The 230,686-nt window shown below is 40.0% G+C and carries 181 protein-coding genes, 2 tRNA genes and 1 pseudogene (2 of these 184 running past the window's edge); 118 read left to right on the top strand and 66 right to left on the bottom strand.

The window, feature by feature from the left end:
• Positions 1–338 carry the final stretch of a response regulator transcription factor gene (locus I6J02_RS02400; protein WP_201680246.1) on the top strand. The gene continues 340 nt to the left of window position 1, outside the view, so only the last 338 of its 678 coding nucleotides appear in the window; its start codon lies beyond the left edge, outside the window; the stop codon is at positions 336–338.
• A gap of 9 nt (positions 339–347) precedes the next feature.
• Here the strand turns inward: I6J02_RS02400 and I6J02_RS02395 are convergent, their stop codons facing one another.
• The 4 genes from I6J02_RS02395 to I6J02_RS02380 all read right to left on the bottom strand — a co-directional run bounded on the left by I6J02_RS02395 (position 348) and on the right by I6J02_RS02380 (position 3,345).
• Complete coding sequence (locus I6J02_RS02395; RefSeq protein ID WP_201680245.1) at positions 348–917, bottom strand: hypothetical protein; 570 nt, start codon at positions 915–917, stop codon at positions 348–350.
• A gap of 102 nt (positions 918–1,019) precedes the next feature.
• Positions 1,020–1,574: a NifU family protein gene (locus I6J02_RS02390; RefSeq protein ID WP_002993121.1), complete on the bottom strand. Its 555-nt coding sequence runs from the start codon at positions 1,572–1,574 to the stop codon at positions 1,020–1,022.
• A gap of 74 nt (positions 1,575–1,648) precedes the next feature.
• The gene (gene purB, locus I6J02_RS02385) at positions 1,649–2,998 is read right to left on the bottom strand and encodes an adenylosuccinate lyase (protein WP_201680244.1); all 1,350 of its coding nucleotides are present in this window, start codon (positions 2,996–2,998) and stop codon (positions 1,649–1,651) included.
• A 128-nt stretch (positions 2,999–3,126) separates the two neighbouring features.
• Positions 3,127–3,345 (bottom strand): hypothetical protein, encoded by a 219-nt coding sequence (locus tag I6J02_RS02380; RefSeq protein WP_002993125.1) that lies wholly within the window; start codon positions 3,343–3,345, stop codon positions 3,127–3,129.
• 885 nt (positions 3,346–4,230) lie between these two features.
• Between I6J02_RS02380 and I6J02_RS02375 the strand changes: the two genes are divergently transcribed.
• Entirely contained in the window at positions 4,231–5,580 is a 1,350-nt protein-coding gene (locus I6J02_RS02375) for an acyl-CoA dehydrogenase family protein (RefSeq protein WP_201680243.1), read from the top strand.
• An 80-nt stretch (positions 5,581–5,660) separates the two neighbouring features.
• The gene (locus I6J02_RS02370; protein ID WP_201680242.1) at positions 5,661–6,443 is read left to right on the top strand and encodes a M48 family metallopeptidase; all 783 of its coding nucleotides are present in this window, start codon (positions 5,661–5,663) and stop codon (positions 6,441–6,443) included.
• An 80-nt stretch (positions 6,444–6,523) separates the two neighbouring features.
• Here the strand turns inward: I6J02_RS02370 and yidC are convergent, their stop codons facing one another.
• From yidC to I6J02_RS02350, 4 genes are all read right to left on the bottom strand, one after another.
• Positions 6,524–8,347 carry a membrane protein insertase YidC gene (gene yidC, locus I6J02_RS02365; protein WP_201680241.1) on the bottom strand — a complete coding sequence of 608 codons (1,824 nt, stop codon included), beginning with the start codon at positions 8,345–8,347 and terminating at the stop codon, positions 6,524–6,526.
• A 40-nt stretch (positions 8,348–8,387) separates the two neighbouring features.
• Entirely contained in the window at positions 8,388–10,007 is a 1,620-nt protein-coding gene (locus I6J02_RS02360; protein ID WP_201680240.1) for a CTP synthase, read from the bottom strand.
• Positions 10,008–10,234: 227 nt separating this feature from the next.
• Positions 10,235–11,320, bottom strand: coding sequence for a family 10 glycosylhydrolase (locus I6J02_RS02355; protein WP_201680239.1), 1,086 nt, complete (start codon positions 11,318–11,320; stop codon positions 10,235–10,237).
• 5 nt (positions 11,321–11,325) lie between these two features.
• Entirely contained in the window at positions 11,326–12,426 is a 1,101-nt protein-coding gene (locus tag I6J02_RS02350) for a carbohydrate-binding family 9-like protein (RefSeq protein ID WP_236582262.1), read from the bottom strand.
• Between the two features lie 162 nt (positions 12,427–12,588).
• Here I6J02_RS02350 and I6J02_RS02345 point away from each other — a divergent pair, with 162 nt between their 5' ends.
• Positions 12,589–13,578 carry a potassium channel beta subunit family protein gene (locus tag I6J02_RS02345; protein WP_201680238.1) on the top strand — a complete coding sequence of 330 codons (990 nt, stop codon included), beginning with the start codon at positions 12,589–12,591 and terminating at the stop codon, positions 13,576–13,578.
• A 77-nt stretch (positions 13,579–13,655) separates the two neighbouring features.
• Here I6J02_RS02345 and rplS read toward each other — a convergent pair whose 3' ends face one another.
• Positions 13,656–14,003 carry a 50S ribosomal protein L19 gene (gene rplS, locus I6J02_RS02340; protein ID WP_002993135.1) on the bottom strand — a complete coding sequence of 116 codons (348 nt, stop codon included), beginning with the start codon at positions 14,001–14,003 and terminating at the stop codon, positions 13,656–13,658.
• A gap of 280 nt (positions 14,004–14,283) precedes the next feature.
• Here rplS and I6J02_RS02335 point away from each other — a divergent pair.
• Positions 14,284–14,357 (top strand) — tRNA-Pro (locus I6J02_RS02335).
• Between the two features lie 480 nt (positions 14,358–14,837).
• On the opposite strand, the gene I6J02_RS02330 is transcribed toward I6J02_RS02335, so the two are convergent.
• Positions 14,838–16,397: a Fic family protein gene (locus I6J02_RS02330; protein WP_201680237.1), complete on the bottom strand. Its 1,560-nt coding sequence runs from the start codon at positions 16,395–16,397 to the stop codon at positions 14,838–14,840.
• Between the two features lie 739 nt (positions 16,398–17,136).
• On the opposite strand from I6J02_RS02330, the gene I6J02_RS02325 reads away from it, so the two are divergent.
• The 39 genes and pseudogenes from I6J02_RS02325 to I6J02_RS02140 all read left to right on the top strand — a co-directional run bounded on the left by I6J02_RS02325 (position 17,137) and on the right by I6J02_RS02140 (position 59,295).
• The gene (locus tag I6J02_RS02325) at positions 17,137–17,877 is read left to right on the top strand and encodes an SMI1/KNR4 family protein (RefSeq protein ID WP_201680236.1); all 741 of its coding nucleotides are present in this window, start codon (positions 17,137–17,139) and stop codon (positions 17,875–17,877) included.
• Between the two features lie 177 nt (positions 17,878–18,054).
• Positions 18,055–19,005, top strand: coding sequence for a hypothetical protein (locus tag I6J02_RS02320; protein WP_201680235.1), 951 nt, complete (start codon positions 18,055–18,057; stop codon positions 19,003–19,005).
• Positions 19,006–19,172: 167 nt separating this feature from the next.
• Complete coding sequence (locus tag I6J02_RS02315) at positions 19,173–19,799, top strand: hypothetical protein (protein WP_201680234.1); 627 nt, start codon at positions 19,173–19,175, stop codon at positions 19,797–19,799.
• Between the two features lie 59 nt (positions 19,800–19,858).
• Positions 19,859–20,353: a YfbM family protein gene (locus I6J02_RS02310; protein ID WP_236582261.1), complete on the top strand. Its 495-nt coding sequence runs from the start codon at positions 19,859–19,861 to the stop codon at positions 20,351–20,353.
• A gap of 144 nt (positions 20,354–20,497) precedes the next feature.
• Positions 20,498–21,319 (top strand): hypothetical protein, encoded by an 822-nt coding sequence (locus I6J02_RS02305; protein ID WP_201680233.1) that lies wholly within the window; start codon positions 20,498–20,500, stop codon positions 21,317–21,319.
• A 514-nt stretch (positions 21,320–21,833) separates the two neighbouring features.
• A complete protein-coding gene (locus tag I6J02_RS02300) occupies positions 21,834–23,159 on the top strand; it encodes an IPT/TIG domain-containing protein (protein WP_201680232.1) in 1,326 nt (441 codons plus the stop codon).
• A gap of 42 nt (positions 23,160–23,201) precedes the next feature.
• On the top strand, positions 23,202–26,315 hold the full coding sequence (locus I6J02_RS02295) for a SusC/RagA family TonB-linked outer membrane protein (protein ID WP_236582260.1): 3,114 nt from the start codon (positions 23,202–23,204) through the stop codon (positions 26,313–26,315).
• 23 nt (positions 26,316–26,338) lie between these two features.
• Positions 26,339–28,387 (top strand): RagB/SusD family nutrient uptake outer membrane protein, encoded by a 2,049-nt coding sequence (locus I6J02_RS02290; protein ID WP_201680230.1) that lies wholly within the window; start codon positions 26,339–26,341, stop codon positions 28,385–28,387.
• Positions 28,388–28,460: 73 nt separating this feature from the next.
• Positions 28,461–29,354, top strand: coding sequence for a BT_3044 domain-containing protein (locus I6J02_RS02285; RefSeq protein ID WP_201680229.1), 894 nt, complete (start codon positions 28,461–28,463; stop codon positions 29,352–29,354).
• 3 nt (positions 29,355–29,357) lie between these two features.
• Positions 29,358–30,641, top strand: a complete 1,284-nt coding sequence (locus tag I6J02_RS02280) for a BACON domain-containing protein (RefSeq protein ID WP_201680228.1) — start codon at positions 29,358–29,360, stop codon at positions 30,639–30,641.
• A gap of 315 nt (positions 30,642–30,956) precedes the next feature.
• Positions 30,957–31,739: a fatty acid desaturase family protein gene (locus I6J02_RS02275; protein ID WP_201680227.1), complete on the top strand. Its 783-nt coding sequence runs from the start codon at positions 30,957–30,959 to the stop codon at positions 31,737–31,739.
• Positions 31,740–31,780: 41 nt separating this feature from the next.
• The gene (locus I6J02_RS02270) at positions 31,781–32,695 is read left to right on the top strand and encodes an ATP-grasp domain-containing protein (protein ID WP_201680226.1); all 915 of its coding nucleotides are present in this window, start codon (positions 31,781–31,783) and stop codon (positions 32,693–32,695) included.
• A gap of 453 nt (positions 32,696–33,148) precedes the next feature.
• Positions 33,149–34,288, top strand: a complete 1,140-nt coding sequence (locus I6J02_RS02265; RefSeq protein WP_201680225.1) for an acyltransferase family protein — start codon at positions 33,149–33,151, stop codon at positions 34,286–34,288.
• Between the two features lie 336 nt (positions 34,289–34,624).
• Positions 34,625–35,680 (top strand): S66 peptidase family protein, encoded by a 1,056-nt coding sequence (locus I6J02_RS02260; RefSeq protein ID WP_201680224.1) that lies wholly within the window; start codon positions 34,625–34,627, stop codon positions 35,678–35,680.
• A gap of 150 nt (positions 35,681–35,830) precedes the next feature.
• On the top strand, positions 35,831–36,214 hold the full coding sequence (locus tag I6J02_RS02255) for a hypothetical protein (protein WP_201680223.1): 384 nt from the start codon (positions 35,831–35,833) through the stop codon (positions 36,212–36,214).
• 121 nt (positions 36,215–36,335) lie between these two features.
• Positions 36,336–37,874, top strand: a complete 1,539-nt coding sequence (locus I6J02_RS02250; RefSeq protein ID WP_201680222.1) for a sulfatase — start codon at positions 36,336–36,338, stop codon at positions 37,872–37,874.
• Between the two features lie 109 nt (positions 37,875–37,983).
• Complete coding sequence (locus I6J02_RS02245; RefSeq protein ID WP_201680221.1) at positions 37,984–38,595, top strand: DNA alkylation repair protein; 612 nt, start codon at positions 37,984–37,986, stop codon at positions 38,593–38,595.
• A 246-nt stretch (positions 38,596–38,841) separates the two neighbouring features.
• Positions 38,842–39,540: a response regulator transcription factor gene (locus I6J02_RS02240; protein WP_201680220.1), complete on the top strand. Its 699-nt coding sequence runs from the start codon at positions 38,842–38,844 to the stop codon at positions 39,538–39,540.
• Positions 39,524–40,906, top strand: a complete 1,383-nt coding sequence (locus I6J02_RS02235) for a sensor histidine kinase (RefSeq protein ID WP_201680219.1) — start codon at positions 39,524–39,526, stop codon at positions 40,904–40,906. The genes I6J02_RS02240 and I6J02_RS02235 overlap by 17 nt, the downstream gene beginning before the upstream one ends.
• A 79-nt stretch (positions 40,907–40,985) precedes the next feature.
• Positions 40,986–42,191, top strand: a complete 1,206-nt coding sequence (locus I6J02_RS02230; RefSeq protein WP_201680218.1) for a porin — start codon at positions 40,986–40,988, stop codon at positions 42,189–42,191.
• Between the two features lie 46 nt (positions 42,192–42,237).
• A complete protein-coding gene (gene ureA / locus I6J02_RS21710; RefSeq protein WP_003010203.1) occupies positions 42,238–42,540 on the top strand; it encodes an urease subunit gamma in 303 nt (100 codons plus the stop codon).
• 18 nt (positions 42,541–42,558) lie between these two features.
• Positions 42,559–42,855: pseudogene (gene ureB / locus I6J02_RS21705) on the top strand (urease subunit beta); the annotation flags it as partial.
• A gap of 94 nt (positions 42,856–42,949) precedes the next feature.
• Positions 42,950–44,806: an urease subunit alpha gene (gene ureC / locus I6J02_RS02220; RefSeq protein WP_236582258.1), complete on the top strand. Its 1,857-nt coding sequence runs from the start codon at positions 42,950–42,952 to the stop codon at positions 44,804–44,806.
• Positions 44,806–45,336, top strand: coding sequence for an urease accessory protein UreE (locus tag I6J02_RS02215; protein WP_201680217.1), 531 nt, complete (start codon positions 44,806–44,808; stop codon positions 45,334–45,336). Before ureC ends, I6J02_RS02215 begins: the two co-directional genes overlap by 1 nt.
• On the top strand, positions 45,302–45,988 hold the full coding sequence (locus I6J02_RS02210; protein ID WP_201680216.1) for an urease accessory protein UreF: 687 nt from the start codon (positions 45,302–45,304) through the stop codon (positions 45,986–45,988). Before I6J02_RS02215 ends, I6J02_RS02210 begins: the two co-directional genes overlap by 35 nt.
• An 11-nt stretch (positions 45,989–45,999) precedes the next feature.
• Positions 46,000–46,611, top strand: a complete 612-nt coding sequence (ureG, locus tag I6J02_RS02205; protein WP_002993342.1) for an urease accessory protein UreG — start codon at positions 46,000–46,002, stop codon at positions 46,609–46,611.
• A gap of 7 nt (positions 46,612–46,618) precedes the next feature.
• Entirely contained in the window at positions 46,619–47,530 is a 912-nt protein-coding gene (locus I6J02_RS02200; protein WP_201680215.1) for an urease accessory protein UreD, read from the top strand.
• A 10-nt stretch (positions 47,531–47,540) separates the two neighbouring features.
• Positions 47,541–47,894, top strand: coding sequence for a hydrogenase maturation nickel metallochaperone HypA (locus tag I6J02_RS02195; protein ID WP_201680214.1), 354 nt, complete (start codon positions 47,541–47,543; stop codon positions 47,892–47,894).
• On the top strand, positions 47,887–48,603 hold the full coding sequence (gene hypB / locus I6J02_RS02190; protein ID WP_201680213.1) for a hydrogenase nickel incorporation protein HypB: 717 nt from the start codon (positions 47,887–47,889) through the stop codon (positions 48,601–48,603). Before I6J02_RS02195 ends, hypB begins: the two co-directional genes overlap by 8 nt.
• A 5-nt stretch (positions 48,604–48,608) precedes the next feature.
• A complete protein-coding gene (locus I6J02_RS02185) occupies positions 48,609–49,067 on the top strand; it encodes an urease accessory protein UreE (RefSeq protein ID WP_201680212.1) in 459 nt (152 codons plus the stop codon).
• Positions 49,064–50,083: an ABC transporter substrate-binding protein gene (locus tag I6J02_RS02180; RefSeq protein WP_201680211.1), complete on the top strand. Its 1,020-nt coding sequence runs from the start codon at positions 49,064–49,066 to the stop codon at positions 50,081–50,083. Before I6J02_RS02185 ends, I6J02_RS02180 begins: the two co-directional genes overlap by 4 nt.
• Positions 50,065–51,090 (top strand): FecCD family ABC transporter permease, encoded by a 1,026-nt coding sequence (locus tag I6J02_RS02175; RefSeq protein WP_236582257.1) that lies wholly within the window; start codon positions 50,065–50,067, stop codon positions 51,088–51,090. Before I6J02_RS02180 ends, I6J02_RS02175 begins: the two co-directional genes overlap by 19 nt.
• The gene (locus I6J02_RS02170; protein ID WP_201680210.1) at positions 51,090–51,869 is read left to right on the top strand and encodes an ABC transporter ATP-binding protein; all 780 of its coding nucleotides are present in this window, start codon (positions 51,090–51,092) and stop codon (positions 51,867–51,869) included. Before I6J02_RS02175 ends, I6J02_RS02170 begins: the two co-directional genes overlap by 1 nt.
• Positions 51,862–52,365: a GNAT family N-acetyltransferase gene (locus tag I6J02_RS02165; protein ID WP_201680209.1), complete on the top strand. Its 504-nt coding sequence runs from the start codon at positions 51,862–51,864 to the stop codon at positions 52,363–52,365. The genes I6J02_RS02170 and I6J02_RS02165 overlap by 8 nt, the downstream gene beginning before the upstream one ends.
• Positions 52,366–52,407: 42 nt before the next feature.
• The gene (locus tag I6J02_RS02160; protein ID WP_201680208.1) at positions 52,408–54,843 is read left to right on the top strand and encodes a TonB-dependent receptor; all 2,436 of its coding nucleotides are present in this window, start codon (positions 52,408–52,410) and stop codon (positions 54,841–54,843) included.
• Positions 54,844–55,012: 169 nt separating this feature from the next.
• Positions 55,013–56,242, top strand: coding sequence for a hypothetical protein (locus tag I6J02_RS02155; protein ID WP_201680207.1), 1,230 nt, complete (start codon positions 55,013–55,015; stop codon positions 56,240–56,242).
• 120 nt (positions 56,243–56,362) lie between these two features.
• On the top strand, positions 56,363–57,277 hold the full coding sequence (locus I6J02_RS02150; RefSeq protein ID WP_201680206.1) for an alpha/beta hydrolase: 915 nt from the start codon (positions 56,363–56,365) through the stop codon (positions 57,275–57,277).
• A 176-nt stretch (positions 57,278–57,453) separates the two neighbouring features.
• A complete protein-coding gene (locus I6J02_RS02145) occupies positions 57,454–58,824 on the top strand; it encodes a phosphatidylinositol-specific phospholipase C domain-containing protein (protein ID WP_201680205.1) in 1,371 nt (456 codons plus the stop codon).
• 81 nt (positions 58,825–58,905) lie between these two features.
• Positions 58,906–59,295 (top strand): DUF1398 domain-containing protein, encoded by a 390-nt coding sequence (locus tag I6J02_RS02140; protein WP_201680204.1) that lies wholly within the window; start codon positions 58,906–58,908, stop codon positions 59,293–59,295.
• 36 nt (positions 59,296–59,331) lie between these two features.
• Here I6J02_RS02140 and I6J02_RS02135 read toward each other — a convergent pair whose 3' ends face one another.
• Complete coding sequence (locus I6J02_RS02135) at positions 59,332–59,781, bottom strand: acetyltransferase (RefSeq protein WP_201680203.1); 450 nt, start codon at positions 59,779–59,781, stop codon at positions 59,332–59,334.
• 209 nt (positions 59,782–59,990) lie between these two features.
• Between I6J02_RS02135 and I6J02_RS02130 the strand changes: the two genes are divergently transcribed.
• From I6J02_RS02130 to I6J02_RS02120, 3 genes are read left to right on the top strand one after another with little or no spacing between them, the layout of a single operon-like run.
• Complete coding sequence (locus I6J02_RS02130; RefSeq protein ID WP_201680202.1) at positions 59,991–60,791, top strand: alpha/beta hydrolase; 801 nt, start codon at positions 59,991–59,993, stop codon at positions 60,789–60,791.
• 1 nt (position 60,792) lies between these two features.
• The gene (locus tag I6J02_RS02125; RefSeq protein ID WP_201680201.1) at positions 60,793–61,974 is read left to right on the top strand and encodes a copper amine oxidase; all 1,182 of its coding nucleotides are present in this window, start codon (positions 60,793–60,795) and stop codon (positions 61,972–61,974) included.
• A 17-nt stretch (positions 61,975–61,991) separates the two neighbouring features.
• Positions 61,992–62,873 carry a hypothetical protein gene (locus tag I6J02_RS02120; RefSeq protein ID WP_201680200.1) on the top strand — a complete coding sequence of 294 codons (882 nt, stop codon included), beginning with the start codon at positions 61,992–61,994 and terminating at the stop codon, positions 62,871–62,873.
• On the opposite strand, the gene I6J02_RS02115 is transcribed toward I6J02_RS02120, so the two are convergent.
• Positions 62,867–64,108, bottom strand: coding sequence for an ROK family protein (locus I6J02_RS02115; RefSeq protein ID WP_201680199.1), 1,242 nt, complete (start codon positions 64,106–64,108; stop codon positions 62,867–62,869). The two genes, I6J02_RS02120 and I6J02_RS02115, sit on opposite strands and share 7 nt — an antisense overlap.
• A gap of 155 nt (positions 64,109–64,263) precedes the next feature.
• On the opposite strand from I6J02_RS02115, the gene I6J02_RS02110 reads away from it, so the two are divergent.
• The 11 genes from I6J02_RS02110 (at position 64,264) to I6J02_RS02060 (ending at position 80,269) form a co-directional block, all read left to right on the top strand.
• A complete protein-coding gene (locus tag I6J02_RS02110; RefSeq protein WP_201680198.1) occupies positions 64,264–66,093 on the top strand; it encodes an FAD-dependent oxidoreductase in 1,830 nt (609 codons plus the stop codon).
• 122 nt (positions 66,094–66,215) lie between these two features.
• Complete coding sequence (locus I6J02_RS02105) at positions 66,216–69,413, top strand: SusC/RagA family TonB-linked outer membrane protein (protein ID WP_201680197.1); 3,198 nt, start codon at positions 66,216–66,218, stop codon at positions 69,411–69,413.
• A 23-nt stretch (positions 69,414–69,436) separates the two neighbouring features.
• Entirely contained in the window at positions 69,437–71,275 is a 1,839-nt protein-coding gene (locus I6J02_RS02100) for a RagB/SusD family nutrient uptake outer membrane protein (protein WP_201680196.1), read from the top strand.
• A gap of 15 nt (positions 71,276–71,290) precedes the next feature.
• A complete protein-coding gene (locus tag I6J02_RS02095) occupies positions 71,291–72,229 on the top strand; it encodes a DUF5017 domain-containing protein (protein ID WP_201680195.1) in 939 nt (312 codons plus the stop codon).
• Between the two features lies 1 nt (position 72,230).
• Positions 72,231–73,616 carry a DUF5009 domain-containing protein gene (locus tag I6J02_RS02090; protein WP_201680194.1) on the top strand — a complete coding sequence of 462 codons (1,386 nt, stop codon included), beginning with the start codon at positions 72,231–72,233 and terminating at the stop codon, positions 73,614–73,616.
• Positions 73,617–73,649: 33 nt separating this feature from the next.
• The gene (locus I6J02_RS02085) at positions 73,650–75,482 is read left to right on the top strand and encodes a sodium:solute symporter family protein (RefSeq protein WP_201680193.1); all 1,833 of its coding nucleotides are present in this window, start codon (positions 73,650–73,652) and stop codon (positions 75,480–75,482) included.
• 3 nt (positions 75,483–75,485) lie between these two features.
• Positions 75,486–76,172, top strand: coding sequence for a GDSL-type esterase/lipase family protein (locus I6J02_RS02080; RefSeq protein WP_201680192.1), 687 nt, complete (start codon positions 75,486–75,488; stop codon positions 76,170–76,172).
• A gap of 2 nt (positions 76,173–76,174) precedes the next feature.
• Positions 76,175–76,843, top strand: a complete 669-nt coding sequence (locus I6J02_RS02075; protein ID WP_201680191.1) for a GDSL-type esterase/lipase family protein — start codon at positions 76,175–76,177, stop codon at positions 76,841–76,843.
• Between the two features lie 34 nt (positions 76,844–76,877).
• A complete protein-coding gene (locus tag I6J02_RS02070) occupies positions 76,878–77,816 on the top strand; it encodes a DUF4434 domain-containing protein (RefSeq protein WP_201680190.1) in 939 nt (312 codons plus the stop codon).
• A gap of 16 nt (positions 77,817–77,832) precedes the next feature.
• Positions 77,833–78,981, top strand: coding sequence for an AGE family epimerase/isomerase (locus I6J02_RS02065; protein WP_201680189.1), 1,149 nt, complete (start codon positions 77,833–77,835; stop codon positions 78,979–78,981).
• A gap of 28 nt (positions 78,982–79,009) precedes the next feature.
• Positions 79,010–80,269, top strand: coding sequence for an MFS transporter (locus I6J02_RS02060; RefSeq protein WP_201680188.1), 1,260 nt, complete (start codon positions 79,010–79,012; stop codon positions 80,267–80,269).
• A gap of 83 nt (positions 80,270–80,352) precedes the next feature.
• Here I6J02_RS02060 and I6J02_RS02055 read toward each other — a convergent pair whose 3' ends face one another.
• Positions 80,353–81,459, bottom strand: a complete 1,107-nt coding sequence (locus I6J02_RS02055) for a YARHG domain-containing protein (RefSeq protein WP_201680187.1) — start codon at positions 81,457–81,459, stop codon at positions 80,353–80,355.
• A gap of 112 nt (positions 81,460–81,571) precedes the next feature.
• Here I6J02_RS02055 and I6J02_RS02050 point away from each other — a divergent pair, with 112 nt between their 5' ends.
• The 4 genes from I6J02_RS02050 to I6J02_RS02035 all read left to right on the top strand — a co-directional run bounded on the left by I6J02_RS02050 (position 81,572) and on the right by I6J02_RS02035 (position 88,595).
• Positions 81,572–82,909: a dihydroorotase gene (locus tag I6J02_RS02050; RefSeq protein ID WP_201680186.1), complete on the top strand. Its 1,338-nt coding sequence runs from the start codon at positions 81,572–81,574 to the stop codon at positions 82,907–82,909.
• Positions 82,910–82,933: 24 nt separating this feature from the next.
• Entirely contained in the window at positions 82,934–83,989 is a 1,056-nt protein-coding gene (locus I6J02_RS02045) for an LD-carboxypeptidase (RefSeq protein WP_201680185.1), read from the top strand.
• Entirely contained in the window at positions 83,990–85,453 is a 1,464-nt protein-coding gene (locus I6J02_RS02040) for a M14 family zinc carboxypeptidase (RefSeq protein ID WP_201680184.1), read from the top strand.
• A gap of 163 nt (positions 85,454–85,616) precedes the next feature.
• Positions 85,617–88,595, top strand: a complete 2,979-nt coding sequence (locus I6J02_RS02035) for a glycoside hydrolase domain-containing protein (protein WP_201680183.1) — start codon at positions 85,617–85,619, stop codon at positions 88,593–88,595.
• 72 nt (positions 88,596–88,667) lie between these two features.
• Here the strand turns inward: I6J02_RS02035 and I6J02_RS02030 are convergent, their stop codons facing one another.
• From I6J02_RS02030 to I6J02_RS02015, 4 genes are all read right to left on the bottom strand, one after another.
• Complete coding sequence (locus tag I6J02_RS02030; RefSeq protein WP_201680182.1) at positions 88,668–90,134, bottom strand: RagB/SusD family nutrient uptake outer membrane protein; 1,467 nt, start codon at positions 90,132–90,134, stop codon at positions 88,668–88,670.
• Between the two features lie 17 nt (positions 90,135–90,151).
• Complete coding sequence (locus I6J02_RS02025; RefSeq protein WP_201680181.1) at positions 90,152–93,358, bottom strand: SusC/RagA family TonB-linked outer membrane protein; 3,207 nt, start codon at positions 93,356–93,358, stop codon at positions 90,152–90,154.
• A 65-nt stretch (positions 93,359–93,423) separates the two neighbouring features.
• Positions 93,424–94,479, bottom strand: coding sequence for a dipeptide epimerase (locus I6J02_RS02020; protein ID WP_201680180.1), 1,056 nt, complete (start codon positions 94,477–94,479; stop codon positions 93,424–93,426).
• A gap of 60 nt (positions 94,480–94,539) precedes the next feature.
• Positions 94,540–95,769, bottom strand: a complete 1,230-nt coding sequence (locus I6J02_RS02015; protein WP_201680179.1) for a C40 family peptidase — start codon at positions 95,767–95,769, stop codon at positions 94,540–94,542.
• 322 nt (positions 95,770–96,091) lie between these two features.
• On the opposite strand from I6J02_RS02015, the gene I6J02_RS02010 reads away from it, so the two are divergent.
• The 6 genes from I6J02_RS02010 to I6J02_RS01985 all read left to right on the top strand — a co-directional run bounded on the left by I6J02_RS02010 (position 96,092) and on the right by I6J02_RS01985 (position 105,272).
• On the top strand, positions 96,092–97,114 hold the full coding sequence (locus I6J02_RS02010) for a N(4)-(beta-N-acetylglucosaminyl)-L-asparaginase (RefSeq protein WP_201680178.1): 1,023 nt from the start codon (positions 96,092–96,094) through the stop codon (positions 97,112–97,114).
• A 141-nt stretch (positions 97,115–97,255) separates the two neighbouring features.
• Positions 97,256–97,771 (top strand): peptide-methionine (S)-S-oxide reductase MsrA, encoded by a 516-nt coding sequence (gene msrA, locus I6J02_RS02005; protein WP_201680177.1) that lies wholly within the window; start codon positions 97,256–97,258, stop codon positions 97,769–97,771.
• A gap of 694 nt (positions 97,772–98,465) precedes the next feature.
• Positions 98,466–99,023, top strand: coding sequence for an RNA polymerase sigma factor (locus tag I6J02_RS02000; RefSeq protein WP_201680176.1), 558 nt, complete (start codon positions 98,466–98,468; stop codon positions 99,021–99,023).
• 95 nt (positions 99,024–99,118) lie between these two features.
• A complete protein-coding gene (locus I6J02_RS01995) occupies positions 99,119–100,201 on the top strand; it encodes a FecR family protein (RefSeq protein WP_201680175.1) in 1,083 nt (360 codons plus the stop codon).
• A gap of 155 nt (positions 100,202–100,356) precedes the next feature.
• The gene (locus I6J02_RS01990) at positions 100,357–103,659 is read left to right on the top strand and encodes a SusC/RagA family TonB-linked outer membrane protein (protein ID WP_201680174.1); all 3,303 of its coding nucleotides are present in this window, start codon (positions 100,357–100,359) and stop codon (positions 103,657–103,659) included.
• 14 nt (positions 103,660–103,673) lie between these two features.
• Entirely contained in the window at positions 103,674–105,272 is a 1,599-nt protein-coding gene (locus I6J02_RS01985) for a SusD/RagB family nutrient-binding outer membrane lipoprotein (protein ID WP_201680173.1), read from the top strand.
• An 85-nt stretch (positions 105,273–105,357) separates the two neighbouring features.
• Here I6J02_RS01985 and I6J02_RS01980 read toward each other — a convergent pair whose 3' ends face one another.
• Positions 105,358–108,081, bottom strand: coding sequence for a DNA gyrase/topoisomerase IV subunit A (locus I6J02_RS01980; RefSeq protein WP_201680172.1), 2,724 nt, complete (start codon positions 108,079–108,081; stop codon positions 105,358–105,360).
• A gap of 263 nt (positions 108,082–108,344) precedes the next feature.
• Between I6J02_RS01980 and I6J02_RS01975 the strand changes: the two genes are divergently transcribed.
• From I6J02_RS01975 to I6J02_RS01965, 3 genes are read left to right on the top strand one after another with little or no spacing between them, the layout of a single operon-like run.
• The gene (locus I6J02_RS01975) at positions 108,345–109,493 is read left to right on the top strand and encodes an efflux RND transporter periplasmic adaptor subunit (RefSeq protein ID WP_201680171.1); all 1,149 of its coding nucleotides are present in this window, start codon (positions 108,345–108,347) and stop codon (positions 109,491–109,493) included.
• A gap of 21 nt (positions 109,494–109,514) precedes the next feature.
• Positions 109,515–112,673: an efflux RND transporter permease subunit gene (locus I6J02_RS01970; RefSeq protein WP_201680170.1), complete on the top strand. Its 3,159-nt coding sequence runs from the start codon at positions 109,515–109,517 to the stop codon at positions 112,671–112,673.
• Complete coding sequence (locus tag I6J02_RS01965; protein WP_201680169.1) at positions 112,673–114,085, top strand: efflux transporter outer membrane subunit; 1,413 nt, start codon at positions 112,673–112,675, stop codon at positions 114,083–114,085. Before I6J02_RS01970 ends, I6J02_RS01965 begins: the two co-directional genes overlap by 1 nt.
• A gap of 157 nt (positions 114,086–114,242) precedes the next feature.
• On the opposite strand, the gene I6J02_RS01960 is transcribed toward I6J02_RS01965, so the two are convergent.
• The 3 genes from I6J02_RS01960 to I6J02_RS01955 are packed head-to-tail and all read right to left on the bottom strand — an operon-like array spanning position 114,243 to position 116,083.
• Positions 114,243–114,998 (bottom strand): LytR/AlgR family response regulator transcription factor, encoded by a 756-nt coding sequence (locus tag I6J02_RS01960; protein ID WP_201680168.1) that lies wholly within the window; start codon positions 114,996–114,998, stop codon positions 114,243–114,245.
• Positions 114,988–115,275, bottom strand: coding sequence for a hypothetical protein (locus tag I6J02_RS21700; RefSeq protein WP_236582256.1), 288 nt, complete (start codon positions 115,273–115,275; stop codon positions 114,988–114,990). The genes I6J02_RS01960 and I6J02_RS21700 overlap by 11 nt, the downstream gene beginning before the upstream one ends.
• Before the next feature lie 28 nt (positions 115,276–115,303).
• Complete coding sequence (locus I6J02_RS01955) at positions 115,304–116,083, bottom strand: histidine kinase (RefSeq protein ID WP_236582255.1); 780 nt, start codon at positions 116,081–116,083, stop codon at positions 115,304–115,306.
• Positions 116,084–116,338: 255 nt separating this feature from the next.
• Here I6J02_RS01955 and dinB point away from each other — a divergent pair, with 255 nt between their 5' ends.
• A complete protein-coding gene (gene dinB, locus I6J02_RS01950; RefSeq protein WP_201680167.1) occupies positions 116,339–117,520 on the top strand; it encodes a DNA polymerase IV in 1,182 nt (393 codons plus the stop codon).
• Positions 117,520–120,438, top strand: a complete 2,919-nt coding sequence (locus I6J02_RS01945; RefSeq protein ID WP_201680166.1) for a DNA polymerase III subunit alpha — start codon at positions 117,520–117,522, stop codon at positions 120,436–120,438. Before dinB ends, I6J02_RS01945 begins: the two co-directional genes overlap by 1 nt.
• 35 nt (positions 120,439–120,473) lie before the next feature.
• Here the strand turns inward: I6J02_RS01945 and I6J02_RS01940 are convergent, their stop codons facing one another.
• Genes I6J02_RS01940 through I6J02_RS01930 form a run of 3 tightly spaced genes read right to left on the bottom strand, consistent with a single transcriptional unit; the run spans position 120,474 to position 123,643 of the window.
• On the bottom strand, positions 120,474–121,664 hold the full coding sequence (locus I6J02_RS01940; RefSeq protein WP_201680165.1) for an AI-2E family transporter: 1,191 nt from the start codon (positions 121,662–121,664) through the stop codon (positions 120,474–120,476).
• Positions 121,665–121,703: 39 nt separating this feature from the next.
• Complete coding sequence (locus I6J02_RS01935; protein ID WP_201680164.1) at positions 121,704–122,894, bottom strand: MFS transporter; 1,191 nt, start codon at positions 122,892–122,894, stop codon at positions 121,704–121,706.
• Entirely contained in the window at positions 122,891–123,643 is a 753-nt protein-coding gene (locus I6J02_RS01930) for a TrmH family RNA methyltransferase (protein ID WP_201680163.1), read from the bottom strand. The genes I6J02_RS01935 and I6J02_RS01930 overlap by 4 nt, the downstream gene beginning before the upstream one ends.
• 5 nt (positions 123,644–123,648) lie before the next feature.
• Between I6J02_RS01930 and I6J02_RS01925 the strand changes: the two genes are divergently transcribed.
• On the top strand, positions 123,649–125,997 hold the full coding sequence (locus tag I6J02_RS01925) for a BamA/TamA family outer membrane protein (RefSeq protein ID WP_201680162.1): 2,349 nt from the start codon (positions 123,649–123,651) through the stop codon (positions 125,995–125,997).
• Here the strand turns inward: I6J02_RS01925 and I6J02_RS01920 are convergent.
• Positions 125,994–126,473 (bottom strand): hypothetical protein, encoded by a 480-nt coding sequence (locus tag I6J02_RS01920; RefSeq protein ID WP_236582254.1) that lies wholly within the window; start codon positions 126,471–126,473, stop codon positions 125,994–125,996. The two genes, I6J02_RS01925 and I6J02_RS01920, sit on opposite strands and share 4 nt — an antisense overlap.
• Positions 126,474–126,677: 204 nt before the next feature.
• On the opposite strand from I6J02_RS01920, the gene I6J02_RS01915 reads away from it, so the two are divergent.
• Complete coding sequence (locus tag I6J02_RS01915) at positions 126,678–126,911, top strand: hypothetical protein (protein ID WP_002993473.1); 234 nt, start codon at positions 126,678–126,680, stop codon at positions 126,909–126,911.
• A gap of 370 nt (positions 126,912–127,281) precedes the next feature.
• Here the strand turns inward: I6J02_RS01915 and I6J02_RS01910 are convergent, their stop codons facing one another.
• The 3 genes from I6J02_RS01910 to I6J02_RS01900 form a co-directional block, all read right to left on the bottom strand.
• Complete coding sequence (locus I6J02_RS01910) at positions 127,282–127,695, bottom strand: hypothetical protein (protein WP_201680160.1); 414 nt, start codon at positions 127,693–127,695, stop codon at positions 127,282–127,284.
• A 100-nt stretch (positions 127,696–127,795) separates the two neighbouring features.
• Positions 127,796–129,454, bottom strand: a complete 1,659-nt coding sequence (locus I6J02_RS01905) for a M28 family metallopeptidase (protein ID WP_201680159.1) — start codon at positions 129,452–129,454, stop codon at positions 127,796–127,798.
• Positions 129,455–129,495: 41 nt separating this feature from the next.
• Positions 129,496–130,119, bottom strand: coding sequence for a SprT-like domain-containing protein (locus I6J02_RS01900; protein ID WP_201680158.1), 624 nt, complete (start codon positions 130,117–130,119; stop codon positions 129,496–129,498).
• Between the two features lie 160 nt (positions 130,120–130,279).
• Between I6J02_RS01900 and I6J02_RS01895 the strand changes: the two genes are divergently transcribed.
• On the top strand, positions 130,280–131,140 hold the full coding sequence (locus I6J02_RS01895) for a DUF4835 family protein (RefSeq protein WP_236582253.1): 861 nt from the start codon (positions 130,280–130,282) through the stop codon (positions 131,138–131,140).
• Between the two features lie 87 nt (positions 131,141–131,227).
• Entirely contained in the window at positions 131,228–132,889 is a 1,662-nt protein-coding gene (recN, locus tag I6J02_RS01890) for a DNA repair protein RecN (protein WP_201680156.1), read from the top strand.
• A 168-nt stretch (positions 132,890–133,057) separates the two neighbouring features.
• On the opposite strand, the gene I6J02_RS01885 is transcribed toward recN, so the two are convergent.
• The gene (locus tag I6J02_RS01885) at positions 133,058–134,149 is read right to left on the bottom strand and encodes a hypothetical protein (protein ID WP_201680155.1); all 1,092 of its coding nucleotides are present in this window, start codon (positions 134,147–134,149) and stop codon (positions 133,058–133,060) included.
• Positions 134,150–134,545: 396 nt separating this feature from the next.
• Between I6J02_RS01885 and I6J02_RS01880 the strand changes: the two genes are divergently transcribed.
• Positions 134,546–135,163: a Crp/Fnr family transcriptional regulator gene (locus I6J02_RS01880; protein ID WP_201680154.1), complete on the top strand. Its 618-nt coding sequence runs from the start codon at positions 134,546–134,548 to the stop codon at positions 135,161–135,163.
• A 117-nt stretch (positions 135,164–135,280) separates the two neighbouring features.
• On the opposite strand, the gene I6J02_RS01875 is transcribed toward I6J02_RS01880, so the two are convergent.
• Positions 135,281–135,694 (bottom strand): hypothetical protein, encoded by a 414-nt coding sequence (locus I6J02_RS01875; protein ID WP_201680153.1) that lies wholly within the window; start codon positions 135,692–135,694, stop codon positions 135,281–135,283.
• Between the two features lie 147 nt (positions 135,695–135,841).
• Positions 135,842–138,391: an ATP-dependent Clp protease ATP-binding subunit gene (locus I6J02_RS01870; RefSeq protein WP_003010490.1), complete on the bottom strand. Its 2,550-nt coding sequence runs from the start codon at positions 138,389–138,391 to the stop codon at positions 135,842–135,844.
• Positions 138,392–138,578: 187 nt separating this feature from the next.
• Between I6J02_RS01870 and ettA the strand changes: the two genes are divergently transcribed.
• The 7 genes from ettA to ccoS all read left to right on the top strand — a co-directional run bounded on the left by ettA (position 138,579) and on the right by ccoS (position 147,492).
• Positions 138,579–140,261: an energy-dependent translational throttle protein EttA gene (gene ettA / locus I6J02_RS01865; protein WP_201680152.1), complete on the top strand. Its 1,683-nt coding sequence runs from the start codon at positions 138,579–138,581 to the stop codon at positions 140,259–140,261.
• Between the two features lie 6 nt (positions 140,262–140,267).
• On the top strand, positions 140,268–141,452 hold the full coding sequence (locus tag I6J02_RS01860) for a PAS domain-containing sensor histidine kinase (RefSeq protein ID WP_201680151.1): 1,185 nt from the start codon (positions 140,268–140,270) through the stop codon (positions 141,450–141,452).
• A gap of 9 nt (positions 141,453–141,461) precedes the next feature.
• Positions 141,462–142,523 carry a response regulator gene (locus tag I6J02_RS01855; RefSeq protein ID WP_201680150.1) on the top strand — a complete coding sequence of 354 codons (1,062 nt, stop codon included), beginning with the start codon at positions 141,462–141,464 and terminating at the stop codon, positions 142,521–142,523.
• Between the two features lie 166 nt (positions 142,524–142,689).
• Entirely contained in the window at positions 142,690–143,133 is a 444-nt protein-coding gene (locus tag I6J02_RS01850) for a lactate dehydrogenase (RefSeq protein ID WP_201680149.1), read from the top strand.
• Positions 143,123–144,487 (top strand): oxygen-independent coproporphyrinogen III oxidase, encoded by a 1,365-nt coding sequence (hemN, locus tag I6J02_RS01845; protein ID WP_201680148.1) that lies wholly within the window; start codon positions 143,123–143,125, stop codon positions 144,485–144,487. The genes I6J02_RS01850 and hemN overlap by 11 nt, the downstream gene beginning before the upstream one ends.
• A 2-nt stretch (positions 144,488–144,489) precedes the next feature.
• The gene (locus tag I6J02_RS01840; protein WP_201680147.1) at positions 144,490–146,883 is read left to right on the top strand and encodes a heavy metal translocating P-type ATPase; all 2,394 of its coding nucleotides are present in this window, start codon (positions 144,490–144,492) and stop codon (positions 146,881–146,883) included.
• Between the two features lie 438 nt (positions 146,884–147,321).
• Positions 147,322–147,492, top strand: a complete 171-nt coding sequence (ccoS, locus tag I6J02_RS01835) for a cbb3-type cytochrome oxidase assembly protein CcoS (protein WP_201680146.1) — start codon at positions 147,322–147,324, stop codon at positions 147,490–147,492.
• A gap of 21 nt (positions 147,493–147,513) precedes the next feature.
• Here ccoS and I6J02_RS01830 read toward each other — a convergent pair whose 3' ends face one another.
• From I6J02_RS01830 to I6J02_RS01815, 4 genes are read right to left on the bottom strand one after another with little or no spacing between them, the layout of a single operon-like run.
• Positions 147,514–148,368 carry a cyanophycinase gene (locus I6J02_RS01830; protein WP_201680145.1) on the bottom strand — a complete coding sequence of 285 codons (855 nt, stop codon included), beginning with the start codon at positions 148,366–148,368 and terminating at the stop codon, positions 147,514–147,516.
• 2 nt (positions 148,369–148,370) lie between these two features.
• Complete coding sequence (locus tag I6J02_RS01825) at positions 148,371–149,423, bottom strand: isoaspartyl peptidase/L-asparaginase family protein (RefSeq protein WP_201680144.1); 1,053 nt, start codon at positions 149,421–149,423, stop codon at positions 148,371–148,373.
• Positions 149,424–149,442: 19 nt separating this feature from the next.
• Positions 149,443–150,852 carry a RagB/SusD family nutrient uptake outer membrane protein gene (locus I6J02_RS01820; RefSeq protein ID WP_236582252.1) on the bottom strand — a complete coding sequence of 470 codons (1,410 nt, stop codon included), beginning with the start codon at positions 150,850–150,852 and terminating at the stop codon, positions 149,443–149,445.
• A gap of 4 nt (positions 150,853–150,856) precedes the next feature.
• Positions 150,857–153,970, bottom strand: coding sequence for a SusC/RagA family TonB-linked outer membrane protein (locus I6J02_RS01815; protein WP_201680142.1), 3,114 nt, complete (start codon positions 153,968–153,970; stop codon positions 150,857–150,859).
• A gap of 667 nt (positions 153,971–154,637) precedes the next feature.
• Here I6J02_RS01815 and I6J02_RS01810 point away from each other — a divergent pair.
• From I6J02_RS01810 to I6J02_RS01760, 12 genes are all read left to right on the top strand, one after another.
• Positions 154,638–157,955: a hypothetical protein gene (locus I6J02_RS01810; RefSeq protein ID WP_201680141.1), complete on the top strand. Its 3,318-nt coding sequence runs from the start codon at positions 154,638–154,640 to the stop codon at positions 157,953–157,955.
• Positions 157,956–157,966: 11 nt separating this feature from the next.
• The gene (locus I6J02_RS01805; protein ID WP_236582251.1) at positions 157,967–161,275 is read left to right on the top strand and encodes a DUF6443 domain-containing protein; all 3,309 of its coding nucleotides are present in this window, start codon (positions 157,967–157,969) and stop codon (positions 161,273–161,275) included.
• Positions 161,276–161,277: 2 nt separating this feature from the next.
• Positions 161,278–161,652, top strand: a complete 375-nt coding sequence (locus I6J02_RS01800; protein WP_201680140.1) for a hypothetical protein — start codon at positions 161,278–161,280, stop codon at positions 161,650–161,652.
• A gap of 119 nt (positions 161,653–161,771) precedes the next feature.
• Positions 161,772–162,536, top strand: coding sequence for a hypothetical protein (locus I6J02_RS01795; protein ID WP_201680139.1), 765 nt, complete (start codon positions 161,772–161,774; stop codon positions 162,534–162,536).
• Between the two features lie 8 nt (positions 162,537–162,544).
• Entirely contained in the window at positions 162,545–162,778 is a 234-nt protein-coding gene (locus I6J02_RS01790) for a hypothetical protein (protein WP_201680138.1), read from the top strand.
• Positions 162,779–162,902: 124 nt separating this feature from the next.
• Positions 162,903–163,766: a hypothetical protein gene (locus tag I6J02_RS01785; RefSeq protein WP_201680137.1), complete on the top strand. Its 864-nt coding sequence runs from the start codon at positions 162,903–162,905 to the stop codon at positions 163,764–163,766.
• A gap of 720 nt (positions 163,767–164,486) precedes the next feature.
• Positions 164,487–164,876, top strand: coding sequence for a hypothetical protein (locus I6J02_RS01780; RefSeq protein ID WP_201680136.1), 390 nt, complete (start codon positions 164,487–164,489; stop codon positions 164,874–164,876).
• Between the two features lie 194 nt (positions 164,877–165,070).
• A complete protein-coding gene (locus I6J02_RS21885; RefSeq protein ID WP_317191829.1) occupies positions 165,071–165,367 on the top strand; it encodes an RHS repeat-associated core domain-containing protein in 297 nt (98 codons plus the stop codon).
• Positions 165,368–165,841: 474 nt separating this feature from the next.
• Entirely contained in the window at positions 165,842–166,306 is a 465-nt protein-coding gene (locus tag I6J02_RS01770) for a hypothetical protein (RefSeq protein WP_201680135.1), read from the top strand.
• Between the two features lie 197 nt (positions 166,307–166,503).
• The gene (locus I6J02_RS01765) at positions 166,504–166,800 is read left to right on the top strand and encodes a hypothetical protein (protein ID WP_201680134.1); all 297 of its coding nucleotides are present in this window, start codon (positions 166,504–166,506) and stop codon (positions 166,798–166,800) included.
• Positions 166,801–167,129: 329 nt separating this feature from the next.
• The gene (locus tag I6J02_RS21695) at positions 167,130–167,366 is read left to right on the top strand and encodes a hypothetical protein (RefSeq protein ID WP_236582250.1); all 237 of its coding nucleotides are present in this window, start codon (positions 167,130–167,132) and stop codon (positions 167,364–167,366) included.
• 408 nt (positions 167,367–167,774) lie between these two features.
• Positions 167,775–168,482 carry a DUF1080 domain-containing protein gene (locus tag I6J02_RS01760; protein WP_201680133.1) on the top strand — a complete coding sequence of 236 codons (708 nt, stop codon included), beginning with the start codon at positions 167,775–167,777 and terminating at the stop codon, positions 168,480–168,482.
• A 16-nt stretch (positions 168,483–168,498) separates the two neighbouring features.
• On the opposite strand, the gene I6J02_RS01755 is transcribed toward I6J02_RS01760, so the two are convergent.
• Entirely contained in the window at positions 168,499–168,906 is a 408-nt protein-coding gene (locus I6J02_RS01755; RefSeq protein ID WP_201680132.1) for an NUDIX hydrolase, read from the bottom strand.
• Between the two features lie 58 nt (positions 168,907–168,964).
• Between I6J02_RS01755 and I6J02_RS01750 the strand changes: the two genes are divergently transcribed.
• Positions 168,965–169,537 (top strand): DUF1572 family protein, encoded by a 573-nt coding sequence (locus I6J02_RS01750; protein WP_201680131.1) that lies wholly within the window; start codon positions 168,965–168,967, stop codon positions 169,535–169,537.
• A 52-nt stretch (positions 169,538–169,589) separates the two neighbouring features.
• Complete coding sequence (locus I6J02_RS01745; protein WP_201680130.1) at positions 169,590–169,775, top strand: quinol oxidase subunit 4; 186 nt, start codon at positions 169,590–169,592, stop codon at positions 169,773–169,775.
• Positions 169,776–169,885: 110 nt separating this feature from the next.
• Here I6J02_RS01745 and I6J02_RS01740 read toward each other — a convergent pair whose 3' ends face one another.
• The 3 genes from I6J02_RS01740 to I6J02_RS01730 all read right to left on the bottom strand — a co-directional run bounded on the left by I6J02_RS01740 (position 169,886) and on the right by I6J02_RS01730 (position 171,774).
• A complete protein-coding gene (locus I6J02_RS01740; protein ID WP_201680129.1) occupies positions 169,886–170,287 on the bottom strand; it encodes a hypothetical protein in 402 nt (133 codons plus the stop codon).
• Positions 170,288–170,646: 359 nt separating this feature from the next.
• Positions 170,647–171,039 carry a VOC family protein gene (locus I6J02_RS01735; RefSeq protein WP_201680128.1) on the bottom strand — a complete coding sequence of 131 codons (393 nt, stop codon included), beginning with the start codon at positions 171,037–171,039 and terminating at the stop codon, positions 170,647–170,649.
• 9 nt (positions 171,040–171,048) lie between these two features.
• Complete coding sequence (locus I6J02_RS01730) at positions 171,049–171,774, bottom strand: hypothetical protein (RefSeq protein ID WP_236582249.1); 726 nt, start codon at positions 171,772–171,774, stop codon at positions 171,049–171,051.
• A gap of 63 nt (positions 171,775–171,837) precedes the next feature.
• On the opposite strand from I6J02_RS01730, the gene I6J02_RS01725 reads away from it, so the two are divergent.
• Positions 171,838–172,602 carry a copper homeostasis protein CutC gene (locus I6J02_RS01725; RefSeq protein ID WP_201680126.1) on the top strand — a complete coding sequence of 255 codons (765 nt, stop codon included), beginning with the start codon at positions 171,838–171,840 and terminating at the stop codon, positions 172,600–172,602.
• Between the two features lie 34 nt (positions 172,603–172,636).
• On the opposite strand, the gene I6J02_RS01720 is transcribed toward I6J02_RS01725, so the two are convergent.
• Together I6J02_RS01720 and I6J02_RS01715 are read right to left on the bottom strand one after the other, a co-directional pair.
• On the bottom strand, positions 172,637–172,816 hold the full coding sequence (locus I6J02_RS01720) for a hypothetical protein (protein WP_002993525.1): 180 nt from the start codon (positions 172,814–172,816) through the stop codon (positions 172,637–172,639).
• A gap of 31 nt (positions 172,817–172,847) precedes the next feature.
• A tRNA-Cys gene (locus I6J02_RS01715) sits at positions 172,848–172,918 on the bottom strand.
• A gap of 288 nt (positions 172,919–173,206) precedes the next feature.
• On the opposite strand from I6J02_RS01715, the gene I6J02_RS01710 reads away from it, so the two are divergent.
• From I6J02_RS01710 to I6J02_RS01690, 5 genes are all read left to right on the top strand, one after another.
• The gene (locus tag I6J02_RS01710; RefSeq protein ID WP_201680125.1) at positions 173,207–173,803 is read left to right on the top strand and encodes a porin family protein; all 597 of its coding nucleotides are present in this window, start codon (positions 173,207–173,209) and stop codon (positions 173,801–173,803) included.
• A 112-nt stretch (positions 173,804–173,915) separates the two neighbouring features.
• Positions 173,916–174,977 (top strand): AI-2E family transporter, encoded by a 1,062-nt coding sequence (locus I6J02_RS01705; RefSeq protein WP_201680124.1) that lies wholly within the window; start codon positions 173,916–173,918, stop codon positions 174,975–174,977.
• A gap of 159 nt (positions 174,978–175,136) precedes the next feature.
• Entirely contained in the window at positions 175,137–175,772 is a 636-nt protein-coding gene (locus I6J02_RS01700; RefSeq protein ID WP_201680123.1) for an outer membrane beta-barrel protein, read from the top strand.
• A gap of 116 nt (positions 175,773–175,888) precedes the next feature.
• A complete protein-coding gene (locus I6J02_RS01695) occupies positions 175,889–176,524 on the top strand; it encodes an outer membrane beta-barrel protein (protein ID WP_201680122.1) in 636 nt (211 codons plus the stop codon).
• Between the two features lie 189 nt (positions 176,525–176,713).
• A complete protein-coding gene (locus I6J02_RS01690) occupies positions 176,714–177,319 on the top strand; it encodes a porin family protein (RefSeq protein WP_201680121.1) in 606 nt (201 codons plus the stop codon).
• An 85-nt stretch (positions 177,320–177,404) separates the two neighbouring features.
• Here the strand turns inward: I6J02_RS01690 and rpsJ are convergent, their stop codons facing one another.
• From rpsJ to rpsL, 4 genes are all read right to left on the bottom strand, one after another.
• Positions 177,405–177,710 carry a 30S ribosomal protein S10 gene (rpsJ, locus tag I6J02_RS01685; protein ID WP_002993539.1) on the bottom strand — a complete coding sequence of 102 codons (306 nt, stop codon included), beginning with the start codon at positions 177,708–177,710 and terminating at the stop codon, positions 177,405–177,407.
• Positions 177,711–177,781: 71 nt separating this feature from the next.
• The gene (fusA, locus tag I6J02_RS01680) at positions 177,782–179,905 is read right to left on the bottom strand and encodes an elongation factor G (protein WP_201680120.1); all 2,124 of its coding nucleotides are present in this window, start codon (positions 179,903–179,905) and stop codon (positions 177,782–177,784) included.
• A 129-nt stretch (positions 179,906–180,034) separates the two neighbouring features.
• Positions 180,035–180,502 (bottom strand): 30S ribosomal protein S7, encoded by a 468-nt coding sequence (rpsG, locus tag I6J02_RS01675; protein WP_002993544.1) that lies wholly within the window; start codon positions 180,500–180,502, stop codon positions 180,035–180,037.
• Positions 180,503–180,521: 19 nt separating this feature from the next.
• Positions 180,522–180,935, bottom strand: coding sequence for a 30S ribosomal protein S12 (gene rpsL, locus I6J02_RS01670; protein ID WP_002993550.1), 414 nt, complete (start codon positions 180,933–180,935; stop codon positions 180,522–180,524).
• A gap of 296 nt (positions 180,936–181,231) precedes the next feature.
• Between rpsL and I6J02_RS01665 the strand changes: the two genes are divergently transcribed.
• Together I6J02_RS01665 and I6J02_RS01660 are read left to right on the top strand one after the other, a co-directional pair.
• On the top strand, positions 181,232–181,639 hold the full coding sequence (locus tag I6J02_RS01665; RefSeq protein ID WP_201680119.1) for a hypothetical protein: 408 nt from the start codon (positions 181,232–181,234) through the stop codon (positions 181,637–181,639).
• A gap of 145 nt (positions 181,640–181,784) precedes the next feature.
• The gene (locus tag I6J02_RS01660) at positions 181,785–183,974 is read left to right on the top strand and encodes an alpha-galactosidase (protein WP_201680118.1); all 2,190 of its coding nucleotides are present in this window, start codon (positions 181,785–181,787) and stop codon (positions 183,972–183,974) included.
• A 92-nt stretch (positions 183,975–184,066) separates the two neighbouring features.
• On the opposite strand, the gene rnr is transcribed toward I6J02_RS01660, so the two are convergent.
• From rnr to fsa, 3 genes are all read right to left on the bottom strand, one after another.
• Positions 184,067–186,196: a ribonuclease R gene (rnr, locus tag I6J02_RS01655; protein ID WP_201680117.1), complete on the bottom strand. Its 2,130-nt coding sequence runs from the start codon at positions 186,194–186,196 to the stop codon at positions 184,067–184,069.
• Positions 186,197–186,727: 531 nt separating this feature from the next.
• On the bottom strand, positions 186,728–187,192 hold the full coding sequence (locus tag I6J02_RS01650) for a Fur family transcriptional regulator (RefSeq protein ID WP_201680116.1): 465 nt from the start codon (positions 187,190–187,192) through the stop codon (positions 186,728–186,730).
• A gap of 100 nt (positions 187,193–187,292) precedes the next feature.
• Entirely contained in the window at positions 187,293–187,952 is a 660-nt protein-coding gene (gene fsa, locus I6J02_RS01645) for a fructose-6-phosphate aldolase (protein WP_201680115.1), read from the bottom strand.
• A 200-nt stretch (positions 187,953–188,152) separates the two neighbouring features.
• Here fsa and I6J02_RS01640 point away from each other — a divergent pair, with 200 nt between their 5' ends.
• Positions 188,153–189,397, top strand: a complete 1,245-nt coding sequence (locus I6J02_RS01640) for an MFS transporter (protein ID WP_201680114.1) — start codon at positions 188,153–188,155, stop codon at positions 189,395–189,397.
• On the opposite strand, the gene I6J02_RS01635 is transcribed toward I6J02_RS01640, so the two are convergent.
• The 7 genes from I6J02_RS01635 to I6J02_RS01605 form a co-directional block, all read right to left on the bottom strand.
• Positions 189,369–189,812 (bottom strand): retropepsin-like aspartic protease, encoded by a 444-nt coding sequence (locus tag I6J02_RS01635; RefSeq protein ID WP_201680113.1) that lies wholly within the window; start codon positions 189,810–189,812, stop codon positions 189,369–189,371. The genes I6J02_RS01640 and I6J02_RS01635 overlap by 29 nt on opposite strands.
• 41 nt (positions 189,813–189,853) lie before the next feature.
• Positions 189,854–190,792: a malate dehydrogenase gene (locus I6J02_RS01630; RefSeq protein WP_201680112.1), complete on the bottom strand. Its 939-nt coding sequence runs from the start codon at positions 190,790–190,792 to the stop codon at positions 189,854–189,856.
• Positions 190,793–190,913: 121 nt separating this feature from the next.
• Positions 190,914–193,250, bottom strand: coding sequence for a BamA/TamA family outer membrane protein (locus I6J02_RS01625; protein ID WP_201680111.1), 2,337 nt, complete (start codon positions 193,248–193,250; stop codon positions 190,914–190,916).
• Positions 193,213–198,510, bottom strand: a complete 5,298-nt coding sequence (locus I6J02_RS01620) for a translocation/assembly module TamB (protein WP_201680110.1) — start codon at positions 198,508–198,510, stop codon at positions 193,213–193,215. The genes I6J02_RS01625 and I6J02_RS01620 overlap by 38 nt, the downstream gene beginning before the upstream one ends.
• A gap of 1,136 nt (positions 198,511–199,646) precedes the next feature.
• Positions 199,647–200,336, bottom strand: a complete 690-nt coding sequence (locus I6J02_RS01615) for a hypothetical protein (RefSeq protein WP_201680109.1) — start codon at positions 200,334–200,336, stop codon at positions 199,647–199,649.
• On the bottom strand, positions 200,309–203,608 hold the full coding sequence (locus I6J02_RS01610) for a DUF6443 domain-containing protein (RefSeq protein ID WP_236582248.1): 3,300 nt from the start codon (positions 203,606–203,608) through the stop codon (positions 200,309–200,311). The genes I6J02_RS01615 and I6J02_RS01610 overlap by 28 nt, the downstream gene beginning before the upstream one ends.
• Before the next feature lie 90 nt (positions 203,609–203,698).
• Entirely contained in the window at positions 203,699–207,436 is a 3,738-nt protein-coding gene (locus I6J02_RS01605) for a hypothetical protein (RefSeq protein WP_201680107.1), read from the bottom strand.
• A 659-nt stretch (positions 207,437–208,095) separates the two neighbouring features.
• Between I6J02_RS01605 and I6J02_RS01600 the strand changes: the two genes are divergently transcribed.
• From I6J02_RS01600 to I6J02_RS01585, 4 genes are all read left to right on the top strand, one after another.
• Positions 208,096–210,372 (top strand): ATP-dependent helicase, encoded by a 2,277-nt coding sequence (locus I6J02_RS01600; RefSeq protein ID WP_201680106.1) that lies wholly within the window; start codon positions 208,096–208,098, stop codon positions 210,370–210,372.
• 66 nt (positions 210,373–210,438) lie between these two features.
• Positions 210,439–211,233 (top strand): DUF4290 domain-containing protein, encoded by a 795-nt coding sequence (locus tag I6J02_RS01595; RefSeq protein ID WP_201680105.1) that lies wholly within the window; start codon positions 210,439–210,441, stop codon positions 211,231–211,233.
• 90 nt (positions 211,234–211,323) lie between these two features.
• A complete protein-coding gene (murA, locus tag I6J02_RS01590; RefSeq protein WP_201680104.1) occupies positions 211,324–212,649 on the top strand; it encodes a UDP-N-acetylglucosamine 1-carboxyvinyltransferase in 1,326 nt (441 codons plus the stop codon).
• 103 nt (positions 212,650–212,752) lie between these two features.
• The gene (locus I6J02_RS01585; RefSeq protein ID WP_201680103.1) at positions 212,753–213,388 is read left to right on the top strand and encodes a YceI family protein; all 636 of its coding nucleotides are present in this window, start codon (positions 212,753–212,755) and stop codon (positions 213,386–213,388) included.
• 68 nt (positions 213,389–213,456) lie between these two features.
• Here the strand turns inward: I6J02_RS01585 and I6J02_RS01580 are convergent, their stop codons facing one another.
• The gene (locus I6J02_RS01580) at positions 213,457–214,353 is read right to left on the bottom strand and encodes a DUF3078 domain-containing protein (protein WP_201680102.1); all 897 of its coding nucleotides are present in this window, start codon (positions 214,351–214,353) and stop codon (positions 213,457–213,459) included.
• 184 nt (positions 214,354–214,537) lie between these two features.
• Between I6J02_RS01580 and rlmH the strand changes: the two genes are divergently transcribed.
• On the top strand, positions 214,538–215,011 hold the full coding sequence (rlmH, locus tag I6J02_RS01575) for a 23S rRNA (pseudouridine(1915)-N(3))-methyltransferase RlmH (protein ID WP_201680101.1): 474 nt from the start codon (positions 214,538–214,540) through the stop codon (positions 215,009–215,011).
• A 467-nt stretch (positions 215,012–215,478) separates the two neighbouring features.
• Here the strand turns inward: rlmH and I6J02_RS01570 are convergent, their stop codons facing one another.
• From I6J02_RS01570 to I6J02_RS01560, 3 genes are all read right to left on the bottom strand, one after another.
• Positions 215,479–215,931, bottom strand: a complete 453-nt coding sequence (locus tag I6J02_RS01570; protein WP_201680100.1) for an NUDIX domain-containing protein — start codon at positions 215,929–215,931, stop codon at positions 215,479–215,481.
• A 23-nt stretch (positions 215,932–215,954) separates the two neighbouring features.
• The gene (locus I6J02_RS01565; RefSeq protein ID WP_201680099.1) at positions 215,955–216,701 is read right to left on the bottom strand and encodes a hypothetical protein; all 747 of its coding nucleotides are present in this window, start codon (positions 216,699–216,701) and stop codon (positions 215,955–215,957) included.
• Between the two features lie 86 nt (positions 216,702–216,787).
• Entirely contained in the window at positions 216,788–217,984 is a 1,197-nt protein-coding gene (locus I6J02_RS01560; RefSeq protein WP_201680098.1) for a DEAD/DEAH box helicase, read from the bottom strand.
• Between the two features lie 195 nt (positions 217,985–218,179).
• Here I6J02_RS01560 and I6J02_RS01555 point away from each other — a divergent pair, with 195 nt between their 5' ends.
• A complete protein-coding gene (locus I6J02_RS01555; protein WP_201680097.1) occupies positions 218,180–220,600 on the top strand; it encodes a thiamine pyrophosphate-dependent enzyme in 2,421 nt (806 codons plus the stop codon).
• A gap of 33 nt (positions 220,601–220,633) precedes the next feature.
• On the opposite strand, the gene I6J02_RS01550 is transcribed toward I6J02_RS01555, so the two are convergent.
• From I6J02_RS01550 to I6J02_RS01530, 5 genes are all read right to left on the bottom strand, one after another.
• Positions 220,634–221,491, bottom strand: coding sequence for an ROK family protein (locus I6J02_RS01550; RefSeq protein ID WP_201680096.1), 858 nt, complete (start codon positions 221,489–221,491; stop codon positions 220,634–220,636).
• Entirely contained in the window at positions 221,478–222,584 is a 1,107-nt protein-coding gene (gene aroC / locus I6J02_RS01545) for a chorismate synthase (RefSeq protein ID WP_201680095.1), read from the bottom strand. The genes I6J02_RS01550 and aroC overlap by 14 nt, the downstream gene beginning before the upstream one ends.
• 75 nt (positions 222,585–222,659) lie before the next feature.
• Positions 222,660–223,910: a 3-phosphoshikimate 1-carboxyvinyltransferase gene (gene aroA / locus I6J02_RS01540; RefSeq protein ID WP_201680094.1), complete on the bottom strand. Its 1,251-nt coding sequence runs from the start codon at positions 223,908–223,910 to the stop codon at positions 222,660–222,662.
• Entirely contained in the window at positions 223,910–225,016 is a 1,107-nt protein-coding gene (locus I6J02_RS01535; RefSeq protein ID WP_201680093.1) for a chorismate mutase, read from the bottom strand. The genes aroA and I6J02_RS01535 overlap by 1 nt, the downstream gene beginning before the upstream one ends.
• Positions 225,017–225,049: 33 nt before the next feature.
• A complete protein-coding gene (locus I6J02_RS01530; protein ID WP_201680092.1) occupies positions 225,050–225,874 on the bottom strand; it encodes a prephenate dehydratase in 825 nt (274 codons plus the stop codon).
• 580 nt (positions 225,875–226,454) lie between these two features.
• On the opposite strand from I6J02_RS01530, the gene I6J02_RS01525 reads away from it, so the two are divergent.
• From I6J02_RS01525 to I6J02_RS01510, 4 genes are read left to right on the top strand one after another with little or no spacing between them, the layout of a single operon-like run.
• Positions 226,455–226,940 carry a thermonuclease family protein gene (locus tag I6J02_RS01525; RefSeq protein ID WP_201680091.1) on the top strand — a complete coding sequence of 162 codons (486 nt, stop codon included), beginning with the start codon at positions 226,455–226,457 and terminating at the stop codon, positions 226,938–226,940.
• A gap of 6 nt (positions 226,941–226,946) precedes the next feature.
• Complete coding sequence (locus I6J02_RS01520; protein WP_201680090.1) at positions 226,947–227,810, top strand: EamA family transporter; 864 nt, start codon at positions 226,947–226,949, stop codon at positions 227,808–227,810.
• Entirely contained in the window at positions 227,807–228,424 is a 618-nt protein-coding gene (locus I6J02_RS01515) for an IMPACT family protein (RefSeq protein WP_201680089.1), read from the top strand. The genes I6J02_RS01520 and I6J02_RS01515 overlap by 4 nt, the downstream gene beginning before the upstream one ends.
• On the top strand, positions 228,421–229,275 hold the full coding sequence (locus I6J02_RS01510; protein WP_201680088.1) for a nucleoside phosphorylase: 855 nt from the start codon (positions 228,421–228,423) through the stop codon (positions 229,273–229,275). Before I6J02_RS01515 ends, I6J02_RS01510 begins: the two co-directional genes overlap by 4 nt.
• Positions 229,276–229,351: 76 nt before the next feature.
• On the opposite strand, the gene rodA is transcribed toward I6J02_RS01510, so the two are convergent.
• A complete protein-coding gene (gene rodA, locus I6J02_RS01505; protein WP_201680087.1) occupies positions 229,352–230,620 on the bottom strand; it encodes a rod shape-determining protein RodA in 1,269 nt (422 codons plus the stop codon).
• Positions 230,613–230,686 carry the final stretch of a penicillin-binding protein 2 gene (gene mrdA, locus I6J02_RS01500; protein WP_201680086.1) on the bottom strand. The gene runs 1,897 nt beyond the window's last position, so only the last 74 of its 1,971 coding nucleotides appear in the window; its start codon lies off the right edge, out of view; the stop codon is at positions 230,613–230,615. Before mrdA ends, rodA begins: the two co-directional genes overlap by 8 nt.

Genomic DNA, 230,686 nt, shown 5'->3' with positions numbered 1-230,686 from the left:
GTATTCAGAATATTGTCCGCCGCAGCCAGCCGATATTGCCTGTTGCGGAAATAAAAATCGGAACCTACATATTTGACCGGTCTAATTTTCTGTTGATTCATCCGAAGGAAACTTTCCGGCTGACCGAACGCGAAGTGAATCTGCTCCTGTATCTATGGAGCCAAAACAAACAATTAGTGACGCGGGATCAGATACTGGAACAGGTGTGGGGGACTACGGATTTTTTTACAGGGAGAAGTATGGATGTATTTATCAGCCGCCTGCGTAAATATCTGAGCCATGATCCCGAATTACAGATTAACTCCGTGCGGGGAATTGGCTTCGATGTGAGGTTATAAACGGTATAATCAGTCCTCTTTATCCAGACTTTGCCAGTAAGCCAATACCTTATCTTTGACGGAGTCTGGTAACTGCTCAAAATTAGCTGAAAAATAATCCTTTTTATAACTGTCTGTCGCTTTTGCTTCTATTGTATAGAACTGTTTTTTATGGAAGAGTAGCAGAATGACAGCATGTTGCTGATCTATATTGCTTGCTGCATTTTTGGAAAAGATAAACAGGCTTTCAGGATAATGATCTTTATCGCTGTCAAAGAATGCTTTCCGGTTGGACCAGGTCATCAGGATTTCATTGGGGAAGCAAAAGTCCTTCTTACTTTGAAGGATCCATTTATTATTCTCTTTCAGAAATTCTTCTGCATACAAAGAGTCTGTATCCGTTCCTTTTTCATTTTTTGAAAAAATATACATGCGGGTCGGGCCGTTTGTTTCTACAGCATCTGCCATCATAATACGCGTTCCGCTATATGGAATTCTGTTTCGGTCTATATTGTCTTTGTTTACCGTGATAAGGCTCACCTGGGCCTGCAGCATCGATCCGGTAAACAGAAATAATAGAATTATCAGGTACTTTTTCATAATGTTAAGCTGTTATTTGCACAGAGGTTATCTAAAGATAGCACAAAAAAACGGGAGTATTGTGTTATACTCCCGTTTTCTATATTTACGATATACGTGTTATTACATAGCTTCAGCAACCACTTCTTCTACTTCCGGAACCATTCTTTTCAGAAGGCCTTCAATACCAGATTTTAGTGTGATAGTAGAAGACGGGCAGCCACTGCAGGATCCGCGCAATTCTACGGTTACAATTCCGTTATCAAACGATTTGTAGTGAATAGCTCCACCATCCTGTTCTACTGCAGGACGTACATAGTCGTGCAATACCTGCTGGATCTTGACTTCTACTTCTGTTCCTTCAAAATTAGTGTCCTCGTCGTGATGAACTTCTTTTACGGCAAGTTCGGATTCTACTGCTCCTTTTACAAAATCTTTAAGAATAGCTTCAATATCACTCCATTCCACATCGTCCGATTTGGTGATAGTCACGAAGTTGCTTGCAAAAAATACTCCGGTTACGAAGTTGAACTTGAAGAGTTCAAATGCAAATGGAGATTCCTGCGCTTTCTCTTTATTGGGATAATCCAGACTGCCGTTGATCAATAATTTATTGACCAAAAACTTCATAGTTGCTGGATTAGGAGTACTTTCTGTATATACGTTTATGGTTGCCATAGTTTTCTCTCTAGTTATATGATGACAAATATAGGAGTTTTACTTATGCCTGCCCGTCATCAAAGCGTCAAAGGTTACAGTTCTACTCCGGTATAGTTAGATGGCGAAATTGCTTTTAACTCTGCTTTTACAGCTTCACTGACATTCAGGTTCTCCACAAATACAGCAATAGTGTCTTGTGTGACATGTGTATTTGTACGGGTCAGATCCTTCAGTGCTTCGTATGGCTGCGGATATCCTTCACGGCGCAGTACAGTCTGTATCGCTTCGGCGACTACAGCCCAGTTGTTGTTAAGGTCATCCTGTAATGCTTTCTCATTTAAGATAAGTTTACGTAAACCTCTCAATGTAGATTTGATTGCGATAAGTGTATGTGCAAACGGAACTCCGATATTACGTAATACCGTAGAATCTGTCAGGTCGCGTTGCAGACGTGAAACAGGAAGTTTCGCCGCCAGATGTTCAAAAATGGCATTAGCCATACCCAGATTACCTTCTGCATTTTCAAAGTCAATAGGATTTACTTTATGAGGCATAGCCGATGAACCAATTTGTCCTGCAGTAATCTTTTGTTTGAAATATTCCATCGAAATATATGTCCAGATATCTCTGCACAGATCGATGATAATATTATTGATGCGTTTCAAGGCATCACAGCTTGCCGCAAAATTGTCATAATGCTCAATTTGTGTAGTGGTTTGTGAACGGTCTAATCCTAAGATATTGTTTACAAAATTATTTCCGAAGTCCACCCAGTTTTGGTTAGGATAAGCAATCTGGTGTGCGTTGAAATTACCGGTAGCACCTCCGAATTTAGCTGAATATGGCACCGCATTTAATAACTGAAGTTGTTTTTCTATACGCTCTACGAATACTTTGATCTCTTTTCCCAATTTGGTTGGAGAGGCCGGTTGTCCGTGCGTACGTGCCAGCATCGGAATAGCTGTCCATTCTTTCGATAGAGCTGTCAGTTCATTTACCAATTCCTGAATAGCAGGAGTATAGCTTTTCTCGATTGCTTCTTTCCAAGAATATGGAATGGCGGTATTATTAATGTCCTGAGAAGTCAGCCCAAAGTGAATAAACTCAAGAGAATCGTGCAGACCGAACTGCTCAAATTTGTCTTTAATAAAGTATTCTACAGCTTTGACGTCATGGTTAGTGATCTTTTCTTTATCCTTGATCCACTGCGCATCTTCCGGCGTGAAGTTGAGGTATAACGCTCTTAATTTTTCATTTAATGATCCGTCAAAATGTTGTAATTGTGGAATGCCGGAACCCGTCAATGCAATAAAGTATTCGATTTCTACCAGTACACGGTATTTGATCAGTGCAAATTCAGAAAAATATGCAGATAGTTCGTTGGTAGCATTATAGTAACGGCCGTCTACAGGAGACACCGCTGTTAAAGAAGATAAAGCCATGTTTGTCAATTTATTTTGACAAAAATAGCAAAACGAGCACGTATTCCCAATTTAGAGTGGTAAAAACAAAAAGACCGGTACAAATTTGTACCGGTCTTTAATGAGTTTTTTATGCTCTCAATCGGAGATTAGTGAGCAGCTTTTACTGAATCAGCGATAGAATCACCTTTAGCTTTTACTGAATCAGCTACGTTGTTCAATGAATCAGCGATAGAGTCAGTAGTAGCTTGGATTGAATCACCTAATGAATCTGCAGTTTCAGCAGTTTTAGTAGATGAGTTACCACATGAAGCGAAAGCTAAAGTTAAAGCTAAACCTAAAAATCCGAATTTGAATAAGTTTTTCATTTTTAATTTTCTATTTTAATTGAAACAAATTTGTTTATTTATCTTTAATACCCGTAACCTAAAAAGGTAACCCCGAATATTTTATTTTTTTTAATTTTTTTATTTAAACTGCTGTTTTTCTGTGTTTTAAAGTTTTAAAAAATATTATTTTTTATTTTTAAAGCGACTTGAAAAACAAATAATCGTTTAAATATGGCGCAAATATGGGATATTAATATGACGTTGTCAAGACTTTTATTTTAATTAATGTGTTTATTTTCATGTAATTATTGTAAATAACTTATAATCAGTTATTTATATTTCATTGCAAAGAATATGAAGTTAACGGGGATGCCAACTAACGGATCTTTTAATTGGCTGATTTGCTTTGTTTTAAAAGAATTAGTGGGGACACCAATTGACGCATCATCTTCTATTTACCTTATTCTTCTTAGTCGGTAAAAGGTGGTTATGCTATACAGTTGGCGGTGACACCAACTGACGCACTTTTTAATTGACTGATTTACTTTGTTTTAAAAGAATTGGTGGGGACAGCAATTGACGCATCATCTTCTATTTACCTTATTCTTCTTAGTCAGTAAAAGGTGGGTATGCTATACAGTTGGCAAGGATGTGAACTGATGTACTTTTTAATTGACTGATTTACTTTGTTTTAAAAGAATTGGTGGGACAGCAATTGACGCATCATCTTCTATTTACCTTATTCTTCTTAGTCAGTAAAAAGGTGGTTATGCTGTACGGTTAGCAAGGACGTGAACTGATGTACCTGATATTGTGTGGCAGCTACTTCTCAGGTGACTGTGAAAAGTAGTCCTATTATTTTTCAATAATAAAAACTAAATTAAAAGGCTCTTTGTTGTTAAAGAGGTTTAAACCGATACAGTTATGTTTGATAAAATAAAAAATATGATGGGCCTGATGAAGTCTATCGATCTGGAACAAATTGAAAAAATATCAAAGAAGATAGATCTGAAACAGGTAATGGAGGCTATCTCTAAAATGGATGATAAGCAATTGCAGGCTGTAACCAAAATGCTGACCGGAGGAGGTAAGAAGAAGGAGCTTCCGCCGATCAATGGGGATTTTTATGATATTGATGCCAAATTAGGTCCGGAGGATCGTGCACTTCAGCTGAAAGTGCGCTCTTTTATGGAGACGGAGATCAAGCCAATCGTCAACAATTACTGGTTAAGAGATGAATTTCCTTTTGAGATCATTCCCAAGTTTGCCGCTCTGAATATCGCCGGATATACATATGAAGGATATGGCTGTGCAGGAGGAACTTCCCTTATGGAAGGTGTTGTTGCAGCTGAGATCGCGCGGGTAGATGCTTCTATCGCTACTTTTTTCGGGGTGCAGAGTGGTCTGGCAATGGGATCAATTTATATCTGTGGTTCAGAGGAACAGAAACAGGAATGGCTGCCGAAGATGCAGAAGATGGAGGTGATCGGTGCTTTTGGCCTGACGGAGCCGGAAGTAGGGTCGGGAGCTGCAGGTGGTCTGACTACAACCTGCCAGAAGACAGAACAGGGCTGGGTACTCAACGGGCAGAAAAAGTGGATCGGTAATTCTACCTTTTCGGATATTACGATTGTGTGGGCCCGTGATCTGGATGACGGAGAAGTCAAAGGATTTATTGTACGGAAGGATACACCCGGATTTGAAGTAGAGAAGATAAAGGGTAAAATGGCTCTGCGTATCGTGCAGAATGGCTTGATTACGATGACAAACTGTGTGGTAGCAGAAGCTGACCGTTTGCAGAATGCCAACTCTTTTAAAGATACGGCCAAGGTGTTGCAGATGACACGTGCTGGTGTGGCCTGGATGGCTGTAGGTTGTGCGCGTGGTGCATATGAAAATGCGCTGGACTATACCCGTCAGCGTAAGCAGTTTGGTAAACCTATTGCCGCATTTCAGCTTATTCAGAACCATCTGGTAGAAATGTTGTCCAATCTCACCGCGATGCAGACACTTGTATTCCGGTTGTCTGAATTACAGGATGCCGGACAGCTAAAAGATGAACATGCTTCTCTGGCAAAAGTCTTCTGTTCGCTGCGGACGCGCGATATCGTATCCAAGGCCCGGGAAGTCATGGGAGGAAATGGTATTTTATTAGAATATAATGTGGCTCGTTTTCTGGCTGATGCTGAGGCTATTTATTCGTATGAGGGTACCAAAGAGATCAATTCTCTGATCGTCGGAAGAAGTATTACAGGGTTCAGTGCATTTGTTTAGCACGATAATTGTAACGAAAAAGTGATAATCTGAAATGCTGTACGGCATTTCAATGAATAGTTACTTTATATTATTTAGTTATGATCAAAAAGATTTTATTAACCTCTTGTGCTGTGGCCTTGTTGTCATCAGTAAGTTATGGACAGTTTAAGCTGAATTCAAAGACCGTTGGTTCTGCGACTAAAGCGGTCAAAGCAGTGACCCTGAGCAATGAAGATGTAGTAAAATATACGAAAGAGTATATCAAATGGATGGATGAGAACAATCCGGTCGCTCCGGATAATGATGAACTGGCTATCCGTTTGAAAAAATTGACTTCGGGTTTGAGTAACTATGACGGACTTGACCTGAATTTTAAAGTATATCTGGTACGTGATGTGAATGCATTTGCCTGTGCTGATGGCAGTGTCAGAGTATGTGCCGGATTGATGCAGGCGATGACTGATGAGGAAGTATTAGGCGTTATCGGTCATGAGATCGGTCACGTGAAGAATGAAGATTCTAAAGATGCTTTCCGTACAGCTTTGCTGACTTCGGCATTGAAAGACGGTGTATCTTCACAGGGAGGTACTGCAGCAGCTCTTTCTGATTCACAACTTGGGGCTTTGAGTGAGCAGATCGCAAACTCAAGTTTTTCCCGCAAACAGGAATCACTTGCCGATGATTATGGATACGAGTTCCTGAAAAAACAGAAATCCAATCCATGGTATATGGCTAAAGCTTTCGAAAAACTGAATGAAATGTCAGGAGGGGAGAAGCAAAGTGCAACTCAAAAACTGATGTCTTCTCATCCGGATACACCTAAGCGTGTAGAGACTATGTCTAAAAAGGCGGAAAAGGAAGGCTTTAAAAAGCCTGAATAACAGAAATTATCCGTTATAAATAAAAAAGTGGCGGTTTCCATATGGAAACCGCCACTTTTTATATGATCAGAACCGAGGTTCTATTTTTTATTTTTCTGTGCCTGTTGTTGTCTCATCATTTCTTCCATTTTAGATTGGAAAGATGATTTTTTCTTTTCAGACTCCGGTCTTTTTTTATTCTGTTCGATCTTCGCCAGAATTTTGTCATCATCTACGAATGAACGAATCAATAATTGCGTCAGGAATGTAAATACCGCACCTAAGAAGTAGTAGTAGTTAAGACCTGCCGGGAAACTGTTCAGGACAAAGAAGAAAATCAACGGCATAAAGTATCCGATATATTTCATTTGTCCGGTTGCTCCGGATGTTGCATTATTATACCAGGTAGTCAGTAGAGTTGTCAATGTCATAAGCACACACATTAAAGAGATGTGATCGATACCGAAGATTGCCGGGAATGTGATTGGCGAATCGTAGGTTGACAAATCTTTTACCCACAGGAAGCTCTCTCCTCTTAATTCGAACAGGTTCGGGAAGAAGTAGAAAAAGGCGATGGTAAACGGCATCTGCAGTACCAGCGGGAGACATCCTCCCAGTGGATTTACACCGGCCTGTTTATATAATTTCATCTGCTCCTGTTGTAACAATACGGCATTATCTTCACCTACTTTAGCTTTTATTTCATCCAGTTGAGGCTTCAACACGCGCATTTTGGCCATAGACTGGTACGACTTGTAGGTCAGCGGGAATAAGACACCTTTTAACAGGATCGTCAGAATCAGGATCACAATACCATAGCTCATGTGGAATCCGTCCAGGAAGTTGAATACCGGAACCGTGATCCACTGGTTGATCCAGCGCATCGGACCCCAGCCCATATTGATGATACTGTTTGAACCGTCGTTCTGTGCTTTCAGGATATTGTATTTGTTCGGACCAAAGAAGAAATTAAAAGAATACTGGTTGTCTTTCTGGTTTGAAAAATCAAGTTTTGCTTTAGCACTGTATAATTTTACGATATCTGCTTCAGCAGCGGTCTTCACATCCAGATCAGCAGAAGCAAAACCTGTCTTGCTGGTCAGAATACTTGAAAAATAATGTTGCTTGAATGCGATCCATGTTAATCTTTTGTCCAGCTGATCATCATCATCACCTGATTCTTTTAAGTGATCTACATTGTTTTCTGCAGTTTTGTAATAGATAGAGGACTTATCACGCTCTCCTTTTACATTTTTCTCTTTCTGGTACAATACAGCTCCCCAATCCAGAAGGATTGTTTTTTGATCCTGAGGGATCAGGTTCTGTAAACCTACTGCATTGACATCCAGTCCCAGATTGTAATCATCGCCTTTCAAGGTATAGGTGTACTCGATATATTGCGCATCATTATAGCTCAGTCTGAATTTCACTGTCTTTGAATCTCCTTTGCTTACCGATACATCAGCATCTGTCGTCTGGAAATTAAGATTGTTGGTGGAGATATTCTGACCGGCAGCGTTGAACATCAGACCAAATCTGTTGTTATTCCCGTCAAACAGGATTAACGGAGATCCGTCGAAATTCTTTTCGTTTTTCAGCTCAACAGATTTTACACGACCACCTTTAGAAGTGATCTTTGCAATGATCTTTTCGTTTTGCAGGGTGATAATTTTTTCTTCACCGTATTTTGCAGCTCCGAAAGGTTTTTTCAGTTCGGCTGAATCTACCTGATTGGTATTAACAGCAGTTTTCGCTGGTGTTTTTGTTGTGTCAGCTACCGGAGGTAAGCCTTCTTTGACTCTTTTCAGAGAGTCTTGCAGTCTTTGTTCTTGTTTAATCTCCGATTCTGAGGGTTTCATTAAATAAAATGATCCACCTAAGATGGCGAAGATTAGGATTAAACCAATTAGGGTATTTCTATCCATCTTTAATTATTAATTTCTATTCAATATTATCCGCAACTGCTTATTTTGTTGCTTTCGCTTTTTTGCCTGCCAAAGAAGCGGCTACAAAGCTAACAAAAAGTGGGTGAGGATTTGCAACAGTTGACTTTAATTCTGGATGAAATTGTCCGGCTACGAAAAATGGATGGTTTTTCAGCTCGACTATTTCTACAAGACCTGTCTTCGGATTAAAGCCTGACGCGATCATTCCGGCTTTTTCATATTGCTCCAGATACGCATTATTGAATTCGTAACGGTGACGGTGTCTTTCTGATATTTTTGCTTTCCCGTAGATACCGAATGCTTTTGTTCCTTTTTTGATTTCACAGTCATATGCACCTAATCTCATGGTTCCACCCATATTTTTGATGTTTTTCTGTTCTTCCATCAGGTTGATCACCGGATAAGGCGTGCTTTCGTCCATTTCAAAGCTGTTTGCACCTTTCAGACCCAATACATTGCGTCCGAATTCAATTACTGAGCATTGCATACCCAGACAGATTCCGAAGAAAGGAATGTTATTTTCTCTCACATACTGAATCGTTGTCAGCTTACCTTCCAGTCCGCGTTCTCCGAATCCCGGAGCAACTAATACGCCATCCATAGCTTTTAGTTTGTCCTTCACATTTTCAGGAGCGACACTTTCAGCAGCGATATAGTGTACTTTTACTTTGCATTCATTGCTTGCACCGGCATGGATAAAGGCTTCCGAAATGGATTTATATGCGTCCGGCAATTCAATATATTTACCTACCAGCGCAATATTCACTTCGTTTGTAGGATTTTTCAGTTTACCAAGGAATGTTTTCCAGTTCGTCAGATCCGGATCATTTTTGGTAGAAAGTTTCAATTTGGTCAATACAGTTTTATCCAGCTGTTCTTTCAGCATCAATAACGGTACATCATAGATTGTAGATGCGTCGATCGATTCGACTACGGCATTGATATTTACATTACAGAACAAGGCCAGTTTCTTACGGATATCCTGTGAAAGAGTATGTTCTGTACGGCATACCAGAATATCAGGTTGTACCCCATATTCCAATAATGTTTTTACCGAGTGTTGTGTTGGTTTTGTTTTAAGCTCACCTGCTGCAGCAAGGTAAGGTACCAGTGTCAGGTGGATGACGAGAGAATCGTTATTGCCCAATTCCCATCTTAACTGACGTACAGCTTCAATAAACGGAAGCGATTCGATATCACCTACAGTTCCGCCCAGCTCTGTGATCACGATATCGTATTCACCGGTTTCACCCAACAGTTGCATACGGCGTTTGATCTCATCGGTGATATGCGGGATTACCTGTACGGTTTTACCCAGATAGGCGCCTTCACGTTCTTTTTGAATGACATGCTGATATATTCTACCAGTCGTGACGTTGTTAGCCTGAGAAGTTGCTACATTCAGAAAACGCTCGTAGTGTCCGAGGTCAAGATCTGTTTCTGCACCGTCTTCGGTAACATAACATTCCCCATGTTCGTACGGATTCAATGTTCCCGGATCGATGTTAATGTAAGGGTCAAATTTCTGGATGGTAACCTTATAGCCACGTGCCTGGAGAAGCTTGGCAAGAGAAGCTGCAATAATGCCTTTCCCTAACGACGAAGTAACGCCGCCCGTAACAAAAATATATTTAGTCATAGCAATTTTGGATTTCGAACTAAAAAATATGGGGGGATTGGTCCCCATTCATCAGCTTTATGTACGGGATACAAAGATAGAAATTTTTTCTGGATGTCGTGTTTTTTCCTGTCTGAAAAAGTAAAATGTTTCTGCAATCTCCGGAAAATAAAAAATGGCTATTAAACCTGTAGGATATATCTCCTTCTGCCGATGAGATTAGCCTACAGGTTTTTAATGGGTATATATTACCCGAATTTTATTTTTTTAATGGCTTTGAGTACGTCGGCATTAATTTCGGATTCACCGAATAAGGACACTCCTGCGGCACCGTTTTCTTTCGCCAGCTGAATAGCGGTTTCCAGTTCGTGTACATCTTTGAAATCCGGTAAATAGAGACCTGCATACAGCGGAAACTTTTTATGCAGTGTATGGACACCTTCTGATACAGCTTCGCCGATCCAAGATACCGGCTCCCTGTAAAATCCGTGATAGATCATCGGAAAGACAGCAGACAGATTCCAGTTGGTCCAGTCCTGACGCACGATGCGTTTGGCCAAGTCCGGGGTAGGGAATACGGCTGCAGTCAGGGGTTTATGGTATTCTTTAGCGACTTCAGCGATACGGTTTACGACATTATTGATCTGGCGGTAACGAAAGCTGCGCCAGGAAAGGCTTTGTGCCGGATATTCCAGTTTATCGATGTCGATTCCTGTTTCTTTTTTGAAAGCATCTTTGCTGAATTTGCTGTAACAGAAGTCATAGTCCGGCAGTTCGCTGCTTTGATCCAGTTTATAGTTCTGCCAAAGGTTGACCGGCAGTACCACATCCGGATAGCGGATATAGTCCAGGTGCAGACCGTCTACATCTTTTTTCTCCAGTTGCTCCCTGGCCTTGTCCTCCAGGTATTTGGGAACATCCGGATGGGAGGGGCAGAGGAAGCGGTAGTAATTGACATAAGCAGGGTCTGTAGCGCATGATTTCCCCGATCTGGAAACTGCGTACCATTCGGGATGAGCCTGCAGTAATTCTTTCTCTCCTCTGTTCATGGTCCACATCCAGCGATGGGTCTGCAGTCCCTGCTCTTTCGCTATGGCAAAATGTTTTTCTGAATAATTCTCGAAAAGCAGTCCGACTACTCCTGCATCTTTCCATGACTTATATCTTTCTTTTAATGTGGCAGAGGTATCTTTTTCATTGGGTCTTACCCAGAACCAATAATCAAAATTGAAAGAATGCTGTGACGATATTCCGGCTATCACATCCGCAGGTTTGAGACTTAGCGCTGCAACACTTCCGGCAGCCAGTTTTAAAAAATTTCTTCTGTTACTCATGAGGTTTATGGATTAGTATCAAAATTTCCCTTGCTGTCTACTGTAGCAGTCTGTCTGGGATTGGACTTGCTGCGCAGGAGCAGGCTATAATAGTTTTTTTGCGAATTCGTCAACAGTTCAACGTCATAGGTTTTCAGATACGGCTGAATATGTGTCGTATAGGAGGGCAGATGACTTAGTTTGGACGTATAGACCTTATTCTTGTCAAAATACAGTTTTTGTAAATAATGGATATTCCAGCTCAGTTTGGATATCGCATAATAAGGAGGCAGTTCCGGTACGGTATCCTGTTGCTCGGTTACAAACTGGATATAGCCCCAGCGTTCCGGATAGTGCATATTGATGACTCCTATCGGAGACCATACCCAGTTGTCTTCTTCTATGCGTTTATTGTTTTTTAATTTTCTGCTGTATTTTCCGTTCTGGATTTCATGTTGCCACTGCACACGTGAAAAATTGATCTGCCAGTAATCTTTTGGCTTAGGGGCATTGCCCGGCCCGTAAGCCCGTAAGGATTCAAACGGAATAGCCATTTCTACGGCCCAGTACTTGTCTGTATTATCCGGATTATTGACTGTTCCTTCGTTGTGGACAGCCGAACGCAATCCTTTAACATCCCAGTGTACGAGTGCATTTCCGCCAAAACGGTAGGGCTTCGATAGCAACAGGTCAAAGATGGTATTGAGTACATTGACCTCTATTTCATAATATTCACTTTGGTGGATATTAGGTTTGATAAAGATCTCAAAGTCATTGTTGTGGTATATAATCTCGTCATGCTTCTCGAGATTACCCCATATGTGCGGCTCTTCCATCTGTGCATATACATACAGGTATTCGTCATCCCAGAGCATCTTGACCTGTGTCTTATAGGTCGGATCCGGAAGCTGTTTTCCCTGTATATCGACAAAAAGATTTGTCCAGGCTGTATTCTGCCAGTCTTGTTCGCTGGCTTTTCCGTCAATTTCTACCGGCTTTTCCGTTTTTACTACAGCATAGGTCTGAGGTATGCTTTGCAAGGCCTCGAACTGGGCTGTATTTTGTTGACCGGAACAGGGGGAAACCAATAACAGTGTACAAATAGTCGATAGCAGAATGTTTTTCATGTATAGGGCTAATAATAAATGTTGAAGTTAAAGTAAATTGTTTTAGCAACGAAATTCTGGCCATTCTGTAAAAGAAATGTTGCAACTAAATTTTAGAACTCTTTTTCCCAAATATCAGTCTGAAAGTATAACTTTAGTACGTATATAAATTAGATAGTTTTTATGGAATATAGAAGAATGGGAAAGACGGGGCTCCAACTGAGTGTGCTTTCCTTCGGATCCTGGGTGACTTTTGCCCGTCAGACGGATGATCAGCAGAATGATCGCCTTATGTCTGTGGCTTATGATGCGGGGATCAATTTTTTTGATAATGCAGAGGTTTATTCCAACGGCTTGTCGGAGGAGATGATGGGACGTATCCTGAAGCAGAAGGATTGGGACCGTTCATCTTATGTCGTATCCAGCAAGGCTTTTTTTGGCTGGAAGGGTGCGGATAAAAAACCTAATCAGCATGGATTGAGCCGTAAGCATCTTACGGAGGCCTGCCATGAGGCGCTGACACGCCTGCAGGTGGAGTATCTGGATTTGTATTATTGCCATCGTCCGGATAAGAATGTGCCGATTGAAGAGGTGGTGCGTACTATGAATACGCTGATTCAGCAGGGTAAGATTCTGTATTGGGGTACGAGTGAGTGGTCTGCTGCGGAGATTGTAGAAGCACATGCTGCAGCAGGTAGACTGGGACTGGAAGCTCCTGCCGTCGAACAACCGGAGTATAACTTGTTTAACCGCCAGAAGATGGAGGCGGATTACCTGACTATCTTTAAGAATCTGGGTATGGGAACTACGATCTGGAGTCCGCTGGCTTCGGGTTTGCTAACCGGAAAGTATAATAACGGTATACCGGAAGATTCGCGTCTGGCACTGGAAGGCTATGGCTGGCTTAAAGACAGAGCACTGGCACAGGATAAACTGAACAGGGTAGAGGAGTTGGGTAAACTGGCGGTGCAGTTGGGTGTGTCGTTGCCTACATTGGCGATTGCCTGGTGTGTCCGCAATCCAAATGTCACTACGGCTATCTTAGGTGCGACCAAGGAGAGTCAGTTGCTGGAAAATCTGAAAGCACTGGAGGTATTGCCGTTACTGACACCGGAGGTGTTAACGCAGATCGACGATATTATGCAGACCAAGCCATTTGTATCCGAATATTAATCCGGGTACAGTAAAGTAAACATAAAAAAGGCTTTGAAGTATCTTCAAAGCCTTTTTTATGTTCGTTGAGTAAATAATTATACTCGTCTTGTTTTGATACGAGCAGCTTTACCAGTACGATCGCGTAAATAAAATAATTTCGCACGACGAACTTTACCGTAGCTATTTACTACAATTTGGTCAATGTTAGGGGAATTTACAGGGAAAATACGCTCAACACCAATACCGTTAGAGATTTTACGTACGGTGAAAGTTGCATTAGTACCTTCGCTGTTTAATTGGATCACCACACCTTGGTACACTTGCACACGCTCTTTGTTTCCTTCGCGAATTTTATAATGAACGCTGATGGTATCTCCTGCTTTGAAAGCGGGAATTTCGTTTTTCGTAACCGCTTGTTCTTCTACAAATTTTACTAAATCCATGATTTCGAGTAATTAATAACGATTTTGTCCTGTAAAAATCGGAATGCAATATTACAGCTTTTTTTTCAATTTCAAAAATACTTTTTTCAAAAAGTTGAGTTCTTGTATTTCGGATACAAAAGTACACAATTTTGCGGGTATTATATAAGATGTAAATAATATTTAATAAAGTTCGTTATGAGTGGGTTACAGATATATTTGGCCGAGAAGTCAAAAAATATTTGACAAAATGGTTTTTCGCCGTATATTTGTGCCACAGAAAATAAAGGTGATACCTTTTCGGGGTGTAGCGTAGCCCGGTATCGCGCCACATTTGGGATGTGGAGGTCGTAGGTTCGAATCCTGCCACCCCGACTGAAAAGCTCTGACGAAAGTCAGGGCTTTTTTTTGTTTTCGGCGGGATGAGAACCGTTGGTTCGATCCGCAGGAGGCTCAGGGATTGTGTTTGGGGCGAGAGGGGCTGAGCCAATCCTGCCACCCCGACAATAAAATCGAAGCTCTCTGTTTAACGGAGAGCTTTTTTTGTTTTCAGAATTTGTCAAGCTTGCTTTAGACAGATTTGAAAACAAAAAAAGGATCATACCGAATTGTTGGAGGATATTGTGTCTGAGAACTGCTTCTCCATAGTTCACAAGGATACTTTAATGTTCCAATGTCTCAATTGTTTGTTCGACGGTGACCTTTTTAAGAAAACTGGAACAGATTAATAAGGATTCGGATCTAAAACATTTAATACAAAGTTAGACATGCAAAAAGGAAGGACAATATCGTCAATCCTTTTTCCTGTTAGCCAAAGCTTCTGTTTAACACAGAAGCTTTGGCTAACATAAAAAACTATACTGGTAACTTAGCTACAGCTTTTCCTTTCATTGCCTCATTCACCAAGTAGCCAACTAAAACGGCAAATGGAGTAATATCCTGCTCTACACTTGCTTTTTCAAGTGCTTGCATATATTCATCTCTCCGTTCGACGGGTATCACTGTCCATGGATAACCGCCAGAAGCCAGCATAACATTCATCATGAACCGTCCTATACGTCCATTGCCGTCCATGTAAGGATGAATGAATACAAATATGAAATGCCCTAAAAGGGCTCTTACTGAAGCTTCGGGTTCTTCTTCCAGCAATTCAAATAATATGGGCATTGCATCTCTCATCGCATCTACGTTAAGCGGTACATGTTTGGAATTTCCTATATATACCTGATGGTTACGATATCCAGCCAGATCAGAGGCTGTGAGGAGTCCGGCAGTTACACTTGGGTCAAACAATTCTCTGTACCATTTTGAATGATCCATATCTACCTGTCTGCCGGCATTTTTTCCTAGTAATATAGCTTTTATACTCTCTTTTACCGATAGAAAAGCCTGATAATAACCTCTGGCAGCCATCGCATCACGTTGTTTGCGGTCTTCTTCATTTTCCTTAACACTCCATTCTCCTGAACTGACCTTGGCAATAAGTTCGGGCGTTACGAGGTAACGCTCAATCGATAATGAATGGTAGGCATCTGTCATATAGATGTCATCTATGTTTTTTATAAACGTATCGTGGTCGGCAGGAATGCCAGGTAAAGGAGGAAAGTGTTTGATCACAATTTCACGCATTTGTATCCACATCAGACGTATACGATTGGCATAAGGCGAGCGCTCGCGGACAGGTAACTTGAGGTCCAGTTTGCTCTCAAAAGGATCTTCTTCGCGGATATCATAGTCCGCCTGCTTAAAGGTATCCATGATTTGATCAGCTATCTTTTCTCTGTCAATATTCCGGAAAGCTCCAGCAAGTCGTCCGGCCAAAGTAGTATGCCCCTTCTCTAGCAGTATAGGTAAAACCTCAGAAGCATCCCGGATAAGTGACAGTGCTGTACGAGCATCAATGGCGTAACGGGTATATGTAATGGGAGAACTGTAGATCAATGCTGATTGTAGGGTGTATATCCGGATACCATTTGGAGTTACAATGAGCTGATCTGTCGATGGTAGTTCTCCACGTATATTGAACAATGAAGTGTTATGCGGGAATGATGTAGGGTTATTGTTTCCTTTAGGCGAACGGACAAGCAATTGCTGTGGTACCGACTGATTTCCTGCATGTAATAATAGCGACTGATCGGCGGAGAGACACCAATTATTACCATACCTTCTTTCCAGAAATACAGTAATAAAATCCCAATAAGAGCTATACCAGGCAGTCGTTTCCCCATCCTTTTCTTCCGGACTAGTGGATATATACCATCCTTTTGCTACTTCTCTTATAAAGCCATTTTTCGAAAGTATCTCACGATATTTCCGATTTGGCATATCATCAGTATGAATACCTGTAATACCTTTGTCCTGTAAATCCTGTAAGAATTTTAGAGCTTCTACAAATCGTTCGCGTGGTGTTGCCATATCCTTATAAATTTATTAAACACTGTTGTGTTATTTTTATTAAATGTAGACGTGACAAATTTATTAAATATTGTTGTGATGTTTTTATTAAATTATGTTATGCTGAAAAACACATCAGTTTAATTAAAATGTACAATTCAGTAAAGCTTATACCATAGAGTTGTTTAATTCAGCTAGAATTATCTTTCACTTGTCGTAACTAAGTGTATGAAAAATCATTCATAATATCAACTTTTTTCAAATGTTTTCAGTGTGTTTCGTTATCCATATACGGATAATAATTTATTTGTAGCGATTGTTTCATTTTAGCTTATGGTATTTATTGTAAGCTGTTAAAATGTAGTTCGTTGTATAATATTGGGGGCAGTAGGGTGAAATACATCTATAAAGAAAGGTTGGCGAAATGTTTTGTATATTACCTTCGTTAAAAAAAATGTTGAAAATAGAAACAAAGAATGGCTGAAAGTAGAAAATCTCCATTTTCATACTTATATTATGCTCATAAAAGTAACATAATATCAAGAAGATAGTGCTAAAAAAGCCTTTACATAACATCGTATTGGCGAAATGGAGGGATAATGTAGAAATTGAAGGTTTCTCTTTTTTTATAAATTTAAAAAATAATAAAAGGTTGTTTTTTTAGGTTAGTTCAAGATTGAAAGTTTTCACTTTCTAATCCGTCACTATCACCAATACACGCCCTGTTTTACGCAATATGCAGAAAAATCATAGTAAAATATTGATTGAAGAAATTAAATCTAACTTAAGACGTTATCATGAACTAATTGAAAAGTTTGTTGATAAAAATCAATTATCTGCTGAACAAAAGAATGCAATTTTTAAGTCTCTAAACCCGCCTCTTGACGAAGATATAATTAGTGACTTCGAGCACAACAATAATGTGCAGCTACCGGTTGAATATAAACTTTTTCTTACTGAAATTGGAAATGGAACCGGAAGCACTTGGGATGATGCCGGAATTGGGCCGGATCTCGGAATTTTAAAAGTGACATTTGACAAAGAACATTGTTTTATTTTTGATGACACCATAACAGACCTGGAAAATACATTTCAATTTGAAGAGGAATATAACGTAGAAAACTGGGAATATTTGTATAAGAAATTCACCAACTGGTTTGAAAAGTATACCAGCGAGTTTAAAAATGATCTTTTTCAACTAAGGGAGCCAACTAACGAGGAATTTGAAAAATTTATAGCCATAAACGGAGAGAATCCCCGAAATGAATACTATGAAAAAATTGAAGTAAATGGAGTTTTACCCATTTGTGGAATTGGTTGCGGAGAATACTATTTCATTGTAATATCCGGAAATTGTAAAGGTGAGATCTGGATTGATTTTCGCGATAATTGGGGAGGAGTTGCTCCCGTTTTAGATAAAAACGGGAACAGACAAAAATTTGACGCCTGGTATAATGAATGGCTAACGCTGGAAATTGAAGAACTGCAAAACAGACTCTGAAACGCTACTGCTAATTATGAGGATTTCATAAAATGGCGGTTTAAGGGAGAAATTGAAAGTTTCTCCTTTTTTCATAAATTTAGAAAATAGTAAAAGGCCGTTGCTTAGGTTAGTGCAAAATTGAAAGTTTTTATATTCTAATTCGCCACTATGCGGCCATTTACCACTAATTGTAAAATGACACGACTGAAACAAAGATATGGACTACTAATTACAGGGATTACTCTCGGTATCGCATATGGACTCGTGACAAGGTTGGTGTTCGGACAAAAAGCAACTTTAGCTTCGGTGACTTATCTGTTTATCATTCCGACAATTTTGGGAATTATTCCTTTAATGTTTGCTGACAATGACAAACTCAAATCGTACAAGAACATTATTTTTATTCCTTGGCTGACAGTTTCGACTTTCTTTTTGACAATGTTCTTATTTGGTATTGAAGACTTCATTTGCTTGTTGGTTCTGGCAGCACCTTTTTTTATTTTAGGAACAATTGGAGCATTGATTTATAGGATATTTCAAATTAACAGACAAAAAAGTAAAGGAAAACTATTGACCTTGGTTTTACTACCCTTTCTATTTGCACCAATTGAAGAATACATAAAAAGTCCTACTAAAATTTACAATGTAAAAAGTGAAGTTATTATTGATGCAACACCTGAAAAAATTTGGAATAATATTGTAGAAGTTCAGACAATTGATCGGAAAGAATATAATTCAGGATTTTTCAATTCAATCGGAATTCCCCGACCAATAAGTGCAACTGTAGACAAAAAAAGACTTGGCGGACAAAGAATAGGGAATTTTGAAGGTGGCTTAATGTTCATTGAAACAATCACGAAATTTGAAGAGAATAAGAAAGTTTCCTTCGACATAAAAATTGATCCTTTAACGGTTCGACAAAAAGTATTTGACCAACATGTACTAAATGGTAACTATTTCAACTTTGTTGACGCAACCTACGAACTGACCGAATTAAAAAATGGGCGAGTAAAATTGACTCTTTCTTCAAGTTATCAGTTGACTTCAACAATCAATTTTTATGGAAAATTTTGGGGCGGCATAATACTAACGGACTTTCAAGACAGACTATTAAACGTAATTGAGAACAGATGCGAAAAAAAATAACTGGCGGTAATACACGTCTGGTGCAATAGAGCTGACTTCGTTAATTGAAACTTCCTGCTTCTATTGTAAATTCGTGTTGGTTGACAGTTTAGTTTTCTGAAATCACGCACTATCACCAAGCCCCGAAACGTTATGGGTAATACAAAACAAATCTGACGAAGAAAAATATGGGAACAATTAAAAACGGTTTTTGGAAGTTAAGTTTTATATTATGTCCGAATGAATTTAGAGATTTTGTAAAATATTGTAGAGAATTAGAAATTGAATTTAACCATCAAAGAGGCGAAGATATACAAGAAGAATATACAAAATTTTACAACTCATTAACATCAGACAAACAGCCTAAAAACTATTTGAAACAAGGTAGTATTTCTCATATTACTGTAAATAGTTTTGTATGTAGTTTGAATGTTAAAGACGCAATAGGTTTTATAATCAATCCTGCAAATATGGTGCACTGGACACACTACAGAGAAGCTGTACGAATTCAGGGTTGGGCTGTACAAATTACATTACAAAAAGGCGTAAGTGTAGACAAAGAAGATGAAAAGGGTAAGTATTTTGTATACGAAGACATACAATTACATTCACCAAAATCATATCCCTTATACCTGCAAGTAGTTTCCTATATAAAAAGCATAACAAAACCTTTAAGATTTAAAGCTCATAATATTGATGACATAGAAGAAATAAATCCAGCAGTAAGAATAAGTGAACAAGTTGCAATAGATTTAGCAAATAGTTGGATTTTCAAAAATTATGAATTTGAAATGATAAGCTATCAAAAAAAATAAACATAAAATCGTAGTGATAAAAAAGAAATTTTAGATTTTTAAACAAAGATAATTGACTTATGGGTATGATAGCAAATTTGCTTCGAGTGACAACGTCTGAACTTGAAGCGTATTTAAAAGATAGTTCATTATTAGAAGACAGCATTTATAATGATGAAGAAGACACGGAAAATCTGGTTGATATTGACAAGTCCTGGGATGGAATTATATTTTTACTAACCGGACAAAGTCTGGCTACTGCAAAACACAATCTGGTAAGAATTCTATTCAGCGGGCAAATTATTGACGAAGAGCAGGATTTAGGTTATGGTCCCGCTCATTATTTGACAGCAGAGCAGGTTGCTGAATTAAATGGTGAAATTTCGGCAATTACAATTGCTGATTTAAAACAAAGATTCAACCCTGAAAAAATGAACGAATTAGAAATTTATCCGATCATTTGGGACGAAGGGGATGATGCTTTTGATTATCTGGCTGATGGATTTTTGACATTACAAAATGTTTTTGCAGAGGCTACAAAAAATAAAGAGGCAATCATTACAATTATGAACTAAACGATATAAAAGTGCGAGCCTCACCGTCTGCATCGGATGGACTGATTCTGAAGTTCCGGTGTTGGAATGGTCCTGACAGGCTGCGGACTGTTGTGAGAGATGTAAAATAACCCTGGCTGAAGTAATCAGATAACACTTAATCCAATGGACTCAAAACAATTATTCAGATTTTTCCATAGTAAATTTCACCTCAGCAACTGGTTTAATGAAAATGCGGATTTAGCTCAAAGTGAGGGAGAGGTAAAATGGCATTATTGCGGGGTTAACGAAGATTTTAAGACTGAATTTGTGGGTCAAACGATAAATGACATTTTTACGGATGATGAAATCTATCTCTGTATTTCCTCCGGTAACAGTTCATTAGTGCATAAGTCCGCTGTTGCCGACGAAATCGGGAAGGTTCTGCACAAGAAAGAAATAGGGCTAATGGATCTTTCATTTACAAAAATGATATTTTTCAATTCCTACGGCACCTTTAAGATTGGAATGATAAGAGATTTTCCGGAAAGTCGTCCAAAGCCAGATGGAAATCTTTTGAAGGTGGCATTTCATGCAAATATTGTCGATGATAGTACTTATCATGTTTCGGATGCTGTAACGAAACATTTTGAATCTATTGAAAAAGCCTTGCACAAGGATTACGGGGGTAATCTGGAGCAGCTTTGGATAGATTTAGAGCTTGTAGAAAGTCACAAGTCTTATCCATTCCGCTTTCAGAAAAGAGTTGGGAATCCCACCTCATATACCGAGTTTTATTCTTACAATGTGGGGCATTACAGTGTCCGGCCCGATTTCGAAAAGCTAAAGTCGCTAGTGTCAGAGGAAGAGATATGTTCCTATGTATTTGAATTGCTGTATCAGTCAACTCAGATTTTAGCGGATAAGCAGAAAAAATTAGATGGTTTTGATGCTTCAAAGTTTCGGTTGGATTTTTCAAATGCATTAAAAAAAGCAGGATACGTTTAATGGAATAAAGTCTGCCTTTGGTGAGCACTTTGTCTTTTGGTGTCAGGCAAAGTGATTCCGAAGCGTTGAGACAAGTTGTGATTCTTTTTCTATTCCTTCGCTATTACCTAAGCAATTATTCCTAAATGCTGCTATTCTGCATTGCCTGACTTTATTAAATTTTAGTTCCCCGAAACTTACGGCTCTTCAGTATAAACTGTTGTGTATAGCCTTTCTCTTCCTTCCTCAACTCTTCCGTTTCATCTCAAAATCTTGTGTAGTCATCCGCTGTCTTTATTTAGATAAGGACACTTGGGTGCAGATACCTTCCTAAAATCTTTGCTTAAAATTAGCACTCCCCATTGCTATTGATCCGGATATCGCTCTGCGTCTTATGTTAAGAGTTAGTGAATTATCCTGTTAAAAAAGGTTAAATCCTTATATTATAATAATATGCTGTTAACCTTAAGAAAACAGTACATCCCTAATATTGCCCCTGAAAAAGAACATATACTCAACCTAAACTATTTATGTAATGAACTGCTACCTATTAACCGCTTATTCTTTTGTAGTTGCCCTGTTTTTGAGCAGCTGTGAAAGTAAAAGTGAGCTTGAGCAAAAAGCTCATGACCCGAATAAACCTGTCGTCCTGACAAGTTTTTATCCTCTGGAAGGTGGGGCAAAGGACAAAATTCTGTTGGATGGTGAAAACTTCGGGTCGGATCCGGGTAAGATCAAAGTGTATTTTAACAATGCACAGGCTTCCGTTATTTCTTCCAGTGGAGATCGTATTTATGCCATTGTACCGAGGTTGCCGGGAGATGATCCTAAAATCTCTGTTGTTATCGGTAAAGATTCAGTTGTGTACAACAACTCCTTTACTTATCATATTCAGGCGCAGGTCAGTACAGTCACCGGGACAGGTGACAAGAACTTTTTAGCCGGACCGCTTGACCAGGCTCACGTATATGGCAAGTACCTGGATATGGATGCGCAGGGCAACTTATTTATGACCTGGCGTGACGGAGGTTCATTTGGTATTGCACGTATCAATGAGAAGGAGAATATTGTGACACCTTTATATTCTGCCGCCTCTTCGCCTAATCCGTATGCCAATGGAGTGACTGTAGATCGTGCGACAGGTATTATGACCGTTTCGCATGAATCTGTAGCCGAGGTATTCTTCTCCTTTGATCCCCGGGAAGCCTGGATACTGCGTCAGCGTAATGCACAATTCTCTGCTGCTGATTACGGATCTATAGTGCAGGCTGACCGCTATGCTAACTTCGTGACCTTCTGTCCGTATGACGGACATCTGTATACCCGTTTTCGTGACGGGAAAGTTGCGAAAATAAATCCGGTTACTTATGCGGCGACTATTGTACATCAGGGGCCTTACGGTTCTCAGTACGGACAGGCGATCAATCCGGCTAAACCCTGGGAACTTTATATCACACTGCATTCCAACGCCAGTCCGAATACGTTTGCTCAGGGCATTTCGGTTTTGGATCTCCGGGATCCGAACGGTACAGGAGGCTTTAAACGTGTAAATGCACCAGGTGGTTCGGGATTCAGGGATGGTCCGGTATCAGACGCGATATTCAACTTTCCGAAAGACATCAAATTTGATAAAGCCGGAAATATGTTTATTGCTGACTATGGTAATCATTGTATCCGGATGTTATCTGCCGATGGTATAGTTTCTACAGTAGCCGGGCAACCTACAAAAGCCGGCTATAAAGATGGCGGCCCTGTCGAATCTCAGTTTAATCAACCCTGGGGAGTAGCAGTGAATGATCAGGGAGATATTTATATCGCCGATTGGAACAATGCACGCATCCGTAAACTAGTTATCGAATAATTAACCTATTACAATATCATGAAGATCATTCACTTTTTGTGTATGCTACCGCTATACCTGTGTTTTTCGGTTACGTATGCACAACAAACACAAGAACAAGAACAGCTAACGATTGCGGGGAATGTCGTTGATGACAAGGGACAGCCCGTATCCAGCGTATCGATTTATGTCAAGGATAAACCAACCGGGACGACTTCGACAGACGCAAAAGGTAAATTTAATATTAAAGCTATTTACGGGGACAGGCTTGTATTTACCAGTGTAGGGTATGAAACGGTAGAACATCTGGTGGTAGAGTCTACAGCCAATCTAACTATTACCTTACCGGAAAAGAGTACCAATATAGATGAAGTCGTGGTCGTTGGTCTGGGCGCTCAGCAGCGGAAAATCAGTTCCGTTGGAGCCATTACTACTGTAGATGTGAAACAATTGCAGAGTCCGGCACCCTCTATCGCCAACTTATTAGGCGGACGTGCTGCGGGTGTTATTTCAATGCAGACCTCCGGTGAACCCGGTGCGAATATCGCAGACTTCTGGGTACGGGGTATCGGTACTTTCGGGGCAAATGCGAAAGCACTTGTCCTGATAGACGGTCTTGAAGGGGATTTAAATACCATTGACCCGGCAGATGTGGAGAGCTTCTCGATTCTGAAAGATGCATCTGCCACTGCGGTATACGGGGTAAGGGGAGCCAACGGAGTCGTTTTAGTAACGACAAAGCGGGGTACTGTAGACCGTATTCAGATAACAGGACGTGTCAATTCGACGATGTCACGCCTTAGCCGTCTGCCCGAATATCTTCGTGCATACGATTACGCCCAGCTGGCAAATGAGGCTTCTGCAGTACGTGGTAGTGAACCACTATTTAACGATACGGAATTAGGTATTATAAAGAATAATCTGGATCCCGATATGTATCCGGACATCAGCTGGCAGGATGAAATCCTGAATAAAAATTTCTGGCGTCAGAGCTATTATGCTTCCGGCCGAGGAGGATCTGAAGTTGCACGGTATTTTCTGAGTCTGGGTGGAAATACAGAAACGGCAGCTTATAAAGTGGACAAAAATTCTATTTATAGTTCCAATGTCGGTTACAATACATACAATTACCGTCTTAATCTAGACCTTAACCTGACAAAGACGACTAAAGTATTTTTAGGTTCAGATGGATTTTTATCCGATAAGAAAGAGCCGGGTATAGCAGATACAGATTTTATCTGGAAAACGCAGTCCACACTTACACCTGTTTCTATTCCGATTCAATATTCCAACGGGTTATTACCGGGGATAGGTAGCGGTGAGCGCTCTTCTCCATATGTGATGATCAATCGTACAGGAAGTTACAATCAGCAGATTTACAAAGGAAAGGTAACACTTGCACTTGATCAGGATTTAAAAAGCCTGCTGGAAGGATTGAAAGTACGTGCACAGGGAGCTTATGATATTCACAGTTATTTTGCAGAGCGCAGATGGACACAGCCTGCACTGTATGAAGCGACAGGACGTAATCTGGATGGTTCATTAATAATGGCTCAAAAAGTACAGGAAAGACCTGCTGCTTACCTGAAAGGATTGAGACAGTACCGTAAATACCATTTTGAGTCTACTTTAAATTACGACCGGAAATTCGGGGAGGATCATCGTACCTCAGCATTGCTTTATTATTACCTGAGCGATGCCAAAGATACAGATGATGCTACGAATAATCTTACGGCAATCCCGGTGCGTTATCAGGGGGTGTCAAGCAGGTTTACTTATGGTTTCAGAGATACCTATTTGTTAGATGTTAACTTTGGTTATACCGGTTCAGAAAACTTTCAGCCGGGTCGCCAGTACGGTTTCTTTCCATCCATTGCATTGGGATGGGTGCCTACAGGATACAAATTTGTACAGGAAGCTGCGCCATGGCTAGATTACTTTAAAATCAGAGCTTCTTACGGTACAGTGGGTAATGACCGTATTACTAATGCCGTACGTTTTCCGTATCTGACAAAGGCTGATATCTACGAAAGCAATGTCTGGGGAGTCGGAGGTATTGAAACCATTACGGAAACCCGTATCGGTGCTGATAACCTGGCCTGGGAGCGTGCTATCAAATCTAACGTCGGTATAGAAGGAAAGCTTTTCAATAACAAGATCGATTTTGTGATTGATTTTTTCCAGGATCAGCGTAATGGTATTTTCCAGCCACGTGTACAGGTGCCGGATTATGTAGGGGTCATTTCCAATCCTTATGCAAATGTCGGCCGTATGAAAAGCTCCGGAGCGGATGGAAACATCACCTATACCACTAAGATCAATAACGATATGACGCTGACCCTTCGCGGTAATTTTACATATTCTAAAAACGTGGTGCAAAACTGGGAACAGGCTTATCTGGAATACTCTTATCTGGAGTATAACGGTTATCCGTACAACTCTATCCGCGGATATCAGTCTTTGGGTTTGTTCAAGGATGAGGATGATATCAAATATAGTCCTACCCAGAGTTTTGGAGCGGTTTTGCCCGGAGATATCAAGTATAAGGATGTAAATGGGGACGGTGTGATTAACTCTTTAGATAAAGTGCCATTGACCCACAGTAATTACCCGTTGACGATGTATGGCTTTGGGGGAGAGTTCCGTTATAAAAATCTTTCTCTGGGCGTACTTTTCAAGGGAACAGGTAAAACTTCTTTCTTCTATGTCGGTCAACCGATGAACTATAAAGGAGTGATTGAAAACACAGGTATGGGTTATATGCCTTTCTTTGGTGGAACCGAAGGAAACCTGATCTCTCTGGTCAATGATCCTGCCAACAGATGGATTCCCAGAGATTACGCTTTGGAACACGGTATAGATTTATCACTGGCGGAAAATCCAAACGCCCGTTTCCCGCGTATGCAATACGGCAATAACAGCAACAACAGCCAGCTATCTACATTCTGGCAGGGTGATGCACGGTATATCCGCTTACAGGAGGTCACACTGAGTTATAATGTGAGTCCGAACTTCCTTAAACGTGTAGGTGTGAAATCTATGGATCTTCAGTTTGTCGGAAACAACCTGTATATCTGGGATAATGTCAAAATATTTGATCCGGAACAGGCTGCCTGGGGCGGACGTAAATATCCTATACCATCGACTTACTCGGTACAGGCCTATATTAATTTTTAGTAGCACATATAGAAATGAAAGACATGAAAACGTCAGTAATCATAAAAAGAATAACGAAAGTCGCACTGGCTGTACAGCTGTTGTTTATGGCAACTTCCTGTAAAGATTATCTTAATATCGACAATTATTTTGATGACGAATTTAATATCGATTCGGCATTTACAAACACGCGTTATATAGAAGCTTACATGTGGGGTGCAGCAGCTATGTTTCCGGATGAGTCCAATACCATCCGCAGTAATTATACCCCCGGCCCGATGGCAACTGATGAAGCAATAAACGGACTTACCGGTACGGGAACTACCAATATTTACTATGGGATGGATTTTGTTACCGGAAATATCACTCCTGATTTTTACGGCGGCCTTAATCAGTGGGGAAAATATTATAAAATTATCCGTAAGGCAAATACGATATTGAAGAATCTCGATGTGCCAAGAGATATGACATATACCGATCGTAACCGGATTGAAGGATATACCCGTTTTATACGTGCTTATGCATATTACAATCTGATCATAGATTTTGGTCCTCCGATTTTGTTGGGAGATGATATCGTGAGTACCAATGAGACGATTGAATATTACGACCGTCCGAGAGCGACATATGATGAGGCTATGGAATACATCTGCGGCGAATTTGAAAAGGCTGCGGTACAGTTGCCTCTGGATGTCAGCTTACTGGATTTTGGTAAACCAACCAAAGGTGCTGCATTTGCTTTGATCGCGCGTCTGCGGTTGATCCATGCCAGTCCGTTGTTTAACGGTGGAGCAGCAGCTAACTCCTATTATGGTAGTTGGGTGCGTAAGACTGACGGGGTACATTATGTATCTCAGCAATACGATGAAAAACGCTGGGCTGTGGCCGCTGCTGCAGCTAAACGAGTGATGGATATGGGAAGGTACAAATTGTATGCGGTGCCGGCTGACGAAAGAACTCCTGTGCTTCCTGCTGGTGTTACTTCTGATCCTAATTTCTATGGCGCCTATCCGAACGGAGCTCAGGGAATCGATGCATTCAGATCTTATTCTGATGTATTTACCGGAGAAGCTGTTGCCTCTATCAACCCGGAATATATCTGGGGAAGAAATACAGCTTATCTCAATACCAATTTAAACCAGGGTGCATTTCCTCCGACATTAGGTGGCTGGGGACGTTTCTCCGTAACTCAAAAAGTGGTGGATGCCTACCTGATGGATGACGGACGTACCAGAGAAGAGGCTCGTGGTGATACGTATTTTGAAGCGGTTGCTGATCTTCCGGCAGGAGGGACATTTGCGGATCTTTTTACAAGTCAGTCTCGTAACTTTTCCGGTTATCCTCTGAATGCAGGAATATTTAAGATGTATGCTAACCGGGAGATGCGTTTTTATGCTTCGGTAGGATTCAACGGCGCTGTCTGGCAGGCTTTATCCAGCACGACACTGAATAACCATACGGCCAAATACTTCTATCAGGAGTCAGATGGTCGTGGCGGGGTATCGGCATCTTCACCTAACTATCCGCTTACAGGATATGTGATAAAAAAATGGAACCATGCTTTTGATGCTCTTACCGGTACAGGTGCCCGGATGATGCCGAAGGCATATCCGATTATCCGGTATGCGGAAATGTTACTGTCATATGCAGAGGCAATAAATAATCTTACCGGAAGTCATACCGTACAGATGGGGACTCAAAGCTATACGATTAGCCGGGATGAGAATGAAATCAAAACCTCATTTAATACTGTACGCTACCGTGCCGGTTTACCGGGATTATCATCTGCTCAGCTTTCCAGTAAAGCGGAGGTACAAAAACAGATTGAGCGTGAGCGTATGGTCGAATTTTTATGGGAAAACAGACGTTTTTACGATGTGCGCCGCTGGGGTATGTATGAAGAGACAGAACGGGAACCTATCCGCGGAATGAATCCGGACGGTGCAACCCGCGAGTCTTTCTACAGAAGGGTTTCTCCGGGAACTTCCTCGTTCCTGACTCGTCAGGTGGATAAAAAATTGATCTGGGTACCTATACCACGTGCAGAGATGCGAAGATTGCCTTCGGTGGATCAGAATCCGGGATATAATTAGGATTAAGCAACAGAAGAAAATGTAAGGTCTTCCGGGAGCCTTATGGACGACGGAAGACCATAATATGAAATTTATGAAACAAAGTTTGATAGCAATACTCGCAATTTCTACCGTATTTACTTCCTGTAAAGACAATGAAATATTCGAAAAGGAAATGTATAAAAATGAGGTGGCGCTGATCAGTTCTGATTATCACAATACTTTTAAAGAAGTTGTTCAGCTGACCGGTGAGGAGGTGATTGGATATGTAGCGGCTTCTTCGGGAGGGACTCATGCACCTACCAAAGACCTGATCATCGGACTGGAAGAAGATACGGCACCCTTAACAAAATATAATTTTGCAGTGTATGACAATGCAGAGGATCTGTATGCTAAATTACTGCCTAAGGAAAAATATGAGATCATGGATAATAAAATCGTGATCAAAGCTGGGGAGCTGACCGGACGCACCATGATAAAACTACGTCCGGATGGATTATCGCCGGATTCTACCTACTTTATAGGACTAAAAGCAACCAATGCTTCCGGTGTTGAAATTAAACCTACTAAAAGTACCATGTTGTATCAGGTTATTATTGAGAATGAGTTTGCATCGCAGGCAAAAAATTCGATGTATTCGATGGTCGGCTTTGCAAACGGTCTGGCTACAGCAGCAAATAAGCAATTGTTTCCGCTGACCACTAATAGTGTGCGCATGGTCGCCGGAAGTGAAACCTTCGTGTCCAAGGTCCCTAATATTGAGAAAAATTGCCTTATACTGGAGATGGATGATTTCAATAATATAACGATAAAGCCTTACAAAGACATCAAGATTGTACAATTGGATAACGATCCGGCTTATCCTAATAAATTCAAAGTAGAGGAGGCTTTTGGTATGCGAACCAATGTGTTCCTGTTGTCTTACCAATATACCATAGGTAATGTCACGACAATAATGAAAGAACGTGTAGAGATGCAGGTAAAATAAATTATGAAATCCATGAAAACGACCTATTATTATACATTACAGGCTCTGCCAAAAGCAATATTTGCCTTTTGTCTTACCTTAACTATATTTTTTTCGTCCTGTAAGGATGAAAATGAAATAAACGATTCCTTAACCCTTAAGGATAATCCTTCGAAGATGGAATCTGTTGCAGACGGTTCGTTCCAAACCTTTACTGTACAGTCTGCCGGAAGTTGGAAAGTTCAGCCTTTGCGTAAAGAGCACTGGTTTAAGATCGATCCAGCAGAAGGTAACGGCGAAGGAACGTTCACCGTTACAGTGACCAAAAACACAGATCAGCAAGCGCGTGCGATGACTTTATTTTTTACCGTCAACGGACAGTTGCAAAGTAACGTACTGAAGATTGAGCAGGCTGCAGCTACAAACGGAGAACAGCAAAAGGATCCGTATCTGAAAATTGACGGCATTTCGGAAAAATTAGATGTCCCTGAAGCTGGTCTTACAGGTAATTATATTCTTCGTGCTACAGGGAAATGGAGAATAGCTCCCGGAGAAGACACAGACTGGGTGAGCATCTCTCCATCAGAGGGGTCCGGTGATACGCCTGTCACGATCAAGGTTAATAAGAATACGGATATTGAGCGTACCGCAAATCTGCTCTTGTTTCTGGATGAGGTACAGCAAACTGCTCCGCTGACGATTTATCAAAAAGGAGTGAAGCTGCAGGTCGAGGGTGACGTTGTTTTGAATGAGAACTTCTCCTGGTTAACGTATGGAAGTGAAATTTTTAGTGTAACCACCGGTGAAACAAGGATTGGCTCCTGGACTTCAGCTGAAGTAGCTAAAGGCTGGACAAGTACTATCAATACGACCGAAGGAGGAGGAAGTTATGCTTCTATTTATGCACGTCCGGGTTTTATAAAATTGGGCAGGACTAATTACGGAGGGGATCTTATTTCTCCGAAACTTGCTAATGTACAACGTACCAAAAACCTTTTGGTTACCTTTAAAGCTGTCCGCTATGCCAGCGGTGATCATAATCTTCTTACCGTAGGTGTCAAAGGGCCGGGAAAAGTGAGTGTAAGTGAGTTTAAAATCAATAATTTAGCTGCTACAAATTCTAATCTGGAATCCTGCCGGGCTTCATGGCAAGCTCCGGAAGCGACCTATTCCTTTGTGATTACAGGAGCGACTTCTGAAACCCAATTTTGGCTTTTAGGAGGAGCTTTTGACCAGCGTTCCGGTAACTGGCCATCAACTGTAAACCGTATTTTTATTGATGATGTCGTCGTTAAGGTTACGAAATAAATAAAGTAAACATATCTCAGCTTAAAAGCCCTGACAAAAGTCAGGGCTTTTCTATTTACGGCCGGATGAGAAGGTAAATCTTGTCTGTCGCAAGCGTCCGCTTGTGACACAATGGTATAAAGCACAATTAGTGCTATGTTCATGCTTGTGCTATAAGAAGCCAAAGGCTTAGTGGGTGTAGTTATTTCATTACATATAATGAAATATTGAAGAAAATTAAATTCATATATAGAAATACTGTTGAGGAAAATAAATATATTAGTTTCGTCTAAATAACTATAGTTGTCTATTCTGTTAACGAAAAATCATTTTATTATGACACATCAGGAACTATTAAAAAAAGTCGAATGGAAAGACTTGAAAATGTTAACATGGAGAGAAATGATAATCGAAAACAATTTGACAATTCCATGGTTTGTCATCTCAATTGCCCTCGCTTATTCTGGTAGTTACATTTTAGCTCTCCCTTTTTCAGCCTTTTTCTTTTTAACAGGATTAAGGCAAGTTCATAATGGATTTCACAACTCACTCGGTACAAACAAATTTCTGACCTGGTTATCTCTGTATATTAACAGTATTTTAATGTTGGTTTCTATTCATGCAGTGAAATTTAATCATATAAGACATCATAAATATTGCTTGTCGGAAGACGATTATGAAGGCAAGTCTGCAAATATGACCTGGTATGGAGCCATTTTATACGGACCGGTTCATATGTTTTTGATTCATAAAGTAACCTGGCAATTAGGAAACAATAGTTACCGAAGAAATATGGTTTTGGAACTTATTTCTATAGCTGTTTTTGTTTGCATTGTTTTCTATTTCAAGATAGATTTCTTGATTTATCATATTATCGTGATGCTAATCGGAGAATTTTTAATGGCATTTTTTGCTGTTTGGACTGTACACCATGATACACACGAAAGCCCGGAATATGCAAGAACCCAGAGAAGCTGGTGGAAAAATAAGCTGACATTCAGTATGTTTTATCATTTAGAACATCATCTGTTTCCTGCGGTTCCAACGATTAAACTTCCTGAACTTGCAAAAAGGATTGATGAAGCGTTACCTGAAATTGAAAAGAAAAATACGTTTTAAAAACTGTCTGTTAGGTAAGTGAAATGAATACTGCAAACAAAATGAAAGAACAGCATTATATATTATTTTGTAAAGACCCCTTTGAACGGAACAAAGTTGATCAGGATTTTGAAGATGAATTTATTTCTGCAAGAGAGAATGGATTTGAAACGCTATTGTTCAACTTTGAAGATCTGACGTCTACAGACCGGTTTTCTATTTCGACGGAAGGAATAAGGCATAATAAAAAATTAGTAAATATAATTTACAGAGGCTGGATGCTGACACCTCAGCAATATTCTATTCTCTATAATGAATTACTATCAAAAAACTTTAGACTTATTAATTCTGTCAAAGAATATCAGAATTGTCATTATTTACCAGACAGTTTAAAATTCATTGAAAACAGTACCGCAAAAACTGTTTTTGAAAAATTTGACAATAAGAATAGTATTGACAAACTCATAGAAAAATCAAAAGTTTTCGGACAAAACCCTGTAATTCTAAAAGATTATGTTAAATCCGAAAAACACAATTGGGAAACTGCTTGTTATGTGGCAGATGCTTCTGACGAAGACAAATTAAAAAAGTCTATACTTAAGCTTGTAGAACTTCGTGATAAATATTTAAACGAAGGAATTGTTGTGAGAGAATTTATCGAACTTAACAGCTTAATACTTCACTCAAAAAGCGGAATGCCTTTGACCGAAGAATATCGATTGTTTTTCTGCAACAACAAACTTATCGGCAGTTACGATTATTGGGAGGAAGGGGAATACAAACTTGAAAGGCCAGATACTGTGGAATTTGAAAAAATTGCAAAACAAATTAGAAGTAATTTTTTTAGTATGGACATTGCCCGGCAAAAAAATGGAAAATTCATAATCATAGAACTTGGAGATGGACAAGTAGCAGGACTTCCGGACAAGACAAACATAAAAGAGTTTTACCGGCAACTGAAAATTTTATGCAGTTAAGCTCTGCAGCACTGACGTTCGTTTGTGACCTAAAAATAAAAGCACAAGCACAAGCTCCGCTATGCTAAAGCTTGCGCTATAAGAGGCGGATGAGAAGGCAAACTCTTGTCTGGCGCAAGCGTCCGCTTGTGACCTCTGACCATAAAATCATAAGCTATGCTAATGCTTGCACTATAACAATAATCTTTAGGAAGACGCTAAATCCTCTTTGGGACAAGTATCCAGTTGTGATTCCAAGGAAAAGCACAAGCACCGCTATGCTAATGCTTGCGCTAGAAGTGGGCAGCAACATACGCAGCTAGCGCATTTGCCTTCATCCTCTACTCTTAGGAGCAAGTGTCCGCTTGTAACATAAACATATTAATGGGATAAAGACTATATTGTCATTTGGTGGGTTGGTTTTAAATAATTAATTTTCAGTGTTATATACTTTCAAAATAATCAACCTTTTGTATGGCCAGCATAAATCGTTATTACAAACCCGAATTAGATGTACTTCGTTTTTTTGCATTTCTTTCTGTATTCTTTGTTCACAGATTAGATCTGGCGCCTGTAGATCCTGAAAAATATTACTGGGGATATCACCTTAGCCTCGTAGGTAATTACGGAGTACCTTTATTCTTCTTTCTAAGTGCGTTTTTAATTACCGAATTACTGACAAGAGAGCAGCAGCAATTTGGAAAAATCAATGTCAGATCATTTTATATGCGGCGTATTTTACGTATCTGGCCACTCTATTTCACATTTTTTTTCGGAATGGTTTTATTGACATCGACAACGGATCAGTTTGGTGCAAAGATTCCTTCGGATGCACAGTTGGCATTTACATTTTTCTCAGGAAATTGGTATATTACTTTTAACGAATGGCAATCCTATTGCATTAACCCCTTATGGAGTGTATCTGTCGAAGAGCAGCTCTATATTTTGCTTCCTTTGGTTTTGTTCTTTACCGGCAGGAATGGACTTAAGGCAGGCTCTTATGTAGCACTGGCAGGAGCTTATGCGACCATTGTTTATTATGCTTTGCAACCAACAGAGGGGTTTAACGGTCAGTGGACTAACAGCTTTGTACAATTTCAATTCTTTGCGGCCGGCATTCTTTTATCTGTTTATTTAAAAGGCTGGCAACCCGATTGGGGTTTCATTCCCAGAATCGGATTATTTATTGCAGGATATGCTTGTTGGTTGACCGCATCCATGGCCTGCAAGGTCACAGCAGATGCACCGCATCTGACAACCGTTTCGGAATCGATAACCGGCTGGTTACTGATATTGACTGGTGTTATGTGTTTTTTCTTTTCCTTGTACGGTGCTTCTCCCAGATTCATGCCCAAGCTATTCGTGTATCTGGGGAGGATCTCCTACGGAATGTATGTCTTTCATATTACTGTCTATTGGATTACCTATACTATATTCAAAGATGAACTTGTTTTTTTTAGTGAAAGGATAGGTTTGCCGGAATGGAAAAATAATGTGGGTGCAATCGTTGCTTTTATTGTTACGGTAACAATTGCTGCTCTCTCGTACAGGTTCTTTGAAAAACCTTTTCTGCGGTTGAAAAAGAGATTTACATTTATTCCATCGAGAGACTAATAAAAGCACAACCTGTAGTCGAAGATCGTAAGGATAACTGAGAGGTTAGCTGAAGTTTGCCCTCTTTGGGACAAGTATCCGCTTGTGATCTCAAGGAAAAGCACAGCACCGCTACGCTAAAGCTTGCGCTAGGGTATAGAATAGACTAAGCTAAAAGAATATCACATAGCCTGCGTCGGTTGGCGTCCCCGCCAACTGCTAACAGATACGGATGAGGTACTGGTGAATTCGCATAGTTACACAGATCACTAAAAGGATTGAAAACTAATTTTGGGCAATCTCTTGCGCTTAAATTATAGTAACTTTACCGTTCATCACCTGCAAATTTCATGTTGTATGCTTAATAATACAGATCTTATTGAACTAATTGTTCCGAAAGCGTTGTCAAAAGGAGATAAAGTTGCCACTATTTCTATGTCGTGGGGTGCTGCCGGCGAATTACCATACCGCTATCTGAAAGGAAAGGAACGCCTGAGCCAAATTTTTAATCTTGAGGTCACTGAAACCAGACATGCGCTACATTCTGCAGAATGGATCTATAATAATCCGGAAGCCCGGGCTAACGATTTAATGGAAGCCTTTTCAGACTCTTCTATCAAGGCTGTTATCTCCAATATTGGCGGAGATGACAGTGTACGGATGCTAAAGTATATCGATCTGAATATTATTAAAAACAATCCTAAGATATTTCTGGGATTTTCAGACAGTACCATTACTCATTTTATCTGTCTTAAAGCCGGTTTAAGTTCGTTCTATGGTACATCGCTGTTAGTCGGTTTTGCAGAAAATCAGGCTATGCATGATTACCAGATCAATGATATCAGGAAAACATTATTTTCCCCTGTAGCCATTGGACAAATTATTCCAAATAATGAAGGCTGGACTACCGAATTTCTGGACTGGTTTGATATTACTCTGCAGGATGTAAAGAGAACCTTATCACCTGTTGATAACTGGAATTTTATAAGAGGAAATACTCGTGTACAGGGACGCTTGATCGGAGGCTGTATGGAAGTGCTGGAAATGCTCAAAGGAACAGATTACTGGCCTGCTCCTGAAGTCTGGAGAGATAGCATTCTGTTTTTCGAAACTTCGGAAGACAAACCTAAGCCGGCGTATATCAGATGGTGGTTAAGAAATTATGCAGCAACGGGAATACTCCAGAGTGCTAAAGGAATTATCTTTGGAAGACCTTATGACAATATGTATACAGAGCAGTATGAAGCTGAAATTTTGAAAGTGCTGGATGAAGAAGGCCTGTATGATTTGCCGGTTATTACACGTATGGATTTTGGTCATACCTGTCCTACTTTTACTATTCCATACGGAAGATTAGCGGAAATCAACTGTGTAAATAAAACATTTTCGATACTGGAAAACGGAGTGAACTGATCTTTGAGAAAGTGGAAGAATATAGTAAAGATAAAGAGTTGTCCCATTTCCTCTAATTTAGTACTGCTTTAAGAATGTTTTTTCTTTAATTTAGCAGACTTAGTCAACACAAATGTGTTCATACCAAGACAAAATTACCTGAAATAAAAAATGAAATTCAAACCGTTCTCACAGACTAAATACGTGTGGATAATACTCATCCTGCTTGCTATAATTGCGATCATATTTAAATCAAGTTACAGACAATATATTTATACAAACCAGATCAATGATTTCGGAGTTGCTGACGCTTCACCCAATTTCTTTGCAGGGCTTATTCTGGTGATCTTCTATTTTACTCAATACCAGAAGATAAGTTTACAGAAGCACGCTCTATTTACTGCGGTAGGACTCATAGGATATGAGTTAATACAAGGCACAGTTTTCAAAAACAACTACTTTGATTATAAAGATATAATTGCGTCCATTCTGGGCGCCTTTGCAGGATATCTTTTATGTTCAAAATTTAAATCATTCATGGCGAATGATAAGTAGCTTTTAATCTCATGCTCTAGCCTGAGAAAGGTCAGTCCCCATTGGAGAAATAAATGTATCTTGCATATTGAAGTTCGGAGTATCCATTCATTACCAATACCTGATCTAGATTTCACTACTTATGATAAGATCTTACAGCACAAAATTAGCCTGGACTATTATTTTTTTAGTGTTGGCCTGGAAAGCAGAAGCTCAATCAGCACCACCTAATGTTGTCGTATTTTTTGTCGATGATCTGGGTTGGCAGGATATGTCTGAGCCTTTCTATAAAGAAGTTACTCCTATAAACAGGAAATTTCACACTCCAAATCTGGAAAAACTGGCCAGAGAGTCCGTAAAATTTACGAATGCCTATGCTACTCCTGTGTGTACGCCATCACGTGTCAGTTTTCTGACCGGTTTGAATGCGGCACGTCATCGGGTAACTAACTGGACGCATCCTGTAGCCAACCGTCCGACAGATAATAAAGATGAAATCTTGTCTCCACCAGACTGGAATATTAATGGTTTAAGCCCTGTGCCTGATATTGAACATACGGTGTTTGCGACTCCCTTACCCAAGTTGTTACGTGATCAGGGTTATTTTACCATTCACGTCGGTAAAGCACATTGGGGATCAGCCGGTACGCCAGGTGCCAGCCCGTTAAATCTGGGATTTATGGTAAATATTGCGGGACACTCTGCAGGACATCCGCAAAGCTATTATGGCGAACAAAACTATGGTAACCTTCCCGGCAAAACGAGCTATCAGGCCGTTCCCGACCTGATGGAATATTTTGGAACATCTACATTTCTCACAGAAGCACTTACCAGAGATGCCTTAAAGTCGCTGGAAGAACCTCTGAAAAGAAAGCAGCCCGTCTTTTTGAATTTTTCCAATTATGCCGTTCATGTTCCTATTCAGGCAGATCCTCGCTTTGTACAGCGCTATCTCGATGCAGGACTGGATAGTACGGAAGCAGCATATGCTTCTTTGATAGAAGGATACGATAAGAGTATTGGTGATATTGTCCGGTATTTAAAGGATCATGATGCCTATGATAATACTGTCATCTTATTTGTCAGTGATAATGGAGGATTAAGTCTTACTCCCGCACGTTCGGGTGAAATGCATACTCAGAATCTACCTTTACGTGCAGGGAAAGGATCTGTTTATGAAGGTGGTATCAGAGTACCCTTGCTGATCAAAAATGTAAAGAGCCGTAAACCGAAAGTGGAAGATACACCCGTTATTATGGAAGATCTGTTTCCGACAATACTGGAGATCGCAGGCGTTCGGAACAGCAATATGGAACAAAAACAGATCGACGGACATAGTGTATGCGCTTTGCTGGAAGGAAAGGCTGATGATTCGTGGAACAGCAGAAGCCTGATCTGGCATGTGCCTAATAAATGGATCAATATAGACGGACCCGGAATCAATTTTTTCTCTGCCATCCGGAAAGGGGATTATAAACTTCTCTATGATATGAAACGAGGGAAACTGGAACTCTATAATATAACGGAAGATATAGGCGAAAAAAACGATCTGAACTTAAAAATGAGATCCAAAACCATTGAATTGAGTAAGCTGCTATCGGATGAGCTGCGGAGCCGGGAGGCCCAGATGCCAACGGACAAACGGACAGGTCAGTTAATAAAATACCCGGATCAACTGTGAGTCATAAACTGTTCCATACGCTAAATTTTAATTAACCTGCCAGAGTAGAATAACGGTGTAGCTGGCTCCGTTTTTTTTATAATTTTCCAATAGTAAAAGGAGGACAAAGATGCAAGAGTTTGACTTTATACAAAGAATAATAAAAACAGAACATGGATTTAAACCCTTTGAAGACGAGGCTTCCAGGATATTTCGGTCTTACTCCTTAGAGGATTCTAAAAATACAGCTCTCGAACTTTTGCATCATGATTTTTGTCAGGTCCGTTCGGTAGGAATCTTTATCCTCGGATTTATTGCTTCGGAAGATAAGGCGGTTCTTTCTGTGCTAAAGGAATGTGCCCGTAACGATGAGAGCTGGCAGGTACAGGAGATCATCGCAAAGGCCTTTGATCAGTTTTGCCGGGACAACGGTTATGAACATTCATTACCCGAAATCAAACAATGGTTAGGCGAAAAGCACCCGAATATTTGCAGGGCAGTTACAGAGGGATTAAGAATCTGGACAAGTCGTCCTTACTTTAAAGAGCATCCACAAGAAGCAATCCGATTGATTAGTCTGCACAATGCAAGTGACAGTGAATATCTTCGTAAATCGGTTGGAAATTCTTTACGGGATATCCATAAAAAATACCCTGAGTATGTTGAAAGTGAGATTTCTCAATGGGATCTGTCAGATGACAGGATTGCACATACATATAAGTTTGTTCTCAGAAAGCAGTAAAAATTGAACGGGATATTTCCGGCTTAATTACAACGTATATTTATCTGTTTTTGATCATTATCGCGTCATATTGAATGAAAAATTGTTTCAGTGTAAACTGATTAGTAAAATTAAATTACAATATTTGTGGTTAGGGAAATTTTTCACCCGGAGAATCCTGCGACAACATTTTGTAAACAAGTTGTTCATTACTGCATAGCACACATAACTGTTTATACTCTGGGCTTTCATTTTAATTAAGAAGATTTGGAAATATTATTGGTAGAGGATGACAGCGCTGTAGTTTCGCTAATTCGTCGGGGATTATCCGAATTGAATTTCAATATTTCAGTAGCGCTCAACGGTCTTACGGGACTGGAGATGGCTGTTTCGGGCAGTTATGACTTGATTATTCTTGATGTTATGCTTCCGGGGATGGACGGATTAAAAGTCTGCCGTAATATCCGCCAGCAAAAGAAAAATGTTCCTATTCTTATCCTTTCTGCTCTTGATCAGCCCGAAGATATAGTAGACGGATTCAAAAGTGATGCAGATGACTACCTGACGAAACCTTTCAATATGGAAGAACTAAAAGCCCGTGTCAGTAGATTCTCCAGAAAAATAAGTCATACAGGAATAGTCGAAGAAAATACCAACTTACAATTTGCAGATCTTACTCTGGATTACAGCAGCAAGATCGCAAAACGTCAGGATGCGGATATCGCTCTTACTGCTACCGAATTCCGCCTGCTAGAGTTCCTTATGAAAAACCAAAAGCGGGTAGTATCCAGAATAGATATCCTGGAAGGTGTATGGGGGATGGATTTCAATCTCAGTACCAATGTAGTGGACGTGTATATCAATTACCTGCGTAATAAAATCGACAAAGGATATAACAAGAAGTTGTTACACACAGTTGTAGGTATGGGCTATGTCTTAAGAGATATTGATGAGATTAAGAACTAAAATAATCCTTCTTTTTAACCTGATCTGCTGGACGCTCATTATTGGGTTTGCGCTCTATATTTCTTATTTCACACGTGATAGTTTACAGACCAAATTTTTCCACCGGCTGGAAGAGAATGCCAAAATTGTGGGAAAGCATACCATTGAAAAAGCCGAACACATAAATGAGTTATACTATGAGGTGATGCGCCCTTATCTTCGTCAGCTGACAGAAGGAAAAGATTACATCATACGGATAGATAAAGGTGAAAAACAAATCTATTCCAAGCCTGATCTGCCCGTGCCTGCTGATTTTTATAAGGAAGTAATTTCCTCCGGACAGGCGCAGTATATGGATAAAGATACTGCATATTTTGCACTCTATTTTCATGGGCCGCCTGCTGAGAAAGACCTTATTATTGTTTCCTCAGGACGCGATGATTACGGTCTGGGAGAGCAGGTCAGTCTGGACAGGACACTGATAAATGCAGGTTTGTTCAGCATTGTGATTGTAGCTCTTATTTCCTATCTCTTTGCCCGGCATATTATTAAACCTATTGCTACGATTAATAAAGAAATTGATAAAATCAGTATTTCTAACCTAAATCTCAGACTTGACAAACCCAATCAGGTCAATGATGAGGTCTCCATGCTTGTCGATAGCTTTAACGATATGATCAGTCGTCTGGAGTTATCTGTCAAGTCCCAGAAAAGTTTTATTGCCAATGCTTCTCATTCTTTTCGGACACCGCTTACTATTATAAAAGGGGAGGCTGAACTTACTTTGCGTGACAAGAGTCTGGGTGATGAATCGGTAAAGTCTTTGAAAAATATAATTGCAGAGACAGACAGTATTATCGGTATGATTAACAATCTGCTGATGATAGCACGATCCGGTTTGGAAGACAGCAAGAAGGATTACCATACTGTGCGTATGGATGAAGTGTTGTTCAAAGTGATCAGTTCCGAAAGACAGGCGGAAGATTATCAGTCCATTCACCTGGATTTTGAAGCTATGCCGGAGGACAGTTCGCTCATGGAAGTATATGGCAATGCCAATCTGTTGTTTATTGCGCTTAGTAATATTGTATCCAATGCCTGTAAATACGGCAAGGATCTCGATGTCCGCATATCCTTAAGTTCTGTCAGAAACAATGTGGTCATCAATATTCAGGATCAGGGAATAGGTATCCCGGATCAGGAACAGAAATTTGTGTATGATTCCTTTTACAGAGCATCCAATGTACAGAATATACATGGTACAGGATTGGGATTGCTGCTTGCCAAAAATATTATTGATCTTCATGACGGAGACCTGATACTCCATTCCAAAGAAGGAGAAGGGACACATGTGCGTGTGGTATTACCCGGGAATAAAATATTCTAAGACTATTCTAATCTCATTCTTATGAGTTTCTAAATCGGTAGAGGTATCCTTGTTAAAATCAAGGTATCTCACTTCATTTATGAAACGTATAACATTTACAGTTCTTCTTACCGGGTTAATTCATGTGGTTTGCGCACAGCAAAATCGTAGTTCTTTGTTAAATCCCTCTGGTCAGGTGGTAAGTAAAGACGATTCTTTGCAAAATGCAGAGCCCGATCGTGCACAGCTTTTCAAGTTTGATGTCCTGCTACGGACGGCTTTTGATGCCGATAATCTGGGAAAAGAAGAGGCCCTGAGCCGCTTTAATCTGGAAGAAGTCCGTCTTTTGCTGCATGGAGACTATAATGATCGCCTGTCTTATAAAGTAAGATTCCGGCTCAACAGATCCTTTTCGCCTTTAGGTCTGGACAATTCTTCTCAGGCGTTGGATTTTGCAGCCATAGAATACAAATTCGGTAAAAAAAGAGACTGGTCTGTGACACTTGGAAAACAGAGTGCTATGGTAGGCTCCTACGAATTTGAAAACAATCCCATCTACGAATTTATGTTTACCGACTATGTAGACCGTATATTAAATCTGTTTGTGGTCGGAGGTAAACTTGCCTATAATGTAAATCCGGACCACAGTTTTCATATACAATTATACAATACAGTCAACAATACTTTTGATACCCATCTGGCCAATAATGGTTTTGTAATGGGAGACCTGAAACGGGCTAAAGCACCTGTAGGCGGGTATTTTACCTGGGTAGGTTCATTTGCCGATAAGCGTTTTCAGACCAAATGGTCTTATAATCTGGCACAGTTTGCAGAAGGAAGAGCTACTCAGGCTGTTTCACTTGCCAATAAATACAAGACTGATAAACAGATGATCTATCTGGATCTGCAATACTCTCATATGGGTGCGGATCATGCACTTATTGGATCCAGAGCTATCAATGATTTCTATGCCCGGACAGGTGATCAGCGTCAGCTGGCTAAAAATGTGGTATACAAATCTGCGGTATTACGTTATGATCAGTTTCTGGATGATAAATGGGAAGTAGCACTTAAAGGTGCTGTAGAAACTGCCGGAAGTAAGGATGACGAAACCGTCGGTAATAATTTCAGAACAAACTACACCTATTTCGCCGCGTTACAGCACAAGCCCTTCAAAAAACAGGATTTACGATTCTATGTAGGATATGTGGGCAATAGTGTGAGATATGCCGACCGGATGGCTATGGATAAAACACAGTTCAACAGATTGACTGTCGGAGGATACTTTACCATTCCTGTTTATTAGGTAATCAACAACTAAAAGAAGGTCTTATTTTAATATTCAAAACAGCATGCATTTAACACCAAGAGAAACAGAAAAGTTAATGTTGCATCTAGCAGGAGAACTAGCAGCAAAGCGATTAAAACGAGGAGTGAAACTTAATTATCCGGAGAGTATTGCTTACATCAGTGCCGAACTAATGGAGAAAGCACGGGATGGAAAAAGTGTTGCAGAACTGATGGAATGGGGTACTAAATTACTGAAAAGAAAACAGGTGATGGAAGGTGTTCCGGAGATGATACACGATGTACAGATTGAAGTTACATTTCCGGATGGTACCAAACTGGTGACCGTTCATAATCCTATCCGATAACATTTAAAAAACAAATTTATGGTACCTGGAGAATACTTTTTGAAAGCCGGAGATATTAAAGCGAACGCCGGCTACAAGACAATACATGTGGTGGTTGCCAATACAGGCGATCGTCCGATACAAATCGGATCACACTATCATTTTTTCGAAGTGAATAAAGCTTTAGAGTTCGATCGCGAAAAAACCTTTGGTATGCGCCTGAATATTCCGGCGAGTACAGCGGTAAGGTTCGAACCCGGAGAAAAGAAAGAAGTCATTTTGGTAGAAATTGGCGGAGATAAGGAAATACACGGTTTCAATGGCCTGACCAATGGAAAGTACACCAGTGAAAAGGTTAAATCTGCCGCAATTTCTAAAATGAAAAAACAACAGTTTAAATCATCTCAATAACTTTTTAAAAGAACGTATTATGAGTGAATGGAATAGAAGAGACTGGATTAAGATCGTAGGTCTGGCTTCCGCAAGTATCGCAACGACTAAACTTAATGCCTTAGGTCTCGAAAAATTAGGGCTTGATAAATCATCTATCCGTTATGATGAAGATGGCGGACTGTATATACCCCGACATAAATATGCATCACTTTTCGGACCAACAACAGGCGATAAAGTACGCCTGGCTGATACCGAACTGATGATCGAAATCGAAAAAGACTATGCGGTATACGGAGAAGAGAATAAGTTTGGTGGTGGTAAAACTATCCGTGATGGTATGGGACAGTCTGCACGCGCCTTACGGGACGAAGATGTTCTGGATTTCTGTATCAACAATGTCATTATAATTGATCATTGGGGTATTGTAAAGGCCGATGTCGGTATCAAAGACGGTAAGATTGTAGGTGTTGGTAAAGCCGGTAATCCGGACGTACAGGATGGAGTTACCAAAGGAATGATCATTGGTCCGTCCACTGAAGTACACGGAGGTGCTGGTATGATCATGACAGCAGGAGGTATCGATACCCACATCCATTTTATCAGTCCTACACAAATCGAAACGGCTCTCTATAGCGGTGTGACTACCTTTATCGGAGGAGGAACCGGACCTGCTGATGGTACCAATGCTACTACAGTTACTTCCGGAAAATGGTTTATCCATAAAATGCTGGAAGCATTCGAAAATCTTCCGATCAATGTCGGTTTCTTTGGTAAAGGGAACGTGTCTACAACCAGACCTATTGAAGAACAGATTGAAGCAGGCGCATTAGGTGTTAAGATACACGAAGATTGGGGAGCTACACCCTCTACTATTGATGCAGCTCTGAAAGTAGCTGACAAGTATGATGTACAGGTGGCTATACATACCGATACCCTGAATGAGGCAGGTTTCCTTGAAGACACAGTAGCCGCTATCGATGGTCGTGTGATTCACACCTTCCATACAGAAGGTGCCGGCGGAGGACATGCTCCTGATATTATCAAGATTGCGATGTATCCTAATATTCTTCCTGCATCCACCAATCCGACAAAGCCGTTTACAGTCAATACTGCAGAAGAACATCTGGACATGCTGATGGTATGCCACCATCTGGACAAGAATGTGAAAGAAGATCTTGCCTTTGCAGATTCCCGTATACGTCCGCAGACCATTGCAGCCGAAGATATTTTACAGGACATGGGTGTCTTTTCCATTATGAGTTCAGACAGTCAGGCTATGGGACGTGTAGGTGAAGTTATCTCCCGTACCTTCCAGACTGCGCATAAAATGAAAGTACAACGTGGTCCGCTGGATCGTGACAGCGGTACAGGTAATGACAACTTCCGTGTAAAAAGATACATTTCCAAATTTACGATCAATCCGGCTAAAGCCCATGGTATTGATAAATATGTTGGTTCTATTGAACCCGGAAAATATGCCGATCTCATTCTCTGGAAACCTGAATTGTTTGGAGTCAAACCCGAAATGATTATCAAAGCCGGAATGGTTCTGGGTGCAAAAATGGGAGATGCCAATGCATCTATCCCTACACCTCAGCCAATTATATACCGTCAGATGTTCGGTAATTTCGGAAAGGCTGTGTCCAATATCTGTTTCAATTTTGTGTCTAAAGTCTCTATTGAAAACGGAACGATCGATTCGCTCAAACTGGCCAGAAAAAGCCTGCCGGTAGAAGGATGTCGTAAAGTGATGAAAAAGGACATGGTACATAATGATGCTACCCCGAATATTGTGGTGGATCCTGAAACATATAATGTAACAGTAGATGGTGTTTTAGCGACCTGTGAGCCTATGGGTGAACTTCCAATGGCACAACGCTACTTCCTGTTCTAATGATTCGTTCACATAACATAGCAGGCAATATCTATCGTTCATCCGAATCGTTTCAAGAACTTGAAAAAGATTTTCTGGAACTGGAATGGTATGAAGCGGACAAAGGTATTTTACGTCGGTTTACAACCGGAGGACGTGAGATTGGCTTTCGTAATCAGACGGCCCAATCCCTGGAGAATGGTGATGTTATCTTCAGGGACACGTCCTTGTGTGTGGCGATCCGGATTTTGCCTTGTTTATGTTTAGTGATACATCCGGCAAATATGCTGGAAATGGCAAATGTTTGTTTCGAAATAGGAAACCGGCATTTGCCTGTTTCTATCCGTTCCTCATCCGAGGTAGTGATTGCTTATGAGGACCCTTTATACCGGTTACTTGTGAAGCAGGGCTATCATACTGTAATTGAAGACCGGGTATTACAGCAGACACAGACGTTGCGTATCCATGAATGGACGCAGAAAACAAAATTTAAAATAACATTAGCAAGTAAGATAAATGAATCCTTTGTTGACCCTGCTGCAGATCAATGATTCTGTATTTCCAATCGGGAGTTTTACACATTCCTACGGCTTGGAAACATATATACACGAACGTATCGTACACAACAGTGTGACGGCACAGGAATATGCAGAATCCATGCTGAGACATAGTGTGTTTTATAATGATGCTGCATTTTTTCATCAGGCCTGGACCTTGTGTGAAGGTAAGTTTAGTAAAACAGCATTGCTGAAGCTGGATAATCTGGTTACTTCTCTCAAATCTCCTGCTGAAATCAGAGAGGCAAGCCGTAAGCTGGCTATTCGTTTTCTAAAGGTGGTAGAGAGTTTTAAGTCCGTAAAACGATGCCGGACTTATCTGGAGGCGATACAATCAGGAGAGGCCGGAGGACATTATGCAATTGCACTGGCGATGTATGCACAATCCCAGCAAATAGCATATTCCGATGCGTTAAGTGCATTTTATTACAATACTCTCAATGGTATGGTCACCAACTGCGCCAAGCTCGTGCCTATCAGTCAGATGGACGGACAGAAAATGATGTTTAATCTTCAGGGATTGATACAGGAGCTCGTCGGAAAACAAAAAGATATGGATCCTGATATGCTTGGCAACTGTTGCGTGGCACAGGATGTACGCTGTATGCAGCATGAGAAACTTTATACCAGGATTTACATTTCATAAGAATAACAGACATGGATAGAAAATATGTGAAAATAGGAGTGGCCGGACCTGTAGGTTCAGGTAAGACCGCTTTAATAGAAAGACTGACCAGACAGATGGCCACGGATTACAGCATCTGTGTAGTGACCAATGATATATACACCCGTGAAGATGCACAGTTTCTGCAAAAAAACTCTACTCTTCCTGCAGAACGTATTTCAGGTGTAGAGACAGGAGGTTGTCCGCATACAGCAATACGGGAAGATGCTTCTATGAACATTGAAGCAGTAGAAGAGCTGGTTCAGCGTTTTCCGGATACGGAAATCGTATTTGTGGAAAGTGGAGGAGATAATCTTACCGCAACATTTAGCCCTGATCTGGCAGACATTACCATCTTCGTAATCGATGTGGCAGAGGGAGAAAAGATTCCACGTAAAGGTGGTCCGGGGATTACCCGTTCGGATCTGCTGCTAATCAATAAAATAGATCTTGCGCCTTATGTGCATGCAGATCTGTCTGTCATGGAACGTGATGCAAAACGTATGCGCGGAGAAAGACCGTTCATCTTTACCAATCTGATGACATTAGAAGGACTGGAAGATGTAAAAAGCTGGATAAAAAAATATGCACTGTTAGAAAACTAGACCCGGAATGGAAAGTAGTATTAAGATCAATGTCGAAAGAGAAGGTACCTATAGTGTGTTGAAGGAAAGTTATCATAATGCTCCTTACAAACTGACACATTATGGCGCTCCGCGGGCACAGGAACATCTGGAGATGATCATTATGAGTGCCTCGCCCGGTATTATGGACGAAGATCATTTGGCTATTGATATCCGTGTAAAGAAAGATGCCCGTTTCAAACTGTTTACGCAGTCTTTTAATAAACTGCATCCCATGAAAAAGGGAGCAACACAGGATACGATAATCAAACTGGAAGCAAACAGTATACTGCAGTACGTCCCGCATCCTGTTACTCCTTTCAAAGATGCCATCTTTCGTGCAACCAATCGTATTGATATGCACGAGACGGCAACATTGATTTGGGGAGATATTATCAGTGCCGGCAGAATTTATATGAATGAAGCTTTCCAGTTTCAGAAAGTACACAGCCGTACAACACTGTACAGAGACGGGAAACTGATCTACACAGACAATCAATGCCTGATGCCACATGAGCAACCTGTCAGGAAGTTATTATTCTTTGAAGACTATACCCATCAGGCCGCTTTTATCTATTCAGGTCCGTTTGCCAAACTGATGAAGGAAGAGTTTGATGAGATACTGGCGGGATCATATGAAGATATTACTTTCGGTTTTACATACTGTGCAGATAACAGCATTTTGCTGCGGGCACTCGGACATGATGGTGAATTATTGTACAGCTTTCTGACGATGCTGTCGCAAATGTGCTGGGAATTTACCCTGCATCAGCAGCAATTGTTGATGAATGAAAGTGTATTACCAGCTCAAGAGACCCAGGAGGCTGGAGATACAGAAATTCCGAAGCCTAAAGCTCCGGCCGCAAAGAGAAAGAAAAGTAGAAAACAAGCGGCTGCTTAACATTACGACTATGCACGAAACCGGAATAGTACAAGAGATATTTGATACCCTGCGGGAAGAATACCCCGATCGTTATCAGGAAATTGTGAAAATCAGACTGGAAGCAGGGCTATTAAGTAATATTCAGCCTATTTTGATACAGAATGCTTTTGAAGCCTACATTACAGATGATGCGTGGTTTCGCGATACAGAGCTCGAGGTAAAGGTGCTGCCCATACTGGCCTTTTGCGACAACTGTAAAAAGTCTTTTGAGGTCGTTTTTCACCGGTTTGTCTGTAACTGCGGTATCACATCCGACAAAGTAGTTCAGGGAGAAGAGTTAAGAATAACACAGGTTACATTTAAAAATAAGGAACATGAGTAATACAGCAATACCTAAAAGCAACCAAATGCCGGTAGGATCGGTACAATGCGAAAATACATCATTAAATCTATTAAAGGCCAATGATTTTGTGGCCAAAGCTATCCGTGAGCGATTGGCAGATATTTGTATCATCAATATTTGTTCCTCCCCGGGTAGTGGTAAAACTACGTTAATGCAGGAGACTGGCAAACGTCTGGGAAAGCAGCTGAACATCGCTGTACTGGTCGGAGATCCGGAAACGGAAAGAGATGCTGTACGTATGCGTGAAGTAGGAATAAATGCTTTACAGATTGTGACGGGAGGAATGTGTCATATAGAAGCGCAGATGATCCTGCAGGCATTAGACCATATCAATCTGGATAATGTGGATCTACTGTTTATAGAGAATGTAGGGAATCTGGTATGTCCTGCAGCCTTTGATCTGGGAGAAGACTATCGTGTAACTTTGCTTGCTGCAACAGAAGGAGACGACAAACCGAAGAAATATGCACGGATGTTTTTGACCAGCGAACTGATGGTCGTTTCAAAAGCAGATCTTTTGCCCTATGTGCCTTTTTCAATTGATGCTGTAACTAAAGATGCACAGGAAGTCAATCCAAAGCTGGAAGTCCTTACGATCAGCAGTCTCAACGGAGATGGTATGGATGAATGGTGTGCATGGCTAATCAGTAAAGTCGAAGAAAAGAAAGCATTCAAAATAAAGCAGTAGTCCGAATGCTTTATATTTCAGACAATAACTATACAGCTATACCGCAGGGTATAGCTGAAGAATTTGTATACATGGAATGGTATGAGGTACGAAAGACGGTGTTGGAACGGGAAACTTCAGAAGGAAGATTGATCCGTCTGCAGCGTGAATATGGTGAGCAGCTCCATGATGGTCAGGTCGTGCATCTGAATGATAATTATGCAATCAGATTGTATATCAAACCTTGTGATTGCATTATACTGCATGCAAAGGATGCACAGATGGCAGGACAATTCAGTTTTGATGTCGGCAACCGGCACTTACCTGTCTTCTGTCTGAATGACCAGTCATTTGCTGTGGCTTATGACGGCAGGTTGTACAGTGCATTATCCGCCAAATATGCCGGACATATCGAGCTGACTTCAGCCAGATTATTGCCTGATCAGGCATTGCATATGTTCCGGAAAAATAAAGTTACAATATGACAAATAGAAGAAAAACAACTTGGCGATGGGTCAGTAGTTTCATTCTACTGACATTGATCATTGCCTGCAGTAATTCCGGTGAAAAAAAACAAACGGCAGAAAAAATTTCGGCAACAGATGCCCGTGGTAAAGAAATCACACTGGAAACGTATGCACAACGTGTTGTTGTTCTGTTTGAACCGTTTGTCGATCAGATATACATGCTTAATGCCGGAGATAAGCTGGTCGGTATTCCGCAACAGATTTATCAGAATCCTTCTACCTATCATTTTCTGTCTCTACACGATAAGCGTATTGCCCGTAAGCAGATTGTGACACCCACTTTCGGAGGCCGGTCTACGCACGTAGAGACACTGGTGGCCTTAGAGGCAGATCTTGCCATCGTATATGAGCATGATAAAGAGACGATCGCTCAACTCGAAGATCTTCATATTCCTGTGTATGTAGTATCCAGCAGAGATAAAGAGCATATCTATAATGAACTTGTCGGCGTAGGAACATTACTCGGTCAGGAAAAGCGTGCTCAGGAGATTGTGGGGTATGTGGAGAAGGAAGTGGAGAAAATGAAACTTCACGAAGATATAAAACGGAAAAAGGTATACTATGCATGGTCTAAAGGACGTGTTTTTTCTACCTCATGTAAGGGTTCCCTTGTAGATCTGTCCATGGAGGTTTCGGGTGCCGAAAATGCGTGTCCGCTTAATCTCGAAGCTCCGAATATCAGTGCGGAATCTCTTTACAAGTGGAATCCTGATCTTATTGTATTGTGGAATTCAAAATTACAGGATGTCTACAGCTTAAAAGAACTTGAAGCGCTGCCGGCAGTAATCGATAAGCAAGTGTATAGCATGGAACCCACTTTTTACTACGATCCGCATACTGTTAAATTTCTTTTGTTTGCCAAACAGCTCCGGCAGTGGTGCTATCCAAGCTATTCTGAACAACAATTTAAAACAGATCTGCAGCAGACTCTGGAGTTTCTGTACAGTGAAAAAATATGGGAAGACGAAATATGAAATTTTGGAAATTAAGCTTACTCATCTGTCTGCCTTTATTTGTCCTGTTTTTCTCTCTTGCATTAGGGAATACAGGATTTCTCCGTTTATCTGAACTGGCAAATCTGGTATATGCCGGTCTAGCTTCTTCATTAGGGTGGGAAGTTGTTGTGGTCGATTCCAGTATGGAAACCATTGTCTGGCAGGTCAGACTTCCGCGTGTGTTGCTGACCTTTAGTGTCGGAGCTTCACTGGCTGTGGCCGGAGGAGTGCTGCAGGCAGTATTTCGTAATCCTATTGTGGATCCGTTTTCTTTAGGGATCTCTTCAGGAGCAGCCTTTGGAGCTGCATTATCAATGCTGGTATCTCTGATTCCACTCAACCTCTCTGCTTTTTTATTTGGAGTGCTGGCTGTTGCTATTACATACTTTGTATCCTACAGCGGTGCCAAAGGATCATTAGTGACCATGGTACTGGCCGGTATGATTATTTCAGGCGTATTTACGGCATTCCTTACCATTTTACAGTATCTGAGTGATCCGTATAAGTTGCAGGCCATAGTCCAGTGGACTATGGGGAATCTGCATACTGCTTCCTGGTCAAAACTAAAGGTCGCCATTCTGCCCATATTACTGGGGCTTGGAATAATTATTCTGTTCCGCTGGAAGCTCAATCTTCTTGCTCTGGGTGATCAGGAAGCGCTGGCTGTAGGTGTCAATCCCAAAATTATCAAACTTATTATGATAGGTGCAGCCACCATGATCACCGCTTCGGCAGTCGCTGCGGTTGGCATGATCAGTCTCTTCGGACTTATTGTACCCCATATCAGCCGGATGCTCTTCGGGCCGAGTAACAGTATAGGAGTATGGGCAAATATCAGTATTGGAGGTACTTTTCTGTTACTGATTGATGATTTTTCACGTACACTGCTGCCTTTTGAAATTCCGGTAGGTGTATTTACTATGATGCTGGGCACGCCGCTATTTATTTACCTGATGCGTAAAAACGCTATAAACTGGAACGGATAATGGAAGCAATAGAGATCAGAAATTTAGCCTTTCACTACGGAAAACAAACTGTACTTGACGGACTTCGGGCTACCTTCTACAAAGGGGAGCTGTCCGTTATTCTGGGGCGAAACGGAAGCGGCAAATCTACCCTGTTTAATATTCTGGCTGGAGTCCAACGGGAATATCAGGGACAGATACATATCAATGGAGTGGAACGGCGAGCCGTAAAAATCGGGAATGCCAATGGAATCAGACTCGGTTTTATGACTCAGTTTCACCAGACCAATTTTCCATTTTCTGTATACGATGTGGTGATGACAGGCAGAGCTTCTTTTTCGCGCTTTTCACCAAAAGAAGAAGACATAGAGCAGGTTCGAAAAGTATTAAAAAGGTTTGATCTCTGGAAATACAAAGACAAGCCATATACCCGGCTTTCGGGAGGGGAACGACAATTGGTGCTTTTGTGCCGGGTATTAGTGCAGGATCCGGATATTATCTTATTGGATGAACCGACGAATCATCTGGATCTGCACTACCAGGCAGCAGTGCTGGATAATCTTAAAAAATTAGTTGAAGCTGGTAAAACCGTGATTTGTATTATGCATGATCCTAATCTGGCGTTTCTCTACGGGGATCGTTTTTTTCTGATGCAGCAGCAAATTCTCACCAGTCTGGAAGGACAAAATACTGATAGCATTCATCATTTATTAGAACAGGCTTATCAGGTACGTCTGCAGCAGATTCCGCACCGCGGCAAAATAATAATTTTACCCGATCCTCAACACCATTATGAATAAAGATTTGATTATAAAACGTGTTTCAGAACAGGATGTGCCTGAGCTGATCACTTATGTATCAGAAGCTCGTAAGTTACTTTTTCCCATGCTGGACCATCATAAAATGCCATATGATCTGCAGCATTTTGCACAGACCTATATTCATGCCCGGATTGGTACATTTCTGGAAGCACGCGACCAATCAGGTAATCTGGTTGCTGTGATTGGAATGTTGGCTTATGATCAACGGTTTTCTTTTCTCCGTTTAGAGCAGGAAAATACAGTAGAGGTCGTACGCTTATATGTGAATCCTAAAGGACGGAGACAAGGAGTGGCTACCGCTCTGTTTCAGGAATTAATGGAAGTTGCAAAGGCACAGGCTGTATCAACCTTGTACCTGCATACTCATCCGTTTCTCACAGGCGCCTACGAATTTTGGTTACAATGCGGTTTCAAAACACTTATCCGGAAGGATCATAGTGGTTTTGAAACTATACATATGAAGTGTGAGCTATAATATTACACCATCAGGCCACTGAAGTTATAAAAACAGTTAGATATGCATATATTAAAATATACTTTTTACATCACCATCTTTTTATTCTGTATACTCAACGGGCAGGTGTATGCTCAGACGGAGCCCGTCATCTTCGGAAAAGTAACCGACGCAGAAGGAAAGGGACTCAGAGGTATTACCATTGTCCTTAAATCGAAAGAACTGATACAGACGAATAGTGATGGTACCTTTCGGCTTCCGGCAACAGTAAAGCTTCCGGCAACACTCTCTTTCCGTGCGGTTGGTTATAAGACACTTTCCGTGTCAGTAGATCAGTTAAACTGGAATAACAAAAAGGGACTCAATGTTCAGTTGTTTCCTGCCAGTGTAGAAGTAGATGAAGTGCTGGTTACCGGCAGACGCAACAATTCGTATCTTATTAATACGACCGAACTTGGAGGTAAATTTTCAGGCTCACTCAAGGATTTGCCACAATCCATATCTCTTGTCAGTAAGGAGTTTATGGAAGATAAACAGGCCTTTGTGATTACAGATGTTGTACAGGATCTTGCAGGTGTCAATCAGGCTTCTGCCTATGATGATCTGACCATTCGCGGATTTAACAGCGGTTATACCAGCGGTATGCGTCTGGTAAACGGTATGCGTTCCGGATATGGATACGGTACCAGCTTCTGGCGTACGCCACTTACGGTCAATCTGGAAAGTGTAGAAGTTCTGAAAGGGCCCGGAGCATCCCTGTTTGGAGATATTACTCCCGGCGGAACCATTAATATGGTTACCAAGAAACCGTTAGAAAAGAAACATACAAGTGTTAATTTTGCAATTGGAAGTTTCCAGACCTACCGTACTACTCTCGATATTGGCGGGCCACTGGATTCTGCTAAAAGAGTACTTTACAGACTGAATGTAGGTTATGAAAATTCCAGAACGTTCAGAGATGTTAATCAGCGTAAAAACATACTTGTTGCGCCTTCATTCAGTTTTCGTCCGGCAGAAGGAACCACGATCGATGTTGATCTGACCTATGACAATTTTGATGGTTATCTGGATCGCGGATTAGGTATACGTAACAATGATTTTTACGCACAGTCCCGATCCTTCAATGTGAGCCAGCCAACCGACTTCTTTAAGACAAATTTCCTTACACTATCTGCACGGCTTAATCAGCAACTCACAGAAGATTTGTCTCTTCATGTGAACTATATGAAGTCGATCTATAAGGAAAAATTAAATGAATTTCGCACATTGAATACCTACGCTAATCCGCCACAGAATACCGTAATGAATATGCGTTTCCAGTCAAAGCAAATTACCGATTACACGGACAATCTGGTTAGTTATCTTCGCTATGCACTGGACAGACCCGGGCATCAGCATAGGTTGGTATTAGGTGTTGATTATGCACAATACCGAGGGGATAAAGATAATATTCTGCGCGAATCCCGTAGCCGGATGCTGAACGGCAAAGAAGTACCGCTGACCATTGACCTGGAAAATCCTAATCGGGAAGTCATAGATATCTCTACCTATATCTGGCGTCCGCAGGCGGAATTCCCTTTCCTTAATCCTTACCAAAGTATGGGATTCTACATACAGGATCAGGTGACTGTTGGAGAACGTCTGCACGTGGTGTTGGGACTACGTCATGAATATTACCGTTCCAGCAGTGCGGATCTCAAAGAGTCTTTCAAAACCAAACAAAATGCATGGTTGCCAAGATTGGGATTAACCTATAAGATTAATGAGCAGGTTAACTATTTTGCCAGCTATTCGCAAGGCTATGTTCCGGTAGGGGCAGATTTTATTTATAATTATGAAAACTATGGAGCAGATCGTCCTTTTAATCCTGAGCGGAGCTTTCAGATAGAGACAGGATTAAAGACCGGTTTTTTTAAAAACAATCTGCAAACGGAGTTGTCTGTATTTCATATAGGGAGAGAGAATATGCTGATTGCAACCGGAGGTATATCCGATAGTGGACTGCCGATTTATCGTCAATCCGGACAGGTTATCTCCAGGGGAGTAGAATTAGATTTCAGAGGGCAGATCAATAAGGAATTTCAGGTGATGGCCAACTATAGTTTTAACCATACGGAAGTCAAATCATCTTCATTAGCAGGTGAAGAAGGACTGCCTTTGAGCAATGCCCCTAAAAATATGGCAGGGATGTGGCTGAAGTATATATTTTCCCGATATGCGGTCAAGGGTCTGGGCTTTGGAGCCGGTGTCTATTATGTTGATGAGCGACGAATGGATAATGCTGCACGTAAAGATCAGAATGGGAATGGTGTCTGGGATATGTGGCCATCGTATACAACAGTCAATACGGCTGTATATTATCACCTGAAAGGGATGCGTTTTACGGCGAATATCAATAATGTATTTGATAAATATTATTATCTGGGAGGATTTGACTATACAAGAGGATTTGTAGGCACTCCCCGTAACTTTATGCTCTCAGTAGGGTTTAATTTGTAAGTTTATAACTCCTTAAAAGGAGAGAAAAACAGTTCGCCAAATATCTCCCTCTCCTTTTGAAGGAGAGGGTCGGGGAGAGATTCTACATTTGTGGATTAAGAGGATGTTTGTATATTTAGGATACATTTCTAATTCAGATGATTAACAATGTAAGATCAAACTGTATAAAATGAAATCATATTACACTATACTATCCTGCATATTACTCACGATATTCTGCACAAAGACAAATGCGCAAGAAAAACGGACCTATTGGAAATCCGAAAACGTAACAAAAGTGAATAATAAATCCATGTGGGGAATTACGCTTGCGTATATGGATATGATTGCTGAAATGCGGATTCATATTTCTGAAAGTAATGATTCACTGTACTTTTCCTATCCTTTTGAAAAGAAAATTAAAATCTCAGATCTCCGGTCGTTAACGGATTGCAGATTAAAAAATACGGGAGAATTGCTGGATAGTGTATACGAAGTCACTATTGAAAAAGACACGTTAAAGATCAAATTTAATTACATCGGTACAGCAGAGAAGGATAATCGTTTTTCACTTAATCTTATTCCTGTAAAGAAGGATGTATATACCAAAGAAGTTGAGGGACTAAAAAAAGATAAACAGCAGATTCTTGCAAAGATCAAAACAATAGATTTATCTTCTCTTAATCTACCAGTTACCACACCAGAGTATGTCAAAGTAAAAAAACTGTCGGATTTAAATCCGGTGCAATTAGCGGAAGACTTGGCAGATGTAAGGAATGGATTTAAAATATCCTCCGATAAACTGGTATTGGCAAAGGAGAAAAATAAAACAGAATACAGCATTTTAGGCGTTGAAAACATGAACCGTCTAGACTTACCTGCTGCAAACATCAGTGCTGTACATTTTGATAATATAGAAGTTGTCAGTAATGCTGTCAATAGTAAGGTGGAAGCAATTATTGTTTATAAAAATAATATGGATAAGTCTGTAATCAGGAATCTGTTTGATGCTATTTCCGGCAAACTTACCGGAGATTCATTAGCACAATTCGGTCTTCCCATGATTTACGATGATAAAACTTCCCTTGGTATACATAGTTTTTTTGCAGTCAGCTGGACAGGGAAAGATAAGGTTGTGCGGCTGGCTATAGATGATGTGCCCGATGATTTGTTTGATAAGGAAATTGATAAGAATATTGCGCTTCCGGAAACATACAATGCAGCTGATATAAGCAAAGTATTTAAGCATTACCTTGAACTGATACCACAATCACGTGTAAGAGTATATGTGCTATCGAAAGAATTTAATAAGACGCTAAATTTAAAAGAAAACAGAAGCGAAGGATTAACGAGTGGAAATCTAAAAGACCATGTTTTTAGATGGAAATATGACTTTGAACCATGGGATGATGATGAATAATTTTCTTTGTGACTACGAACTCTTAACCCGTTAAGGATTTTCAAATTTTGTAAGCAGCTATCTAATAAAATAAGCATATTTGTGCCTTTTCAGCAATTCTTACGAAAACCATTTTTTACGATGAAATATCTACTTCTTCTTGCGTTGTCTGTATATCTTTCACCTGTAGTGGCAGCACAGGAAATCTACAGCAAAGCTTATGGCGTGCAAAGTAATCCGGCGATCATATTTATACACGGAGGACCAAGCGGTAACTCCAATTTATTTGAAGGCACAACAGCACAGTCGCTTGCAGACGAAGGGTTTTATGTGATCGTTTATGACAGAAGAGGAGAGGGACGTTCCAAAGATGAACAGGCAACAATGACCTATAAAGAAAGTTTTGCTGATCTGTTACAATTGTATAAAACCTATAGCATAGATAAGGCAAATATCATCGGACATAGTTTTGGTGGAATTATTGCCACCTTATTTACCGATCAATATCCGGAAAAGGTGAGTTCTTTGGTTCTTGCAGGCGCATTATGTATGCAGCAGCAAACCTACGATCACATCCTTACAGAGGCTAAGCAGGTCTTCCGACAGGATGATGGCAAGCTGCAGGAAATACAGGATATCCAAAAGCTTGATAAACACAGTGCTGACTATAGAAAGAAAACCTATAACATAGCGAGTCAACTGTATCACTTTACTATGCCAAGACCTACTCCAGAAAGTATACGTCTTCGTGAACAGTATGAGGAAAGTGAATTTAACAAAAGTAATTTCCGTAATCATGAATCGCCCTTCAGGTTCTACAAGAATGAAAAGAATAATAATGTAGACAACAGACCGGCCCTGAAACGAATTAAAGAAAAAAAGATTCCTATCTATGCCATCTACGGAAAGGAAGATGGTATTTTCAGCCCTAAACAAATAACGGATATACGAAGAATAACAGGAGCTGAGAATATGCAGATAGTTGACAACTGTTCACATTATTTGTTTGTAGATCAACAAACAGCTTTTATTGCATTTTTGAAGGGGAAGCTTTAATATGTAGCCCTGAAGGTTGTATTGTGACTGACAAAACTTCTTATCTTCTATATCTGTAATGACCTGCGCGGCTATGACCTGGTAAGCTCCTTCCTTGTCCGTTTATTGTCCGCCTTAATGGAGCACTAATTATTCCTGTTTATAGGATCTTTATTCAAGATCAAAAACTATAAAAAATGGAAAAATTAACACAAACATGGATGAGTCAGCTTGATGATAATAAGCTGCTGTCCGAAATAACTATACCGGGCACACATGATTCCGGAACTTACACGCTCGGAGATGGCCCTATCGATAGTGCTGCAAAATGTCAGACGCAGAGTATTGCAGAACAATTAAATAATGGTATTCGCTTTCTGGATATACGATTGGCAAGAGGGACAGATAATGACGGTGTTCTCTGGCTGTACCATGGAGGCAGTCGGGCGATTAGTGTGGCATTGGATCTGACATTTGAACAGGTCATCAACGACTGTATTCACTTTTTGGATAAAAATCCTCAGGAAACGATTGTTATGTCGGTCAAGAAAGAATTCGGTGATGAGATTCACGATTGGGTAAAGAGCACTATTGAAAAACGAACAGACTGGAATCAAAGATGGTGGTTATCGAATAATAAGAATCCTGCATTGAAACAGATTCGTGGCAAGATTGTATTATTCCGCAGATTTGATATGGCCGATTTTGGTTTGGATACACAGGGAGGCTGGCCGGTCGATAGTGAGGGACCTTTAAGTCATCATAATATTAATTTCTATGTGCAGGATGTGTATAGCTCATGGTCAGATGATGATGACCGAAAAGAAAAATTTAATGTACATGTTAAAAATTGTCTGATCAAAGCTTCCGAAGATAATAAGAACACAATTTATATCAATTTTGCAAGTGCTACGGGTTTCCTTGGCGGCTTGTTACCCCTTACTACTAATCCCCGTGACATGGCGGATACTGTACTTCCGCTTTTTCACCAATACCTGTCCGAAACTACTCCTGCACGATACGGTATTATACCGATGGATTTTCCTGAAATCGGTTCCAATCTCACGAAGCTGCTGATCAACTGCAATAAAGCGAATGTACGCGCTCCTGTTTCAGGCTCCGTAGTAGAAATATGTACTACATTAGGACTTTTTAAGGACGGGTATGATTTCTGTATGGATGTAAAAGGAGGTGACAGTCAGGACGGCGCTCCTGTTATTGTTTACGAAGCCAAACGGTCAAACAACCAAAAATGGAAGCTGACAGATGCCGGAGATGGATTTTACTATCTGGAACCCCAACATGCAACAGGCAAAGTACTTGACGCAGACTACAGAAGTGGTAATGAAACAAAAGTGGCCATACGAAGCAGAAACGGAAGTGACAGTCAGAAATGGAAAATTACAACTACAAGTGATTATCCTGTTCAGTATACGATCTCTCCAAAGAGTACACAGGGATCCTGTCTGGATATAAAGGGAGGAATTTGTAAAAATGGTTCGGAAATTATTTTATTTCCGAAGCACGGTGGCGACAATCAACTCTGGTATATTAATAAGATTGGTTAATCTCTCTTTGTGGAATATTGCGTAAAGTCTGTAGTTAAGAAGTAATTCTACTATATTTAAGTATTAAAAAATCCGACATCGATGTTTACAATAGAACAAATCAGACAGGCACATGCCAAAGTGAAATCCGGAGCGGATTTTCCAGCCTATATGCGCGAAATTAAAGCACTTGGTGTGTTGGGCTACGATGCTTATGTAGCAGACGGACGTATAGATTATTTTGGCGCGGAAGGATATACTACATCGGCTCCAGCAAAGTATGACCGAATGGACGTGGCAGGACAGAGTGATATCGTACAGTTTAGAAAAGATCTTAAAGATCATCAGCAAGGTCTTACCGATTACCTGACCTTCTGCAGAGATTGTGCACGGTCGGGAGTGGAAAAATGGATTATTGATATGGATCGGATGACCTGTGCCTATTATGACAAAGCTGGAAATGAGCTTCTCATTGAAAATATTCCGCAATAATCGGGGGATAATTAGTAAATAGCTTAAGAAGCAGCCTTATCGGGCTGCTTCTTTTGGTTGGAGCTGTAAATGCAATATAGGGTAAGGTTTCCCGGAACCGTCTTGAGCCGATCTTCCGGTCTGTTCAAATCCCATTTTGAAGTAAAATCCTACAGCCTGTTCATTCTGTTCATTTACGTCTACATAGCGAACCCCCAACTGCTCAACAGCATAGTTCAACAAAATCTTGCCATATCCTTTACCCCGGGAGTCCGCATGTACAAACAGCATTTCAAGGTGCTGCTCTGCCACTGCTATATAACCCATTGCCCGTTCCTGATTATACAGGATATAGGTCGTAAGTTGCGGCAGATAATCTCTGGGAATAGCTTCTTTGAAAAATAAAAAATCCTCTTCCTTTAGAAAATCATGTGTAGCCCTTACTGCAGATTCCCATATCTGCATGATTGTCTTATAATCTTCAGGTGTTGCCTGCTGTATATTCATAGTTTATTATTCCTTTCCGGATGTTGCAGCAGTATGGTCAGTTACTACACCCTGTACATTAAAAAGTGTAAAGATAAGATATTCCTTTCAGGTGTAGGCTAAATGGATTAAGGTCAGTATTTCATAATGGTAGTTATTAATTTTTTTTAATAAATGATTATTATTTATTAAAATTTATTTTATATTTGAGTTCTTGAAATGATAAGCCTGTGAAAATTTACTTCTTTCTTCTTTTGTTTTTGTCATCCCGACTATGTTTTGCGCAAGAGACTGTGTTGATTACTTCTCAAAGTCTGCAGACTATAGATTCGGTGTATATATATAAACCTGAAGGATACTCGAAGAAGAAACAATATCCTGTTGTTTATCTGCTGCATAGTCATGGAGCTAACTATCGTACATTTTCCAGGATATTGGATCTGCAACGACTGTCTGATACCTATGGATTCCTGATTGTATGTCCGGATGGACTGAAAAGCAGTTGGTTTATGAATTCACCGTTGAAATCAGGTCTGCAATACGAAGATTTCTTTATCCGGGAACTTATGCCGTATATCAATACACATTTCGGAGGTCGTGCGGATGCTTCTTTTGTCACCGGAGCCAGTATGGGAGGACACGGAGCATTGTGGTTGTTTGTAAACTATCCGGCTTCCTTTTTAAGTGCCGGAAGCAGCTCCGGGGTCGTTAATCTGAGGCACTCCGGGTTTAAAAAAACAACGATAGCAGAACATCTGGGTGAATATAGCGATACAAATGAAAACTTCGACCGGTATTCTGTGGTCACGAACATAAAGCGATTAAAAGGGCTTTCCAAAACCTTCATTTTCGATTGTGGTACTGAAGATTACCTGTACAAAGCAAACAAAAGTCTGAGGGACAGCTGTGATCAGTGGAAGATCAAAGCTACCTATATCGCCCGGCCCGGAGCACATACCGGTACGTATTGGTCAGAGAGTCTGCCGGTACACTTTGAATATTTCAACACCTTACTAAAAACCAAATTATAACATGAATACTACACTGAAGAAAAGGGGGCTCTCGGTAGCATTGGGATTGCTTTGTGCATCTGCTCTATATGCACAGCAGGTGCCCCAGCATATTGCAGCGCAATTGAAAAATACCAGGCAAGGGGAAATTGTCAGACTGGAAAACTTTCTGACGGAGAGTTTTGATAAAATGAATTACGATAAAGTGATCTGGCCGGGACCGCAATATATGATTTCGGACGATCCGGAATATATTCGCATTCCGGAGGGGATTGCGCTGAAGGAAAAAGTAGAACCCGGCACAGTGCGGCTGTATGTCTATAATGTAAACGGTGTCAAAGAACCAAAAACAGACCGAAAGATAACGGCTGTCATCAAGAATACCGGTAAAGGTAATATGCGCCTGAAAATGCTTAAATATTCTTCACAAAAACCGAGTACAAACTATTTCAAAGTTGGTAAGGAAGGATTATACGACTACTTCAATTCACAGGGGCTGGTAAAAGAACGTATTATAAAACCGGGACAGACCGTCGCTGTCGATGAAGTGCTGGAGCGCAACGTAGTCAAGTATGATGAACTGGTACATGGCATATATGAATTTCTGATCGATGAACCGGGCGAAGTAGCCGTATTACAGACTGCTCCGGGGACAAGTGGCCCAAAGGCTTATGAAACAATAGGTTCAGTAATTCCGACCAATAAGAAAAATGCAGGAAGAGGATTATTTGGGGTAAGCAATTATAAAGTATTTAATGAAGCAGTGCTGGAAACAGATAAAGGTGTCACACAGCTCGTGGTGGCAGATGGTAAAGATGATGCCTGGGTAAAAGGTATAGAAGGAGAAAGTAATACTGTATCTACATTAGCCGGCAATTACGGTGTGATGTATAATATTGAACTCAAATGGAAAAGTACTGATGGTAAGGGACTGGCTCTGCTGACCTGGAATTCCAGATCAGACAATCAATGGTGTAGCGCTATGGCTGCCAGTGTAGTCGTGAGTGATGGCGTATATAAAGGAGGCGTAGTGCAGTTACCTGCTGAGCGTCTCAATACGAAAGGAAGTCCGGAAGCTGTGCTGATTCAGATCTTTAAACCGGAGCAGATTGGTAAAGAGCAGTTGCTTAAATTGACATATTCTCCTCCGGGAGCATCCTGTCTGCCGACACCACTTGTTTTTGTGCCGATAGATCTTAATTAATTCTTAAGCGGATAGTTATGTATAAATATGTTATAACCGGAATCGGAATTTTGTTAGCAGGCTGTGGATCCGTCAAAAAAAATGTAAAGCCGTTAGAAAATGCAGGTATTACGTCTTCTGAGGTACGGTTTTTTAAAGGGGAGATCAGGCCGGAACAGGCAAAAGCCTGTTTTGAAGGTGCTTATTACAGGAAATTAGTCTCCAGTGAAGATAATTGGGTAGGTATAGAAGGAAAGGTACTCCTGCCTCAGATAGAATTTGATAAAACCCGCATCAATCCTAAGAAGTCGCTGCAATATCTGGATAATCCATCTGTCTATCTTGGTGGCTGTATGGATGGACAGGAAACAGATATTGGTCTGAGCTGGGAGGTGATAAAAGATGAACGGGGAGTGGTTAGCGAAGAGCGTAAAGCTTTCCGTCCTTTTATGCGTCGTACCGGTCATGGTACGGAGCAGGCAGCTGTATTCGTCAATGCCTCTGCTATCAAAGACTATTACTGGTATCCCGGTGAAGAAGTGCATATGTCCGTTGTATTGATACGGGACGGATTGCTTCGCTTTGTCGTGGAAGGAGCCGGTAAAAAGTTTGAATATGACTTTGAATGTGCTGGATATGCCTTTGGCCGCAAAGGCGAGTTTAAGCGTGTAAATGCAATTGATCAGATGTCTAATGAGGGAAAACCTGCACAGGCTACCACAACAAAAGTAAAAGGCTCCAGATGGTCTTACACCAATCTGATCCGTTATGAAAAAGGAGCATTATTATCAGTTCCTTTTCATGAAGAACGTTACACTGAAATGGCTTGTCCTAAAGCAGAATACTTTGATATTGTATCTGCTAAAGAATGGACTGCAAAGGGTGGAGAAGAGATTTCAATAAGCGGTGCGGTTTATTGATAATCCTTGTTCAGGAGTCTGTTTCTGACCAGAAAACAGGCTCCTAATACTCCGGCTTTTTCGCCCAGAACTGCCGAAATAATCTTTGTGTCGTTATTGACCAGGCTCAGTGAAAATTTATTGATCGCACTCTTAATCGGTAAAGTGATATATTCTCCGGTTTCCGATAATATCCCTCCCAGGATCACCAGCTCAGGATTAAATACATTGATCAGCAAAGCGATTGCTCTTCCTATTTTTTCACCTACTTCAGCGATCAGTTCTATTGCAAGTACATCATCCGCTTTTGCAGCAGCAATGATATCTTTTAATTTGATATCTGCGATTGTTTTTGGTGAAGTTTTGACCGGATGGGAGAGGATAATAGATGAAGAACCTTCCTGTAGTTTTTCCTGAAATAAGCGTGTCAGGGCCCATCCTGAAGCTTCCGTTTCCAGGCATCCTTTTTTACCACAGTTACATATGATCTCATTATTAAAAATAGGAATGTGACCAAATTCACCTGCAAATCCGGATTTACCATAGTATAATGAACTGTTGATCATCACACCCATCCCGAGACCATAGTCCAGATTAAGAAAAATCACATTTTTCTCCGTTTTGATAGCTTCAGAGTTGAATTCACCATAAGCCATAGCCCGGGAGTCATTCTCCAGAAATGTCTTAATTCCCAGTTCATTCTCCAGAATTTTGGATAGAGGTTCTTCATGAAAATGGAAAAAACTGTAACTGTAGCCTGTGGAGTAATTGATCCGGCCCGAAAGGTTAATGCCCATGCCCAGAATCTTTTCCTTAGGAATATTGAATGTTTTTAGTGAACTGTGGATCAGTTGTATTAATTCTTCCAGAGAAGCTGTGCTGTTGCTCAGCGTAAACGGAAGGTGTTCTTTTATATAGACCAGTTCATTTTGCAGATTCGTAATCCCGATATTAATATGGTTCTGTTTGACATCTACTCCTAAAAAGAATACGGAGTCAGCGATCAGCCCGTATAAGTTGGGTCTTCTTCCGCCATTCGTATTGATTTTCCCCAGATCCTGTACCAGTTCTTCCTGAATCAGTTCGTTAATCAGGTTAGTGACTTTAGGGACGCTTAGGTTTAATTCCTTGCACAGATCAGCGATTGTGGCGCTGTTGTGCGCACAAAAGAATGAAATGATATTTTTCTTTAACTGTATGTTTTTGTAGGCAACACCCGAAAAATTATCGCCATTAAGCTCTTCAAGGAATGTCATTGTTATATGATTTTTTTTAAAATCAAATGTATGAAATATATTGATAAATACTAAATGCTTTTAAATGGTAGTTAGTTAATAAAAAAAATTAATAATTGTTGTGTTTATTTTAAATATATTATATATTAGTGGTCTGTAAACCATATTATGATAAAATGAAAATCTACCTAGTATTCATCACCTTATTCTTTACCTGTTTAATTCATGCTGAGGGTGCTTCTCCTGTCCGTGTCGATGTACTTATCGTCGGTGGGGGAGCCAGTGGTACCACGGCAGCTATACAAGCCTCCCGTCTCGGGGTGAAGACACTGGTCATTGAAGAAACACAATGGCTGGGTGGAATGCTTACGGCTGCCGGGGTTTCTGCTATAGATGGCAATCATCAGATGCCGGCGGGGCTGTGGGGCGAATTCAGAAGTCATTTATATAAGTATTATGGAGGCCCTGCCGCTGTAGAGACGGGATGGGTAAGTAATACGCTCTTTGAACCTTCCGTCGGAAATAAAATTCTGAAAACCATGATTGCCGCAGAAAAAAACGTGGAAGTCTGGTATTCTTCACAATGGAAGAAAATAACTAAAACGGCACAGGGCTGGGAGGTCGAGGTAGATAAGAAAGGGAAGAAAATACAGGTGTCGGCCAGAATTGTAATCGATGCAACGGAGCTTGGAGATCTGCTGCCGGCAGTGGGAGCATCCTATAAGATTGGTATGGATAGCCGTCAGGATACAAAAGAGGAATATGCTCCCGAAAAAGCAAATGATATTATTCAGGATCTGACTTATGTAGCGGTGTTGAAAGATTACGGTCCCGGAGCAGATAAGACGATCAGGAAACCAAAGGGATATGATCCAAAGGTGTTCGAGCATGCCTGTGATGTAGCCGATCCGGCATCGCATGATAATACGCCTAAGATTGACTGTTCACAAATGATCACGTACGGAAAACTTCCGAACGGGAAATATATGATCAACTGGCCAAAGGATGGCAATGATATTTATCTGAATATAATCGAGAAATCACCGGAAGAACGTAAGAAAGCATTGCAGGAGGCCAAAGATCATACCTTGCGTTTTATCTACCACCTGCAGACTGTACTTGGATTTAAACATCTGGGACTTGCGGATGACGAGTTTGATACAGCAGATAAACTGCCTTTTATTCCTTACCATCGGGAATCCAGAAGAGTAACGGGGATTGCGGCGTTGACGTTGCCTTATGTTCAAAAGCCATATGAACAGGATGTACCCTTATACAGAGCAGGAGGTATTGTAGGGGACTATACCATAGATCATCATCACCTGAAAAACCCGGATGCTCCAAAAATTGATTTTGTGAAAATCAAAGTGCCTTCTTACAATGTGCCTCTTGGAGCTCTTATTCCGGCAGGTGTAGATAATTTTATTGTTGCAGAAAAGAGCATCAGTGTGAGTAATATCGTAGCAGGAGCGACACGTCTTCAACCGGTAGTATTGGGTATCGGTCAGGCAGCCGGTGCACTGGCGGCTCTGGCTGTAAAAGAAGGCCGTAGTCCTCAGCATCTACAGGTAAGAACTGTGCAGCAAACGTTGCTTGAAAATGACGCTTATCTGATGCCTTTTATAGATGTCAAACCACAGGATCGCTATTTCGAAGCAGTACAACGCATTGGTGCAACCGGCATACTTAAGGGAAAAGGAATCGCTTATAAGTGGGCCAACCAGACCTGGTTTTATCCTGAACACCGTATCAGTGAATATGATCTCACTGAAGGATTAAGAACCTATTATCCACAGCTACGGGACGTACAGGCTTCCGGTAAAGATCTGGAAATTGATTTTTTGGCTACATTGATTCATAGCATTGATCCGAAAAAAGGCAAAGAAGAAATTATAAACGCATACAGCGGCAACAAGTATCTGACACGCGCTGAGGCGGCGGTGCTTATCGATCAGTACCTGAACCCTTTTGCGCAAAATATAGATTTTCAGGGTCGGCTGAAATAATAAATACAGTCAACCCAATCAATTAAAGAGAATATATCTTATGAAAACAATATAGCTCGTCTTCGAAGGAGCTATAGAACAAACCGAGTAACCAACATTTTATAAACAACCTAAATAATGCTATGAACAACATGAATGAGCTTAGTAGGTGGAAGGACAGTCCTGTGTGGCGTATCCTTACATTAATGATTCTGTTGATTTTTTCATCACACACGGCCAGTAGTCAGACCCGGCAGGTACAGGGAACAGTCCTGGATCAGGACGGGAAACCTTTGGCGGGTGTGTCTGTGAGCGTGGTAGAATCTCAGAAACAAACGTTTTCCGATGGGAAAGGTAATTTTAGTATTGCTGTGAAACCCTCAGACAAATCCTTAACATTTAGTTATGTCGGCTATGAAGGCAAGATCGTGGCGCTGGGTGATCGTACGCAGTTACAGGTGTCACTTGCAGTGTCGACCTCACAGATGGATGAAGTGGTCGTCATCGGATATGGTACTGCGCAACGTAAGGACCTGACCGGATCTGTGGGATCGGTAAAAATTGAAGATCTGCAGAAAGCCCCGGTTAAAACTTTTGATGAAGCACTTGCCGGACGAGTGGCAGGGGTACAGGTCAGTTCGGCAGAAGGACAGCCGGGTTCGGGTATTGATATTACCATTCGTGGAAATAACTCGATCACACAAAGTAACTTTCCGCTCTTTGTAATAGATGGTTTTCCATTTGAAAGTGCGGGAGACCAGTCTATCAATCCCATAAATACAATTGATCCGGGAGATATCGAATCTATTGATGTGCTGAAAGATGCTTCGGCTACTGCTATTTACGGAGCACGGGGAGCCAATGGGGTTATTATTGTTACGACCAAAAGAGGGAAGGTAGGAAAACCGGTATTGACATTTAATACATACTACGGGCTGCAGGAAAATAATAAAAGACTACAATCCCTGAATCCTTACGAATTTGTGCGTCTGCAAAATGAGATTGATTCTGTTCGTACCCGAACCTTATATTTTCAGGATGGCCGCAATCTGGACTATTACCGTACAGTAAAGGGAATCAACTGGGAAGATGAGATTACACGCATCGCACCGATGCAGAATCACTATTTTAACATGTCAGGAGGCACCGAAAAAACCAAGTATTCTACCACATTGTCGTATACCGGGCAAGATGGAGTACTGATAAATTCGGGTTTCAAACGTATACTGGGTAAGATGGTGCTGGATCAGCAGGTCAATGATAAACTGAAAGTAGGCTTAAATGCCGGTTATTCTTACATCAAAACTTTTGGTACACCGACTTCAGCATCGGGTTATGTCAATGAGACGAATATGCTCTTCAGTGTATGGTCATTCAGACCGTTGTCTATTGATCCGACATTGGATCTGATCAATGAGCCGGTCGATCCGGAAGTTGAGCAGGGAAATAATAATACCTTCAATCCTATACTGACAGCCCGAAATGAGCTTCGGGAAAATTATGGTGGTAGTCTGAATACAAATGCTTATCTGGAATACGAAATCAATAAATATCTGAAACTTCGTCTGGCTGGTGGTTACAATCAGGGTCAGCGTGAGTATGATGTCTTCAACGGACGATTCTCGAGATCCGGTTTTATTTCCAACTTTGCGGTCAGCGGGTCCAAATCTATCTTTATGAGTTCAGGCTGGCAAAATGCCAATACCCTGACGTATGCACGGAGATTAAATAAGAATCATTACTTCGATCTGATGGTCGGTTTCTCTGCCGAATCCGGCAAAAGCAGACTGTTCAACGGAAGTGCTATTCTTCTGCCAAATGAAAGTCTGGGTCTGAATGGCCTGGGAGAAGGTATCCCAAATGCGGTAGGAGCAGGCTCTTCTGAATGGGCATTAGCTTCCTTTATGGGAAGATTAAACTATAAGCTGCTGGATCGTTTTATTTTTACGACTACCTTACGTGTAGACGGTTCTTCCCGTTTCCTTGGAGACAATATCTGGGGTTACTTTCCTTCAGCTGCTGCGGCATGGCAGATGGATAAAGAAGAGTGGCTTAAATCGGTTCCGGCAATTTCGACCTCCAAACTTCGCGTGTCATGGGGAGTCACCGGTAACAATGCTGTCAGCAATTTTGCTGCTTATCCGGCTATGGCTGCAGTCAATACAGATGCCGGTAATTTCTACAATAATTTTCCGGGATATACTTTTGGCGGAGGTTATTCCAATGGACTGGCAAATATCAGTATCGGAAATCCGAACCTGAAATGGGAGTCAACTAGTCAGATCGATATCGGATATAATCTGGGATTGTTCAAAGATAAGCTCACCGTAGAAGTAGATGTATACGATAAGAAAACATCCAATCTGTTGCTGAATGCCGATATGTCTCCGAACACCGGATATTACAGATCTATCAAGAATATCGGCAAAGTGGGTAACAGAGGACTGGAAGTCACACTTAGCTATTCACCTATTGTCAAAAAGGACTTTAGCTGGAATACATCTTTTAATATTGCTTTTAACAGAAACAAAGTCTTGTCACTGGCTGAGAATCAAAACTATCTGCTGACCAGTCAGGGATGGGGTGATGACTGGAAAAATATTCCGGGATATGTGGCCAAGATAGGTGAGCCTATCGGCATGTTCTATGGATATATCTATGAAGGTGTATATAAGTATGATGATTTTAATAAGGTCGGGGATAATTATGTGCTGAAGGACAATGTGACCTCTAATAATGCTTCAGGTACTTCAGTTCAGCCGGGAGATATCAAATACCGTGATCTGAACGGCGACTACATTATCAATGAAGCAGATAAGACAGTTATCGGTAATCCTAATCCTGTTCACATAGGAGGTTTTTCCAATAACTTTTCATATAAAGGTTTTGACCTGAATGTCTTTTTACAATGGTCCTACGGCAATGATATTCTGAATGCCAATCGTATTGTATTTGAATCGGCCTATAAGTATGGTTATAACCAATGGGCTACCTATGCGGACCGATGGTCTCCCGAAAATCCGGATTCAGATATCCCGGGCGTAGCAGCAATCAAAGGAAATGCTTCCAAAGCATATTCAACGCGTGTAGTGGAGGATGGTTCATTTCTGAGGCTGAAGACAGTAGCTCTGGGCTATAATTTCAAAAGGGAGTTTTTGCAGGGTATCAAACTGAAGACACTGCGGATATATGCCTCCGCTCAGAATCTCGTGACCTGGACTAAATATTCAGGCTATGATCCGGAAGTCTCCGTGAGGAGATCTGCTTTGACTCCGGGTTTTGACTTTTCTGCTTACCCGAGAGCCAGAACGATAACTGTGGGTTTGAATACAACATTTTAAAAGGATTATAACAGCATATAATTATGAAAAAAATACTGATATCTTTAGTCATTGGAGCAGCTGCATTGACATCCTGCAACAAATTTCTGGAAATATTGCCGACCAGTACTGTTGCTCCTCAGAATTTCTTCCGGAATGAGGCAGAAGCAGAAATGGCACTGACGGGAGTATATGATATTCTGGCCAAATCCGGAACATACGGTCGTACGATCTATTTTGAGCTTGATATCGCTGACGATAGTTTTGTCGCACTTTCTTCCTGGACACAGGATCTTGCCTTATTTAATTACAACCCTTCAGATACAAAAGTTACAGACCTGTGGAATTATCTCTATACAGGAATCAACAGAGCCAACACCTTGCTTGATAATATTGACCGCGTAGATATGGATGCTACCAAAAGAAAAGCAATTGAAGGGCAGGCTTTATTCTTAAGAGCGTATTACTACTTTATATTGACCAACTACTGGGGCAATATTCCTGTACGTACTACTGCAACCTCTTCAGTGACTGATAATGACCTGGAGTTTACTCCTTACAGCGAGGTGTATAAAATGATTGTTGCAGATATGGAAAAGGCAGCAGATATGGTCAATCCTGCGTCTGCTTACGGACATGCAGGACGGGTGACCAAACAGACTGTATGGGGTATTCTTGCACGTGTCAATCTCAAGATGGGCGGAGCCCCTTTGCATGATCAGTCCCGTTATGCGGAAGCAAAAAAATGGGCTGAAAAGGTAATCCTCGGCGGAGGAAATGCATTGAACCCGGATTTCAGAGAGGTTTTCAAAAATATGAGTAAAGGAACTTATGATGTGAAGGAATCCATGTGGGAAGTTGAATTTAACCGGTACAATGGTACACAGAATGAAGAGGGGGCACTTGGTTCCATCAATGGTATAGCTGCTTCGGCTACCACACCATGGGGATTCAGCTATGGTGCAAAGCATGCCATCCCGTATTACTTTAATATGTTTGAAAATTATCCGATGACGATCAATGGGGTAAGTCAGATCCTTTCTCCCGATATGCGGAGAGACTGGACAATCGGATCGTATTACTACTCCGGTAATCTGAAAGTCGGCTATAACGGTACACAGATATACAACCGGATGGATGCAAAGTGGAGAAGAGAATATGAACCTACTGATCCTAAATTTAACGGTACCACTACCATCAACTTTCCTTTGTTAAGATATTCTGATGTCCTGCTGATGTATGCCGAAGCTGACAATGAGATCAACGGGCCACAAAATCAGGCTGTTGAATATGTAAATCAGGTGAGACGAAGAGCATATGGTAAAACGTTGGGCAATGGGGTATACTATGTGACTGTCGATAACGGCGGAACAGGATATACACAGGAGCCACAGGTCAATGTCGTGGGTGGCGGAGGTTACGATGCGGAGGCGAGAGCTGTAATATCTGCAGGGAAAGTGACAAGTATCATGCTTCTCAATCCCGGGCAGGGATTCACTTCTGTACCCAATGTGGTCATTGCAGGAAACGGAACAGGAGCCACGGCTACGGCTACTTTAGATCCACGCGCTACAGTCAATGCTGATCTGAAAACCAATGAAATTCTTGATAAAGTAGCGTTTCGTCTGGCTGTCCGCAGAGAGCGGGCATTAGAGCTGGGCTATGAAGGTTTGAGAAGATTTGATCTGGTACGCTGGGGAGATTACATCAGCACGATGAAAAATGTTGCTGTTCATATCAAGAGTACTGCAACAGGTACATCTGCTACTTATGCATATGCCTCCCGTCACGGAGATAATATCTCACAGCGTGATACAGTGCTGGCTATTCCTTCGCGGGAGATCCAGATGAACAAAAAGGCTAAACAAAATAATGGTTGGTAAGTAATCATAATGAATATGAAAAAGATTTGGATCAATACAATAGCTATACTTAGCATTTTTTATATGAATTCCTGTCAGAAAGATATTCCTGAAAAAGTATCTTTCGAGGCTAATCCTGACCGTATGGAAATCGGCCTGCAGGATTCTGTAACCTTTACCTATACCGGATATGCAGATGTTATATCTTTCTATTCGGGAGAAAAAGGCCGGGAATATCAATACCGGGATCGTACCGAAATGGAAGGATTGAGCATGGAACTGTCCATTGCCTCGCGTGTGTTATACGGTTCGCAGGAGAAAAATGTGAAACTGATGTATTCGACATCATTCTCCGGAAATTATTCGGCAGCAGGAATCAAGGAGGAAGAATGGACGGATATCAGTGATAAATTTACCTGGTCTACAGCGGCTGTTCCTAACGGAATCGCTGCCACGACTACAGCTTCCGGTCCTGCAGACCTTTCTTCTTTACTGGTACCAGGTAAGCCTATCTATTTTGCTTACCGGTATGAAAGTCAGGCGGCTACCTCTGCCGCTACCGGCGGAAGATCATGGAGACTGCCTGTATTTGATCTGGCCACTAAAACACCGGAGGGCACACGTGCTGTACTGGCTACTGTGCGGACAGCAGGATGGAAGATTGTGCCCGTACTCACAGGAGTCAACAAGGCTAGTTACTGGACCATCAGCTCTTCAGACCCGTATCTGTTCTTTACACCTAACAGTACACTGGAGCCACATATCCACTGGGTAATCACAGCTCCGTTTGCACCAACGAGTGTTAAGCCGGATAAACCATTGGTTCAGAAAGCAATGATAGATCCGATGCCACAACGCCTGACCTACAAGTTCACGACTCCGGGTACATATAAAGTAACATTTGTTGCGCAGAATGTAAATTACAAAGGAGAGGAAACTGCAGTGAAACAGTTTGATATCAAAGTGAATCCATAACATGCAGGTCAAAAGAAATAATAGTCTGGACACCTTACGCGGAATTGCCATTCTTCTGATGGTCTTGTCGGCCAGCATTGCTTTTGGAGTCATGCCAGGCTGGATGTATCATGCGCAGGTACCGCCACCCGATCATCAGTTTAACCCGGCCATTGCCGGTATTACCTGGGTGGATCTGGTATTTCCTTTCTTCCTGTTTTCAATGGGGGCGGCCATTCCTTTGTCTATGCAAAACAAGTTGACCAAGTTATCCTCCTGGCAGATTTTGCTCTCTGTAGCAAAGCGGTTTATACTGTTGGTCTTCTTTGCTTTATTCACGATGCATGCAAGGGCATGGGTACTTAGTGATAGTCCCGGCACAAAAGAATATGTGCTGTCAATATTGTCATTCGGTCTCTTGTTTCTGATATATGTTGATCTGGAGCAGAAGATTGGTAAACGTAATGACTGGATAGTAAAAATCATATCCTATCTGGCCTGTGCTGCCATTGTGTTTATGGGTAAGGATCAGGATAAAACCTTTAACATCCACAATCCCGATATTATTATTCTGGTACTGGCCAACATGGCTCTTTTCGGCACGTTGATATGGTGGCTGACTGCCAAAAACATCTGGATCAGGATGGGAGTTCTTCCGTTGATAATGGCTGTATTCCTGGCATCTAAAAACGAAGGATCTATCAATTATTACCTCTACAACTGGACTCCGGCCGACTGGCTGTATAAGTTTTACTACCTCAAATATCTGTTTATTATTCTGCCGGCTACATTGGTTGGAGAATGGATCATTGCAGAACAGAAGTCACCGTCGGATTGGAAAACCTGCAAATCTTCTTATCTGATGGTAGGAATGATAGGGTTTCTGTTGTTGTTGGCTAATGTAATTCTGCTGTATAGCCGGGAGCTGGTTCTTAACTTTTTCTTGTCTGCGGTATTGATGTTAGCTGCTGTATATCTGATCCGCAAGATCGGAACGGTCAATATTATATCCAGACTGGTGTATACAGGAAGTTATCTGCTGTTGCTTGGTCTGTTGCTGGAGTCGTATGAAGGAGGGATCAAGAAAGATTTTTCCACATACAGTTATTACTTCGTGTGTTCTGGACTTGCCTTTTTCACAATGTCCTCCCTGTATGTACTGGAAGTATACGGATTATTCAGCAGGATGACCCGGATACTGGCTTCAGTCGGTAAAAACCCAATGGTAGCCTACACTGCGGGCAACTTGCTGCTGATTCCGGTATTGCGTCTTTCCGGACTGGAGGAATACCTCAACCGGTTGAATCACGGATTGGGGGACGGTACATTGAGAGGCGTTATTTTTACAGGTATTGTCGCCTTATTTACGATCTGGACCACAGAGAAAAAGTGGTTTTGGAAATCATAGTTTATCAAATTTTATAATTATAGCGTTTAATCAATGAGTCTAAGTTTAGTCGATATAAGCATCATATTTGTTTATATCATTGGTATAATAGGATTGGGATTTTATATCTCTACAAAAGCATCTAAAGATCTGCAATCTTATTTTTTAGGGGGCAATACGATGAAATGGTATTACCTGGGGCTGAGTAACGCGTCCGGAATGTTTGATACATCCGGTACAATGTGGACCGTCAGTATACTTTTCATTTATGGACTCAAGAGTGCCTGGATTCCCTGGCTGTGGCCGGTCTGGAATCAGGTTTTTGTCTTTGTCTATCTGGCCATATGGATGCGCCGGTCGGGGGTAATGACAGGGGCACAATGGATTACTTTTCGTTTTGGTGACGGCAAAGGTTCCAAGTTGTCACATATTATCATTGTGGCATTTGCGGTAATAAGTGTGATTGGCTTTATAGCCTATTTCTTTGAAGGCATCGGTAAGTTTTGTACTTCCATTCTTCCGTGGGATCTGAGTGTGGATATACTCGGCTATCATTTGTCTTCGGCCCGCTCATATGCCTTGATTATCTGTGCGCTGACGACCTTATATACAGTTAAAGGCGGTATGTACAGTGTAGTAGCGACAGAGGTGCTGCAGTTTTTTATTATGACGCTGGCTTGTTTTGCCATAGGGTATATTGCTTATAATGCTGTGACTGCTGAGCAGATTCGTGCAGCCATACCGGATGGATGGCTTGATATGTCATTTGGCTGGACACTTGATCTGGATTGGAGCAAGACACAGGTTCCCAATGCAAACGATAAAATACTATCCGACGGATTCGGGATGTTTGGCGCTTTGTTTATGATGATGGTATTCAAAGGAATATTTGCCTCAATTGCCGGACCTGTACCGAGCTACGATATGCAGCGCGTATTGTCTTCACGTACTCCGTCTGATGCAGCAAAGATGAGTGTGAGTTCCATCTTTGTAATGTATATACCCCGTTATCTGATGGTAGCGTCATTCGCCGTGCTGGGACTGGTATATCTTGGGCCGGAAATGGGGCAGATGGGAGCCAATATTGATTTCGAAAAAGTGCTTCCCGAAGCGGTCAACCGCTTTGTACCGATAGGGCTTAAAGGATTGATCCTCGCCGGATTTCTTTCCGCTTTCATGGGGACGTTCTCCGCATTTGTCAATTCTGCCCCGGCATACATTGTCAACGATATCTATAAAAAGTATGTAAACCCGAATGCCTCCAATGCAAAATATATACGCCTGAGTATTATATCCTCAGTGCTGCTGGTTATTATCGGTATTATATTTGGCTTCAATGCAGCTTCACTTAATAAGATTACACTATGGATTACTTCTGCCTTATATGGAGGTTATGTGGCTGCCAACGTGTTGAAATGGGTTTGGTGGCGTTTTTCAGGAGACGGTTATTTCTGGGGTATGCTTTTCGGCCTTATAGCTTCTACGCTCAAATTATTCCTGTTTCCGGAGATTGTCGATATTTATATCTTCCCTATTATTTTCCTTTTCTCACTTCTGGGATGTATTATCGGGACTTACCTCAAGCCCCTGGAAAATCGTGAAACAGTCAAAGAATTCTACAAGAAAACAAAGCCCTGGGGTTTTTGGGGCCCTATAAAGAAAGAGGTTGAAATGGAAGATCCTTCTTTTGTCGCCAACAGCGGATTCAAGAGAGATATGTTCAATGTTGTGATCGGGATTGTATGGCAGATGGCACAGGTCGTTATACCGATTTACTTTATGGTAAGAGAAAATACCAAGATGGTGATCTGGTGTGCGGTGCTGATCCTTACGAGTATTCTGTTGAAAAAATTCTGGTGGAATAAACTCCCTGAAGCAGATAAATAACATATGGAGAAGAAGCGTATTTATATGATCCTGATCCTGTGTCTGCAGATGATAACAGGATTATTTGCACAGGAAGCAGTAATAGACAGTAGCTATGCAAACAGTTATTATCAGAAGCGTCAGGCCTATTACGATCAGTTGCCTAAAGTGAAGAATGCTATTGTCTTTCTAGGGAACAGTATCACAGAAGCAGGTCAATGGTATGAAATCGCACAGGTGCCTCATATTATCAACAGAGGTATCAGCGGAGATGTGACGTACGGTATATTGAACAGGTTGTCTTCCGTTACTGCCCTTCAACCGAAAAAAATCTTTATGACAGTAGGAATTAACGATGTCAAAAGAGGGATTCCTCCGGAATATACAGTACAGAATATAGAACGGATTATTAAAAGAGTACGTAAAGAATCCCCGAAAACAAAATTACTGATTCAGAGTGTACTGCCGGTTAGGGAATCTATGTTTACAGATGGTTACCAGCGTGTGACCAATCAAAAAGTAGTGCTGCTTAACGAACAAATCAAAACGCTGTGTCAGCAGTATAATGTTCCGTTTATAGATGTCCATCAGGCTATATTCCTGGATAAGGAAGGGCGCCTGAAACAAGAACTGACAACAGATGGGATACATCTCCGGGCAGAAGCTTATATACAATGGATCGACTACCTGAAAACTAAGAAATATTTATAACCATGCATAAGAATTTAATCGCATTGATAGCTGTGCTGTGCAGCATACATGTACAGGCACAAAAAATTGACTCCAGTTATAACAACACGTATTATCAGGGACGGATGGAATTATTCAATTCTCTTCAGATTCCGCATTCAGCCATTGTCTTTCTGGGTAACAGTATTACCGAGAGGGGAATGTGGCATGAACTACTGAGCGGAAAGCCCATTGTCAACAGAGGTATCGGCGGAGATAATACGTTTGGAGTATTGGCGAGGATACAGCCTGTCATAGACGCCAAGCCTAAGAAAGTATTCTTGTTGATCGGTGTCAATGACATCTCGCGGAATCTTCCAGTAGAGGTAACAGCAGCCAATTATGAAAAGATTATTCAGCGCTTCAAAAAGGGAAGTCCCAAGACTACCTTGTATGTACAGAGTGTATTGCCTGTAAATGATGCCATACTGAAAGCAGAATATATCAAGAACAAAGGTCATCTGATTATCGAATTGAACAAGCGGATAAAAGCATTAGCTGCACAGTACAATGTGCCGTTTATTGAACTGTATTCTTTATTCAATGATGGTCAGGGTAATCTGTTGCCTGAAATGACTAACGACGGTATACATCTGAGACCTGCGGCCTATGTGAAATGGGTTGATTTTCTGAAGCGTAACAAGTATTTATAACATTAGCTAACCTTACTATAAAAAACAAAATCAAGTGAAGATTACAGGGACATTTATAGACGAAATATCGCATGATATTCCGCATCAGAACTGGGGTGCGGAAGAATGGGACAGGGATTTTGCATATATGAAAGCCGTAGGTATTGATACGGTGATTATGATCCGCAGCGGATACCGCAATTTTATTACTTATCCGTCAGCATACCTGATGAGTAAGCACGGTTGTTATCGTCCTTCTATGGACCTGGTAGAGCTGTATCTTACGCTCGCTGACAAGTATGAAATGAAATTTTACTTCGGACTCTATGACAGCGGAGTGTATTGGGATACCGGCAATCTGCAGTTTGAAATCGATGCCAACAGGTTTGTGATTGATGAAGTATGGCAGAAGTACGGGCATTATAAGAGTTTTGGCGGATGGTATATCAGTACAGAGATAAGCCGAAGAACAAAAGGTGCTACAGAGGCTTTTTATACCCTGGGAAAACAGTGTAAAGATGTAAGCAATGGTCTGCCGACATTTATTTCTCCCTGGATAGATGGCAAAAAAGCAGTGATGGCTTCCAGCGCATCCCTCAGTAAAGAAGATGCTGTGTCTGTCAGGGAACATGAACAGGAGTGGGGTGAAATCTTTGATGGAATTTCCGGAGCAATAGATGCAGTTGCTTTTCAGGACGGACATATTGATTATCATGAGCTGCCGGCATTTTTTGAGATCAATAAGAAACTTGCTGATCGCTACGGACTGGAGTGCTGGACCAATGCCGAATCCTTTGACCGGGATATGCCGATCAAATTTCTGCCTATTAAGTTTGATAAGCTGAGATTAAAGCTCGAAGCTGCCCATGCTGCGGGTTACGATAAAGCAATAACATTTGAATTTTCACATTTTATGAGTCCGCAGTCGGCTTATCTGCAGGCAGGACATTTATACAACAGATATAAGGAATACATCAATACATCAGGATTTTAAGCAGATACAATACGTTATGAAGATATACAGTGATATATATAAGAATGAACTATTAGAAAAGGTGATTCCGTTTTGGGAAAAATATTCCATAGACCGGGAGTGCGGAGGGTATTTCACATGTCTGGATCGGCAGGGGAACGTCTTTGATCAGGATAAATTTATGTGGTTGCAGGGACGTCAGGTCTGGATGTTTTCATTCCTTTACCAGCATTGTGAACAAAAACAGGAGTGGCTGGATATTGCCCTGCACGGTGCTTCATTTATGGAACAATACGGACGAGATGCAGAAGGCAACTGGTATTTTTCACTCAACAGAGAAGGGAAACCACTCGTACAACCTTATAATATCTTTTCGGATTGCTTTGCAACAATGGGATTCAGTGCACTATACAGAGCTACTGGGAATACGACATACAGTGCTATCGCCAAACAGACTTTTGAGCAGATACTGAAGAGGAGATCCAATACCAAAGGCGTATACAATAAAATATATCCCGGAACACGGGACCTGCGTAACTTTTCCCTTCCCATGATCCTGAGTAACCTGGCTTTAGAAATGGAAGAGCTGTTAGATAAGCAAGTGGTGGAACAATTGCTGGATGAGATCATTCATGAGGTAATGGAAGTGTTTTATAATGAAGAGCGGGGTATTATTTTCGAAAATGTCAATCCGGACGGTAGCTTCAGCAATAGTTTTGAAGGCCGGCTGCTCAATCCCGGACATACGCTAGAGGCCATGTGGTTTATTATGGATCTGGCTGTTCGGAAAGGAGATCGTCCCCTTATTGATAAAGCATTAGAAATAGCCCTGAATGCATTGGAATATGGCTGGGATAAAGAATATGAGGGCATATTTTATTTTCTGGATAGTGAGGGACATCCTCCTCAACAGCTGGAATGGGATCAAAAACTCTGGTGGGTACATCTGGAAGCTCTGGTATGTATGGCTAAAGCCTGGAAGCTGACCGGAGATGAACGTGCCAAAGCCTGGTTTGTGAAATTACATGATTACAGCTGGGAAAAATTCAGAGATGCCGAATACGGGGAATGGTTCGGCTATCTGAACAGAAGAGGAGAGGTGCTGCTTCCTCTCAAAGGAGGAAAATGGAAAGGGTGCTTCCATGCTCCGCGTGCACTCTGGCAGATTCATCAAACCTTAGCTTAAGTATATAACCAATTATAAAGCCTTTATTATGAATGTAATGAGTAGTCCATCCGCTACTGTGGATAATCCAAAAATACTTAACGCTGCTGTTATTGTGGCAGCGTTGGGTTATTTTGTAGATATATATGACCTGCTGCTTTTCAGCATTGTCCGTGTTCCCAGCCTGCAGGCCTTGGGGTATAGCGGGGAGCAGTTAACTAATCATGGTATTTTTCTGTTAAATATACAGATGATTGGTATGCTTGTCGGCGGTATTTTTTGGGGCATTCTGGGGGATAAGAAGGGACGGTTGTCTGTATTGTTCGGATCGATCTGTCTGTACTCCATCGCGAATATTGCCAATGGTTTTGTAACGACAATTGAAGGCTACAGTTTGTGGCGTTTGGTTGCAGGAATAGGTCTGGCCGGCGAATTAGGAGCGGGTATTACCCTTGTCACGGAAATTATGCCGAAAGAAAAAAGAGGGCTGGCGACCACAATTGTTGCCTCGGTCGGAGTCAGCGGAGCGGTAGTTGCATATTTTGTAGCACAGTTCTTCTCCTGGGAAGTATGTTATTTTATCGGTGGAGGATTGGGACTTTCTTTACTGGCCCTGCGCATAGGCGTCAGGGAATCTGCCATGTTCGCTAAGACACTCCATCAGAAACACGCCTCCAGAGGTGATTTTTTGTCTCTGTTTAAAGATGCCGGACGCTTTTTGAAGTATCTGAAATGTATAATTATAGGCGTCCCGTTATGGTTTGTGGTAGGGATTCTGATTACCTTATCACCGGAGTTTGGTAAAGTGCTTGGCGTACAGGGAGAGGTAAGTGCAGGTGCTGCTGTAGCCTGTTGTTACGGAGGGTTAGTAGTAGGTGATATCCTGAGCGGATTTCTCAGTCAAATACTCAAAAGCCGTAAAAAAGTCGTGTATGTATTCCTTTCGTTGGCAGTTATCAGTGTTTCCGCTTATTTCTCGCTAACGGGATTGTCTGTGACAGCATTCTACTTTATTTGCTTTTTCCTTGGGCTTTCAGTAGGCTATTGGGTAATCTTTATGACCATTGCAGCAGAGCAATTCGGTACCAATATCCGGGCCACAGTTACGACTACAGTGCCTAACTTTGTGAGAGGAGCGGTTGTACCGCTGACGATATTGTTTCAGTTTCTCTATACTTCATTTGACAATCTGATTTATGCCGGTATCTGTGTAGGCTTGCTGTGTCTGCTGTTAGCTTTTTGGGCAATCAGAGGCATGCAGGAGACTTTTTCAAAAGATCTCAATTACCTGGAAGAAGAAGGAAAATAACGGAAGTATTTTTTACTTTATAAAACACATGTGCCGCCTGAACCATATCCGGGCGACACATATGTTTTATTTTGAATAGCTTACTATTTCAATTCCTTCAGCCATTTCTGCTCCTCCGGAGTCAGATTTTTAGGTTCAGGTATATATTTCGGATCCGCTGTATACCAATCTATATTACTGTAATAATCCTTTAAGTCTTTGGACTTAAAAACATATCCCCGTCTTGCAAACGGAAGATTACGTAATATTTTTTTGCTTGTTTCATCCTTGGCCTTAAGAATGCGATTCTGTGCATATGCCGCAAAGGGCAGAATATCTGTTTTGGAATCAAAAGATTCTTCCGGAGGAAAGTAGTTTTCAGCAGATAGATAAAGTTCACCTGCAGGAGCAAAATTAGTCTTATGAAAAACTAATGTACCCTGACGGATAGTAAACCGGATCTGATCCGACTCATGTACAGAAGAAGGAAGCACTTTTACATCTTTTGTTTTTCCCCAGCCTTTAATCTGCCAGTCTTCCTTTTGATCAAAAAATGTTTTATGGATATTGAATTCCGTTACATCTCCCATATCTACAATCAAAGTGAAGTCGTCGATCTGCTTATTTGCCCATCGCTTTGCTGCTGTCAGCACATATTCCAGATAGTATTGATAATCTATAGAACCGGAAAGGTCATAGGTGTAGGTATGCTGGATACTGTTTTTACCTTTTCTGAAGGGAGCATCAAAGTAATACACATAGTTAAAACCAACCTCATTAACATTATCAATCTCCTTCTTGATTTTATCCAATGGTTCAGATACAATTTTGCCGTTATTGACATAGAGCGAATCATATACGTAGGCAATTTTATACGGAAGATCCTGATTGTTCAGTTTTACTGTAAAATCTCTCATATAGGGATGAAAGCCATTTTTTGGCGTACCATCTACATCTCCGGATGGAGACATCGCTTCAAATCCGACCGTAATTCTTTTGTCCTGAACAGGATTTTCAAATTCATAATATACGGTGATATGTACCTGTCGGTCTCCTGCCTTTCTGATAGTCAGGATTTCCTTTCTGACACTGATGTCCGTTTCGTTGATCGGTACAAGTTGATTCCCTCTAGCAAAGAATGCACCATCATTGGCATGGCTGTAAGCTGTGAAGCACAGTAAAAGCGATAATATCAATAGGAAATTTTTCATCAGTATAGCATATTTACAATCATAAATATACACATCCCGTGCAATATATGAATTGCCGGATTATTTAATTTGGTATTGCGTATATTTGTTCTAAAGCAAATACAATCACTCCATGTCTTCAATACTTATCAAATCTGCACATATTGTCAATGAAGGGACAACCACAGTAGCAGATGTTTATATCCGTAACGGACGAATCGAAAAAATAGGAATCGAACTTCAGGTCAAAGCAGATAAAGAAATAGATGCGACCGGGCTGCATCTTCTTCCGGGACTGATCGATGATCAGGTTCATTTCCGTGAACCCGGTCTGACACATAAGGCCGATATCTGGCATGAAAGCCGTGCAGCCGTAGCCGGAGGCACTACCTCTTTCATGGAAATGCCCAATACAGTTCCCAATACATTGACACAGGAACTGTTGCAGGATAAATATGATATAGCAGCTAAAAACGCATTAGCCAATTACTCCTTTTTTATGGGAGCTGCCAATGATAACCTGGAGGAAGTTCTCAAGACAGATCCGCGAAAAGTATGTGGGATCAAAGTCTTTATGGGATCTTCAACAGGAAATATGCTGGTCGATAATGAAAAAGCCCTGGAAGGAATCTTTGCCAACGCTCCTACATTAGTAGCTACGCATTGTGAAGATGAAGCAACAATAAAAGCTAACCTTGCGATTTTCAAAGAACAATATGGCGAGGAAGGTCTGACTATACAGATGCATCCGCTTATCCGTTCGGAAGAAGCGTGCTATCTGTCTTCTTCAAAAGCAGTTGAACTGGCTAAGAAAAATAATACCCGTTTGCATATTCTGCATATTTCCACAGGAAAAGAAACCGCATTGTTTCGCAATGATATCCCTTTGGAACAAAAGCGGATCACTGCAGAAGCCTGTATCCACCATATGTGGTTTTCTGATCAGGACTATGCTGCCAAAGGTAATTTTATCAAATGGAATCCGGCAGTCAAGACCGCTTCCGATAGGGATCAGATTGTTAAAGCATTGTTGGACGGTCATATCGATGTGATCGCTACAGATCATGCTCCACATACGATCGAAGAGAAGTTACAGCCTTATCATACCGCTCCGTCAGGAGGACCTCTGGTGCAACATGCACTGCAGGCTCTGCTGGATATGGTCAGTCAGGGAAGAATGACACTGGAACAACTGGTACAGAAATCTGCACATAATACGGCGATCTGTTTTCAGATCGAAGACCGGGGATTTATCCGTGAAGGATACTGGGCCGATCTGGTACTGGTGGATCTCCATAAACCGTATACGGTTTCAAAATCCAATATCCTGTCAAAATGTGGCTGGTCACCGTTTGAAGGACATACTTTTACCTCTACTGTAGAACATACAATTGTCTCGGGACAATTGGCTTATACAGGTGGTTCACTCATTGAATACGGAGCAGGACAGCGCTTGCTGTTCAATCGCTAAGCCTTACCTAAATCTACCTATACGATGAACAAAAGAGATTTTATCAAATCGATTACATGGGCTGCTGCGGCAGTTCCTCTTACTGGATTCGCGCGCGACAGCGAGAAGGCAGCAGCCTGGGTCAAACAAGGGCAACTGTTAGCTGAGAAGTTGAAAAAAGGAGATACGATCGGGTTGATAGCTCCGGCAGGTGTTCTGGACGATGAAGAATCGATCAGCATAGCCAGAGAAATCTTTCAGACATTGGGTTTCAACGTAAAGGAAGGTGCTCATATACGCAGTCGGTACGGACAGTTGGCAGGTACAGATGAAGAGCGCATAGCCGATATTCATACAATGTTTGAAGACCGGCAGGTAAAAGCTATTGTCTGCGTTCGTGGCGGTACAGGTACATCAAGGCTTCTGGACCGTCTGGATTATAAACTGATTGGCCGTAACCCCAAGATATTATTAGGCTACAGTGATATTACAGCTTTACTGCTGGCGCTCTACAGCAAGACCGGGCTGATCGGTTTCCATGGAGCGGTGGGGATCAGTACCTGGACCAATAAAGTCGCAAGGGCATTTGAAAGTCAGTTTGTCGACAATAAGCTTCCTTTATTTACTAATCCTACGGATAAAGGTGATCACGTAGTTCAGTATAAAGAGCGGATCACGACACTTCATCCGGGGAAAGCAGAGGGCATATTGCTGGGCGGAAATATGACAGTACTTACAGGACTCTGCGGAACACCTTATCTGCCGGACTTTAAAGACGCTATTTTGTTTCTGGAAGAAGTAGATGAAAAAGTAGAACGCGTAGACCGGATGTTCTGTCAGCTGAAACTGTCCGGAATATTAGCTGTAATCAAAGGCTTTGTATTTGGTAAGTGTACAGGCTGCGGCCCTTCAGGAGGTTATGGTTCACTCACACTGCAACAGGTTATGAACGATTACATAAAGCCTCTGGGGATACCGGCATATAGCGGTGCTATGATTGGTCACATTGCGGATCAGTATATATTGCCTGTAGGGGCAGCAGTCCGGATAGATGCGGATAGAGGCACTATAGAATTAGTACAACCTGCTTTGAAAGATTAAATGAATAAGCTCTTAATTATCTGTTTACTTATGCTTCTTGGAAAAGATTCGTTTTCTCAGTCACTGGTATTGAGCAAAACGCAATTAGATAAGGCCCACATGGCCTATAAAGAGTCTGCTTTGAAACATCGCCGATTCAAACATTCCGATGTGGAACAACTCATCCTGCGTCATCAGCAGCAACATGCGCTGGATGTACAGCAAATCGGATCATCGGTAGAGCAGCGGAGTATCTATGAACTTCGCTACGGAGTCGGAAAAAAGGTCGTGATGCTGTGGTCACAAATGCATGGAGATGAACCTACAGCGACCATGGCGCTATTTGACCTTTTTAATTTTCTGGAAGGAAAAGAAGATGATTTTGAAGAAGTAAGATCCCTACTCAAGGCACATCTGGCTATCCACTTTATTCCTATGCTCAATCCGGACGGTGCAGAACGCTATACCAGACGTAATGCGCAGAAGATAGACCTGAACCGCGATGCCCGCAATACTGCGACTCCGGAAGGAAAGCTTTTGCGTGCTCGTGCGGAGAGTCTGAAACCACAATACGGTTTTAATCTGCATGACCAGAATATTTATTATAATGTTCCGGGTACGCAGACACCCGTGACTATTTCTTTATTGGCTCCGGCCTATAATATGGAGCGGGATATCAATGAGGTGAGAGGCAATGCAATGAAAATCATCGTCGGAATGGAAAAACTCCTGCAGGACTATATTCCCGGAGCAGTGGCTAAATATGATGATGAACATTCACCGAGAGCTTTTGGTGATAATTTTCAAAAATGGGGAGCCAGTACCGTTCTGATTGAATCAGGAGCCTTCAAAGGTGATCCCGAAAAACAGGAAATCCGTAAACTGAATTTTGCTATTATACTGAATGCTTTGGTACAGATCGCACAGGGATCTTATGAACAATATGATATAAAAGATTACGAACGTATTCCATTTAATGCTTCACAACTGCACGATGTCGTACTCCGCAATGTGAGTACAGTGTCAGCAGGATTACCCCTGCAGGTAGATGTTGCAATCCGGCGTGATGAGATTACCTCAGGAGATGACTATTACAGCAAAGGATATGTAGAAGATCTGGGTGATCTGAAAGAGTTCTATGGATATGATGATCTGGATGCCACAGGTCTGTCGCTTTCTTATGGACAAATCTATCCTACAACATTCCGTCATTACAGTGAACTTACAGCTGATGTCATTTTTGGCCTGCTAAAGCAAGGATATTCCACTGTAATTGTAAGGGAGCAGGAACAGCAAAAAACATTGCGGCTGCCGGTCAGAATAGTACATCAGCCTACAGAACAACGTCATGCCACAGGACTGTCACTCGGTCAGGAAGCTACATTTTTTCTAAAAAAAGATAATGAATTCCGTTATGCCATTATCAATGGATATCTGATAGACCTGAGCGGAAATCTTCCGGATGCTTTTAACGGAATAAAATAGATCATATTTATTTTATCCCGTTAAAGACAGGAGAAGGTAGAGTGACAAGGATTTCGTGTATAAATGCTGTTACTCAAAGGTTTGCGTAATTTATATTATTGCTTTATCATACGTATTGGACAAAAACAATACTTTAACTTGCAGAGCAATAATAACACTACAGATGATCAAACCAATTGCATTCCTTGGCAGCTTGTGTATGCTGACGGCATTACATGTACAGGCTCAGCATGAATATCCTCCACAAAAACCATTGTGGAATATCGACGAACTGGGTACACAACGTGCTGTATTGCGCGTAGAATCCGCATCAAAGCAGGTCACCGCGAGTATTCCCTGGCATAATCGTAATGTACGCTCAGACCAGAAAATAATACTTGTAGACAGTGCGACACAACAAGTCTTTTCGCCTTCCCATTACGGTAATATCTCTGCTGTTTCAGGCGAATTTCAATTCGAACCTCGTTCAGGTAAGGGAATCTACTACGTTTACTTTCTGCCTTATAAATTGGTCGGGAGAAGTGAAAACTATCCGGATGTAGCCTATTTAAAGCAGGAAGATGAAAGAAACACATGGGATAAAACAGTAAAGGCACGTGCGAAACTGGTTCGTATCGAGGCTGCAGATACATTCAATCAGAATGATGCCATGGATGTGATCTCTACACCGCAGGAACAAACCGCATTTCTCAAAAAACACCGCCAATCCAGTTACTTTGTTTTTCCGGAAGACCGGGATCATCAGATCAAAATGGCTGATGATCTTCCTCAGCGATGGACAACCGGCAATGTGGAAGGACAAATGCTCCGCGTCAAATCAGATAAAGGAGAACTGCTGGCTTTCCAGTTAGGACTCTATTCTGATAAGCAGGATTTGCAGGATATCAAAATTTCATTTTCAGACTTAAAGAGTCAAAACGGAAATACAATAGCTTCCGGACGGATCAATTGTATCAATACCGATGGTGTGAGTTATACCGGACAACCTGTTAAGTTTAATGTAACTGTCCCTAAGCAAAAAGTACAGGCGCTGTGGTGCGGGATTGACGTTCCTAAAGAGACGGTAAGTGCTGTATACGAAGGTATAATCACCATCAAACCGGCTAATGCCGCAGCAAGGAATATTCCTGTGCGCCTGGAGGTGTCCGAACGCTCTGCTGTGAATCAAGGATATGATGAGCCATGGAAGCTGACACGTCTCAACTGGTTGAATTCGACATTGGCGCAGGAGAGTACTGTGATTGCTCCTTATATCCCCTTACAGATAGACGGCAATGAGATCAGTCTGTTGGGCAGATCAGTTTCACTGGATAAAAATGGATTTCCGGCGCAAATCCGTACATTTTTTACACAGGATATGTTGAGTATAGGGAAGCAGGGTAATGATCTGTTAACAGAAGCTATACATTTTCATTTCCGTAAGAATGCGAATCAGGATGTCGTTTTTGAATATAGTCCTGTCAAATTTGACCGTAAGGAACAAGGCTTAGTCAGTTGGTCCACAACAGGAAACTCCTCCGATCTGATTTTAAATATTAAAGGATCTCTGGAGTTTGATGGTTTTGTAGATTATACCGTACAGCTTATTGCCACGAAGGATATACATCTTTCGGATGTGCAGTTTCACATTCCGTTACAGGCCCAATATGCTAAATATTTTATGGGTCTGGGAGAAAAAGGAGGGTATCGTAAAGATGTCATCGACTGGAAATGGGATGTGGCAAATAAAAATCAGGATGGCGGATGGATTGGAAATGTAAATGCAGGACTGCAGTTTGCCTTCAGAGATCAGCATTATTCCAGACCATTAAATACTAACTTTTATCTTCAGAAACCTCTTGTATTGCCTGCCTCGTGGGGCAACGAAAATAAAGGTGGTATACAGGTCGGAGAAAAAGGTAAATCCATATTAGTCGATAGCTACAGTGGCGAGCGGAATATGAAAGCCGGAGATACACTGTATTACAATTTTCACCTGATGATTACACCATTCCATACCATTAATACTGACTGGCAATGGGACAATCGTTTCTTTCATGCTTACAAACCCATTGAAGAAGTAAAGAGAAGCGGTGCAAATGTCATCAATATACACCATGGCAATAATCTGAATCCTTATATTAATTATCCCTTTGTGGCAACCAGGGAGATGAAAAGTTATATAGATTCCGCACATAGGGAAGGCTTAAAAGTCAAGATATACAACACCGTACGAGAAGTGTCTAACCGCATGTATGAAATCTACCCTTTACGAAGTCTGGGACATGAAGTATTTTCTTCCGGCAAGGGCGGAGGCTACTCCTGGTTACAGGAGCATCTGAATAATGATTATATCGGTGCATGGTATGTTCCCCGGTTCAACGATGCAGCTATTATCAACAGTGGAATGAACCGTTGGCACAATTACTATGTAGAAGGTATGAACTGGCTAGTGGATCATATGGGAATAGATGGTATCTATCTGGACGATGTGGCTTTTGACCGGGTTACAATGAAGCGAATCAAAAGAGTGATGACAAAAAATAATCATCCGGGTATTATCGACCTTCATTCGGCCAATCAGTTTAACAAAAGCGATGGATTTAATAACAGTGCCAACCTCTACATGGAACATTTTCCATATATCAATCGTCTCTGGTTTGGCGAGTATTTTGACTATGAAAAAAATGATCCGGACTTCTTCTTGACTGAAGTAAGCGGTATTCCATTTGGATTAATGGGGGAAATGCTGCAGGATGGAGGTAACCCCTGGAGAGGAATGATCTACGGCATGACCAACCGGTACCCCTGGGAGAAAGCTAAGGATACCCGTGATATCTGGCGGGTATGGGATGAATTTGGTATCCGGCAATCACGTATGACCGGCTATTGGGTCGATAATAATCCGGTGAAAACAGATAATAATAAAATCCTGACAACCGTATATCAAAAGGAGGGTAGTACGATGATCGCTCTGGCAAGCTGGGCAGCAACAGACACAAAGGTAAATCTGTTGATCGACTGGAAAGCATTAGGTCTGGATGCGACTAGGGTAAGTATCACCGCTCCCGCAATCAAGAATGTACAGGAAGCGCACGTATTCAAACCGGGAGAACAGATTCCGGTAGAAAAGGGTAAAGGCTGGTTACTTCTGGTGAAGTAGACCAAAAAAGCAGTTAAACAAAAAGAAGCAATCTGTTAAAATAGATTGCTTCTTTTTCTTATTGAGGAAATCTTAATATCCCGGGTTTTGCTGTCCCTGGATATCCGGATTTGCATTGATCTCATCCTGTGATATCGGCAATATAGTTCTGTAGAATGATCGGTCTATTGAAGACGTACGGGTAGGTACGCTTATCCCGGCAAAAGCATCATCAAAATTGATAGTCTTGTTCAGTCTCAACATATCAAAATAACGAATCCCTTCTCCGAAGAACTCTTTGCTTTTTTCCGCTAATATCAGATCTTCCGTTACACTGGATGCAGTAGCAGCAGCTAATGCCGGAGCACGTTTGCGGATAGCCTGCAGGTATTCCGCAGCTTTTGTAGGATTAGGAACAGTGGATTTCAAAGCTGCTTCTGCAGCTGTAAGATACATCTCGGATAAACGTATGACTTTGATGTTTACCGCTGTAAAATTAGAAGTTCCTTTATCACCGCTGAAGGTTACCGAACCGGAATACTTATAGCATGAACCTAATCGTGTTGTTGATGACTCATCACGCGCCATGACACCTTTTCTTACATCATTCGGATCTGCATTTAAAGCATTCAGGAATGGAGTACTGGCTAGAAAATTCCCTAATGCACCTGTCTGATGATTTCTTCTCATCAAATAGAAAGCAAGAGAAGTACGTGCCAGATCTCCCTGATTAGGTTCGATCACAAATTCAAGAATAGATTCTGATCCAAACTGATTAGACCAGGAGGATACCCATTGCGCATTGCTGTACAGGCTGTAAACACCCGAATTAATAACTTCCTCCGAGGCTTTCAGTGCATTGTCATAATCTCCCATTGTCAGGTAGACTCTCGCTTGTATGGCTTTGTTGGCGTAATAGTTTACATAACCGTCTCTTTTCGTTTTGGGAAGACCTGCTTCCGCATCCTTAAGATCCTTGATAATCTGCGTGTAGTTTTCTGCTACTGTGGATCTTGCCGGCTGACTGTCGTACAATAATGTTTTGGTAATATTCGGTACGCCCCAGGCATTTTTATCATCTGTATACGACTTACCATATAATCTCACGAGATCAAAATAGGCTAATGCTCTGATCGTAAGTGCATCGGATTTGGCCAATGCAAAATTTTCCAGTGTACCCTGACTTTGTAGCTTTTCAATATTTTCCAGCAGGTTATTAGACTGATAAATAATATTATAAATAGAAGTCCAGAAACTGGAATAGCTATTGGCCTGGGCACTGTGATTAAACGTATAGAAAGGGTCTAATCCCCTTCCCTGAGAAAAGAGCGTAAAATCTCCCCCTTTGGCATCTCCGTAAATTATAAAATTACGTCCGTAGTAATTGGAGGAAGTCATCTGACGAAGAATTCCGTTGACCACGATCTGTGCGTCATTGGCTGTACGGATAGCCTTGTCATAGTCTACGGCATTGCTGGGCTCGACTTCCAGAAAATCTTTACACGAATATGCTGTACTAAGTACAGATGCTGCGAGTATTATTTTTATATATTTTTTCATGTCAATATCAATAAAAATTAGAAACTGAATTCTACACCGAAAGTATACGTTTTACCATATGGCGTTTCCCAGCCACGTGTTGAGTATTGGTTGACTTCCGGATCCGCAATTTTATATTTGGAGAACGTTAGCAGATTGGTTCCGTTAAAAAATACACGGGCATTGGAAATTTTAGCTTTGCTCAACCATGCCGCCGGCAATCTGTAAGCCAGGTTAATGTTTTTCAAACGAAGAAATGAAGCGTCATAAAGATGGCGGCTGCTGTACTGAATAGCATCTGTCAAATCATTTCCGTCAATCTTTGGTTGACTCCCCTCCATATTGTCAGGAGACCACATATTTTCGTAATAATAGGCGGATCGGATTCTTTCCCAATAATAGCCGTCATCCATCACATCTTTCTCTGCACCATCATATAATTTGCCACCTATTTTATAACTGAAATTAAATCCCAGAGAGATATTTTTGTATTCAAGGTCCGTATTAATCCCACCAAATACATCCGCTACACCTGAACCGATAATTTTACGGTTTGCATTTCCAAAATTGTAGGTCGCCGAACGGCCGTTATACTCAAAATCAGATTTATCATTATTGGTATACCATACATTCTTACCGTTGTTTTTATCTACACCTGCCCATTCATAACCATAAAAAGACAATACAGACTCTCCTTCACGGTAGATGAATTGTGCCCGGGCATCTCCTCCTGTAGGATCATTCCAGATAATATCTTTTCCACCGTTTAATCTTTTGACTTTTGAATCCAGGAAGGAAGCATTCACACGGGCTGTCCAACGGAAATTATCATTTTTAATGATATCTCCGCCCAGATCGATTTCTAAACCGCTGTTATTGATTACACCTACATTTCTTAGAATCGTAGTAAAACCCGTTGTTCCGGAAGTCGGTACATCCTGTAGCAAATCTTTGGAATCTCTGTTGAAATACTCCACAGATCCTGTCAGTCGGTTATTAAATAATCCAAATTCTAAAGCCAGGTCATAAGTTTTGTTCTCTTCCCAGCCTAAATTGAGATTTCCAAGCCCTCTGTCAATAAGCCCTGTAGAACCGTCACTCACAATACCTCCCGGATTACCTTTATAGTTATACTTGTAATACATAAGAGTTCTCCACGCAAAATCATTGGTTGGCAATGTTCCGTTTACACCATAAGAACCTCTCAGTCTCAGGGTCGAAAGGGTTTCATTATTCTTCAGGAAATCTTCTTTGTGCAGACTCCAGGCTCCTGAAACCGACCAGAATGTACCCCAACGGTTTTCGGGGCTTAATCTGGATGAACCGTCCCGGCGGATAGAAGCGCCAGCGAAGTATTTTTCATTATAATTATAGTCAATCCGGGATAGATACGACATCAGATTGTTTCCCCAGGTAAAGCTGTCTGCTTTAAAATTAGCACCTGTTCCGATGGATGTTAGAGCACTGGATCCGAGATTGATAGAATTGCTATACTGGTAATCCGTTTTATTCTTTTCCGCTTCAAAACCGCCCAGGATATTCAGATTGTGCAGTCCAAAGCTTTTAGCATACGTAAGCGTATTAGAAGAAACATATTTTCGGATATTCGTTGACCATTTGCTGGAACTTCCTTTATCTGTAAGACCGTTAAAATGCAAAGCTGAGTAGAACAGATCATCTTTTACTTCTGTATTATCGAACGAGAAGATAGTCTTTGCGGTCAGGTTGGGGATGATTTCCCAGGAAAGAGATTGCACGGCTCCAAGTTTCAATGTATTTGTATTGTTGTCCCATTCCTTGTTATAATAGTCCGAATTGTAAGCTAAACTTCCGTATTGCGCAGTCCATGGATTCCCCGTTTTGTAATCCGTAGGCCAGTAGAATGGAAACAGTAAGTTGCGGGCCTGAAAGAAATAATTCGAACCTGTACTTCTGGTATCATTAAATCCGGTTTTACCTGTGCTGGCCACATTCAGATTGACATTATACTCTACATTATTAAATACTTTCTGAGAGAGGTTTATCCGTCCTGAAATACGGTCATACTCATTGATAATAGCTCTGCCTTTATCTTTTGTATAGGATAGAGATGAATAATATTTCGTAGTCTCTGTGCCGCCACTTAAAGACAGATCATTTGTCTGAAATACACCTGTTCTGAACAGATAATCTTCCCAGTCAAAGAATTTTCCTTCTCTGTTTTCGACACCGTCAGTCATCCCCAGAATTTTGACATTCGTCATTCTCAAGGGATTATCCACCTCAAATTTGTAACCATGGATATTAAAACGACGATTGATCTGACCCAGTGCATACGTACTTGCTTCCTGATCGGTATAGTTCACACCTGTAGCACTGTTTTTATTGGATGTACGGTAATCATGGAAGATCTGATACTCCATGTTTATCTGAGCCTGAGGATCCGCAATTTCATAATTATCCGTTGCCCATGAAGGGGTGAGGCCGATTGACGTCCTGAAGTTAAGAGTAGGTTTGCCCGTTTTACCACGTTTGGTTGTAATAACCACCACGCCATTTGCGGCCCTCGAACCATAGAGTGAGGATGCTGCGGCATCTTTCAGAATGGTGATGGATTCAATATCTGCAGGATTTAGCGTACTCATTACATTAGATGTCGAATAAAGCTGTCCGCTGATTTGTCCGACATTACCAGATACGACCGGTACACCATCAATGACAAATAAGGGATCATTGGAGGCATTCATCGATCCTATACCCCGTATACGTATGCTGGATGTGGATCCTGCCTGTCCGGAAGCAGAGTTAATCTGTACGCCTGCTACCCTGCCGCTCAATGCATTTTCAAATGAAGTAGTAGGAACATCTGCAATTTCTTTGGGACTCACCGTTGCTGCAGATCCGGTATACGTGCTCTTTCGGGCCGTTCCGTAAGCTACGACCATGACCTCTTCCAAAGCCTGATCACTTGCCGTCAGACTGATCGTCAGAGAAGACCGGTTACCGACTTCCATTTCTGCATTCTGATAACCTAAAGAGGAAAAGATTAAAGTGTTGGAAGAGGTGACTTCACTGATAGAAAAAGAGCCTTTTTCATCTGAAGAAGTACTCTTGCTGCTACCCTTAATGGTGATCGTGACACCAGGAATAGGTTTGCCTGTTGCGGCGTCTGTCACTTTACCGGTAACAGTACTTTGTTGTGCATGAGCATGAGATACCGCAAAGCAAAACATACAGCACAAGCATGCAAGTAAAAGTTGTTTCATAGTTAAGGGTTAGTTAATTTGTTAAAAAAATATGGTTAGTATTCTATTCTTGATTAAAAATAAAGCTAAATTTTTAGTATTCCAATTCCCGGTCTTTCCGGCAGGATGCATTTCCCCTCTACAACCTGCATGCCATCATAAATATCATTTGCGATCAATAAGGCTCCATCTAAATCAGCCCAATCCACAAGAGGAGCTAACTGTGCTGCTGCGGAAATCGCACAGGAAGTTTCCGTCATACAACCGATCATCACCTTCATTTCCAGAGCTCTTGCGAGTTCAGCCATCTTTTTTGCTTCCCGCATTCCTGTACATTTCATGAGTTTGATATTGATGCCCGTGTATACATCTTTCAATGCCGGTACATCAGCCAGTCGCTGACAGGCCTCATCTGCTATCGTCGGGATCGGACTGTGTTCGGTAAGCCAGGCATTGTCATCTATCTGTTCCTTAGGCATAGGTTGTTCCAGGAAAACCACATTGCGCTCAGCCAGCCAGTGAGCCATTTCCAATGCCTGTTCTCTGGATTTCCATCCCTGATTGACATCCGCACATAGCGGGCGATCGGTTACTTTACGAATGGTATCGATAATCATTTTATCCGTATCCAACCCGAGTTTTACTTTCAGGATCTTGAACTGATCCGCTTCAGCTACTTTCTGACGGATCATTTCTTCTGTATCGATACCGATGGTATAGGATGTAGGAGGGATAAGTGCCGCATCTAATCCCCATATTTTATAAAAGGGCTGTTGCAGGATTTTCCCCAGCAAATCATGCAATGCAATATCTATCGCTGCTTTGGCTGCTGTGTTTTTGAGCATGGTCTGATCTACATAGTGCAGGATTTCTTCGGTCTGGAAAGGGGAATTGAAACCGCTCAGATCAATCTGATTCAGAAAATTAATCACACTTTCCTGTGATTCTCCAAGATAGGGTGGCATACTGGCTTCTCCATATCCGATAATACCGTCATACTCCAGTTCTGTGAGGACTACGGGAGTCGTGCTGCGACTGAAAGATGCAACAGTAAATACATGACGTAGTTCTAACGTATAGGGGCGGTAACGCAATTTGAATGCTCCGAAATCTTTAGCTATCCAATCAGCTGATGTACTCATAATAGTTTTTTTATGGTATTAAATTACTTGATATATTTTGTTTTCAGACACTTTCCGCCGTTACTTTCCGGCATTGTAATAGGTGCTGTTCTCTACTTTTTGAAGGTTACTTTCATGTTCTCCAAGGTAACGCCTTGCCGCAACCACAGTTCTGGTCTGGAAGTCGTCATAGTCCGGAGAATCTTTAAGCATACTGTTGATCCGTACCGATCCTGCTGAATGGATGAAGGTACCATTGCCGATATAAAGAGCTACATGTGTAACACGGGCATCAGGATTACTGTTTTTACCTGCCGCGAAAAACAGTAAGTCAGCAGGTTTTAAATTCTTTAAGGCCTTCTCAGGATCAAAGTGACCGTCTTTGCCCAGTATGTCAATTTTTTGACCTGTCAGAACCTGTTGTGAAGCATCACGCGGAATAATATAGCCGTTCATAAAATAGGCTGTTTTGGTAAAACCACTGCAATCTACACCTTTAGTAGAGGTACCTCCCCAAAGGTAAGGCAGACCCAGCATCGTTCTGGCACTGCTGATAATATTTTCAGAGGTAGGCTTCCGTGAAGTTAACCATTTCTCATAGGTCATGACCTGTTCTTTTCGGACATAAGCTTTTCTTTTGTCCGGGTAGGTTACCGCATAAAAATTGCCGCTTTCGCCATTCAGGATCAGCAAGTCTCCGTATACCAGGTCAGAGACCTGTTGTCCCTGAGTATTTGCTGTAGCATAAGACTTGCCGTATTCATCGGTAAAGATTATTTTCCTTGCTTTTTTCCAATCGTTCAGCTCTTCATTTGTCATGGCGACAACAGAGGATGTCGGCACCCAGGCAATATAGCCTTCAGCTGTACGTACACGATAGTCGCCTTTTATTTTTTGCAGGATGTCCACCTGAGCACCTAATAATACCTGACTTGCCATTTCTGCAGAATGCTCAGGTTTGGTGCGTAGATTGGCTACTGAAAGATTGACCACTCCTGCAGGCTTGTCCGAAACGGAAGCATCGGGAAGCAAGGTGACCGATACCTGAGCATTGATCCCTTTTAACTGTTGTTCAAGTTTATCTTTTGCTGTTTTTTCGGTTGTCTGGATTACATATACGTTTTTGGGGATATCAACAGATAAAAACTCTATAATTTTTAATCTTTTGTCCGGTGCAATTTCCGTTTTTACGGTTTCTTGCAGTTCTTTGATTCTGAAATAGGTTGTAGAGTCAATAACTTGCGCATTTACATGATTTATACTTGTAAATAAGGTAAATGCAAGAAATGAGTAAGTAATAAAAGTCTTCATGTTGGATAGTTTAAGTCTAAGTTACCATTAAAAATATGATAAAGCTATAATTATATTGTATGTTTTTGATTATTTGAACAAAAAAGTTGCACAAAAACGAATGGTAGTGGTCGTTAAGTAATAAATAGCATTGAGGGTAGTATAAATTTAGTACATGCACACGCGACACGCGTGCGCCAGCAAGGTAATATTAATTAAAAGCTTCGCTAGCGCACACCTTTGGCGTGTGAAATACAAGCATACGCAACACGGCTAGCAAGCGTATCTAATCTACACGAATCATAAAGCTTTTTCGTAATATTGTGCTACAAATATTATTCGTATGCATTCAAGACGTAAATTTATAAAACAAGGAATCGTTGGTGCGGCTGCTTTAGGAAGTATAAGTACGCTTAGCGGTTTTGCTGAAGACAAAATACTGAAACCGGGTAAACCTATCGTAATCTCAACCTGGGACTTTGGGATAGCGGCGAACCAGGCTGCCTGGGAAGTGTTAAGTAAAAAAGGAAAAGCTATAGATGCTGTAGAGCAGGGTGTACGTGTGCCGGAAGCAGACCTGAAAAATATGACTGTAGGCAAGGGGGGATATCCGGACAGAGATGGAAATGTAACCTTAGATGCCTGTATCATGGATTCGGAAGGTAACTGTGGTTCCGTTGCAGCTCTGGAACATATTGCACATCCGATATCGGTGGCAAGATTAGTAATGGAAAAGACTCCTCATGTGATGCTGGTAGGTGAAGGAGCCTTACAATTTGCATTAGAGCAGGGATTTGAGAAGGAAAACCTGCTTACTCCGGAGGGAGAAAAAGCGTGGAAAGAATGGCTGATAGAGAAAAAATATAAGCCAGTCATGAATATTGAGAACAAAGGTTTTGCTGCAGAGCGATTGCCTGGCAATCAATATAATCACGACACCATCGGAATGCTGGCTTTAGATAGCGACGGTAATCTTGCCGGAGCCTGTACGACAAGCGGAATGGCATTCAAAATGCACGGCAGGGTTGGTGACAGTCCGATTATAGGAGCAGGACTATATGTGGATAATGAAATAGGAGGAGCTACTTCGACCGGCGTAGGAGAAGAAGTAATCCGTACAGTAGGAAGTTTTCTGGTGGTCGAACTTATGCGCCAGGGTTATTCTCCTGAGGCAGCCTGTAAAGAAGCTGTAGAACGTATTATTAAAAAGAAACCACAGACAGCTAAAGAAATACAGGTTGGATTTCTTGCGCTTAATAAAAAGGGAGAATATGGCTCTTATGCGTTACAGAACGGATTTTCGTACGCTGTATGTACAGAAGAAAAACAAGATTTGCTGATCAAGGGTAAACATATTTTTAAATAACAGTTTTATATTCTGTATTTAACCATTGGCATGCTGACGGGATGTGCATCATAAGCGCGTTGTTTTTTGACGTTATCATTATAGAGCTCAGGTGACAAGTGGTTTATTATTGTTTAAATTTGAGTTTTTAATTTTATAATCATGCTAGTAACATTTGGAGGGGGATGCTTTTGGTGTACCGAAGTAATCTTTCAGAATACAGACGGAGTGAAATCAGTTTTACCGGGATACATGGGTGGCAAGAACGATCATCCCACTTATGAACAGGTATGTACAGGTACTACAGACCATGTAGAAGTTGTTCAATTGGATATTGATGAATCAAAAGTAAGTTTTGAGGACTTGCTTAAAATCTTTTTCAAAACTCATAATCCTACCACACTTAACAGACAAGGCAACGATGTTGGTACACAGTACCGTTCGGTTGTATTCTATCACAATGAAGAGCAAAAGGAGAAAGCTGAACACTTTATTCAGCAACTGGATGCGGAGCATGTATATGCAGACCCTGTTGTAACAGCTGTAGAACCGGCAAGTACATTCTGGGAAGCTGAAGATTATCACCATAATTATTTTAATTCACATCCTGAGAATCCATTCTGTTCCGTTGTAATAGCACCAAAACTGCAGAAATTTCTAAAGGAATTTAAAGCATAAAAAAAGGTGGAGATGATAATACATCTCCACCTTTTTTTTATAACCGATCTCAAATCCTGTATTTACCGTATCAGCAAAATCTTGCTGCTCTGTTTCTTCACTTCCGATATTAAAAGAAGTAAAAAAACGTTGTTTTCAAAACAATGCTTTATGTCGTTTCCATATTTTTAAAAAATGTTTTCTTTGAAAATATGGAATTGCAATATTTATGTTTTGTTTGTATCTTTGTGTTTAATTTTTTTTCTTTAAATTTTCACTAACTAAAATGTTTCTATATCTAAATACCATTTCATCAAATGGAATTGAAAAAGTATTTGAAAAGAAGAAAAGGTATAAGGATAAACTTAAATTTCAGGGAGATGCTAAAAAAGGGATTTAAACTGATACTCATAACTTTTATAATTTGTACACTCTATAGTATACAGAGCTGTTCCGGTTCTAAGGACTTATGCTCTGCTTATGATAGTCACAAATCACACAGGAAGTCAAAAACTTCTATGGGTATGCATAGTGGTAAGAAGCAAAAATGGCAAAATGGGAAATAAGTAAATTATAAATTTTTAAATAATATTAAACTTTTCAAGGTTCATAATACTAATATGATTACTTTTAACACTTTCCTGATCATTATAAAAAAGGTTACTGTGAAAGCATAGTTGTCCAAGAAAAATAACTGCAACTACACGAATCATATATGAACAATAAACTGACCTATAGACTTCTTTGGGAACGGATGCGGAATGGAGATGAAGATGCTTTCTTTGATCTCTATAAAGCACTGTTTTATGAATTGGTCAATTTTGGTATACGCACAAGTGGAGATGCAGAGCTGTCCAGTGAGGCGACGGATCAGGTATTTGTGACATTATGGGAGAAAAGAGATAAACTGGAAAGAGTAGAGAATGTCCAGGCTTACCTCATTACCTTTCTCAAACGCAAACTGCTCAGACTCGTAGAAAAGCAGAATAAAATAAATAAAGCACTACAAAATGTCAAGGCTGAGGATGACTGGTTTGAAATGCCATATGATGAGTTTATAATAAAAGTACAAACCAATGAGTGGATTCAGCACCGGTTGAAAGAAGCACTCGAAAAGCTTACCTTCAGGCAAAAACAACTTATCCATCTTAAGTTTTTCGAAGGGCTTACCTATGAACAGATAGCGGCTCAAACACAGCAAACCATCAAGACTGCTTATAATACCGTATATGATGCCCTCAAAATATTACGACAAGAGCTAAAAGATTTTTAATTATTTATATCTGATAATCAGATATTTGTGATTTTTTAATTTTTTTTCTTAGGCAATTCTTTCCATATAGGGCACTATAAGGGAAAGAGGACCAAATGATAAACACCAGATACGAAAATGTTGAAGATTTTCTTATTGACGATACCTTTCAACAGTATTGTTCGGGAGAAAACCAGCAATGTATTCAATATTGGGAAACCTATTTACGCCATCATCCCGAACAACGTGAAAAAATACTGCAGGCGAAAAAGCTTTATACTATCCTCGTAGGAAATAAGAAGCCGCTAAATGTGCAGGTGAATAAACTGAAGGCTGACATGGAAGTAATTTCCCCTCCGGCTGAAAATAAAATAATACGTTTTTCATTCTGGCTCAAAATAGCCGCTGCAGTAGTAGTACTTGCAGGCGGATTGTTCTGGAGTCTGCAGCGTTGGAATGTACAGGAAGAACCTTCTTCTACTTCCCGGATCAGCTATGTGACGGCCAATGGAGAGAAAAAAACTATTCAGCTTTCTGATGGAACTAAGGTTACATTAAATGCCGGAAGTAAGCTTTTTGTCGGCGATAGCTTCAATAAGAATGAACGAAATGTAACACTCATAGGAGAGGCTTTTTTTGATGTCAGTAAAAACAAAGACAAACCTTTTGTTCTTCATACACAAGATTTCGATATCCGGGTTTTGGGTACTGCTTTCAATGTAAAGGCCTATCCGGATGAAAAAACTTCTGAAGCCGTACTTATCCACGGTCTCATTGAAATGAAAAGTAAAAGAGGGAATGAGAACTCTCTGATATTAAAGCCAAATCAGAAAGTAATTATTTCTAAAACAGATAAAAAAGAAGAAGCTCTTCCGGAAAGAGTAAAGAAAACAAAAAAATTGCCTCTTCAGGAAATTACGATTCAGGACCTGCAGCCGGTAAGTGCAGAAATACCTTTAGCAGATATTGCGTGGAAAGAAGGCCGTCTGGAGATCGTAGATCAGGACTTCTCGTCGTTGGAACATATACTGGAACGCTGGTATGATGTGGATATCGAACTGGAAGGTCATCAGTTAAATGATTTTAGATTTACAGCCACCTTTAGTAAAGAAGATATTGGGCAGGTGCTCAGTTCATTACAAAAAGTAAACCCTTTTAAATATAAAATATATGGAAAAAAAATAACGATTTATGAATAATTAAAAAGGATGGTGAGCCAACACCATCCTCCTAAAAAATGATTAGTAAACCGGCAGCATAACTAAGCCAAAAAGTGCGCTGCCAAGTTTTAACTTTAACCAAGTACCAAAGTATGATTAAAAATTGCTTATTGCAAGTGCATAAGGTATGTTTTATGCGCTTTAGATTCATTATCTGGATGAAACTAACTTTGATTATGATGTTAATCGCCTGCCTCCATGTGTCGGCAGGTGTCTATTCTCAGCAAAAAGTTACCTTAGATGTTAACAAAACCAAACTGAGTAAAGTGTTGAAGATTATAGAACAAAATAGCGATTACTACTTTGTCTATAACTCGACAAACCAATTATTGAACAAAGAAATATCCTTATCTGTAAAAGAAACGAAGGTTGTCGATGTATTGGATAGACTTTTCAAAAGATCTGATCTTCAATATTCTGTTTCAGGTGACGGACTTGTGGTGATTACACCCAGACAACAATTAAAAGTGAGAGGAATAGTAACGGATGCACAGGGAGTAGCACTATCCGGAGCGACTGTACGCCTTAAAGGAACGGCTATCGGTAAAGCAACAGACCTGAATGGCCGCTTTGAATTAGATGTAAATTCCGGTAGTGTACTGTTAATTTCTTTTGCCGGCTATCTGTCTCAGGAAGTAACGGTTCAAAACAACAATGAGATTAAAATCGCACTGCAGGAAGACAATCAGCTTTTAAATGAAGTCGTAGTCACAGCTCTGGGCGTGACCCGTGAAAAGCGTACGCTAGGTTATTCCGTAACCCAGATTAACGGGGAGACACTGACACAGGCTCGTGAAAACAATATTGCCAACTCTCTTGTCGGTAAAGTGGCCGGTCTTGATGTGAGTGCTACTTCCGGAGGTGTCGGGTCAGCGACCAGTGTGGTGATCAGAGGGGCATCCAGTCTGAGCCAGACGAATCAGCCTCTGTATGTCATCAATGGTGTTCCTATGGAAAATGCGCCGGTAGGATTCGGAAATACTAACCCTAACGGAAATAAAGGGAGTCAATGGGACAATGCGCCGGATATGGGAGATGCTATCGGTAACTTGAATCCTGATGACATCGAAAGTATATCTGTACTGAAAGGTGCAGCTGCATCAGCGCTTTATGGTTCACGTGCCAAAGCAGGGGTTATCCTGATCACAACCAAATCAGGAAAAGGTTCCGGGATTGATTTCAGTAGTAACTATGTCGTAGAACAGGTAATGGACCGCACCGACTGGCAATATGTATATGGTCAGGGAACCAATGGTGAAAAACCGGTAAGTGCAGCTGCTGCTGCTCAGGTAGGCGGATCCAGCTGGGGAGCAAAATTGGACGGAAGCAGTGTGCCTCAGTTTGACGGGGTTTCCAGACCTTATGTTGCGCAGCAAAATAATATAAAAAACTTCTATAAAGACGGACATACCTGGACCAATTCTTTAGCCCTGAATAAATCATTTGACGGAGGAGCACTTCGTTTTTCTGTCAGTGATGTTTCAAATAAATCTATAATGCCTAATTCGGGTTTAGACAGACAATCTTTTAATCTGACAGGTACATTTGAACCTATCAAAAGACTGGCTATTGATGCACGGGCAAATTATATTATTGAAAAAGCAAAGAATCGTCCGATGCTTTCGGATGGTGCAGGTAGTGCCAATTACAATGCTGTATTTCTGCCAACAAGTCTGGATATCAGAGATCTGAAGCCCTGGAAAACAGATAAGGGAGCAGAAATACCTTACAATACCGGAAATACATGGGATACAAATCCTTGGTTTGCGGCTTATGAAATCCAGAATAATACAGACAGAAACCGGTTGATCAGTTCCATTTCTGCCCGCTATACGTTTGATAACGGCCTGTTTATACAAGGACGTGCAGGACAGGATTTTTATACCAATAGTTACCTGAGCGTACTCCCTCCGGGGCTTGCATATGTACCGCCTAATAATTTGGTGTCACAGAAAATGCGTTTTTCAGATATCAATGCGGACGTATTAGTCGGTAAGTCTTTTAAAGTAAATGACGATATTTCCCTGACTCCTAATGTAGGTGCAAGTTACCGTAATACAAAGACAGATCTGACTATCAATCAGGGATCTGGAGTTCTGGTTCCAGGAGTATACAATATTGCAGGTTTAAAGAACAAATCTGTGGCTTATGCAGAGACAGAACAGGAAACGCAGTCTGTATATGGAACAATGGAATTTGCCTACAGAGATATTTTATATCTGACAGGTAGTGCACGTTCAGACTGGTTCTCTACACTCGCCGCACCTGGTAAGGATAATAAACTGAATGTGGTGTATCCTTCTATCAGTGGTTCCTTTGTTTTTACCGAATTTCTTAATTCTTCCACTATCAACTTCGGTAAATTAAGAGCCGGTTATGCTGTTGTCGGACAAGCTACACGGCCTTATCAGACAGCGTTGACCTATAGAGTGATGAGTGAATCCTTAAATGGTGCCTCTTTAGGCCTGATCAATAATCTGGAGATTCCGAATTCAGGATTAAAAGCATCTAAAGCCTCCGAACTAGAGATCGGTACTGATTTACGCTTTTTCAATAACCGTTTGAATGTCGATCTGACCTGGTATAAAAAACGTTCGGATGATGAGATTACCGCTGTGACTACATCAAGCACAGTAGGATATGACGGAGCGATTCTGAATTCAGGATCTATTGAAAATAAAGGGGTAGAAGCATTGATTACCGGAGTTATTATTAAAAAGGAAGATTTCAACTGGACTTCTTCTATTAATATGACTTACAATAAGAATACAGTTATCTCTCTTGCAGATGGTGTTCCTGAACAACTGATTGCGACATCTCGTTCCGGTGTAGGTTTTCTGAAGAATATTCCGGGAAAAGCTTTGGGTCAGATTGTAGCATACGACTATAAGTATGATGCAAACGGAGAAATTGTAAGACTGGCAGACGGTTCTCCGGACAGAGGTGAATTGAAAGATTATGGTTCTGCCTATAACAAATGGTTTGCCGGCTGGAACAATGACTTTACATACAAAAGATTCAACTTCGGATTCCTGATTGACGGTAAATTCGGAGGCAAACTGTTCTCCGGAACAGACTATCTGGGCTATATCAAAGGATTACACAAAGAGACTCTGGAAAATCGCGAGACATTGGGTAATACTGCACCCAAATTTTATGAAAATACAGCCAACAATACATCATTCCGTTTTGTGAATGATGCCAGTTTTATCAAATTCAGACAGTTGACTTTCGGTTACAGTTTCCCTGCGAAGATGTTTAATAATAAGATCAATAGTTTAAATGTCAGTCTGGTAGCCCGTAATCTGTTTATTCTGATGAAGAAAACAGATAATATAGATCCGGAATCCAGCTACAATGCGACATTCCCTGGTCTGGAACTGGGAGGTATGCCGCCGGCTAGAACTTTTGGGGTAAACTTAAATGTTAAATTTTAATCAAGAAGAACAGTATGAAAAAGAACACAATAAAAATATATGGTCTTTTGGTTGTAGCCGGACTTTTGGGAATGACAGCCTGTACCAAAGATTTTGTGGATATTAATACGGATCCTGTTAATAGCGGGCCGACAACTTTTAATCCTAATTTCAATTTTACCACTTCACAGTTGACGTATACAGGAAGTACAGACTTTGCTTATGAGACCTGGCGTGGTAATCTTATCTACTCAGGTACCATGATACAGGGACTTTCATCAGTGGTCAGCTATTGGGCGGGAGATAAATACATGCTTACTCCCTGGTATACTTCGGCTTATTGGGAAAGGGCTTATGCTGAACAGGTAAAACCGATAGTGGATGTAATCGAACTGACTCGTGATAAACCACAATATAAGAATCTGCATAACGTAGCACGTATCTGGAAATCCCTTATTTTTGCCCGGATCACAGATCTGTATGGAGATGTTCCTTATTCCGAAGCCGGTAAGGGTTACTATCAGAATAATCTGTCTGCCAAATACGATAAACAGCAGGAAATATATATGAGTATGCTGAAAGAGGTGGAAGAAGCTATGGCCGCATTAGACGCCAATGCAGATCAGGTAACAGGTGATGTGATCTATAAAAGTGACCTCGAAAAGTGGAAACGCTTTGGAAACTCCCTGATTTTACGATTAGCTATGCGTCTGACTAAAGTGGACGAGACAACTGCCAAAGCATACGCCGAGAAAGTGGTTGGTAAAACCCTTCAAAGCAATGCGGATAATGCTTTTTTGAAGCATGATCTCAGTGGTGCACGTGTGACACAGAACCGTAATGCTCAGGTATTATTGGGCGACGGCGGACAGGAACATTATTATGTGAAATGGTCGGATACCTTTATCAATGCCTTGAAGAGTGCAAATGATCCGCGTATAAATGTAGCCGTTACTAAATTTTTCCTTACTCCAAATGAACTGGATGATAATGGAAATAAAAAACAAAACCCAAATTACGTGACCGACCCTGCGGTTCAGAAAGGTATGCCAAACGGGAAAGATCTGAATAGTAATCCTTTGTATGCGATCAGTTCGCATCCTTCCTACACCAGTTTTCCGGAATATTCGTCACCACATCCGGGAATGATTAAAAGAGATGGAATTACATTTATTCTGACCTATGCGGAGAGTGAGCTTTTGTTAGCTGAGGCTGCACAGCGATGGGGGATAGGAGGTTCGGCTGCTACTCATTATAAAAATGCCGTAAAAGCCGGTATTACATTCTTAGGTCAGTATGATGCTGCATTAACAATAAGTGATGCGGATGCCGAGACCTATGCTACTTCACATCCGCTGACAGGCGGACTGGCTCAGATTGGTCAGCAATACTGGATTCATCAAAATACAGCACTGAATTTTTATGAATCATGGTTCAACTGGAGAAGAACCGGATATCCGAATCTGACACCGGTTGTGTATCCGGGAAATGCAACAGGCGGTACGATACCACGTCGTTTTCCTTATCCGGTAGCGGAAGAAGCAGGATCTAATAGTGCTTACTATAAAGCTGCGTCTGCTGCTGTTCCGGGAGGAGATAATCTATCCGGACGTGTATGGTGGGATAAACAATAAAGCATAAATCCTATGAAATAAAAAACGGGCTATCTTTTTAAGAATAGCCCGTTTTGCTTTTTACCGTGTATAGAAAAGATGTACATTAAAATAATCCCATCTGTCCCTTATCATCTATCTGTATATCATCCGGATTTGTAATCTCCAGTTTGATTCCGGAATCCGCAGACGTTCCTTTGTCGTCTGATGCCTCAACATTTCCGGATTCATCTGATTTAGCCTCTTCTCCGGTTGCTTGGGCAACGGCTTCGTTTGCTGCTTTTTCTTTTATTAAAGTCAGATCCTCTTCCGGTGTAATCAGCTCAATTTTCCTGATATTATGGAAGGATAATCTGTTACCCTGAGCTTTGATACCTTTTACATCGATAATCTCAGTAAGAGATTGTTCCAGTACTTCTTCTGTCTGCGATTTTCCTTTGAGGAGCTCCAGTTTGACAACCGGTACAGCAGCATTGGTCAATACGATCAGCTTAGATCCCGGCTCGTCATTGATCAGTGTCATACGTTTACCTATCGGAAGGTCATCGAATGTAAAACGTTTTACATAAGTAGTTCCACTTTTGCCGTCCTGATGAATCGCAGAATATACATGGTCAGGGTAGAACTTCTCAATACGAATCATCTTCTCATCAAAGTGATTACTCAGATCAAAGTTGGACAACTCATATGAGCCGTCTGATAGTACAACCAGTATTTTGTCTTCTCCGTCAAATTCACCCAGATATTTACCTCTTTCATCGACATTCAAACGTTTAAGGATTTCGTCGTACCATATTTTACGTCCTGCCAGTGTCGATACACCAGCGCTTTTGAACGAAATCTTTTTGACGGGATATTTCGATACAATATTCCCCTGAGATGCCCTTCCTTTGATTGCAATTTCAGCCAGATCTAAATCAAATGTCAGCTTACGAAGCTTAGAATGTGGTTTTAACTGTACATTGATTATCTCAGCTTCACCATTAGGGTTAGCCGTGAAATATAATATTTTAGATCCTTTCGATCCTTTCGATACATCATACTCCTTATCACGGGTTACACCTACTACTGCAAATCGTTTTACATAGCTGGTACCTGTCCCACCTTCTTTGTATACCGCATTGTAGATGGTGCGCTCATCTCCTTTTTTGAAGACCGCCACGTGAATAATATCTTTACCAACAAAAACCTTGTCCTGAATCTTTGTGACCACATATTTGCCATCTCCGCGGAATACGATGATATCATCGATATCGGAACAGTCACTTACGAATTCATCTTTTTTCATGCCTGTACCGATAAATCCTTCTTCACGGTTGACATATAATTTAGCATTTGCCAGTGCTACCTGTGTCGCTTCTACCTTATCAAAAGCACGAAGTTCGGTCCGGCGCTCCCGGCCTTTACCATATTTATCACGCAGTCTTTCGAACCAGGCTATGGCATATTCCGTCAGTTGCCGAAGGTGACGTTTTACATTTTTGATTTCTTCCTCCAGTGCTGCCATCTGTTCGTCCGCTTTCTTTACGTCAAAACGGGTAATGCTACTCATCGGTTTGTCGATCAGACGCTTATAATCCTCCGGTTCGATAGGACGGTAGAAGAGGTGGAAAAATGGTGTGAACAGTTCATTCAATACCTGAACAACGGTATCAAAATCCCCGGAGTTTTCATAATCAGGATGCTTGTACATGCCCTCCTGAATAAATATTTTCAATAGGGTGCTGAAGAAAATCTTTTCATGCAGATCATGCAACTTAATCTCCAGCTCCTGTTTCAACAGGTTTTTTGTGTTTTTTGTATTTTCAATGAGTACATCGTTGACACTCATAAAATGAGGTCTGTCGTTTTTGATGACACATGTGTTGGGAGAGATCGAAACTTCGCAGGCTGTGAATGCATACAGAGCGTCTATGGTCACATCCGGAGAAATTCCGGGAGCAAGGTGAACAATGATTTCTACATTTTCGGCTGTATTGTCTTCGATTTTTTTAATCTTGATCTTTCCTTTGTCATTGGCGGCGACGACACTTTCAATAAGACCTCCCGTAGTTGTACCAAACGGGATTTCTGTGATGGCAAGAGTTTTTTTGTCCCGTTCCTCAATTTTGGCACGTACCCGTATTTTACCTCCGCGTTGTCCCTCGTTATAAGCCGAACAATCTGCCATACCTCCTGTAAGGAAATCAGGCAATATATTGGGACGTTCCCCATTCAGGACCTGTATAGAACCATCGATCAGCTCGTTGAAGTTGTGCGGCATGATCTTGGTCGCCAGACCTACTGCGATACCTTCAGCCCCCTGTGCCAGCAGCAATGGAAATTTGACCGGCAATGTGACTGGTTCTTTGTTACGACCGTCATAGCTGAGCTGCCATTCGGTAGTTTCGGGATTGAAAGCAACTTCAATAGCAAACTTCGATAGCCTTCCTTCGATATAACGCGGAGCTGCTGCCGAATCACCTGTAGTCGGATCACCCCAGTTACCCTGACAGTCGATCAGTAAATTTTTTTGACCCAATTGTACCATAGCATCTCCGATAGAAGCATCTCCGTGAGGATGGTACTTCATCGTATTACCTATGACATTGGCCGCCTTATTATACCGTCCGTCATCCATCTCTTTCAGTGAGTGAAGGATGCGTCGCTGCACAGGCTTGAAGCCGTCATTAATATGGGGAACCGCACGATCCAGGATCACATAAGAAGCATAATCCAAAAACCAGTTCTCATATAAACCGGTAATAGGAATCGTATTACTTGTCTGTTCGTTTTCTTGGGGTGTAAGTTCTTCCGGATTATCGTTGTTGTAATTCGTTTCGTCGCTCATTTACGGTACACTAATATCGTTAGACTTATTTGTATGGGTCTGATTTCTCAATCCGGGTAAAAATACAAAACGATTTTGGAATCTCCCAACGCTTCATGCCACTAGCCGTACAAAATAAAAGCGACGGGACAGAAAAGCCCTTTCTGATTCAGAAATCAATGTATTCGGTTCAGATACGATTTTCTACGGTTCAGTAATTTACTCCATTTATTATAGGTACGAACTCCGGTTCTTTGTGCTTGAAAAATTTTAATGATATCACAATGGTAAAGCAGGAATTTATTTTCAGAAGCACTTTTAATCGTTTGATCCCAATCGCTGCACTCGTTTTTATATTAGGCTCTTGTACGGGTAATCAGCAAGAGGAAAACTATGGCGAGCAAGCTGTAGATGCCGATTTTATAACATTAGCAACAGGAACCACCAATCTTATCAAGACTTATCCGGGTACTATTGAAGGAACTGTTAATGTGGATGTGAGAGCACAGGTGTCCGGTTATCTGGAAACTATTTTTGTGCAGGAAGGAGATTATGTCACTAAAGGACAGGCTTTATTCAAAATAAAAGGAGATGTATTCAGTGAACAGGTCAATAATAGTGAGGCATCCTTAAAGGCAGCCATTGCTGCACAGGCGAATGCCAGAATCGAACTTGACAAAATCAGACCACTGGTACAGGGAAAAGTTGTTTCCGAATTACAGCTTCAGACTGCACAGGCGCAGTATGATGCAGCGACCGCACAGGTTGCACAGGCCAAATCGGCCTTGGGATCTTCCCGCATAAACGCAGACTTTGCAGTTATCAAAGCACCTGTGAGTGGTTATATCGGAAGGATTCCAAACAGAGTGGGTAATCTGGTAACACCTACAGATGCTTCTCCGTTAACGACCTTGTCTGAAATCAATAATGTATTTGTCTATTTCTCATTGAGTGAAGCTGAATTTATAGATTTTACAAAAGCCAGAAAGAATGATGAGGGCATGAATACCGTTGAAATCATCATGGCGGATGGTACAGTATACGGGCACAAAGGCAGAGTAGAAGTGGCGAGTGGTAATATCGATCGTGCGACAGGTTCCATTGCGCTGAAAGCTGTATTCCCCAATCCGGAAAAAGTACTTCGCTCAGGCGGTGCAGGCAGAATCGTACTTACCCGAAAGATAGACGAAGCGATAAGTGTACCTATGGCAAGTGTAAAAGATATACAGGATAGATTTTTTGTGTTTGCACTTACAGACAGCAGTAAGGTGGCTATGAGACCTATTGAGATTTCCGGCCGCTCAGGACAAAATTATATTGTCAGATCCGGTGTAAAACCCGGCGATAAAATAGCAGTCAATCGCATAGATATGCTTGCGGAAGGAGTTAAAGTAACTCCTGTTAGTGTTGCAGCAGACTCGTTGGCTCATTAATAATTATTTCAAAAAGTAATCATGTTAAAAAAGATCATAGACAGGCCAGTAATGGCCACCGTAATTTCCGTAGTATTATTGATACTCGGTATTATCGGTTTATTAAGACTGCCCGTTACCCGTTTTCCGGATATTTCTCCACCCACCGTTATGGTGTCAGGAAGCTATCCCGGCGGAAACAGTGAGGCCGTGATCCGTTCGGTGGTGACCCCATTGGAAGAACAGATAAATGGTGTTGAAAATATGGAATACATTAAGTCCAGCGCCAGTAATGACGGATCATTTTCCATTTCTATTATTTTCAAACAGGGTGTTAATGCTGACCAGGCTGCGGTGAATGTACAAAACAGAGTGCAGCAGGCCACACCTATACTTCCTGAAGAGGTGATCCGTATGGGACTTACCACTTCCAAACAGCAAAACAGTATGATCATGATCTTCAACGTATATACCGAAGATAACAGTAAATACGATGAACTCTTTTTGCAAAATTATGTCAATATCAACGTACTTCCCCAGATTAAACGGGTACCGGGGGTAGGACAGGCGCAAGTATTTGGTATCAAGGATTATTCTATGCGCGTATGGCTGAATCCACAAAAAATGGCGGCTTACGGATTGATCCCTGCTGATATCAATCAGGCAATTTCCAGCCAGAGTATAGAAGCTGCTCCCGGAAAATTAGGAGAAGAGTCTGATGCTGCTTTGGAATATGTAATGCGTTACAAAGGTAAAAAGAACCAGACGGAAGAATATGAGAATATTATTGTCAAAAGAAATGGGACAGAGCTTGTAAGGCTGAGAGATGTGGCACGTATAGAATTCGGATCGATCAATTATAGCGGAAATTCAACATCTAACGGTAAAAATGCCGTGACGGTAGCCATTCTGCAGACGACCGGATCCAATGCCAATGATATTGAAATCGGTGTAAGAGATGTGCTTACCGATGCTTCGAAAACATTTCCTCCAGGAGTAAAATATGTGAATCTGATGAGTACAAAAGAGCGCCTGGATGAAGCTACAGGGCAGGTCAAGTCAACACTGATCGAAGCCTTTATACTGGTGTTTCTTGTCGTATTTCTATTTCTTCAGGATTTCAGATCTACTATTATTCCAGCTATTGCGGTACCGGTCGCTATTGTAGGTACATTCTTTTTCCTTCTTGTATTTGGATTTACGATCAATGTACTGACACTCTTTGCTCTGGTGCTCGCCATTGGTATTGTTGTCGATGATGCTATTGTGGTGGTCGAAGCGGTACACAGTAAGATGGAGGGAACTAATCTGACTGGTAAAGAAGCTACGCACAGTGCAATGGGTGAAATTACGGGTGCTGTTATCTCGATCACACTTGTGATGTCCGCAGTATTTATTCCGATTGGATTTATGACCGGTTCATCAGGTATATTTTATAAGCAGTTTGCATATACATTAGCGATTGCAATTATTATATCAGCAGTCAATGCATTGACCCTTACACCCGCCTTATGTGCAATATTGCTGAAAAATAATCATGCAGAAGGACATTCGGAATCAACTGCAAAAGCCGGATTCAAAAAACGATTCTTTACAGCATTTAACGCCGGATTTGATAACCTTACTGGGAAATATATAACAGGTCTGAAATTTCTGACGGCAAAAAAATGGCTGGGTGCAGGATTCATTGTACTTATCACTGCAGTAGCCGGATGGTTAATGATGAGTACGCCAAAAAGTTTTGTTCCGATGGAAGATGATGGATTTATCATCTATAATTTAAGTATGCCCCCGGGAACCGCTTTGGACAGAACCACAGCGACAGCTGAAAGAATAGATGCTATTCTGGAAAAAACAGAATCTGTCGAGACAAGCTCAACGATTACCGGATTTAACATTCTGTCCAATAGTGCCAGTCCGGCATATGCTATGGGATTTATCAAGCTGAAACCTAAAAAAGAGCGTGGTCAGATACAGGATATAGATGAGATCATGGGCATCCTGTCCGGACAATTTGCAGCCATCAAAGAAGGTACAGTAATGGCCTTCAGAAGTCCGCCGGTTGACGGCTACGGTGTTACCGGAGGAGCAGAGATTGTTCTGCAGGACAAAGCTGGCAAATCTCCGGAAGCCCTCAAAAAGATGGCGGATCAGGTCATGGGAGAGATTATGCAACAGCCGGGTGTTCAGTATGCTTACACCACGTTCAGAGCCGATTTTCCACAGTTGGAAATCGAAGTTGACGAAGATAAAGCACAGCAGATGGGCGTACAGATCAATAGCATGATGAGTACGATACAATCTTATTTTGCCGGTGATCAGTCCCTGAATTTTACAAGATTCGGTAAATTCTATAGAGTCAATGTAAAAGCAGATGGCGTATTCAGAATGGACGAAGATGCCTTCAATGAAATATTTGTGCGTAATGACCAGAATCAGATGGTTCCGGTGAAAGCAATGGTAGTACTCAAAAAAGTATATGGTCCGGAATCTTTATCCAGATATAATCTCTTTAATGCACTGACCATTAGTGTCGTTCCTGTGCCGGGAGTAAGTAGCGGACAAGTTATGGACAATCTGGAAAAGAATGTACTCGGTAAACTGCCTTCTGATTATGGATATGAATGGACAGGTCTGAGTCTGGAAGAGAAATCTGCCGGAAATCAAACTGTCATTATTCTGACCCTCTGTCTGCTGTTTGTATATTTCCTGCTGGCAGCCCAATACGAAAGCTATCTTTTGCCACTATCTGTATTGCTATCCATACCTACAGGTATTATAGGAGCCTTTGCTTCCATAAAAGCCATCGGACTGGATAACAATATCTATGTTCAGGTTGGTCTGATTATGTTGGTCGGACTTCTTGCCAAGAATGCTATTCTTATCGTCGAATTTGCTGTGCAAAGGAGAGCTGCGGGATCTTCTATCAAAGATTCTGCTATAGACGGTGCACGATCCAGGTTGAGACCGATAATCATGACATCACTGGCCTTTATAGTGGGAATGATTCCACTGATGGTAGCCACCGGAGGTTCAGCAATGGGTAACCGATCCATCAGTACCGGTGCAGCTATCGGGATGCTGACAGGAGTTATTTTCGGAGTATTCGTAATTCCATTGTTGTATATGCTGTTTCAATATCTGCAGGAAAAAGTTTCAGGGAAAAATAAAACAAACCAACAAGTACAAAATATAGAGTAATGAGATCAATCATCAATCATATCGCCATGTGCATAGGAACAGCAGTGTTGCTATCCTCCTGTGCGGTTGGTAAACCATATAGTCGTCCGGATCTGGCCACACCGGAAAATTACAGAGAACAGGTACAGGTGACAGGAGATACTGTTCTGTTGCCATGGAAGACCTTTTTTAAAGATCCTGATCTTGTCATATTGATAGAAAGGGCATTAGAAAAGAATAAAGATATTTCAGTTGCTATGCTGAATCTGCAACAATTGGATTTATCCTATAAGCAGGCTAAGCGGGGATTGCTGCCAACACTTAATCTTGCTGTAGGAGCATCCCGTGTCTATCAGTCCAGGAATTCCCTGAACGGATCTCTGAGTGAACAGTTTACAGGAGAAAAATACATGGATGATTTTTCTGCAACACTTACAGCATCATGGGAAGCAGATATCTGGGGAAAAGTGCGCCTGCAGAAAGAAGCTGCCAGAGCAAATTATCTGATGCAGCAGGAAAACCTGACCGCACTGAAAACCCGTATTATCGTGCAAGTTGCGCAAGCCTACTATAATCTGATCACATTAGATGAACAGCTGAAAATTGCAGCAAATAATATCGAGCTCAGTGAGGAGACATTGCAGATGATCAGACTTCAGTTTCAATCTGCCCAGGTCAACTCATTAGGAGTAGAACAGGCCGAAGCACAGAAAAAAAACGCTGAGTTACTGGTTCCTTTAGCCAAACAGAATATCGCCATACAGGAAAATGCGTTGAGTATTCTGTGCGGTGCATATCCGGATCGGATTGACCGTTCTGCAGGATTGGAAACATACAGCCTTGAAGAGAATTTTCCGGTAGGTGTACCTGCACTGCTATTAAGCAGAAGACCTGATCTGAAAGTAGCAGAATATGCTGTCGTAGTGGCAAATGCCAATGTAGGATTGAACAAAGTAGCGATGTATCCTTCCATCAGTCTCACTCCTTCCATCGGAGCCAACTCCTTCAAGTTTAATAACTGGTTTGACCTTCCGGGATCATTGGTGAAGAATATTGCCGGAAATATTACGCAACCTATATTTCAGAAGAAAGAACTTCAAACAAACTACGAGCAGGCAAAAATAGAACAGCAGAAAACAGCCGAACAATTTCGCCAGTCTGTCATGAATGCTGTAGCTGAAGTATCAGATGCTATGGCCAAAGCACAATATACAAACGAACGTGTAGGTCTGGTAAAACAACGGAAAGCCTCTTTGGAAAAGGCCGTAAACGATGCAATGCTGTTATACAAAAGTGGTATGGCAACCTACCTGGAAGTCATTACGGCACAGAATAATTCCTTACAGAACGATCTGGAAGCAATCAATATACAGAAAGAAAAATATGATGCCATGACAGAGCTATACAGAGCATTGGGTGGTGGTACAGAATAAATTTTAGTGGGTGTTTATATTAGGGATCGGCTCTTTTTCGGAGCCGGTCTTATTTGTATATTACTCAATATCCTGATGCAATAGGAAAGTAGAGTAAAGACAATTCCCTGAATGCAACAGAAAAGAACAAATCTTGTTCTTCCGGAGATTGACACCATTAAGAGTCAAGCCATTCTTTGAATACGACAGCCTTTTCCCGGCTAACGATAACCTCCATATCGATACCGTTTAATATCACTTTAAGTTTACCGTTGAAGTAATTGACCACTTGCTGTACAGCATCAATATGGACAATAAACTGCCGGTTGGCTCTGAAAAACAGACGGGGATCAAGCTGTTGCTCCAGCTCCTCCATACTTTGCGAGAGTAAAATATCCGTTCCGTTTCGGAGACGGGCCTTTATCGCTTTCAGTTCCACATAGATACATTTGACGTCACTTACCAATACTGTTTTGTAGCCATCTCGGAAGGGAAGTAAAAATCTTGTTCTGTATTCTTTTGGCTGGATATAATGTAATAAGCGTTCTATCGAAAGATGGTTGGTATTGATGGAATTATACATTTCTGTTTTCCTGAAAGCTACTTCAAGTTCCTCCTGTTCGATTGGTTTGAGCAGGTAATCAACACTGTTATATTTAAAAGCCTGGACGGCATATTCATCATAAGCAGTAGTGAAGATAATGAAGCAATCGATCTTCACCCGTTCAAAAATATCAAAGCTCACACCGTCAGACAGCCGGATGTCCATCATCACCAGATCCGGCATTCCGTTTTTAGAAAACCAGACTACCGCATCACTTACACTGTCCAATACGGCCAATACACAGGCATCGGGTCGTATGGTATGGATCAAACGCTTAAGGCGATCTGCATTGAGTTTTTCGTCTTCGACTATTACTATCTTATCGATCATACTCCATTAAATGAATAATTACTTTAAATGAATCCGTACTCGTCACAATTTCGGGAGGCTGTTTGGACAGAAGATTAAATCGGCTGATAATATTAGTCAGTCCTATACCTGTCGAATACCCTTCAGGTTTTTCTATCAGTGATAAGGTGTTTTCTACCGTTAATATATGTTGTGTACTTGTACGGATTGTTATTCTGAGCGGATTTTTACGATCCGTTTTATTATGCTTCAGGGCATTTTCTATAAGCAACTGGAGGGTGAGCGGCGGGATATACATGTTTTTACTCTCTTCCTGGACGTCGATTTCAAAGTGCACCCCCTGTCCGATACGATGTTTGATCAGGAAAATATAAGAGTTCAGAATTGACCAGCAGAAAACGATATACTTTGGAAAAACTCTCTGAATACGCATATCCGAGTTGTTGATCTTCCAGTATAAGCTCGGAGAGTACACTCAGATTATTGAAGATAAAATGTGGGTTCAGCTGTAGTTTCAAGGCATTAAGTTCTGCTTCTACAGAAGCCTGTTTCCATTCCGCTGTGCGCAATTTATGATTTGCGACCTGTGTCTCCGTGTTTACCCAGTTGTTGATCAGATAACTTCCTGTATTGATGGAGATAATCATAAAGGAAATAATCATACTGACAATAATAAACTGCAGCAGGTTTCGGATTTCTTCTATAGACGGCTCGGACTGAGAGTAGGCCGGATCATCATAGATCAGGTAATAGCATACCGAATTCAGAACAATGAGAATCAGTACAACAAAAAAATTGAGACTGAGTTCCAGTATCAGTCTTTTTATTTTGTTTTTTGTCCACGGAGCATATTTATTCAGACGCGAATGGATAAAAATACTGGATTCGGAGATCAGAAAGCAAAAGATAAAGGAAATAACTAATTCTTCAATAATTTCGAATACACCCCGTTTAAAATAACCCTGCCAGAACTCGGAATAAGGGTCTATAAGAAAAGAAACCAGATAAAATAACAGGAAGGCGAAAACAACCAATAAGATTCTTTTAACCTTATTTGTAGGAAGTTTTTTCTCTGTAATGATCACCTCTTTATTGTATGCTGTCAAACTTGAAAAAATTAGCGTATGAGCAATACGATATATATATTGTAAGATACAAAATTGGGCTTTATTCTTTAAATAGCACATGTTTTTTAACTAAACCCTCAAATTTTATTTCTGAACAGGAATAAACAGCCGGTGAAACGGAGTATAATTATTTGGCCGATCTGAACAATCAAATATTTAATTCGATTAAAAATCTAAAAATATTAGTTTTAAAACTAAAAATATTAGTAATTTTGATTGTTTTTAAAACTACTTATGATTTGGCAGGGAGATAAGCGTTTTGTAGCGCATCTTGATCTGGATACATTTTTTGTGAGTGTAGAACGGTTGAAGAATACGCAATTTGTGGGAAAGCCCTTGATTGTCGGGGGAATGAGTGATCGTGCTGTCGTATCCGCATGTAGTTATGAAACGCGGTTATATGGCGTGCATAGTGCTATGCCAATGAAACTTGCCCTGCGCCTTTGTCCTCAGGCCATTGTGATTCGCGGAGATATGGACAGCTACAGTTATTATTCCCGGATGGTGACCGATGTAGTGCGGGAATATGTTCCGGTTATGGAAAAGGCAAGTATAGATGAATTTTATGCAGACCTCACCGGAGTAGATCGTTTTTTTGGTTGCAGTCAGTTTATGGCAGAGCTCAAGCAGAAGGTAAGAAAAGAAGTGGGACTTCCGATCAGTTATGCTTTAGCTTCCAATAAACTTATATCCAAAGTAGCAACGGAAGATGCCAAACCTGACGGAAAGCGGGAAGTAGAACATGGACTTGAAAAGGATTACCTCGCTCCGCTCCGGATAGAACGAATGCCAGGTATAGGTAACAAAACTTCCGGATTACTGCATCAGATGGGCGTTCGTACCATCAAGGTCTTGAGTGAAATTCCTATTCCCATGATGCAGAATCTTCTGGGGAAGAACGGGGCAGATCTCTCCCGTAAAGCCAACGGGATCGATTTTACACCTATTGTTCCATATTCTGAACAAAAAAGTATAGGTACCGAAGAGACTTTTGAACAAGATACCATTGATATTTATTATCTGAAGAGCGAACTCATCCGAATGACGGAGAGAATGACGTTTCAGTTGCGGCAGCATCGCCGTCTTACAGGTTGCATTACCATTAAGCTTCGTTATTCCAATTTTGATACCGTGAGCAAACAAATGGTTATTCCCTATACTGCTTCAGATGCAGTATTGTTGGCCAAAGCCAAAGAACTTTTTGCGAAACTGTACGACAAGCGGCTATTGGTGCGGCTGCTTGGCGTACGTTTCAGCCATTTGGTACAGGGACAGTATCAGATTGATTTGTTTGAAGATACAGTGGAGAGTGTACGACTCTATCAGGCAATGGATCATATCCGGCAACGCTATGGAGACGCGGTTGTCAAACGTGCAATATCAGTCCCCAAACCACCGGAAAAGGAGAGAAATTAATGTATTTGAATTGTAAAACATGGTTTAGTTACCATTACGGTACTTTTTCTTCCAAACAATTGGTGGAAGATGCAAAGGCACTGGATATACGTACACTGGCGCTGACGAATATCAATAACACGGCAGATAGCTGGGATTTTGTGTTAAAATGCCGGGAACAGGGAATCAAACCTATTCTGGGTACAGAAATCCGTAATGATCATGTATTCTGTTATATCCTATTAGCGCGTAATGAAACAGGTTTTTTTCAGATCAATGAGTTTTTATCTGCATACAATCAGCGTAAGGAAAACTTCCCGGCAGAACCTGAACTGTCAACCGAACATCTCTGGATTATTTACCGGTATGGACAGAAGTCCGTCAACGCACTTCGCCAAGGAGAGCTGATTGGTCTGCGTCCACAGGATCTGAATCGTTTGGAACTCCAACAGGAACTTGCTGCAGACCGTTTCGTGATGTTGAGTCCGGTAACATTTCAGGACAAGACTTACTTCAGTCTGCATCGCCTGTTGCGTGCAATAGCTAAAAATACGCTGTTATCTAAGCTTCTTCCCGAAGATATAGCCGGAAATGATGAAACACTGCTGTCCGAAGTGGAATTGGTGCGTCAGTTTGCCCGCTTTCCTACAGTGATCTCCCGAACGATACAGGTTGCAGATAGCTGTCATATCACAATGGAGCTGAAGACTGATAAGAACCGAAAATATTTTACCACTACAGAAGAAGATGATCGTCATCTGTTGCGTAAACTGGCGATGGAAGGTTGCGTTATGCGTTATGGTACAGAACATAAGGAGGCTGTCGAACGTGTAGAAAAGGAACTAAAGATGATCGGTAAACAGGGCTTTAATGCCTATTTTCTGATTATATGGGATATATTGCGGTATGCACATGAACGCGGATTTTATCATGTAGGTAGGGGGAGCGGAGCTAATTCTATTGTCGCTTATTGCCTGCGGATCACAGATGTCGATCCGATCAAACTGGATCTGTATTTTGAACGCTTTCTTAATCCCGACCGGAGCTCACCCCCGGACTTTGATATTGATTTCAGCTGGAAAGACCGGGATGCGATCTTTGATTATATGTTCAAAAGGTACGGCCGGCAGCACGTATCACTACTGGGGATGTACAGCACCTTTAAACGGCGTGCTATTATCCGGGAACTGGGCAAAGTATTCGGATTACCAAAGGCAGAGATCGATCAGCTTGTTGCACAGCGCGAATGGCGAACGGAAGATAAAATACAGCGCTGGATACATAAGTACGGCAAATTGCTCGAACACTTCCCCAACCACCTGAGCGTACATGCCGGCGGCGTACTCATCAGTGAAAAACCTATCTGCCATTATGCTGCTGTAGAACTTCCGCCCAAAGATTTTCAGACGATCCACATGGATATGTTTGAAGCCGAACGTGTCGGGTTATTCAAATTCGATATATTAAGCCAGAGAGGATTGGGCCATATCAAAGATGCTTTGCAACTGGTCAGAGAAAATACGGGAAAACATATCGATATTCATCAGGTGGAGCGTTTTTTTGAAGATCCGGTACTGGCAGAGAAGATCCGCTGCGGAGATACAATCGGCTGTTTCTATATCGAAAGTCCGGCAATGAGGCAACTGCTGGGGAAGCTGCAATGCTCTGATTATCTTACGCTGGTCGCTGCCAGTTCCATTATCAGGCCGGGAGTGGCGCAGTCCGGAATGATGAAACAGTATATAGAACGTTATCATGACCGCGATAAGGTTGTCTATCTTCATCCGAAGATGAAAGAACTGCTGGAGGAGACATTTGGCGTGATGGTTTATCAGGAAGATGTTATCAAAGTTGCACATCATTTTGCGGGTATTTCTCTGGATCAGGCTGATATTCTGCGGAGAGCAATGAGCGGTAAATACCGTTCTGAAAATAAATTTGAAAAGCTGCGGCAGACCTTTTTTGATAATTGCCGGGAAAGGGGATATGAAGAGCAGGTGACCAGCGAGGTGTGGCGGCAGATGGAAAGTTTCGGCGGATATTCTTTCGCCAAAGGGCATAGTGCATCTTTTGCCGTAGAAAGTTATCAAAGTCTATTTCTGAAGACCTATTATCCACGGGAATTTTACGTAGCCGTGATCAATAACTTTGGAGGATTTTACCGGACGGAATTTTACTTTCAGGAACTTTTTAAGACAGGTGCTCATGTACAGCTTCCTTGCATCAATCACAGTCATTACTATACCAATATAGTGAACGATACGGTATACGTTGGATTGATCCACTTACAAGGACTGGAAGAGAAATTTGCACATAATATCATTGCCGAACGCAGAAAAAACGGTATATATCTGGATCTGAATGATTTTATTGCCCGGTTGTCACCGGGTATGGAACAGTTGAATCTGCTGATTCGTATTGATGCATTTCGCTTTACCGGAAAGAATAAAAAGGCCCTTTTGTGGGAAGCTAATTTTATGACGACCCGTCAGCAAATTCTGGAAGTATCCCTTTTTGAAACTCCTGTGCTCGATTTTAAATTACCCGAGTTCGAAGAGGAGCCTATGGAAGATTATAAAGATCAGCTGGAATTAATGGGATTTATCGTTGGCGATTTTTTCGATCTGCTGGATCCGAAATATTTGGTTGATACAGTCCATGTGAGAGATCTGGTACATTTATTAGATAAAGAAGTCTGTATGATAGGCCGCCTTGTAACGATTAAGGAAACATCGACGATCCGTAAGGAGAGGATGGTTTTCGGAACTTTTCTCGACTGTAATGCTGATTGGCTGGATACAGTACATTTTCCCGTGACATTACAATATTATCCTTTTCTCGGTAACGGATTCTATCAACTGACGGGTAAGGTTGTGGAAGAGTTTGGGGTATATTCGCTGGAGGTAAGCCGAATGAAGAAAATAGGCTATCGTTTTTAAATTGCATGGAGCCTGAGCCCCATGCAATTTAAATCTTATAAATTCTCTGTATTCTTATCGTCTTTGGGATTTGGGCTTTCCGCAACTTTTTTCTTTTTCAACCTTGACGGACGTACAATACCCCATTTAGTAAGCAGTTCCTGTGTTGAATTACGTTTGAGATGCCCTTTGTCCGGTTCTCCGATAAGGAAACCGATCGCCTGCATAGAAGGTATAGCGTCAAATATTACTTTCAGTGCAGCGGTCATCGGTAATGCCAGAATCAAACCTGCCAATCCGAAGATCATACCTCCGATAAGAATAGCGATAATAGCCATCAATGGATTAATACTCACTTTGCCTCCCACAATATTTGGTGTAATAATATTTCCTTCCAGAAACTGTACCACCTGAAACCAGGCTATGACACCAATAGCATACCAGGCACTGTCTTTTGTCGCCAATGCGAACAGAGCAGGCAGAATAGATCCGATAGCGATACCGATATAAGGAAGGAGCATCAGAAACGAAGCTAAGGATCCAAAAAACCAGGCATATTCTATTCCCATAATCATCAATCCTACTGTGTTCAGTACAGCCACTATACCCATAACGGTGACCAATCCTAAAAAGTAGCTTTGGATCACTTCGTAGATTCTGTTGAGTACCCCGTGTACTTTCTGATTTTCCGTGTTTGGAAAAGCTTTAAAGAAAAACTCCTTGAAAAAATCACGGTAATATAACAGGAAAAAGATAAAGATAGGTACCAGAACCAGTCCTGCAAGTGTGCTCCCTATAGAACCAAATGCGGTAGATAAGTAACCACCAACATTATTTAGCATTTTGTTACTCTGTTCCTGAAATTGAGCAGCCATCTCACTGCGTTGCACACCAAAGCGACCTTCCACCCAGGTCTGGAAACTCTCCACCACAGACATAACCTTTTTCGTAATATCAGTCGCATCTTTACCAATAATGATACTTTCGTGAACAATAAACCAGATGAGGCCTCCGATGATCAGTATTGCGATAATGACAGATACAATAGCTGCAAGAGAACGTGCAAAATGAAGCTTTCTCTCTAAAAAGTTAGCAATAGGAAAGAGCGTAATCGAAATAATAATAGAAAATAACAACGGAACCAACACGCTTTGAGTGACATACATCAGTGCAATGATCAGCACAAGAGCAAAGAGACTTGAAGACAGACCGAGGGAATAAGGTTGTGAGCTTTTCTTTTCTTCCATATAGATTAGTATGATTTGTGATTTTGTTATCTAATAACATTAGATATGCCCTGTAGGTTTTGTCTTTTTTGATTTTTCCCACCAAAACATATACGCCAATGCTACAAATAGGATGCCTGAATTGATAAGCATGATCTGAGGAATTCTGGAGATAATATCCTGATAGAAAAATCCGGCACATAATGCACCTAATCCAATGCCCGCTTCCAGTGCAATATACATGGTCGCTACAGCACGTCCCCGTTGTTGCGGATGGCTCAGGTCAATTGTCCACGCATTTACTGCCGGAGACAGAATACCGGTACCGATGCCATACACACTTGCTCCAAGCATAAGCCGGAAGAAAGAATCACCTTCGCTGATCAGATACAGCGATAATGCAACGATAACCAGGCCGACCATAATAACTTTAGTACGTCCGTATCTGTCAGAGACTTTACCCGAAATAAAGCGGATCAGTATAGAGGTAATGGTATAAGCCGTAAAGAAAACACCTTTATTGCTCAGCCCCAGATGTTCACTCCAGTCCGGGATAAGCGTCAGGATCACGCCATAGGCAGAATAAGACAGAAAAGTAACAATACCTGCCGGTAAAGCTCCGATGTCAATAATATCCGAACGGGATATTTTGAACATGGAGATATGCAGTTTTTGCTTTGTTTTCAGCGTCTCCTTCATATTGATTACAATAACAATAGATAGCAATGCAAATACAGAAGAACTGTAAAACATGGTATTGATGCCATAAGATTGGAATATGGCACTCCCTATTGCAGGACCAATCGCACCCCCGATACTGAAACAAAGTCCGTGTAATCCTAAAGCTTCACCCCAGCGTTCACGGGGAATAATATCCGCTACATAAGCCGAAGTTGCTGTGGGTTTGAACCCTGTAGAAAATCCATGGATCAGCCGTAACATCAAAAATCCGGACACGGAAGTCAGTACGGGATAGAGAAAACCACAGAAAAAACAAACAACAGAGCCGACAGCCATAATGGGCACACGCCCCCACTGATCGGTAAGCTTTCCGCTGAAAGGTCTGGATATACCAGCCGTAAGTGTAAATAATGCTATAATAAGTCCCTTATATTCTGCTCCACCCATATTGCTCAGGTAATTAGGCAATTCGGGTATAATCATATTAAAACTCGAGGAGAAGAGCAGAGAACTAAGACATAAAAGTGCAAATTGTAACGTGTAGATAGATTTTTGAGGAGACTCCGTCATTTTATAAAATTCATTCTCGCAATTTCATTGCAAAATATAGTGGTTGCCACTGCTACATTGAGCGATTCAGCTTGTCCTGTCCGCGGTATAGTGACAGGATGATCTATAAGATCCAATAGTTTTTCACTGATGCCGTTGCCCTCATTTCCCATAAGAATCAGTCCCTCTTTGCCCCATTGGGTTTCATAGATCGAAGAACCGTTCAGTAATGCCCCAAAAACAGGCAAGCGGACTTCACGAATAAAAGATTCCAGATCAGTGTAGTGAATGTGAGTCCGCGAAAGTGAACCCATGGTGGCCTGTACTACCTTAGGGTTATAGGCGTCTACTGTGCCTGCTGAACATACAATATGCTTAAATCCAAACCATTCAGCAGTACGGATAATCGTACCCAGATTACCCGGATCCTGTACATCATCCAATACCAGTGTAAACTGATTGGAAAAATCCAGCTGCTCAGGTGTTTTATTCTCCGGTAAGGTGACCAGTGCTAATATTCCCTGTGGCGATTTGAGTTGGCTGATTTTTGAGAATTCGTTATCAGTCAGTTCATAAGATTTTATATTTTGCGGTATTTTAACCACTTTTGTAGTCACATTTGCTGTGTAAAACAGTGCATGGACGTCATATGCTGAAGATAAAAACTCGGTTACGGATTTTATTCCTTCTACAACAAACAGGCCATGCTGCTTACGGAACTTTTTGTGCTGTAGAGATGTAATAAGACTGATTTGCGCTTTTGATAACATTTTTAATGATTAAACAAACGACCCTTTTCGCATTTGCAAGTATAATGCTTTTGTTGTTAATTTTTACATCCTGCCGTTCAACAAAATACCTCGAAGACGATCATGCTTTGGTGACAAATGTAAGTGTCTCCGGTGTAAATGCCAGTCTGAAGGAACAATCTTCCCTTTATATTTCAAGTGAACTAAGACCAAATTCCAGAGTCAACCTGTTTATCTATAACGTATTCAATACCAAAGATGGCAGATACAAGAAAGCCGATATAAAAAATGTAGGAGAGGCTCCCAGTATTCTGGATTCAGCTCTGGTAGAACTTTCAGGACAACAGATACAGCGTTTCTTGCAGACTAAAGGGTATTTTAATGCAAAGGTACAACCTGAAGTGAAGATTGCAAAAAAGAGAGCACATATAGATTTTAAAGTAGAACCCGGAATACCTTATAAGATCAGAACCAAAACCTATACATTCGAAGATCCTAAGGTAAAAGAACTCTATGAATCGAAACTGAGTAGCAGTTCACCTGTCAAAGAAGGAGATATCTACGATGCAGGTAAACTATTGACAGAACGGGAACAGTTGTTTATCCTGATGAAAAATCAGGGTTACTACGACTACCTTCGTCAATATATGCGGGTAGGGGTTGACTCCAGTCTGCGCAATTATCAGACAGACCTTAAGATTGCCATCGAAAATCCTCCGCAACTGCAGGAGCATCCGGTTTATGAAATTAATAAGACTTCACTGAAGATCCGAAATCTGAACAATGTAGCGGGGAAAAGAGCAAAAAATTATGTGGATACCAGCTTTAATATCCATTTTCAGGATCAGACGGGTAATTTCAGACTCAAACCTATCGCCCGCTATATGTTTGTACGCTCGGGAGAAAAATACGATTTGAGTAAGGAAAATCTTTCCTATGACAGATTGTACGAAATGAACGGATTCAGAAGTGTTAAGATACAGTATGAAAAGGTAGATTCCAATAAACTGAATGTAAGTTACGAACTTATTCCCCGCCCGATCATGGGTAATCAGATTGAAGGTGAATATACGTTTGGGTCCGGTATGAGCGGATTTAATATAGCCAATACCTTCTCTCACCGGAATATTTTCGGAGGAGCAGAACAACTGGAAGTCAAGTTGCGTTATGGTGTATTGTTTGATCCCCGTATCAAAGGTGGGTTAGCCAATAAAATTTTCAATAATGACTTTCAGATTGGTGCTAATCTGTCCTTTCCCCGTTTGATGGTGCCATTTGGTATTTTTAACAGTATAGGAAAATATGGATTGCCCCGAACGACATTCTCTTCCAATCTGCAAATCTTTAATCAGGATAATACCTATTCCAACCGCTATCTGACGAACACATTGAACTATACCTGGTTTGAAACAGCTAATAAACAGCATAGTTTTACGCCTATCGTTTTAGAGTATCGCGTAGGGCGCCTGAATGAAGCGTTCAAACAACAGCTGATAAACGAAGGTTTTTTATTATATGTACAAAGTAATGATCGCCAGTATTTTGGTTTGGGATCTCAGTATGCTTACACACTGAATGCACCAAAACTACTGAAACTCGAAAATTTCAGTTATTTCCGGGGAGCCTTAGACCTGAGTGGTAATATACTCGGATTAGCCAGCAAATTGTTTAGCTTTCCGGAGAATGACGGACAGCGCACCCTTTTCAAAGTTCCGTATCTGCAATATGCCAAAATAGAACTGGATTACCGTCTTTACAGACATCTCGGGGGGAACCGTCAGTTTATATTCCGTATCAATCCGGGAATAGCTGTTCCTTATGGCAACAATTCCAGTTTGTTGATTTTCGAAAAGAATTTTTACAGTGGAGGAATGAATGGTATACGGGCATGGCAGGCACGTACACTCGGACCTGGTAATTACAATAGGGAAGGGCTTACCGAAGACCTCCGCCTGAGATTACGTAATCTGGATCAGCTGGGAGAAATAAAACTTGAAGGAAATGCCGAATATAGATTCCGGATATTAAACAAGCTTCTGGGAGCAAAACTGAATGGAGCAACCTTTGTGGATTTTGGTAATATATGGCGATTGAAAGAGAACGAGCAGAATCCGGGAGGTGAATTCAAATTCAATAAATTCTTAGGCCAGATGGCAATTGGTTCAGGATTCGGATTACGTTTTGATTCCGACTACTTTGTCATCCGGATTGATGCTGGTGTCAAAGTCAAGGATCCGCAGTTTCAGGGCAGCGAGCAGTGGGTTATCCAACATCTGTTTAATCAAAAGGAATTCAAAGATGCTTTCAATGCCACACATGCACCAGACCGTTATAATTTTGTACAATATAATTTCGGGATAGGTTTCCCTTTTTAGAAGAAGCTCTTAATTCCTATAAATATACTCTCCAGAAGATTGGAAACACTAAGTCCCTGTGAATAATTGAAGAACACATAGACCAGAGCCAGAATAACAGCTGTCATCAGAAAACGGCGAAAAGTATAAGCGATCAGTAAGATGACACAAGGTACAACAAGCAGAATCAGCCCACTGATCTTAATAGGATTCAGTCCTTTGTCTGATTTGAAAATATAATATAACTTCCCCAGTGAATGTTCCTGGTTTTTATGCTTAAAGAATACAAAAGTTGAAGATTCAATTGTATTGGTCGCTACAGCTACACCATTGTGAAAAATAAGGTCTTGTTTAAGTCCGTTTAAGCTAAAACTATAAGTGCCGTTGATATGCTCATTAGCCTGCTCAGCGGTATCCAATGCTACTATCGCCAGTTTTCCATTCTGAGTCAGATTTTCTTTTATCGTAAAGTTTTCGATAGTATTTTGTTGCGCCACAGCAAGAAACGGCAACACAAATAATAGACAAATGATCAGGTACCTCTGCATAATACTTTATTTCCCTGCAATAATAGATAAAATCATTCATTTTTATAAATCATATTCAGGAAGCGCATAAAATGCTGACTATTTTGGAAATAAATTTTTTGTTTACTGCTATACTTTGTACATTTGTGCCGTAACATTCATTCAAATACAAACATGGAAAATACAGCAGCGCAAAGACAGCCGAAAAAGACAGATAATAACGCTAACCGTACAGAATATTATGTAACGTTAACAGTTGCTATTGTTATTGGTCTTGCAGGAGTATTTGTAAGATTTATTCAGGATTCATTTCTTTTTTCGGCTATTGCAAATATTTTGTTGATCATTGCGTCTGTTATCGCTTTCAAAACGGTTTTTTCAATCTTAGGATTCGGAAGCAAGAAATAAGTAAAAAAGAAACTTTAAAATATAAAAATCCTGTCGCTCAACCGACGGGATTTTTTTGTGCCTGATATTAAAGAAAATGGATAAGTGTAGCATCACAAAATACAAAGACAGCGCATCAGTTGGTGTCCCTCAATCACATCATATATATTAAAGCAGATTGATAGGTGTAGCATCAGCACTATGCAGATATGGCGTCAGTTGGCATTCCTTAATCACATAACATATATTGAAGAAGATGAATAAGTGTAGCATCATAAAATACAAAGACAGCGCGTCAGTTGGCGTCCCCGCCAACTGTCTCTCTGACCCAAAAAGTAAGGCCTGCATATGAAATATGCAGGCCTTACTTGTATATATGGAATATATGGGACTAAACGAAAAATGACCAGGTAGACCATGGAATACGTGAAAGGATAAAGATAAGACCTAAGATAAAGAAGATCAATACCGTTTTATTTGCCTTTTTAGCATCCGTGATTCTTTTAGCTTTTGAATATCCGATAGTGATCAAGACGATCGCGATAATCATCGTCAACGGATGTTCGATAATTTTGAATCTCAAAGTAGGATCTTTCATCACACTTCCAGAGATCATAGAAGGGTATTTTAAGACAAAGAATAGTACTAGACCTACAACTAATTGTAAGTGAGCAGAAATTAGTCCTATCAGCGCAATTTTACGATTGTAAGGCTTGTTGCCGGCAAAGTTGGCCAACGTAATGATTATCGATACCACCAATGCAAGTAGTAGGACAATCGCTAATGTTGAATGTAAGTGTAGCATATGAGTTCTCTTTTTTAATGTTCGGTCACAAACTTAGATAAATTTGCCTTTATGTGCAATTTAATTGACTGCATATAAAGGCAATTTGTTGATTTATATGCTATCTCTTATCCCCGATATTTTTAAATTCGGATGTTTCTTTCCATTTCGGGAAGTAGTTTTCCAGACTCATAGTGTAACCGATATCAAAAAACAACCTGATATCTGCCAGTATACCTCCGAAATCCCAGTTTTCATCCACCTGATCGGTTACATTATGATAACGTCCGGCCAAAGCCTTAGTCCGTTTGAGAATACGTGCAGAATCCGTTTCCAGATATTGCTTGCCACTTCCCATAAATATAGCAGGAACTCCTTTTTTGACAAAACTAAAATGATCCGAACGGAAAAATCCGCCTGAAGAAGGATTCCCGGAATCATGAACTTCACGTCCGAATTTTGCTGCTGAACGAATAGCGTAATCTTCTACTTCCGATTGTCCCATACCTACTATGGATACATCTTTTGTCGCACCCATAGGACTAAAAGCATCCATATTCAGATTGGCTACAGTTTTTTTGAAGGGGTAGACAGGATTGGAAGCGTAGTAGGCTGACCCTAACAGCCCCTGTTCTTCTCCCGTGAGTGCCATAAATACAATTGTACGCTCTGGTTTAATCTTCGCTGCCTGGAATGCCTTTGCGATTTCAAAAAGAGCAGATACACCGGCAGCATTATCAATTGCACCGTTGTAAATAGAATCTCCGGCTATGGCTTCCCCAATACCCAGATGATCCCAGTGAGCCGAATAAATAATGACTTCATCCTTTCTAGAAGTTCCCTCTAACCGGGCAATAACATTATTGGAAGCAGATTTTCTGAATTTGTTTTTAAGCGTCAGACTTGTTGTCAGACCCAGATCGACAGGCTTGAACCCTGGTTTTTTAGCTTTTTCCAATACAGTTTCTCCTGATCCGGAAAGAGCAAGCAATTTTTGGGCTGTAGCAGCAGAGATCCACCCTTCAAATAAACAGTTAGATGCTCCGTTATCCTTCGATACCAGATCCAGTTGCGCTCCGCTCCAGCTGGATTTGACAACATCCCAGTCATAGCTTGCTGCAGCTTTATCATGTATCAGCAACACACCGGCAGCACCCTGACGGGCTGCTTCCTCATATTTGTATGTCCAGCGACCGTAGTAAGTCATGGTATCCCCCTTAAACAAGGTCTTGTCATAGTGTCCGGGATCATTGACCATTACGATAACTGTTTTACCCTTTACATCCAGTCCTGCATAGTCATTCCAGCTGTACTCCGGTGCAATAATGCCGAATCCTGCAAAGACCAGTTTGGATTGATCAAGTTGTATTTGTTCCTTCAACTGACGGCTGCCTATAACGTAGTCTTCCAGATCTTTTACTGTAACGCTGCCTTTTGCTCCTGTGAAAGTCAATTGGGCAGGAGCTGTGCTGTTGATCTCTACCATGGGTACTTCCTGAAAATAGCTGTCCCCATTTCCGGGAGTCAGGCCAAGCTGTTCAAATTGCTCGCGGATATAGTTTACCGCCAGGGTATCACCTTTCGTAAATGGTTTTCTGCCCATAAAACGATCGGATGAAAGTTCTTCTACATATTTTTTATAGCTGCCCTCTGAAATAGCATTCAGAGCAACAGAATCAAGTCCTGAGGTATCATGTTCAGATTTTTTTTTTGATTCTTTACTCTTGCAGGAAAACAATAGCACAGCAGAAAATAATAAAAGGAAGCCTGTTCTTTTCATAAATAGTAGTTTGAAGAATAAAAATACAAGAAATATTCTGATTATAGAGATGGATCGGGGATAGGATATATCTCTGCGATCGGATGAAAGAGATAAATCCGGTTGGTAGAGACTTCTACACACCTGTACCGTTTACGGATTCGTTCTTTTCGTTGAAATACACGCCCGTTTTTCATTGAAAACAGATCATCCTGATTGAGCATCTCCACCGTTATGATTGGAGATTGTGCACTGTCATATTCCTTTAAAGTCCTGAACAGATGCAGGTCGGTACAGCTGGAGGCTGCAGGATTATTGAGGTATTTGATAACAGCATGCAGTATTTTTTCCGGAAAAATATGCAGCTTCAGAAAAGGCTGCATCAGGAATTTGAAATTGTCTTTCCATTCCGTTCCGTGTGGTTTTACCTTATTCTTATGTTGTTGCCACGTTCGGAGATGTGCAAATTCGTGAATAGTGGTAATCAGAAAAGAATAAGGATTAAGATTGTTGTTAACGGAAATCTTATGGGATTCTCCGCGGTACGGAGCCTGATAATCACCCAATTTTGTAGCACGTGCACGGCTTATCTTAAAAGAACATTTAGAGTCAATGATCCATTGAGAGATAATAGGAGCAGCCAGTTTCGGCATGTATTTTTGTAATTGTTTGGTATAATCAGGCATTAGGACAAAAATAAGCAATTCAGTCTGAAAAGAGAAGCCTTCCGCAAGGCAGATAAGTTGGGGACAGGTATATAGAAAACCTGTAAAATAATCCTATATTTGACTAAACGCTTTACTTATTAATCTTATGTATAAAATAGTCTGTATTCTTTTATTGAGTATGCTGATATCACGAAGTTTCGCACAGGAACTCAATATTCGTGTAGAGGTGCAGTCTCCACAGGTACAGAATACCAATAAACGTGCTCTGGAAGTTCTGCAGAAAGCAATTTCTGATTTTTTAAACAACAGGACCTGGACTGGAAATAAAGTTCAGAACGAAGAACGTATTGATGGTGCACTGGTCATCACGATTACTTCCTGGGATGGTTCTAAAGAATTTAAGGGTACAGCACAGGTTTTCTCATCAAGACCTGTCTATGGTACAAATTATAACAGTCCTATATTGGCATTTAATGACAAGTATTTCAATTTCTCCTATATAGAAGGAGATATCCTCGATTATAATGAGAATCAGTATATGAGCAATCTGGCCTCTTTGCTGGGCTTTTATGCCAATGTAATTATCGGTATGGACGCAGATTCTTTTAAGTTGTACGGCGGAAATACATATTTCTCTGTAGCAAGGGATATTGTCAATTACTCCCAAAACGGCGACTATGTAGGTTGGCGCTCTATGGATGCTTTTGACAACCGGTACTGGCTGATCACAAACCTCACCGATCGCCGTTATGTGGCATACCGCGATTTTGCCTATAATTACCATATAAACGGATTGGATAAAATGGCTGAAAATGAACCACAGGCACGTACGGAAATGGGAACACTTCTTCCTAAACTTAAAGAGGTGGACAGAAACAATAGTGGAAATATTCTGACATCTGCATTTTACAGTGCTAAATCTAATGAGTTTGTAGGTATATTCAGCCGTATGCCGGGCAATGAAGGCGTAAAAGCCTATAATCTGCTGGTGGAGTTGGATCCTGCAAATTCAACTAAGTACGAAGAAATCCGAAAATAGATTAGAAAATCCTGGATAACGGACAACTAACATGTGGTAATATCTTCATAACATTAATTTTTTACTTTTGAATTTAGATTTATATATATGCTGAGCCGTCTTTATATTCGAAACTATGCACTGATCGATACGTTGGATATTTCCTTTGATAAAGGCTTAAATATCATCACCGGAGAAACAGGTGCCGGTAAGTCTATTATTATGGGAGCACTTTCTCTGATATTGGGAAGCCGTATCGAAGGTAAATACTTTTTCAATCAGGATCAAAAATGTATTATCGAAGGATATTTCAATATAGGAGCATATCATCTGCAATCCTTTTTTGATGAGCATGATATGGACTATGAAACCGAAACCATCATTCGGAGAGAAATCAGCGTAGACGGAAAATCACGTGCTTTTATCAATGATTCTCCTGTCAACCTGACCCTGTTGAAAAGCCTGGGAGAGCAGCTGATTGATGTGCACTCTCAGCACGCTACATTGCAGATTAATACAGAAGCTTTCCAGTTATTAGTAATAGACAGTATCGCAGGTAATGCGGAATTAAAGGTAGCTTTTGAAAAGACATTTAAGGAATACAGAGCAACCAGAAAAAAACTGGAGGAACTTAAAGGAGCTATCAAAAATGCAAATGCGGAACTGGACTACCACCAATTCTTGTTTGATGAACTGGAACAGGCCAATCTGCAGGAAGGGGAACAGACCAGACTTGAAGAAGAACAGCAGCAGCTGGAGAATGCAGAAGAAATAAAAAGAGGATTGCTGAGCGCAGTTAACTACCTGACCGAACAGGAGGCTAATGCTGTGTCTTTGATTAAAGATGCACTGGTACAGCTGCAACATATTGAAAAATATATGCCGGCTTCAGAAGATCTTTTCACCAGACTGCAGAGCACGCATATTGAACTCAAGGATATCGTGAATGAAATCGAAGGACTGGAACAGACCGTTGTATTGGATGAGTCCCGTCTGGATTCGGTCAATGATCGCCTGAATATCATTTATACCCTTCAAAAGAAGCATCGTGTGGAAGAGGTTGGCGAACTGATAGCCTTACGTAATGATTTGGAGAGTAAGATCATATCGGCTTCTTCGCAGGAAGAATTGTTGATTACACTGGAAAAGCAGCTTACATCTGTTATGCAGGCATTAAAAGATCTTGCCGGTCAACTCTCTGCATCCAGAAAAGATGTATTACCACAGATTCAGGACCATGTGGCTGCAGTCCTGACAGAAGTCGGTATGCCACATGCAAGGTTATATATTGACCTGCAATCTCTCGATGAGACACAATTTAAAGAATCCGGACAAGATAGTGTACAGTTTCTTTTTTCAGCTAATAAAGGGCAGGAATTACAACCCATACATAAAGTAGCATCCGGAGGAGAACTTTCGCGGGTGATGCTTGCCATTAAATCGTTAATTGCCCGTTCTACGGCGTTGCCAACCATTATATTTGATGAGATAGATACGGGTATATCAGGAGAGGTGGCGCTGAAAGTGGGAGAGATTATGCAACGCCTGGCTTCCCACATGCAGGTACTGGCAATCACACATTTGCCACAGATAGCTTCCAAAGGAAAAAGTCATTTTAAAGTATATAAGGAAGATAAAGAAGACAAGACCCAGTCAAATATTGTATTGTTAAATCATCAGGAGCGTGTTGTTGAGGTGGCTCAGATGCTGAGCGGAGCCAATCCCGGAGAAGCTGCAATCAAACATGCAACGGAACTGATTGAGGGTTGAGCAATTTTTGTTTCCTGATATAACCCTTAATTACCCCTGATTTACGGAACACCGGTCCGGGATTTATTTAAACTCTGCTTTTTTGAATGAAACTCGCTTTCTGCTTAAAATCGGCCTAACTCATTATCTAAAGAAATTTATGAATTCCTTTAGATAATTTTTGCAGTGTCAGAAAAGTTCTAAAGCCAAAGAATAAGGTTCATTTGCAGCGCCCCATCCATTATTAAAGCCACATAATCCGTATAAGTTTGCGACAAAATTAAGTGGATTATTGGTACCAGAACGAAGTTCATTGCTTGCAAATTGATAATAATAACCCCAGTTGTTGTTCCAGACACCATCTATATTTTGGTAAGTATTATAATTTACAGAAGTAAAAGTAAGTGAAATATCAGAAGAACCGTGAGAAGATCCTGACCAGTGACCTATATAAAAAACATTGACATTGGCAGATGGTTGATTTACCAGTCTGACCTGTAGTCGATTAACTCCCGCTATAACTGCCCATCTAAACTGTAAATTCATTTCAGGTGCTAATAAAGTTGGCTTAGGAAATCCATCCGTATCAATATTTCTGCCACGGTGTTTTACTTTATACACTTTACTGCCCTCCGAATCGAATAATGTTCGTCCTACTGTAACGCTACAGCCTGAGGCGCCTGCTGTGGCCGATAAAGAAAATGTTACCAAATCCGGAGAAGAATTACTAGGTGTACCTGTTACTGCATATAAAAGCTCACCAGATCCCACATTTGTTTTGCCAGACTGTAAAGTAGCTGTAAGTCCGGTTACACCTGTCGATGGTATTGGAGTGCCTCCGGAATAGGAACCTCCATTGCCGTCCGTATAGGGTACTTTCATGGTGCCCGAATAGGGAACACCTGATGTATAATTATTTGGAAACAATTCGGCTCCTGAACAATTAATCGCACCAATAGTTCCGTTTAAAGTAGTTCCACCTTCAAACGTTCTCCAGGAAGTGCCATTCCAAAAGACATAACCTTCATAAGATAATCCTCCTGTACCCAAATTATAAACAATTAAACCTCTGGCAGGTGACGGAATAGTTTTAACGTCTGTGGCTGATAGTAACTCGACCTGAGGTCCCAAAAATCCTTTCTTATTATTGGCTGGCAACGAGCTGACGTCCAGATGCAAAATAGCAGAAGGATTCGGAGATTTTGTTCCTATCCCGGTCTGTGCATAGGATGGGCAGCCTATTATCACTGCAATTAATATCAGTAATAGTATATTTTTCATGATTACCAGTGTTTTAAGTTAGCTTCTGATTTGATATCAACTTCTTGAAAAGAATATAATTATTGTCAGATTACAAATCTCGGATTTGCTGTTTGAAAAATATGTAATAAACTGACAGATAAATAGTTGTGAATATTGTCTTAAGTTGATTTTTTGAAAAATAAATAAACATAAGACAATAAAAAGTCGATGCCGGGTGCTGAGCTCCCGCAAATAAACTTCTATTATTGAATAAAGGTTTAGATAGGGAGAAGTTAAAGTGTTATAAATTAGATTCTTATGTTGTTTATTTTTTGTTAAAAATTGTACCTTTATTTATAAACGATATTTTTTTTCGTTTTTAAGGTTGACAAACAAAAGAATTATAATCGATTATTAACCATTAGAAACATTCCCATGTATAATTTCGAATTTGAGGACAGAGTGTTTTCAGGGCAACTGATTGCTGATATTAGAAAAAGCTGGGATTATTTTTTCCCGCTTTCCGATGAAGAATTTTTTCAGAAACTTGCCAGATTAAAACAGAAGAGTTTTAAAAAAAATCAATATTTACTCACAAAAGGTGAAGTGTGTTCCGAATACTTTTTTTTAACAAAAGGGGCGACAAAATATATTCAGGAAAAGGATACAGAAGAGTTTATAATTGATTTTAATTTTGAAGGGGAGTGGTGTGGAGATTATTATAGTTTTAGCACGCAAAAACCCTCTTATTTGTCAATAAAGGCTATCGAAGATGTTGAGGTGTTCGCATTGAGCCACCACGATAATTGCGCTTTGCGTGAAAAAAATAGCAATTATGAAAAATTAGAATTCAATATGTTACGTGCAGCCTATTTTTTGGCATTAAATAGATTAATACAATTTAAAAGTAATAGTCACGAGGAAAATTATCTTCAGCTTCTTCATCACAGACCTTTTATTTTTAAACGGGTAAAAATACATGATATAGCAACCTATCTGGGTATTACCCCATCTAGCTTAAGTCGTATACGCAGAAAAATATTGAAAAGATAATCAATGTTGAATGATCAAATATAGAGAAGGATTAAAGAAAGACATTAAAACAGGCTAATAAAAAAATGCCTGCAATATAAGTATTGCAGGCATTTTTTTATTAGGAATCAGTAATTCTTAGTTACCGATTTCAGCATCTGTCAAAACAATTTTTACAAGCATATCGCCTGGAGGAACTATAGTTGGATTAGTTCCAACTTCTGTCGCTTCAATTTCAACGCTACCTACACGGTAACTTGCTTCATAGCTATAATTACGAATTACTGCAGGAATAAGTTTATAGGATGTTTTGTCGTTATCGTAAGATATAGCTACACTAACATCTCCATCCTCAAAATATCTTGAATCTAACTGAGGCATAGAGATAGTAGTTTTGTATCTGTCTGTTCCACTTTGCAACTGCCAGTCTCCTTGTTTAACGGCTAAAACATAACTCACTCCTGGCAGAGAGTTGGTAATATACTCTTTTGTACAGCTGGACAAACCAATTGTCGTGCCGATCACTAATAGGGCTAATAGAATTCTTTTCATGTTATGTGAGTTTTAAAATTAATATTTGTTATCTATGTTATTAAGACAATGAAATGTTAAAAAAGTTTAAAGTGTTTAAGCAAAAATTTGGCCACAATAGAAAAGCACCGCGTATTTCGGTGCTTTTCTAATTATTTAGTAATAATCTTAATTATCTTTTGATACATCAGATTCTTTTGGCTTGTCTTTGCCTCCCTTCGGAGATTCACCTTTAACTGTAATTTCACTTTTCTCCTTATCCAGATCTACCGTTAACGTAGCCCCGCTCTGAAGTTCTCCTTTCAGGATTTCTTCAGCAATCGGATCTTCCAGATATTTTTGAATAGCACGTTTCAACGGACGAGCTCCAAAATTGGTATCATAGCCTTTTTCTGCAATGAATTCTTTAGCAGTATCGGTCAACTGAATTTTATAACCCAATCCTTCTATACGTGTGAACAGAGATCTCAGTTCAATATCAATGATTTTGAAAATGTTTTCTTTTGTTAACGAATTGAAGACAATGACATCATCGATACGGTTTAAAAATTCAGGAGCAAATGCACGCTTCAAGGCTGTCTCTATCACACCTCTTGAATGTGAATCTGCCTGATTGCTTTTTGCAGCAGTAGTAAAACCTACTCCCTGTCCGAATTCTTTCAACTGACGGGCTCCGATATTGGAAGTCATAATAATAATCGTATTACGGAAGTCTACACGACGTCCCAGACTATCTGTCAACTGACCTTCATCCAATACCTGTAACAATAAGTTGAATACATCCGGGTGAGCTTTTTCAATCTCATCCAGTAAGACTACAGCATAAGGTTTACGACGTACTTTTTCCGTAAGCTGACCACCTTCTTCATAGCCTACATATCCCGGAGGCGCTCCCACTAATCGGGATACTGCAAATTTCTCCATATACTCACTCATGTCAATCTGGATCAGTGAATCTTCAGAATCAAACATAAATCGAGCAAGTTCTTTTGCAAGCTCTGTTTTACCTACACCTGTAGGACCCAGGAAGATAAAGGAACCGATAGGTTTCTTAGGATCTTTCAGTCCTGCACGCGTACGTTGGATAGCTTTAACCAGTTTTTGTACAGCATCGTCTTGTCCGATAATACGGCCTTTCATCGATTCACCCATATTTAATAGCTTCTGGCTATCTGTCTGGCTTACCCGTTGTACAGGAATACCGGTCATCATGGATACGACTTCAGCTACATTATCTTCCGTAACGACGTAGCGTTTCGTTTTGGTTTCTGCTTCCCAGGCCGTTTTTTCACGTTCTAACTCTTCGAGTAATTTTTTCTCCGAATCACGAAGTTTTGCAGCCTCTTCGTATTTCTGACTGCGTACCACTTTGTTTTTCTCGATCTTCACTTCTTCAATCTTCTGTTCGATATCGATAATGGATTGCGGAACATGGATATTGTTTAAGTGAACACGTGATCCAGCTTCATCCAGTGCATCGATCGCTTTATCCGGAAGAAAACGGTCTGTGATATATCTCGTTGTCAGAGATACACAGGCTTCGATAGCTTCAGGAGTATAGTTTACATTGTGATGCTCTTCGTATTTTTCTTTGATACGGTTCAGAATCTCTACTGTCTCATCATGAGTTGCTGGTTCGATAGTGACACGTTGAAAACGACGGTCTAAAGCACCATCTTTCTCGATGTACTGACGATATTCATCAAGAGTAGTCGCACCGATACATTGAATCTCACCTCTTGCCAGGGCTGGTTTGAACATATTGGACGCATCCAGTGAACCAGACGCTCCTCCTGCACCTACTATGGTGTGAATCTCATCGATAAACAAGATCACGTCAGGTGATTTTTCCAGTTCATTCATGACCGCTTTCATACGCTCTTCAAACTGTCCGCGATATTTAGTGCCGGCTACCAATGATGCCAGATCTAAAGTAACGACACGTTTGTTGAAGAGAACACGGGATACTTTACGTTGAATAATACGGAGTGCCAGACCTTCTGCGATAGCAGATTTACCGACACCCGGCTCACCGATCAGCAACGGATTGTTCTTTTTACGGCGTGATAAAATCTGCGAAACACGTTCGATCTCTTTTTCACGGCCTACAATCGGATCCAGACGACCTTCTTCTGCAGCTTTTGTAAGGTCACGTCCGAAATTGTCCAATACCGGAGTTTTGGATTTGATATCGGATACCTTTTTAGGCTGATTGAATTGTTCCTCTTCAGGATATTCATCCTCGCCACCGGCAGATGATCCCGGAGCTTCATCTGTGATAGTGGTTTTATTCTGTTCCACTTCACTTTTGAAGACATCATATGATATCTGATATTGCTGAAGAATCTGCGAAGCGATATTTTCATCATCGCGCAGAATTGCCAGCATCAGATGCTCGGTTCCGATGATATCACTTTTAAATATTTTTGCTTCTAAGTATGTGATCTTAAGTACTTTTTCTGCTTGTTTGGTTAATGGCATATTGCCAATGGGTGCACGCGACACCGAAGAACCCTTTACTGCATCCTCAATAGACTGACGCAAGGCTGCAGTATCGATACCGATATTTTTCAAAATCTTAATCGCCACTCCATCTCCCTCACGAATCAGACCAAGCAAAAGATGCTCCGTGCCAATATAATCATGACGAAGGCGTAATGCTTCTTCTCGACTGTAGGAAATCACATCCTTTACGCGTGGTGAAAATTTTGCTTCCATGTAGTTTTACCTTTCTGTTTTGGGGTTAGAATTAAGGATATTATAAATGTAGAAATATATATCCAAAAATCTTACGCTAATTTTAATATTCTTATCAACAATTACGCCATATGCCTAAATGTAGCAAAATGTCAGTTTATCGGCCGGATTATTTATCTTTGTTTACAAAACAGTTACAAAAATCAATATGTCTGACGAAAAAATTATCTTTTCGATGGCTGGTGTAAACAAGATTTACCCACCTCAAAAACAAGTTTTAAAAAATATATACTTATCCTTCTTTTACGGTGCCAAAATCGGTGTTATCGGTCTTAATGGATCCGGAAAATCTTCACTCTTAAAAATCATTGCCGGTCTTGACAAATCCTTTCAGGGTGAGGTAGTTTTCTCACCGGGCTATTCTGTAGGCTATCTTGCTCAGGAACCCGAATTGGATACGGAAAAGACTGTTCGTGAAATCGTTGAAGAGGGTGTAGCTGAGATTACAGCCATATTAAAGGAATACGAAGAAATCAATGACAAATTTGGTCTGCCTGAGGTCTATGAAAATGCAGATGAAATGGATAAACTTCTGGCGAGACAGGGAGAATTGCAGGATAAAATCGATGCGACAAATGCCTGGGAACTGGATTCCAGACTGGAGCGTGCCATGGATGCACTCCGTTGTCCGGAACCGGAAGCTAAAATTGCCAATTTGTCAGGAGGGGAGCGCAGAAGAGTGGCACTATGTCGCTTATTACTGCAGGAACCGGACGTATTATTACTGGATGAGCCAACCAATCACCTCGATGCAGAGTCTATTGACTGGCTGGAACAACACTTACAACAATACAAAGGTACCGTTATAGCGGTAACGCACGACCGTTACTTTCTGGATAATGTTGCCGGATGGATTCTGGAACTGGACCGTGGAGAGGGTATTCCATGGAAGGGAAATTATTCTTCATGGCTGGATCAGAAAGCTAAACGTCTGTCACAGGAAGAAAAAACAGAATCTAAACGTCAGAAAACACTGGAGCGTGAATTGGAATGGGTACGTATGGCTCCCAAAGCCCGTCATGCCAAATCTAAAGCCCGCCTTCATAATTATGAAAAACTGGCTTCTGAAGAAACAAAAGAGCGCGAAGAAAAACTGGAGCTTTTTATCCCTCCGGGACCACGTCTTGGAAATGTCGTTATAGAAGCAAACAATATCTCCAAATCTTACGGCGACCGTATTTTATTTGAAAACCTGAGTTTCTCACTACCTCCTGCTGGTATTGTGGGGATTATCGGGCCAAACGGAGTTGGTAAAACCACTTTATTCAGATTGATTACAGGACAGGAGAGTCCGGATACAGGTACATTCAAAGTAGGAGAGACGGTTGTCTTGGGTTATGTGGATCAGATGCACAATGATCTGGATCCTAATAAATCGGTATGGGAAAATATTACAGACGGAAATGATAATATTTTATTGGGCAATCGTCCGGTAAACTCGCGTGCCTATGTTTCCAAATTCAATTTTAACGGTGCGGATCAGCAGAAAAATGTTGGTGTACTATCCGGAGGTGAGCGTAACCGCGTGCATCTGGCTATTACATTAAAGAAGAGCTCTAATGTACTGTTGCTCGATGAGCCTACCAATGATATCGATGTCAATACACTGCGTGCACTGGAAGAAGGGTTGGAAAATTTTGGTGGCTGTGCTGTTGTTATTTCCCACGACAGATGGTTTCTGGATCGTATTTGTACACATATTCTTGCTTTTGAAGGAGACTCGCAGGCTTACTTCTTTGAAGGTAACTACAGCGAATATGAAGAGAATCGTAAGAAAAGACTGGGAGATGTCGCTCCGAAACGTGTGAAATATAAGAAGTTGGTAAAATAAAGAAAAGTGGAAGCAGCAAAGTTATTAAAAGCAATCATTGATCATGCCATTGATGGTATTATTACGATTGATAATAAAGGGATAGTAGAAAGTATTAATCCTGCAGCTTCCAGTCTGTTCGGTTATTCGCCGGAAGAGGTGATCGGGCATAATATCTCTATACTTATGCCTGAGCCGGACCGCAGTAAGCATGACAGCTATATTCATAATTATAAGGAGACTGGTCAAAAAAAAATCATAGGAATCGGAAGGGAAGTGCTGGGCCGTCGTAAGGATGGCAGTACGTTTCCTTTCCGATTGGCTGTAAGCGAAGTGTTCTATGAACATAAGAATGTATTTACAGGATTTATCCATGACCTTTCCAAAGAAAAGGCTGCTGAAGATAAGCTGCTGAAGCATGCTCTTGAACTGGAACAGCGAATCCGGGAACGTACTAAAGATCTCATAAAGACGGTTTCCGAACTTGAAAAGGCAAAGGCAGAAGTCAGTAATTCGCTGGAAAAGGAAAAAGAACTAGGTCAGATGAAGTCACGCTTTGTGTCTATGGCTTCCCATGAATTCAGGACACCGTTGAGCTCCATCCAGCTGTCGGCTTCTCTTATCGAAAAGTATATAGAGAAACCGGATTTTCTGAATGTACGTAAACACACGTCACGTATCAAAGGATCCGTTCAGCTATTGACTAATATTCTGAATGATTTTCTTTCATTGGAAAAACTGGAAGCTGGTGTGGTAGCTGTTCAGAAAGAGCGCATCAATCTGGTTACGCTGGCAGAAGAAATCACAGAAGAGATGCAGATGATCTGTAAGAAAAATCAGCATATCGTATATGAACATACCGGTACGGAAGCAGAGTTTACGATGGATGCGCATCTGTGGAAAAGTATTGCGATCAACCTTATCTCCAATGCCGTGAAATATTCTGGCGAAGATACGTTTATTGAATTCAGTACGATGATTGAAGGAAATACCTGCACGGTTAGTATCAAAGATAATGGTATCGGTATTCCGGAAGAAGATCAGGTCAATCTGTTTGAGCCATTTTTCCGGGCGCATAATACCGGCAACATACCGGGAACAGGATTGGGACTGAATATCGTAAGGCGCTATGTCGAATTGCTGGGCGGACATCTGGTGTACAGATCTGTTATAAATGAAGGAACCTCTTTTTTACTCACTTTTGAACAATAATTAATAAAAATGGATAAGAAGAATATCTTAATTATTGAAGATAACTTTGAAATTCGGGAAGGTACAGCTGAAATACTCGAATTGACAGGGAATTATAATATCATTACGGCTGAAAATGGAAAGATTGGTGTTGATCTTGCTATCAAACATCTTCCCGATCTGATTCTTTGTGATATTATGATGCCTGAGCTGGACGGCTATGGAGTGCTTTACATGTTGAGTAAACATGAAGAAACCGCTACCATTCCTTTTATTTTTCTGACAGCCAAAAGTGAACGGGTAGACATGCGAAAAGCGATGGAAATGGGGGCAGATGACTATCTTACCAAGCCATTTGATGATCTCGAACTGCTAAATGCTATCGAAAGCCGGTTGCGGAAAAGAGGGCAATTAGTAGCTAAGACTGCACCCGGACATGATGGTCTGCAATTGAGTGATGAAGAACAGCAGATACTTCTAAAAGATCTGATCGAATCTTCAAGAGTAAAGCTCTTCAAGAAGAAGCAGGCTATTTATGAATCAGGAGACAATCCTATTTTTGTTTACTACCTTATTAAAGGGCGAATAAGAAGTTTTCTGTATTATATGGATGGAAGAGAGCTTTCGACAGATATACATATAGACCGCAGTTTCTTTGGATATGAGTCTGTATTGTTAAATGAAAAGTACAGTGATAACGCATCTGCTCTGGAAGATTCGGAAGTGGCATTGATTGCAAAGGATGATTTCTTTGAATTACTTTATCGGAAACCGGCTGTTACAGGTAAGTTTATCAAACTGTTATCAGGTAATATCAGGGAAAAAGAAGAGAAACTTCTGGAACTGGCCTATGATTCTGTACGTAAACGTGTGGCTAATGCTTTGGTAGATGTCGCTGAAAAATCAGAGGCTGAGCATGAAGATGAGTATCTTATCCGTATCTCAAGAGATGATCTTGCAGCTTTGGCAGGTACAGCCAATGAAACGATAAGCAGGATGCTGGCTGATTTTAAAGATGAAAAACTGATCAAAAAAGAAGGCAATGCAATCCGGATATTTTCTGTAGAAAAATTGAGAAAGATTAAACAGTAATCAGATATCAATATAGAAATAGGAGAGGTTTTCGCACAGAAAGCCTCTCCTATTTTTTGTGATATAGTGATGAATATCACTTCTTTACTTGATAGCCTTCACGAAGGAGGGTATATATATAACTTAAATTTGTTTTGCGTTATCGAATAAATGGAGAAGATATTACATGAAAGTCGTTGCCTATAATATTAAGCCTGAAGAGAAAGAGATATTGGTACTTGCCAATGGAAAGTTGCACGATCTGACATTGATATGCAATGAATTGAATCATAGTACCGTCCACTATGCTATCGGAAAAAAAGCAATCATTGTGTCGGATGACGACATTCTGGATAAAAATATTTTGCGTGAACTCAAAGCGCTTGGCGTTCAGTATTTGATCACCAGATCTATCGGGACTTTACATATTGATACAGAAGAAGCCAGTCTCCTCAACATTAAAATAGCCAATACCCCTTACGAAAATCAGACTATAGAAGGCGTCGCCAGACAGACCATCCGTAATCTTAATCTCTGGGAAAATGGTAAATGTGTAGGCCGGGCTTGTTGTTGCTCCAATGACTGTGCTGCCCTGGAAGATAAATCTAAACATCTGAAAGATGGAGAATAAAAACATCGAACACCTAATCCGTAAATATAATGTGGCGGCACCCCGTTACACCAGTTATCCTACAGTTCCGTTTTGGGAAAATGACAGATTTAATATGCCAGATTGGGAAAATCGGGTAAAGCAAACTTATATAAGTTCCGGTGCGAATGGAATCAGTATTTATATTCATTTGCCATTTTGTGAAGATTTATGTACCTATTGTGGTTGTAATACCCGTATTACTAAAAATCATAAAGTCGAAGAGCCGTATATTACTGCTGTATTGAAAGAGTGGGATATGTACAAACAGATTATAGGAGACACCACTTTAAAAATCAGTGAAATCCATCTGGGCGGAGGAACTCCAACCTTTTTTCAGCCTGCTAATCTGGAACGGTTGATAACAGGTATTCTGGAGGGCAATAGCTGTGCTGAAGATGCTTCTTTCTCTTTTGAAGCCCATCCTGCAAATACAACTGAAAAGCATCTCGAAACGCTTTATGATTTGGGTTTTAGACGTTTAAGTCTGGGTATACAGGATTTTGATGCTAAAGTGCAATTCGTGATCAATCGTCTGCAAACAGTTGAGGATGTAGAGCGTGTCGCTGCACAGGCGCGGGCAATAGGCTATACTTCCATCAACTTTGATCTGATCTATGGTCTTCCTTTTCAGACCGAAAATACGATTACACAGACTATAGATAAAGCATTGGAAATGCGACCGGATCGCATATCTTTTTATAGTTATGCTCATGTGCCCTGGATCAAACCGGGTCAGCGCAGGTTCACGGAAATGGATTTGCCAGAGGGTGAAAATAAACTCAGACTGTATAATCTGGGAAAACAAATGATTAGAAAAGAAGGATATGAGGATGTAGGAATGGATCATTTTGCCAGACCTGATGATGAATTGTTTCTGGCTTCCCGGGAAGGAAGGTTACACCGGAATTTCATGGGATATGCGGATCGCTATACTCCGTTAATGATTGGGTTGGGGGTATCTTCTATCAGTGATGCATGGACTGGTTTTGCTCAGAATGTCAAGACCGTAGAAGAATATCACCATTTAATCGCAGAAGAAAAATTGCCGGTTGTAAAAGGACATTTGCTGACTGAAGAGGATGAGATATTGAGAAGGTATATCCTGCATATGATGTGTAGGGGGGAAATGAAATTTGAAAAAGATTTTAAACTGAATACACCGATCAAAGAGCGTCTGGAGCCGATGTTTCTGGATGGTTTACTGACAATGGGAGCAGATAATGTATGTATTACAGAAGCCGGAAAATCTTTTTTACGTAATATCTGTATGGCTTTTGATGAGCGTCTGCAACAGTCAAAAGAACAGAACCGATTATTCAGTCAAGCAATATAGTAATGGAAACGAAGTATAATATTCAGGTAAAGGAAAAGTGTTTTCACTGTGGCGATCAGGTTGAAGTGACCGGATTTCATCTGGATGATCATGATTTTTGTTGCCTGGGTTGTCAGACCGTTTATCAGATATTAAGTTCAAATAATCTGGAAAGTTATTACCGTTATAATGCGCATCCCGGAAAGGTAAATAAAACAAAACGGGTGGATCTTAGCTATCTGGATGAAGAAGAGATCGCTTCCAAACTGCTGGATTATAAAGATGATGAGCTTGCCATTATTACAGTATATATCCCGGTGATTCACTGTAGTTCCTGTATCTGGTTACTCGAGCATTTGTATAAACTTAATCCTGCGATTGTTTCTTCCCAGGTAGATTTTATGAAGAAGCAGGCGACGATCAAATTCAAACATCAGGAAGTATCACTGCGGGCAATGGTGACATTGCTGACAGATATAGGATACGAGCCAAAGATCACGCTTCAGGATGTAGTCAAAGAAGGGCAGAAACTTAATCAGGATAATCTGGTTCGGAAAATAGCAGTTGCCGGCTTTTGTTTTGGCAATTCCATGATGCTTAGTTTCCCGGAGTATTTTGGAATGGCGTCTTTTGAGAAGAGTTATTCTGCTTTTTTCGGATATATGAACCTCCTGTTTACTCTTCCTGTATTGCTGTATAGTGCATCTGATTACTTTCGTTCTGCCTGGTTAAGTCTGAAACAAAAACGGTTGAATCTGGATGTTCCGCTAGCTCTGGGTATTTTTGTGTTGTTTTTACGTACAGCTATTGAAGTACTGACGGTTTCAGGTCCCGGATTTGGGGACACCTTATGTAGTTTAGTGTTTTTTATTCTGATCGGAAAGTGGGTACAGCAAAGGACCTACTATCACATCTCATTTGAGCGGGATTACCGTTCTTATTTCCCGGTAGCAGTAACTGTAATTTCCAATGAAGGAGATAAACCCGCACCAATCGGGGATCTGAAAGTTGGAGACCGTATTTTGGTTCGAAATAATGAAATTATCCCTGCAGATGCAATTCTGCTGAAAGGACAGGCTTCTGTGGATTTTAGTTTTGTAACAGGCGAATCCAAGGAAGTCAGCAAAGTGTTGGGGGAGGTGGTCTATGCCGGAGGAAGACAGATGGCGGAAGCAATCGAACTGGAGGTGGTGAAACCCGTATCCCAGAGTTATCTGACGAAACTATGGAATAATGAAAGTTTTAAAGCATACGACAAGCAGTTTGATACTTTTATCGGGTTTATCAGTAAGTATTTCACTTTAGGTCTTTTATTAATAGCATTTGTATCTTCGATTATCTGGTTGACAGGTGGAGATGCCGGTCGTGCATGGGGAGCATTTACAGCTGTTCTTATTATTGCCTGTCCGTGCGCACTGGCTTTAAGCTCTCCTTTCACACTTTCAGCGGCCTTGAGTATATTTGACAAAAACAAATTCTACATCAAGAATACCGCTGCTATTGAGCAGATGGCAGCTATAGATACTGTAGTATTCGATAAAACAGGTACTATTTCTTCTCCGACAAAGTCTTCCCTGTTTTACGAAGGATCTTTAAGTAAAGATGAACAGATAATGCTTTCCTCTGTCTGTCGCAATTCCAGTCATCCTCTGAGCCGTGAAATCGTTCGCTGGCTGGGTGTCAGTAGTGCTGTTCCATTAGATTATTATGCGGAAATTCCGGGAAAAGGTATACAGGCAGTTACTGGTGAATTTGCTTTTATGGTGGGGAGCGCATCTTTTCTGGAAATCAGACATCAGGAAGAAAAGGGATCAGCTGTGTATGTGATGATCAACGGAATAGTTAAAGGTTGCTTTACATTGGAACAATCCTGGCGACCAGGATTAACCTCATTGGTAAATAAATTAGAACAAAACTATGAATTACATCTGCTGTCAGGAGATAATGACCGGCGTTCGGACAGTTTGAAGCTTATCTTTCCGGTACGTTCGGTATTACTGTTCAATCAGAGCCCTGTAGATAAATTGTCTGCCATAGAAAAATGGCAGAATCAGGGAAAGTCAGTGTGTATGTTAGGTGACGGACTTAATGATGCAGGAGCACTGAGAAAGGCTAATCTGGGGATTGCGGTAAGTGATGATATCAATAATTTTTCTCCGGGATGTGATGCGATATTAGATGGAGAAGCATTTGAAAAATTACCGAAGTTTTTCTCCTTTGCAAAAGATGCTGTCAAGGTCATTCATATGAGTTTTGTGATTTCTTTGACATACAATATAATAGGGCTGAGCTTTGCAGTACAAGGTACAATGTCACCTTTGTTTGCTGCGATCCTGATGCCTATTAGTACAGTTACTATTATTTCATTTACAAGTCTGGTGACCCGGTATTACGCCAGACGCAAAAAACTGCTTTAGCATTTTCAATTGCTGGTGGGGACACCAGCAAACGCAATGGAATAAAGAGGCTTATAAGAAGTTGAAAAGGTTTAGAGAGTTAATATAGTTTATAAAGTTACGCTATGTGCTGTTATAGAATTCTCTCCTTTCTAAGGATAGATGCCCGCAAGGCGGAGAGGTTTATAAGAAGTTGAAAAGATTTAGAGGGATAATATAGATTATAAATTTACGCTGTGTGCTGTTATAGAACTCTCTCCTTCCTAAAGGTAGGATGCCCGCAGGGCAGAGAGGTTTATAAGAAGTTGAAAAGGTTTAGAGGATTAATGTAGTTTATAAAGTTACGCTGTGAGCTGTTATAGAATTCTCTCCTTTCTAAGGAGAGATGCCCGAAGGGCAGAGAGGTTTTAATAAGATACAACAGGAACAATTCCCGGTAGGGTATTAAAAAATACAGATATGAGTATAATATTTTTTCTGATCGGATGCAGTATTTTTGTGGCATTGATCTTTTTAGGTGCTTTTTTCTGGGCGCATAAAACAGGGCAGAATGAGGATACTTACACGCCTTCGGTTCGGATCTTATTTGATGATGAAGTCAAAGAGATACCTGCCGAAAAACATAAATAAATCCTCTTTCTGCCGGTTGTCTTATTGTATCGGAAACGTTTTTCCGTTATCGTAAATACTGAGCCGGATATCATCCCAGATAATTCTGCCGTCTTTATTTACCTCCAGTTTTACTGGTTTGCTGGCCACTACAACCTGAAACTGCCCTACGACTTTTGCTTTTTTATTGTGAATAAGTATTGCAGTGCTCTCATCTATACCAATACAGATCTTATCCGGATGTTCAGCTAAAGCAGAAAATAATCTGTTATAACGGCTTCTCTTAATAAAATGCTGATCAATAATAGCTGTACGGATGAGTCCCATTCCTTTTGCAGTGACTAAATTATCTTTGTTCAACCGGTTAAAGGTAGCCCGATAAGTAGAATCCTGAGCTTGCTCACCGGTAATCATCTGATCGCTCATGATTGCAGCACCTGCACTTGTACCTGCAATACAGGCCCCTTGTTGATAAGCGTTGTGAATAGCATCAAATAAGGGAGACTGCTCGACCACAGCCATGAATCTGTTCTGATCGCCTCCGGTTATATAGATGAGTTTTGCTTTTCTTACAGAATCTACCAGTCTGGGATCTGATGCATCAGCTTTAGAGAAATTTATTGCTGTTATTTTATGATCTGTTACTTCCTGCAGTTGTTCTTTTATATCGGCTACAGAAGCATCTGCCACTGTACTGGCCATAGGCAGTATCATAATATAATCCTGGGCAGATAATGCTGCAGCATCGACCATACTTCGGATCAGCTGCGGATCTTTAGCACCACCTCCGATAATAAACAGAGAGCCTTTGGGCTCCTTTATTTCTTTTGCAAAAGATGTTAAGGATAAGCACCCCAGACCAACGATCAGGAGTGCTTTCTTGAATTTTAATTTCATAATTATTTGTAAATATATATTTCGATCTGACCATCTGATGTGATCATACCACGGTACATACCTTCTGTATTAAAAGGCATAGCAAGATTGCCCGATTTATCTAAGGCGATCAGACCACCGTCACCACCCATTTTTCCAATATTATCGATTACTGTCTGACTCGCAACTTTGACAGATTCCTGTTTATATTCCATCAGAGCAGAGACTGTATAGGCGGCTACATTGCGGATATAATATTCACCCCATCCTGTGCAGGATACGGCTACCGTAGCATTGTTGGCATAAGTTCCGGCTCCAATGATCGGAGAATCACCTACTCGGCCAAACTTCTTATTGGTCATACCTCCTGTAGAAGTTCCTGCTGCCAGATTTCCGCTTTTGTCCAGTGCTACACAGCCGACAGTTCCAAATTTGGAATCTTTGTTAAGTATACCCAAACGTTGGCTCTGCTTCTGATCGTGATCCAGTTGTACCTTGGTACTGTCTTCTTTCTTGATTTTTTGCAAGGCATCCCACCGCATTTTTGTCCAGAAATAAGAAGGATCTACGATTTCAATGCCAGCTTGTCTGGCAAAAAGTTCTGCACCTTTTCCTACCATCATGACATGTTCGGATTTTTGCATTACTGCGCGGGCAGCGCTGATGGGATTTTTGATAGTTGTCACACCTGCTACGGCTCCGGCTTCCAGTGTTTTACCATTCATAATAGAAGCATCCAACTCGTTTTTGCCGTCATTGGTAAATACAGCACCTTTCCCGGCATTAAAGAGGGGAGAATCTTCCATAACATGAATAGCCTGTTCGACGGCATCAAGACTTGACTTGCCCTTTTTGATCTGCTCATATCCTTTCTGTAAGGCTAGAGTCAGTGCATCTTTGTATGCTTTTTCCATCTCCGGAGTCATATTGGATCGCAGAATAGTTCCTGCTCCGCCGTGAATAGCCAAAACATAAGTTTTATCCGTATTTGATGTTCGGACAGGTGGATCAGGTGCATTTTTGAATGCAACCAAAGTAGTACCAATCGCCAGTAGGATTATTATTGTTCTTTTCATGTTATAGTAAGTTGAGCTGCTAATTTGAATAATTCGGATTTTGAACCATATTTTTATTGACTGACATTTCTGTTGCTGGTATCGGGAAGTTATACTGTGCTTTTCCGGACTCTAATGTTAATGCTCCTGATGTATTCACGGCATCCTGAGCTGAACGTTGTACAGGAAGATTTCTGCGTTTCAAATCAAAAAATCGGTGTCCTTCGTAAGCAAGCTCTTTATAACGTTCGGTATAGATCTCACGTATCAGTGCTTCTTTATCAGCAAATGTCTGATCGGTATAACCGGTAATTCTGGATTTGCGGAGCTGATTAAGATCCGCAGTACCTAACAATTGATTTGGTGTTTCGGCATATGCCTCTGCACGTATCAGGTACATTTCGCCTGCGCGGAAAAGTTTGATATTAGTCAGTCCAGGAGCATCAGAACTACGACCAATATATTTTTTGATTAAGTAAGGAGATTTTCCTGCTCCTCTGTCAGGATCGTACGTGATATAACTCGAATAACGGATGTCATTGTCCTTATCAAATAAATTTAACAGTTTATTGGAAGGTGCAAATAAAGCAATACCTCCGTCTTCTCTGAAAAGAAAACTTCCGATTCTGGAGTCACTGGCTTCAGACTTCTTTAAAGACCAGATAACTTCATCTTCTGACTGATCTGTCCATATTCTGGCAAAGTTTTGTTGGGAAGCCAAAGGTTTGGCATTGATTGCTGATGTAGATGCAGATATCGCTAAAGGCCAGTCTTTGCTGTATAAGGCGGTACGTGCCAGAATTGCATAAACAGCAGGTTTGGATATCCGGCTTACAGATGCTTCATCTCCGATGAGATTGAGAGCCTCATTCAGATCTGTCTTTATAAAATTGATCACTTCCTGTACTGTATTACGTGCTGGATAGCTGATCTTGGATTCTAGCATATAAGGAACAGCCAGATTAGCGGGTTCGTACCCGCCTGAAAAAGCTCTCAACAGTTCCAGATGTGCGTAAGCCCGGATAGCCAGTAACTCACCTCTAAAGTGTCTTTTTTCAGTTTCATCTACATTCGTAAGTTTCTCTAAACCGGCTAAAACACGGTTAGTTCTGTCAATGACAATATAGTATTCCCTAAAAGCACTGGTTACAGAGCTACTGCTGGCTGTATATAGCCAGCGATAGGCATTAGTATTGCTAACCACGTTTTCTGCCGGCATAATGGCTTCATCAGAGACTGTGACATTATTTTCTATTAAAGTATAATCTATGGCAGCATAGGCACCTTTTATACCCATGTCTATATCTTCCAGATTGCGAAATGCTTTATCCGGATCTATACCGTCCGTTGGTTTGATATCCAGTTCGTTACAGGCCTGAAAAGAAAGTAAACTTACCGGAAGGATGATCGTCCAAACTATTTTTTTGAATAACATTGTATTTCTTTTCATGATATTAGAATTTAACATTTAAACCAGCAGTATATGTTCTGGGTGCAGGATATTGGAAACGGCCTCTGGCTTCACTGTTCTCCGGATCAAGCCCTCTCCATGATGTCCAGGTAAGTAGATTCTGTCCCTGGAAAAATATCCGTACTCCTTTTACAAAACCAATTTTAGACAAGGCTGACTGCGGTAGATTGTAACTCAGATTGACATTACGAAGACGCAGAAAGGATGCATCCTGAATATCCTTGGATGTATATTGTCTCGGGATATCTATACGTTGCAGGATGGCCTGATCTCCTGCTTTTTTCCACCGGTTTTCCAACATCCGTATAGATTGATTACTGGTCATATAATCTGCATTTTCATTGTAGAAATCTTCATTGTTCCAGCGTTGTACATTTGTCACAAAAGAGAATAAGGCATCCAATGTCAGGTCTTTCCAACGTAATCCGGTGGTAAATCCTCCGATAAAGGAAGGGTATAACGTCCCGGACTTGGTGACACTTTGCGAGGATTCATCATAAGTTGTAGTAATAGAACCATCCCGGTTGTAATATTGAGGTTCTCCTGTATCCGGATTGACACCCGCCCATTCAGGAGCATAATATGTACCGTAAGGCATGCCTACTTTTAAGATACGGGTATCTCCATCAAGCATTTCTTCGGTTACATCAGATATAAACAAAATTTTGTTCTTATTGTAAGCTCCGTTTACCCCCAGACTAAAACCGAAGTCATCTTTATTGATGACATCTCCCTGTACACTGAATTCTACACCACGATTTCTCATCTTTCCGGAGCTAAGTGAAAGGATATCAAACCCAGATGTTAAAGAAGGTGGTTGGTCAATAAACATATTTCTGGTGAGCTTATTATAATAGTCAGCAGAAATTCTCAGTCTTTTCTTTGGAAATAGCTCCAGATCAAATCCGGCATTGAATTCATCTACATATTCCCAGTCAAATTGAGGATTTCCGGCTGTGGCAGGACGGATGGCGGTTTCTCCTCCGTAAGAAATGTCTGTCAGATAAGTCGCTAAGTATAGAAAATCACTTGCAAACTGGCTGGCTGTAGTACCATAACTTGCCCGTATATTCAATCCTTGTATCAGATTGCTACCCTGTAAAAAATCTTCTCCTTTTACATTCCAGTTGGCTCCTAAAGAGTAAAATCCATGCCAGCGGTTTTCTCTTGCTACTTTTGTAGAGCCGTCATAACGGTAACTTGCGGTTAATGAATATTTATTAGCATAGGAGTATCTTCCAGCACCTAAAAAGGAGGTTAATGCGCTTCGGGTGCGACCTCCGTTTATTCCAGGTAAGAAGACAGCACTTACGTTAACCCCTGCAGGAGTTTCGGGTTGCCGGCCATCGATACCGTATCCCTGATAACCAAATGCACGATAGCGGTCATACAAATACTCGAAATATCCGGAAAATTCTACATTATGCTCATCCGCAAACGTATTCTGATAAGTCAGTCCGGATGTGGAAATAAGACTGGTAGTCCGGGCATATCCTTCTCCGAACAAACCTTTTCCGCCAATGGTAGGCGCACGGTTGCGGGATCCGTAGTATGAATCCGGATTAATATAGTCTTGTGTGACTGTATTTTTGTAATCAATTCCCAGTCGTGTATGGGCTTTTAGCTGTGGTGTAATCTGATAAGCCAGATTCATCCCTATATTGGTGCTGAACAGTTCGCTTTTACTACTTGAATTTAGTAAACGTTCCAGGCCGGCACTTCCTTCACGCTGATCAAGAATATTATAATCATCTTCATTTCCGAAGTGAATCAATGTGCCGTCAGGAGCATATGGATATTCATATGGAAGAGCATAAAATACGGAAGCCATAGAGGAGCCGACTCTGCTTTCGCCCACACCTTCTGTAAAACTGGAATTGGAATATCCAATAGTTACATTTACCCCTCCGGAAAATTTATTCATATTAAAATCTACATTGCTGCGGAGGGTATACCTTTCCAAACCGGAACGTACAGCTACACCATCCTGTTTGTAATAGCCAACACTGTTAAAGAAGCGTACATTTTCATTTCCACCACTCAGACTGGCCTGTTGTTCCATAAATTTTCCGGTCTGGAAGAAATAATCTCTCCAGTCTACATTCAGTCCGCGGAGACTGTCCAGAATACGGCCCGCATTGGCTGCTTCGGCAGGTGTCCAGTTGGCATTTGCAGGATTTTTGGATGAATATGTCCAGCCCGGACCGATATCATCATCCATCTCAAGTCCGACCTCTTCCTCAAAACGCAGACGCTGTTCACTGTTCATCATCTGGAATTTCGGACGGGTTAGTTTGGAAACTCCATACTGGGAGGTATAATTAACGGATAATCCGCCTGCTTTTCCTTTCTTAGTCGTAATAACGATAACTCCGTTTGATCCCCTTGATCCATACAGAGACTTCGCAGAAGCGTCACGTAAAACGGTGACGTTCTCAAAATCATTGGAATTATAGTTTTTGAGCTCCGATGCGGAAATAGGAATACCATCCACTACATACAGAGGAGTCGTTACTCCGTTGATACTTCCTACACCACGGATAATTACACTGGCATTGGCTCCCGGCTGTCCCGAACTGGCCAGTACACTCATCCCCGGTACGCGCCCCTGTAGTACCTGATCCAGAGAAGCCATAGGAACCTGTTCAATGGCTTTAGCCTGTATCGTAGTGGCCACATTACTGGAAAGCTTCTTCGCATAGCTGGTATAACCTGTAATGGTAATGTCTTCCAGTACAACACTGGAATTGGATAATGTGATGGTCATAGGAGCGGTATCTGATACCGTATACTGGAGAGCATCATACCCTACATAGGTAAAGGACAGTTTATCGGATACTTTTCCCTGAATGGTGAATGTCCCGTCAGCTGAAGATTGTACCGTATGGCTGGCGCTCAGGTTTTTGATCGTAACTCCGGCAATACCTTCTCCTTTATCGTTGACAACCTTTCCTCTTAAGGTAGTCTGATAAACAGACGAAACAGGAGGAGAGGACTTTATAGCTGCACTCTCTTTTGCAAAAGAATCTAACGGATGCTGGAGTTGATAGGATAACCCCAGAATCAAAAGTGCATGCATATGCATTTTTACTTTCATAACTGTAGTTTTAAGGTTAGTAGTTGAAGAAAAGGTGATAATTAATTAAACGTTATTTTGATAGTCTAATGTAATTATTAATCTATTCAAAAGCAAAATATTAAAAAGTTAGAGATTGATGTTGGATACTATATTGAAGTTTTATTCTTTAACATGAGCATTTACATTCTTTTATTTGTCGGCTACCTTATTGTGTAGGAAACGTTTTTCAATTTATCAGTATATACTGAATCGGATCATTCCAGATAATCTTGCTATGTTAGTTACCAAGGATATAACTTCTCTGAAAACTGGAGCATTCGAACATCTTAATTTGTTTTTTAATGATTATAGAGGCTTTATCATCGAGTTAATAAATAATATGTGTGTGTTATTGAAATTTTTTAATTTAATTATTAAATTATAATAATACTGTGTAATTAATGATTGTCTTTTTCTATAGAAACTGATTTTATTTAAATAATTTGTGACTCGATCTTTTTTGTTAAACATGAGAATGAATTTTTTTCTATTTATTTTTTTAACCTTCATGAGGGTTGTGTAGTGTTTAGTAATCTGTTTTAAAAATTATGTTAATGTAATCTTATTATTTAATTAATATTTTGTTATCGTACTTTTGTTATTTTGCTTTTGTTTTTCTTTTATTAATATTTTTAAAAATTATGGCATGAAAATCTTTTTTTATTTTATTTTAGTTTCTTGTCTGTTGGTAAATAATACTAAGTTATACGGTCAAACGACTATTTCAGATAAAACTGTAGTAATACCACCTTCTCCAGAAGCTGCTTTATTAACAAAATATGGACAATACCCTATAAGCAATTTCACAGGACTCCCTGAAATCTCTATTCCTCTTCATCTCTTGAGTATAAAAGATATAGAACTTCCAGTATCCATTAATTATCATAGTGGAGGAAATAAAGTAAGTGATTTCGCAAGCTGGATAGGACTTGGTTGGACATTACAGGCAGGTGGGGTAATTACTCGTTCGGTTTTGGGTGTGCCAGATGAATCTCAAGAAGGCATTTTTAATAATCCAATAAAAAGTACGGCAAGTATAACACAAAATGATCATTCTTATTTATTAGATATTGTACAAGACAACAAAGATAGTCAGCCTGACGAGTTTTATTTTAATTTTATGGGACGTAGTGGGAAATTTGTATTCTCTGCGGATAGAGAAATTCTGACAATTCCACACAACAATTTAAGAGTCAAATTCGAGAATGATACTTTTAAAATAATTGATGAATCCGGAAGAACATATTTGTTCGAAGAAAGGGTGTTTAATACAAAATTTTCAGAATACAGAACCTCTAAGTATTTGCCAACAACAGCTTGGTATTTAACAAAGATTATCTCTAAAAATGGTATTGATACTGTTTCTCTTAAGTATCTTCAGTATAACTTTGGTAATATTCAATCTACAGATTACTCTTTAACTGTGGGACGATATATAGGTGTTATTAATAACAGTATAGGTCCAATTCGTCACTCTGGAGTTCCTGTTAAAACCTTTTTTTATGAAAATCCTGGTTTTTGTTATCTTTCTGAGATTACTTTTGGTGAACAAAAGATTCTATTTATTCCGCGATCTGACAGATTAGATTACGGAGGGTACTCTCTGGATGAAATTGTTGTGAAAGATGGGAATAAGATATTAAAACACATTAATTTTTCTCATGATTATTTCTATTCAGATGTAGGTTACAATCCATATACAATTCCAAAAGATAAGTATAGATTAAAGTTAACAGGAATCAATTTTGTAAATAATAATTCGGATATCATTGAATCGGGTTATAAGTTTGAGTATGAAGAAAATTATAAACTACCACCCAGAAATAATTGTGGTATAGATTGGTGGGGGTATAGTAATGGTAAATATCAAAATAAACATTTAATACCGTTAGATGATAATGGGCTGCAATACAAATTCACAGATGAATTAGGCTATGAAACCTCTTCTATTATATCTGACCCTGCAGATCGTAATTCAGATACATCTTATATGAAGGCAGCTGTATTGAAACGTATCCGTTATCCTACAGGAGGATATAGTGATTTTGATTTCGAAGCAAATCGAATTCTACTTGCATTTACTCGTACACAAGATGTTGAGAAGATTGTGGCTACAGCTATTGCAAGCAAACAGGACCCGGGACCTGTTAGTATTGACTTTACGTCACAGGTTAATACTGAGGAAGCCAACTTGAGTATCAATCTTAAATTATGGCATGACATTAAACAACCTTATGTGGAATTTCGTAATCTCACAAAGGGTACATATGAGCGGTTTGTTGCGTATCCGGGCGAACAAACTTCTTTGAGAATTGCTACAAAACTTGTGTTAGGAGATAAATATCGCATTACTACTCATATAAGGAGTAATTTTATGGATTCTGAAGATGATATTGACGAAAGAGTGATTGCAAGTGTTGGTTATTCCGAATTATCCGAGGAATCTTATAACAAGATTCAGTTCGGACCAGGATTGAGAATTAGAAGCATTAAAAGCTATTTATCAGATGGCTCATTGTCCTTTAAAGAGATATACAAATACGGAGAAGAAGAAAACGGCTTGGGTAAACCCCGTTTTTTTGATTATATCTTTCAACGAAGAAATTATACTCAAAAATATGAGTACAACTTCTTTACTGGTGGACAGCAAATATTTACAACTTATTTAAGTGCTTTGGAAGTACTGAGTCGTCCATTGTTTGATTATTCGTCAGGTAATTATTTAATTGCATATCCAAATGTCACTAAATATACTGCTGGTCTAGACTCTTTTCCTATGAAGACAACCTATGTTTATGACTTTGAAACGGATCAACAGGTAGATGTTTTTCCAATTCCAGATGTTCAGAGTTTAGTTAGTGCTTCGTGGAAGAACGGAAATATTATCCGTCAGACAGATTATAAAGTTCTTGTTAATAAAGAATATGAACCTGTTAAGGAGATATCTTACTTATATGATGAAATAACGTTGAAAACTATTACTGGTCTTAAGGTAAATAGAAATTATATTCCCAAGGGCGATTTGGCAGAAAGCTTAGTTAAAAACCTTTCTAAAGACTTTATATATTTTGATTATCCTGTTATTTCCGGTGTTAAAAAGTTAAAGTACAAGACGCAGAAAATTTTTTCAAAAAATCCATTATCTAGCACAGAAACTCAAGAGTTTAAGTATTTTTCAGATAAACATCTATTGCCTAGGTTGGTAACATCTATTAAAAGTAACGGAGATAAAATATCTCTTTTCAATACTTATGCTACTGATTATATATCTGGTGAACCATTTATTGATAATATGGTGCGAAGTAATATAATTTCTTATCCTATTGAAGAGGTTGTGTTTAAGGACAGAGGTGATTCACAATCTATTATATCAGCTAAGATTAATAAGTTTACTAACGATGGTAAAGGAAATATAGATCAAATATTTCAGCTAGAAATTATAAATCCTTTTCCTGGTGAATTGTTCAAATTCAGCAATAGACCATTAGGACAGTTACCATTCAATGGATTTAAGGAAGGGTTTTCGCCAGATAGTAGATATAAGTTAAGTTTTAATGCCCTTGCATACGATCGTTATAGTAATCCTTTGGCAGTAAAAAAAACGGATGGTCCGGTTACCAGCTACCTCTGGGGTTACAACGGCCAGTATCCTGTTGCCGAAATTGTCAATGCACATTATAATGACGTCGTTTCAGCCATTGGTGGACAAAGTGTAGTCGATGCGCTGAATAGCGGAACGGTCACAGCGGATTATATCCGTCAGAAGATGGACATTTTACGCTCCAACCTTCCCGGTTCTCAGGTTACTTCTTACACCTACAAACCTTTAGTGGGCATGACAAGTAAGACCGATGCCAAAGGGCAGACAGAGTATTATCAATATGATGGTCTGCAACGGTTGCAGCATGTCCTGGATCAGTTTCAGCAGCTCAGACAGAGCTATTATTACCACTACCGTCCCTAATAAGTCCGATTATGAAAAGACCTCTTTTATCCACGATATTAACCTTATCAATCCTGCTAACCCTATCCACGGTTAAGGGACAGAATACGGATCTGATTCTGACCAGCTACAGCGGTCAGGGTCAGATCAAAGCCAGTAGCAGTGTTACGCTGAAGCCGGGCTTCCATATCCCTTCAGGCAGTACGGTTCGGATCTATACCAGCAGCAGCCTGCAGACACATCCGGTTTTACAAACCCAGCTGAGTGGTAACCAGAACTATATCCTGACGCGTACCTTTCGCAAGGCAGGTGTAACATTAGCCAATCTATCCCAGTCCCGCACAGTAGAAGAGGAGAACCAGACAGTACAGTACTTTGACGGCCTGGGCCGGCCACTGCAGAGTATACAGATCATGGCTTCCCCTACCCACAAGGACATCGTGCAGCATATAGAGTACGACGGCTTTGGCAGGGAGAGCAAAAAGTATCTTCCTTATGCCACTTCCGGAAGTATGGACGGCAGCTATAAACCCACAGCCGGAGTGGATATAATGAATTTCTATAATCCAGCTACAGGCTGGGATGCTGCAGTAAAGAAAACAGGCTATCCCTATGCAGAGACACAGTTTGAGAACAGTCCGCTGAACCGGGTGCAGGCTCAGGGTTCTCCGGGCGAAGCCTGGCAACTGAGCTCAGGTCATACGGTACGTACAGACTACGGTACCAATGCAGCCAATGATGTGAAACTATGGCAGCTCAATGCAGCCGAAAACGGAGCTACAGCAACCTTCTATCAACCGGGTAAGCTGTATAAAACCACCACCAAAGATGAGAACTGGAGCAGTGGTAAGAGCGGTACCGTAGAAGAATACAAAGACTTCGATGGAAGAGTCGTACTGAAACGTGTCTGGGAAACAGAGAGCAAAAAACTGGAGACGCATTATGTCTACGATGACTTCGGCGACCTTCGCTATGTAGTCCCACCTGCAGTGACTGTTAACACATTCAGTGAAGATGCTGCAGACCCCAACTATGATGCATACATCTATGGCTATAAATATGACGGTCGCAGACGCCTGACAGATAAGAAGATCCCGGGTAAAGGAAAAGAAGAACTGGTGTATAATACCAATGACCAAATAGTGCTGAGCCGTGATGCCAACCGCAGAGCAGCCGGAGAATGGCTGTTCAGTAAATACGATGCATTTGGCCGGGTAATTATGACCGGTATCTACAACAGCACCGAGAGTGCAGCTGCGCTGACTGCTCAGATTAACAGCAATGGCCAGACAGCAGGCCGGCTTTGGGAAAATCCGACAACTACAGATCAGGGGTATACCAATGCTGTCTTTCCAACCACTATTGCGTATTACCATACGATCAACTACTACGACCGGTATGACTTTCCGGAGAACAGCTTTGGAGCTCCGGCAGGAAATCAGGCTTCCGGAGCTCGGGTAAAGACCTTGTTGACGGGCACTAAAACCACCACACTGGGAACAGGCGATATGCTGCTGACCACCCACTATTATGATCTGGAAGGAAGGGTGATCCAGAGTAAGAGTCAGAACCATATCGGCGGTACAGATATCACGGACAACAGTTACAGCTTCACCGGAGAACTGGAAAGCAGCACCCGCAGACATACCGTTAACGGACAAACCACTACTATCACCACTACCAATGAATACGATCATGTCGGCCGTCTGGTCAACAGCAGACAACAGATCAACAGTCAGCCGGAAGTCACTTTACTGGCCAACAGTTACAATGAGATCGGACAGCTGAAGACAAAGACAGTAGGAGCAGATCAGCAGGGAAATAATCCGGTGAATACGACAGATTACCGGTACAATGAGCGGGGATGGATGACAAGCAGTACTTCACCTCACTTCAGCCAGCAGCTCAGTTATCAGGATCCGGTCAAAGGAGCAGCAGCACAATGGAACGGCAACATCTCTGAACAGCAATGGGGGCAGACGACAACCCTCAATCAGCATTTTGTGTACAGTTATGATAAACTGAACCGGTTGATCAATGGAAGCAGTCCCACATCCGGCATGTCTGAAGTCCTGAACTACGATGATATGGGTAATATCACGAATCTGACCCGAGACGGATCCGGGATCAGTTACAGCTATACGGGCAACAGGCTGAATACCGTATCCGGTCTTATCAATGGCAGCTACAGCTATGATGAAAACGGCAATGCAAAGACCGATCGGATGGGTATGAATCTGAGCTACAATCACCTGAATCTACCCCGTCAGGTGACAGGAGGAGGGAACACGATTACCTACCTGTATGATGCAGGCGGCAATAAACTTCGTAAAACAGCCAACACCACAGGACAGCGGGATTATGCAGGCGGAATAGAATACCAGAACGGAGTAATCGAACTGATTCACACCGCAGAAGGCGTAGCCTACCGGAATGCAAACGGCACATACAGCTACCGCTACAACCTGACGGACCACCTGGGAAATGTCAGAGCTACCATCTACCGGAATCCGAATACAAATGCAGTGGAAGTCTTACAAAGAGATGATTACTATCCGTTTGGTTTACAGAAATCCCCAAATCCGGTATATGGAAATAATAAGTATCTTTATAATGGGAAAGAGAAACAGGAGGAGTTAGGTGGCCAGTTGGACTATGGAGCCAGATTCTACGATCCTGTGATTGGAAGATGGAATGTGGCGGATCCGTTAGGGGAAATCTTTGAAAATGTGTCACCATATAATTATGGTCTAAATAACCCCATATCAATGATAGATCCAGATGGGATGACACCTGCTGATACAGTGATTAGAGGAGGTGTACTTCCTGGAGCAACAGTTACGGGTATAGCCACAGGAGCAGCAGCAACTCAATTTGGAGCTGTGGGAATTGCTGCGGGAGCAGGATGGATGGCCGGTGATCTCATTGCTAAAAATATCAGAGGTATTACAAATGGAATCGCCACAGGATTAATTTGGTTGGGAGTAAATCCAAACAGCTTATATCACCCTGATGTTATACCTGATAAGTATAAAGTTAATTCAGAAAAACCAACTGTTGAAAGCTTAAAGAAAAAATCTCGGTTTGAGAAGAAAACTGGGGGGAAAGGCGGAGAGGGAACTGATATTTATAATGCTGAAGGTGGATTCGATCAAGCAAATAAAGATTATGATAGCCTCGTCATACCGGGTTCATCCAAACCTATTCCTGGGGGAAGAGTCGGCAAGACATCAGAAGGAAAAACTATAAATGTTAGAGATCATAGTTCCCAAGATGATAGACCTACTATAGAAATTTATAACCCAACAACAAAACATAAGGAAACAAAATTTAGATATTAATTATGAATGATTTTATAAAATGGGAACCTATTATTACTCCAATTCCTAAAGATTTGTATTTTGTAAGTTTATCGGATATTGAAGGTATACTAACCATTCGGTTAGCAGAAATGGAGGATAATAAAGTATTAGAATTTAAAATTAAAGGAGTAATGGCGTATCGAGTTGTTGATGAGGGAGCTCGATTAAAAACATTATATGAAAACCCATCCTATAGGAGATTTGTAATCTCTGATAATTCCAGTTATTTAAAATGGTTTCATATGGAAAGTAGGGAAATGTTTGAGGATTGGGGGCTGAAACACTATTCGATAGGAAATGTTAATAATATAATAGATATTATTTGTGGAAGTGATATAGTAGTGAAATGGAAGTGATATATATTGTAATTACTTTCCGATAATCTGGGAATTGGCTAATAAAAACAGGAAGAATTAGGTGGTCAACTGGACTATGGAGCCAGATGGTACCTGTCCGCCTACTGGCGGATGACCCTGTGATTGGAAGATGGAATGTGATGGATCCGTTGGCGGAGAAATACTATCCCTATTCAGCATACAATTATGCGCTTAATGATCCGATAGGAAAGTTAGACGTTGCAACAGCAGAAGGCTGGTCAACTAATGATCCGAGTGAGATAGCTGAGTTCATGCAACAAGTGCAGGGAGATGATCAGGATAAAGGAGGGAAAAAGAAAAATCAACAGGATCCCCCGCAAAAGAAACTCTCGTCAGAGGAATTTGAAAAGCAAAAACAGGAATCTATACAATGGCAAAATGAAACATTGTTAGAGTTCAATAAAGCGTTATTAGGAATTCGTACATTATTTGTTGGTTTTGGAGGTGAAAAATCATTGCGAACTGTACAAGGTCTTAGAGGAGGGTGGATAAATTTTGGAAATAATACAGGTAGTCTAGTTATTGAAGCTGGCGGTAAATTTTCTCAAAGTGAGATTAACGCTGCAAATTATCTTAAAGATCAAGGATATAGAGTTTTTCTAAGAAGACCCGTTGGTACAAGAACCGGAGGTAAAACGTCTGACTTAGTTGTAAATGGGATAAATTATGATGTTTATACACCACAAACTTCTAATGTAAACAGGATAATATCTGCCGTAGCTTCTAAAAATTCTCAAACTACAGGAGTTGTAATTGATCTTTCAAATACAAGTGTTGTTCCTTCTCAGCTGAATAATATTTTAAATAGAGTTCAGGGAACTGGAGCTACTAATATTAAAAATATCATAATAATGCCAAAATAGTTATCATTATGCCAAAAATAAGATGTGTTTGTGATTATATAATTAACTTAAGTGAAATACCAAGTCCTAATCAGTACTTAATAATTTCCGATGTAGAAATGGATACTTATGTAGGACAAGTAGATGTAGAACAATTATACATGGCAATGAAAATAGTTGCACGTTGTTCAAATTGCGGCAGATTGCATGTTTTTTACGATGGTTTTGATGAAGACCCTGTTATTTATCGTGTTGACAATTAGTTTGTTTTGAATTTCAATATCATTATTCGACCTTGGTAATTATATATCAAAGATTACAAGGTGTACAAAGTAACAAGCATAAAGGATTATGTAGAAGGCTTAGTTTATATGCGCTGATAAGTAATTGAAAGGAGAAACAGGAAGAGTTAGGTGGCCAACTGGACTATGGAGCCAGATGACACCTGTCCGCCTACTGGCGGATGACCCAGTAATTGGAAGATGGAATGTGGCGGATCCGTTGGCGGAGAAATACTATTCCTATTCAGCATACAATTATGCGCTTAATGATCCAATTGGTAAGCTTGATCCTAATGGTATGTGGGTAACTATTCCTGGAGGTATGTCAACTAATGATCCAGATGAGATGGCAGAATTCCTAGCAAAGATAGTTGACGAAATTGAAGTGGGCAAGACAAAAGACGGTAGATATCAAGTGTTAAATGGAAGAGTGAATTCTGATAAGAATATTTATGTTGTTGATAGTAAAGGTAATAGGACAGGGGAGGTTTTAGGAGAAATGTTAACTGAATATTCTTTCTTTAATGAAGATGGGACTGTTATTAAAAATGCTATGATTGATATGTTTGATTATTCTGGACAGATTTTTTTTGATCGGGATATTTTGGCAGGGAATTCTGGACTGGAATATTATATGATAAATGCTACTGGAGGGAAGTATTACGACTTTAAAGAACATGGTGCTACTTTTAATAAAAAAGACGCAGAGGGAGATTACTATTTATATAGAGGGATGCCCTTCAATAAAAAGGTCGCATCTGCTCGAGACATAGGTAACTATGCTGCGGGTTTTGTTGCGGGTAGAAAAGGTTTGAGTTGGTTAGAAGCGAGGATTGGATTTGATGCCCTTGAAAGTTATCAGAATAGAAGTTTAACAAAAGAAGGAGCTCCTTCGCAGAAAGCTCAAAAGCAAGGACATTTTAATGGTATAGAAATATTTCGCAAGCAAATGATACGATATAAAAAGTAAATGGAATGAGATTTTTAATTATTTTTCTTCTTATAATTTCGGGACTATTACTGTGTCTTGATCAGTCCCGTTCGTTTTATCAGATATCTAATGGTAAATATATTACTGTGTGGAAGAGATTAGGCGGCAAGTGCTATATTACACTTGATAAGTACTATGGTATAACCAAACCAAAAAATTATATAAAAACCACTAATGATAATATAATAATAATACTTTTTGATACGCTAAGTACAAATTATGTTATTTATAATAGCTATGGAAAGTCTCTGATCATTAATTCTTCAGAAAAAATTGATTATTATAATAGAGATGAACGCAATGACTTTTTTAATCGATATTATAAAGGGGATACACTCTTAAATCAATACAAATATTTAGTAGTATTTATTAAAGAAAGTTATGTTAAAAGTAATTACATAATTAAAAAGTGATTTAGCAATTAAATAGAAAAGATGTGTGAACTGTAAACCAGATATAATGCCCTTGAAAGTTATCAGAAGGGAGGCTTAACAAAATAAAGATCTCCCCGCTGGTGCGAGCGTATCCGTGTACAAGTTAGCTACCATCTACCTGGCTAAAGCAAAAGACGCTTTGTAAAATATGCGGAAATTATTGAAGGGAAATTATGGCGAAGTAGTTGAATCAGATAGAAAGATTATTTTTGAAATAATAGAGGATTTGACGACCGGAACAGGGTTAAAATGGTAATTGAATTTTATGAGAGAATTGAAAGAAATCGATATATTTATTTTTAATACTTTAAGTAATATTTTGTATGAAAAAGTTCCTGAATACAAAGTTATTTTAGCTTCACAAGAGAGTTTTAAATACTCTTCGGAATACAATATATATTTTTTTATGAACGAATTTGCAACTTATCTTGCAAGTAGAATAATAGAAGATACAACAAGTGTTTTTGTAAAAAATTCATTTGAGTATATTAATTTATTAGGGCAAAGTGATAATTGTGAAGTATTAAATATAGTAAATATTGGAATTCTTGAAATTCTCTATACTGAAGAGGCTAACAACAGAGAGTGGATCAAAAAGAATTTGATCGAAACATTACAACTGAATTTTGAGGCATGGTCAAAATATTATAGATAATGCCTATAATCTTCCTTGTTGGAGCAGACGTGTAATATGTGCGTAAGAGAATAAGTTATAAGAGCTACCATCTACAGGAATCCGGGTACAAATGCTGTAGAGGTACTCCAAAGAGATGATTACTATCCTTTTGGTTTACAGAAATCCCCAAATCCGGTATATGGAAATAATAAGTATCTTTATCAGCCAGTGGGCTGACAAGTGTTGGCAAAGAGAAACAGGAAGAGTTAGGCGGCCAGTTAGACTATGGAGCCAGATTCTATGATCCGGTAATTGGAAGATGGAATGTGATGGATCCGTTGGCGGAGAAATACTATCCCTATTCAGCATACAATTATGCACTTAATGATCCGATAGGAAAGTTAGACCCTAATGGTATGTGGGTTGCAACAGCAGAAGGCTGGTCTACTAATGATCCCAATGATATTGCTGAGTTCATGCAACAAGTGCAGGGAGATGATCAGGATAAAGGAGGGAAAAAGAAAAACTAACAGGATCCTCCAGAAAAGAAACCTTACGATTTAAAAGATAGAACAGGTGAGCAGATATATCAGAGAAGAAATAGTCTTTTAGGTCATATTTGGGATTTTTAGGAAATGAAAGAACTTATACAGATCCGTAAACAGGAATAACATATGATATTGATAGTTATGGGAAAATAAAAAGGAAGCTTTTAGGAGGTACTGCAGGAGATTTAATTGGAGGAAAGGGCTTTTTAAAAGTACAAAAAGCATTATTATCTACACTTGATGGTACAGGAAAGGTTCATGGTATTTTGCCAAAAGTTAAGGATTTTTGTACATTATTCAAGAGAGGATTAACTATATTATTAGTGGAATTGAGAAAAAGTGTACAAAAAAGAATAGAGGTTACCTCAAAGTTAGGTAGAGATAGGGGGCATGGCCAAAGGCAAGGTGCAGAGCAAGATTTCATAAAAGCATTAGAGAAATATTTAAAAGAATAAGATGATGAAAGATGATGAAATTATTAAATTATTGATCGAAGAATTTGAAAAATTTTGCTATAAAAATACTCAAATTAGTAAGGTGTATTATAACGAAATTATGGGAGATACCTCTTTTTTATTAGCTGCATTATTACAAAAGCTGATGGAAGATAATTTTGAAGATTGGGATAAGGAGAAATGGATAAATGACAGTCTTCTTGAAAAAGTTTTATTCGAAGAGAATAAGTTGATTATTTCCGGTGTAATGATTTGGGGTATTGAAAATACAGATGAACAATGGACAGCACCATTTATTTTTAAAATATTGCATAGAAACAATGTTTTTGATAGTAAAAAGTTTGAATTTTTATTTGTAAATAAAGATCATAATGAGATATCCTATGAGGAGTTTAAAGTTAATCGCAAATATTGGAGTTTGCAAGATAATGAAAACTGGAGATTTAGAATCCATAACCTATCATAGTTCTAAAGATTGATGATAGAGTTAATCTATTAAAGACTTGGTGACTGTTGTGATTGAAGTTGAAGATGCTACAGGATTGTTATATTAATGCTGATAACCCAAGTGGGCTACAAGACTTGAATTTGCTCCCAAATAAATTTATGATACAGTCAGCTAACCTTAAAGTAGTTCCAGTTAATCCTAAAAAATAGTTACGTATGAGTATGTTAGATAAATTACGATTGTCGTCTAATAGAGCCTTATTATTTAATGTATTATCAAGTATTCGGTTTGTTTTTGTTAAATTAAAAGGTGATCAACTAATTCTTTCAGTTTATTCTGATAGAGCATTAATTAAAGAAGAAGAAGATATTTATTTTTCAGTTTGTGGAGAAATATCCGGCGATTTTGAAAATATTGATGAATCTGTGTCAGAAGTGAAATTCTATGTCACAAATTATTGCTTTGAAGATATAGATGAAGAAGGAGAACTGATCTACGCCAGATATGAATAAAGATATAGAGCTATCGTCTTAACTTTGAGTATCTTAAAATAGAGAGTAGTCAGAATGTTGTAGACGGCTTTGTCTGCGGTACTTTATAAGTATACTACCAGTAGTTTACTAAGATCGAGTGTAAGCTTGGATGATATTTAAACCAGTAACTAATAGTGTAAATGCGATTGTATCTGTGGTAGCACATGAAAATTCTCAAACAGTAGGTTATTATAGATCTTTCAAAAACAAACGTTGTGGGAACACAATTAAACAATATTTTGCAGAGAGTTCAGGGTAGTGGAGCTACTAATATTAAAAATATAATAATAATGCCAAAATAATTTTTTATGCCAAAAATAAGATGTGTTTGTGACTACATAATAAATCTAAGCGAAATTCCTAGCGCTAACCAATATCTAATGATTTCAGATGTTTCTTTTGAGAAATATTTTGATAAAGAGGTAAACGCAGAAGACCTTTACAGTAAGATGATAATTGTGGCACATTGTTCAAATTGTGGTAGGTTACATGTGTTTTATGACGGCTTTGATAAAGATCAGGTTATTTATCGTATTGACGATTAGTTTGTTGTGAATTTCAATATCATTATTCAGAAAATATGTGTGAATTATAAATCGGGTCTGATGCTGTTGAATGATAGGTAATGGTAAAAGTCTCTGCGAACAAAAACTAATCATTTTTAATGAAATAGTTATTCTCCGGGAAAATTTTATATTTTTCAATTGTATAACGACTTGGAAACTCTCATTCCCATTTTTAAACCTGTTGCATTCTTCATTGTAATATTTCTGCAGACATTTATTTACACCGAAAAATCATTTATTTATCGAAAACATCAATAAAGATTAAGTGTAAAGATGTTTGGTCATCAGAGCTTGTATAATTTTAGTTGCAAACTTTCAGGTTTATTAAAAATATCTTATTTTCAGAGCTGTTAATCATATAACCTGACAAGCACATTATAAGCCTATATGAAACGTTATTTAATTCCTTTTTTCTTTTTGATTTTATTGAGCACCACTCTCAGGGCACAGGATAAGACAACACTTTCTTTCGGTACAGAGGTTCCTTTGAGCACCTTGACTGGTAATACCCATATAAAAGCAAAGCCTATTCAATGGATAGATGTCAATACCAGTCCGGAAACATGGTATAAGCAAAAGGATCTGCTGATTTGCAAAGGACTTCCGATAGGAGTGATGCGGTCAGAAAAAATGTATGAGAATTTTATACTTCATGTAGAGTGGAAGCATATGGAAGCAGGTGGGAATTCAGGCGTATTTGTCTGGTGCGATGCCGTTCCGCAGGAAGGTACACGTCTGCCGGCGGGCGTAGAGGTGCAGATGCTGGAGCTGGATTGGGTTAATCAGCACATCAGAGATGGTGTCAAACCACCAATCGCATACGTGCACGGAGAACTTTTCGGTGCAGGTGGAGTGACGACCATTCCGGATAATCCTCGCGGCGAACGCAGTAAGTCAATAGAAAACCGGGCAAAAGGAAAAGGGGAATGGAATACCTATGAGGTTGTCTGTGTAGATGGTACTGTCAAACTTTCGGTTAACGGTAAGTTTGTCAACGGAGTTCGCCAATCCTCTTCCCGTAAAGGATATCTGTGTCTTGAATCAGAAGGAGCCGAAATACATTTTCGTAATTTAAGGATTATAGAGCTTCCATAATCCTGTAATCCGCTGCTTAATAATGGATGATCTGGTCTGCCTTCAGTATTTCAAATAGCTTAATGACACCCGGAACCTGTATAGCTTCTTTCCGGTAAGTAGCGTAATCAAAGTAAGATACCTCCTCGATTTCCTGACTTGCTTTAGGATGTATATCTGAGTGATATATAAAACATTCCTGCTCCATCATCAGCTGATCTTCTCCATAAGCCGGAGCCTGAATATGTTTGTAGTATTGAATATGATCGGGATCCAGACTAACATTCAATTCTTCTTCTATTTCTCTTATCAAAGCCTGTTGTGCAGTTTCTCCCGGATCAACTTTTCCACCCGGCAGATACCAGGCTTTCTTGTTCTTACTGAAAGCCAGTAATACACTGTCCTCTTTTACAATAACCAATCCTGCAGTATCTAATTTTCTCATCCGTATTTAATTTGTTTTTAAAAGTAGGTATCTTTAAGGATACTTAAAAATAAAAAATATGGCTTATTTGGAAAGTGTTTTAAAGCAATTTGAATATTATAAAAATCTTGCAGATTCTACTTTTTTGCAATTGAATGATCAGCAACTTTTCTGGTTATCTCATGAAGATGGTAACAGTATTACGCTTATTATACAACATTTGGCCGGAAACATGTTATCCAGATGGACAAACTTTCTCACAGAAGACGGGGAGAAATCCTGGCGAAACAGAGATGAGGAATTTGAACTGCACTATGACAACAGAGATGAATTGCTTATTTACTGGGAATCAGGCTGGGATTGTCTGTTCAGAGCACTTCTCGGATTGAAGGAGTCTGATCTGGACCGTATCATCTATATCCGAAATCAGGGACATACCGTAATGGAAGCTATTAACCGCCAACTGGCGCACTATCCTTATCACGTTGGACAGATTGTGGTACTGGGAAAGATGCAGGTCGGATCCAACTGGAAGAGTCTGTCCATACCTAAAGGAAAATCTCAAACTTATAATCAGGAAAAGTTTGCTCAGGAACCTCATCGAGAACATTTTACGGATGAAGTGCTAAAGCCGGGATCCAAAATGCCGTAAATATGGCCTGATTGTTGGGCTTCTGATGTGGAACATTTTTTAAGACAAAGAGATGAAAAAAACTATTATATATGCGTCAGCACTGGTTTTTATATTAGGGACATTAGGCTCTTGTGCTACGCATCATAGTCAGGGTCGAGGAAATGGAGGAATGCCTCCGGGGCAGGCAAAAAAAGTCTACGGAAAAAAATCTGCAAAAGAATTTGCTCCCGGCCAACAAAAAAAGAACCGCCGGTAACGTCAATATATAATAGGATTAGAAGCTGTTCAGCGCTATATCTGAGCATCAATACTGTATACTGAATGTCGGAGTTTGTAAGAATAATCGGTTGTGTAAGTAGGTGAATATCAGATAGAGTCGACAATTTGGAAGCGGGTGAGCCATTGTTTAAGGATCGCCGCTACTTCATATTTCTCTTCATTCACGTACGCAAACATAAGTTCTTCAATATTGTTAACCATTAAAGAATATTCAGGAAAATATCCGTCCAGATCACGGTAGTCGGATATTATGTCCAGTAAAAAATTGTGGATATCATATTCCAGATATTTGCGATGGTGATTGTCGGATTCCTGTATCCATACTTGTTCCTTTTGAAAACCGGATTCTATATGATGAAGACAGGCATCTTCATATCGCTCCCGTAAGACACTTAATTCATTACGCAATTGTTCTTTCGTTGATTTTAAAGCGTCATAGACACTACTCAAACGTTCCTGAATCTCTGTTTCTTTTGATATAATAGACATGACCCTTGAAGTATTTAAGTGTTATTCAATATGTAGTTTATAGTTATGTTATTAATAGCTAACACATTGTATTATTTTTTGTTTGCTTTTTTTTGATTTTTTAATCTTGCTGCTTTAATGTGGGGATCATAGATAGGCACGATTTGCTTGAGGAAGCAGGAATGTTAAAAGTACGTTAAAGGTCGGTAGAATTTTGGCAAAGGTCAGGATCATCCTTACCTTTACAGCTCATAATTTAGGTTAATAATTGGTTAGTTAAGGTCTTCAATCTCCCCGATTGAAGACCTTTTTTATTTTAGCTCTTAGTATTGCAGTTCTTTTGTTAGCCCATCCTAATCAGATGGTAGATTCCTGTAATTCTATAGTTGGTACAATTCGATGGGCAAACCATCCGGATCGGCAAAAAACACAAACTCTTTGTTTGTCAGCTCGTCAGTCCTGATCTGTTCATGAGGTATGCCGGCCTTATCTAGTTTGGCAACCTCTTCCTTAATATTCTGTACTAAAAAAGACAGATGACGCAATCCGCAGGCCTCCGGATGGGATAGACGAGACGGAGGAGTAGGAAAGGAGAAAAGTTCCAGGATGTAATCCGTACCAATAGCCAGATCCAATTTGTAGGAATCCCGTTCTTTTCGGTATGTTTCCTGAATAATATGCAGACCCAGTATTTCCGTATAAAATTTTTTGGATACCGGATAATCGCTGCATATTACAGCGACATGATGTATTCTCAGCAGTGACAGATGCATATATTCAGATTAAGGTTCGTCACAGTCTAGTGTATCGACTTTGATGAACAATTTGTGATAGTTTTCGCTAAATCTGGCGTCATATGTAGGACGAGGAATAAAATGATTGACACAATTCCACCAGCCATAAATAATAACTTCATTAAACGCGGCTTCATACTTTTGGCTGCTTTGAATGTTACTAAGATATTTGTCGTACAGGCGCTGAGGATTGCCGTTATTTTTCATCTGATACTTTGTCAATACTTCATAAGCTTTCAGCAAGGCTTCGCCTCCTTCTACCAGAGGTTTGGTATAGTTGATGGCACAGGTGTCTGGCGCCTTATATTCCAACAAAGCTTTGGGGTCTTTCAACGCTTTTACCAAAGCTGATTTGGCTAGATATTCCTGATCCAGAGACAAAATCAGAGAATCCCGGAAGGATGTGAATACAGGATTTTTGACAAGCTGAAAACCTTTTAGTTTGGCTTTTTTAGTTTGATATTCATTTTTTAGTTCGGTTAATACCTGCTCGGTTGGTTTGCTTCGATGTCTGTAATCAGCAGCAGAAAGTAACCAGCTTTCTCCATAATAAAGGTTGTACGTATCTTTGAGTTGTTGCTCTGTATACTTTTTGCTGTCATACGTTCCTTCGTATTCACAGAGCTCATCTATGAATTTAAATTTTTTATGCTGCGCAAATGAAATACTCATGGCTGCGCACATAAAGAGGGACAAAAATAGTTTGAATTTCATAGTAATAAATTTTTCAATCTTTTTAAAGCTAATCAATTTTGGTATTTTCACGCAAAAAAAAGTATGATTGGAAAAGAAAAAGATCTGAACGGGTATAGATTAGAGATCTGTGCCAATTCAATTACCTCTGCTGTTGCAGCGGAAGAAGGTGGTGCAAGCCGGGTTGAATTATGCCAGAATCTTGAAAATGGCGGAACCACGCCGTCTTACGGACAGATCCGAATCACACGTGAAAGACTTTCCATAGGCATTCATGTGCTAATCCGGCCCCGGGGCGGGGATTTTCTGTATTCAGATGATGAATTTAATGAAATATTAGCGGATGTGAAGTATTGCAAAGAGGTTAAATGTGATGGAGTAGTTGTGGGTATTCTGGACAAGGATGGAAATGTAGACATGTCACGTATGCAACAGATAATAGATGTTGCGCGACCCTTAAAAGTGGTGTTTCACCGCGCATTTGACAAGTGCAGAGATCCCTATAGCAGTCTGGAAGATATTATTTCGCTCGGCTGTGACCGCATTCTGACCTCTGGACAAGCTAATACAGCATGGGATGGTAAGGAGTTGTTACGTGAATTGATTGATAAGGCTGAAGGACGAATAGAGATTATGCCGGGTGGCGGAGTTAATGAAGAAAATATAGCCGGATTGCTGTCTTATACAAAGGCTGTTTCCGCACATAGTTCTGCCAAAGAAGATAAGGCAAGTGGTATGCTCTATAAGAATGATAAAGTAATTGGAATGGACGAGGGGACGGTATTGTCTTCTATGAAAAAAGTCCACCTAATGGCAGACATCTTAAAAAAACCTTTAAAGTTGCGATAAGCAACTTTAAAGGAAAAAATAAAAAAATCTTTAGTTATTTCGCTTTTGAAGCTAACTGATCTAAGATAGCGTTGTTTTTAGTGATCTGACTATCTTTAGGCATCTGTGATTTAGAACCTAATTCGATATTACGACCTAATTTCAAGAACTGTACTTCAACACGTGATACAGTTTTGTTTCTTCTATCTTTTCTTTTTAAACGTGTAACTCCCATTTTGTTAAATCTTTTTTCTGTCAATAAAACGAGGTCGGAAGCGGATTCGAACCGCTGTGGGAGGTTTTGCAGACCTCTGCCTAGCCACTCGGCCATCCGACCATATTAATTACTTATCCCCCTGAAGGGAATGCAAAATTAAAATTATTATTTGATATAAAAAAGGGATTGGACAAACAAATTTTTAAAATGTGTGACAGAGCAGAATATAGCAGATTTAAAAAGGGCTTATAAAGAGCCGGAGCTTAAGGTCAGAAAATTTAACATTATTTGAATGTACTTGTTTTCAGGTAATTATGTCAATTGTTTTATTTGGTTTTCTTTTTGGTCTCAAACTTGCTGTATGACTACTGTCTATAAAGGGACATTAAAAAATTAAAGAAAATTGTTATGAAAAAGATTTTACTTTCATTAGGAGCAGCATTTCTTTTAGCTGCAGGAGCTCAGGCTCAGGTAAGTTATGGTATTAAAGCAGGACTAAACTTGCCGAAAATGACAGTTTCAAGTGGTAATGCTTCAGCATCTACAAGTACTTCCACTAATTTCTATCTGACAGGATATGCGGATCTTCCTGTAGCACCTAGTTTCTCTATTCAACCGGGACTATCATTACAAGGTAAAGGTGGCAAAACTAAATTCACAGATAATATTGAATCTAAAACAGATTTGATGTATCTGGAAGTTCCGGTTAATGCAGTGTACTATATTCCCGCTGGAGCAGGTAATGTATTTTTAGGTGCAGGTCCATATGTAGGTTACGGTATTTCTGGTAAAACTAAGACTGGTGACGTTAAGACCGATGTAGAGTGGGGAGATGACGGAATTAAAAGATTTGATTTTGGTATCAACACAATGTTAGGCTACAAATTATCAAATGGTTTCTTAATCAATGCTGGTTATGGTTTCGGATTAACTGATATCTCAGGAGCAAGTAATGGTTCAGTAAAAAATAATGTACTATCATTTGGAGTTGGTTTCCAATTCTAAGCTGTTAGTTATCGAATAGTATATAGAGGTTGTCTGTCAGACAACCTCTTTTTTGTGCCATTATCCCAAAAACATTATTAACTTAGGTTTGTTATCCAAAAAATCTGATCGTATGCGAAAATTTATATCCTTACCTTTTTATATAAAATTGGCCTGTATCCTTATTAGCATTGTTATTCTCGGATATCTGGCCAAAATAGGAGATACTATTATTGTACCGCTTATATTGGGCATTCTGTTTGCTATGCTGCTGACACCAATAAGTACGCTGTTGGAAAGGAAGCTTCGTTTTCCGCGCACGCTTGCAGGTATTGTATGTATCGTCTTGTTTTTCGGCGGATTGGCAACAGGGCTGTATCTGCTGGCCTCTCAGTTGTCTATGCTGCAGGAAGACTGGCCAGCATTCAAACATCAGATTCTTGACGGAGTAGAGGTAGTGCAGGATTGGGTAAATCATCAGTTCGGAATTCAGTATAATGAACAAATGAATCTTCTGAATAAGACGGCATCTAAATCGGTGGATTCCGGAACATTGATCTTAGGTACTGCACTGATGTCACTTTCATCTATAGCTATATTTCTGGTTTTCACATTTTTGTACACCTTCTTTATTCTTATCTACAGAGGGCATATTGTTCGGTTCCTTCTGTATCTAAATGCTAAAGAAGATCATCCTATCGTATTGGAGATCGTTGCTGAAGTCCAGTATGTGGTCAAAAGATACCTGATAGGGTTATTGCTGCAGATGTTGATTGTCACGACCCTGGTGTATATTGCTTTGGCTATTATTGGTGTCAAATACAGTTTATTACTGGCTATTATTACCGGCGTATTTAATGTGTTACCGTATATAGGTATTTTCTCTTCGATGTTTATTGTAGCCTTGATTACCTTCGCCACATCTACCTTCTCGCATGTGCTGTTTGTGTTTGTAGCTATGAGCATTATCCATATGATAGATAGCAATGTCATTGTACCGAAAGTCGTGGGATCTAAAGTGAAAATAAATTCACTTTTTGCGATGATGGCAATTGTCTGTGGAGAGCTGATCTGGGGTATTTCAGGTATGTTTCTGGCGATTCCGCTTCTTGCAATTGTAAAAATTGTTATGGACAGGGTGGATGAATTAAAGCCATGGGGATTTTTATTAGGCGAAGAAAAGATTGAGAAATAAGCTGAGTATGAGTAGTTTATAAGATTAACCGAATTGCAGTTAGTTTTTCTGTAGTATATAATACTTATTTTCAGGATTAATTAATGACAGTAAAATGTTTTGTTTTTGTGTTTTGAAGCACTACCTTTGCGCCATCATAAAACAAAAATTCATACAGATATGAAGAAAATTTTACTTACAATCGCTGCAGTTGCAGGCTTAACATTCGCTTCTCAAGCACAGGAATTCGGTTTCAAAAAAACTGATTTTATCGTTGAAGGTTACTTCCAGTCTTCTAACAAAAACGACAAATCAAAAGAAGAGAAAGTTTCTAACTTCAATTTCAACCCAAAATTCGGTTACTTCGTAACAGATAAAATCGCTGTAGGTCTTGAGTTAGGTGTTGGTAACACTAAATCTACAAAAACTACAAACGATGTAGAAAGCTACACTAAGAACAATGTTTTCGGTATTGGTGCTTTCGGTCGTTACTACTTCCTGGAAGTAGGTTCACGTTTCAAAACTTACGCTGAATTAGGTGCTGGTTACAGCCAGATCGGTGGTGAATTTAACAACGGTACAACTACAGATAAATTTGACAAAACTAAAGGTTTTGGAATCAATGCTGGTGTAGGTGCTAACTACTTCCTGACAAACAGTATCGCTGTTAGTTTTGCTTTTGCTGACGTCGTATCATTCAACTCATCTAAAGTTGATGTTGATGGTGCTAAATCTACTACTAACTTCAATACAAATATCAACGTGTTTGATAACTTCTTCAACACAGCTAAATTTGGTTTGACTTACAAATTCTAATTTAACTATTCGTCTCGTACGAATGCTTAATATAAGCGTAGATGAAATTTTCATCTACGCTTTTTTTGTTATAGAAGAAAAATGTTATATTGTGCGATTAATTAATTATATTCTATATGAAAAAACTATTACTTACGGTTCTTGCAATCGCAGGTTTTTCTTTTATGGCTCAGGCACAGGAATTCGGATACAAAAAGGCCGATTTTATTGTGGAAGGATTTTTTCAATCTTCCAATAAAAATGATAAAACCGCAGACAGTAAAAAGTCTAACCTTCTGTTCAATCCAAAATTCGGATACTTTGTAACCGATAAAATCGCAGTAGGTGCAGGGTTAGGTTTCAGTAACAAAAAAGAGGTTATACAATTATCACTAGGTAAAGCTGAAGCAAAAATAAATGTTTTCAGTGCTGCTGTATTTGGACGATATTACTTTCTGGAAATCGGCACACGTTTCAAGACATACGCAGAATTAACAGGTAGTTATGGCAGTATCAGTACAGAAAGAATATTCAATTCTAATACGACTAAAGAGCCTAAGGCGAATCGTTTTACTGTTGATGCCGGAATTGGTGCCAACTACTTTTTGACACAGCATATTGCCGCTGGTTTTGTGTTTTCAAATGTCGCTTCTTTTGCTACAGTCAAACAAGATACAGAAGGAGCAAAGGCATATACAGAGTTTAATACCAATATAAATGTATTTGATAATTTTTTCAATACAGCTCAATTTGGGTTGACGTATAAATTTTAAATCAATATAGCACATCTTATCATAATGCACGAAGATATCTTCTTTACTGATTTTTTATGGAGTATTGAAGTATATGTAAATTTTGATTCTCTTATTGAGTAAAGTTATTATCTACTGTTTTTTTTAATAGTAGATCACTAATTGCTGTTTAAAATATATATTTGAGGTTTATTTACCATAAACCATTCAATGAAAAAATCATTATTAACGGTTGCTGCTGCAATTCTACTTTCAGCAGGCCTACAGGCACAGACCAGTTATGGCATTAAGGCTGGGCTTAACTTTTCTAAATTACGTGTTTCTGCTGGCGATATATCAGCTACTTCTGATGCTTCGACTAATTTTTATGTAATGGGATATGTAGATGCTCCCATATCACCTGTTTTCAGTTTTCAACCCGGATTATCTTTGCAGGGTAAAGGAGGTAAGACAACTCAGTCTTACGGAACAAGGCAGACCGGTAGCATTAATGTGATGTATCTGGAAGTGCCTTTAAATTTTGTGTATTATATTCCAGCAGGTCCGGGTAAAGTATTCCTTGGAGCTGGTCCCTATGCAGGCATAGGGCTTAGAAGCAAAGGGAAAGTAGATAAACTCTCCGTAAATATTGGTTTTGATGATGATGGCTTCAACAGATTTGATGCAGGAGCTAATTTTCTTGCAGGCTATAAACTGGCTAACGGATTTATGCTAAATGGAGGATATAGTTTTGGTTTAACAAATCTTGCAAAGGATTCAGATGATGCATCGCTGAAAAACCGTGTAATCTCTGTAGGAATAGGCTATCAGTTTTAGTACTTTTTGTTATACAGACATCAATAAAAAAGGCTTCTAATCAAAAATTAGAAGCCTTTCTTGTTTTTTCAGTGACTGAAATCTATCACACTTTGATTTCTACTTCAACACCTGAAGGTAATTCAAGTTTCATCAGAGCGTCAACAGTTTTAGAGTTAGATGAATAGATATCTAACAATCTTTTGTAAGCACACAATTGGAATTGCTCACGTGCTTTTTTGTTAACGTGTGGTGAACGTAATACCGTATAGATTTTTTTCTCAGTAGGCAATGGAATAGGTCCACTAACAACTGCACCTGTAGGTTTTACAGTTTTTACGATTTTCTCAGCTGATTTGTCAACTAAATTGTAATCGTAAGATTTCAATTTGATTCTGATTCTTTGGCTCATTTTATATTTGTTTAAAATGACCTCCTATTAGAGCGATTAGCAATAGGAGGTCGGTTTATTTTTAGTAAGGATTATTCTACTGATCCTTTAACTCTACCTTTTGATTTAGCGATAACCTCTTCAGCAACGTTACGTGGTGCTTCAGAATAGTGATCGAATTCCATTGTAGAAGTCGCACGGCCTGAAGTGATAGTACGTAACTGTGTTACATAACCAAACATCTCAGAAAGTGGAACTAATGCTTTGATAACCTGTGCTCCGTTACGTGAGTCCAAACCTTGCATTTGACCACGACGACGGTTCAAGTCACCCATTACATCACCCATGTTTTCTTCTGGTGTAAGGACCTCCACTTTCATGATAGGCTCCATCAATACAGGAGAACATTTAGGTAATGCTTCACGGTAAGCCATACGTGCTGCCAATTCGAATGATAATGAATCTGAATCGACTGCGTGGAATGAACCGTCGATCAAACGAACTTTCATTCCGGATAATGGATAACCCGCTAATACACCATTGTTCAATGAGCTTTCGAAACCTTTTTGAACAGAAGGAATGTATTCTTTAGGGATAGAACCACCGACAATCTCGTTTACGAATTGAAGTGCAGATTTTGTAGTGTCATAATCCTCATCAATAGGAGAGATAACAACTTTGATATCCGCAAACTTACCACGACCACCTGATTGTTTTTTGTATACTTCACGGTGCTCAGTAGTACCGTTGATAGACTCTTTGTATGCTACCTGAGGTGCACCTTGGTTTACCTCTACTTTGAATTCACGTTTCAGACGATCGATAAGGATCTCTAAGTGAAGCTCACCCATACCGGAGATAACTGTCTGACCAGTTTCTTCATCAGATTTTACTACGAATGTAGGATCCTCTTCTGCCAGTTTACCAAGACCAATACCTAATTTGTCAACGTCAGCCTGAGTTTTAGGCTCAATCGCCAAACCGATAACCGGCTCAGGGAAAGTCATAGACTCTAATACGATAGGTGCTTTTTCATCACAAAGCGTATCACCAGTTTTGATGTCTTTGAAACCAACTACCGCACCGATATCACCAGCCTCAATAAATGGAATAGGGTTTTGTTTGTTTGCGTGCATCTGGAAGATACGGGAGATACGCTCTTTGTTTCCTGAACGAGTGTTCAATACATAAGAACCTGCATCTAACTTACCTGAGTATGCACGGATAAAACATAGACGACCTACAAACGGGTCAGTCGCAATTTTGAAACCTAAAGCTGCGAATGGCTCGTTTACAGATGGTTTACGCTCAATTTCTTCACCAGTATCCGGATTAGTACCTTTTACAGCCTCTACATCAAGAGGAGAAGGCAATAATTCCATTACCAGATCCAGCATAGTCTGAACACCTTTGTTTTTGAAAGATGAACCACATACCATAGGAACGATAGCGTTATCTAATACAGCTTTACGTAAAGCATCTAAGATTTCACGCTCAGTCAGTGAATTAGGATCATCAAAGAATTTCTCCATTAATGACTCGTCATATCCTGCTACTGCTTCCAGTAATTTTTCACGGTATTCTGCTACTTCTTCAACCATATCATCAGGAATAGGCACTTCTGTAAAGGTCATACCTTTGTCATGCTCATTCCATACGATACCACGGTTGTTGATTAAGTCAACTACACCTGTGAACGTATCTTCTGCTCCGATAGGCAATTGTAACGCTACAGCGTCAGAACCTAACATTTGCTTAACTTGTTTTACAACTTTCAGGAAGTCAGCTCCGGAACGGTCCATTTTGTTAACGAATCCGATACGAGGCACTTTGTAGTTATCTGCTAATCTCCAGTTTGTCTCAGACTGAGGCTCAACACCATCAACTGCAGAAAATAAGAATACTAATCCATCCAATACACGTAAAGAACGGTTTACTTCAACCGTGAAATCCACGTGTCCTGGTGTATCGATAACGTTTACCTGATATTTTTGGTCGCGGTAGTTCCAGAATACTGTTGTAGCAGCAGAAGTGATCGTGATACCACGCTCAGCCTCTTGCTCCATCCAGTCCATCGTAGATGCACCTTCGTGTACCTCTCCAATTTTGTGGTTAACTCCAGAGTAGTAAAGAATACGCTCTGTAGTTGTAGTTTTACCAGCATCGATGTGAGCAGCGATACCGATATTTCTAGTGAATTTTAAGTCTCTTGCCATATAAGTTTTGTATGCGCTTAGTTCGCTATGAACTTTTTGTTTTGCTTTTAAATAAGTACACCGACTCTAAATACAGCGTAAGCTATACTGTGGAATCGGTGTATCCATATTTTTTTGAATTCTTCAAAATTAAAATCTGAAGTGTGAGAACGCTTTGTTGGCTTCTGCCATTTTGTGCGTATCCTCTTTTTTCTTAACAGCAGCACCTTCACCTTTAGAAGCTGAAATGATTTCTCCTGCTAATTTTTCGAACATCGTCTTTTCACCACGTCTGCGTGAGTACGAAATTAACCATTTCATACCTAAAGCAATTTTACGCTCCGGACGTACTTCCATAGGAACCTGGAAGTTAGCACCACCTACACGACGAGATTTAACCTCTACGGCTGGCATAACGTTGTTTAAAGCTTTTTTCCAAGTCTCTAAACCACTTTCGCTAGTTTTTTGTTCTACTAATTCTACTGCTTTGTAAAAGATGTCATAGGCGATAGATTTTTTACCGTCATACATCATGTTGTTTACAAAACGTGTTACCTGAACGTCATTAAACTTTGGATCAGGTAGAATGATTCTCTTTTTTGGTTTTGATTTTCTCATTTCTCTTTCCTCCGTTTAATTATTTCTTTTTACCTTTTGCAGGAGCTGCAGCTGCTTGTCCTGGTTTAGGGCGTTTAGTTCCGTATTTAGAACGACGTTGGTTACGACCTGCTACACCTGAAGTGTCTAATGCACCACGGATAATGTGGTAACGTACACCTGGTAAATCTTTTACACGACCACCACGGATCAATACGATCGAGTGCTCTTGTAAGTTGTGACCTTCTCCGGGGATGTAAGCGTTGACCTCTTTACCGTTTGTTAAACGTACACGAGCTACTTTACGCATTGCTGAGTTTGGTTTTTTAGGGGTAGTAGTGTATACACGTGTACACACACCTCTTCGCTGTGGACAGCTGTCCAACGCTGGAGACTTACTCTTGTCTACCAGAGCTACTCTACCTTTTCTAACTAATTGTTGAATAGTAGGCATTTACCTGTTTTTGATTATAAAATTTATTAAAAATAATTTTTTAAAGTCCGCAAAGATAGCGATTCTGTTTTGAATATTAAATAGTTAGCCAATAAAATTTAATTGTTTTTTTTGATGTGTTGTTTTTAGTACATACCTGAAGATGTTGTTTTTCAGTACCTGAAAATCATGTACCTGTTTACGGGTAATTTTCATTTTTATGGGTTTGCAATGCGGTTTTGATCTTCTTTTGGCCATAGATTTGCAAGGCTGAGCATGAAAAACTAAAATTTATTTACAAAAAAACAATTGATATTATGAAAATGAAAGCGATGTATTTAATGGTAGTGGCCTTAGTAATGGTTGCATTTGTGGGTTGTTCTGATAAAGACGATCCTACGCCAAGCGGAGGTAGTATAGATGCTGTATTAGGAAACTACAAAGGTACGATCAAAATTATCGGTGGCGCAGAAGTATTTGATCAAACATTAGTCATTACAAAAGTGAATGATAAAAAGGTTAAAGTAACAGCACAGAATACTTCCCTGAATCTGCCTGTAAGAGAACTTGAAGTAATAAATAATATGAATATCTCTATTCAGGCTGTTGCTACAGAACCTCAGGGATCTCTTATTTATACTTTCGAGAATAAAGGATTGATGTTTTTAGCAGAAAGAACTTCTGAAGGACAATTGGAATATTCATTTAACGGAACTAAGCAATAATTCAATAAAGAAATTCAATAAATTAAAGGAGGATATGGAAATATCCTCCTTTTTTGTTTTACCTACTTGTAAGGTAATCAAAAAGTTGCAGAGGGCTCTCTGTTAAATTCCGTATGTTAGGGCTATCAATTAAGAAAACTTATCCATGAAAAAAGCTGCCTTTATTTGTTTCGGTTTGCTGTTATTGTCTCATATGGGGGTAATGGCACAGAGTAACCCATTGTATACAGATGCTCATTATTCCAGGGCTGCCGGTAAAGACTGGCTGATCAATGCGGAAGAATATAAAGCTGAGATATACGAAACAAAGGATCGGGCTGATGTGATACTGGATAATGGTCTTGTTCGTCGCTCATTTCGGTTGGCTCCGGATCTGGTGTGCTATGATTACAGTAATCTGCGTACCGGTCAGCAACTGATCCGGGCCGTGGAGCCGGAAGCATGGGTTAATATTAATGGTGCAGATTATGCTGTGGGAGGGCTGGATGGCCAGAAAGAGAAAGCATATTTACTGGCCGAATGGCTTCCGTCATTTAAAAAGAAGCAAAACGGGTTTTATTATGCGTCACATGAGATTGTTCCCCTGAGCACTCCTATAAAAGCGAATCGTGTCTTTTGGAGTAGCAATAGCAGCAATCCAAAGGGAAAGGCTGTTATATTTCGTTATCAGCATCCAAATTTAAAAGGAATCACAGTTCAGGTACATTATGAGATCTATGATAAACTTCCTGTGATCCGTAAGTGGGTTAGCATAATAAATCAATCTGGAAAATCTTTGACAGTGAACAGAGTCGTTCACGAAGTGCTGAGTCTGGTCGAGGAAGAATCTGCAGTGGTAGGGGAGACCAATCAGATGCTAAAGCAAAGCGGTATATATTTTGAAACCAATTATGCATACAATAATGCTATGCAATACCGTCTTTCGGACCAGACAACACATTGGGAGGCAGATTCAACCTATACTTCTCAGGTCAATTATGATCTGAAGACCCCGGTTAGGGTTAAGATCTACCCTGCTAAAGTTTCTGATATAGCTGTAGCAGATGGTAATGAGTTTGAGTCGGTCAAGACATATGAGCTGTTACATGATAGCTATGACCGGGAGCGAAGAGGGCTTGCTGTTCGGCGCATGTACCGCCTGTTGTCTCCATGGGTGACTGCAAATCCGATCTTTATGCATTTAGTAAGTAAAAATGATGATGATGTGCGGGCAGCGGTTGATCAGGCTGCAGCAGTAGGTTATGAAGCAGTGATATTGAGTTTTGGAAGTCATCTTAATATGGAAGATAATTCTGCTGCTAATCATGCTAAATGGAAAAAACTGGCGACATATGCCAAAAGTAAAGGGGTAAGGATTGGAGGATATACGCTGTTCAGTTCCCGTAAGATCTCTGGAGAAACTGATGTTATAGATCCGAAGACAGGGAAGCCCGGAGGCGCATTTTTTGGAAATGCACCATGTATGGCCAGTGAATGGGGATTGAAATATGCCGAAGCCATTGTTGATTTTTTTAAAAAAACAGGATTTGATATTCTGGAAATGGATGGTCCGTATCCCGGAGATGTATGTGCTTCACATAATCATCCCGGACATAAGGGGCTTGAAGATTCGCAATGGGCGCAAATGAATATTCAAAAAAAGATCTTCCATGAGCTGAATGCAATGGATGTGTATATAAATGCGCCGGATTGGTATTTTCTGGATGGTACGAATAAGATCGGACTGGGATACAGAGAAGTGAATTTTGCATTATCGCGCACACAGCAGAAAATATTGAACCGTCAGAATATATATGATGGTACCTGGGAGCGAACGCCGTCTATGAGCTGGGGCTTTGTTCCGCTGACAGCGTATCACGGCGGTGGTGCAGATGCTGTTATCGAGCCTTTGGATGAGCATCTTGAAGACTATAAGCAACTGATGGTGCAGTACTATGCGGCCGGGGTGCAAGCCTGTTATCGCGGTCCGAGACTTTATGATACGGAAAGAACGAAACAGATGGTCACAGAGGTCGTGGATTGGTATAAAAAGTACCGTCATATCCTTAATGCGGATGTGGTGCACCTGAGAAGGCCTGACGGAAGAGATTGGGATGGTATTCTGCATGTGGATCCGCAAGGGAAAGAAAAAGGACTGGCGGTATTATACAATCCGACTAAAAGTACGATGACCCGTACATTACGCTTGCCGGTTTATTATACCGGATTGAATAAAACTGTTAGTTTGAGTGAACTGGAGGGTAAAACTGAACAACTGAAAGTAGACGGGCAAGGTATGGTCACCTGTACAGTAACTATTCCTGCTGAGAGCTATACCTGGTTGCTGATGCGTTAAGTTATGCAAACTCTGATCTGCTAGCCGGCAGATCAGAGTGGATATTATAGGCTTTCGGAGTAAGCCTTTTTCTGATATGCGTATTCAGAATTTTAGCCAAGCAAGGTGAAGTCAATCTGTCTTTTGTCCAGATCAACCTTTTTTACCTTGATCTGTACCTCATCCCCCAGTTGGTATTTCTTTTTCTTGCGCTGACCGATTATGGCGTAATTCTTCTCGTCAAGTACATAAAAATCATCTGTAATATCACGGAGCCGTACCATGCCTTCACATTTATTAGATTCAATCTCTACATACATACCCCATTCAGTGACACCTGATACAATACCAGTATATTCTGTTCCGATCTGATCCTGCAGGAATTCTGCCTGTTTGTATTTAATCGATGCACGTTCCGCTTCAGCTGCTTTCTTTTCCATTTGTGAAGAATGCTCACTCATCTTCTCATAATGTTCTGCATTTACTTTTTGACCTCCATCCAGATAAAACTGCAGCAGTCTGTGAACCATTACATCGGGGTAACGGCGGATAGGGGATGTAAAATGGGTGTAATAATCAAAAGCAAGACCGTAGTGGCTAGTGTTTTTTGTAGTGTATACGGCTTTGGCCATAGAGCGCACTGCCAGAGAAGTCAGCAGGTTTTGTTCTTTGCTGCCTTCTATTTTGGTCATTAGAGCATTCAGTGATTTGGCTGTTTCTTTATCTGATCGTATAGTCAGCTTATGTCCGAAACGCGATGCAAACTGAGAAAAGGTTGTTAAGGTTTCCGGATTCGGAAGGTCGTGGAAGCGGTATACAAATGTCAGCTTGTTTTTACCTTTTCCCTGCTTGCCGATGTATTCAGCTACTTTGCGGTTTGCCAGTAGCATAAAGTCTTCGATCAGCTTATGTGCATCTTTTCTGACTTTTGTATATACTCCTGTAGGTTTTCCGTTTTCATCCAGTGTGAATTTGACTTCTTCGCTTTCAAAGCTGATGGCCCCGTTTTTAAATTTTTTCTCACGAAGGATATAAGCGAGTTCGTTTAGTTTGAGTATTTCAGTTGCAAAATCACCTGTTTTGTTTTCGATGACTTCCTGTGCTTCTTCATAGGAGAACCTGCGGTCTGAATGGATGACTGTTCTTCCAAACCACTGGTCATGTATATTCGCCTTGTCATCGAGCTCAAAGACGGCGGAGAAGCAAAGCCTGTCTTCGTTTGGACGGAGTGAACAGAGGTCATTGGAAAGTCGCTCAGGAAGCATTGGTATTACCCGGTCTACCAGGTATACGGATGTTGCGCGCTCGAATGCTTCTTTGTCAAGAGCGGTGTCCGGTTTTACAAAATGAGATACATCTGCGATGTGTACACCAATCTCGTAATTGCCATTCGGTAATTGCTGAAAAGAGATTGCGTCATCAAAATCTTTGGCATCTGCCGGGTCGATTGTAAAGGTCGGAATCGTTCGGAAATCACGACGCTTTTGGATCTCTGTATTGTCAATGACAGCGGAGAAACTATTGGCTTCTTTTTCGACTTCCGGAGGGAAGGAAAGTGGAAATCCGTAGTCTGCCAATATGGCATTCATCTCCGTGTTATTCTCTCCTTTTTTTCCTAATACATCTTTTACCCGACCCACCGGATTCTTACTTCCCTTAGGCCATTCGGTGATCGATACCACTACCTTTTCGCCGTCCTTCGCACCGTTGAGATTGTCCAGCGGAATGAAAATGTCGTGAAGCATTTTTCGGTCATCGGCAATGAAGAATGCAAAGCTTTTGGAAAGGTTGATTATACCGGTGAAATCCGTCTTTGCTCTTTGCAAAATCTCTACGACTTCACCTTCCTTTTTACGGCCTTTGCGTTTCTCATATGTGTGCACTTTGACGATGTCTCCATGCAGAGCCTGACGCAATTTTCGGGGTGCGATAAAGATATCATTTTCCAGTTCGTCCTCGGGTATTACATAGGCCGATCCATCGGCAGTCATATCTACTTTTCCGGTGACATATACCTTGATCTGGCGAAGCTGGAACTTGCCTCTTTCACTTTCGATAAACGGACTGTTCTTAGGGTCTATGGTGAGGACTTCAGCTATCGCTGCTTTGCTGTCCGAGTCTGATACATTAAGTTTCGCTGCGACCTGTTTGTAGTTAAGAGGTTTGTTGCCGGATTTTTCAAAAATGTCAACGATCATCTGTGTTAACACTTCTTTATAAGGATTCTCTTTTCTTGTTCTCATGTAATAAATTTTACAGTTAAGTCTCCGGATCTTTTCCTCCTGAACGGGGGAGGAGGGAAGTGAGATGGAGAGCTGTTCTTCATGTGAGAATTTACTCACAGTAGGAATTTCTATGTACTTCGAATGTACGGAAAATTTTGTGGAGATGGGGTATGGAGGACTAAGTTTTTATGGAAATATTCTGATATGTATAATGAATTTATTTTAGCGAATATTTTATTCTGATTTACAGGTTTATATGATTTATTTTGCTAAAATTTAAAAGAACGTAATGTGCGTTTACAGTAAATGAACACAATTTTGTTTTAAATTCATCAGATTTGAGGATGTATGCTAAAATATTTAAATAAATATTTTGTTTATTTTAACTTTTATATTTATTTTAAATACAGTACATTATAAAATTTAAATATGCAATTTAGCATATTATAAAGTATTATATTTAGCTTGAAAAAATGAATAGAATAAGGCATGAATAGTTTTGAAAACTATCTTATTAAAAAGAAGAGATGGAGATAAACCGGAGGGATATTATTCTTCTGAAGACTGGCAATTGTCGCAAAGACCTACCGCATTTACCGCTATCGAATGAAGCTTAAAATTTTTGGGAAGATTGATTTTGGGTAGTGAAATTTCTTCCAGACAAAAGATACTGTTGCATACTGTACAGATAAAATGTACGTGCTGATCATGGTGATCATGTGCCGAACATTGGGTAGAGCATATGGCATATGTAGCCGTGCCGTTGAGGTCAAAGATCTTGTGCAGAATTCCTTTTTCTTCAAAGTTTGCCAGTATCCTGTACAACGTTACACGGTCTATTTCAGCGCCGAGAATCTTCTCTAAATCGGGTTGGGATATCGCAGAATTCTTTGCAGATACAATCTCCAGAACACGTAATCTTGGCTGTGTCACTTTCAATTTGTTTGAACGTAACAGGCTTGTGAAATGTGCTTCCTGAGCAGTTTTATTTTCCGGATTTTCAATCGATTTCATATTGCAAATTTACATAAACTTTCAGGTATAAAAAAACCGAAAACATTCACGGTACAGCCCGCTCCTGTTTTCGGTTTTCTTATGACTTTCGTCTTACTTTTTATTTACCTGCAGCTTTAGCATGATCCGCCAGAAACTGTGCAAGACCACTATCTGTCAACGGGTGTTTCAACAATGAAACGATAGCTGATAAAGGGCCTGTCATTACATCTGCACCTATCTTTGCACAACCCAAAATGTGAGCGCTGTGACGTACTGAAGCAGCAAGGATTTGTGTTGTATAACCATAGTTGTCATAGATCAAACGAATGTCTTCGATCAAGGCTAATCCGTCTGTCGAAATGTCATCTAATCTTCCGATAAAAGGAGATACATAAGTCGCTCCGGCTTTAGCAGCCAGTAAAGCCTGACCTGCTGAGAATACCAAAGTACAGTTGGTTTTGATACCTTTTTTACTGAAATATTTGATCGCTTTGATACCGTCTTTGATCATAGGTACCTTCACCACAATCTTGTCATCCAGCGCCGCCAGTATTTCCCCTTCTTTGATCATATTTTCATAATCTGTAGAAATTACTTCAGCACTTACATCACCTTCAACAATGGCGCAGATAGCTTTGTAATGATTGATTACATTCTCCTCGCCACTGATGCCTTCTTTAGCCATCAGACTTGGGTTTGTGGTTACACCGTCTAATACGCCTAAGTCCTGTGCCTCTTTAATCTGATCTAAGTTAGCGGTATCAATAAAAAATTTCATGTGTATTGAATTGATTGTTAATTGTTTGAAAAAATAAATTTTGTGTAAAGATAATTATTCCTCCGCATACTCACTGCATAAATTAAATATTACAGATTTTTCAAACTTTTGCGCTTCTATTCTGTATAGAATGTAACAATGTACGCTTAATGCCACTATTCTGCTAAGATAAGTGGTACTTTTATCCTGAAATTACTTGCATGCAACTTTTTAGATCTTTATCATATCCCAATTTCAGACTTCATGTTACAGGCCAGGCTATCTCTCTTCTGGGCACATGGATGCAGCGTGTTGCCATTAGCTGGCTGGTTTATCGCCTTACCGATTCTGTATTTTATCTGGGGCTGGTCACTTTTATTTCGTTATCACCTTCACTGTTCTTCTCTCCTTTTATAGGCAGTTTTGTAGATAAACACAAGAAATACAGGCTTGTTTTTCTGACTCAGATCGGATTGATGATTCAGGCAGGCCTACTGACTTTGCTGGTGTATATGAAATGGGAGACGGTATTCTGGCTTAGTGTTCTGGGGTTTGTACAAGGAGTTATCAATGCGTATGATGTGCTGGGACGTCAATCATTAATGGTATTGCTGGTAGACAATAAGAAAGATCTTCCTAATGCTATAGCGCTCAATTCATCTGTATTCAATGCCGCCCGCATGGTAGGGCCTGCAATAGGAGGTTTTTTGCTGAGTAAGTATGGCGAATTGGTGTGTTTCGGACTTAATTTTATCAGTTTTATTCCGGTCATCGCTATGTTGATGCTGATGAATGTAAAAGAGTCTGTATCGCTTAATCACAAAGAGAGTACCTGGAGAGGACTTGTAGAAGGGTTTAATTATCTGCGACATTCTCCTCACATTTCTTCTCTTATCGTGCTGCTGGCACTTTCCAGCATGTTTGTTATTCCTTTCACTTCTTTATTGCCTGCCGTAGCGAAAGATATGTTTTCCGGTAACGCAGATACCTTTTCATGGTTTGAGAGTGCTGCAGGGCTCGGAGCAATGCTTGGCGCCTTTAATATGGCAAGGCTTAAGTCGGGGAGTAATCTTCGATATGGTGTCTTGTTTTCAGCACTGGCGATGGGAGTAGGACTGGTCTTTCTTGCCGGATCCAAGATGCTGGCTTTTGCTTTAATCTATATCGCTGTCATTTCCTTTGCGATGATGGTTCAGAATTCCAGTATTAACACCTATATACAAACGCATGCTATACCGGCGTACCGTGCACGGGCTATAAGCTATTATGTAATGGCCTTTCAGGGGATATTTCCTTTAGGGAGTTTACTGGTGGGTGTTATTGCTGAATATTGCGGACTGAGAAATACCTTGTATATAATGGGAGGAGCCGGTGTACTTATTTCAGTAGCTTACTATACTTACCTCCGCTTACATATTCACAGGCGGTTGTTTAAATTCAGCTTTTACGAACGGGGCGATTCCTGAGTCTGACAGTATGTTTGTTATAGTCTATCACAGCGCCGTAGCGGGTTAAAATATCACCTCCTAATACACCGATTACAGGTTCAATACCCATCTGTTCGTAAGCATAATTGATTGAACTTAAATCTAATACGGCTACATCGATCTTTTTAGTTTCCCATTCATTGATTCTTAATTTCGGCAGATGGAGGATAAAGCTTTCCATGGAATTAGTTCCTAATCCTGTAGATAGAATATCTGTACTTTGCAGGTCCTGTTCGGCCAGACCGGAGGAGATAACTGTAGTCTTGTCCAATACGGTTTTGGAAGCACCTGTGTCCAAAACCATATTAAAGGATCTGTCAAATATTTCGACTTCCAGGATAATGTGGTAACCATCTCCCTGAAGATTCAGCAGCGTGAAAGGAATACTAATCATGTATGCTTTAGAAGAGCGCTATATGGGTAATTGAAGAAAAATTATAACGCATTAATCTCTTTCAGCACATTATTCATATTGCGTACGGCTTCGGCACTTGCATTGAATTTTTTAGATTCTTCATCCGAAAGTTCCAGAGGAACAATACGATCCCATCCATTTTTGTTGATAATCACAGGTACACCAAGATTGATGTCTTCCTGTCCGAATTCTCCTTCAAGATACACGGAAGCTGTAAAAAGTTTATTTTGATCCCTGACGATGCTTTCTACTACAGCAGCAGATGCTGCTCCGGGAGCATACCAGGCTGATGTGCCGATCAAAGCTGTCAAGGTAGCACCACCGACCATTGTTTTTTGTACGATATCGTCCTGTTCTTCTTTGGTTAAAAATGTAGATACAGGTATACTGTTCCACGTGGCATGTTGGATCAGCGGGATCATGGTTGTGTCACCGTGACCTCCTATTACTATAGCGTTAAGGTCAGCTGGTGAAGCATTTAGTTTCTCACTTAACTGGTATTTGAAGCGTGCTGAGTCTAATGTTCCGCCCATTCCGATAATACGGTTTTTAGGAAGTCCGCTGGATTTAAGCGCAAGATAGGTCATGGTATCCATAGGATTGGATACAATAACAATGATAATGTCCGGGGAATGTTTTACCAGATTTTCGACAACAGATTTTACAATGTTTGCATTGGTGCCGATAAGTTCTTCACGGGTCATTCCGGGTTTACGTGGTATACCCGAAGTAATAACAGCTACAGTAGATCCTGCAGTCTGCGCATAATCGTTGGTAACACCTTTAATTTTTGCATCAAAACCCAGAAGAGCTGCAGTCTGCGAAATGTCCTGAGCTTTACCTTCTGCAAAACCTTCTTTAATATCCAGAAGTATAATTTCTTCTGCTACACTTCTTCTGACCAGATTGTCTGCTGTTGTTGCACCAACAGCTCCTGCACCTACGACTGTAACTTTCATAAACCTTGAATTTAACTTGTTTTACACTTATTCGGTATATGGTAAATATACTGAATAAATAACGAACTCCTGTAGATTAAAAAAAAATAAAATCCGGAAAAACAGATCCGAAAATTCTGTCTTAAAACGGATATCCGATAGCCAGATTGAATACCAGATTGTTACTTCTCCAGGTTTTACTTCCGAAATCTATATCCTTGAATACCCATCTGTCACCTTTTGGCAAATAAGGTACACGCAACGGAATAGCAAAATCCGTACGTAAGATCAGGAAGGTAAAGTCAAAGCGCAGACCTGCACCGGCACCTACTGCCAGTTCACTTATAAAGTCTTTTGAAAATTTACCTCCTGGTTTGTCGGGATCTGCATTTTGTAACCACACGTTACCAGCATCGATAAAAGCCGCCCAATGAACAATACTGGCTAATTTAGCTCTGTACTCTGTGTTCAATTCTAATTTTAGATCACCCGTCTGATCTGCAAAAAAGTTGTTTTGCCCCACATTTTGTGGTGCGGAACTACCCGGACCGATGGCTCTTGCTCTGAATGCTCTCAGACTGTTAGGTCCACCGACGAAATACTGTTTGAGGTAGGGCAGAGAGTTGGAGTTACCGTAGGAATAACTGTATCCGATAGCAATACGCGATGCGATCTGCGACGTTTCAGACAATTTAAAGTAATGTCTGGCATCCGCCTGCAGCTTAATATACTGCGCATAATATGCATTGAAGATCTTGTGACGCTTGCCTTCGGCATAATTGGCTCCCTGAATCAATCCCAGGATATTACCTGATAAATCTACTCCTCCTTTAAAATAGAACGTATTTTGTAACGCTGTATTCATGGTATTGGTATAGGTGTAATTGTAGTTGGGACCGAAAGAAAACTGCGGATCAATAATATGTCTCAAGGAAGGTACAGTATCCATTTGTGCGCGGTAATCGTCAGATACATTACGAGGTTGTACATACACTACTTCCAGTACGCTCAGATCATGCTGTTTTTCATCTGTCTCTTTCCAGGCATATCCATAGTCAAATTTAATGGAATTCAGCTGATAAGCTGCTTTTCTGTTTAGAAATTCAAATCCTGTTTTAAAATATGTTTTAGGAATATACTTACGTGTTCCTGACCACTTAAATGGTGTCAGCAGACGGGGCAAGGAATAAGTCAGTTCAGCTCCATAGCGGTAATAACTGGAATTCAGATTGACACTTCCTCCTGTCTGCGTTTCATAACCTCCGAATACATTGAGCGATAGTTGTTCAGCTCCTCTGAAGGCATTACGCATACTCCATGTGACATTCAGTTCGGAACCGTTGTACACAGATGCCATTTTTCCCAATAGTTCCAGACGAAGTGATTTCTTCGGAAGTGGCGTCAGGTAATAATAAACATCAAGTGTATTTGTAGAGTCTTTAGAATCTACAAAGTTGTTCTTCACAAACTTGAAACTGTTGAGATTGACCAGATGGTTGATCGTCAGATTGTGATTGTGACGGTTGTAAGTGTCTCCGCGTTTAAAAAAAATGTGATTCGCGATAACTGGTTTACGGAACGTATTTTTTCTGTCGATGATATAGTAATTGTCCCTGAAAAGTTCTGCATTTCTCGGGGTAGATAACTGATACCCTGTGTTAGAAAGTTGGTAATTGGGATAAATATAAATATTGCCTATTTTTTGTGGATGTTTAGCCTGTTCAGGAGTTTCTTTTTTCAATACCACATACATATCTACCTTGTGATTTCCAATGCTGCTGTCTACCTCAACAAGTAAATTTTCGGGATTGAAATAGTAATAACCTTTATTTTTGAGTTCATTATCTATACGGTCACGCTCATTGAGAATAACATCGAGACTGTAATTCTGTCCAACCACTAAAAGCGATCTGTCTTTTGATTCCAGAATATCTTTACCAATCTGTGAGGTACTGTCGATATTAAATTTGACAGATTTGATTCTGTAGATCAGATTTGGGGTCGCTGTATAGGTAACTGTTGCTTCTTTGTTATTAATGGTCGTATCGGATGTTACTTCGGCATTAAAAAAACCTATATTTTCCAGTTTATTCCGCACTAAATTTTCATTATACTCCCGGTTTACATCACTCAGAAAAACAGGTTTTGAACCAAGTCCTTTGATCCATTTGCGTACAATATTATTGGTGACAGAGTCTCCGCCTCCCATATAATATAATCCGCTTTTAATGCGTAAGCCTAATAGTTTTTTATTCGGTTTTGGCATTAGAAGTCCCTCCAAATGCGTTGATAAAAGCTTCTTTTTGTCAACAGGGATCGTATCCGAATTAATGACTACTTCACCTTTATCGTATAATGATTCCCCTTCCGGCAAATGCTTTTTCGTGCTACATGCTGAAGAGAGCATGATGAGGACGGCCATAAATCCCAGCGCCTGCAGTTTACCCTTTTGCATTTTGTCTCCTTTCCTCTTCTTCATTACGAATAGCTGATTTTATAGTATCAATGTTTTTGTGGCTTGTGTCATTTTTGCCGGATTTTTCCAGTGAATCTTTTTTAAGTTTCTCCTGTTCCTGCAATTTTTTCTCCTGACGCTTACGGTATTCCGGGCTGTTCTGCATCAGACTATCGCGTATCACGGCCCTTACGCTATCGCGGTATACGGAATCTTTATCCATACGCTCTACATCAAATCTTCTTCTGAACCCTTTGCTTTCCGTATCGTAATAATTTTGCAATTGCTTGGTATTCATGAATATTTCGCGGAACTTATTGTAGTCCATATTGATGATGAAACCAATTCCCGTTTCAACAAATTGTCCCTGTAATGTTGCCTGATACTGGTTTTTGCGGTATACACGTGCAAAATACCTTCCATCCTGCGAAAGCTGATAATCTAAAGAGATGTCACCGGCAATATTGTTGGCTTGCTCTCCCGGTCTGGAATTACCTTCAACCTCAAAGTTAGAGCCGATTGTAATTTTGAGACGATCATCAAACAGCATTTTGGATACACCGATATTAAGATCCGTACGCGTATTGCCGGAACCGGTCAGATAGTCTTGTGAAGATTCTAAACCGAAATCAAGTTCTACACCTTTTATCAGATCGGAAGCCAGAGCGTTCAACTGTCCACTCAGGAAGGAACTCATGGTGTTACGGGCAGTACCCTCTACACCGCCACCTCCGGACAGACTTTCAAATGGATTAGAGGCCATGAAGCGACCCAGTATAATCAATGAAAAGACTTGTTTATTCAATTCAGACTGATCTTCACGAAGGGCAGTCAAAGCAATATTGACCTTACTGACCACATCCTGTGAAACAATAGCATTTTTCTCGTCCAGATCAATATCAAAGTTGATATTTGGTTTGAATAGTTCTCCTGTCAGCAACAGTTTTACAGCGAATGGAATACGTTGTTTGTATAAGTTGGCACTTTCGGTACCAATTTGATTCTGAACAAGTTCAAGGGTCGGAAATTTGTTTGTATAAAGAGCTGTAATAGCCAGCTGCGCATCGAGTGGGTCTCCGTTCCACGTGATAGTGCTACCTTTTTCAAAACCAAATTCTTTGCTGAGTGGGCCGAAGCTGAAGGAATAATCTCCTTTTTCTACTGTAAATGTACCGGACATAGTGATTTTTTCACTGGCATCAATTCCCATATTCAGTTCTGCCGTTCCCTGTATATTCAGTGCATCTTTAGAGCCTTCGTCCATGATAATCTTGAATTTGGCTTCTTTATCCGTTTGCAGATTCAGGGTAAGGTCTATTCCTGATAAATGTGATGTAGTGGTCATGGAATCCAGCCTTGCAAATACGTTGGCTGCCGAAGTATCACTTTTATTTACAAATACGACCACACCATCCCGCTGCACCATGCCCGGATTATCATTTGGTACGATAAATACGAAGTCGGTTTTATCATTTGCCTTGATATTACCATCCACTACAGGTTTGTGCATGTCTCCTCTGATCCGCAGGTTAGAAGTCACAAATAGTTTACCATAAAACAGATCATTGTCCTCCCGGGTAGAGTTGACAACAGTGAAATCATTCGTATTCAGATTAAGATTAAAATCAAAGTCTGTATAATCTTTTGTCAGGATAGAACCGTTGATTTTGGCTGTATTTCCTCTCTTATCTTTAATATTAAATTCCTTAAATGCCAAACCCTGATCATTGAATGAAATGGTCTGATCGTCCATATAAAAATCAGCATTAAGCATGGTAATGTTAAGCCGTGCATCCTGAAATACAAGATCTCCTTTTATACTCGGATCAGCAGTTGTACCACTGATATTGAGTGTTCCTTCAAGATTTCCTTCTGTATTTTGCAGATAGCCCAGACTGAAAGCCTCAACGGTTTTCATTTTTAACGGTTTAAGATCTAATGTTGCCTGAAATGTAGATTTACCGTCCGGAGGACTGATGTATTCCCCAAGCAGGTGTACATTATTACCATTTTCTGTAATACTCACATCTGCGGCATAGGTGTTCTCTTTTTCATTATTGACTTTAATAGCAATATTTCCGACTGTATCTTTTCCGAAATAGAATTTATCTATGGTCAGATCAGAAACAAAAACGGGTTTGCTTTCCAAACGGGATATGGTAGCACTTCCATTTATTCCTCCACCAAGATTCAGTGCTTCGGATTCCAGCATTTGGGAGAATGTCTCAATTCTGAAATTGTTGAAACTTAAGTTGATGGGTGAATTCAGTGACGAATCCTGAGAAACAATCTTCAGTTCCTGTCCTTTATTACTAAGAATAAAATCCTGAGCACGGATACCTGCTTTACCAAAAGAAAGACTGTTATTCTGATTGATGTTCCACGTTTCGTAGTTAAGCATCAGGCCATTTTCGAGCAAACTCAGGATATAATTATCGTCATTGACTTTCATTTGAGCTCCAAGGTAGTATTGCTCTTTCTCCTGTTTATCTTTTATCCAGAGACCAAAGTCGAGGTTATTCTTTATTACTTTTCCACTCAATACAGTATTAATCAATTCAATATTACTGATAGCAATTTTATTGATCAGCGTAGAATAATACATTGTACTGTCCACTGTGTTGATATCAAGGGAAACATTTTCAATTTTTGTGCCTCCGTAAATGACTTTTGGTGCCACCAGTTTTGCCAGAATAGATTTGGACTGGCTATCGAACGTACCATCCAGTGTAACAGGTTTCAACTCTTCCAGATCAGGGAAGAAGTCACGAATAAATCTGGAATTATTCAGCTGCGCACTGAATTCAAAGTTCTGAGGTGAATATGGTGGTATCTTTGTAGGATTGGCATTTGGCTGATAATATACCCGTAGAATATCCTGCATAGCACTTCCCAGTTCGGTAAGTTTATATTTACCCACCAGGTGAGCTTTCAGGAATTCAGATTGCAGAGTCAGCATATTTCGGCTGGTATCTGCTTTTGCAATCATAGATACACTATCCAGCACAAAACGATCATTATTGTATGCTATAGACGAATTGACAATGTCTATACGGCCATTTAAGAAGTTAAGATCAGCGGTTTCAAAATCAGCAACGATCTTTCCGTGATAACGCAGGTCGTCTGTCATCAGTTTGAGATTTTTGAAATTGATACTGTCGATCATCATCTCCATGTTTACCTTTGGATACTTTCCACGCATATCCGCATTGGCATTCATATGGAGATCCAGATTAGGATCACTACTGCTGATCGTGGCACCTATATCTCCTTGGTTGGCCAATAAATCCAGATCAATATTCTGATAACGGTAGCCCATAGCATCCAGTCTCAGGAGTTTCCCTTTTACATCTGCCTGCATAGTTTTAGGATTCAGACCATGTCCTTTTACATCAGCATCAAAAGCAATTATGCCCAATGTAGAATCCATTTTTAACAGATTTCCGAGGTTGAAATCTTCAATTCGCACTCTGGCATCATAGGAGGTGTCACGTCCAGCCATATTAAGTTTACCGTCGAATGAGGCATTTCCAAGTTCTGTTTTGAGTTTCAGATCTGCATCAAACCCTTTCATTCCTCCTTTAAATGTACCCGTCAATCCGATCGAATTTGGCAATTGTATACTATCCGGGAGCATAGACTTTGCAATCAGTTGTTCCAGATCACGGCGTCCTGTCGTTAATTTTTTCAGACGCAGATCAATGTTCATTTTTTCAGGATCAGGTAATCCTGTGATATGTGCACTGGCAATAATATGCGTCCGGTTGAGTGTTTTGAATTCCAGTGTTGGTATCTGTAAGTCATTCATCCTGCCTTTGACACGTCCGTCTATAAAAAAGGTTTTGGTCATTAGCGGTTTCATAACCTGCATGGTGTCAAGAAAAGGAGCAAAATAGCGGATATCTTTCATGCCTACACGGCTCTTACGGATATTTGCTTCCAATGTCAGTTTCTCTGGCTGTGCGCTGATGATATCCAATGAGGGATAGGAGACCTTAATATAATCTCTTAATAACGTATTGGGTGTTTCGGCATACAGATTTTTGATTATCGCACCGGTATTGGTATACACAAAATCACCGGATAGTTGTTTAATCTCAAATCCGGAATGATCTTTAGCTTTTAGCATGGATAAGGAACCGGACAGAGAGTCTGCAGAATAAAACAGGTCTTTGAGATCTCCGGATAGCCCCTGGATTTTGATATTACCGTAATCGAAACCTTTCATACGGGCTTGATTATCATCCTTAAACAGAAAATTGGTCTTGTTGATGACTATCTCATTTGCAGATACTATCCAGTTATTTGAGGAAGTCGCAGCCGTAGAATCTTTTGTCGCTTTTACTTCAGGTTTTTTATTGATCTTTCCAAACAAGACCTTTGAATCCGAACCATCCAGTTTTATATTATCTAAGGTGACGATTTCCTTATTGAGATCAATTTCATGTATGCTTGCTACAAGGTCATTGATATTAAACCGGGTATCCATTGCGGATGATGAATCACTGTAGCGTACATCAATATTCTTTAGATTGGCGGTTTTGATGCCTACATTGGGTAGGAGAGAGGCTTCTTTCACAGAAGGATCTGTGATCCCGAAATCTTCGGCCTTGGGACGATTGGTGTCGGTCATTGGTGACCATTGATTTACGATGGCTGTCAGTCCGTCAATATTGACAACCGGCATATCAAAAGTCATATTTTTAGTCAGGTCGAAGGTCTTGATACGGGTGTCGAAGTGACCGAGGTTGATTTCGGCTCTTGTACCGATGACATCATCTTTATAAATAAACCTTATTTTATCAAAATTTACCTTTTCAATATTAAATACCATAGCAGATGTAGTATCCGCTGTTGCTTTACTTTCTTTTTCCGAAGAAAATGCTTTTACGATATAGTCAAAATTAAACGCGCTGTCAGGCAGACTGCGGCTAATCTTTGCAGTAGCTCCTTTTAAAGATATTTCCTGAATTTCGACAGTATTTTTGAGCAGCTTGAACATGTCAATATCTACTTTGAGCTCTTCTGCAGACACTAGTGTATCTTTGGACTGATCAGCTAAATAGACATTTTCAAGGACAAGATCCTTAGGGAAACCTATCTTAATGTATCCTATACGAACAGGTGTGCCGATTTTGCCTTCAACGTAATTCGTCACTTTGCCCACTACAAAGTTTTGAACGGAAGGGAGCCGGATCAGAAAAACAATAAGTAAAAGTAAGGCTATAATAGAGCCGACAATCCATAAGATTGTCTTTAATGCAATGCGTCCTAATTTATTCAAAATTTGAAAAATCTATATTTAAGCGTCAAAAGTTCTATTAAACAACGTAAAAAGACCGGATATGTTTACAAAAAAAATGATTTTCATATTATATGCCTTAGGGGCAAAGATAATATAACAGCAGTAATTAATTGTATTTTTGCCTGTTAAGGATTTGTTTTTTGTGTTTAATTCTAATTTATATCTAATGCTTTTTTGTAAAATATCCATTTAAATAATCGTGCGTTGATATAAATATTATGTATCCAATAAATCGGATAGCTTTTGTTTAATCAAAGTAATGAACTTGCAAAAGGCTATTTATAGGAGAAAAATTGTTGCACAACACACTTTCTTTAATTTAAAAAGTGCTTATCTGTTATTTTATAGCTAAAATACAGGGTATTATCAGGGGATCATAAGTATTCTTTGTCACGGAAGGGTTCTTACCAAAAACTAAACTTTCTAATTCTTATTCATTATACCTTATTATGCAATACCGCTCGAAAAGTAATAAATATTACTGCGCACCTTTTTTTCTATACCAATGTGATATTTTTCATCGAGTTGAAAGGATTTTATCTCAGACGTAGACGGATCGTGATTAATGATGTATCCATAAATATCACCCAATCCCCTATTTTCCACCCATACGGAATAATTATCATAACGGTAATATTTTATGAATCTAATACTGTTTTATATTTTCAAATACGTGAATCACAAACGGTGACACCATTTATATCCTTCGTAAATGGCTTCATGTTAGTGTATCTATTTAAAGCTAAGTGATTTTGCACCATATTATCTAATTCTAAAAGGCTTTCAATCTTGTTGCTTGGACTCTTACTACACGAACATAGTATATTAAGAGCGAGCAAGTAATAAGATATACTTGATAAATTTAATATTCAAAACTTTCCAAAGTAATCAGATAACTTTATTCCTTCCGTTTGGTCTGCACCTTTTGTAATTCCTATTTAATTTCTTCATCCTGTGCTATAAAACCCTGAAAAAAGTCTTTGTACCTAACTTTATATTATTTTGTTTGGCTTTCTTTCGATTTGTTCTCGATAAATGGAGACTGGATCATATTGATATACACGATGATCTTAGTGTCACTCATCAGAGATGCATAAACTCTAAATCGCACCAAACTAATAATATTTCGGATCCAAAGCTGAAGGGGTATTTTTCTTTAACTTTTCTTCAATGGATAAAAGATCATATATCCGCTCTAGTCCTAATCCAGGAGATGAAAAGTAATAGAAGCCGGGGGCATAAATGTTTTCAACATACTTTTTTTGCTCCTTTCCATTCCTTGCTATGACTCTTAAGGTGTCATGATCGATTTTATAGATACCATAGGGTTTTGTTTTGGCAATTTTGTCAAAAGATTTTAGATCTGGACAACTTTGCAATATACTATCTCCAGTGAAAAAAATACTATCCAACATTCGTCTATTTCCTTTGCCTGTCTCATACCATCCCTCTAATGTTCCTGGGGCTGCTACAATTCTATCATAAATATACAACTTATTATCTTTGACAATATAGTTGCCAATCTGTGTATCCTTCAAAACATAATATATAGAATCAGTTCCATTATAATATCTTAATGCCAATAATATATTATACTCCTGCAAAAAAATCCCATTATCAATCAACGGATACAATATAACTGAGCTATCTCTACTACTCCACGCAATAGTTTCTGTAATTTCATATTTACCAATATCCTTGGCGCTAATTTTTTGAAAAGAACTTTGATGACAACTAATTGCACAGCTCAGAATACTGGTAGCAATCAGTATCCAAATTATTTTCCTATAGGGCGACTTAACCATTTCTTTTCATTATAATATTGTGGAATTGAATATATTTGGAACTGTCTTCCTGGCGCATTATAGAATCCTTTCTTTATTGCCTCATTGTGAGAAGGCTCATTGCCTAGTGTCGTTCTATTGTGAACTTTATGATAGGCATCAGCCGCGGATAAGAAAATTCCAATATTCTGCCCTGTTGTTTTCATTGCTGCACCCCATACATAATTCAGAGCTTCATGTTTGCTATAGTAAGTTCCATTTATTTCATACAGGACATCTGCCTTAAACTCACTAACAAAGTCTAGGTTGCCTTTTCCTGTACCACCATAAACATTCTTTGGTTCTAAACTTTCTAAAGCAATTCCTCCCACGATACCCATGTTTGTTTTGCTTGTCGCTTCGGCAACAATTGGCCCCAACTTCTTTGTATAGCTGTCCAATTTTCCATCGAATCCGGTTTTTTCATTACCTTTTGCTATCTCCCTTAGATCACCGAGAATCGTCTCCCGACTGTTTACCTGAACATAACGACTTCCATTATAAGAATAATTACCTCTATCATATTGCATAAAATAACGATCAGGCAGATTATTAACTATTCGATCTATTTCTTTACCTTTTTGATTATATAAAATATCATCCTCGAGCATTCCATCAGGATCCATAAATCGCAATGGATTATTATAACCGTAACGGTATGGCGACAAATCATATTCTTCGCTCGCCAGTGGATCCACAACGTTCCATCTTCCGATTACCGGATCATAAAGCCTCACTCCATAGTCCAGCTGGCCACCTAACTCCTCTTGCTTTTCCTTACCATTATAAAGATACTTATTATTTCCAAATACAGGGCTTGGTGATTTTTGCAATCCAAACGGATAGTAATCATCTCTTTGCAAAACCTCTACAGCATTCGTATTAGGATTCCGGTAAATCGTAGCTCTGACATTACCCAGGTGGTCTGTCAGATTATATCTGTACGTATAATCACCATTTACATTCCTATATGCTACACCTTCTGCTGTATGGATCAACTCAATTGCTCCGTTCTGGTATTCTATACCTCCAATATAATCCCGCTGTCCCGTTGTATTTGCCGTTTTACGAAGTTTATTGCCAATTGCATCATAGAGGTATGTAATTGTATTACCTCCTCCTGTCACTTGCTGGGGTAGATTCAGGTAATTGTAGCTCATATTCATGCCTGTGCGGTCAATCTTAACATTCCCGTTGCTATCATAGGTATAGTTCCCATTAACTAAGCCTGATACTGAATTTAAATTGTTTCCTGTATAACTGTAAAAGATTGCAGCACCGTTTCGTGTCAGTTTCGTGATATTACCCATATCATCGTATTCCAGCGATTCATACATTCCGGATGTAGTACTGTTACCATTTTTCAATCTGTTCAATTTGTCATAGCTGTATACAAAATATTCATTGACTGTTGTGTTTTGACCCCAGTGCTGTTCGGATATATTACCATTCCATTGAGCTGATGTACCATATATGGGATCCTGGTATTTGAGCTGTTGACTAAAATATTTTGAAGTGCTTGTTGTTAGCCATCCTCGTTCGTTGTAGCCATAGGTAATGATGTTTACAGGATTATTCCCATCAGTGTCTGCGCCAACGACTTTTTCTCTTAGCTGACCGATTTCATTATAGTTTTTTGCCAATAGGGTTATCTCAGGTTGGTTGTTGATCTGTTGCTTGCTTGTCATCAGACGTCCAACATGGTCATATTTATTGTGTGTAGCAATAGTCGTGGTCTGTCCGTTTGCAGTATGACTATGTACACTTGTAAGCAATTCACCTGTAAAACTGTATGAATAAGTTATTATATCTTTCCCTCCAAGATTATTTTGAGAAACTGTCTGAATTAGCCTTCCGTCGTCATCATAATATAACGCAGTAAGCAAAGGTAAACTACCATCTTCTTTATAAACAACTGTTCCTGTCAGAAGTCCATTGAGCATTCTGCTATGGGTGATGCCTTCAGCTGTAAGGTTATTAGCCTGCTCAAACGTATAGTCGTCATAATAATTGATGCTTCGAACAGTTGTATTTGTTCGGGGATAAGAAACATTACCATAAGTTGATTGTTCTCTGGCTCGGTTTTCCCAAAATACTATTTCATTATTCAAGATATAAGCTTGTTCAGCCTCCCGGCTAGAACTTCTTGTATGTATTCCGGTCATTACTATGCGACCAAAAGCATCATATTTAGTAAACAACCATTGGTTGGATAATCTCTGAACAGCATCTTGAATCTGCACAACCTGGCTTCGTTTATTATACACTATGTATTCCCACCCCTTACCAGGTATCTTCTTTTCAATTAGTCTTCTTCGACCGTCATACTTATAACCATAAATATAAAGATTAAAATCAGAATCAGATTCTGTAAAATTATTTGTAATGACAGCAGGAGGGATTACATACTTAAGACTTTTGAAGTGGTCGTAGATATAATAGGTGTCTAATTTCTTGTCTTCCGTTTCCCAGATACGCTTCAGTACTATTTTTTCTTCAAAGTCTTTAAATTCTTCCACAGTACCAGTCTTGCCTGATGTCCAATTTTCATCTTTGGTAACTGTCTTATATAGCTTTCCTTGTAAATAGAAAGTTGCGGAGGCACCATTACCAGCAGTGTTTATTTTCCAGAACTTCACATCATCATTGACATTTGTTCCATAATCTTTATGTATTGTATGACCACTGCTCAATTGCCAGGATTCTCCCGGAGCAGCCTGAATCTGTAAACGGTTCAGTGGGCTGTCCTCAAATAAAGTCTCTGCAAACGGTACAGTTGTTTTCTTAACCGATGTATCCCAGCCGTTGGCTGCGTAATAATTCATTACATCGCTTCCAGCAGTAGAGTTATAACTCCCATTTTCACTATTTGAAGAGGCATAAGGAAGATATTTTTTGCTTTCTCTACCAAAATTATCATATTCTATATGTTGTACTATATCTTTCATTGTAGGGCTTCCTTTTGTAGAAATAACCTGAATTTTCCTTCCCATCCCATCAAAATACATAATCTGTTGAATAAGGTCTTCCGTAGTAGGAGTTGTGGGGGGGGTAGTAAAAGACTTTTTGTAGTTATTAGTAATTATATAGTTCTGATCATTACTTGGTGCAGAATTCAGAGTCTGATATGTTAGACGACTGATGAAAATTCGTACATTCTGACCTGAAGTGACGTGAAATCCGGAAGCTAATGTAATGCTCTTTTGCGCTTTAATCTGACTTTGACCGCTATAATTATTAAGTATAAGATCCATACTTTGCGCCAGAACATTTGTAAATATAACGAAAGTGGATATTGTTAATATGCAATATAGAAGCTGTTTTTTCATAATCTGGTTTCTAATTTAAGGTCTGTAGTTGTAATAGTAACTCTGTTTGAGCTGTCTGAATTGGTCAAGCACCTGTTGTAGCCGTTGAAATCCATCATAGAGATAATATTCTGTTTGCCCTTTTGAATCCGTTTTGCCTGTCATGCCGACTAAAGGCTTGTAAGTATATGTTGTCATCTGCGCACCATATGGATAGACTCTTACTTCATCTATTCCTTGTCCTTCATTTAGCAACATATAATTATCATATGTTTTGCTAACATTTATCCATTTTCCACCTGATAGATATTTATAGTCAATTATGTAAGTTTTTGAATTGGGTTTAAAGAAAGGAACGGTAAATGTTCCACTATAATATTTTTCTCCGGTTTCTGCTAAAACTGCAGCACCAATATATTCATCAAAACTTTGGTAAAAAAACTCTTTCCCTGTCAAAATTGACTTTATCGTTGTTGGATAATTAAGTCCTACTTGTGCAGAACTTCCTTCCACAGTTGTGGGAGAAGAAACGGTAAGGGTATATTCTCCAATTGGCATATTTGTAAAAGTGACCTGATTGTTGTGTGTATTCGAGACATGACACCCACTGTTTACATTATTACTCATACAAAATGTGCCTGATTTAGAAATGGGGCCAGTCAGAGTGTAATTCATATATAATGTTTGATTCGAAACCAGATAAGTGCCTCCAAATAGCTGAATCTTTATGTCCCCTTTGCGAGTCGTATTTATAGTTGTTGTGGCACTTCGATTGCTTGTGGCAGAATTGTACAGTGTAACATTTAAGTTAGTATATGTCACATTGTTAATGACTTCCGTTATATCATTATTGGCATTTTCTATCTCCAGGATAGGATACAGACCTTTGTATCCCCATAAATAGCTAGTAATATGTCCTCCTTCATTCTTAACCAATAGAGGATTGCCATAATTATCATAGCTCTGATAATGCACTGTTTCCTCCATCCGGCTGTCAATGTTCAGACGTTCAGTCCAAAAGTTAATCCCGCCTGTACTATTGAAAAAAGATACTACGGATGAGAATGTGGAATCTGATATAGGGTTTTGGATATTTAGTAGATATTCTTTTTCAGGTTTTATTATACCTGTGAAATTTTCATATGAAGTAATAGATCCCGCTATAGTCTTTCTTTGTCCTTCAATAATTTGTTGAGTAATTATTTCAATTGGTTTATTGATCATGTTTCTTTCGACCATTTTTCTAAATACCATCTGGTAATCTCTGTCATCAACCGATGGATTGTTTGGATAATTATATGGATATTTATATTTTTTGAAATATATACTTCCATCATTGGCGAGGGTAGTTTCTCTTGTTATATTATTGAACTGGTCATACTCAGTCCTGACAGAAGACTCAACAACTAAATTTCCAAAGCGTTCAACAATTCTTTTTTCTCTAATGTTGTTGTTATACATTTTTTGTTGAATAACCGCGTATTCGTTGTCGTATTGTGTCCATATACTCCTGTACTCTTGTTTGTCAGCTTCAGAATAATCGTGCTCATATTTGAAATGTTCCTCACGAAGAGGCGTAGGCTGATTTTCTTGATAGATTTTTTTGGATATTAGCTTTCCTCTTTTGAATGAGTTATCAATGAAAATATCACTTAGAACCAACTCCTGAGAAAACTGAGAAGGTTTTTTATCCATAAAACCATTGTCGTAGTTTGTATAATTAGACTCTATAAATCCATTGCCGATCTTTCTTTCCGTCACACGACTATAGGTAACAACTCCATTTGTTTTAAGTGAAGGAATAATACCTTCTGCATTAAAAACTCGATAACCAGGGATACCAGAACTCACCCATTTGACATATTCAGGTATCTCTCTTTCTAAAATACCTGGAGAATAAATGAAATTTGTTCTATCAATTTCATTATTTCGATCTTTGTAAATTATCTCTTTTAGCCTTAATCCTCCTCCGATACCTACGGAATCTTTTAGGGATTCGGTTTTTATGTCAAAAATCCTAGTAAATCGATTCGGCTCATATTTAAATTCTACAGTCCCACCTGTAGCATATCTGATCTTTTCTAAAATTTCACTTTTAAGATACAAGGAGTCAGGACTTCTGAAAGATTTATATTTAAGAATATTCTCATTTGTAAACTGACTGGGAGTCGAGTATATAGCAAAGAAATCCTTATTATTATGATATCCCCAATGATCTTTCGTCCTGGATTCATAACGTGGTAACAAAGTACTATTATATTCAAATTTATAAAGAGTGTTCATTTTGTTGTCGCTAAATTCGGATACCTCTGTAAGTTTTAGCCTTTCAGATACAGTATCTCTATACGAAAAGCGAAAATCCTTGACAAGCTCGCTTCCCGCTTTAACAGTAAGCCGATTTAGCTTTAAAGGAGTGTTATCCCGACGATCTCTAATGGTCGTATCAGGATCACTGTTGAATCCGAAATATGGTCCGTAACCAATTTTTATATTTGAATATAATTGATTAGAGACAGAAGTGTAAAAATCTACTTCTATTCCTTTATTACTAGTGATTTTTTTTAATGAATGTGTACGATAAGCATATCTGGTAATGGGGGTTATCGTTGAGAATCCTGCTGAAAAATCATTATACTCATTGTACTTGAAGCTCTTTGCTTCAAAAAAAATCTGATTATTCATTCCGAAAGCCTGATGGGTAGAATCAAAAATATAATTTCGGATATAATCAAACTTTAATTCTTCTCCATTATTCCGATCCTTTACCGATACCAAATACCAATTCGAAATTATTCTATTGTATTTATAGTTGCCTGTAAAAAAATTAAAATAACCAAAAGGGACATAGGCCTGAGAAGTCTTGACTATATCATAAACTTCTTGATCTCCTCCAAAAGTAAAAGTTAAACCATCAGAAGATGTAATCCTGATAGTCTTAATTATTTTAGGGATTGTGAGGTAATAAGTAGTTCCGGTTACTGGACTTGTAAAATAGTTAATGGGGTTATTCTCACTGAATTCAATAGATAATTGATAACTTCTTCCATCCTCGGATATTACTATCCATTTTCCATCTTTATCCATAAAGAACTTACCTGAATAATCCGCCACTTTAAAATTAAATATATCAGGAGCCAAATCGGGCTTTGGATTTCTATTAATAGTATTTATAACATCATATTCATTAAATCCATTTTTGTTGACCCTGATAGATGATGTCTCTTCTGTGGTATTTGTTCCGTAAGTATTTTTGTAAGAAGAGATTCTGGCTGATGAATTCCAGTCACTTAGCCCTAATAACTGGTGATTTCGGAGATAACTGTAATAGCCGTTTAAATCGTATGTTTTCAGTTCATATTTTCTTTTCTCATAGCTAAGATGAATTTTTTCGTATGTGGATAAATATTCTTCTTTTAGGATTTCAATTTCATCTGCTCGTCCGTTAACAGTCCTAGATACAAATCCTCCGGCTTTTAAAATCCAACCTAAGCCTACTGATGATGGTCTTTGATCTATTTTTATTCCATTTCCAGCTGTGTATTCTATTCCTAATGAAATGTTTCTATTGCTAAATGGAATTTCATACAAATCAATTCTCACTCTATTTCCTCCGTAAAATTTTTCATTATCAATATTTACACCATTAAATGAATTTGCTATATCCGGAGGCGGAATAGAATTACTTTGTCCTTGAGCTCTTGAAACAGAGCATATTAAAATAATTATAAAAATTTTTTTAATAGTATTTTCTATTTGATATTTACCATGAAACATGTTTAAGAATTTTTAATCAGTATTTAAGTTAATTTTTAGGTTAATATATTAGAGTTGTTTTTCTTTATATTAAAAAAACAACTTGTCTGTAATGCTGAAAAACATTGTTTAAGATATAATTAGGTTAATGATAATTGGTAATTATGCTTAGCGTCTTATTTTGTTAATTTTAATGAGCTAATAATTGTGTCTAAGGTAAAATAAAAAAAAGTAATATTAACAAAGAAAATAATTTTTATTTTTACAATCCTTTTAAATGGCGGATGTACTTGTAAACTTTTTTATTGATTATGACTTTCTAATCCCCCCCCACCAAAAAAATATTAGATTTTAAATTTTTCTATCATAATCAGATACCTTGTTTTACTCATTTATTCTTAACTCAAGGGGTTATAGCTGTTGCTGTAATGCTTTGCTAATTGTTGATTTGTAGTTTAGTCTATATAGCTTTTCAGAAAATTAGATAAATTTAACAGAAATACTCTACTGTGTAATAATTTGCTAAACTGTTGGAATTTTTGGCTAAAAAAATAATTCAACTCTATGTTTAAGCTCAAGTAAGTATATGAGAAGGCATATTCAAAAAGGGTGCCGCTGTTCTCAGATAGTTTTCGTATTTTTACAGACTATTTTTCTAACTACAAAAATTACAGATTATTTTGGATTATCTAGCAGGATTAAATCCGACCCAACGTGCGGCTGTTGAACAGACAGAAGGACCAGTAATGATTGTCGCCGGAGCCGGATCGGGTAAAACACGTGTAATCACGTATCGTGTGGCACACCTTATACGTAAAGGTGTGGATCCCTTTAATATATTAGTGTTGACTTTTACCAATAAGGCTGCAAAAGAGATGCGGGAGCGTATCATGAAGGTCGTAGGAGGAGAAGCTAAGAATATCTGGATGGGTACTTTCCACTCGGTTTTTGCCCGGATATTACGTGTGGAAGCCGAATTGATTGGTTATCCCCGCAATTTTACGATCTATGATACAGACGACACCAAGAGTTTACTCCGTTCCATTTTAAAGGAGATGAACCTGGATGATAAACTGTATAATGTAAATCATGTATACGGCCGTATTTCACAGGCGAAAAACAATCTGATCTCTCCGCAGGAATATAATAAGAATGAAGCTATCAAAGCAGAAGATCATTCAAATGGCAGAGGGCAGATGGGACAGATTTATATGACCTATGCACAACGCTGCTATCGTGCAGGAGCGATGGACTTTGACGATTTGTTATTCAAGACCAATGTGCTTCTGAATAAGCATCCTGATGTCTTACATAAGTATCAGCACCAGTTTAAATATCTGATGGTGGATGAGTATCAGGATACTAACTTTTCCCAATATCTGATTGTGAAGCGTCTGGCTGCGGTGAATGAGAATATTTGTGTGGTGGGAGATGATGCGCAGAGTATTTATGCCTTTCGGGGTGCAAATATTCAAAACATTCTGAACTTCCAGAAGGATTATCCGGATGTAAAGGTTTTCAAGTTGGAACAGAATTACCGGTCGACAAAGATGATCGTGAATGCCGCCAACAGTATTATTGCGAATAACAAGAACCAGCTGGAGAAGAACGTATTTTCAGACAATGAAGATGGCGAAAAGATAAAGGTAAACAGAGCTTTTTCCGATAATGAGGAAGGAAAGATTGTTGCCGATATTATTGCACAGGAAAAAGCCCTTAAGGGATTAAATTTTAAAGATTTTGCGATTTTGTATCGTACGAATGCACAGTCCCGGTCCATGGAGGAGGCACTTCGCAAAATCAATATTCCTTATAAGATATATGGCGGGACTTCCTTTTATCAACGGAAGGAGATAAAGGATCTGATCGCTTATTTCAGATTGACATTCAACCCTAATGACGAAGAAGCACTGAAGCGTGTTATTAATTATCCGCGTCGTGGAATCGGAGATACAACTATCGAACGTATTATGATTGCTGCGGATCAGCAACAGATCCGTCTGTGGGATGTAGTGGCTAATGCGCAGATGTTTCTGGATGGAAGAAGTGCCGGTTCTGTAAGTGGTTTTGCTACTATGGTGCAGAGTTTTCAGGCTATGGCTAATAACCATTCGGCATTTGATACGGCGATGCACATAGCACAGCATTCGGGAGTACTGAAGGACCTCTATGAAGATAAATCAGTAGAAGGACTGAGCAGATACGAAAATATTCAGGAGCTCTTAAACGGTATCAAGGAGTTTTCGGAGAGAGAGGATATAGAAGATCGTGGGCTGGATGTGTTTATGCAGGATATTGCTCTTCTTACCAATGATGATAACGATAAGAATCCGAATGCAGATACCGTATCCATGATGACGATTCACTCTTCAAAAGGATTGGAGTTTCCGATTGTCTTTATTGTCGGGCTGGAAGAAAACCTGTTTCCTTCTCAGTTGTCTCTTAATTCCAGGTCAGAGCTGGAAGAGGAAAGACGATTATTCTATGTCGCGGTTACGCGTGCGGAGAAAAAGCTGCATTTATCGTATGCAACCTCACGATACAGATGGGGTTCATTGAATAATTGTGAACCGAGCAGATTTCTGGACGAATTGAATCCGGCCTGTCTTGATCTTGATTTCAAACCAAGAGGCATGCCTTCTTCAGCAGGAGATGGTTTTCAGAGAGAACGTATGACCTGGCAACAGAAAGATCAGGATACATTCTCCAAGCCGAAACCAAAAATAGTGAAGACAACTTCTATATTGCCAAAAGCGCATACACCTACAGAAGGCTTTGCCCCGTCAGATACAAGCGGACTTCAGGTAGGGATGGAAGTGGAGCATGAAAGATTTGGATTTGGCAAGGTTATCAATCTGGAAGGCAATAAACCGGACCTGAAAGCAACTATTTTCTTTAAAGAGTTGGGACAAAAGCAATTGTTGCTTAAATTTGCCAAACTTAGGATTGTACAATAGCATTTATTATATTTACAAAATAACGGCGCGTATCTTACGTTATTAAAGCGTCATCATCCACAATTTATGAATTTTGATTATAACAGCACAAGACCAAAACTTATTCTAGCCGAATATGGTCGTAATGTGCAGAATATGGTAGATTATATCAGTTCACTACCAACAAAAGAAGAACGTAACCGTCATGCTCAGGTCGTTATCGATATGATGGGTGTTCTTAATCCGCATTTACGTGATGTGGCCGATTTCAAACACAAGCTTTGGGATCACCTGCAGATTATTTCTGATTTTAAAATTGATGTAGATTCTCCATATCCTATTCAGAGCAGAGAAAATGTAAAACATCAGCCTGAGATGTTGGGCTATCCTCAGCATAACATCCGTTTCAAGCACTATGGACATACTGTAGAAACAATGGTAAGTAAGGCCCGATTGATCACGGATGAAGCCAAAAGAAATCAGATGATCCTGTCGATTGCGAATTTTATGAAAATGGCGTATCTGACATGGAACAAAGATTCTGTATCGGATGATCAGATCTTACAGGATTTGAAAGAACTTTCAAAAGGTGAACTTTTCTTACCTGAAGGTACCGTTCTTACCAAACTTGATTTTAAAACACCTCCTCCGGGAAGCCGTGTAAAAAGCCAGACCCCTTCTTCAGGTGGTAGCAACAATAACAACAATAATAAAGGAAGCTATCAGCAGAAATCGAATAATAATAACAATAAGAAACCGGGAGGTTTTGTAAAAAGAAATAATAACAACAATAATAACGGTGGCCCTAAAAAGAGCTATCACAATAATAACAATAATAACAACAACAATAACAACCATTCAAATAATTATAAGAGAGGATAATCTTTTAAATTGGATAAATGGTACAGAGCAATTGAAATGTCAATCATATTCCAATTGCTTTTTTTTTGAAATATAATAGTTAGTGTATACATGAACGCATTTGAAATACATGGTGGGAAGCCATTAAAAGGTGAGATTATTCCTCAGGGCGCAAAAAATGAAGCATTGCAGATTATTTCTGCGGTTCTGTTAACAGAAGAACCAATGACAATAGCGAATGTTCCTGATATTAAAGATGTCAATAAGCTGATCGAGCTGTTACAGGCATTAGGTGTAAAGGTGAATCGTGTAGATCAGGATACATATGTCTTTGAAGCAAAAGATATTAATATTGATTATTTTCAATCGGAAGAATTTAAGGTGAAAGGTGGAGGGCTCCGCGGATCTATTATGATCGTTGGTCCTTTACTTGCACGCTTTGGTAAAGCCGCCATTCCTAAACCGGGAGGCGATAAAATTGGCCGTCGCCGTTTGGATACCCATTTTCTTGGATTTGAAAAATTAGGAGCCAAATTTGTGTACGATGCTGACAATAATTTTTTCAATGTCGATGCCAGCGAATTAAAAGGAACTTATATCTTACTGGATGAGGCTTCCGTAACGGGAACTGCAAATATTGTGATGGCAGCCGTATTGGCTAAAGGTACAACAACAATTTATAATGCTGCATGTGAACCTTATTTGCAACAGTTGTGTAAGATGTTGAACAGAATGGGCGCTAATATCTCCGGTATAGGTTCTAATCTGTTGACTATTGAAGGGGTAGAACACCTTGGAGGAACTAGTCACAAAATGTTGCCGGATATGATCGAGATCGGATCTTTTATCGGGCTGGCTGCAATGACAGGTTCTGAAATTACAATTAAAGATGTGTGTTATCCGGAGTTGGGTATTATTCCTACTATCTTCAGCCGTCTGGGAATCAAGATGGAACTGAGAGGAGATGATATTTTTATCCCTGCTCAGGAACATTATGAAATAGAAACGTTTATAGACGGTTCTATCCTTACCGTATCGGACGCACCATGGCCAGGTTTTACACCGGACTTGTTAAGTATAGTACTGGTAACCGCTATTCAGGCAAAAGGAAATGTGCTGATACACCAGAAAATGTTTGAAAGCCGTCTGTTTTTTGTAGATAAACTGATCGATATGGGTGCCCAGATTATTTTATGTGACCCGCACCGTGCTACTGTGATCGGACTGGATAAAGCATTTAAATTAAGAGGAATTGAGATGACATCCCCGGATATCCGGGCAGGTGTATCCTTATTGATAGCAGCGCTTTCGGCTCAGGGTAAATCCAAAATCTACAATATCGAGCAGATTGAAAGAGGATACCAGCATATTGAAGAACGTTTGAAAGCTTTAGGAGCTGATATTCGTCGTATTGATGAAACACCTGCGGGTCATTAGAATTGTCTGAGTAATGTCTTTTCTCTTGTAAATTGTTACATTAAAGGAGAAATTAAATATCTTTGTCTCAAATTAATGTTTAAACATACAATTTAATGTCATCATGAAAAAAATCATTTTATTCTCTGCCTTTGCGGCTCTGGTATTATCTTCATGTGCAGGTAACCCTGAAGGTAAAAAAGCTGAAACTTCTGATTCTACAGCTATTGTTGAAAATACAGTTTCAGGTAATTCTTTTACAGTAGATACTGCGCAGTCTAAAGTAGTATGGACAGGTACAAAAGTAACAGGTCAGCACACAGGTACTGTAGTTGTTAAATCAGGTTCTATTCAGATTGATAACAATGCCCTTGTAGGTGGTACATTCACACTGGATATGAACTCTATCAGTTCTACAGATCTGGAAGGAGAGTATAAAGATAAATTGGACGGACATTTGAAAGCAGCTGATTTCTTTGATGCAGCGCAATTCCCTGAAGCGACTTTTGTGATTTCAAAAGTAGAGGCGGGAGCTACTGCATCTGATGTAAAAGTAACCGGCAATCTGACAATCAAAGGTATCACAAAGAGTATTTCATTTGATACAAAAGTATTGGAATCAACTGACAGCGTAATCAAGACGCATGCAGACTTCAATATCGAGCGTGCTGATTGGGGTGTGAACTACGCTGGTAAAGAAGATGATTTGATTTCAAAACAAATCAACTTCAAAATTGATATCGTTGCAAACAAGAAATAAGTCAAACTGATTATAAAAATAAAGCCCGAATGTTTTTCATTCGGGCTTTGTGTTTTTTAGCGGTCATTCTAAAATTTGTACGTTATACCTGCACCAAGAATTTGTTTGACCTGTAAAGCCGGCCGCTCAGCTCCTGGAGCTCCGTTGTCTTTCGGAATAAGGGTATTGTCGTCGTATATCAGCTGTACACCTGCATTGACTGTGATCCATTTGTTCACTTTCATCACGAGATTAGCGGTATAATCGACGTCTACATTCTGCGGGTCTTCCAGATAATTGGAATAGAGTTTAAGGATATTTTCAAAGGTTATATTTTCCATAATCTCCTTTTTATAATATGCATCCAGAGAAGCACCAAATTCAAAACGTGATTTTTTGCCGGGATCTACACCGAAAGCCCCTATATTGGAAAGGGAATCATTGGTTACAAATACAAAACGTGCTGCGGCAGGCGAGATGTTTATTTTAAAATTGTCAGACTCTTTATACGCCATACCGGGACCAAAGCTCAGATATGCAGGAGCAAATGCTGTTGATAATAATGTCCTGGCATTGTTACTGTCATACTTATATCCTTTAGCAAATTGTGTGTTGAAATTCATAAAGAAAGTATAAAGCCATCTTTCCTTTGCCTGATACCCCAGTAAACTGCTGATCGCAAATCTGTCATCATTCTTTCTCCAGTCTGTTTCCTTCTGGAAGGTCTGTCCGTAAGCGGCTAATACTTTATTGTCCCAACTCCATTTGTCTTTCTTGTAGTTGAAGTCGTAATTAAACATCAGGTTTCCGGCAAAGGAATTGACACCACCGGCAGCCCAATTGGAAAAAGAACTCTGATTAATCAAAAAAGTATTTTCTCCTTTGATCGTCCATAGTCTGGTTGAATCTGCACCTTCCTGTTGTGCATAAGTGACAAGGGAGAACGCTGACAGAAGCAGCATAAGTGTGAGTTTTAATTTCTTCATATTGCAAGATTAATTTCTTAATAACTTAGTTAAGAATAAAGATAGTAATTTGATTCACTTTTATGTAATGAAAAAGCGCTGTGCTATGTATCTTTGACAGTAGAAAGCATAAGGTGTTATTTATTGAAATCTCCGGATGATGTGAATCATACAGCTCTCTTTTTTAAAACCAAATTAAATACAGATGAAAATTACATTGATCTGTGTCGGTAAGACAGATGAAAAATATTTGAATGAAGGCATTGAGAAGTATACAAATCGGTTAAAGCATTACGTTACTTTTGGAATGGTAATTATTCCTGACCTCAAAAACAGTAAAAATATGAGTCAGGCACAACAAAAGGAAAAGGAAGCTGCGTTGATCCTGAAGCATGTCAATCCCCAGGATACTGTCGTATTACTGGATGAGTTTGGTAAGGAATACCGTTCAGTAGATTTCTCCCGATATTTCGAGAAGAATATGGTCAACAGTACCCAACATATCGTTTTTGTAATAGGAGGCCCATATGGATTTGATCAGACTGTATATGACAGATCCGTACAGAAGATTTCATTGTCTAAGATGACATTCTCTCATCAGATGATCAGGTTGTTTTTTGTGGAACAGATATATCGTGCTTTTTCTATTATGAAGGGTGAGCCCTATCATCATGAATAGTCATAAAAATTATGTAAATTGTAGTGAATTTGCATCTAAATAATAAAGGAGGAAATATGAGAATGCAAAAAAGAGATTATCACTTTAAAAGTGATTCGGCGTATAATGAAGGTAAGAGAGCAAAGATCATGATTGCTATAGGAATGATCTTAGTAATTGCTTTATACTTTATATTCAAATAGGAAAAAAGTGATTTAGAAAAAGATAAGGCGATACGGGGAGTATCGCCTTAAAATCACACTAACTATTAAAAAACCTATAGGACTAGGAATTTTCTATACCAAAAATACTGATTTTTATTCAAAATCAAATTATAAATGAAAAAAGAGTCTATAGTATTATTTAATGTGTGTATTTTATTTTGTGCTTGTACATTTAAGGATTTGATTTTTAAATATTTGTGAATTTTTGCTGATTAACAAATAATATAATATATGCAGTAATAAATTATCTGAATCTTTTCATTATTAAAAAATCCGGCTTTTGAGGTATTCTTCCCATGCTACCTGATCCGTTTTGAATGTAAGTTCAGTTAATTTTACCTGATCCACAGGTACGAGTCTGAAGGCCTGAAGTTTTTCCCCTCCTTCATCTTTATCAAAATCAAAAAGTTTTTCTTTTATAGCCACATGGAGTGGCTGGTTGGCTTTCACTAAGTAATAGATACTAATAATCTGACTTTCGTTAAAACTGGACTTTTCCCAAAAATCTGTTGTGTAAATATGCTTTACAACATCCACAGAGAGTGCACATTCTTCCTCATATTCTCTTTTGAGCGCATCTATCAGTCCTTCTCCATATTCTAATCCTCCGCCCGGAAATTTGGTGAAAGACACACTTTCAGTTTTTTCATCACTGATCAATACTTCATCATGCTCATTGATAAGTATTCCGTACACGCGCACATTAAAAGGATACATGTATTCTATTTATTAATATTATTCTACAAAGGTTGGAAGCCGTTCTCGATACTCATTTCATCCAGACCTATAAATGAATAGTGACGGGGAAGAAACCATACTATCGTCGTCATTATTGCTTCAAACTCTTTTTCGGTAGCGAATTGTTTGGGGATAATGTTAAATACCAAATCTTGTTTTACCGTTTCATCATTTTTATAGTCACGGGCTATTAAAGCGATTTTTGGATTCTTTATTCCGTTATATACCAGATATTCGCGGATATTCGCCCGAAGCTGAGCCGGTAATATACTTTCTGAAGGCTGACCTACAAGTATCTCTTCGTCTTTGCCAATAATAGCACTCCCGTTTTGAGGGGAAAAGATACTTTCGTCAGTATAAAATTCTCCGTTGAGTTTCAGATTGGTCAAATCGCCATAAGAGAATATCCAGTCCGATTGTTCTGCTCCGGCATTAATAGCGACACCAAATCCCTGACTCAAGATGTAATCAAGTTGATTTGCGATGACAAAAGCCTTAAAATCCTGATTGGATTCAATAGTCCGAAGATTAAAATAAGGGAATCCGTCTGATCCCATCATAACCTCCGGTTCGCTCAGTGTCAGATTAGCTTCAGCAACATTCGTAACAAAAGCTTCTACCCATGCGCCGTCACGCTCTGCGATAGGAGTCTGCATAAGTGAATTGATAATGACGGTTTTTTCTAAATCGCCCAGATTATTGCCGTTTGGCTGATTCTTATGATCATTAAATAAATGAATGGTACTCATTCTATGAATATTATTACAATTATATAAAGGTCTAAAAGTAAGGAATATTGTGGTATTCTATGAAAATAGGTCCCCGCAATCTCACTTTATTTTTTTCGCTTGCTGCCCTTTCTTTTAGAATTAGATTTTAATTCCTTGTGTGCTAGCATTTTTTGCCAACTCAGCACATAAGGATGTTCGGATAAAATCGGTATGTTTTTTTTGAGTGCAATCTGCAGTTTGATCAGGTTGGGGTTGTCTTCCGCATCACAGAAGGTGTAAGTATAACCATCTCTGATTCCTCTTGCTGTTCGGCCAATACGATGCATATACTGCTCAGCGGTATCGGGAATTTCATAATTAATAACGTAATCGAGGTTATCAAGGTGAAGGCCCCGTGAAGCAATATCCGTTGCGACAAGAAAGTTGAAATTTCTGTTTTTGAAATCTTCTACTATTGCTGTACGCACGGCCTGCGATTTGTCTCCATACAACCCTTGTGCAGTGAGCCCGTGTTTTTGGAGGTCGCTTACAATACGGTCTACTCCATGGGTCGTTCGCGTAAAAATCAGTGCAGCATCTATTTTATAATGATCAATAAGGTGTTTTATAAGGTTTTTTTTATCGTTTTTATCTACAAACAACAAATACTGATAGATCGTGCTTTGCTGTTCTTCTCGCTTCTGTACTTCAAAGCGAAACGGTTTATGCAATACTTTCTGAACAATTTCTTCCAGTTCCTTTGGAAAAGTGGCAGAAAAAAGAAGAGTTTGTCTGTCTTCAGGAATATATCCCAGTATACGGAATAATGCAGATATAAATCCCAGTTGTAATAGCTCATCTGCCTCGTCTATGATTACCTTTTTAAATTCAGACAGGTTGATAAGTTTCTGATCCACAAGATCCAGCAGTCTGCCGGGTGTGGCGACTACAATATTCGGATCATCTGCTAACTCTGCTGCCTGCTTTTCATATGACTGGCCACCGAAGATAGATATGGTACGGATATTTGCTTCGGAAGGAGTACAGTTCAGGATTCGCAGATATGTCTGTTGTGCCAGTTCGCGGGTCGGACTTAGGATCAGTGTTTTATGTTCAGATTGTTTATTTTCTGTCAAAAGATGCAAAACCGGGAGTGCAAAGGCTTCTGTCTTCCCCGTCCCTGTAGGGGATATACCGAGGATATCTTTCCCTTTCAAGATGTTCGGAATCACAGCTTTCTGTATCCCTGTAGGTTGTGTGATCTGAAGGGTGTTGAGCTTTTCGATCAGCGGCTTTGAAAGATTTAATTCTTGAAAATTCAACTTTTTTTGTATTTTGAGATAAAACGAACAAAGATACCAAAAGAAAAATAACCGGTTACTTTAAACCTGACGAATTAAAATATAAGAATTTGTCATTTATTTGGCATACACAGGTTTTCACCATATAATTTAGGGGTGTGTTGATGGATTAAAGAATTTATTTTTAGTATTTTTGTTAAAACTGAAGAACAAAAGATGTCAGGAACCATATTACAGCATATGCAAACATACGAACCTTCTAAGCTGAGTTTTGATGATTTTAGACAAATCATTATTGCTGATTACCGTTTGGCGGTAGAAAGCAGGTTTGTAAGTTTGTTGGGAAGAAAAGAAGTATTGACCGGAAAAGCTAAGTTTGGAATTTTCGGAGACGGTAAAGAACTTGCACAGATTGCTTTGGCAAAAGTTTTCCGGGAAGGTGACTGGCGGTCAGGATATTATCGTGATCAGACCTTTGTATTTGCTTCCGGCATTTCTACTGTTTATCATTTCTTTTCTCAGTTGTATGCGCATCCGGATCTGGAAGCGGATCCTTCATCCGGCGGAAGACAAATGAATTGTCATTTTTCTACCCGTCAGATTGATGAAGACGGAAACTGGTTTAACCAGATGCAGCAAAAGAATTCGGTATCAGATATCTCTACTACCGGAGGGCAGATGTCCCGCATTATGGGATTGGGGCTGGCTTCAAAATTGTATCGTCATAATCCGGATCTGAATCATCTTTCTTATTTCTCAGATAAAGGGAATGAAGTGGTTTTCTGTTCAGTAGGAAATGCCTCTACTTCTGAAGGTGTTTTCCTGGAAACCATAAATGCGGCAGGCGTCAACCAGATTCCTGTTGTGATCTCTGTATGGGATGATGGCTATGGTATATCAGTGCCTAATGAAGTGCAGACTACAAAAGGAGATATTTCGGAAGTCCTGAAAGGATTTCAACGCCAGGAGGGAGATACAACTGGTTTTGAGATTTTTAAAGTGAACGGATGGGATTATGCAAGTCTGGTGGAGACTTACGAACAGGCTGTACGGTATGCGCGGGAAGAACATGTTCCTTGTCTGGTGCATGTTACAGAATTAACGCAACCTCAGGGACACTCTACCAGTGGATCACACGAACGATATAAATCTGCTGAACGCTTGCAATGGGAGCATGATTTTGACTGTAATGTAAAAATGAGACAATGGATTCTGGAGTCTGATATGGCTACGGAAGAAGAGCTGAACCAGATTGAAGCAGAAGCTAAAGAATATGTCCGCACAGAACAGCGAAGAGCGTGGACAGATTATCATAAAACTATTAACGGAGATCTTGAACAGGCTATAAATCTGTTGGAGCGGGTAGAGTCTCCTTTAGTGGAAATGCCTTTGAAAACATTAAAATCATTGCCAGAGCCTTCTTTTAAAGAAGTGTATGTCAATGTACGCAGAGCAATCCGTGAACTGAGAGGGGTACAGGTTAAAGGTAAACAGGACTTGCTGAACTGGTATCATGCACAGCAACGCGTTAATGAAAACCGCTTTAACGATTTTCTGTTTACAGATACTCCGGATTCTCCATTACATGTACAGGTTATTCCTGCACAATATGATGAGGAAACACGGATTGTGGATGGCAGGGAAGTCCTGAATGCCTGTTTTGATGCTAATTTCTCCAGAGATGAACGATTGGTCGCATTTGGAGAAGATGTAGGAAAGATAGGGGATGTAAATCAGGGATTTGCCGGGCTTCAGCAAAAGTTCGGTGAATTGCGGATATTCGATACGGGTATCCGGGAATCTGCTATTATCGGCAAAGGACTGGGACTCTCACTGAGAGGGCTGCGTCCGATTGCAGAAATTCAGTATCTGGATTACCTTATTTATGCATTACCGATTCTGAGTGATGATCTGGCCAGTCTGAGTTATCGTACCAAAGCAGGGCAGAAAGCTCCGGTTATTGTACGTACACGCGGACACAGACTCGAAGGAATCTGGCATTCTGGTTCACCGATGACCGTGTTACTAGGCGCTTTGAGAGGATTACATATTTGCGTACCAAGGAATATGACTCAGGCGGCAGGCATGTACAACACACTGCTCCGGGGAGATGAACCTGCTGTGGTCGTGGAATGTCTTAACGGATATCGCCTTAAAGAAAAAATGCCAAAGAATATTGGTGAATTTACGGTTCCTTTAGGTATTGCTGAGGTCGTCAAAGAGGGAGCAGATCTGACAGTAGTTTCGTACGGATCTACATTGAGAGTTGTCCAGGAAGCGGCTATAGAACTTGAAAAACTGGGAATTAATATAGAAATTGTAGATATCCAATGTCTGTATCCGCTGGATAGAACGGAGATATGCAAATTGTCCTTGGATAAGACCAACAGATTACTGGTGGTGGATGAAGATGTTCCGGGAGGTGCTTCCGCATACATATTACAACATATACTGGAAAACCAGAAAGGATATTATGTATTGGATGGTCAGCCCCGTACACTTACTGCAAAGGCTCATCGCCCTCCGTATGGATCAGACGGAGACTATTTCACTAAGCCATCTGCTGATGATGTAATTGAGATTGTCTACGAGATGATGAACGATGCTAATCCGGAAAAGTATCCTGCACTCTATTAGGTAGTCAGCAGGATACCTTAATTTTTTTTATAACTAAAAGATACTGGCAGCCCCGATAATGGCTGCTTTTTCATCCAGATTGCTTCTGCCAATGGTATAGGCGCCGAATTCTTCTGCCCGGTAAGGTGTTATAATGTCCAATGCCTTCGCAATATTTCCGCCTATTATATAATGTGTACAGTTGTATTTTTCACTGAAAAATTTCAAAAAGTCCAGTAGCTGCTGACTGTATTCCTGAATAAGAGTGGCAAACTCTGCTTCATCCTGATGTTGCTCCAGAATCTCTTTCAGACCCTCTGCTTTATTTCCTGTCAACTCTTCAAATCGTCTCGTAAACCAACGCGTTACCAGATGCTCTTCGAAAATAGAATCTCTGTATGCTGTATTCCAAAGGTCCGCATCAAATGCTTTGCTGCCTTTACTCCACACCGCACTTCCTAATCCTGTACCCAGTGTAATGCCCAGTATTTTTTCCTCCTTATCGAGCTTGGAAGCAAATATTTCACCCTGAAGAAATGCTGCAGCATCATTTATATATCTGATCTCGATAGAGGGGTTTTCCATGGCCTCACGGATACCTGCAGAAGTATCAAGCTGATATAAACTGTCATATTTGTCCTGATTGTGCATCAGGGAAATTCCTTTTTCATAATCGAAGGGGCCAGGCATGGCAATCCCAAGCTGTGTGATTTCTTCGGGAGATTTGGCTATTGTCTCTTTTAGATTGGAAGCCCAGCTTTGAAAAATCGATTTAGCATCCGATGAAGAATTGACACGATTGCGTGTTACACTTTCAAATAGAATGGACCAGTCAGCTGTATCGACGATAGCTGAGGTAATATGAGAGCCTCCGATATCGGAGGCTAAAATGTATCGGTTAGAAACGGGCATTCGAATAACTTTTTTGTCTTAATAAATGGTCTGTAATCACGAGTGCTGCCATAGCTTCTACTATAACTACTGCACGTGGTACTACACAAGGATCGTGTCTTCCTTTGCCTGAAATACTTACAGACTCTCCTTCGGTATTAACCGTTTCCTGATCTCTCATAATAGTAGCAACAGGTTTGAATGCAGTACGGAATGTAATGTCCATACCATTGGAGATTCCGCCCTGTATACCACCGGAAAAATTTGTAATCGTATGTACATGATCCAGGTCCTGATTTTCAGTCAGAAAAATGTCGTTATGTTCGGATCCTATCATTTGTGATCCTTCAAATCCGGATCCGTATTCAAATCCGTGTACTGCATTGATGCTCATCATAGCTTTGGCAAGATCAGCATGCAATTTGTCGAATACAGGCTCTCCTAATCCCGCAGGTACATTACGGATAACTGTTGAAATTTTTCCTCCTACAGTATCTCCGGCTTTACGTATGCCGTCAATAAATGATATCATTTCATTGGCTGTAGCCGGATCTACGCATCTTACAATATTATTTTCACGTTGTTCCAGTAGTGTAGACAGATCGCTGTGATCCAGGTTAGGAGCATCAATCTTTCCTACAGAAGACACGTGGGCAAATATTTCAATGCCAAGTTGTTTTAGAAATAATTTGGCAACAGCACCTGCAGCTACTCTTGCAGCAGTTTCTCGTGCTGATGAACGACCGCCTCCGCGATAATCACGATTACCGTATTTCATATGATACGTATAGTCGGCGTGAGAAGGTCTGAATTTATTCTGTATGTGAGAATAGTCTTTAGATCGCTGGTCTTCATTGGGAATGACCAGAGCAATTGGGGTACCGGTTGATTTTCCTTCAAATACACCTGAAAGAATTTTTGCAGTATCACTTTCTTTGCGTTGAGTTGTAATCTTGGATTGTCCGGGTTTTCTTTTATCCAATTCCGATTGGATGAAAGTTTCATCGATTTCGATATTTGACGGGCAACCGTCAATAATCACACCTATAGCTTCGCCGTGTGACTCCCCGAAAGTCGTAATCCTGAATACTTCTCCAAATGAATTTCCTGCCATAAAGTTTAATAATGTATTAGCAAAGCGTAAAGATATAGAATAAGACCATAATATTATGGTCTTATTCTATTTTATCTATGCCGTAATCGTAAAATTTTGATTTTTTAGGTGATCCCAGAATTCAGGATATGATTTTTCGACCACAATAGGATCTTCTATATGAATCTGATCAAATACAAGTGCCAGAGGAGCGAATGCCATGGCCATACGATGATCTTCATATGTCTTGATTGTTATGTGTTCAGGTTTGAAGACATTGGAAGTCTTCAGGTGGTAGATTCCATTATCTTCCACAAGCAACGCTCCGAATTTACCAATCTCATTCTGAAGAGCAGCAATACGGTCTGTTTCTTTGATTTTAAGTGTTTCCAGGCCGGTAAATGAAATGTCGCGTTTCAATGCTGCTGCACATACAATGACTGTCTGGGCCAGATCCGGACATTCTTTAAAGTCAAAAAGGGTTTGATCAGAATCAACTGCTGACTTGTGAAGATGGAGTCCGTCCTGTTCAAAAGAAGAGCGTACACTGAAGTGTGTCATTATATCTACTATTGCACTGTCTCCCTGTAAACTGTTTTGTTTCAATCCCGGCAGTACAATATGTCCGTTTTCGGATAACGCTACTATCGCATACCAATAGGAGGCCGCACTCCAGTCTGGTTCTATATATAAAGTTGCCTCTTTTGCTTGTTGAGGAGCTATCTCAATTGAATTTTCATTCCATGTATGAGATATGCCCGCTTCTTTGAGCATATCTAATGTCATAGATACATAAGGTCGTGAAGTCAACTCTCCTTCAATATGAAGCGTAAGACCTTTTTTCAGTGCTGATGCAATCAGCAACAGCGAGGAAATATACTGACTGCTTATGTTTCCTTTTATGGAAACTTCTTTTTTATTCTGGAACATTCCTCCTTCGATTTTCAAAGGAGGATATCCTGCTTTCTTCTCATAATGTATATCTGCACCTAATGTTTTTAGTGCATCAACGAGAATACCAATAGGACGCTGTTGCATCCGCTCGGTACCTGTAAGGGTAAAATTACCTTTTACTAAGTTGAGGTAGGATGTCAAAAAACGCATTGCTGTACCAGCAGGTCCGATGTTAATGGTTGTGGTGTCGGATTGTGGTTCAGCAGCGGTCTTTAAAGCACGTTGCATAATCACGGTATCATCTGCATTCGAAAGATTTTCAATACGGACGTTGCCTTTACTCAGTGCCTGGATAATGAGGGCACGGTTGCTCTCAGATTTAGAACCTGTGAGCTGTACCGTACCTTTTATTGTTTTGCCTGGATGGCTTAATGCAATGCCTGAATGCTCCATTACGCCTCCGTAGCTGGTGTATTGTTCATTACTTCATTTTGTCTGCGGATAGACTCGTTGTGTAACAGTTCCAGGAATTTTACTGTAAAATCCTGATCTAAGTTTAATGCATTGGCTAATTTCGCACGTTTTTGTACGATTTCATCCCATCGCGAAACCTGTAAGATGGTCACATTATTATCGCGTTTGTATTCGCCGATTTTCTCTGCAATTTTCATACGGTCTCCGATTTGCTGGATTATTTTGTCATCCAGTCTGTCGATTTCAGCACGTAACTCTGAAAGTTTATCTTCGAAAGCAGGATTGTCGGATTCCGGACGACGTAAAGATAAGTGGCCTACTAATTCAGCCAAAGCTGCAGGAGTAAGTTGTTGTTTGGCATCCGTCCACGCTACTGAAGGATCGATATGCGATTCAATAATTAATCCCTGCATATCCATATCCATCGCTTTTTGTGCAATGTACGGGATCAGTTCACGATTTCCGCAAATATGACTTGGGTCATTGATAACCGGAAGATCAGGAATTAAGGTTTTCAGCTGAATAGCCAGATCCCACATCGGTTCATTTCTGAAAGCTGTCTTCTCGTATGAAGAGAATCCTCTGTGAATAGCAGCCAGTTTTTTAATACCTGCACGGTTGATACGCTCTAATGCACCTACCCATAAAGATAAATCCGGATTCACAGGATTCTTAACTAATACAGGCACATCCACACCTTGTAAGGCGTCTGCTATTTCCTGAACAGTGAACGGGTTTGCAGTAGAACGGGCACCAATCCAAAGGATATCTACTCCTGCAGCTAAAGCTTCTTCCACGTGCTTGGCCGTTGCTACTTCAGTCGCAGTCAACAGACCTGTTTCTTCTTTGGCTCTTTTTAACCATTCCAGACCAATACTTCCTATACCTTCGAATTCTCCCGGACGGGTACGAGGTTTCCAGATTCCGGCGCGCAATACGTTTACTTTACCGGTGTTTGCCAAAAGGTGAGCTGTTGAAACCAGTTGTTCTTCAGTCTCTGCACTACAAGGGCCTCCGATGATCAAAGGTCTGTCTCCTGTATCTAACCAGGATTTTAGCGGAAGGATGTCTAATGTGTGTTTCATTTTATTGTGTATTTTATATTTTCAGTTTATTAATTACAATTTCTCATTTTTAATGTATTCACCCATGATACTGAAGTTGACAGTATGCTTCAATACTTTGCGGATAGCTGCATCGTATTCGGATTGTTTTTTCCATTCTACATCTACATAAAAATCGTAGTCATTACGGCGTCCTACGACCGGCATAGATTGAATTTTGGTCAGATTGACATTTTGCTCTGCAAAACACTGAAGTACATTAGCCAGAGCGCCTACAGCATTGCCGGTTTGAAAAGATAATGATGCTTTGTTTGCATTTTTCTGTTCGACGACTTCATCTGCCAGAATCAGAAAACGTGTTGCATTCTTTTTGTTGGTTTCAATTCTGCGTTCAATAATTTCAAGACCATAAAGTTTGGCCGCCAGTTCTCCGGCAATCGCTGCTGTCGTGGTCAGTTTTTCATCCGCAATCTTCTTTGCTGCTGCTGCAGTGTCTGTGAACTCTTTCACCAGAAAATGCGGGTGATCTTCCAGAAAGGCATCACACTGACGGATTGCAATAGGATGCGATTCTACAATCTTGATATCTGCTAATTTTACACCCGGCAGTGCTAATAAATGCTGTTGAATGTGCAGATAGACTTCGCCTACAATATGAAAGCGATAATCACGCAACAGATTGTAATTTTGGAGAATACTTCCGGCAATTGAATTCTCGATGGCCATGACCACATAATCTGCTTTTTTCTGTTTGAGAATATCGCAGGTCTTTTTGAAAGAATCACATTCGACAATTTCTATATCATTGCCGAAATATTTGAAGGCTGCTTCTTCGTGAAAAGAGGCCTTTGCCCCCTGTATTGCAATTTTTAAGCTCATTTTTCTCGTTAACTTTCCAAAAAAAGAGGGTCCCGAATATTTCCGGGACCCTCTATATATCTGTATAACTTATATCTATATACTAGTCCCTGCTCTTATTGCTAAAATAAAAGAAACCAAAAAATAGATATGTGTTATTATGTTTCATTGTCTGTGTCTCGTGTTTGACATTTCAAATGTACGGCAAAAAAATAAAAATCCAAATAAAATTTAATATTTATTGTTTTTTTAATCTTTATAAGTGTGTTTTTATTCTGTTTTTTATGGTTAAAAAACATCTTATTTTATGTTTATTTTTATGTGAATTTTATATTAAAATTACATCTTTAATTTCACTTATTATTTGGTAAAATGTTTATATATAGCTTTTTATATTTTTAATGTGTTAATATTTATGACGTATTTTTCGCTTATTTTTTGATTTATTTTTAACGTATTTTTTAATAAAAATTTGTTATTTTTTTTGTATTATTTTTATTTTAAAATTTAGGTTTTTTTAATGATTATTTTATTTGAAATTATACTTTTCCTTTAATTATTTTGGTTTTGTTAATTTTGCAGCCTCCCTTTTATAATTTATATGAAGATACTTTTGAGGTGTTTACCTCTTTTTTTTATTGCTTTTACGTCTTTTGTACATTCATCCAAAAGATTAGAAATTGCGCCTGATCATAGTTATATCGTTCGTCGGGTTATCGATGGAGACACCTTTGTGATCGAGGATGGTTCTTCTAAAGGAACAAAAGTCAGGTTTATAGGTATAGATGCTCCTGAATCCCGAAATACTGGGCGAAAGCTGATTGGCTATTTCGGTGCAGAATCCAAAAAATATTTAACAGAACGTTTAAAGAATAGGCATGTTAGTCTTACTTTTGATGTTGCAAAGCGGGATCGGTATGGCCGATTGCTGGCTTATGTATATATCGATAGTGTATTGTTAAATGCAGAACTGGTAGAAAAGGGTTATGCGGTAACGATGACAGTTCCTCCAAATGTGAAATATGCAGCTTATTTCAGAGAACTGGAGGGGAAAGCCCGATTGCACAAAGCCGGACTCTGGAAATAGAAGAATATGATATTTGTTTTTTTAAGTGTTATCTGCAGTGTATTGGTCGCCATTTGTATCAAATGGGCAAAAAGCAGAGGTATCAATCATTTACAGTTAGTGTTGTGGAATTATCCTGTAGCGCTGTTGATGACCTGGATATTTTTAAATCCGGAGCCCGTAAGGTGGGATAACCCTGTTCTTCCCTGGAATCTGTATTTGCCCTTAGGTATTCTCTTGCCTACCTTATTTCTGATCATTGCGCTTTCTATAGAATACAGCGGGATTGTAAAGACAGAAGTTGCCCAGAGACTTTCCTTGTTTATTCCGTTGACCGCTGCTTTTCTGTTATTTGGAGAGCGTATTGAATCCGGTAAAATAATTGGACTTGCAGTAGGAGTTGTCGCTATAATCTGCTCGATAGGATGGAGTAAAGGCGGGCAGAAATCCGAAAAGCCGACTTCGTCTATTATATATCCGGCGATAGTATTTTTAGGAATGGGATGTATTGATGTACTTTTCAAACAAGTGGCGCAGCATAAAGAGATTCCCTACACGGCTTCTATGCTGATCATTTTTGCGCTGGCATTGGTCGTAGCATGTGGCTGTTTGTTTTATTTATTGTTTTGGAAAAAACAAAAGTTTGATATACAGTCTATGTTTGGCGGGCTGGTTCTGGGTGTTTTCAATTTCGGAAATATTATGTTTTATATGAAAGCACACCGTGCTATTCCGGAGAATCCATCTATTGTCTTTACGTCCATGAATATCGGTGTGATTGCTTTCGGTGCACTGGCTGGTATCTTTTTATTTAAAGAAAAATTGTCTATATTGAATAAAGCGGGACTTTGTCTGGCTGTAATTTCTGTCTTATTAATTGCTTATCTGTGAGTTTATTTGAAGATACTTATCGTACTATTGAATCGTCCTCCGAAGGGATTTTTCGGGACAAAGGAAGTAAATTTATTGCTTATGCCTATCCGTTCAGAGATGAAGCCGCATTGAAAACTATCATTCAGGAATTAAAAGATTTACACCCTAAAGCGAGACACCACTGCTGGGCTTATCGTCTGACACCTGATCGGGCTGTATTTCGGGTAAATGATGATGGTGAACCTTCAGGTACAGCAGGCCGGCCGATTCTCAACGTATTGCTTTCTCAGGATGTGACCAATGTCCTGATTGTAGTGGTGCGATATTTTGGAGGTACTCTGTTAGGAGTTCCGGGATTGATCAATGCCTACAAGACAGCCGCGCAGGAAGCTTTAGCCAGTTCGGTTATTGTGGAGCGCACCGTGAATGATGTGTATAGCGTGTCCTTTGAATATCTGCAGATGAATGATGTAATGCGGATCGTGAAAGAGGAAGACTTGACTATGTTGAAACAGGAATTTGATAATAGCTGTTATATGGAGCTCGAAATCAGAAAAATGCAGGTCAATACCGTTGTGCAAAAAATGAATACCATAGAAGGAGTACATCTTAATTACTTAAAAACAATATGATTCCAGCATCCGAACTCATTATAAATACAGATGGAAGTATTTACCATCTGAATATTCTGCCGGAAGATCTGGCAAACACGGTCATCACAGTAGGTGATCCGGACAGAGTCGCAGAAGTCTCTAAATATTTTGACCATATAGAACTTAAAAAGGGTAAACGTGAATTTATCACGCATACGGGTACAATTCGTGGCAAAAGAGTTTCTGTCATATCTACGGGTATTGGTACCGATAATATTGATATCGTACTGAATGAACTGGATGCATTGGTAAATATTGATTTTCAATCAAGAGAACCTAAATCTGATCTGATCAGTCTTAATATTATCCGTATAGGTACTTCAGGGGCTGTGCAGGCTGATTTGCCAATGGGTACAATACTTGCTTCTGAAATCGGAATTGGCTTTGACGCTTTAATGCAATATTATAAGAGGGAACTCTCCGTTCTGGAAGTTGATATTCAACAGGAAATCGGAAAACAGTTCCCGGCCTTACATTTTCAGCCTTATGTGGCACATGCCAGTGAAAAGTTGTTGAAACAGTTTGCTTCTGATCTTCCGAAAGGAATGACTGCCACTGCTCCGGGATTTTATGGACCACAGGGAAGAGCACTGAGGACACAGAATATTTATCCGGATTTTATAGATAAGATTAACCGCTTCAGGGTGGGAGACAGAAGGATTACGAATCTGGAGATGGAAACAGCCGGAATATATGCTATGGCTGCAGCTTTAGGACATCATGCTTTGTCCATAAATGCTATATTAGCCAGTCGTGTGAATGCAACATTCAGTCCGGAACCGCAAAAAATCGTGGAAGAGGCTATTCAATATATACTGGAAAGGATATAATACCTACAATCCAAATGTTTGAATTAACTTGCCTTTTCTTTCAATTGCAGAAGTTAGGGTAGGAGCTGTTTTTAAATTAAGCTACCCCTTTTCTGTTTGCATCAAACTTGAGCATAATAAACAAAAGTATGGTGAAACTCCACAGAGAGGACCCACCGTAACTGATAAAAGGTAAGGGAATCCCGATAACAGGAACTATACCTATCGTCATGCCGATGTTGATAAAGACGTGAAAGAATAGGATAGATGCTACCCCGTATGCATATATTCGTGCAAATGCTGATCGCTGCCGTTCGGCTATATTGACTATACGAACCAATAGGGTCATATAGACCGCTATGAGTAGGGTACTTCCTACAAATCCCCATTCTTCACCCACTGTACAGAAAATAAAATCTGTACTTTGTTCAGGTACAAAGTTATATTTAGTCTGTGTGCCCTGTAAATATCCTTTGCCCAGCAGCTGACCTGATCCTATAGCGATCATGGATTGATTGAGATTGTATCCCTGACCCTTCGGATCGTCCATCTTACCCAGGATAATATCAATACGGTTACGCTGATGCGGTTGCAATATATGCTCGTATGCAAAATCCACACACAATATATATGCTGTTGAGACGGCAAAGAGTATAGAAATATTGATGAGGTACTTTCGTCTTTTTCTAAGACTGAAGGCAAAAAATCCGCAGATAATCAGTAAAGAGCCTATCAGTATCCATTGGTTTACCAGAAGTGCAAGTACAAACAGCAATATACACATACCAATAAACAATAGGAAGCCGGTGTTGACATATCCTTCACGGTAGAATACAAATATCAGAGAAAAGAACGCTAATGCTGATCCTGTATCCGGCTGTAGCATAACCAGCATAACCGGGAATAATACAATTCCTGCACCTATAGCCAGAGTTTTCATTGTCGGAGCTTTGTTGCTCTGACTACTGAGATAATAGGCAAGTAAAAGGCAGGTTGCCAGTTTACCAAATTCAGAAGGCTGCAGCCTGAAACTTCCAAGTGGTATCCAGGCCTGGTTACCACCCACATTCCGGCCCACAACTAATACGGCTATAAGCAGGAGGGTAACGACTATATAGATAACCGGAGCGGAAGAACTGAAAAACTTGGCATCAATAATTAAAATACTGATTCCGATAATGATAGCGGAAAAAATATAAATAGACTGTTTGCCATAGTTTGTCTGCAGGTTGAACAATTCCGGATGTTCCGGATCAAAGACGGCTGCATGAATATTAAACCAGCCAATAAGGCACAACGTTAGCCACAATAAGATTGTTAACCAATCGATTCTCCCGAAGAAGGATTTTTGCTTAACATTATTCATATCTTCTTTTGATTTGGCTATGGTGAACTAATACTGATTTTCTATCGTCTCTTATTGCTGCAGTCT

Source organism: Sphingobacterium spiritivorum (assembly GCF_016725325.1).
Lineage (GTDB): Bacteria > Bacteroidota > Bacteroidia > Sphingobacteriales > Sphingobacteriaceae > Sphingobacterium.
This window is presented reverse-complemented; position numbering and strand designations above follow the sequence as displayed.

What these genes read in the sequence shown, in the direction of transcription:
- hypB (WP_201680213.1), top strand. Translation starts at nt 47,887, where the DNA reads ATGAGTAATACAGCAATACCTAAAAGCAACCAAATGCCGGTAGGATCG.
- I6J02_RS02210 (WP_201680216.1), top strand. Translation starts at nt 45,302, where the DNA reads ATGAATCCTTTGTTGACCCTGCTGCAGATCAATGATTCTGTATTTCCA.
- I6J02_RS01885 (WP_201680155.1), bottom strand. Translation starts at nt 134,149, where the DNA reads ATGAAAAATATACTATTACTGATATTAATTGCAGTGATAATAGGCTGC.
- I6J02_RS02165 (WP_201680209.1), top strand. Translation starts at nt 51,862, where the DNA reads ATGAATAAAGATTTGATTATAAAACGTGTTTCAGAACAGGATGTGCCT.
- recN (WP_201680156.1), top strand. Translation starts at nt 131,228, where the DNA reads ATGCTGAGCCGTCTTTATATTCGAAACTATGCACTGATCGATACGTTG.
- ureC (WP_236582258.1), top strand. Translation starts at nt 42,950, where the DNA reads ATGAGTGAATGGAATAGAAGAGACTGGATTAAGATCGTAGGTCTGGCT.
- I6J02_RS01965 (WP_201680169.1), top strand. Translation starts at nt 112,673, where the DNA reads ATGAGATCAATCATCAATCATATCGCCATGTGCATAGGAACAGCAGTG.
- I6J02_RS01830 (WP_201680145.1), bottom strand. Translation starts at nt 148,368, where the DNA reads ATGAAATTAAAATTCAAGAAAGCACTCCTGATCGTTGGTCTGGGGTGC.
- I6J02_RS01905 (WP_201680159.1), bottom strand. Translation starts at nt 129,454, where the DNA reads ATGAAAAGAACAGGCTTCCTTTTATTATTTTCTGCTGTGCTATTGTTT.
- rodA (WP_201680087.1), bottom strand. Translation starts at nt 230,620, where the DNA reads ATGAATAATGTTAAGCAAAAATCCTTCTTCGGGAGAATCGATTGGTTA.
- I6J02_RS01880 (WP_201680154.1), top strand. Translation starts at nt 134,546, where the DNA reads ATGTATAATTTCGAATTTGAGGACAGAGTGTTTTCAGGGCAACTGATT.
- I6J02_RS01915 (WP_002993473.1), top strand. Translation starts at nt 126,678, where the DNA reads ATGGAAAATACAGCAGCGCAAAGACAGCCGAAAAAGACAGATAATAAC.
- ureA (WP_003010203.1), top strand. Translation starts at nt 42,238, where the DNA reads ATGCATTTAACACCAAGAGAAACAGAAAAGTTAATGTTGCATCTAGCA.
- I6J02_RS02055 (WP_201680187.1), bottom strand. Translation starts at nt 81,459, where the DNA reads ATGAAAAATTTCCTATTGATATTATCGCTTTTACTGTGCTTCACAGCT.
- hemN (WP_201680148.1), top strand. Translation starts at nt 143,123, where the DNA reads ATGGAGAATAAAAACATCGAACACCTAATCCGTAAATATAATGTGGCG.
- I6J02_RS02270 (WP_201680226.1), top strand. Translation starts at nt 31,781, where the DNA reads ATGAAAGAACAGCATTATATATTATTTTGTAAAGACCCCTTTGAACGG.
- I6J02_RS01525 (WP_201680091.1), top strand. Translation starts at nt 226,455, where the DNA reads ATGAAGATACTTTTGAGGTGTTTACCTCTTTTTTTTATTGCTTTTACG.
- I6J02_RS01870 (WP_003010490.1), bottom strand. Translation starts at nt 138,391, where the DNA reads ATGGAAGCAAAATTTTCACCACGCGTAAAGGATGTGATTTCCTACAGT.
- I6J02_RS01700 (WP_201680123.1), top strand. Translation starts at nt 175,137, where the DNA reads ATGAAGAAAATTTTACTTACAATCGCTGCAGTTGCAGGCTTAACATTC.
- I6J02_RS02180 (WP_201680211.1), top strand. Translation starts at nt 49,064, where the DNA reads ATGACAAATAGAAGAAAAACAACTTGGCGATGGGTCAGTAGTTTCATT.
- I6J02_RS02200 (WP_201680215.1), top strand. Translation starts at nt 46,619, where the DNA reads ATGGAAAGTAGTATTAAGATCAATGTCGAAAGAGAAGGTACCTATAGT.
- I6J02_RS02215 (WP_201680217.1), top strand. Translation starts at nt 44,806, where the DNA reads ATGATTCGTTCACATAACATAGCAGGCAATATCTATCGTTCATCCGAA.
- I6J02_RS02360 (WP_201680240.1), bottom strand. Translation starts at nt 10,007, where the DNA reads ATGACTAAATATATTTTTGTTACGGGCGGCGTTACTTCGTCGTTAGGG.
- I6J02_RS01625 (WP_201680111.1), bottom strand. Translation starts at nt 193,250, where the DNA reads ATGAAGAAGAGGAAAGGAGACAAAATGCAAAAGGGTAAACTGCAGGCG.
- I6J02_RS01980 (WP_201680172.1), bottom strand. Translation starts at nt 108,081, where the DNA reads ATGAGCGACGAAACGAATTACAACAACGATAATCCGGAAGAACTTACA.
- I6J02_RS01660 (WP_201680118.1), top strand. Translation starts at nt 181,785, where the DNA reads ATGAAAAAAGCTGCCTTTATTTGTTTCGGTTTGCTGTTATTGTCTCAT.
- I6J02_RS02250 (WP_201680222.1), top strand. Translation starts at nt 36,336, where the DNA reads ATGATAAGATCTTACAGCACAAAATTAGCCTGGACTATTATTTTTTTA.
- I6J02_RS01805 (WP_236582251.1), top strand. Translation starts at nt 157,967, where the DNA reads ATGAAAAGACCTCTTTTATCCACGATATTAACCTTATCAATCCTGCTA.
- purB (WP_201680244.1), bottom strand. Translation starts at nt 2,998, where the DNA reads ATGGCTTTATCTTCTTTAACAGCGGTGTCTCCTGTAGACGGCCGTTAC.
- I6J02_RS01825 (WP_201680144.1), bottom strand. Translation starts at nt 149,423, where the DNA reads ATGAAAAGAACAATAATAATCCTACTGGCGATTGGTACTACTTTGGTT.
- I6J02_RS02115 (WP_201680199.1), bottom strand. Translation starts at nt 64,108, where the DNA reads ATGACATTCCTTGAAGAGCTTAATGGCGATAATTTTTCGGGTGTTGCC.
- I6J02_RS02140 (WP_201680204.1), top strand. Translation starts at nt 58,906, where the DNA reads ATGTTTACAATAGAACAAATCAGACAGGCACATGCCAAAGTGAAATCC.
- I6J02_RS02050 (WP_201680186.1), top strand. Translation starts at nt 81,572, where the DNA reads ATGTCTTCAATACTTATCAAATCTGCACATATTGTCAATGAAGGGACA.
- I6J02_RS01605 (WP_201680107.1), bottom strand. Translation starts at nt 207,436, where the DNA reads ATGTTTCATGGTAAATATCAAATAGAAAATACTATTAAAAAAATTTTT.
- I6J02_RS01800 (WP_201680140.1), top strand. Translation starts at nt 161,278, where the DNA reads ATGAATGATTTTATAAAATGGGAACCTATTATTACTCCAATTCCTAAA.
- I6J02_RS01730 (WP_236582249.1), bottom strand. Translation starts at nt 171,774, where the DNA reads ATGAAATTCAAACTATTTTTGTCCCTCTTTATGTGCGCAGCCATGAGT.
- I6J02_RS02380 (WP_002993125.1), bottom strand. Translation starts at nt 3,345, where the DNA reads ATGAAAAACTTATTCAAATTCGGATTTTTAGGTTTAGCTTTAACTTTA.
- I6J02_RS01565 (WP_201680099.1), bottom strand. Translation starts at nt 216,701, where the DNA reads ATGAGTACCATTCATTTATTTAATGATCATAAGAATCAGCCAAACGGC.
- aroC (WP_201680095.1), bottom strand. Translation starts at nt 222,584, where the DNA reads ATGGCAGGAAATTCATTTGGAGAAGTATTCAGGATTACGACTTTCGGG.
- I6J02_RS01765 (WP_201680134.1), top strand. Translation starts at nt 166,504, where the DNA reads ATGAGTATGTTAGATAAATTACGATTGTCGTCTAATAGAGCCTTATTA.
- I6J02_RS02300 (WP_201680232.1), top strand. Translation starts at nt 21,834, where the DNA reads ATGAACTGCTACCTATTAACCGCTTATTCTTTTGTAGTTGCCCTGTTT.
- I6J02_RS01555 (WP_201680097.1), top strand. Translation starts at nt 218,180, where the DNA reads ATGTCAGGAACCATATTACAGCATATGCAAACATACGAACCTTCTAAG.
- I6J02_RS02280 (WP_201680228.1), top strand. Translation starts at nt 29,358, where the DNA reads ATGAAATCCATGAAAACGACCTATTATTATACATTACAGGCTCTGCCA.
- I6J02_RS01705 (WP_201680124.1), top strand. Translation starts at nt 173,916, where the DNA reads ATGCGAAAATTTATATCCTTACCTTTTTATATAAAATTGGCCTGTATC.
- I6J02_RS01975 (WP_201680171.1), top strand. Translation starts at nt 108,345, where the DNA reads ATGGTAAAGCAGGAATTTATTTTCAGAAGCACTTTTAATCGTTTGATC.
- I6J02_RS02355 (WP_201680239.1), bottom strand. Translation starts at nt 11,320, where the DNA reads ATGAGTAACAGAAGAAATTTTTTAAAACTGGCTGCCGGAAGTGTTGCA.
- I6J02_RS02150 (WP_201680206.1), top strand. Translation starts at nt 56,363, where the DNA reads ATGAAATATCTACTTCTTCTTGCGTTGTCTGTATATCTTTCACCTGTA.
- I6J02_RS01780 (WP_201680136.1), top strand. Translation starts at nt 164,487, where the DNA reads ATGAGAGAATTGAAAGAAATCGATATATTTATTTTTAATACTTTAAGT.
- I6J02_RS02085 (WP_201680193.1), top strand. Translation starts at nt 73,650, where the DNA reads ATGAGTCTAAGTTTAGTCGATATAAGCATCATATTTGTTTATATCATT.
- I6J02_RS02265 (WP_201680225.1), top strand. Translation starts at nt 33,149, where the DNA reads ATGGCCAGCATAAATCGTTATTACAAACCCGAATTAGATGTACTTCGT.
- I6J02_RS02330 (WP_201680237.1), bottom strand. Translation starts at nt 16,397, where the DNA reads ATGGCAACACCACGCGAACGATTTGTAGAAGCTCTAAAATTCTTACAG.
- I6J02_RS02120 (WP_201680200.1), top strand. Translation starts at nt 61,992, where the DNA reads ATGTATAAATATGTTATAACCGGAATCGGAATTTTGTTAGCAGGCTGT.
- I6J02_RS01840 (WP_201680147.1), top strand. Translation starts at nt 144,490, where the DNA reads ATGGAAACGAAGTATAATATTCAGGTAAAGGAAAAGTGTTTTCACTGT.
- I6J02_RS01930 (WP_201680163.1), bottom strand. Translation starts at nt 123,643, where the DNA reads ATGTTATCAAAAGCGCAAATCAGTCTTATTACATCTCTACAGCACAAA.
- I6J02_RS01745 (WP_201680130.1), top strand. Translation starts at nt 169,590, where the DNA reads ATGAAAAAAACTATTATATATGCGTCAGCACTGGTTTTTATATTAGGG.
- I6J02_RS02175 (WP_236582257.1), top strand. Translation starts at nt 50,065, where the DNA reads ATGGGAAGACGAAATATGAAATTTTGGAAATTAAGCTTACTCATCTGT.
- I6J02_RS01755 (WP_201680132.1), bottom strand. Translation starts at nt 168,906, where the DNA reads ATGAGAAAATTAGATACTGCAGGATTGGTTATTGTAAAAGAGGACAGT.
- I6J02_RS02390 (WP_002993121.1), bottom strand. Translation starts at nt 1,574, where the DNA reads ATGGCAACCATAAACGTATATACAGAAAGTACTCCTAATCCAGCAACT.
- I6J02_RS01725 (WP_201680126.1), top strand. Translation starts at nt 171,838, where the DNA reads ATGATTGGAAAAGAAAAAGATCTGAACGGGTATAGATTAGAGATCTGT.
- msrA (WP_201680177.1), top strand. Translation starts at nt 97,256, where the DNA reads ATGCTAGTAACATTTGGAGGGGGATGCTTTTGGTGTACCGAAGTAATC.
- fusA (WP_201680120.1), bottom strand. Translation starts at nt 179,905, where the DNA reads ATGGCAAGAGACTTAAAATTCACTAGAAATATCGGTATCGCTGCTCAC.
- I6J02_RS02350 (WP_236582262.1), bottom strand. Translation starts at nt 12,426, where the DNA reads ATGAAAAACATTCTGCTATCGACTATTTGTACACTGTTATTGGTTTCC.
- I6J02_RS01990 (WP_201680174.1), top strand. Translation starts at nt 100,357, where the DNA reads ATGCGCTTTAGATTCATTATCTGGATGAAACTAACTTTGATTATGATG.
- I6J02_RS02065 (WP_201680189.1), top strand. Translation starts at nt 77,833, where the DNA reads ATGAAGATATACAGTGATATATATAAGAATGAACTATTAGAAAAGGTG.
- murA (WP_201680104.1), top strand. Translation starts at nt 211,324, where the DNA reads ATGAACGCATTTGAAATACATGGTGGGAAGCCATTAAAAGGTGAGATT.
- I6J02_RS01550 (WP_201680096.1), bottom strand. Translation starts at nt 221,491, where the DNA reads ATGCCCGTTTCTAACCGATACATTTTAGCCTCCGATATCGGAGGCTCT.
- I6J02_RS02375 (WP_201680243.1), top strand. Translation starts at nt 4,231, where the DNA reads ATGTTTGATAAAATAAAAAATATGATGGGCCTGATGAAGTCTATCGAT.
- I6J02_RS01855 (WP_201680150.1), top strand. Translation starts at nt 141,462, where the DNA reads ATGGATAAGAAGAATATCTTAATTATTGAAGATAACTTTGAAATTCGG.
- I6J02_RS01635 (WP_201680113.1), bottom strand. Translation starts at nt 189,812, where the DNA reads ATGATTAGTATTCCTTTCACGCTGCTGAATCTTCAGGGAGATGGTTAC.
- I6J02_RS01770 (WP_201680135.1), top strand. Translation starts at nt 165,842, where the DNA reads ATGATGAAAGATGATGAAATTATTAAATTATTGATCGAAGAATTTGAA.
- I6J02_RS02310 (WP_236582261.1), top strand. Translation starts at nt 19,859, where the DNA reads ATGGGTATGATAGCAAATTTGCTTCGAGTGACAACGTCTGAACTTGAA.
- I6J02_RS01940 (WP_201680165.1), bottom strand. Translation starts at nt 121,664, where the DNA reads ATGGAAGAAAAGAAAAGCTCACAACCTTATTCCCTCGGTCTGTCTTCA.
- I6J02_RS01810 (WP_201680141.1), top strand. Translation starts at nt 154,638, where the DNA reads ATGAAAATCTTTTTTTATTTTATTTTAGTTTCTTGTCTGTTGGTAAAT.
- I6J02_RS02040 (WP_201680184.1), top strand. Translation starts at nt 83,990, where the DNA reads ATGAATAAGCTCTTAATTATCTGTTTACTTATGCTTCTTGGAAAAGAT.
- I6J02_RS02125 (WP_201680201.1), top strand. Translation starts at nt 60,793, where the DNA reads ATGAATACTACACTGAAGAAAAGGGGGCTCTCGGTAGCATTGGGATTG.
- I6J02_RS02185 (WP_201680212.1), top strand. Translation starts at nt 48,609, where the DNA reads ATGCTTTATATTTCAGACAATAACTATACAGCTATACCGCAGGGTATA.
- I6J02_RS02060 (WP_201680188.1), top strand. Translation starts at nt 79,010, where the DNA reads ATGAATGTAATGAGTAGTCCATCCGCTACTGTGGATAATCCAAAAATA.
- I6J02_RS01530 (WP_201680092.1), bottom strand. Translation starts at nt 225,874, where the DNA reads ATGAGCTTAAAAATTGCAATACAGGGGGCAAAGGCCTCTTTTCACGAA.
- I6J02_RS01935 (WP_201680164.1), bottom strand. Translation starts at nt 122,894, where the DNA reads ATGACGGAGTCTCCTCAAAAATCTATCTACACGTTACAATTTGCACTT.
- I6J02_RS01985 (WP_201680173.1), top strand. Translation starts at nt 103,674, where the DNA reads ATGAAAAAGAACACAATAAAAATATATGGTCTTTTGGTTGTAGCCGGA.
- aroA (WP_201680094.1), bottom strand. Translation starts at nt 223,910, where the DNA reads ATGGAGCATTCAGGCATTGCATTAAGCCATCCAGGCAAAACAATAAAA.
- I6J02_RS02045 (WP_201680185.1), top strand. Translation starts at nt 82,934, where the DNA reads ATGAACAAAAGAGATTTTATCAAATCGATTACATGGGCTGCTGCGGCA.
- rpsJ (WP_002993539.1), bottom strand. Translation starts at nt 177,710, where the DNA reads ATGAGCCAAAGAATCAGAATCAAATTGAAATCTTACGATTACAATTTA.
- I6J02_RS01875 (WP_201680153.1), bottom strand. Translation starts at nt 135,694, where the DNA reads ATGAAAAGAATTCTATTAGCCCTATTAGTGATCGGCACGACAATTGGT.
- I6J02_RS01750 (WP_201680131.1), top strand. Translation starts at nt 168,965, where the DNA reads ATGGCTTATTTGGAAAGTGTTTTAAAGCAATTTGAATATTATAAAAAT.
- I6J02_RS01735 (WP_201680128.1), bottom strand. Translation starts at nt 171,039, where the DNA reads ATGCATCTGTCACTGCTGAGAATACATCATGTCGCTGTAATATGCAGC.
- I6J02_RS02020 (WP_201680180.1), bottom strand. Translation starts at nt 94,479, where the DNA reads ATGAGTACATCAGCTGATTGGATAGCTAAAGATTTCGGAGCATTCAAA.
- I6J02_RS01695 (WP_201680122.1), top strand. Translation starts at nt 175,889, where the DNA reads ATGAAAAAACTATTACTTACGGTTCTTGCAATCGCAGGTTTTTCTTTT.
- I6J02_RS02170 (WP_201680210.1), top strand. Translation starts at nt 51,090, where the DNA reads ATGGAAGCAATAGAGATCAGAAATTTAGCCTTTCACTACGGAAAACAA.
- I6J02_RS01570 (WP_201680100.1), bottom strand. Translation starts at nt 215,931, where the DNA reads ATGTATCCTTTTAATGTGCGCGTGTACGGAATACTTATCAATGAGCAT.
- I6J02_RS02015 (WP_201680179.1), bottom strand. Translation starts at nt 95,769, where the DNA reads ATGAAGACTTTTATTACTTACTCATTTCTTGCATTTACCTTATTTACA.
- I6J02_RS02245 (WP_201680221.1), top strand. Translation starts at nt 37,984, where the DNA reads ATGCAAGAGTTTGACTTTATACAAAGAATAATAAAAACAGAACATGGA.
- I6J02_RS01630 (WP_201680112.1), bottom strand. Translation starts at nt 190,792, where the DNA reads ATGAAAGTTACAGTCGTAGGTGCAGGAGCTGTTGGTGCAACAACAGCA.
- I6J02_RS01740 (WP_201680129.1), bottom strand. Translation starts at nt 170,287, where the DNA reads ATGTCTATTATATCAAAAGAAACAGAGATTCAGGAACGTTTGAGTAGT.
- I6J02_RS02345 (WP_201680238.1), top strand. Translation starts at nt 12,589, where the DNA reads ATGGAATATAGAAGAATGGGAAAGACGGGGCTCCAACTGAGTGTGCTT.
- I6J02_RS01900 (WP_201680158.1), bottom strand. Translation starts at nt 130,119, where the DNA reads ATGCCTGATTATACCAAACAATTACAAAAATACATGCCGAAACTGGCT.
- I6J02_RS02315 (WP_201680234.1), top strand. Translation starts at nt 19,173, where the DNA reads ATGGGAACAATTAAAAACGGTTTTTGGAAGTTAAGTTTTATATTATGT.
- I6J02_RS01615 (WP_201680109.1), bottom strand. Translation starts at nt 200,336, where the DNA reads ATGGTTAAGTCGCCCTATAGGAAAATAATTTGGATACTGATTGCTACC.
- I6J02_RS01760 (WP_201680133.1), top strand. Translation starts at nt 167,775, where the DNA reads ATGAAACGTTATTTAATTCCTTTTTTCTTTTTGATTTTATTGAGCACC.
- I6J02_RS02000 (WP_201680176.1), top strand. Translation starts at nt 98,466, where the DNA reads ATGAACAATAAACTGACCTATAGACTTCTTTGGGAACGGATGCGGAAT.
- I6J02_RS02075 (WP_201680191.1), top strand. Translation starts at nt 76,175, where the DNA reads ATGCATAAGAATTTAATCGCATTGATAGCTGTGCTGTGCAGCATACAT.
- I6J02_RS21695 (WP_236582250.1), top strand. Translation starts at nt 167,130, where the DNA reads ATGCCAAAAATAAGATGTGTTTGTGACTACATAATAAATCTAAGCGAA.
- dinB (WP_201680167.1), top strand. Translation starts at nt 116,339, where the DNA reads ATGATTTGGCAGGGAGATAAGCGTTTTGTAGCGCATCTTGATCTGGAT.
- I6J02_RS01820 (WP_236582252.1), bottom strand. Translation starts at nt 150,852, where the DNA reads ATGAAAAGAAATACAATGTTATTCAAAAAAATAGTTTGGACGATCATC.
- I6J02_RS01510 (WP_201680088.1), top strand. Translation starts at nt 228,421, where the DNA reads ATGATTCCAGCATCCGAACTCATTATAAATACAGATGGAAGTATTTAC.
- I6J02_RS01520 (WP_201680090.1), top strand. Translation starts at nt 226,947, where the DNA reads ATGATATTTGTTTTTTTAAGTGTTATCTGCAGTGTATTGGTCGCCATT.
- rplS (WP_002993135.1), bottom strand. Translation starts at nt 14,003, where the DNA reads ATGGATTTAGTAAAATTTGTAGAAGAACAAGCGGTTACGAAAAACGAA.
- I6J02_RS01895 (WP_236582253.1), top strand. Translation starts at nt 130,280, where the DNA reads ATGCTGATATCACGAAGTTTCGCACAGGAACTCAATATTCGTGTAGAG.
- I6J02_RS01850 (WP_201680149.1), top strand. Translation starts at nt 142,690, where the DNA reads ATGAAAGTCGTTGCCTATAATATTAAGCCTGAAGAGAAAGAGATATTG.
- I6J02_RS01535 (WP_201680093.1), bottom strand. Translation starts at nt 225,016, where the DNA reads ATGAAACACACATTAGACATCCTTCCGCTAAAATCCTGGTTAGATACA.
- I6J02_RS01960 (WP_201680168.1), bottom strand. Translation starts at nt 114,998, where the DNA reads ATGATCGATAAGATAGTAATAGTCGAAGACGAAAAACTCAATGCAGAT.
- rpsG (WP_002993544.1), bottom strand. Translation starts at nt 180,502, where the DNA reads ATGAGAAAATCAAAACCAAAAAAGAGAATCATTCTACCTGATCCAAAG.
- I6J02_RS01815 (WP_201680142.1), bottom strand. Translation starts at nt 153,970, where the DNA reads ATGAAAGTAAAAATGCATATGCATGCACTTTTGATTCTGGGGTTATCC.
- I6J02_RS02010 (WP_201680178.1), top strand. Translation starts at nt 96,092, where the DNA reads ATGCATTCAAGACGTAAATTTATAAAACAAGGAATCGTTGGTGCGGCT.
- I6J02_RS02100 (WP_201680196.1), top strand. Translation starts at nt 69,437, where the DNA reads ATGAAAAAAATACTGATATCTTTAGTCATTGGAGCAGCTGCATTGACA.
- I6J02_RS02295 (WP_236582260.1), top strand. Translation starts at nt 23,202, where the DNA reads ATGCTACCGCTATACCTGTGTTTTTCGGTTACGTATGCACAACAAACA.
- I6J02_RS01640 (WP_201680114.1), top strand. Translation starts at nt 188,153, where the DNA reads ATGCAACTTTTTAGATCTTTATCATATCCCAATTTCAGACTTCATGTT.
- I6J02_RS02395 (WP_201680245.1), bottom strand. Translation starts at nt 917, where the DNA reads ATGAAAAAGTACCTGATAATTCTATTATTTCTGTTTACCGGATCGATG.
- I6J02_RS01720 (WP_002993525.1), bottom strand. Translation starts at nt 172,816, where the DNA reads ATGGGAGTTACACGTTTAAAAAGAAAAGATAGAAGAAACAAAACTGTA.
- I6J02_RS02195 (WP_201680214.1), top strand. Translation starts at nt 47,541, where the DNA reads ATGCACGAAACCGGAATAGTACAAGAGATATTTGATACCCTGCGGGAA.
- I6J02_RS02105 (WP_201680197.1), top strand. Translation starts at nt 66,216, where the DNA reads ATGAACAACATGAATGAGCTTAGTAGGTGGAAGGACAGTCCTGTGTGG.
- I6J02_RS02025 (WP_201680181.1), bottom strand. Translation starts at nt 93,358, where the DNA reads ATGAAACAACTTTTACTTGCATGCTTGTGCTGTATGTTTTGCTTTGCG.
- I6J02_RS02155 (WP_201680207.1), top strand. Translation starts at nt 55,013, where the DNA reads ATGAAATCATATTACACTATACTATCCTGCATATTACTCACGATATTC.
- I6J02_RS02275 (WP_201680227.1), top strand. Translation starts at nt 30,957, where the DNA reads ATGACACATCAGGAACTATTAAAAAAAGTCGAATGGAAAGACTTGAAA.
- I6J02_RS01585 (WP_201680103.1), top strand. Translation starts at nt 212,753, where the DNA reads ATGAAAAAAATCATTTTATTCTCTGCCTTTGCGGCTCTGGTATTATCT.
- I6J02_RS02370 (WP_201680242.1), top strand. Translation starts at nt 5,661, where the DNA reads ATGATCAAAAAGATTTTATTAACCTCTTGTGCTGTGGCCTTGTTGTCA.
- I6J02_RS02235 (WP_201680219.1), top strand. Translation starts at nt 39,524, where the DNA reads ATGAGATTAAGAACTAAAATAATCCTTCTTTTTAACCTGATCTGCTGG.
- I6J02_RS01710 (WP_201680125.1), top strand. Translation starts at nt 173,207, where the DNA reads ATGAAAAAGATTTTACTTTCATTAGGAGCAGCATTTCTTTTAGCTGCA.
- I6J02_RS02255 (WP_201680223.1), top strand. Translation starts at nt 35,831, where the DNA reads ATGAAATTCAAACCGTTCTCACAGACTAAATACGTGTGGATAATACTC.
- ureG (WP_002993342.1), top strand. Translation starts at nt 46,000, where the DNA reads ATGGATAGAAAATATGTGAAAATAGGAGTGGCCGGACCTGTAGGTTCA.
- I6J02_RS02135 (WP_201680203.1), bottom strand. Translation starts at nt 59,781, where the DNA reads ATGAATATACAGCAGGCAACACCTGAAGATTATAAGACAATCATGCAG.
- I6J02_RS01790 (WP_201680138.1), top strand. Translation starts at nt 162,545, where the DNA reads ATGCCAAAAATAAGATGTGTTTGTGATTATATAATTAACTTAAGTGAA.
- I6J02_RS01970 (WP_201680170.1), top strand. Translation starts at nt 109,515, where the DNA reads ATGTTAAAAAAGATCATAGACAGGCCAGTAATGGCCACCGTAATTTCC.
- I6J02_RS02320 (WP_201680235.1), top strand. Translation starts at nt 18,055, where the DNA reads ATGACACGACTGAAACAAAGATATGGACTACTAATTACAGGGATTACT.
- I6J02_RS01595 (WP_201680105.1), top strand. Translation starts at nt 210,439, where the DNA reads ATGAATTTTGATTATAACAGCACAAGACCAAAACTTATTCTAGCCGAA.
- I6J02_RS02080 (WP_201680192.1), top strand. Translation starts at nt 75,486, where the DNA reads ATGGAGAAGAAGCGTATTTATATGATCCTGATCCTGTGTCTGCAGATG.
- rnr (WP_201680117.1), bottom strand. Translation starts at nt 186,196, where the DNA reads ATGAGAACAAGAAAAGAGAATCCTTATAAAGAAGTGTTAACACAGATG.
- I6J02_RS02090 (WP_201680194.1), top strand. Translation starts at nt 72,231, where the DNA reads ATGCAGGTCAAAAGAAATAATAGTCTGGACACCTTACGCGGAATTGCC.
- I6J02_RS02145 (WP_201680205.1), top strand. Translation starts at nt 57,454, where the DNA reads ATGGAAAAATTAACACAAACATGGATGAGTCAGCTTGATGATAATAAG.
- yidC (WP_201680241.1), bottom strand. Translation starts at nt 8,347, where the DNA reads ATGGATAGAAATACCCTAATTGGTTTAATCCTAATCTTCGCCATCTTA.
- I6J02_RS02030 (WP_201680182.1), bottom strand. Translation starts at nt 90,134, where the DNA reads ATGAAAAAATATATAAAAATAATACTCGCAGCATCTGTACTTAGTACA.
- I6J02_RS02260 (WP_201680224.1), top strand. Translation starts at nt 34,625, where the DNA reads ATGCTTAATAATACAGATCTTATTGAACTAATTGTTCCGAAAGCGTTG.
- I6J02_RS02110 (WP_201680198.1), top strand. Translation starts at nt 64,264, where the DNA reads ATGAAAATCTACCTAGTATTCATCACCTTATTCTTTACCTGTTTAATT.
- I6J02_RS02290 (WP_201680230.1), top strand. Translation starts at nt 26,339, where the DNA reads ATGAAAACGTCAGTAATCATAAAAAGAATAACGAAAGTCGCACTGGCT.
- I6J02_RS01690 (WP_201680121.1), top strand. Translation starts at nt 176,714, where the DNA reads ATGAAAAAATCATTATTAACGGTTGCTGCTGCAATTCTACTTTCAGCA.
- rlmH (WP_201680101.1), top strand. Translation starts at nt 214,538, where the DNA reads ATGAAAATTACATTGATCTGTGTCGGTAAGACAGATGAAAAATATTTG.
- fsa (WP_201680115.1), bottom strand. Translation starts at nt 187,952, where the DNA reads ATGAAATTTTTTATTGATACCGCTAACTTAGATCAGATTAAAGAGGCA.
- I6J02_RS01650 (WP_201680116.1), bottom strand. Translation starts at nt 187,192, where the DNA reads ATGAAATCGATTGAAAATCCGGAAAATAAAACTGCTCAGGAAGCACAT.
- I6J02_RS02230 (WP_201680218.1), top strand. Translation starts at nt 40,986, where the DNA reads ATGAAACGTATAACATTTACAGTTCTTCTTACCGGGTTAATTCATGTG.
- I6J02_RS01910 (WP_201680160.1), bottom strand. Translation starts at nt 127,695, where the DNA reads ATGCTACACTTACATTCAACATTAGCGATTGTCCTACTACTTGCATTG.
- I6J02_RS02035 (WP_201680183.1), top strand. Translation starts at nt 85,617, where the DNA reads ATGATCAAACCAATTGCATTCCTTGGCAGCTTGTGTATGCTGACGGCA.
- I6J02_RS02305 (WP_201680233.1), top strand. Translation starts at nt 20,498, where the DNA reads ATGGACTCAAAACAATTATTCAGATTTTTCCATAGTAAATTTCACCTC.
- I6J02_RS01995 (WP_201680175.1), top strand. Translation starts at nt 99,119, where the DNA reads ATGATAAACACCAGATACGAAAATGTTGAAGATTTTCTTATTGACGAT.
- I6J02_RS02160 (WP_201680208.1), top strand. Translation starts at nt 52,408, where the DNA reads ATGCATATATTAAAATATACTTTTTACATCACCATCTTTTTATTCTGT.
- I6J02_RS01945 (WP_201680166.1), top strand. Translation starts at nt 117,520, where the DNA reads ATGTATTTGAATTGTAAAACATGGTTTAGTTACCATTACGGTACTTTT.
- I6J02_RS21700 (WP_236582256.1), bottom strand. Translation starts at nt 115,275, where the DNA reads ATGTATATCCCGCCGCTCACCCTCCAGTTGCTTATAGAAAATGCCCTG.
- ettA (WP_201680152.1), top strand. Translation starts at nt 138,579, where the DNA reads ATGTCTGACGAAAAAATTATCTTTTCGATGGCTGGTGTAAACAAGATT.
- I6J02_RS01580 (WP_201680102.1), bottom strand. Translation starts at nt 214,353, where the DNA reads ATGAAGAAATTAAAACTCACACTTATGCTGCTTCTGTCAGCGTTCTCC.
- I6J02_RS01610 (WP_236582248.1), bottom strand. Translation starts at nt 203,608, where the DNA reads ATGGATCTTATACTTAATAATTATAGCGGTCAAAGTCAGATTAAAGCG.
- I6J02_RS02095 (WP_201680195.1), top strand. Translation starts at nt 71,291, where the DNA reads ATGAAAAAGATTTGGATCAATACAATAGCTATACTTAGCATTTTTTAT.
- I6J02_RS01665 (WP_201680119.1), top strand. Translation starts at nt 181,232, where the DNA reads ATGAAAATGAAAGCGATGTATTTAATGGTAGTGGCCTTAGTAATGGTT.
- rpsL (WP_002993550.1), bottom strand. Translation starts at nt 180,935, where the DNA reads ATGCCTACTATTCAACAATTAGTTAGAAAAGGTAGAGTAGCTCTGGTA.
- I6J02_RS02285 (WP_201680229.1), top strand. Translation starts at nt 28,461, where the DNA reads ATGAAACAAAGTTTGATAGCAATACTCGCAATTTCTACCGTATTTACT.
- ccoS (WP_201680146.1), top strand. Translation starts at nt 147,322, where the DNA reads ATGAGTATAATATTTTTTCTGATCGGATGCAGTATTTTTGTGGCATTG.
- I6J02_RS01925 (WP_201680162.1), top strand. Translation starts at nt 123,649, where the DNA reads ATGATTAAACAAACGACCCTTTTCGCATTTGCAAGTATAATGCTTTTG.